This is a genomic window from Pseudomonas bubulae (genome assembly GCF_037023725.1).
GTDB lineage: Bacteria > Pseudomonadota > Gammaproteobacteria > Pseudomonadales > Pseudomonadaceae > Aquipseudomonas > Aquipseudomonas bubulae.
Map to the genome: position 1 here is coordinate 2,529,794 of NZ_CP146077.1, position 228,523 is coordinate 2,758,316.

At 58.9% G+C, this 228,523-nt stretch carries 208 protein-coding genes, 5 tRNA genes and 3 pseudogenes (2 of these 216 cut by a window edge); 127 read left to right on the forward strand and 89 right to left on the reverse strand.

Features of this window, described 5'->3' with window-relative positions:
* Nucleotides 1–750 carry the 3' portion of an ABC transporter substrate-binding protein gene (locus V6L81_RS11705; RefSeq protein ID WP_095018980.1) on the forward strand. 42 nt of this gene lie to the left of the window's left edge, so the window shows 750 of its 792 coding nt (coding positions 43–792); the start codon falls outside the window, past its left edge; its stop codon occupies nt 748–750.
* 21 nt (nt 751–771) lie between these two features.
* On the opposite strand, the gene V6L81_RS11710 is transcribed toward V6L81_RS11705, so the two are convergent.
* From V6L81_RS11710 to V6L81_RS11730, 5 genes are all read right to left on the reverse strand, one after another.
* The gene (locus V6L81_RS11710; protein WP_095002740.1) at nt 772–1,320 is read right to left on the reverse strand and encodes an RNA polymerase factor sigma-70; all 549 of its coding nucleotides are present in this window, start codon (nt 1,318–1,320) and stop codon (nt 772–774) included.
* Between the two features lie 204 nt (nt 1,321–1,524).
* Nucleotides 1,525–2,298 carry a thiol:disulfide interchange protein DsbG gene (dsbG, locus tag V6L81_RS11715; protein ID WP_095002739.1) on the reverse strand — a complete coding sequence of 258 codons (774 nt, stop codon included), beginning with the start codon at nt 2,296–2,298 and terminating at the stop codon, nt 1,525–1,527.
* Nucleotides 2,277–3,149 carry a TlpA disulfide reductase family protein gene (locus V6L81_RS11720; RefSeq protein ID WP_095002738.1) on the reverse strand — a complete coding sequence of 291 codons (873 nt, stop codon included), beginning with the start codon at nt 3,147–3,149 and terminating at the stop codon, nt 2,277–2,279. Before V6L81_RS11720 ends, dsbG begins: the two co-directional genes overlap by 22 nt.
* Entirely contained in the window at nt 3,150–4,892 is a 1,743-nt protein-coding gene (gene dsbD / locus V6L81_RS11725) for a protein-disulfide reductase DsbD (protein WP_338659937.1), read from the reverse strand.
* Between the two features lie 93 nt (nt 4,893–4,985).
* Nucleotides 4,986–6,029, reverse strand: coding sequence for a hypothetical protein (locus tag V6L81_RS11730; RefSeq protein ID WP_338659938.1), 1,044 nt, complete (start codon nt 6,027–6,029; stop codon nt 4,986–4,988).
* A 182-nt stretch (nt 6,030–6,211) separates the two neighbouring features.
* On the opposite strand from V6L81_RS11730, the gene V6L81_RS11735 reads away from it, so the two are divergent.
* The 7 genes and pseudogenes from V6L81_RS11735 to lipA all read left to right on the forward strand — a co-directional run bounded on the left by V6L81_RS11735 (nt 6,212) and on the right by lipA (nt 14,741).
* Entirely contained in the window at nt 6,212–6,895 is a 684-nt protein-coding gene (locus V6L81_RS11735) for a response regulator (protein ID WP_095002735.1), read from the forward strand.
* Nucleotides 6,892–8,217: an ATP-binding protein gene (locus V6L81_RS11740; protein WP_338659939.1), complete on the forward strand. Its 1,326-nt coding sequence runs from the start codon at nt 6,892–6,894 to the stop codon at nt 8,215–8,217. The genes V6L81_RS11735 and V6L81_RS11740 overlap by 4 nt, the downstream gene beginning before the upstream one ends.
* A gap of 392 nt (nt 8,218–8,609) precedes the next feature.
* Nucleotides 8,610–10,019 (forward strand): D-serine/D-alanine/glycine transporter, encoded by a 1,410-nt coding sequence (cycA, locus tag V6L81_RS11745; RefSeq protein WP_095002733.1) that lies wholly within the window; start codon nt 8,610–8,612, stop codon nt 10,017–10,019.
* Nucleotides 10,020–10,104: 85 nt separating this feature from the next.
* Nucleotides 10,105–11,633: pseudogene (locus V6L81_RS11750) on the forward strand (sigma 54-interacting transcriptional regulator).
* 424 nt (nt 11,634–12,057) lie between these two features.
* Entirely contained in the window at nt 12,058–12,435 is a 378-nt protein-coding gene (gcvH, locus tag V6L81_RS11755) for a glycine cleavage system protein GcvH (RefSeq protein WP_095002731.1), read from the forward strand.
* Between the two features lie 49 nt (nt 12,436–12,484).
* On the forward strand, nt 12,485–13,738 hold the full coding sequence (glyA, locus tag V6L81_RS11760) for a serine hydroxymethyltransferase (protein WP_153326524.1): 1,254 nt from the start codon (nt 12,485–12,487) through the stop codon (nt 13,736–13,738).
* Between the two features lie 25 nt (nt 13,739–13,763).
* On the forward strand, nt 13,764–14,741 hold the full coding sequence (lipA, locus tag V6L81_RS11765; RefSeq protein ID WP_169916647.1) for a lipoyl synthase: 978 nt from the start codon (nt 13,764–13,766) through the stop codon (nt 14,739–14,741).
* A 36-nt stretch (nt 14,742–14,777) separates the two neighbouring features.
* Here the strand turns inward: lipA and V6L81_RS11770 are convergent, their stop codons facing one another.
* The 11 genes from V6L81_RS11770 to V6L81_RS11820 form a co-directional block, all read right to left on the reverse strand.
* The gene (locus tag V6L81_RS11770) at nt 14,778–15,665 is read right to left on the reverse strand and encodes a metal ABC transporter solute-binding protein, Zn/Mn family (RefSeq protein WP_338659940.1); all 888 of its coding nucleotides are present in this window, start codon (nt 15,663–15,665) and stop codon (nt 14,778–14,780) included.
* Nucleotides 15,666–16,565 carry a metal ABC transporter permease gene (locus V6L81_RS11775; RefSeq protein WP_095018972.1) on the reverse strand — a complete coding sequence of 300 codons (900 nt, stop codon included), beginning with the start codon at nt 16,563–16,565 and terminating at the stop codon, nt 15,666–15,668.
* A complete protein-coding gene (locus V6L81_RS11780) occupies nt 16,562–17,317 on the reverse strand; it encodes a metal ABC transporter ATP-binding protein (RefSeq protein ID WP_095018971.1) in 756 nt (251 codons plus the stop codon). The genes V6L81_RS11775 and V6L81_RS11780 overlap by 4 nt, the downstream gene beginning before the upstream one ends.
* Nucleotides 17,314–18,255 carry a metal ABC transporter substrate-binding protein gene (locus V6L81_RS11785; protein WP_095032205.1) on the reverse strand — a complete coding sequence of 314 codons (942 nt, stop codon included), beginning with the start codon at nt 18,253–18,255 and terminating at the stop codon, nt 17,314–17,316. The genes V6L81_RS11780 and V6L81_RS11785 overlap by 4 nt, the downstream gene beginning before the upstream one ends.
* 34 nt (nt 18,256–18,289) lie before the next feature.
* Nucleotides 18,290–18,844, reverse strand: a complete 555-nt coding sequence (locus V6L81_RS11790) for a DUF6162 family protein (RefSeq protein ID WP_095002724.1) — start codon at nt 18,842–18,844, stop codon at nt 18,290–18,292.
* A complete protein-coding gene (locus tag V6L81_RS11795) occupies nt 18,841–19,176 on the reverse strand; it encodes a hypothetical protein (protein ID WP_095002723.1) in 336 nt (111 codons plus the stop codon). Before V6L81_RS11795 ends, V6L81_RS11790 begins: the two co-directional genes overlap by 4 nt.
* Nucleotides 19,176–19,715: a thiamine pyrophosphate-binding protein gene (locus V6L81_RS11800; RefSeq protein ID WP_095002722.1), complete on the reverse strand. Its 540-nt coding sequence runs from the start codon at nt 19,713–19,715 to the stop codon at nt 19,176–19,178. Before V6L81_RS11800 ends, V6L81_RS11795 begins: the two co-directional genes overlap by 1 nt.
* Nucleotides 19,712–20,911 (reverse strand): PepSY domain-containing protein, encoded by a 1,200-nt coding sequence (locus V6L81_RS11805; protein ID WP_095002721.1) that lies wholly within the window; start codon nt 20,909–20,911, stop codon nt 19,712–19,714. The genes V6L81_RS11800 and V6L81_RS11805 overlap by 4 nt, the downstream gene beginning before the upstream one ends.
* A 292-nt stretch (nt 20,912–21,203) precedes the next feature.
* Nucleotides 21,204–22,154, reverse strand: coding sequence for a siderophore-interacting protein (locus tag V6L81_RS11810; RefSeq protein ID WP_338659941.1), 951 nt, complete (start codon nt 22,152–22,154; stop codon nt 21,204–21,206).
* Nucleotides 22,155–22,224: 70 nt separating this feature from the next.
* A complete protein-coding gene (locus tag V6L81_RS11815; RefSeq protein ID WP_169916643.1) occupies nt 22,225–23,550 on the reverse strand; it encodes an Nramp family divalent metal transporter in 1,326 nt (441 codons plus the stop codon).
* Nucleotides 23,551–23,564: 14 nt separating this feature from the next.
* On the reverse strand, nt 23,565–24,515 hold the full coding sequence (locus tag V6L81_RS11820; protein ID WP_338659942.1) for a 2-hydroxyacid dehydrogenase: 951 nt from the start codon (nt 24,513–24,515) through the stop codon (nt 23,565–23,567).
* 202 nt (nt 24,516–24,717) lie between these two features.
* Here V6L81_RS11820 and gltX point away from each other — a divergent pair, with 202 nt between their 5' ends.
* The 8 genes from gltX to V6L81_RS11860 all read left to right on the forward strand — a co-directional run bounded on the left by gltX (nt 24,718) and on the right by V6L81_RS11860 (nt 29,247).
* Nucleotides 24,718–26,199 (forward strand): glutamate--tRNA ligase, encoded by a 1,482-nt coding sequence (gltX, locus tag V6L81_RS11825; protein ID WP_130871711.1) that lies wholly within the window; start codon nt 24,718–24,720, stop codon nt 26,197–26,199.
* A 347-nt stretch (nt 26,200–26,546) separates the two neighbouring features.
* Nucleotides 26,547–26,622, forward strand: a tRNA-Ala gene (locus tag V6L81_RS11830).
* Between the two features lie 76 nt (nt 26,623–26,698).
* Nucleotides 26,699–26,774 (forward strand) — tRNA-Glu (locus V6L81_RS11835).
* A gap of 50 nt (nt 26,775–26,824) precedes the next feature.
* Nucleotides 26,825–26,900 (forward strand) — tRNA-Ala (locus V6L81_RS11840).
* 77 nt (nt 26,901–26,977) lie between these two features.
* Nucleotides 26,978–27,053 (forward strand) — tRNA-Glu (locus V6L81_RS11845).
* Between the two features lie 151 nt (nt 27,054–27,204).
* Nucleotides 27,205–27,639 carry a thioesterase family protein gene (locus V6L81_RS11850; protein ID WP_095002275.1) on the forward strand — a complete coding sequence of 145 codons (435 nt, stop codon included), beginning with the start codon at nt 27,205–27,207 and terminating at the stop codon, nt 27,637–27,639.
* A gap of 73 nt (nt 27,640–27,712) precedes the next feature.
* On the forward strand, nt 27,713–28,672 hold the full coding sequence (locus tag V6L81_RS11855) for a tRNA-dihydrouridine synthase (protein ID WP_095018966.1): 960 nt from the start codon (nt 27,713–27,715) through the stop codon (nt 28,670–28,672).
* Nucleotides 28,673–28,794: 122 nt separating this feature from the next.
* Nucleotides 28,795–29,247 carry an Hsp20 family protein gene (locus V6L81_RS11860; protein ID WP_016780349.1) on the forward strand — a complete coding sequence of 151 codons (453 nt, stop codon included), beginning with the start codon at nt 28,795–28,797 and terminating at the stop codon, nt 29,245–29,247.
* A gap of 140 nt (nt 29,248–29,387) precedes the next feature.
* Here V6L81_RS11860 and pbpG read toward each other — a convergent pair whose 3' ends face one another.
* The 3 genes from pbpG to V6L81_RS11875 form a co-directional block, all read right to left on the reverse strand.
* The gene (gene pbpG, locus V6L81_RS11865) at nt 29,388–30,326 is read right to left on the reverse strand and encodes a D-alanyl-D-alanine endopeptidase (protein ID WP_095018965.1); all 939 of its coding nucleotides are present in this window, start codon (nt 30,324–30,326) and stop codon (nt 29,388–29,390) included.
* 278 nt (nt 30,327–30,604) lie between these two features.
* A complete protein-coding gene (locus V6L81_RS11870; protein WP_095002278.1) occupies nt 30,605–30,814 on the reverse strand; it encodes a helix-turn-helix transcriptional regulator in 210 nt (69 codons plus the stop codon).
* Between the two features lie 9 nt (nt 30,815–30,823).
* Nucleotides 30,824–31,375 carry a DUF2975 domain-containing protein gene (locus V6L81_RS11875; RefSeq protein ID WP_153328879.1) on the reverse strand — a complete coding sequence of 184 codons (552 nt, stop codon included), beginning with the start codon at nt 31,373–31,375 and terminating at the stop codon, nt 30,824–30,826.
* A gap of 219 nt (nt 31,376–31,594) precedes the next feature.
* Between V6L81_RS11875 and V6L81_RS11880 the strand changes: the two genes are divergently transcribed.
* Nucleotides 31,595–32,536, forward strand: coding sequence for a class I SAM-dependent methyltransferase (locus V6L81_RS11880; RefSeq protein WP_095024552.1), 942 nt, complete (start codon nt 31,595–31,597; stop codon nt 32,534–32,536).
* Nucleotides 32,537–32,821: 285 nt separating this feature from the next.
* Here the strand turns inward: V6L81_RS11880 and V6L81_RS11885 are convergent, their stop codons facing one another.
* Complete coding sequence (locus tag V6L81_RS11885; RefSeq protein WP_095002281.1) at nt 32,822–33,340, reverse strand: Dps family protein; 519 nt, start codon at nt 33,338–33,340, stop codon at nt 32,822–32,824.
* Nucleotides 33,341–33,545: 205 nt separating this feature from the next.
* Here V6L81_RS11885 and V6L81_RS11890 point away from each other — a divergent pair, with 205 nt between their 5' ends.
* The gene (locus V6L81_RS11890) at nt 33,546–34,241 is read left to right on the forward strand and encodes an AzlC family ABC transporter permease (protein ID WP_095002446.1); all 696 of its coding nucleotides are present in this window, start codon (nt 33,546–33,548) and stop codon (nt 34,239–34,241) included.
* Complete coding sequence (locus V6L81_RS11895) at nt 34,238–34,549, forward strand: AzlD domain-containing protein (RefSeq protein ID WP_095002282.1); 312 nt, start codon at nt 34,238–34,240, stop codon at nt 34,547–34,549. Before V6L81_RS11890 ends, V6L81_RS11895 begins: the two co-directional genes overlap by 4 nt.
* Here the strand turns inward: V6L81_RS11895 and V6L81_RS11900 are convergent.
* The 3 genes from V6L81_RS11900 to V6L81_RS11910 all read right to left on the reverse strand — a co-directional run bounded on the left by V6L81_RS11900 (nt 34,497) and on the right by V6L81_RS11910 (nt 35,487).
* A complete protein-coding gene (locus V6L81_RS11900) occupies nt 34,497–34,691 on the reverse strand; it encodes a hypothetical protein (RefSeq protein WP_095002283.1) in 195 nt (64 codons plus the stop codon). The genes V6L81_RS11895 and V6L81_RS11900 overlap by 53 nt on opposite strands.
* A 94-nt stretch (nt 34,692–34,785) precedes the next feature.
* Nucleotides 34,786–34,980: a hypothetical protein gene (locus tag V6L81_RS11905; protein ID WP_016780355.1), complete on the reverse strand. Its 195-nt coding sequence runs from the start codon at nt 34,978–34,980 to the stop codon at nt 34,786–34,788.
* A 156-nt stretch (nt 34,981–35,136) separates the two neighbouring features.
* The gene (locus tag V6L81_RS11910) at nt 35,137–35,487 is read right to left on the reverse strand and encodes a hypothetical protein (protein WP_095002284.1); all 351 of its coding nucleotides are present in this window, start codon (nt 35,485–35,487) and stop codon (nt 35,137–35,139) included.
* Between the two features lie 231 nt (nt 35,488–35,718).
* Here V6L81_RS11910 and V6L81_RS11915 point away from each other — a divergent pair, with 231 nt between their 5' ends.
* Nucleotides 35,719–36,537: a shikimate 5-dehydrogenase gene (locus V6L81_RS11915; protein WP_095021191.1), complete on the forward strand. Its 819-nt coding sequence runs from the start codon at nt 35,719–35,721 to the stop codon at nt 36,535–36,537.
* A gap of 39 nt (nt 36,538–36,576) precedes the next feature.
* On the opposite strand, the gene V6L81_RS11920 is transcribed toward V6L81_RS11915, so the two are convergent.
* Entirely contained in the window at nt 36,577–37,248 is a 672-nt protein-coding gene (locus tag V6L81_RS11920; RefSeq protein ID WP_338659943.1) for a DUF480 domain-containing protein, read from the reverse strand.
* A 107-nt stretch (nt 37,249–37,355) separates the two neighbouring features.
* On the reverse strand, nt 37,356–38,663 hold the full coding sequence (locus tag V6L81_RS11925; protein WP_095019034.1) for an MFS transporter: 1,308 nt from the start codon (nt 38,661–38,663) through the stop codon (nt 37,356–37,358).
* A gap of 110 nt (nt 38,664–38,773) precedes the next feature.
* Here V6L81_RS11925 and V6L81_RS11930 point away from each other — a divergent pair, with 110 nt between their 5' ends.
* Entirely contained in the window at nt 38,774–39,283 is a 510-nt protein-coding gene (locus tag V6L81_RS11930) for a DUF1993 family protein (RefSeq protein ID WP_016780360.1), read from the forward strand.
* Between the two features lie 853 nt (nt 39,284–40,136).
* Here V6L81_RS11930 and sstT read toward each other — a convergent pair.
* Nucleotides 40,137–41,369 (reverse strand): serine/threonine transporter SstT, encoded by a 1,233-nt coding sequence (sstT, locus tag V6L81_RS11935; protein WP_095018960.1) that lies wholly within the window; start codon nt 41,367–41,369, stop codon nt 40,137–40,139.
* Between the two features lie 281 nt (nt 41,370–41,650).
* Here sstT and V6L81_RS11940 point away from each other — a divergent pair, with 281 nt between their 5' ends.
* Nucleotides 41,651–42,814, forward strand: coding sequence for an MFS transporter (locus V6L81_RS11940; RefSeq protein ID WP_095024555.1), 1,164 nt, complete (start codon nt 41,651–41,653; stop codon nt 42,812–42,814).
* Here V6L81_RS11940 and nhaR read toward each other — a convergent pair.
* Nucleotides 42,801–43,700, reverse strand: a complete 900-nt coding sequence (gene nhaR, locus V6L81_RS11945; protein ID WP_095002289.1) for a transcriptional activator NhaR — start codon at nt 43,698–43,700, stop codon at nt 42,801–42,803. The two genes, V6L81_RS11940 and nhaR, sit on opposite strands and share 14 nt — an antisense overlap.
* A 135-nt stretch (nt 43,701–43,835) precedes the next feature.
* On the opposite strand from nhaR, the gene V6L81_RS11950 reads away from it, so the two are divergent.
* Together V6L81_RS11950 and V6L81_RS11955 are read left to right on the forward strand one after the other, a co-directional pair.
* A complete protein-coding gene (locus V6L81_RS11950) occupies nt 43,836–44,075 on the forward strand; it encodes a hypothetical protein (protein WP_338659944.1) in 240 nt (79 codons plus the stop codon).
* 30 nt (nt 44,076–44,105) lie between these two features.
* Entirely contained in the window at nt 44,106–44,861 is a 756-nt protein-coding gene (locus V6L81_RS11955; RefSeq protein WP_095002290.1) for a TerC family protein, read from the forward strand.
* 60 nt (nt 44,862–44,921) lie between these two features.
* Here V6L81_RS11955 and V6L81_RS11960 read toward each other — a convergent pair whose 3' ends face one another.
* A complete protein-coding gene (locus V6L81_RS11960) occupies nt 44,922–45,089 on the reverse strand; it encodes a hypothetical protein (RefSeq protein WP_170943736.1) in 168 nt (55 codons plus the stop codon).
* Between the two features lie 225 nt (nt 45,090–45,314).
* On the opposite strand from V6L81_RS11960, the gene V6L81_RS11965 reads away from it, so the two are divergent.
* Nucleotides 45,315–45,992 carry a peptidase C39 family protein gene (locus V6L81_RS11965; RefSeq protein WP_338659945.1) on the forward strand — a complete coding sequence of 226 codons (678 nt, stop codon included), beginning with the start codon at nt 45,315–45,317 and terminating at the stop codon, nt 45,990–45,992.
* A gap of 117 nt (nt 45,993–46,109) precedes the next feature.
* Here the strand turns inward: V6L81_RS11965 and V6L81_RS11970 are convergent, their stop codons facing one another.
* Nucleotides 46,110–47,393 (reverse strand): FAD-binding oxidoreductase, encoded by a 1,284-nt coding sequence (locus V6L81_RS11970; RefSeq protein WP_095002292.1) that lies wholly within the window; start codon nt 47,391–47,393, stop codon nt 46,110–46,112.
* Between the two features lie 184 nt (nt 47,394–47,577).
* Between V6L81_RS11970 and V6L81_RS11975 the strand changes: the two genes are divergently transcribed.
* The 8 genes and pseudogenes from V6L81_RS11975 to V6L81_RS12010 all read left to right on the forward strand — a co-directional run bounded on the left by V6L81_RS11975 (nt 47,578) and on the right by V6L81_RS12010 (nt 51,343).
* Nucleotides 47,578–47,654 (forward strand) — tRNA-Val (locus V6L81_RS11975).
* Between the two features lie 162 nt (nt 47,655–47,816).
* A pseudogene (locus V6L81_RS11980) lies at nt 47,817–48,182 on the forward strand (DnaT-like ssDNA-binding protein); the annotation flags it as partial.
* Between the two features lie 95 nt (nt 48,183–48,277).
* Complete coding sequence (locus V6L81_RS11985; RefSeq protein WP_095018789.1) at nt 48,278–48,601, forward strand: helix-turn-helix domain-containing protein; 324 nt, start codon at nt 48,278–48,280, stop codon at nt 48,599–48,601.
* A 52-nt stretch (nt 48,602–48,653) separates the two neighbouring features.
* Nucleotides 48,654–49,022 carry a hypothetical protein gene (locus V6L81_RS11990; RefSeq protein ID WP_095018790.1) on the forward strand — a complete coding sequence of 123 codons (369 nt, stop codon included), beginning with the start codon at nt 48,654–48,656 and terminating at the stop codon, nt 49,020–49,022.
* Nucleotides 49,019–49,616 (forward strand): annotated as a pseudogene (locus tag V6L81_RS11995) (hypothetical protein). Before V6L81_RS11990 ends, V6L81_RS11995 begins: the two are co-directional and overlap by 4 nt.
* The gene (locus tag V6L81_RS12000) at nt 49,613–50,029 is read left to right on the forward strand and encodes a phage tail terminator-like protein (protein WP_338659946.1); all 417 of its coding nucleotides are present in this window, start codon (nt 49,613–49,615) and stop codon (nt 50,027–50,029) included. The pseudogene V6L81_RS11995 and the gene V6L81_RS12000 overlap by 4 nt, the downstream one beginning before the upstream one ends.
* A gap of 320 nt (nt 50,030–50,349) precedes the next feature.
* Nucleotides 50,350–51,093: a C40 family peptidase gene (locus V6L81_RS12005; RefSeq protein WP_095018793.1), complete on the forward strand. Its 744-nt coding sequence runs from the start codon at nt 50,350–50,352 to the stop codon at nt 51,091–51,093.
* A gap of 34 nt (nt 51,094–51,127) precedes the next feature.
* Nucleotides 51,128–51,343, forward strand: a complete 216-nt coding sequence (locus tag V6L81_RS12010) for a DUF1983 domain-containing protein (RefSeq protein ID WP_130871701.1) — start codon at nt 51,128–51,130, stop codon at nt 51,341–51,343.
* On the opposite strand, the gene V6L81_RS12015 is transcribed toward V6L81_RS12010, so the two are convergent.
* A complete protein-coding gene (locus V6L81_RS12015) occupies nt 51,321–51,566 on the reverse strand; it encodes a hypothetical protein (RefSeq protein WP_095027271.1) in 246 nt (81 codons plus the stop codon). The two genes, V6L81_RS12010 and V6L81_RS12015, sit on opposite strands and share 23 nt — an antisense overlap.
* A gap of 188 nt (nt 51,567–51,754) precedes the next feature.
* Between V6L81_RS12015 and V6L81_RS12020 the strand changes: the two genes are divergently transcribed.
* Both V6L81_RS12020 and V6L81_RS12025 read left to right on the forward strand, forming a co-directional pair.
* Nucleotides 51,755–52,099 carry a hypothetical protein gene (locus V6L81_RS12020; RefSeq protein ID WP_019827010.1) on the forward strand — a complete coding sequence of 115 codons (345 nt, stop codon included), beginning with the start codon at nt 51,755–51,757 and terminating at the stop codon, nt 52,097–52,099.
* Entirely contained in the window at nt 52,096–52,410 is a 315-nt protein-coding gene (locus tag V6L81_RS12025) for a DNA-binding transcriptional regulator (RefSeq protein WP_019827011.1), read from the forward strand. The genes V6L81_RS12020 and V6L81_RS12025 overlap by 4 nt, the downstream gene beginning before the upstream one ends.
* Before the next feature lie 55 nt (nt 52,411–52,465).
* On the opposite strand, the gene V6L81_RS12030 is transcribed toward V6L81_RS12025, so the two are convergent.
* A complete protein-coding gene (locus tag V6L81_RS12030) occupies nt 52,466–52,741 on the reverse strand; it encodes a hypothetical protein (protein WP_095025051.1) in 276 nt (91 codons plus the stop codon).
* 514 nt (nt 52,742–53,255) lie between these two features.
* Between V6L81_RS12030 and V6L81_RS24200 the strand changes: the two genes are divergently transcribed.
* Nucleotides 53,256–53,537 (forward strand): DUF4236 domain-containing protein, encoded by a 282-nt coding sequence (locus V6L81_RS24200; RefSeq protein WP_095025052.1) that lies wholly within the window; start codon nt 53,256–53,258, stop codon nt 53,535–53,537.
* An 83-nt stretch (nt 53,538–53,620) separates the two neighbouring features.
* Here V6L81_RS24200 and V6L81_RS12035 read toward each other — a convergent pair whose 3' ends face one another.
* Entirely contained in the window at nt 53,621–54,082 is a 462-nt protein-coding gene (locus V6L81_RS12035; protein WP_338659947.1) for a hypothetical protein, read from the reverse strand.
* 448 nt (nt 54,083–54,530) lie between these two features.
* Between V6L81_RS12035 and V6L81_RS12040 the strand changes: the two genes are divergently transcribed.
* Complete coding sequence (locus tag V6L81_RS12040; RefSeq protein ID WP_095018799.1) at nt 54,531–55,427, forward strand: EcsC family protein; 897 nt, start codon at nt 54,531–54,533, stop codon at nt 55,425–55,427.
* An 891-nt stretch (nt 55,428–56,318) separates the two neighbouring features.
* Here V6L81_RS12040 and V6L81_RS12045 read toward each other — a convergent pair.
* Both V6L81_RS12045 and V6L81_RS12050 read right to left on the reverse strand, forming a co-directional pair.
* Nucleotides 56,319–56,924, reverse strand: a complete 606-nt coding sequence (locus V6L81_RS12045) for a hypothetical protein (protein WP_095024247.1) — start codon at nt 56,922–56,924, stop codon at nt 56,319–56,321.
* Nucleotides 56,925–56,995: 71 nt separating this feature from the next.
* The gene (locus V6L81_RS12050; RefSeq protein WP_338659948.1) at nt 56,996–57,883 is read right to left on the reverse strand and encodes a LysR substrate-binding domain-containing protein; all 888 of its coding nucleotides are present in this window, start codon (nt 57,881–57,883) and stop codon (nt 56,996–56,998) included.
* 108 nt (nt 57,884–57,991) lie between these two features.
* Here V6L81_RS12050 and V6L81_RS12055 point away from each other — a divergent pair, with 108 nt between their 5' ends.
* The 7 genes from V6L81_RS12055 to V6L81_RS12085 all read left to right on the forward strand — a co-directional run bounded on the left by V6L81_RS12055 (nt 57,992) and on the right by V6L81_RS12085 (nt 62,163).
* Nucleotides 57,992–58,327, forward strand: coding sequence for a carboxymuconolactone decarboxylase family protein (locus V6L81_RS12055; RefSeq protein ID WP_338659949.1), 336 nt, complete (start codon nt 57,992–57,994; stop codon nt 58,325–58,327).
* 6 nt (nt 58,328–58,333) lie between these two features.
* The gene (locus V6L81_RS12060; RefSeq protein ID WP_095002315.1) at nt 58,334–58,708 is read left to right on the forward strand and encodes a tautomerase family protein; all 375 of its coding nucleotides are present in this window, start codon (nt 58,334–58,336) and stop codon (nt 58,706–58,708) included.
* A 161-nt stretch (nt 58,709–58,869) separates the two neighbouring features.
* Nucleotides 58,870–59,601, forward strand: a complete 732-nt coding sequence (locus V6L81_RS12065; protein WP_095025103.1) for a zeta toxin family protein — start codon at nt 58,870–58,872, stop codon at nt 59,599–59,601.
* Nucleotides 59,598–59,792, forward strand: coding sequence for a hypothetical protein (locus tag V6L81_RS12070; RefSeq protein WP_095018804.1), 195 nt, complete (start codon nt 59,598–59,600; stop codon nt 59,790–59,792). The genes V6L81_RS12065 and V6L81_RS12070 overlap by 4 nt, the downstream gene beginning before the upstream one ends.
* A 283-nt stretch (nt 59,793–60,075) precedes the next feature.
* Nucleotides 60,076–60,591: an ATP-binding protein gene (locus V6L81_RS12075; protein ID WP_095025055.1), complete on the forward strand. Its 516-nt coding sequence runs from the start codon at nt 60,076–60,078 to the stop codon at nt 60,589–60,591.
* Between the two features lie 430 nt (nt 60,592–61,021).
* Nucleotides 61,022–61,249, forward strand: a complete 228-nt coding sequence (locus V6L81_RS12080; RefSeq protein ID WP_095002317.1) for a hypothetical protein — start codon at nt 61,022–61,024, stop codon at nt 61,247–61,249.
* Between the two features lie 245 nt (nt 61,250–61,494).
* Nucleotides 61,495–62,163 carry a DUF3313 domain-containing protein gene (locus V6L81_RS12085; RefSeq protein WP_095002318.1) on the forward strand — a complete coding sequence of 223 codons (669 nt, stop codon included), beginning with the start codon at nt 61,495–61,497 and terminating at the stop codon, nt 62,161–62,163.
* Nucleotides 62,164–62,235: 72 nt separating this feature from the next.
* Here V6L81_RS12085 and V6L81_RS12090 read toward each other — a convergent pair whose 3' ends face one another.
* The gene (locus V6L81_RS12090) at nt 62,236–62,442 is read right to left on the reverse strand and encodes a hypothetical protein (RefSeq protein WP_095002319.1); all 207 of its coding nucleotides are present in this window, start codon (nt 62,440–62,442) and stop codon (nt 62,236–62,238) included.
* A gap of 549 nt (nt 62,443–62,991) precedes the next feature.
* On the opposite strand from V6L81_RS12090, the gene bcsQ reads away from it, so the two are divergent.
* The 10 genes from bcsQ (at nt 62,992) to V6L81_RS12140 (ending at nt 78,666) form a co-directional block, all read left to right on the forward strand.
* On the forward strand, nt 62,992–64,071 hold the full coding sequence (gene bcsQ / locus V6L81_RS12095; protein ID WP_095021181.1) for a cellulose biosynthesis protein BcsQ: 1,080 nt from the start codon (nt 62,992–62,994) through the stop codon (nt 64,069–64,071).
* 60 nt (nt 64,072–64,131) lie between these two features.
* The gene (gene bcsA, locus V6L81_RS12100; RefSeq protein WP_338660686.1) at nt 64,132–66,291 is read left to right on the forward strand and encodes a UDP-forming cellulose synthase catalytic subunit; all 2,160 of its coding nucleotides are present in this window, start codon (nt 64,132–64,134) and stop codon (nt 66,289–66,291) included.
* Entirely contained in the window at nt 66,291–68,558 is a 2,268-nt protein-coding gene (bcsB, locus tag V6L81_RS12105) for a cellulose biosynthesis cyclic di-GMP-binding regulatory protein BcsB (protein ID WP_338659950.1), read from the forward strand. Before bcsA ends, bcsB begins: the two co-directional genes overlap by 1 nt.
* A 6-nt stretch (nt 68,559–68,564) precedes the next feature.
* Nucleotides 68,565–69,803 carry a cellulose synthase complex periplasmic endoglucanase BcsZ gene (gene bcsZ, locus V6L81_RS12110; protein WP_095026984.1) on the forward strand — a complete coding sequence of 413 codons (1,239 nt, stop codon included), beginning with the start codon at nt 68,565–68,567 and terminating at the stop codon, nt 69,801–69,803.
* Nucleotides 69,779–73,699: a cellulose synthase subunit BcsC-related outer membrane protein gene (locus tag V6L81_RS12115; RefSeq protein WP_338659951.1), complete on the forward strand. Its 3,921-nt coding sequence runs from the start codon at nt 69,779–69,781 to the stop codon at nt 73,697–73,699. The genes bcsZ and V6L81_RS12115 overlap by 25 nt, the downstream gene beginning before the upstream one ends.
* 17 nt (nt 73,700–73,716) lie before the next feature.
* Nucleotides 73,717–74,385: an SGNH/GDSL hydrolase family protein gene (locus V6L81_RS12120; protein ID WP_095025060.1), complete on the forward strand. Its 669-nt coding sequence runs from the start codon at nt 73,717–73,719 to the stop codon at nt 74,383–74,385.
* Complete coding sequence (locus V6L81_RS12125; RefSeq protein WP_338659952.1) at nt 74,382–75,044, forward strand: alginate O-acetyltransferase AlgF; 663 nt, start codon at nt 74,382–74,384, stop codon at nt 75,042–75,044. Before V6L81_RS12120 ends, V6L81_RS12125 begins: the two co-directional genes overlap by 4 nt.
* Before the next feature lie 18 nt (nt 75,045–75,062).
* On the forward strand, nt 75,063–76,478 hold the full coding sequence (locus tag V6L81_RS12130; RefSeq protein ID WP_338659953.1) for an MBOAT family O-acyltransferase: 1,416 nt from the start codon (nt 75,063–75,065) through the stop codon (nt 76,476–76,478).
* 11 nt (nt 76,479–76,489) lie between these two features.
* Nucleotides 76,490–77,626, forward strand: a complete 1,137-nt coding sequence (locus tag V6L81_RS12135) for an alginate O-acetyltransferase AlgX-related protein (protein WP_338659954.1) — start codon at nt 76,490–76,492, stop codon at nt 77,624–77,626.
* A 209-nt stretch (nt 77,627–77,835) separates the two neighbouring features.
* A complete protein-coding gene (locus V6L81_RS12140) occupies nt 77,836–78,666 on the forward strand; it encodes an AraC family transcriptional regulator (RefSeq protein ID WP_095002327.1) in 831 nt (276 codons plus the stop codon).
* On the opposite strand, the gene V6L81_RS12145 is transcribed toward V6L81_RS12140, so the two are convergent.
* Entirely contained in the window at nt 78,663–79,250 is a 588-nt protein-coding gene (locus V6L81_RS12145) for a LysE family translocator (protein WP_095026980.1), read from the reverse strand. The genes V6L81_RS12140 and V6L81_RS12145 overlap by 4 nt on opposite strands.
* A gap of 159 nt (nt 79,251–79,409) precedes the next feature.
* Between V6L81_RS12145 and V6L81_RS12150 the strand changes: the two genes are divergently transcribed.
* From V6L81_RS12150 to V6L81_RS12165, 4 genes are all read left to right on the forward strand, one after another.
* Nucleotides 79,410–79,967, forward strand: a complete 558-nt coding sequence (locus tag V6L81_RS12150) for a helix-turn-helix domain-containing protein (RefSeq protein ID WP_095002329.1) — start codon at nt 79,410–79,412, stop codon at nt 79,965–79,967.
* Between the two features lie 22 nt (nt 79,968–79,989).
* Nucleotides 79,990–81,336 carry a glutamine synthetase family protein gene (locus V6L81_RS12155; RefSeq protein WP_095002330.1) on the forward strand — a complete coding sequence of 449 codons (1,347 nt, stop codon included), beginning with the start codon at nt 79,990–79,992 and terminating at the stop codon, nt 81,334–81,336.
* A gap of 145 nt (nt 81,337–81,481) precedes the next feature.
* A complete protein-coding gene (locus V6L81_RS12160) occupies nt 81,482–82,243 on the forward strand; it encodes a hypothetical protein (RefSeq protein ID WP_095002331.1) in 762 nt (253 codons plus the stop codon).
* A gap of 22 nt (nt 82,244–82,265) precedes the next feature.
* Nucleotides 82,266–83,324, forward strand: a complete 1,059-nt coding sequence (locus tag V6L81_RS12165) for a linear amide C-N hydrolase (protein ID WP_095031856.1) — start codon at nt 82,266–82,268, stop codon at nt 83,322–83,324.
* Nucleotides 83,325–83,328: 4 nt separating this feature from the next.
* On the opposite strand, the gene V6L81_RS12170 is transcribed toward V6L81_RS12165, so the two are convergent.
* The 3 genes from V6L81_RS12170 to bamA all read right to left on the reverse strand — a co-directional run bounded on the left by V6L81_RS12170 (nt 83,329) and on the right by bamA (nt 86,443).
* The gene (locus tag V6L81_RS12170; RefSeq protein WP_165484571.1) at nt 83,329–83,631 is read right to left on the reverse strand and encodes an XRE family transcriptional regulator; all 303 of its coding nucleotides are present in this window, start codon (nt 83,629–83,631) and stop codon (nt 83,329–83,331) included.
* Nucleotides 83,624–83,983: a type II toxin-antitoxin system RelE/ParE family toxin gene (locus V6L81_RS12175; RefSeq protein WP_095002334.1), complete on the reverse strand. Its 360-nt coding sequence runs from the start codon at nt 83,981–83,983 to the stop codon at nt 83,624–83,626. The genes V6L81_RS12170 and V6L81_RS12175 overlap by 8 nt, the downstream gene beginning before the upstream one ends.
* Before the next feature lie 93 nt (nt 83,984–84,076).
* A complete protein-coding gene (gene bamA, locus V6L81_RS12180; RefSeq protein WP_338659955.1) occupies nt 84,077–86,443 on the reverse strand; it encodes an outer membrane protein assembly factor BamA in 2,367 nt (788 codons plus the stop codon).
* Between the two features lie 183 nt (nt 86,444–86,626).
* Here bamA and V6L81_RS12185 point away from each other — a divergent pair, with 183 nt between their 5' ends.
* From V6L81_RS12185 to V6L81_RS12195, 3 genes are all read left to right on the forward strand, one after another.
* Nucleotides 86,627–87,310 carry a response regulator transcription factor gene (locus V6L81_RS12185; RefSeq protein ID WP_095028232.1) on the forward strand — a complete coding sequence of 228 codons (684 nt, stop codon included), beginning with the start codon at nt 86,627–86,629 and terminating at the stop codon, nt 87,308–87,310.
* Nucleotides 87,307–88,566, forward strand: coding sequence for an ATP-binding protein (locus tag V6L81_RS12190; RefSeq protein ID WP_338659956.1), 1,260 nt, complete (start codon nt 87,307–87,309; stop codon nt 88,564–88,566). The genes V6L81_RS12185 and V6L81_RS12190 overlap by 4 nt, the downstream gene beginning before the upstream one ends.
* A 203-nt stretch (nt 88,567–88,769) precedes the next feature.
* Nucleotides 88,770–89,219 (forward strand): hypothetical protein, encoded by a 450-nt coding sequence (locus V6L81_RS12195; RefSeq protein WP_095002338.1) that lies wholly within the window; start codon nt 88,770–88,772, stop codon nt 89,217–89,219.
* On the opposite strand, the gene V6L81_RS12200 is transcribed toward V6L81_RS12195, so the two are convergent.
* Nucleotides 89,213–90,799, reverse strand: coding sequence for an aldehyde dehydrogenase (NADP(+)) (locus V6L81_RS12200; RefSeq protein ID WP_338659957.1), 1,587 nt, complete (start codon nt 90,797–90,799; stop codon nt 89,213–89,215). The two genes, V6L81_RS12195 and V6L81_RS12200, sit on opposite strands and share 7 nt — an antisense overlap.
* Nucleotides 90,800–91,129: 330 nt before the next feature.
* The gene (locus tag V6L81_RS12205; protein WP_095018821.1) at nt 91,130–91,741 is read right to left on the reverse strand and encodes a TetR/AcrR family transcriptional regulator; all 612 of its coding nucleotides are present in this window, start codon (nt 91,739–91,741) and stop codon (nt 91,130–91,132) included.
* A 117-nt stretch (nt 91,742–91,858) separates the two neighbouring features.
* Between V6L81_RS12205 and V6L81_RS12210 the strand changes: the two genes are divergently transcribed.
* The gene (locus V6L81_RS12210) at nt 91,859–93,064 is read left to right on the forward strand and encodes an MFS transporter (protein ID WP_095002341.1); all 1,206 of its coding nucleotides are present in this window, start codon (nt 91,859–91,861) and stop codon (nt 93,062–93,064) included.
* Between the two features lie 59 nt (nt 93,065–93,123).
* Here V6L81_RS12210 and pcp read toward each other — a convergent pair whose 3' ends face one another.
* The 3 genes from pcp to V6L81_RS12225 are packed head-to-tail and all read right to left on the reverse strand — an operon-like array spanning nt 93,124 to nt 95,448.
* A complete protein-coding gene (pcp, locus tag V6L81_RS12215) occupies nt 93,124–93,762 on the reverse strand; it encodes a pyroglutamyl-peptidase I (RefSeq protein WP_095031859.1) in 639 nt (212 codons plus the stop codon).
* 7 nt (nt 93,763–93,769) lie between these two features.
* Complete coding sequence (locus tag V6L81_RS12220; RefSeq protein WP_095002343.1) at nt 93,770–94,720, reverse strand: DUF979 domain-containing protein; 951 nt, start codon at nt 94,718–94,720, stop codon at nt 93,770–93,772.
* The gene (locus V6L81_RS12225) at nt 94,717–95,448 is read right to left on the reverse strand and encodes a DUF969 domain-containing protein (protein ID WP_095002344.1); all 732 of its coding nucleotides are present in this window, start codon (nt 95,446–95,448) and stop codon (nt 94,717–94,719) included. Before V6L81_RS12225 ends, V6L81_RS12220 begins: the two co-directional genes overlap by 4 nt.
* A 306-nt stretch (nt 95,449–95,754) precedes the next feature.
* Between V6L81_RS12225 and V6L81_RS12230 the strand changes: the two genes are divergently transcribed.
* Complete coding sequence (locus V6L81_RS12230; protein WP_095002345.1) at nt 95,755–96,675, forward strand: LysR family transcriptional regulator; 921 nt, start codon at nt 95,755–95,757, stop codon at nt 96,673–96,675.
* A gap of 90 nt (nt 96,676–96,765) precedes the next feature.
* Here V6L81_RS12230 and V6L81_RS12235 read toward each other — a convergent pair whose 3' ends face one another.
* A complete protein-coding gene (locus V6L81_RS12235; RefSeq protein ID WP_153328097.1) occupies nt 96,766–96,933 on the reverse strand; it encodes a hypothetical protein in 168 nt (55 codons plus the stop codon).
* Nucleotides 96,934–97,116: 183 nt separating this feature from the next.
* Nucleotides 97,117–98,304, reverse strand: coding sequence for a methionine gamma-lyase (locus V6L81_RS12240; RefSeq protein ID WP_338659958.1), 1,188 nt, complete (start codon nt 98,302–98,304; stop codon nt 97,117–97,119).
* Between the two features lie 124 nt (nt 98,305–98,428).
* On the opposite strand from V6L81_RS12240, the gene V6L81_RS12245 reads away from it, so the two are divergent.
* From V6L81_RS12245 to V6L81_RS12255, 3 genes are all read left to right on the forward strand, one after another.
* Nucleotides 98,429–98,899, forward strand: a complete 471-nt coding sequence (locus tag V6L81_RS12245) for an Lrp/AsnC family transcriptional regulator (RefSeq protein WP_095002348.1) — start codon at nt 98,429–98,431, stop codon at nt 98,897–98,899.
* 170 nt (nt 98,900–99,069) lie between these two features.
* Nucleotides 99,070–99,750 (forward strand): glycoside hydrolase family 19 protein, encoded by a 681-nt coding sequence (locus tag V6L81_RS12250; protein ID WP_095018824.1) that lies wholly within the window; start codon nt 99,070–99,072, stop codon nt 99,748–99,750.
* 65 nt (nt 99,751–99,815) lie between these two features.
* Nucleotides 99,816–100,349: a DUF3087 family protein gene (locus tag V6L81_RS12255; protein WP_095018825.1), complete on the forward strand. Its 534-nt coding sequence runs from the start codon at nt 99,816–99,818 to the stop codon at nt 100,347–100,349.
* Nucleotides 100,350–100,506: 157 nt separating this feature from the next.
* On the opposite strand, the gene ppnN is transcribed toward V6L81_RS12255, so the two are convergent.
* On the reverse strand, nt 100,507–101,880 hold the full coding sequence (gene ppnN / locus V6L81_RS12260; protein ID WP_095002351.1) for a nucleotide 5'-monophosphate nucleosidase PpnN: 1,374 nt from the start codon (nt 101,878–101,880) through the stop codon (nt 100,507–100,509).
* Between the two features lie 234 nt (nt 101,881–102,114).
* Between ppnN and V6L81_RS12265 the strand changes: the two genes are divergently transcribed.
* Nucleotides 102,115–102,435, forward strand: a complete 321-nt coding sequence (locus V6L81_RS12265) for a YbjQ family protein (protein ID WP_095002452.1) — start codon at nt 102,115–102,117, stop codon at nt 102,433–102,435.
* A 46-nt stretch (nt 102,436–102,481) separates the two neighbouring features.
* On the opposite strand, the gene V6L81_RS12270 is transcribed toward V6L81_RS12265, so the two are convergent.
* Nucleotides 102,482–103,027, reverse strand: coding sequence for a DUF1269 domain-containing protein (locus V6L81_RS12270; RefSeq protein ID WP_016780418.1), 546 nt, complete (start codon nt 103,025–103,027; stop codon nt 102,482–102,484).
* 297 nt (nt 103,028–103,324) lie between these two features.
* Nucleotides 103,325–103,519 (reverse strand): carbon storage regulator CsrA, encoded by a 195-nt coding sequence (gene csrA / locus V6L81_RS12275; protein WP_016780419.1) that lies wholly within the window; start codon nt 103,517–103,519, stop codon nt 103,325–103,327.
* A gap of 251 nt (nt 103,520–103,770) precedes the next feature.
* Here csrA and V6L81_RS12280 point away from each other — a divergent pair, with 251 nt between their 5' ends.
* Both V6L81_RS12280 and V6L81_RS12285 read left to right on the forward strand, forming a co-directional pair.
* Nucleotides 103,771–104,127 (forward strand): hypothetical protein, encoded by a 357-nt coding sequence (locus V6L81_RS12280; protein ID WP_095002352.1) that lies wholly within the window; start codon nt 103,771–103,773, stop codon nt 104,125–104,127.
* A 122-nt stretch (nt 104,128–104,249) separates the two neighbouring features.
* Nucleotides 104,250–104,870 carry a TetR/AcrR family transcriptional regulator gene (locus tag V6L81_RS12285; RefSeq protein WP_095002353.1) on the forward strand — a complete coding sequence of 207 codons (621 nt, stop codon included), beginning with the start codon at nt 104,250–104,252 and terminating at the stop codon, nt 104,868–104,870.
* Between the two features lie 115 nt (nt 104,871–104,985).
* Here the strand turns inward: V6L81_RS12285 and preA are convergent, their stop codons facing one another.
* From preA to V6L81_RS12305, 4 genes are all read right to left on the reverse strand, one after another.
* The gene (preA, locus tag V6L81_RS12290) at nt 104,986–106,260 is read right to left on the reverse strand and encodes an NAD-dependent dihydropyrimidine dehydrogenase subunit PreA (RefSeq protein ID WP_095018827.1); all 1,275 of its coding nucleotides are present in this window, start codon (nt 106,258–106,260) and stop codon (nt 104,986–104,988) included.
* Nucleotides 106,261–107,628: an NAD(P)-dependent oxidoreductase gene (locus tag V6L81_RS12295; protein WP_138738882.1), complete on the reverse strand. Its 1,368-nt coding sequence runs from the start codon at nt 107,626–107,628 to the stop codon at nt 106,261–106,263. It abuts the gene before it with no gap.
* Nucleotides 107,629–107,686: 58 nt separating this feature from the next.
* Complete coding sequence (gene hydA, locus V6L81_RS12300; protein WP_095002356.1) at nt 107,687–109,126, reverse strand: dihydropyrimidinase; 1,440 nt, start codon at nt 109,124–109,126, stop codon at nt 107,687–107,689.
* A gap of 313 nt (nt 109,127–109,439) precedes the next feature.
* Nucleotides 109,440–109,679, reverse strand: coding sequence for a hypothetical protein (locus tag V6L81_RS12305; RefSeq protein WP_133144381.1), 240 nt, complete (start codon nt 109,677–109,679; stop codon nt 109,440–109,442).
* A gap of 53 nt (nt 109,680–109,732) precedes the next feature.
* On the opposite strand from V6L81_RS12305, the gene V6L81_RS12310 reads away from it, so the two are divergent.
* On the forward strand, nt 109,733–111,220 hold the full coding sequence (locus V6L81_RS12310; protein ID WP_095002357.1) for an NCS1 family nucleobase:cation symporter-1: 1,488 nt from the start codon (nt 109,733–109,735) through the stop codon (nt 111,218–111,220).
* Between the two features lie 36 nt (nt 111,221–111,256).
* Complete coding sequence (locus tag V6L81_RS12315) at nt 111,257–112,528, forward strand: Zn-dependent hydrolase (RefSeq protein ID WP_095031862.1); 1,272 nt, start codon at nt 111,257–111,259, stop codon at nt 112,526–112,528.
* Between the two features lie 291 nt (nt 112,529–112,819).
* On the opposite strand, the gene V6L81_RS12320 is transcribed toward V6L81_RS12315, so the two are convergent.
* The 3 genes from V6L81_RS12320 to V6L81_RS12330 are packed head-to-tail and all read right to left on the reverse strand — an operon-like array spanning nt 112,820 to nt 118,593.
* Nucleotides 112,820–114,232, reverse strand: coding sequence for an efflux transporter outer membrane subunit (locus tag V6L81_RS12320; RefSeq protein WP_338659959.1), 1,413 nt, complete (start codon nt 114,230–114,232; stop codon nt 112,820–112,822).
* Nucleotides 114,216–115,382, reverse strand: a complete 1,167-nt coding sequence (locus V6L81_RS12325) for an efflux RND transporter periplasmic adaptor subunit (protein WP_095002363.1) — start codon at nt 115,380–115,382, stop codon at nt 114,216–114,218. Before V6L81_RS12325 ends, V6L81_RS12320 begins: the two co-directional genes overlap by 17 nt.
* Nucleotides 115,372–118,593 (reverse strand): efflux RND transporter permease subunit, encoded by a 3,222-nt coding sequence (locus tag V6L81_RS12330; protein WP_338659960.1) that lies wholly within the window; start codon nt 118,591–118,593, stop codon nt 115,372–115,374. The genes V6L81_RS12325 and V6L81_RS12330 overlap by 11 nt, the downstream gene beginning before the upstream one ends.
* A 189-nt stretch (nt 118,594–118,782) precedes the next feature.
* On the opposite strand from V6L81_RS12330, the gene V6L81_RS12335 reads away from it, so the two are divergent.
* Nucleotides 118,783–119,193, forward strand: a complete 411-nt coding sequence (locus V6L81_RS12335) for a hypothetical protein (protein WP_095018837.1) — start codon at nt 118,783–118,785, stop codon at nt 119,191–119,193.
* Nucleotides 119,194–119,313: 120 nt separating this feature from the next.
* Here the strand turns inward: V6L81_RS12335 and mapR are convergent, their stop codons facing one another.
* From mapR to V6L81_RS12360, 5 genes are all read right to left on the reverse strand, one after another.
* Complete coding sequence (mapR, locus tag V6L81_RS12340) at nt 119,314–120,726, reverse strand: GntR family transcriptional regulator MpaR (protein WP_095002453.1); 1,413 nt, start codon at nt 120,724–120,726, stop codon at nt 119,314–119,316.
* A 146-nt stretch (nt 120,727–120,872) separates the two neighbouring features.
* Nucleotides 120,873–122,294: a cytochrome c oxidase accessory protein CcoG gene (ccoG, locus tag V6L81_RS12345; protein ID WP_271351230.1), complete on the reverse strand. Its 1,422-nt coding sequence runs from the start codon at nt 122,292–122,294 to the stop codon at nt 120,873–120,875.
* Between the two features lie 222 nt (nt 122,295–122,516).
* A complete protein-coding gene (locus tag V6L81_RS12350) occupies nt 122,517–123,257 on the reverse strand; it encodes an ATP-binding cassette domain-containing protein (protein ID WP_095018839.1) in 741 nt (246 codons plus the stop codon).
* Entirely contained in the window at nt 123,257–123,997 is a 741-nt protein-coding gene (locus V6L81_RS12355) for an ABC transporter permease (RefSeq protein ID WP_337859680.1), read from the reverse strand. Before V6L81_RS12355 ends, V6L81_RS12350 begins: the two co-directional genes overlap by 1 nt.
* Before the next feature lie 369 nt (nt 123,998–124,366).
* Nucleotides 124,367–124,537 carry a hypothetical protein gene (locus V6L81_RS12360; RefSeq protein WP_170943739.1) on the reverse strand — a complete coding sequence of 57 codons (171 nt, stop codon included), beginning with the start codon at nt 124,535–124,537 and terminating at the stop codon, nt 124,367–124,369.
* 282 nt (nt 124,538–124,819) lie between these two features.
* Here V6L81_RS12360 and glgB point away from each other — a divergent pair, with 282 nt between their 5' ends.
* The gene (gene glgB / locus V6L81_RS12365; RefSeq protein WP_370824168.1) at nt 124,820–127,039 is read left to right on the forward strand and encodes a 1,4-alpha-glucan branching protein GlgB; all 2,220 of its coding nucleotides are present in this window, start codon (nt 124,820–124,822) and stop codon (nt 127,037–127,039) included.
* A gap of 72 nt (nt 127,040–127,111) precedes the next feature.
* On the opposite strand, the gene V6L81_RS12370 is transcribed toward glgB, so the two are convergent.
* From V6L81_RS12370 to V6L81_RS12395, 6 genes are all read right to left on the reverse strand, one after another.
* Nucleotides 127,112–127,915 (reverse strand): endonuclease/exonuclease/phosphatase family protein, encoded by an 804-nt coding sequence (locus tag V6L81_RS12370; RefSeq protein ID WP_095002370.1) that lies wholly within the window; start codon nt 127,913–127,915, stop codon nt 127,112–127,114.
* A 94-nt stretch (nt 127,916–128,009) separates the two neighbouring features.
* Nucleotides 128,010–130,163, reverse strand: coding sequence for a glycogen debranching protein GlgX (glgX, locus tag V6L81_RS12375; RefSeq protein WP_095002371.1), 2,154 nt, complete (start codon nt 130,161–130,163; stop codon nt 128,010–128,012).
* Nucleotides 130,164–130,300: 137 nt separating this feature from the next.
* The gene (locus V6L81_RS12380; protein WP_338659961.1) at nt 130,301–130,519 is read right to left on the reverse strand and encodes a DUF2934 domain-containing protein; all 219 of its coding nucleotides are present in this window, start codon (nt 130,517–130,519) and stop codon (nt 130,301–130,303) included.
* A 26-nt stretch (nt 130,520–130,545) separates the two neighbouring features.
* Nucleotides 130,546–132,627, reverse strand: a complete 2,082-nt coding sequence (gene malQ, locus V6L81_RS12385) for a 4-alpha-glucanotransferase (protein WP_095002373.1) — start codon at nt 132,625–132,627, stop codon at nt 130,546–130,548.
* A 54-nt stretch (nt 132,628–132,681) separates the two neighbouring features.
* Nucleotides 132,682–134,253: a glycogen synthase GlgA gene (gene glgA / locus V6L81_RS12390; protein WP_338659962.1), complete on the reverse strand. Its 1,572-nt coding sequence runs from the start codon at nt 134,251–134,253 to the stop codon at nt 132,682–132,684.
* A gap of 539 nt (nt 134,254–134,792) precedes the next feature.
* Nucleotides 134,793–135,239 (reverse strand): DUF411 domain-containing protein, encoded by a 447-nt coding sequence (locus V6L81_RS12395; protein WP_338659963.1) that lies wholly within the window; start codon nt 135,237–135,239, stop codon nt 134,793–134,795.
* Between the two features lie 158 nt (nt 135,240–135,397).
* Between V6L81_RS12395 and V6L81_RS12400 the strand changes: the two genes are divergently transcribed.
* Entirely contained in the window at nt 135,398–136,177 is a 780-nt protein-coding gene (locus V6L81_RS12400; protein WP_095018845.1) for a helix-turn-helix transcriptional regulator, read from the forward strand.
* A gap of 89 nt (nt 136,178–136,266) precedes the next feature.
* The gene (locus V6L81_RS12405; RefSeq protein WP_338659964.1) at nt 136,267–137,226 is read left to right on the forward strand and encodes a zinc-binding alcohol dehydrogenase family protein; all 960 of its coding nucleotides are present in this window, start codon (nt 136,267–136,269) and stop codon (nt 137,224–137,226) included.
* A 59-nt stretch (nt 137,227–137,285) separates the two neighbouring features.
* On the opposite strand, the gene V6L81_RS12410 is transcribed toward V6L81_RS12405, so the two are convergent.
* Entirely contained in the window at nt 137,286–137,816 is a 531-nt protein-coding gene (locus V6L81_RS12410) for a DUF4946 domain-containing protein (protein ID WP_095002378.1), read from the reverse strand.
* A gap of 227 nt (nt 137,817–138,043) precedes the next feature.
* Between V6L81_RS12410 and V6L81_RS12415 the strand changes: the two genes are divergently transcribed.
* From V6L81_RS12415 to rfaD, 6 genes are all read left to right on the forward strand, one after another.
* Nucleotides 138,044–139,321 (forward strand): serine/threonine transporter, encoded by a 1,278-nt coding sequence (locus V6L81_RS12415; RefSeq protein WP_150628089.1) that lies wholly within the window; start codon nt 138,044–138,046, stop codon nt 139,319–139,321.
* Nucleotides 139,322–139,470: 149 nt separating this feature from the next.
* Nucleotides 139,471–139,995 (forward strand): sigma-70 family RNA polymerase sigma factor, encoded by a 525-nt coding sequence (locus V6L81_RS12420; protein ID WP_095002380.1) that lies wholly within the window; start codon nt 139,471–139,473, stop codon nt 139,993–139,995.
* Nucleotides 139,992–140,975 (forward strand): FecR domain-containing protein, encoded by a 984-nt coding sequence (locus V6L81_RS12425; RefSeq protein WP_338659965.1) that lies wholly within the window; start codon nt 139,992–139,994, stop codon nt 140,973–140,975. Before V6L81_RS12420 ends, V6L81_RS12425 begins: the two co-directional genes overlap by 4 nt.
* A 135-nt stretch (nt 140,976–141,110) precedes the next feature.
* Nucleotides 141,111–143,555 (forward strand): TonB-dependent siderophore receptor, encoded by a 2,445-nt coding sequence (locus tag V6L81_RS12430; protein WP_338659966.1) that lies wholly within the window; start codon nt 141,111–141,113, stop codon nt 143,553–143,555.
* A gap of 67 nt (nt 143,556–143,622) precedes the next feature.
* Complete coding sequence (locus tag V6L81_RS12435; RefSeq protein WP_338659967.1) at nt 143,623–144,399, forward strand: class I SAM-dependent methyltransferase; 777 nt, start codon at nt 143,623–143,625, stop codon at nt 144,397–144,399.
* Between the two features lie 70 nt (nt 144,400–144,469).
* The gene (rfaD, locus tag V6L81_RS12440; protein WP_095024283.1) at nt 144,470–145,459 is read left to right on the forward strand and encodes an ADP-glyceromanno-heptose 6-epimerase; all 990 of its coding nucleotides are present in this window, start codon (nt 144,470–144,472) and stop codon (nt 145,457–145,459) included.
* A 64-nt stretch (nt 145,460–145,523) separates the two neighbouring features.
* Here rfaD and tal read toward each other — a convergent pair whose 3' ends face one another.
* From tal to ccoN, 3 genes are all read right to left on the reverse strand, one after another.
* Nucleotides 145,524–146,447 (reverse strand): transaldolase, encoded by a 924-nt coding sequence (gene tal, locus V6L81_RS12445; RefSeq protein WP_095002385.1) that lies wholly within the window; start codon nt 146,445–146,447, stop codon nt 145,524–145,526.
* Between the two features lie 155 nt (nt 146,448–146,602).
* Nucleotides 146,603–146,833, reverse strand: a complete 231-nt coding sequence (locus V6L81_RS12450) for a hypothetical protein (protein ID WP_338659968.1) — start codon at nt 146,831–146,833, stop codon at nt 146,603–146,605.
* Between the two features lie 57 nt (nt 146,834–146,890).
* Nucleotides 146,891–148,318 carry a cytochrome-c oxidase, cbb3-type subunit I gene (ccoN, locus tag V6L81_RS12455; RefSeq protein ID WP_338659969.1) on the reverse strand — a complete coding sequence of 476 codons (1,428 nt, stop codon included), beginning with the start codon at nt 148,316–148,318 and terminating at the stop codon, nt 146,891–146,893.
* A 337-nt stretch (nt 148,319–148,655) separates the two neighbouring features.
* Between ccoN and V6L81_RS12460 the strand changes: the two genes are divergently transcribed.
* A complete protein-coding gene (locus V6L81_RS12460) occupies nt 148,656–149,324 on the forward strand; it encodes a DUF3313 domain-containing protein (protein ID WP_095018852.1) in 669 nt (222 codons plus the stop codon).
* Nucleotides 149,325–149,495: 171 nt separating this feature from the next.
* Here the strand turns inward: V6L81_RS12460 and V6L81_RS12465 are convergent, their stop codons facing one another.
* Nucleotides 149,496–150,914 (reverse strand): DUF1254 domain-containing protein, encoded by a 1,419-nt coding sequence (locus V6L81_RS12465; protein WP_338659970.1) that lies wholly within the window; start codon nt 150,912–150,914, stop codon nt 149,496–149,498.
* Nucleotides 150,915–150,923: 9 nt separating this feature from the next.
* Complete coding sequence (locus V6L81_RS12470) at nt 150,924–151,715, reverse strand: hypothetical protein (protein ID WP_095026960.1); 792 nt, start codon at nt 151,713–151,715, stop codon at nt 150,924–150,926.
* A 255-nt stretch (nt 151,716–151,970) separates the two neighbouring features.
* Between V6L81_RS12470 and tpx the strand changes: the two genes are divergently transcribed.
* The 5 genes from tpx (at nt 151,971) to V6L81_RS12495 (ending at nt 161,685) form a co-directional block, all read left to right on the forward strand.
* On the forward strand, nt 151,971–152,471 hold the full coding sequence (tpx, locus tag V6L81_RS12475) for a thiol peroxidase (RefSeq protein WP_095002391.1): 501 nt from the start codon (nt 151,971–151,973) through the stop codon (nt 152,469–152,471).
* Nucleotides 152,472–152,745: 274 nt separating this feature from the next.
* Nucleotides 152,746–154,053 (forward strand): MdtA/MuxA family multidrug efflux RND transporter periplasmic adaptor subunit, encoded by a 1,308-nt coding sequence (locus V6L81_RS12480; RefSeq protein WP_150628092.1) that lies wholly within the window; start codon nt 152,746–152,748, stop codon nt 154,051–154,053.
* Nucleotides 154,050–157,151, forward strand: a complete 3,102-nt coding sequence (locus V6L81_RS12485; RefSeq protein ID WP_095018855.1) for an MdtB/MuxB family multidrug efflux RND transporter permease subunit — start codon at nt 154,050–154,052, stop codon at nt 157,149–157,151. Before V6L81_RS12480 ends, V6L81_RS12485 begins: the two co-directional genes overlap by 4 nt.
* Nucleotides 157,148–160,255 (forward strand): efflux RND transporter permease subunit, encoded by a 3,108-nt coding sequence (locus V6L81_RS12490; RefSeq protein ID WP_095018856.1) that lies wholly within the window; start codon nt 157,148–157,150, stop codon nt 160,253–160,255. Before V6L81_RS12485 ends, V6L81_RS12490 begins: the two co-directional genes overlap by 4 nt.
* A complete protein-coding gene (locus tag V6L81_RS12495) occupies nt 160,252–161,685 on the forward strand; it encodes an efflux transporter outer membrane subunit (RefSeq protein ID WP_338659971.1) in 1,434 nt (477 codons plus the stop codon). Before V6L81_RS12490 ends, V6L81_RS12495 begins: the two co-directional genes overlap by 4 nt.
* 142 nt (nt 161,686–161,827) lie before the next feature.
* Here the strand turns inward: V6L81_RS12495 and V6L81_RS12500 are convergent, their stop codons facing one another.
* Nucleotides 161,828–162,904, reverse strand: coding sequence for a GGDEF domain-containing protein (locus V6L81_RS12500; protein ID WP_095002396.1), 1,077 nt, complete (start codon nt 162,902–162,904; stop codon nt 161,828–161,830).
* A gap of 142 nt (nt 162,905–163,046) precedes the next feature.
* Nucleotides 163,047–163,763, reverse strand: a complete 717-nt coding sequence (locus V6L81_RS12505; RefSeq protein ID WP_095002397.1) for an HPP family protein — start codon at nt 163,761–163,763, stop codon at nt 163,047–163,049.
* 711 nt (nt 163,764–164,474) lie between these two features.
* On the opposite strand from V6L81_RS12505, the gene V6L81_RS12510 reads away from it, so the two are divergent.
* From V6L81_RS12510 to V6L81_RS12520, 3 genes are all read left to right on the forward strand, one after another.
* Entirely contained in the window at nt 164,475–164,879 is a 405-nt protein-coding gene (locus tag V6L81_RS12510) for a TraR/DksA family transcriptional regulator (RefSeq protein WP_016780464.1), read from the forward strand.
* Between the two features lie 196 nt (nt 164,880–165,075).
* A complete protein-coding gene (locus V6L81_RS12515) occupies nt 165,076–166,410 on the forward strand; it encodes a phospholipase effector Tle1 domain-containing protein (RefSeq protein WP_338659972.1) in 1,335 nt (444 codons plus the stop codon).
* Nucleotides 166,411–166,541: 131 nt separating this feature from the next.
* On the forward strand, nt 166,542–166,760 hold the full coding sequence (locus V6L81_RS12520) for a hypothetical protein (protein WP_095018859.1): 219 nt from the start codon (nt 166,542–166,544) through the stop codon (nt 166,758–166,760).
* Between the two features lie 9 nt (nt 166,761–166,769).
* Here the strand turns inward: V6L81_RS12520 and V6L81_RS12525 are convergent, their stop codons facing one another.
* Nucleotides 166,770–167,003 (reverse strand): hypothetical protein, encoded by a 234-nt coding sequence (locus V6L81_RS12525; RefSeq protein WP_095002400.1) that lies wholly within the window; start codon nt 167,001–167,003, stop codon nt 166,770–166,772.
* Between the two features lie 373 nt (nt 167,004–167,376).
* On the opposite strand from V6L81_RS12525, the gene V6L81_RS12530 reads away from it, so the two are divergent.
* From V6L81_RS12530 to V6L81_RS12545, 4 genes are all read left to right on the forward strand, one after another.
* Nucleotides 167,377–167,847: a hypothetical protein gene (locus V6L81_RS12530; protein WP_095002401.1), complete on the forward strand. Its 471-nt coding sequence runs from the start codon at nt 167,377–167,379 to the stop codon at nt 167,845–167,847.
* An 884-nt stretch (nt 167,848–168,731) separates the two neighbouring features.
* Complete coding sequence (locus V6L81_RS12535; RefSeq protein ID WP_338659973.1) at nt 168,732–171,110, forward strand: efflux RND transporter permease subunit; 2,379 nt, start codon at nt 168,732–168,734, stop codon at nt 171,108–171,110.
* A gap of 139 nt (nt 171,111–171,249) precedes the next feature.
* On the forward strand, nt 171,250–172,632 hold the full coding sequence (locus tag V6L81_RS12540) for a DUF1329 domain-containing protein (RefSeq protein ID WP_338659974.1): 1,383 nt from the start codon (nt 171,250–171,252) through the stop codon (nt 172,630–172,632).
* A gap of 89 nt (nt 172,633–172,721) precedes the next feature.
* Entirely contained in the window at nt 172,722–174,335 is a 1,614-nt protein-coding gene (locus V6L81_RS12545; RefSeq protein WP_095018861.1) for a DUF1302 domain-containing protein, read from the forward strand.
* 72 nt (nt 174,336–174,407) lie between these two features.
* On the opposite strand, the gene V6L81_RS12550 is transcribed toward V6L81_RS12545, so the two are convergent.
* The 8 genes from V6L81_RS12550 to V6L81_RS12585 form a co-directional block, all read right to left on the reverse strand.
* Nucleotides 174,408–175,592, reverse strand: a complete 1,185-nt coding sequence (locus V6L81_RS12550) for an acyl-CoA dehydrogenase family protein (RefSeq protein ID WP_095018862.1) — start codon at nt 175,590–175,592, stop codon at nt 174,408–174,410.
* Entirely contained in the window at nt 175,589–176,761 is a 1,173-nt protein-coding gene (locus V6L81_RS12555) for an acyl-CoA dehydrogenase family protein (protein ID WP_338659975.1), read from the reverse strand. The genes V6L81_RS12550 and V6L81_RS12555 overlap by 4 nt, the downstream gene beginning before the upstream one ends.
* Nucleotides 176,762–176,860: 99 nt before the next feature.
* Nucleotides 176,861–178,174 (reverse strand): hypothetical protein, encoded by a 1,314-nt coding sequence (locus V6L81_RS12560; protein WP_338659976.1) that lies wholly within the window; start codon nt 178,172–178,174, stop codon nt 176,861–176,863.
* A 19-nt stretch (nt 178,175–178,193) separates the two neighbouring features.
* Nucleotides 178,194–178,697 (reverse strand): CS1 type fimbrial major subunit, encoded by a 504-nt coding sequence (locus V6L81_RS12565; RefSeq protein WP_232527606.1) that lies wholly within the window; start codon nt 178,695–178,697, stop codon nt 178,194–178,196.
* Nucleotides 178,697–179,437, reverse strand: a complete 741-nt coding sequence (locus V6L81_RS12570; RefSeq protein WP_338659977.1) for a molecular chaperone — start codon at nt 179,435–179,437, stop codon at nt 178,697–178,699. Before V6L81_RS12570 ends, V6L81_RS12565 begins: the two co-directional genes overlap by 1 nt.
* 38 nt (nt 179,438–179,475) lie before the next feature.
* Nucleotides 179,476–180,723 (reverse strand): hypothetical protein, encoded by a 1,248-nt coding sequence (locus V6L81_RS12575; RefSeq protein ID WP_338659978.1) that lies wholly within the window; start codon nt 180,721–180,723, stop codon nt 179,476–179,478.
* A gap of 71 nt (nt 180,724–180,794) precedes the next feature.
* Nucleotides 180,795–183,314: a CS1-pili formation C-terminal domain-containing protein gene (locus V6L81_RS12580; RefSeq protein ID WP_338659979.1), complete on the reverse strand. Its 2,520-nt coding sequence runs from the start codon at nt 183,312–183,314 to the stop codon at nt 180,795–180,797.
* 101 nt (nt 183,315–183,415) lie between these two features.
* Nucleotides 183,416–183,910 (reverse strand): CS1 type fimbrial major subunit, encoded by a 495-nt coding sequence (locus V6L81_RS12585; RefSeq protein WP_232527604.1) that lies wholly within the window; start codon nt 183,908–183,910, stop codon nt 183,416–183,418.
* 604 nt (nt 183,911–184,514) lie between these two features.
* Here V6L81_RS12585 and V6L81_RS12590 point away from each other — a divergent pair.
* The 13 genes from V6L81_RS12590 to V6L81_RS12650 all read left to right on the forward strand — a co-directional run bounded on the left by V6L81_RS12590 (nt 184,515) and on the right by V6L81_RS12650 (nt 199,372).
* Nucleotides 184,515–185,279: an enoyl-CoA hydratase family protein gene (locus V6L81_RS12590; protein WP_095002410.1), complete on the forward strand. Its 765-nt coding sequence runs from the start codon at nt 184,515–184,517 to the stop codon at nt 185,277–185,279.
* A gap of 10 nt (nt 185,280–185,289) precedes the next feature.
* Complete coding sequence (locus tag V6L81_RS12595; protein WP_095039379.1) at nt 185,290–186,444, forward strand: acyl-CoA dehydrogenase family protein; 1,155 nt, start codon at nt 185,290–185,292, stop codon at nt 186,442–186,444.
* An 8-nt stretch (nt 186,445–186,452) separates the two neighbouring features.
* Nucleotides 186,453–187,511 carry an acyl-CoA dehydrogenase family protein gene (locus V6L81_RS12600; protein WP_095002412.1) on the forward strand — a complete coding sequence of 353 codons (1,059 nt, stop codon included), beginning with the start codon at nt 186,453–186,455 and terminating at the stop codon, nt 187,509–187,511.
* A 3-nt stretch (nt 187,512–187,514) separates the two neighbouring features.
* Entirely contained in the window at nt 187,515–188,666 is a 1,152-nt protein-coding gene (locus tag V6L81_RS12605; RefSeq protein ID WP_338659980.1) for an acetyl-CoA C-acetyltransferase, read from the forward strand.
* Between the two features lie 10 nt (nt 188,667–188,676).
* Nucleotides 188,677–189,555 (forward strand): SDR family oxidoreductase, encoded by an 879-nt coding sequence (locus tag V6L81_RS12610; RefSeq protein ID WP_338659981.1) that lies wholly within the window; start codon nt 188,677–188,679, stop codon nt 189,553–189,555.
* A gap of 88 nt (nt 189,556–189,643) precedes the next feature.
* Nucleotides 189,644–190,429 (forward strand): SDR family oxidoreductase, encoded by a 786-nt coding sequence (locus tag V6L81_RS12615; RefSeq protein ID WP_095024493.1) that lies wholly within the window; start codon nt 189,644–189,646, stop codon nt 190,427–190,429.
* 10 nt (nt 190,430–190,439) lie between these two features.
* Nucleotides 190,440–190,910, forward strand: a complete 471-nt coding sequence (locus V6L81_RS12620; RefSeq protein WP_095002416.1) for a MaoC family dehydratase — start codon at nt 190,440–190,442, stop codon at nt 190,908–190,910.
* Nucleotides 190,911–190,919: 9 nt separating this feature from the next.
* Nucleotides 190,920–192,128, forward strand: coding sequence for an acetyl-CoA C-acyltransferase (locus V6L81_RS12625; RefSeq protein WP_169917115.1), 1,209 nt, complete (start codon nt 190,920–190,922; stop codon nt 192,126–192,128).
* 146 nt (nt 192,129–192,274) lie between these two features.
* Nucleotides 192,275–194,371 carry an EAL domain-containing protein gene (locus V6L81_RS12630; RefSeq protein ID WP_337859006.1) on the forward strand — a complete coding sequence of 699 codons (2,097 nt, stop codon included), beginning with the start codon at nt 192,275–192,277 and terminating at the stop codon, nt 194,369–194,371.
* A 66-nt stretch (nt 194,372–194,437) separates the two neighbouring features.
* Nucleotides 194,438–195,184, forward strand: coding sequence for an SDR family oxidoreductase (locus tag V6L81_RS12635; RefSeq protein ID WP_095002419.1), 747 nt, complete (start codon nt 194,438–194,440; stop codon nt 195,182–195,184).
* Nucleotides 195,185–195,361: 177 nt separating this feature from the next.
* Nucleotides 195,362–195,862 (forward strand): sigma-70 family RNA polymerase sigma factor, encoded by a 501-nt coding sequence (locus tag V6L81_RS12640; RefSeq protein ID WP_095002420.1) that lies wholly within the window; start codon nt 195,362–195,364, stop codon nt 195,860–195,862.
* Nucleotides 195,859–196,836 carry a FecR family protein gene (locus V6L81_RS12645; RefSeq protein WP_146541076.1) on the forward strand — a complete coding sequence of 326 codons (978 nt, stop codon included), beginning with the start codon at nt 195,859–195,861 and terminating at the stop codon, nt 196,834–196,836. The genes V6L81_RS12640 and V6L81_RS12645 overlap by 4 nt, the downstream gene beginning before the upstream one ends.
* 100 nt (nt 196,837–196,936) lie before the next feature.
* The gene (locus tag V6L81_RS12650) at nt 196,937–199,372 is read left to right on the forward strand and encodes a TonB-dependent siderophore receptor (RefSeq protein ID WP_338659982.1); all 2,436 of its coding nucleotides are present in this window, start codon (nt 196,937–196,939) and stop codon (nt 199,370–199,372) included.
* 30 nt (nt 199,373–199,402) lie between these two features.
* Here V6L81_RS12650 and V6L81_RS12655 read toward each other — a convergent pair whose 3' ends face one another.
* A complete protein-coding gene (locus V6L81_RS12655) occupies nt 199,403–200,647 on the reverse strand; it encodes an AGE family epimerase/isomerase (RefSeq protein ID WP_338659983.1) in 1,245 nt (414 codons plus the stop codon).
* Between the two features lie 92 nt (nt 200,648–200,739).
* Nucleotides 200,740–201,603, reverse strand: a complete 864-nt coding sequence (locus tag V6L81_RS12660) for a LysR family transcriptional regulator (RefSeq protein ID WP_095002424.1) — start codon at nt 201,601–201,603, stop codon at nt 200,740–200,742.
* Nucleotides 201,604–201,779: 176 nt separating this feature from the next.
* Between V6L81_RS12660 and hcnA the strand changes: the two genes are divergently transcribed.
* Genes hcnA through hcnC form a run of 3 tightly spaced genes read left to right on the forward strand, consistent with a single transcriptional unit; the run spans nt 201,780 to nt 204,749 of the window.
* Nucleotides 201,780–202,097 (forward strand): cyanide-forming glycine dehydrogenase subunit HcnA, encoded by a 318-nt coding sequence (gene hcnA / locus V6L81_RS12665; protein ID WP_095002425.1) that lies wholly within the window; start codon nt 201,780–201,782, stop codon nt 202,095–202,097.
* On the forward strand, nt 202,094–203,491 hold the full coding sequence (hcnB, locus tag V6L81_RS12670) for a cyanide-forming glycine dehydrogenase subunit HcnB (protein WP_095002426.1): 1,398 nt from the start codon (nt 202,094–202,096) through the stop codon (nt 203,489–203,491). The genes hcnA and hcnB overlap by 4 nt, the downstream gene beginning before the upstream one ends.
* Before the next feature lies 1 nt (nt 203,492).
* The gene (gene hcnC, locus V6L81_RS12675) at nt 203,493–204,749 is read left to right on the forward strand and encodes a cyanide-forming glycine dehydrogenase subunit HcnC (protein WP_095018877.1); all 1,257 of its coding nucleotides are present in this window, start codon (nt 203,493–203,495) and stop codon (nt 204,747–204,749) included.
* Nucleotides 204,750–204,806: 57 nt separating this feature from the next.
* On the opposite strand, the gene V6L81_RS12680 is transcribed toward hcnC, so the two are convergent.
* On the reverse strand, nt 204,807–207,281 hold the full coding sequence (locus V6L81_RS12680) for a TonB-dependent siderophore receptor (RefSeq protein ID WP_271350646.1): 2,475 nt from the start codon (nt 207,279–207,281) through the stop codon (nt 204,807–204,809).
* 250 nt (nt 207,282–207,531) lie between these two features.
* Between V6L81_RS12680 and V6L81_RS12685 the strand changes: the two genes are divergently transcribed.
* Entirely contained in the window at nt 207,532–208,398 is an 867-nt protein-coding gene (locus V6L81_RS12685; RefSeq protein WP_095018879.1) for a pirin family protein, read from the forward strand.
* An 81-nt stretch (nt 208,399–208,479) separates the two neighbouring features.
* Nucleotides 208,480–209,106 (forward strand): isochorismate family cysteine hydrolase YcaC, encoded by a 627-nt coding sequence (ycaC, locus tag V6L81_RS12690; protein ID WP_095002456.1) that lies wholly within the window; start codon nt 208,480–208,482, stop codon nt 209,104–209,106.
* 74 nt (nt 209,107–209,180) lie between these two features.
* On the opposite strand, the gene V6L81_RS12695 is transcribed toward ycaC, so the two are convergent.
* Nucleotides 209,181–210,362 carry an acetyl-CoA C-acyltransferase family protein gene (locus V6L81_RS12695; RefSeq protein WP_338659984.1) on the reverse strand — a complete coding sequence of 394 codons (1,182 nt, stop codon included), beginning with the start codon at nt 210,360–210,362 and terminating at the stop codon, nt 209,181–209,183.
* A gap of 44 nt (nt 210,363–210,406) precedes the next feature.
* Entirely contained in the window at nt 210,407–211,321 is a 915-nt protein-coding gene (locus V6L81_RS12700) for a LysR family transcriptional regulator (protein WP_095002430.1), read from the reverse strand.
* Nucleotides 211,322–211,454: 133 nt separating this feature from the next.
* Between V6L81_RS12700 and leuC the strand changes: the two genes are divergently transcribed.
* The 15 genes from leuC to V6L81_RS12775 all read left to right on the forward strand — a co-directional run.
* A complete protein-coding gene (leuC, locus tag V6L81_RS12705) occupies nt 211,455–212,888 on the forward strand; it encodes a 3-isopropylmalate dehydratase large subunit (RefSeq protein WP_095002431.1) in 1,434 nt (477 codons plus the stop codon).
* The gene (leuD, locus tag V6L81_RS12710) at nt 212,885–213,529 is read left to right on the forward strand and encodes a 3-isopropylmalate dehydratase small subunit (protein ID WP_095002432.1); all 645 of its coding nucleotides are present in this window, start codon (nt 212,885–212,887) and stop codon (nt 213,527–213,529) included. Before leuC ends, leuD begins: the two co-directional genes overlap by 4 nt.
* A gap of 121 nt (nt 213,530–213,650) precedes the next feature.
* On the forward strand, nt 213,651–214,418 hold the full coding sequence (locus V6L81_RS12715; RefSeq protein WP_095021361.1) for a class I SAM-dependent methyltransferase: 768 nt from the start codon (nt 213,651–213,653) through the stop codon (nt 214,416–214,418).
* Nucleotides 214,419–214,474: 56 nt separating this feature from the next.
* Complete coding sequence (gene leuB / locus V6L81_RS12720; RefSeq protein ID WP_095002434.1) at nt 214,475–215,557, forward strand: 3-isopropylmalate dehydrogenase; 1,083 nt, start codon at nt 214,475–214,477, stop codon at nt 215,555–215,557.
* Between the two features lie 68 nt (nt 215,558–215,625).
* A complete protein-coding gene (gene asd, locus V6L81_RS12725; protein ID WP_095002435.1) occupies nt 215,626–216,738 on the forward strand; it encodes an aspartate-semialdehyde dehydrogenase in 1,113 nt (370 codons plus the stop codon).
* A 166-nt stretch (nt 216,739–216,904) separates the two neighbouring features.
* On the forward strand, nt 216,905–217,915 hold the full coding sequence (locus V6L81_RS12730) for an aspartate-semialdehyde dehydrogenase (RefSeq protein WP_338659985.1): 1,011 nt from the start codon (nt 216,905–216,907) through the stop codon (nt 217,913–217,915).
* A 61-nt stretch (nt 217,916–217,976) separates the two neighbouring features.
* Nucleotides 217,977–220,361, forward strand: coding sequence for a FimV/HubP family polar landmark protein (locus tag V6L81_RS12735; RefSeq protein WP_338659986.1), 2,385 nt, complete (start codon nt 217,977–217,979; stop codon nt 220,359–220,361).
* Nucleotides 220,362–220,613: 252 nt separating this feature from the next.
* The gene (gene truA / locus V6L81_RS12740) at nt 220,614–221,438 is read left to right on the forward strand and encodes a tRNA pseudouridine(38-40) synthase TruA (protein WP_095002438.1); all 825 of its coding nucleotides are present in this window, start codon (nt 220,614–220,616) and stop codon (nt 221,436–221,438) included.
* A gap of 56 nt (nt 221,439–221,494) precedes the next feature.
* Complete coding sequence (locus tag V6L81_RS12745; RefSeq protein WP_095021363.1) at nt 221,495–222,118, forward strand: phosphoribosylanthranilate isomerase; 624 nt, start codon at nt 221,495–221,497, stop codon at nt 222,116–222,118.
* Between the two features lie 268 nt (nt 222,119–222,386).
* A complete protein-coding gene (gene accD / locus V6L81_RS12750) occupies nt 222,387–223,307 on the forward strand; it encodes an acetyl-CoA carboxylase, carboxyltransferase subunit beta (RefSeq protein ID WP_095002440.1) in 921 nt (306 codons plus the stop codon).
* Nucleotides 223,304–224,611 carry a bifunctional tetrahydrofolate synthase/dihydrofolate synthase gene (gene folC, locus V6L81_RS12755; RefSeq protein ID WP_095024504.1) on the forward strand — a complete coding sequence of 436 codons (1,308 nt, stop codon included), beginning with the start codon at nt 223,304–223,306 and terminating at the stop codon, nt 224,609–224,611. Before accD ends, folC begins: the two co-directional genes overlap by 4 nt.
* Nucleotides 224,595–225,221 carry an SPOR domain-containing protein gene (locus V6L81_RS12760; protein WP_095002442.1) on the forward strand — a complete coding sequence of 209 codons (627 nt, stop codon included), beginning with the start codon at nt 224,595–224,597 and terminating at the stop codon, nt 225,219–225,221. Before folC ends, V6L81_RS12760 begins: the two co-directional genes overlap by 17 nt.
* 106 nt (nt 225,222–225,327) lie before the next feature.
* Complete coding sequence (locus V6L81_RS12765; protein ID WP_095002443.1) at nt 225,328–225,885, forward strand: CvpA family protein; 558 nt, start codon at nt 225,328–225,330, stop codon at nt 225,883–225,885.
* A 41-nt stretch (nt 225,886–225,926) separates the two neighbouring features.
* Nucleotides 225,927–227,432: an amidophosphoribosyltransferase gene (gene purF / locus V6L81_RS12770; RefSeq protein ID WP_095002444.1), complete on the forward strand. Its 1,506-nt coding sequence runs from the start codon at nt 225,927–225,929 to the stop codon at nt 227,430–227,432.
* Between the two features lie 72 nt (nt 227,433–227,504).
* Nucleotides 227,505–228,523, forward strand: the 5' portion of a protein-coding gene (locus V6L81_RS12775) for an O-succinylhomoserine sulfhydrylase (protein ID WP_322213123.1). The gene runs 193 nt beyond the window's last position; only the first 1,019 of its 1,212 coding nucleotides appear in the window; it begins with the start codon at nt 227,505–227,507; its stop codon lies beyond the right edge, outside the window.

Consider the following 228,523-nt stretch of genomic DNA (forward strand, 5'->3'; position numbering starts at 1 on the left):
TTGCTGACCCTGGGAATGGGCTGGCTGGCACCGGTGTGGGCGATTCAGGAAATCAGGGTTGGAGCTGCGCACTTTCCGCCTTATATCGTACGTCCCGAGCGCGGCACCGACACGGGCCTGTTGTCGCAACTGCTTGCAGCCCTCAACCAGTTGCAAGGCGACTACCGCTTTGTCCTTGTGCCCAGTTCCATTGCCCGGCGTGTGCGTGACTTCGAGCGTGGGCGGGTGGACATGCTGATGTTCGAGAACCCGGCCTGGGGCTGGCAGGCGTTCTCCTATGCTGCAGTTGATATGGGCCTGGAAGACGCTGAAGTGTTTGTTGCCCGGCAGCATCCTGACCGTGAACAAGGCTATTTTGATGACCTCAAGGGCAAGCGCCTCGCCCTGTACAGCGGCTATCACTATGCTTTTGCCGGGTTCAACGCCTCGCCGAAATTTCTCACCGAGACCTTCGGCGCAACCCTGACCTATTCCCACGAAAGCAATTTATTGATGGTCTTGAGGGGGCGGGCGGATATTGCCTTGATGACACGTTCCAACCTGATCGACATGCTGGGCTGCGACCCGCAGGCCAAGGCGCAGGTGATGGTGTCAGAGCGTATCGACCAGACTTATCGTCACTTCGCCCTGCTGCGGCCACAGGCACCGATCCAGAGTCAGCAGTTTGCACAAATGCTGCAAAAGCTGCGCGACAACGGCCAGTTGAAGGCGATTTTTGCGCCTTACAAAATTGCCGTGGTTGAGATGTAGGAAGGTGCAAGCCCGGTTGTATCAACGCCGCGCGTAGGTATCTGCGTGGGTGCCCGACACTGCGCGGCAATGGATCAGGGCATCGCGGATCATGAAGTTGACCAGGGTGGGAGATACGCCCAGTTCCTTGGCAATATCTTTTTGCTGTACGCCATGCAGGCGATACATCTCGAAGGCATAACGGGTACGGCTTGGCAGCTCGGTGAGTGCCACCGCGATATGTTCCAGTGTCGAGAAATTGATCAGCGAGGTTTCCGGGGAGGCGCCGTGGATCACCACGTTCATGCCTTCTTCTTCGGTGCCGGAGTATTTTTGCTCCAGCGCCTGCTTGCGGTAGTGGTCAATTGCCAGGTTACGCACGATCTGGAACAGGTAGCTCAGTTGTGCCTTGAACGATGAAGTGATCTGCGGCGCGGACTGCAAACGGAAGAAGGCATCCTGAACCACATCTTCAGCCCGGTATCGGCAGCCCGTTATGCGGGCTGCGATTTTGACCAGGACCAGTCGGTTATCAACAAAGGCTTGAAGTAGGGGTGAGTCGCACTTGCCTGTGGACATTGGTTCCGTCATGGAGATCACCTGCTGCGAATGAGTGAGTGAGGACCTCTTCGTGGGAGGCGTCCTACACAGCTGTTCACAAGCTAGGCTTAATGATAATGATTGTCAATTGAGAAATAGAATTAATAGCGCTGCAGGTGGTGAACTGAGACATGGCTCACGCCAGCATCGGCGTGGGCTGCGAACGCTTTGTAGCGCGATCGCAGCCCTCGGGTTTTACTTGGGCCCCAGGATCTGGACCAGTTTCTCCGGCGATGGCGCGCCTTGCTGCTGTTGCAGGTTGCCTTGTGCGTCCTGGTAGAAAATGGCCGGGGTGGCGGCCACGTCCAGCTCTTCCATCAACTTGGCATTGGCATCGAGCTTGGCTTGAATGTCAGCCGGGATTTTGGCCAGGGGCTTGAGGCTACTGGCCTTGCCGGCTTTTTCGTGTTCGTGCAGGGCTTGCTGCGGGTCCTTGGCGGCCAGCAGGGCGGCAGATTTGGCCGGGCTGTCTTCGCGGATGATGCCCACCATGATATGGCGCAATTGCACTTTGCCCGAGTCAACCCAAGGGCGGGCCTGCTCCCAGAACATGTTGCAGTACGGGCAGTTGGGGTCGCTGAACAAGTACACGATACGCGGTGCATCCGCCTTGCCGTCGGCAATCCAGTTGCTCTTCTCCATTTCGCCCCAGACCTGCTTGGCCATCGGCTCGTACACCAGCTTTTGCAGCGGCGCCAGGCTCAGGTCTTTGCCGTCGGCATCATACAGATTACCCACCAGAACGTTACCGTCCTGGGTCAGGTACAGCGCCATGCCACGGTTCTGGTACTGGGCGGCATAGCCACGCAAGCCGCCGGGAGCATCGAAGCTGCCAATGATTTTTGCACCCTTGGCTTCAATCTTCTTGATCGCCGGCGGCAGCTCTTCTGCCTGCAATACAGGCGATTGCAGGAGCGCAGCTCCCAGCAGGGAGGCCATGCCCAGGGTTAGCAGTTTGCGGTTAAACATTTTTGCTCATTCCTTGCAGGGTCGACCTGTTGGGCCGACATTGAATGGTTCAGATTGAAAGGCTCCATGGCCCGGGCCAGACTGGCTTTTGACAGCTCGCCCAAATGACTGCCCAGCAGTCGACCATCAGCGCTGTAGAACAGCGTAGTCGGCAGGGCCATCGAACCGACTTTTTGTGCCAACTGGCCGCCGCTGTCGAACAGCACGTTGCTGAGGTTCAGACCCTGGGTTTCAAGGAAGGTGCTGACGCTCTGCATGCTCTCGCCCTGATTGACGAACAGGAAGGTCACGTTTTGATGTTGATGCTGGGCGTTTTGCAGCACCGGCATTTCGCGCCGGCACGGCGGGCACCAGGTGGCCCACAGATTGATCACCAGCGGGCCGCCCTGATAGCTGCTCAACTGCACCGACTCGCCATTGGCATTGCGCAATACCATTTCCGGCAGGCGCGTGCCTTTTTCGTAAAGGCTGGACGACAGGCTGGCCAGCAGCCAGAACGCCAGCCCGCTGGCCAACCCCCAACCCAGCGGGCGACGCAAACCGGCGCGGCGCCAGCCCCAGATAAGCCCACCCAGCAGTACCGCCACCAACCCCGGCCACAGTAAAAAACCGCCATCGCGCAGGTCGAGAATTTGCAGCGGGTCGTCCTTGAAGTAGCGCCAGTAGCTGAGCACAAAGCCGATGCGTGCGCTCAGCAAACCCAGTAAGAACAGGCTGAACAGCACTGATTCGGGGTTTTCTCCACCGCGTTTGGCCACACGCCACCCCACCAGTGTCGCCAGGGCAAGGGCCAGTATCAGCAGCAAGTGGTTGATGGCCAGCGCAAACGAACCGATGGTCAGGGTCAGCATTTAGAGGAGTTCCCGAGTGGCGTTCCAGTTATTCAAAAAGGTCTGGGCGTTGACTTCGCCAGTGATGCGTTGTCCGCGCCGCTCAACACCATTGGGGCCGATCCAGACAAAACTGGGCGGGCCGGGTACTTGATAGCGGCTGAGCAGCTCGCGGCTGGCGACATTATCGGCGGTCACGTCAAGACGCAACAGGCGCACGCCTTGCAGGGCATCCATCACCTGGGGTTTGGCAAATACCTGCTTCTCCATGACCTTGCATGACACGCACCAGTCGGCGTAGTAGTCGAGCATCACCCATTGGCCTGCTGCCTTGGCATCTGCCAGCTCGCGGTCCAGGCTGGCCGGGTCCTTGAGGGTGATAAAGGCGTCATGGACGGAGTTTGTCGTGCTCCCCGCCACGGTTGTGGCGGTATACACCTGCAGCGGTTGCCACAGCTCGGTCCCGCCCCCGGCCGCTCCCACCAGCAACAGGCTGCCCCACAGGCCGGCCAGCAGGCTGAGCGGGCGGAACAGCGGTTTGGCGCGAAGGAATGCCTGTGCCTGTTGCCACAGGCTGGACGCCAGAACGACCAGCAGCACGCCCCACAAACCGACCCACAAGGATTCATCGAGGATCGGGCGTACCAGCAACAGCGCAGTACCCAGGAACAAAAAGCCGAACAGGCCTTTCATCAGGTTCATCCACGCACCTGGCTTGGGCAGGAAACGGCTGCCCACGGTGACCAGCAGCAACAACGGCATACCAATGCCCAGGCCCATCACAAACAGCACCAGGGCACCTTCAACGGCGTTGCCGCTTTGCGCGATATACAACAGGGCACCGGCCAGCGGTGCGGTCATGCAGGGGCCCACCAGCAGGCCAGAGAGGGCACCCAGAATACCCGCACCCAGCAAGCTGCCGCCCTTGCGGCCACGCCCGGCGCTTTCCAGGCGGTCACGCAGGCCGGCAGGCAGTTGCAGTTCAAAAAAACCGAACATCGGCAGTGCCAGCACTACGAACAGGGCAGCAAAACTACCCAGCAACCAGGGTTGTTGCAGCAACGCCTGCAAGTTGGCGCCGAGCAGGGCCGCCAGCACGCCCAGCCCGGCATACACCAGCGCCATGCTGATCACATAACTGCCGGCCACGGCAAAACCGCGCCCGGCCGTGGCGCCACTGCCCACCACCAGCCCGGCCAGAATCGGCAGCATGGGCAGCGAGCAAGGCGTAAAGGCCAGCAGCAGGCCCAGGCCGAAGAACAGCAGCAGGCTCCAGCCCAGGGAGCGCTGCTGCAAGGTGGCCGCCAGCGACTGGTCCTGGGCCTGACCCTGCGCTGCGGCAGACTGCATGCCGCCCAAATCGATGGTCCGGCTTTGTGGCGGATAGCACAGGCCGGCATCGGCGCAGCCTTGCCAGCTGACCTTGACCTGACCGCTGGCACCTGCCGGAATCACTAGCGCAACGTTGTCGCGATACACCTCTGTGGCGCCAAAAAACTCATCGCTGTGTTCCAGCCCTTTAGGCAACTCGGGTGTGTGTGCGGCATCCAGCCCGTCAAACTTGAAGCGTTTTTGATACAAATAGTACTTGTCGGCTATTTTCCACTGCAGGCGGGTTTCACCAGAGGGCAGATCTTCGCTGCTGAACACAAACGCCTTGGCGACCGGAAGGAAATCCGGCTTTTGTGCAAACGGATCTTCACTGGCATGCGCCTGGCTAAAACCGGCGACCAGCAGCAGGAGAAAGAAAAACAAACGAGACATGCGCCCAACCTTGGAGTGTACGGATACGCCACACCTTGGCGGGCGTTGATTAACCGAGTGTTAATACGCGAGAGGTTCAAGCCGGTTGAGGGCTTAGAGCAAGCAGGCGCGCAGGCGGAATTCGGACAGCAGCGGGTAGTGCTCACGCCACTCATGGGCAATCTCTTTGGCAGTAATGACTTGGGCCGGGCCCAGCTCCGACTCAAGATGATGGAGTTTGTCCTGGATATTATAGGGATTGCTCCCCCGGCCCTTTACCTGGTTGACCAGCCATAACAGGGCATACCCCCCTGTGTAATCGGCTTCGAAACCGCTGACGATATCGTTATGGGTGCCATCGCTGTTCATGCCGGTCAGGGCCAGGCCATATTGCTGGACAGCATTGATGCTGCCGGCCTGGGCTTCCTTGAGTATCCAGTGTTGAATAAGCGCAAAGTTCCGGCGGTTTTCAATGCGGTTCGCAAACCAGTTCATGGCAGGAGGATATCCACCATAGGCTGAGCTGCTGATCAGTTCATAGATGACTTCTTGGGGATCCTCGGCGCTGGCCAGCATTGTTGGGTTTTTATCGTAGAGGGTTGCCAGCAAGTATTGAGCGATGGCATGTCCTGATGCCGCCGAATGCTTTAGCCAGTTCAGATCCCTGGTCAAGGCATACATGTCCAGCAGTGCTTCGGGGGTATGGACTCGCAAGCCGCTTTCGAGCTGTGCGCGCACTTTTGCGTTCCACGCATCACCACCCAGACGCAGCATTGCGTCAATATTGCCGTGCTCCGCGGCAGCCTCGTAGAGGGGCATATACTGCGCCTTGAGGGTGATCTGCAGTCTTTCGATCATCTGTGAGGCCTGTGTTACCAGGTGCCAGTGATGCTCTTTCTGGCGACTGATTTGCGTTATCCCTGCAATTTGTCGCCTGAGCGTGGTGATCTGGGACGAGATTTCAGTAGGGCTATGCTCGATGATGCTGGCCAGTGCAAACTGAGCCTCGGCATCGCCCACCGTCGCGGGTAATTGCAAAAACTGCCGGGCATGTTCAAAGGCGCCAAGGTCGTAAAGACGCATGCCTTTTTGATGAAGTGTGGTGTAGGTGGGGAGCCCTTCGAAGAGCCACGAAAACTCATCACTGGATGCCAGCATGTGAAGTTCCTTCAGGTTGTTGGCGAGGCGATCTCCAGATTAGGGATGGATTGGAGTGCGAGTGCGTTACATAAATAGGCATTGTCCGCACCGCGCACAGTGCCACGAGCCACGGTTTGCCCAGGCATAATCGGGCCTTAATCCCATGACCTTTTAATCGGCTTATTTACGCGGGTATCAGCATGCATGTACTGGTTTGCGAAGACGACGAACTGATTGCCAGCGGCATCAAGGCCGGGCTGACGGCACAGGGGCTGACGGTTGAGCATGTGAGTACCGCCGCCGCAGCACGGGCCATGCTCAAGGCTGCCGAGTTCGACGTCATGGTGCTCGACCTGGGCCTGCCTGATGAAGATGGTCTCAAGCTGCTGCAGCAGTTGCGCCAGCAGGGCCTTGAATTGCCGGTGCTGATCCTGACCGCCCGTGACTCGGTCACCGACCGTGTCGACGGCCTGCAGGCCGGTGCCGATGACTACCTGCTCAAGCCCTTCGACCTGCGTGAACTCGCTGCCCGCCTGCATACCTTGTTGCGCAGGGTGGCCGGGCGCAGCGTCAACCTGATCGAACATGGCAGCCTGACCTACGACCCCAGCAGCCGCGTGACCCTTCTGGGCGGCCAGCCGGTGGACTTGTCCCGTCGCGAGCAGGCGCTGCTGCAAGCCTTGCTGCACAACCGTGGACGGGTGCTGTCCAGCGAGCAACTCAAGGACAGCATCTATGGTTTTGGCGACGAGCTGGAAAGCAACGCCTTGAACGTGCATATCCATCATCTGCGACGCAAATTGGGTAACGGTATCGTTGAGACCGTGCGTGGCCTGGGCTATCGCCTGGGCCCGGCCGACAGCGCAGAGTCCGAAGCACGATGAGCTTGCGTCTGCGTCTGAGCCTGACCATCGGTTCGGCGTTTGTGCTGGTGTGGGCTCTGGCTGCGGCCTGGATGCTCAGCGACCTGCGTCAGCAGATGATGTTCTCCCTCGACCAGCGCCTGGTGGCCTCGGCTCGCATGGTCGCCGGGTTGCTGGAGCAGCTGCCGCAATTGCCGGTCAAGGGCGAGGGCACCCATTTCAGTGCCGAGCAACTGACCATCCCCGGCGGCATGGCCTGCCAGGTCAGTTCGCTGCGCGGCGAGGTTCTGGCCCGCAGCCACAACAACCCTGACCAGCCGATGCAATCCCTGGCGGCGGGTTTTCATGATCAGGTCATCGATGGCGCGACCTGGCGCACTTTCACCCTGGACCGTGGCGATGTGCGTATCACCACGGCCGATCGCCAGGTCGAGCGCGAGGCCTTGAACCTGTCGGTGCTGCTGGCGGCCTCGGTGCCGGTGGGCATGGCATTGATCGTCTGTTTGCTGCTGCTGTGGCTGGGGATCGGCCAGGGGCTGGCGCCACTCAACCGCATGCGCGATGCCCTGATGCGGCGTGATGCCGATTCGTTGCAGCCGTTGCACATTTCACCGTTGCCCGGCGAACTGAAACCGCTGCTCGACTCACAGAATCAGCTGTTTGCCCGTATCGCCAAGACCATCGAGCGTGAACGTCGCCTGACCGGCGATGCGGCCCACGAGCTGCGCAGCCCGCTGACCGCGATCAAGACCCACCTGCAAGTGGCGCGCATGACCGACGGCGAGGCCCGCGAACAGTCACTGGCCCATGCCGAGGCCGGTGCCGACCGCCTGCACCGCACCCTGGAGCAATTGCTGTTGCTGGCGCGGGTCGAGGGCAGCCTGTCGTTTGACGACGGGGTCAATTGTTCGGCCGCACAGGTGGCGCATTTCGCGGTGCACGATGCGGCGGCTGGCGATGGTGAGCGTATCTGCCTGCAGCTGCCGCCCGACCTGCCGGACACGGCGCTCGAAGTGCCTTCGGTACTGGCCATCGCTGCGCTGCGCAACTTGCTGGACAACGCCTTGCGTCATACCCCGGCGGGCACCCGGGTGGAGTTGACCGTGGCCGTTGAAGGTTCACAGGTTAAATACCAGGTCCGTGACCACGGCCCCGGTATCCCTGCCGAAACCCTGCAACACATGACCCAGCGCTTCTGGCGCAATGGCAACAGCAACGGCTGCGGCCTGGGCCTGGCGATTGTTCAGGCGATTGTCGAGCGTTGCCGCTGTGAACTGAGATTCGACAGCAAGCCCGATGGTTTGCGGGTTGAATTGCGCATGCCGTTGAAAAGGAGCGCTTGAGGCGCATCCCCTGTGGGAGCGGGCTTGCTCGCGATACAGGCAACGGGGTCTTGCAGGTCGTTTGAGGTGATGCCATCGCGAGTAAGCCCGCTCCCACAATAAGAGCGACTTTCGGCCGCCCACGGTACGAATACGCTCCAATGTACTGATTTCGTTACAACTTCAGTCGGACCATGGTTTACAGTACCCGCGCTCCAATGAACCACCCGCAAACGCTTATTTGTGGAGTGATTCCATTACACACAAACAGACTCCACGGCGCATAAACGGCCCGCTTGACCTCTTGTACGGTGCTGGCACAGAACGTGCTCATGTCCCTTTGTCCGCTCTGGGTAAACATGATGTTTATCTGGTCCAGGGACCCCGTACAAGAACAATAAAGAGGATGATTCATGCAAAATCACCGACCTGATACCCAGGAACCGGAGCTGCAACGCAGCCTGTCCAATCGCCATATCCAGCTGATCGCCATTGGCGGGGCCATCGGTACCGGTCTGTTCATGGGCTCGGGCAAGACCATCAGCCTCGCCGGTCCCTCGATCATCTTCGTCTACATGATCATCGGCTTTATGTTGTTTTTCGTGATGCGTGCCATGGGCGAGCTGTTGCTGTCCAACCTCAAGTACAAATCCTTTATCGACTTCTCCGCAGACCTGCTGGGCCCCATGGCCGGATACTTCACCGGCTGGACCTACTGGTTCTGCTGGATTGTGACCGGCATTGCCGATGTGATCGCGATCTCCGGCTATACCCATTTCTGGTTCCCCGATATCCCGTTATGGCTGCCTGCCATCGGCTGCGTCGCGTTGCTGCTGTCACTGAACCTGATCACGGTGAAGATGTTCGGCGAACTGGAGTTCTGGTTTGCCATGATCAAGATCGTGGCCATTTGCGCACTGGTCTGCACCGGGCTGTATATGGTGACCACGGCGTTTCAGTCACCCACCGGCAATTCGGCATCGCTGGCCAACCTGTGGAATGACGGCGGCATGTTCCCCCATGGGCTGATGGGCTTTTTCGCCGGTTTCCAGATTGCCGTGTTTGCCTTTGTCGGCATCGAGCTGGTGGGCACCACTGCGGCGGAGACCAAAAACCCGGAGCGCAACCTGCCGCGGGCGATCAACTCGATTCCGCTGCGTATCATCATGTTCTACGTGTTTGCGCTGATTGCGATCCTGGCGGTCACCCCGTGGCGTGATGTGGTGGCTGACAAAAGCCCGTTCGTTGAGCTGTTCATGCTCGCCGGTTTGCCCGCAGCCGCAGGCATCATCAATTTCGTGGTGTTGACCTCGGCAGCGTCTTCGGCCAACAGCGGTGTGTTCTCCACCAGCCGCATGCTGTTCGGTCTGGCAATGGATGGCGACGCGCCGAGCAAGTTCAAGAACCTGTCGAGCCGTGCGGTACCGTCCAATGGCCTGATCTTCTCCTGCATCTGTCTGCTGGCGGGCGCGCTGGTGATTTATGTGGTGCCCAACCTGATGGAGGCCTTCACCCTGATCACCACGGTATCGGCCACCTTGTTCATGTTTGTGTGGACCATGATCCTGCTGTCCTACCTGGCCTATCGTAAAAAGCGCGATCACCTGCACCGTGCCTCGAAGTACAAAATGCCGGGTGGCAAGTTCATGGTCTGGGTGTGCCTGACCTTCTTCGTGTTTATCCTGACTTTGCTGGCGCTGGAAGATGACACTCGCCAGGCGCTGTACATGGTGCCGGTGTGGTTTGTGGTGCTGGGCCTGGGCTATCGCACGGTGCTGCGCAACAAGCAGGAGGCTGCGGACCTGGCTTGCCAGACCGACTGATGGCCGCTTCACGACATTGATTCTGCCCGGGGGGCGGCACAGGGCGTGCCGCCCCTCGTTGTTTGCTGTCAGGGAGTGCCAGGCCATGCGAATTCACGTTACCTTCAAAGACCGCGTCGGCATCACCCAGGAAATCCTGATGCTGCTGGGCGCGCGCAATCTCAACCTGGACGCGGTGGAGATGAGCCCGCCGAATGTCTATATCGATGCACCCACTCTGTCGCAAAAAGTGCTGGAGGAACTCCACCACGCCTTGCTGGGGGTAGCAGGGGTGCAGGCTGTGGACCTGGTGGACATCCTCCCGGGCCAGCGCCGCCGCCTGCAACTGGAGGCCTTGCTGGCCGCCATGAGCGACCCGGTGATGGCGGTGGATCCCGACGGCTGCGTACTGCTGGCCAACCCCGGGCTGACGGATCTTTATGGCAGCGACCCCACCGGTGAGCCGTTGTCGAATCTGTTCGCGGCCCCTGACCTGGCCCGTACCCTGATCGATAAAGGCTTTCGCCTGCCCATGTGCGAAGTGAATTTCAAGGGTCGCGACCTGCTGCTCGATGCCACGCCCATCAGCGGCGGCAGGGATGTTCTGGTGGGCGGGCTGTTGACCCTGTATCCGCCGAGCCGTATCGGCGAGCGGCTGGCGTCCTTGTTGCGCGACCCGGCTGAAGGGCTGGAGGCATTGCTCGGCAAGTCACTTGTGCTGGAAGAACTCAAGACGCGGCTGCACAAAGTGGCGAGCCTGGATGCGCCGCTGCTGATCCAGGGCGAAACCGGCACCGGCAAGGAACTGGTGGCCCACGCCTGTCATGCCATGAGTGCCCGCCGCGATGCGTCGTTCCTGGCCTTGAACTGTGCAGCGCTGCCCGAGAGCCTGGCCGAAAGCGAGTTGTTCGGCTATGCCGCCGGGGCCTTTACCGGTGCCCAGCGTGGCGGCAAGCCGGGGCTGCTGGAATTGGCAGACCGTGGCACGGTGTTTCTCGATGAGGTGGGGGAGATGTCTCCGTACCTGCAAGCCAAGCTGCTGCGGTTTCTCAGCGACGGCTGCTTTCGACGTATCGGCGGCGAGCGCGAAGTGCGGGTCAATGTGCGGGTGCTCTGCGCGACCCACCGCGACCTGGAGCGCATGGTGAGGGAGGGGACTTTCCGTGAGGATCTGTATTACCGTCTTAACGTCCTCAATTTGCTGGTGCCACCGTTGCGCGACCGTGGCATGGACATTCTGCTGTTGGCCGAACACTTTCTGCGCCAGGCCTGCGAACAGATTCACCGCTCGCCCTGTCAACTGGCTGTGGCGACCCATCCGCTGTTGCTGGGCAATCGCTGGGCGGGCAATGTTCGGCAACTGCAAAACGTCATCTTCCGCGCGGCAGCCACCAGCGAGGGCGATGTGATTGATTGTGGGGATCTGGAACTGGCGGGTACCGAGCTGACCGGCCAAAAGGCGGCCAGCGAAGAAGTGACCAGCCTGGAAGCGGCGTGCAAGGCTTTGAAAAAACCTTGCTGGAGCGTTACTACGTGGCCTATCCATCGACCCGGCAGTTGGCCTCCAGGCTGCAGACGTCGCATACCGCCATTGGCCAGCGGTTGCGTAAATACGGCATAACCTCGCGTTCGTAACCCGCACCGCTGAACTGTAGATACTCTGTTGTAGATCAAGCCCTATTGTGGGAGCGAGCCTGCTCGCGAACGACCTTCGCGAGCAGGCTCGCTCCCACAGTTGCAGTTTTTCCTGTAGCCGCTGAGCTCCTCAGCGGCTGCATTCAGTGCGCGCAGCGTACGTTGGTTCGAGTGGTGTGATTCTGCTCCAGTGGAATGATTTCGCTCCGTACCCATCCTGACCCCGCCCTTGCGGGATCAACCCGCCAGACCCTCTCCAGAGCTGGAGCAGTTTCACTCCACTGCTTTCGTCACAATGCGTTCTTTTTTATTTAAGTTATTGATTTTAAAGGTTTTTTAAAACTTGGCATTGCCTTTGCTCTTGTCCTGTCAGTTGCGTCTGTTCGTCCTGCACCAGGACACATTGATAACAAGAGAAAAGTCCATGAGCACTCTGCGTTTTACTCCTGAACACGAATGGCTGCGCCTGGAAGCATCGGGCCATTTGACCGTTGGCATTACCGACTTTGCCCAGCAGGCACTGGGTGATGTGGTGTTTGTGCAGGTACCCGAGCTGGGGGCGTTCGAGGCAGGTCACGAAGTGGCCGTGCTGGAGTCGGTCAAGGCAGCCAGCACTATCACCATGCCGCTCACCGGAGAGGTGGTGGCCGTTAACCAGGCTCTGGCCGATGACCCGGCACTGGTCAATGCCTCACCCATGGGCGAAGGCTGGTTCTTTCGTATTTGCATCGAAGACATGTCGGCTTTCAACGATCTGCTCGACCAGCAGGCCTATGACGCCTTTGTTGCCGAAAACGGCTGATATCGCCGCGCAGGCATTGCTTGAATCTCTAATAAAAAGGAAATCCCTCATGTTCCATAAAAGCCTGACCCTGTCCGATTTCGACCCCGCCCTGTTCGACGCCATTACCCGCGAGGCGCAACGTCAGGAAGAGCATATCGAGCTGATCGCCTCGGAGAACTACACCAGCCCGCAAGTAATGCAAGCCCAGGGCACCGAGCTGACCAACAAATACGCCGAAGGCTACCCGGGCAAGCGTTATTACGGCGGCTGTGAGCACGTTGATGTGGTCGAACAACTGGCCATCGACCGCGCCAAACAACTATTCGGCGCAGGCTATGCCAACGTCCAGCCGCACTCCGGTTCACAAGCCAACGCGGCGGTATACCTGGCGTTGCTGCAAGCAGGCGACACTCTTCTGGGCATGAGCCTGGCTCACGGCGGCCACCTGACTCATGGAGCCAAAGTCAGTTCATCGGGCAAACTGTACAACGCGGTGCAATACGGCACCGACGCCAATGGCCTGATCGACTATGACGAGGTCGAACGCCTGGCCCTGGAGCATCGGCCCAAAATGATCGTGGCCGGGTTCTCGGCCTACTCCAAGACCCTGGATTTCCCGCGTTTTCGTGCCATTGCCGACAAGGTCGGGGCGTATCTGTTTGTGGACATGGCCCATGTCGCCGGGCTGGTGGCGGTCGGTTTGTACCCCAACCCGCTGCCTTACGCCGATGTGGTCACCACCACCACCCACAAGACCCTGCGCGGGCCGCGGGGCGGGCTGATTCTGGCCAGGGCTGATGCCGATCTGGAGAAAAAACTCAACTCGGCAGTATTCCCCGGCGGGCAGGGCGGCCCTCTGATGCATGTAATCGCTGCCAAGGCGGTGTGCTTCAAGGAGGCGCTGCAACCAGGCTTCAGGGACTACCAGTTCCAGGTGATCAAGAATGCCCAGGCCATGGCTGAAGTGTTCAAGCAGCGCGGCTATGACGTGGTTTCCGGCGGCACCGACAACCACCTGTTTCTGGTCAGCCTGATCCGCCAGGGCATTACCGGCAAGGATGCCGACGCAGCACTGGGCCGTGCCCATATCACTGTCAACAAAAACGCTGTGCCCAACGATCCGCAGTCACCGTTCGTGACCTCGGGCCTGCGTATCGGCACCCCGGCGGTGACCACCCGTGGCTTGCAGATACCCGAGTGCCGTGCGCTGGCCACCTGGATCTGCGACATCCTCGACCATCCGGGCGATGCGGCGATCGAGGCCCGGGTTGCCCGTCAGGTCGGCGAGCTGTGCGCACTGTTTCCAGTGTATTCGGCCTGAATGCATACCCGTGTGGAGCCAAGTCATGAATGCACCATTGCCTGTTGCCAGCCGCCCGCAGCCCTTGCAGACCGGGGTAAAACTGCGGGGAGCCGAGAAGGTGGCGCGTATCCCGGTGAAGATCCTGCCCACCGAAGAAATCCCGCGCAAGCCAGAGTGGATCCGCGTGCCCATTGCCACCTCGCCCGAGGTGGCACGGGTCAAGGCGCTGCTGCGTAAGCACAAGCTGCACAGTGTGTGCGAAGAAGCGGCCTGTCCAAACCTGGGCGAGTGTTTTTCGGGCGGTACAGCGACCTTTATGATCATGGGTGATATCTGCACCCGGCGCTGCCCGTTCTGCGACGTGGGGCACGGCCGGCCCAAGCCTCTGGACAGGGACGAGCCGAAAAACCTGGCGATTGCCATTGCCGACCTGGGCCTCAAGTATGTGGTGATCACTTCGGTGGACCGTGATGACTTGCGCGACGGCGGCGCGCAGCACTTTGTCGATTGCCTGCGTGAAATCCGCAAGCTGTCGCCCGGTGTGCAACTGGAAACCCTGGTGCCCGACTATCGCGGGCGCATGGATGTGGCGCTGGCGATCACTGCGCAGGAGCCCCCCGATGTGTTCAACCACAACCTGGAAACCGTACCGCGACTGTATAAAGCCGCACGCCCGGGGTCGGATTTCGGGTGGTCACTGGATTTGCTGCAGAACTTCAAACACCGGGTGCCCCATGTGCCGACGAAGTCGGGGCTGATGCTGGGGCTGGGCGAGACGGACGAAGAGGTGATCGAAGTGATGCGGTGCATGCGCGAGCATGAGGTCGACATGCTGACCCTGGGCCAGTACCTGCAACCTTCGCGCAGCCACCTGGCGGTACAGAGGTTTGTGCACCCTGACACCTTCGCCTGGTTTGCCGAAGAAGGGTTGCGCATGGGCTTCAAAAACGTCGCCTCGGGGCCGTTGGTGCGCTCGTCCTATCATGCGGATAAACAGGTGCAGGGAGGCACATCGGCTTAGCCGGGTGCCACAAGCCCGCTCCCACAAGTACAGGGTTTACTTCTGAACAAGAGCCTTGATGATCGCTTCAATGTTGCCCTGCAACTCAGTCACGGGATCGGTGCCATCGGCACCGATTACCACCAGCTTGCTGCCACCCTCGGCAATGGCTTTTTGTACCTCGGCTGAAGGCTGGCGATGGTCCAGCACCAACGCCACTTCATTGTTTTTCAGGGTTTGGGTCAACCCTTGCAGTGATTCCGGTGTCCAGGTTTCATCACCCTTGTGATTGACCTCGACCCGCTCCAGATTCAACCCGCCAATCAGGTAATCCAATCGGTCGGACAGGCTCACCACACTCAAGTTGTCCGCCTGGGCCAACTGCGCTTCGCTGTCGGCGCTGAGCTTGAGCAGGCGCTGCTTGAGGCTCGCCAGATTGGCTTCGATCTGCGGCTTGGCATCCGGTGCCAAGCGCACCAGATCGGCAGCGATCACATCCGCCATGCGCCCCATATTGTTGCTGGTCAGCCACGGTTGGCTATTGAGACCATCGACATGAACACCTGGTTGCACGGCAATGCCCGGCAGGCTGCCGTCCACCGGCCGCGCTGAGTCCACTTCAACAATGCGGATATTGCTGCGCCGCGCCATCGGGTACAGCGGATCGTCGCTCCACACGGAGCGCAGGCCGATCACCGCATCGGCTTTTGTGGCCAGCGAGTGCAGGGCCGGCGCACCACGGCTGCTGAAATAGGCGCTCTGGCGGCTGCCCGGCAGGTTGGCCGGTGCTGCCCGTTGCAGTTTCACGCCGCTGTCCTTGAGCAGCAGTTCGCTCAACCCAAAGGTAATCGGCAGGCTGGCCAGTACGGTGGTTTCGGCCAGCACCGGGGTGCTCAACAGACCGGTGAGGGCCAGGGCGAGGGTCAGTTTGCGCAGAGTGAACATTTATCCAATATTCCCTTTCAGGCTGGGCACCACGCCACGGGCGATGGCGGCGAGGGCGAAGGCGATGCCGGCCATCAGAATGATCGCGGCACCGGACGGGATCGGCAGGTCAAACACGATGGGCAGCAGAATGCCGCACAGGGTGCTGACGGTGGCGATCAGCACCGAGATCCAGAAAAACCCCTTCAGCGACTGGCTGAGCAATCGTGCCGCCGCCGCAGGAATCACCAGCAGGGCGCCGACCAGAATCGCGCCGATAACTTTAACGGCGGCGACGGTGATCAGCGTCACCAGAATCACGAACAGGTAATCCAGCGCCTTCACGGCCACCCCGCGTACAGCGGCCAGTTGCGGGTTGAAGCTGGCCAGCATGATGCGGTTGTACAGCGGCAAGCTGAGGCCCAGCACCAGCGCGCCGACCACGGCCAGTACCAGCAGGTCGTTACCGTTGACCGTCAATACCGAACCGAACAGCACGTTTTCGAGGATGTGCACGTTGATCTTGCCGGCCAGAATCAGCAGCAGGCTCGCGCCCAGGGCCAGCGACACCGAGAGGAACACTCCGATCAGCGTATCCGGTGCCAGCCCGGTGCGGTTGCGCAGGTAATTGAGCGAAATCCCGAACAGCAGGCAGTAGCCGAACAAGCTGCCATAGGGGCCGGTGTAGGGTTCGCCGAGCAGGATGCCGATGGCCACGCCGGTCAGTGCGGCATGGCCCACGGCCTCGGAAAAAAACGCAAAACGCTTGACCACTACCAGGGTGCCCAGGCCACCCAGCACGGGGCCGATCAGCAAGCCTGCGAGCAGGGCGTTGACCACAAAGCCATACGCCAGTACTTCTGGCAGATAACCGGCAGACGCCCAGCCCTGGACTAGCAAGCGGAAGGCTTCGTAACTCATGAAAGGGCGCTCCCGTGAGCCTTGGGATGGGTCGAAAACAGCGTGAGCAAACGTTCCGGGCTCAGGGTTTGCTCCGGCGCCCCGTCGAACAGCACCTGGCGGTTGAGCCCGGTGACACGCTCGGCCAGGCGCTTGACGGCGGCCAGGTCGTGTTCGATCCACACCACCGTGACCCCGGCCCGGCGCCAGTCTGTCAGCAGCCGCTCAAACACCTGGGCACCGGCTTCGTCCAGGGCTGACATGGGTTCATCCAGCACCAGCAATTGCGGTGCCGGGATCAGCCCCTGGGCCAGCAGCACCCGCTGGCGTTCACCGCCGGACAGCGCGCCCATGCGCCGCTTGCGTTTGTCTTGCATGCCCACCCGTTCCAGCGCTTCGCCGATGGCCGGGGCGACCTTGCGCGACAAGCCCATAAAGGCCGGGCGACGCTGGCACATGGCGGCCATAAAGTCATCGACGGTCATCGGCAGGCCACGGTCGAATTCCAGTGCCTGGGGCACATAACCGATTAGCCCCGGCTCACCGGGCCAGTTCAGGCACAGGCGACCCTGATGGGGCATTTGCCCCAATAGCGTCTTGATCAGCGAACTTTTACCGCCGCCGTTGGGCCCTACCAGGGCATGCACACTGCCAGGGCGGATGCTGAAGCTGACATGATCGAGAATGGGCGTGCGCCCCAGGGTCAGCGACACCTGGTCAAATTCGACCCCCGGCCCGCAGGCCGTGACGCAGAGGCGTTCGGCGGCGGTCATGCGCCGGCCTCCTGGATTGCCCGGACCACGGTATTGAGGTTGCCGGTCATTTCTTTTTCGTACTTGTCGGCGCTGTAGTCACCGTAGGAAATGTGCGACAGCGGGTACAGCCTGACCCCTGACTCGCGCTGGATGGTGTCGACGTAAGTGGACGGGAAATCCATCTCGGAGAAGATCACCTTCACATCCAGTTCGCGCAATTGGTCGATGGTTTTCTTCAGTTGGCTGGGGCTGGGCTCGATACCGTGGGCAGGTTCGACCACAGCCGTCACTTCCAGGCCAAACTCGCGCAGCAGATAGTCGTAAGCCGCGTGCACCGTGGCTACGCGCAGGTCGGCATTGGGCGCCTGGGTCAGTTTGGCCAGGGCATCTGCGCGCATCTGGCGCAGGCGTTTGCCGTAGGCGCGGGCATTGGCGGTGTAAGCCTTGGCGTTGGCCGGGTCGAGCTTGCCCAGTTCACGGGCAATGTTGTTGACCTGAGCGATCGAGGCGCTGATGGACAGAAAGGTATGCGGATTGACCACCTTGCCTGCACCCCGTGCCGCGTTACCCGTGGCGGCCAGCAGCGGTACGTTCTGGTTGGCCTCGATCACCGGGATCTGCGGTTTTTCGCTGGCCTCGATCATGCGGTCGGCGAAGTCATCATGGCCCACACCATTGAGCACGATGACATCCAGGGTGCCGATGCGCTTGATGTCTTCAGCGCGGGGCTCGTAGGCGTGCGGGTTGAACCCGGCCGGAATCAGCGGCACCACTTCAGCCCTGTCACCGACGATGTTTTTCACATAGCTGTAGTAAGGGTGCAGGGTGATGCCGATACGCAGCGGCTTGGCCAGGGGCGCGGGCGCGGTGTCGGCGCTGACCAGGGGAGGCAGGCAAAGGGCGAACAGGCTGGCCAGCAACAGGGTGCGGCGGCGCAATACAGATGAAATCGACATGGCGAGCAGTCTTCTCTCAGGGCAAGCGGTGGGTTCAGTGGCGGTGCTGACGGGTAACCCCGGCATCGAATTGCGCGATCACTTGTTGCCAGCCACTCTGGTTGAGGGCGGCATCGTCAAGGTCGGCAGGGACACTGGCGCCGGGATTGCGGTTAAGCCACACGTCCGGTTGGTCGCCAATGCGCAGCAGAAACGAGCCTGCCACTTCAGGGCTGGGGCTCAGGCCCAGGTACGCCTGCTCGCCGAGCAACTGCCAGGCGTGGTTGCCACGGCTCACCGAACTGGCGTCTTGGGCAAAGGGCGCGAAGCCTTCTTCGGCCAGTTGCGCGGGTTGGGGCAGGGCGGCGGACTCTTCGCGCAGCAGCAGGATTTCGTCCAGGGTGACCCGCAGGTCGGCATAGATCCCTTGTTCGGCGGCATTCAGGTCGCGGCGCGCATCCAGCTGATGGGCCGCCACCGACGTCACCTCGCTGGATTCATGACGCCAGGCCACCACCGAGCCGGCCACGGTCACAATCAGCAGGCACAACAGCAGCACATACAGGGTTTCATGCCCCGCCCCGGCCGGGCGTACGACTTGAGTACTCATGGGGCCTCGATATCGGCTTGGTCGATTTCAACGATATGCCCGGGGCCGGCGTCGAACAGTACATAAAACTCGGCATCCGGACGTTTGAAGGTCAGGGTCGAATCGGCCCCCAGCTTGCCGGGTACCAGGATGGTTTCGTCGTAGCCGATCACGTCCAGGGTCACCCCCGGTGCGCCGCTGCCATCAGAAAACCCGCCGGTGCAGCGGATTTGTCCGTCTTCAATGGCCTTGCATTCGCACATCGGGTTGTGGGCCTGTGCCTGGCTGCAAACGCCGATCAAGGCGATCAGGGCCGTTGCCAGGGCAGGTGTTTTAAACAGGCGCGCATGCATTATTTCGCTCCTCGTTGGGCCAGCCAGGCGAGGGTTGCCGGTGAGGCCTGGCTCAGGGGAATGGCGGCCTGGTGCATGGAGCCGTCCCACCCTTCGAGGGTGATCCACAGCTCGGCATCGGCCTTGGTGCGTTCCGGGATGGGCAGGGTGGCGCCCATGCGATAAGGCGTGCCGAAGAAAATCACCCCGGCGGCGCGCAGGCTGCGCGGTTTGCCGATACGCAGGTAGGCGGCCTTGACCTGATCGATGCAGGTGTCACACAGGGCCGCGTTAAAACTTTTCATATAACCTGCCGGGCCATCGGGGCGCGGGGCCTCGTTGCGCAACTCGGCCAGTTGCAGGCTCCAGGGGCCGACCTGCACGGTGCCGATGTCGCGCTCGCCCAGGCCGCTGTCGCCGCGAAACAGGGAAGCGTCGGCAAAGTACTTGGGCATAAAGCCCAGCGGCACCAGTAACAGCAGGACATTGATGTGAAAGCGCCATTTGTGCCACAGCCGGCTCAGGGTGGACGCAGGCTGTGCAGCCGCTGCCTTGCTCATACATTGGCCTCTTCGTGCTGTGGTTTATGCGCCGAGACGGCGGCTGCCCGCCGGGGTTTTTCGCTGCGTTTGAGGGCATTGGCGGTGGCCAGGGCCGTACGTTTGGTCCAGATCAACAGGCCGCTCAACACCATCATGCTGAGAATCAGGCCGAAGAAGAACCAGATCAGCTTGACCCACAACCCGCCAAAATCGCCGGTGTGCAGCGGGCGCATGGACTCGGTCACCAGCTCCAGCCCGGAGCGGTCGGCAATCATCCGTGAGCCTTCGATTGCGCCGTTGTACGGGTTGATGTCGGCAGTCTGGAACAGCAGCGGGTACCAGCCCGGGCCGCCCACCTCGATATGCCCGTAGGCATTGCTCGGCAGGCTGACAAAGCTGGCTTCCAGCCCCGGGATGTTGTCGGCGGCAATCTTGACCGCCTGATCGAGGCTGATCTGCGGTGCTGGCTTGCCGTCCGGCATAAGCGGCACATCCTGGCGGGCCACAACCGGCGGGTTGCCTGCGGTCGAGATGGAGATCTGGTTATCGAACATGAAAGCCTGGATCAGGAACCACAGGCCGGTGATGGAAATCACTGCAATAAACCAGATCGACCAGATGCCGCACAGGCGATGAAAATCCCCCCAAAAAATCCGCGCCCCGTGTTTGAAACGCAGGTTGGGCTTGAAAAAGCCTTTCCAGAACTTCTTGTAGACCACCAGCCCGGTGATCAGCGATGCCAGCAGCGGCAGGCCGAGGAATGACACCAGGTACCAGCCCCAGCTATAGCCGTTGGTAAAGGGCACCAGCCACCAGCCGTGGAGGGCGCGGGTAAAGGCCTTGAAGTCAAAGCTGGGGCTTTCGCCCTGGATCACCCCGGTATAGGGACTGATATACAACGATGGCGAGCGGCCGTCCGGGTACACCACGCTGGCCACCAGGGCAAAGTGCGACTCGTCCGGGCGGCTGATCGACTGTACGGCCAGCGTCGGTTCGGCCTTGTGAATGGCGCTCAGTACCTGCTCGTAAGTCAGCAGGGGTGCATCATCGGCCGGTTGTGTGGCACGGGCCTCGGGGGTGGCCAGCCAGACGATCTCCTGGCTGACCACAGCCAGCGTGCCGGTCACGCAGACAATCAGCACAAAGAACCAGATGGGCAGGGTCATCCAGCTGTGAACCAGGAACCAGAGTTTTGAACGGGATTTTTTGGACATGGGAAACGGCAAACTCGCGGCGGGGCGGGTGTGTAATCGCCATTGAGAAGCGACTGCTTATCCATGTAGGACGGATGAGAAGAGCAAAACCCGAAGCTAGATATGTAAAAAATTGTTTCTTGTTCTCATTCGCTTGTAGCAGCTGACGAGCGGAGCGAGGCTGCGTTCGGCGGCGCAGCCGTCGTGAAGTCAAGCGTCTCGGTGTGTCAGGTAGATTGAGTGTTCAGGTTTTACGACGGCTGCGCCGCCGAACGCAGCCTCGTTCCTTCGGCAGCTGCTACAAGGGCCAGTATCACCCTAGAGACCGCCCCAGTTTCCAGTACCCCATCAAGGTCAGGCCCGAACGGTCCATGCCGCACTCATGGACGAAAAACCGCCTGATTGCCATCACCGCCATCGATTCTCCGGCTACCCAGGCATAAAACTCATTGTGTTTGGCGCTGGCCCGATCCCATAGGCGCTGGTTATCCAGATCCAGCTCTTGCAGTTCAGCGCACGCCCGGGCCTGCATGCGTCTGGGCGGCAGGCTGGCCAGTTCGCGGGCGGCCAGGAGCATGCCATCGCCATGCTGTTTGCCCAGGCTGGCACGCGGCAACCAGTGCACCTTGGTGTTCGGGCCACAGAGCAGGGGCTGGCAGTCGGCTTCTTGAGGAACTTCAATAAAGGCCTGGACCTGGGGGGTGTCGGGGTGCAGGGCAAGTTCTTCAAGGATGCCGGCAATGGCTGGCAGCGCAGTTTCGTCGCCGATCAGCAACAGTTTGCGCATGCCTTGCGGTGGCTGCCATTCATAGCCACCGGGGTCGTCGGTGCAGGCTGCATTGGGCGCTGCGATCTGCAGGCGATCCCCCGCCCTGGCCTGGCTAGCCCAGCGTGTGGCGGGGCCGGTGACGCCGTGGAGAACGAAGTCGATATCCAGTTCGCCGGCCTCTGTGCGCAGGTTGCGAAGGGTGTAGGAGCGCATGGGTGGCACTGACTCGGGGCTCATATCCCGCAGGGGCGCTCGCCAGTCGCTCTGTTTGGGCAGGTTGGCGGTGGCGCCGTTGGCGCTGGGGAACAGTAGCTTGACCCGTTGGTCGGGTGCCAGGGTGCGCATCAGCGCCACATCGCTACCGCTGAACACAAAGCGCGTCAGTGACGGGCTCAAGGTGATGCGGTGCTTGAGCTGGATATCGAACAGACGATATCCCGCAGGCTTGCTCAGACGATTGCGCAGGTTTTGCACCAGGGTGGCAGCGGTGGACATAACAGCACCTCAATAGCAGGAGTCGTCTTGTATAACGAGCCATTGCGCGCCGAATTTAAGGGGCTGGGGGTTAGGCGCCGAACCCGATCTGTGCAATCAGCCACAGGTTGGCGCAACTGATGACTGCAAACAGAAACCACGCCAGCAGCCGCGTCGGCAGTCGGTTGGCGAACGGGCCCATAAGGCGTCTGTCGCTGGTCATGCGGATCAGCGGGTACAGGGCAAAGGGCAGTTGCAGGCTGAGTACCACCTGGCTGAGGATCAGCAGCTTGCCCACCGCATCGTCGCCCATCAGCCACACGCCCAGGAATGCAGGCACCAGCGCCAGCCCGCGGGTGATCAGGCGCCGTTGCCAGCAGGGAATCTTCAGGTTCAGATAGCCCTCCATGATCACTTGCCCGGCAATGGTGCCGGTGAATGTCGAGCTTTGCCCCGAGGCCAGCAATGCCACGCCGAACAGGATGCTGGCCATGGCCCCGCCCACCAGCGGGTCGAGCATGCGGTAGGCGTCCTGGATCTCGACCACGTCGGTATTGCCGGTCTGGTGGAAAGCGGCCGCAGCGAGGATCAGGATGGCGGCATTGACCAGCAGCGCCAGGGCCAGGGAGCCGATGGTGTCGATGCGTGAAAGGCGTACGGCATCCAGTTTGCTGGCGTAGTCGCTGCCGGTCAGGCGTGTCTGGACGATGGAGCTGTGCAGGTACAGGTTGTGCGGCATCACGGTGGCGCCAATGATGCCGATGGCGATGTACAGCGGTGCTGCGTCGCTGATGGCCGACAGTGACGGTTTGAAGCCCTCGAACACGTCGGGCCAGTAAGGTTTGATCAGTACCAGTTCGACAAAAAAACAACCGACGATAGTCATCACCAGCGCCAGCATGATCGCTTCAAGTCGGCGAAATCCCCTCCCTTGCAAGGCCAGCACCAGCAAGGTGTCGAAGGCAGTGAGGGCGATGCCGGTGGTCAGCGAGCAGCCCAGCAGCAGATGGAACGCCAGCGCGCAGCCGAGTACTTCGGCCAGGTCGGTGGCGATGATCGAGATTTCCGCCAGCATCCATTGCACCCGCGCCGAGCGCTTGCTGTAGCGCTCACGGCACAGCTGCGCCAGATCGCGGCCGGTGGCGATGCCAAGGCGCGAACACAGGCATTGCACGGCCATGCCCGCGAGGCTGGCGAGCAGTACCACAAACAGCAGGTGGTAGCCGTAACGTGAGCCGGCTTCGATGGCGGTGGCCCAGTTGCCGGGGTCCATATAGCCGATGCTGATCAGCAGGCCGGGCCCGGCAAAGCGCAGCACGCGCCTGAAAAACGGCGCGCTGGCGTCGACGGGCACGCTGCCACTGACTTCGGAGGGGCAGAAGGGCGCAGTGGCGGTTGTTGGCAGGCGGAATTTCAAGCGCAGGCTCCGGGTCAGGCAGGGTGGGGCAATGGCACCGGGGTGAGAACGGGTTTGCCGGCAAAAAACGCCCGCAGGTTATCGACCACCAATTGCACCGTGGCTTCGACCGCGTCGGGTGACTGGCCGGCCACATGCGGGGTCATGACCACGTTGCCGAGGGTCTTGAGCGGGTCGGGCACCCGCGGTTCGTCTTCAAACACATCCAGCCCGGCCCCGGCGATTTTGCCGGCGGTCAGGGCGCTGATCAGCGCCTGGGTATCGACCACACTGCCGCGGGCAATATTGATCAGGTAGCCCTCGCTGCCCAGGGCGTCCAGCACACGGGCGTTGACCAGGTGATGGGTGGCGCTGCCACCGGGGGTGGCGATCATCAGGAAATCCACCGCAGCGGCCAGTTCCAGCACGCTGGCACAGTAGGTGTAGGGCGAGTCGGGGTGCGGCTGGCGGCTGTGGTAGCGGATGCTCATGTCAAAGCCGTGGGCCGCTCGTTTGGCGATGGCAGCGCCGATGGCGCCGAGGCCGATAATGCCCATGCGTTTGCCCGACAGTGACGGCTGGCGCACCTTGACCCATTCATTGCGGCGGATGCTGGCGTCGGCCTGGGGGATGCCGCGCACCACGGACAACAGCAGCGCCATGGCGTGGTCGGCAACCGATGAAGCATTGGCCCCGGCGCCAAAGGTCACGGTAATGCCCTGGTTGCTGGCGGCCTGCAAATCGACCTGTTCGAAGCCGGCGCCGATCACGCAGATGATTCGGAGCAGGGGCAGGGCGGCCATTTCATCGGCCTGCAAGCCCAGCGGGCCGCGAGTCAGCACGGCGTCGATGCGGGCGCCGTGTCGGGCTATGGCTTCGGCGCGGCTGGCGGGGGTGGGCGCAAGGATCAGCTCGTAGCCCTGGTTCTCCAGCATATGCAGGTAATCGTTAACGCTCTCTACCAGCACCAGCACAACGTGGGGCATAGGTCTCTCCAGCCAGGGGATGTCGGGAATGAGCCGAGATTAACACCGGTATAGGCTGTTTTTCCCCGTATCAATTCGATACAAACGCTCTATTACAGCTTTTTTCAACCGTGTGGCGGCCGGGCTGAGTCCTGTACTGGAGCCGGGCCGGGTCGGCCTGTTACCATTCGCCCTTTGTTTTATCTTCACTTCGAGACCGCCCATGACCACCGTTCGCACGCGCATTGCGCCATCGCCTACCGGCGACCCCCACGTCGGCACCGCTTACATTGCTTTGTTCAACTACTGCTTTGCCAAGCAGCATGGCGGCGAATTTATCCTGCGGATCGAAGATACCGACCAACTGCGCTCGACCCGCGAGTCCGAGCAGCAGATCTACGATGCCCTGCGCTGGCTGGGTATCACCTGGAGTGAAGGCCCGGACGTCGGCGGCCCGCACGGCCCGTACCGTCAGAGCGAACGTAGCGACATTTACAAGAAATACACCCAGCAACTGGTGGATATGGGCCATGCGTTCCCGTGCTTCTGCACGAGTGAAGAGCTGGACCAGATGCGCGCCGAGCAAATGGCCAAGGGCGAGACCCCGCGCTACGACGGTCGTGCGCTGCTGTTGTCCAAGGAAGAAGTGGCTGAACGCCTGGCCGCTGGCGAACCTCACGTAATCCGCATGAAAGTGCCGACCGAGGGTGTCTGCGTGGTGCCGGACCTGCTGCGCGGTGACGTTGAAATCCCGTGGGACCGCATGGACATGCAAGTCCTGATGAAAACCGATGGCCTGCCGACCTACTTCCTGGCCAACGTGGTCGACGATCACTTGATGGGCATCACCCACGTACTGCGTGGCGAAGAGTGGCTGCCATCGGCACCCAAACTGATCCTGCTGTATGAATACTTCGGCTGGGAACAACCGCAGCTGTGCTACATGCCGCTGCTGCGCAACCCGGACAAGAGCAAGCTGTCCAAGCGCAAGAACCCGACTTCGGTGACGTTCTACGAGCGCATGGGCTTTATGCCTGAAGCGATGCTCAACTACCTGGGCCGCATGGGCTGGTCGATGCCGGACGAGCGCGAGAAGTTCTCGCTGCAGGAAATGGTCGACAACTTCGACTTGAGCCGTGTATCGCTGGGCGGGCCGATTTTCGACGTTGAAAAGCTGTCCTGGCTCAATGGCCAATGGCTGCGTGATTTGCCGCTGGACGAGTTCGCCAGCCGCGTACAGCAATGGGCGCTGAACCCCGAGTACATGATGAAAATCGCGCCGCTGGTACAGGGCCGTGTCGAGACGTTCAGCCAGATTGCACCGCTGGCCGGGTTCTTCTTCTCGGGCGGCCTGCAGCTGGATGCCAAACTGTTTGAGCACAAGAAGCTGTCCAACGAGCAAGTGCGTCAATTGATGCAGTTGATCCTGTGGAAGCTGGAAAGCCTGCGTCAGTGGGAAAAGGACGCCATCACCGGCAGCATCCAGGCCGTGGTTGAAAGCCTGGAGTTGAAGCTGCGTGATGCCATGCCGCTGATGTTTGCCTCGATCACGGGGCAGGCCAGCTCTGTGTCGGTGCTGGACGCCATGGAAATCCTGGGGCCGGACCTGACCCGTTTCCGTCTGCGTCAGGCGCTGGACCTGCTGGGTGGCGTGTCCAAGAAAGAAAACAAAGAGTGGGAAAAGCTGTTTAACACGATTGGTTAACAGGGCGTAAAAAACCGTAGCAGCTGCCGAAGGAACGAGGCTGGGTTCGATTGCGAAGCAATCGTAAAATCTAAATGCACGGTTTTTCAGTCAAATCGAGCATTCTGCATTTACGACGGCTATGCCGCCGGACGCAGCCTTCGGCAGCTGCTACAAGGTTTTGGTTGGGGTTTGGCCCCGTATTTACGGGGCGGGAAGGGTAAGTGGTTGTTCTCACGGCAAATTTTTTTAAAAAAGTTTAAAAATAAGTTTGACAGCCTACCCATCCAGTCTTAATATGCGCCCCGTCAACACAGCAACACGAAACAAGCAGAACGCAACACAGCAACACCCAATACTGAAAGTTTGGGGCTATAGCTCAGCTGGGAGAGCGCTTGCATGGCATGCAAGAGGTCAACGGTTCGATCCCGTTTAGCTCCACCAAATTTACTGTTCAATGCCTGGCCACACCGGCATTGAATCGACCAGCACTCAGTGCTGGTCAAGTTAGAAGGTTTGTGTCCCCTTCGTCTAGTGGCCTAGGACACCGCCCTTTCACGGCGGTAACAGGGGTTCGAGTCCCCTAGGGGACGCCAGTTTTACAGAAGCAGCACTTCGGTGATGCTCCGCCGCCAGGCGATAAATCGGGGCTATAGCTCAGCTGGGAGAGCGCTTGCATGGCATGCAAGAGGTCAACGGTTCGATCCCGTTTAGCTCCACCAATTTACAGTTCAATGTCGGGCCACACTGGCATTGGATCGATCAGCACTCAGCGCTGATCACTGTTAGAAGGGTTTGTGTCCCCTTCGTCTAGTGGCCTAGGACACCGCCCTTTCACGGCGGTAACAGGGGTTCGAGTCCCCTAGGGGACGCCACGATTACCCGCTTTGCGGGATTTATAAGGGTCATTCGATTATTGAATGACCCTTTTGTTTGTCTGCAGTTTTTTAATTCCAGCTCTTCAAGTTTCCCGTCGCCCCCTCTGCGTTACACTGCGCTCCTTATTTATGTACAGGGAGACAAGGCATGAGTTGGGATTTGGCAGCGCCGTTTATCATTGACCTGCAGGTGCAGGCCGAAGACATTGACGGGTTTGGTCATGCCAATAACGCGTCCTATGTGGTCTGGCTGGAACGCTGCGCCTGGCGCCACTCGCAGCGCCTGGGCTTGGACCTCACCGAGTACCGTCGCCTCGACCGCGCCATGGCGGTCTCTCGTCATGAAATCGACTATCTTGCCAGCGCCTACGAAGGCGATGAGCTGCAGCTAGCCACCTGGATTGTCGATTGTGACCAGCGCCTGCGCATGACCCGTCATTTTCAATTGGTGCGCCCCTGCGATGGTGTGACCCTGTTGCGTGCCCAAACCACCTTTGTCTGCATCGAACTGTCCACGGGCAAGGCCAGGCGCCTGCCGCCCGAGTTCCTTGACGGTTATGGCCCGGCTGTCGTGACGGCCTGACCGTCAGCGCCTGCGCATACCGATTGCCCGCAGAACCGCGTAAACTGCCGCACGTTTTTCATGAGAGTCACCCATGCAAATTGCTTTGGCGCCGATGGAGGGGTTGGTCGACAACATCCTGCGTGATGTCCTGACCCGCACCGGCGGTATTGATTGGTGCGTGACCGAATTTATTCGGGTCACCGAACGGCTTTTGCCCGAAGCCTACTTCCATAAACTCGCTCCCGAGTTGCAGCACGGTGCGCAAACGCGTTCCGGCGTGCCGCTGCGCGTGCAGTTGCTGGGCTCGGACCCGGCGTGCCTGGCCGATAACGCGGCATTGGCCTGTGAGCTGGGCAGCGGGGTGATCGACCTCAATTTTGGTTGTCCGGCCAAGACCGTGAACAAGTCCCGTGGCGGGGCAGTGTTGCTCAAGGAGCCCGAACTGCTGCACGCCATCTTGCTGCAAGTGCGTCGCACCGTGCCTGCGCATATTCCGGTCACCGCCAAGATGCGCCTGGGCTTCGACACGCCCGACAGCGCCAATGAGTGCGCAATCGCCCTGGCCGAAGGCGGCGCCAGCCAGATCGTGGTGCATGCGCGGACCAAAATGGATGGCTACAAGCCGCCTGCGCATTGGGAATACATTGCCCAGGTGCAGGAAGCGGTCAAGGTGCCGGTGTTTGCCAATGGCGATATCTGGTCGGTTGAAGATTGGCGTCGTTGCCGCGAAATCAGTGGCGCTGAAGACATTATGCTCGGCCGTGGTCTGGTGTCGCGCCCCGATCTGGCCGCGCAAATTGCCGCTGCCCGCGCCGGTGTTGAGGTAGTGCCGATGACCTGGGCCGATTTGCAGCCCATGATCCGCGACTTCTGGGCCCAGGCCGAGGCCCAGCTGACCCCGCGCTCGGCACCGGGGCGGCTCAAGCAGTGGCTGGCAATGTTGACCCGCAACTATCCTGAAGCGGTGGTGTTGTTCAATGCCATGCGTCGTGAAACAGACTGTGAGAAGGTCCGGCACATGGTCAACAACCCGCCTGTCGATGTGGCTTGAAGCGTCTGAAAAAAATTTCAAAAAAAGCCTTGAAATGGTTTTGACGGTCCCTATCTAAGGGGTACGCGATGCCGAAACCGGGTCGCGTAACAAAATCTCGCTGAAATCAGGAGGATGAAATTATGAGCAACGCTTTTTCAATGGCGCCACTGTTCCGTAATTCTGTCGGCTTTGACCGTTTTAGTGATTTGTTTGAAACCGCACTGCGCAACGATTCAAGCGGCGGCTACCCACCTTACAACGTTGAAAAACGGGGTGAAGACAGCTACCGCATCGTGGTAGCAGCTGCAGGCTTCCAGCAAGATGATCTGGACCTGCAAGTAGAGAAAGGTGTGCTGAGCGTCAGCGGCAGCAAACGCGAAAGCACCAGCGAAGAAGGCGTGACCTTCTTGCATCAAGGTATTGCACAGCGGGCATTCAAATTGTCCTTCCGCCTTGATGATCATATCGAGATCAAAGGCGCAAACCTGAGCAATGGTTTGCTGAGCATCGACCTGCAGCGGGTGGTGCCGGAAGAGGCAAAAGCCAAACGCATCCCGATCAATGGGGATTCGCAGCCTGCTCTGCAAAACTGATCTGAGCATGTGCCAGGCAAGAACCCCGTCCAGGTGACGGGGTTCTTTCTATCCGCAGTTTGTAACGAGCAGTACGCAGGCATTTGTCCCCGATCCTCTCCCCGGGGCAAGTGCCTGCATTTCATCTCACCCGTACTTCTTCACTTACCCGCCTGACCTGCTGTCAGCTGGTTTTTCTGCAGGTTTTTTTCGGCTTTGTAGCGCAGGGCTACGTCGGGCACACCGCCACTTTTACCGGTTTCCACCCAGTTGCGAATTCGACCGGCATCGGCGAAGTGGGTGTACTTGCCAAAGGCATCCAGAATGACCAGGGACACCGGGCGCCCACCCATTTCAGTGACCAGCACCAGGCAATGACCGGCCTGATTGGTAAAGCCGGTCTTGGTGATCTTGATATTCCATTTGTCTTTTCTGACCAGGTGATCGGTGTTGCTGAAACCCAGGCTGTAGTTGGGTTTGCGGAACGCCACGGTCTTTTCCTTGGTGGTGCTCAACTGGCTGAGCATCGGGTAATGCCGCGCCGCTGCCAGCAGCTTGCTCAGGTCGCGGGCAGTGGATACGTTGTGGATCGACAACCCGGTCGGCTCAACATAGTGAGTGCTCATCATGCCCAGGCTTTTGGCCTTGGCATTCATCGCCGCGATAAAGGCTACATAACCCCCCGGATAGTGGTGGGCAAGGCTGGCGGCTGCCCGGTTTTCCGAAGACATCAGGGTGATCAGCATCATTTCGTGACGCGACAGCTCGCTGCCGATTTTTACCCGCGAAAACACGCCCTTCATCTCCGGGGTGTCGCTGATATTGACCGAAATGGATTCGTCCATCGACTGCTTGGCATCCAGCACTACCATGGCGGTCATCAATTTGGTGACGGAGGCAATTGGCACGATGGCGTCAGGGTTGCTGGCAAAAATCACTTTGTTGGTTTGCAGGTCGATCAGCAGCGCACTGCCTGAGGCGATGTGCAGTTGCGAGGTATCCCGTGGGGCCGAAGTGCTTTCAGCCGCTGCGGCGATTGAAGAAGCACTGGTGCCTGCCAGAACTAAACACAGGCTCAAAATGGAAAGATGAATTTTCACGCAGAATGACTCAAGAAGGGTTGGGAAGTACCGGGCTGCAACGGCTGTTATACACATGACGTTACATTTAGTCAGTATGGATCAGTGGCGGCAGAAATGCCTGATTTTGCAGAGGTTTGTCAGAGAAAATCCGAATATACCGGTAAAAAGGTTGGGTGCCGCGGCGAGCCTAGCAGGAGGATGCTGTTGGTTGGCTGAACGGACTGGAGGCTTTGAAGTGCAGGCAGGCAGAGCCTGGTGCGCCGCCTGCGAGGGCTTGGCCTCGCAGGCGTGCGTGCTTACGATTCCGGTTGATAATGCAGCAAGTCCCCCGGCTGACAATCCAGTGCGATGCAAATGGCTTCCAGGGTTGCCAGCCTGATGCCCTTTACTTTCCCTTGCTTGAGCAGTGACAGGTTCTGCTCGGTAATGCCCACCCTGTGCGCCAGGTCCTTGGATTTGACCTTGCGCATGGCCAGCATGACGTCCAGCTTGATCTCGATCGGCATTTTGGCCTCTTAAACGAACTGCTGATTTTCCCGCGCCAACGAACACGCCTTGTACAGGCTGCGGGCGATGATCATAAGGGAAGCCGAGAGGAACAAGGCAACAAGATGCGACGGCTCGAAGCTGATCGTGAGCAAGCGCTCGCCCGCAGGCCGCAAAATGGTGACCCAGACACTCATGACCGGGGTTAACAGGAGGCTGGCCAGCACCCATATAGAAACGCTTTTACCCACTTTACCCAGCAACTCGGCAGATTCGGTCGAGAAATACTCGCCCTTGCTGTAGGCCAGAAACAGGCTGCGCAGGGCCAGCAAGCCTTTGGCGAGTATCAGCAGGGGGATGCTGGACAGGATTATGGCACCAGCAACCTGCCACCAGGGCATCAACGGGATGTCGGCCTGCAGTGTTTCGGTCATGGCGCTCAGGTTGAACCCGCCCACATAAGTGCCTATGGCGTTGGGGAAAATCCAGTAAGCGATATTGGCCAGCAACATACCCGCGACAAGTGCCAGCGTGGTTGTGGCCAGGATGCGGCTGCGATTGGCAAGGGGATCGGTTTTCATCGAACAGTCCTTCTGGTTCTGCTTGTGGTTGTAAAAAGCCCGGAATCCGCCCAGGGAAAGCGTATTGCCCTGCGCAGTGAAACTATCGTATTGCGATAAAAAATTACTGTAAAACGATAATATCACCCTCTGTATTAACAAATATTTCCACTGTGCCGATTAGGCAGGGCAGTGCAATTGTGTAAAATGCCGGCCCCTTGAAATTGACCGGTCGGCCTGATGACTCCTGAAGCGTTAACCACCCTGCACCAGCACTTATTGACTGCACTGCAGGCTGTGCCTGCTGAAACCCGGCGTTTGTTCCATGGGCGTGGACGTTGCTGGCCCGGGCTTGAGCAGTTGACGGTGGACTGGTTGCAAGGCGTGGTGCTGGTTTCACTGTTCAAGGAGCCCGAAGCCCTGCAACTGGCTGCACTCAAGCAACTGCTGCAGGCCATTGTTCAGTCAGCCGCGTGGCAGGCCAGCGGTGCACACACACTGGTGCTGCAACATCGCTATACGCTGCAAAGCGACACCGAATGGCTGGTGGGCGAGGCAATTGACGAATGGACGCTGACTGAAGGCGGATTGCGCTATCGCGTGGACCTGGGCCGCAAACAGAACAACGGCCTGTTCCTGGACATGCGTTATGGTCGTGACTGGGTAAGGGCCAATGCCGGGGGCAAGCGAGTGTTGAACCTGTTTGCCTATACCTGCGGTTTTTCAGTGGCCGCCATAGAAGGCGGCGCCCAGCATGTGGTCAACCTCGACATGTCCCGTGCGGCCCTGAGCCGTGGCCGCGACAACCATCGCCTGAACGGGCATGACATGAGCAAGGTGACGTTTCTGGGTCATGAGCTGTTCAAGTCCTGGGGCAAGGTGAAAAGCACCGGGCCTTACGATCTGGTGATCATCGATCCGCCGTCATTTCAGAAAGGCAGCTTTTTGCTGACCAAGGACTACCAGCGCGTGGTGCGCCGCCTGCCGGAGTTGCTCGGTGAAAACGGCACAGTACTGGCGTGCATGAATGACCCGGCACTGGGTTCGGATTTTTTGATCGATGGCGTGACCCGTGATGCGCCGAGCCTGCGTTTTGTTCAGCGCCTGGACAACCCGCCGGAGTTCCCGGACGCCGATGTCGAGTGCGGCCTCAAGGCGCTGGTGTTCAGGCAGGGCGTTTGACAGGCGAAAAAAAGCCCGCAGGGGAGGTGCGGGCAAGGGGTTCATTGAATGAGCAATGAGCGCAGCGAATATACCGCTCGTTGCGTTCGAAGACTGTGAAACAAAATTCATGGTTCTGCGGGTGCTCGTGACCGTAGCAGCTGGCGCAGGAACAAGGCTGCGTCCGGCGGCGAAGCCGTTGTAAAGTCAGAACACAGGTTTTTACAGATAAACCGCATGCTCAGGTTTTACGATCGCTTCGCAATCGAACGCAGCCTCGTTCCTTCGGCAGCTGCTACGCAGGGGTTATTTGGTACGCGACGACTCAAACAGGAACCACACGCGGCGCTCGGCCTCGTCGATCCAGTTTTCCAGCAGGCTGGTAGTCGCCACATCGCCCAGCTCGGAGCACATGTCGTGAGTCTCACGCATATAGGCGGCCAGCTGGATATTGTCTTCGCGCAGTTCTGCCAGCATGTCTTCCGGCGTCACGAAGTCGGCGTCGTTGTCCAGCAGGCGTTGCAGCTTCTTGATGTGGCCGATGGAGCGGATTGTGGTGCGCCCCAGCTTGCGCACACGCTCGGCGATGGCATCGGTGGTCGCGTAGATCTGGTCAGCCTGCTCGTCGAGCAGCAGGTGGAAATCACGGAAGTGCGGGCCGGACATGTGCCAGTGGAAATTCTTGGTCTTCATGTAGATGGCGAAGGTGTCTGCGAGCAGCGCGTTCACTTCGGCTGCGATATCGATACAGGCTTTTTCGCTCAGTGCCGTAGGTGTCCGCAGATCGGCCTTTCTGCTTTCCTTGGCGGATTTCAGGTCTTTCATGGTGGTTCCTCGTGGCAGCGGTTGATCGGAATTAACGTCTCTTGAATGCGGCTGACTAAAGACCAGGTTTGCTCTCTCGTCAAACGCGGCGGGCTGTTTTCACGCGGGCCGCGTCAAGTTATGAGGGCAGCAGAGCAAGATCGTTCAAGACTTTTTACCTTGATGTTGCGACCCTTTGCCGCTGCTTACTGCCGGAATGTTTTTGATGCCTGATGCCCTTGCTCGAACCGCGTTTATGCGCGGCGCAATTGCCTGCCTGCCGCTGACCCTGGCGTGTGCCCCCTGGGGGCTGCTGGCCGGTTCCACCGCAATCGATGCCCAGCTGACCCCCGCGCAAAGCCAGGGGCTGTCACTGTTTGTGTTTGCCGGTGCGGCGCAACTGGTTGCCATTGGCATGATCAAGGGCGGTGCCAGTGCGATTTCGATTCTGGTCACCACCTTGCTGCTGACCTCGCAACACTTGCTCTATGCCATGCACTTGCGCCCGCTGGTGGCGCCGCTCGAGCCCAAATGGCGCTTCGGGCTGGGCTTTTTGCTCACCGATGAGTTCTTTGCCCTGGTCAGCCCCTTCGACCAGAACACCTTCAATCGCTGGTATGCCCTGGGTGTGGGGCTGTGCATGTATGTGGGCTGGAATATTTTCACCCTGCTGGGCGTGGTGCTGGGCAAGAGCATCCCGGGGCTGGATCAGCTAGGGCTGGAGTTCTCGATCGCGGCCACCTTTATCGCGTTGATTACCCCGGTGGTGCGCAATATCCCGACCGTGGTCTGCGTGGCGGTCTCTTTGTTCACGGTGGTGGTGTTCAGTCACTGGCAGTGGGAGTCGGCGATTGTGCTGGCCGGGTTGGCGGGTATGGTCGCGGGCTATGCCTGCAAGCGGCTGGGAGGGTACTGGGCATGATCTGGGCAATTATTGGCGGGATGACGCTGATCCTGTTTTTCAACCGCTACCTGTTTCTGGAGCCACGCTTGCCGATTCGCCTGAATCGCGGGGTGAAGGAATTTTTGGGCTTTGCCGTACCGGGGATGCTGACGGCGATTTGCGGGCCGATCATTTTCGTCAAGGACCATCAGCTGGATCTGAGCCTGGCCAACCCCTACCTGTTGGCCGGGTTGTGCGCCATCGGGCTGATGCTGTGGAGCCGCAATGTGCTGCTCAGTGTCGCGTTGAGTGTGGCGCTGTTTTATCTGTTTCGCTGGTGGCTTTGAGCTGGGCGGCGGCACGCGAGGTAAACGGGCCGCTGACGGCAACGCCGTCACTGACCACATACCAGCATGCCAGCAGGCCGTCGGCACGCAGCGGGGCGGGAACGGCACTGCCGATCACCGACATGACATGAATCTTGGGCATACAGACCTCCTTCAACAATGGCGCTACCTTACGGGCTGTGCCGCTGCGCAAGAAATCATTGCGCGTGATAGTGGTCATTGATGTCGATGAGGTGTCAGTCAACCACCTGATCGAGCATGTGCATCACTTCCTGATCACTCAGCAGCCCTTCGCGAACCAGGTGCTGGGTCAGCAGGGAGAGCAGTTTGGCGGTGCGGTGACCTTCGAGCTGCTTGAGCTCGGTCAGAGTGTTGTACACCTTGCTGGAGGTGCAGAGCCCGACGATATGGTGCGGGTTTTGTGTAGGCATAAAGGTCGTCCTTGTTTTTATGAATGTGCCGATTGTTGCGCCAGCCAAGCTGCATGATGCCGCAGTCCGGGGCGTTACGGTGTCTTGTCCGCGACATTCACATGATCTATCCGGACCTGCCGGCAGCTGTCCAAGCCTGCCGGCTGCCAGCACCGGTTACCAGCGCGGCGGGCCGTAGTAACCCCGTGGCGGACCGTAGTACACCGGTTGCGGTCGACCGTAGTAGCCCTGATAGTAAACGGGCTGGGGCGGCTGGACATACACCGGTTGCGGTTGGTAATAAACAGGTGGGGCCTGTACGTAAACCGGCTGTGGCTGCACATACACCGGTTGCTGCACATACACCGGGCGCTGTTCGTGGCCAGCGATAACCGAGCCAACCACCGCGGCACCCACCACCGCGCCAAAAATTGCAGGCCCGGGGCCCCAGCCACCATGGGCCGATGCCTGCCCTGCAACAGCCAGGGTGCCGATAAGCAAAGCGATTTTGGGGATGCTACGCATCATGACGATTCCTCGAATTCCCGCCCCGACGATTCGGCCTGCACCAGACCGCAGTTAAACCCGGGGATAACATTAAGACCGTATTTATTTTAAAAACTGCGAAGCGCCCGGGTAAATTTTGTGTAAGGTCTGCGGGCGCTGAGACGATTCAGCGTTGGCGCTCCACTATGATCCAACAAAACTCCCGGTACGGCTTGTGCCGTCCATCTAAAAGCATTCAGCAAGGAGATGAGCATGCAAATGAATCCGGACAAAGACACCCGACTGTGCATATCGTTGTCGGGTCGACCGGGTAATTTCGGGCTGCGTTTTCATAATCATCTATACGAACAACTGGGCTTGAACTTTTACTACAAGGCCTTCAGCAGCAAGGATCTGGCGGGCGCAGTGACCGGTATCCGGGCATTGGGCATTCGTGGTTGCGGCGTGTCGATGCCGTTCAAGGAGGCCTGCATCGAGCTGGTGGACGAACTGGACACGTCAGCCCGGGCCATTGCCTCGATCAACACCATCGTCAACACCGACGGCCACCTCAAGGCCTATAACACCGACTACATAGCCATTGCCCAACTGCTGGACAGCCATAAAGTACCCAAAGACACGACCTTTGCCCTGCGCGGCAGTGGCGGCATGGCCAAGGCGGTGGCATCGGCCCTGCGCGATGGCGGTTATCGCAATGGCCTGATCGTTGCGCGCAACGAGGCAACAGGGGCGGCGCTGGCGGCAAGTTGCGGTTATGAATGGCAGCCTGAGCTGGGCGAGCGCAGGCCGCACATGCTGATCAATGTTACACCTGTCGGCATGGCGGGCGGGGCCGAGGCCGATGATCTGGCTTTCGAGGCAGATGCCATTGATCGTGCGGATATTATCTTCGACGTGGTGGCGATCCCGGTTGAAACACCCCTGATCGTGCGCGGTCGTGCCCAGGGCAAGCAGGTCATCACCGGGCTTGAGGTTATTGCCATTCAGGCCCTGGAGCAGTTTGTGCTGTACACAGGTGTGCGGCCCACCGCCGAGCAGTTCCAAGCGGCCGTGGCATTCGCGCGCAGCTGATGGCGATTGGGGGCGAGTGAGCTCGCCCCCAAAACGCTTTTACTCCAGCTCTGCCAGACGGGCTTCGAGGGCTGCAATACGCGCATCAAGGGCTTCGAAACGCTCTATCGAGACTGCCTGCGCGCTTGAGCGTTCTGCAGGTTGCTGGCGTGCAGTCATGATGGTTTCGATATCGGCCGGGTCGCCCAAGGCGTGCATGTAACGGTCTTCTCGCTGGCCGCTCTGACGCGGTACCAGCAGGGCCAGGTCGCGGGCAATCAGGCGTTCCAGCTGATGCTGGACCTGTTCGGTGTCTTCAAAGTCGTGCATGCGCGAACTGCGGGTCAGCAACTCGTTGAGGGTTTGCGGACCGCGCAGAAAAAGCAGGCCCAGCAACACCACTTGCGCAGGCACCAGCTCCAGCGCCTTGTCGACCTTGTGTTCCCAGCGATCAGCGCGGCTGCCCATCACCAGGCGGGTAAAGCCACGCCCTTCGAGGGCGCGCAGGCTTTGCCCGACCTGGCCCTGGGTCAGGTTGAGCACCGGCTCGCGGCTGGTTTTCTGGTTGCACGCCAGCACCAGGGCATTGAGCGTCAGGGGGTAGGTTTCCGGGTTGGTGGCCTGTTTCTCGATTAGGGAGCCGAGAATACGGATCTCGGTACTGTTGAGCAGAGGTCCTGCGTCAGCATCGTTTGGTACCTGTTCTGAGAACTGATCAGCGGGAACGTCCATTTTCATCTCCAATTTGAGTAACCGTTGCCAGCGACCATTGTGGTGTTTTTTGCGCGGTAGAGCGACTGGCATCTAGCCCCGTCTGTGGCAGAGAGTCTTTTTGCGTGTCAGCGGTTAACCACTTTGGCAGGCAGCGCGATCACCAGCAGGCAGCTCACTAGCAGGCAACTGGCGAAGAACCACAGCGCGCCGGAACTGCTGCCCGTTACGTCGATGGCGATACCCATCAGGGAATTGCTCACCAGCCCTGCGATATTGGCCAGCGAACACGCGAGGGCGAAGCCGGTAGCGGCAGCACGGCCCTTGAGAAAGGTGGCCGGCAAGCTGAAAAACACCGGTACGGCGCCAATGATGGCGGCCGAGGCAATGGCAAACAGCAAAACGATCACAAGCAGGTTGTCGCTGAAAAAAGTGCTGGCTGCCATCGCGGCCGCGCCAATCACAAAGGGCACAATGATATGCCAGCGGCGTTCTCGATAGTGGTCGCTGCTGGCGCCAATCATCAGCATGCCGATCAGGGCGGCAACGCTGGGCAGGGCGGTGAGCAGGCCAATATGGAAGTTGTCGGCCACACCGGCGTTACGGATAAACGTCGGCATCCAGAATGCCATTGCGTAGGCGCTAAGCAGGATGGAGAAGTCGATACCCCCCAGCATCCAGATCTTGAGGTTAAAGAACCCGTCGCGAAAACTGTGCTTGCTGTTCTGGCCTTCGGCGTTGTCCTGGTGCAGTTGCTGTTCCAGTAACGCTTTTTCGTCGGCGTTCAGCCATTTTGCCGTGTGATGGCTGTCTGGCAGAACCCAGAAGGTCAGGATGCCCAGCAATACGCTGGGGATCGCCTCAAGCACAAACAGCCACTGCCAGCCGCGCAGCCCCGCCGTATTGTCGAAGGCGACCATGATCCAGCCCGACAGTGGCCCGCCAACGACACTGGACAGCGGCATGCCGATCATAAACAGGGCAATGATGCGGCCCCGTCGCTGGGTCGGGAACCAGGTGGTCAGGTAATACAGCACCCCGGGCAGAAAACCGGCTTCGGCCACCCCCAGCAGAAAGCGTACAACATAGAACTGGGCAGGCGTGGTGACCAGCAGGGTGCAGGCCGAAAGCAGGCCCCAACTGATCATGATCCGGGCTATCCAGACCCTGGCGCCGACTTTCTCCAGAAGCAGATTGCTGGGTACCTCGAACAGGATATAGCCGACAAAAAACAGCCCCGCCCCCAGGCCAAATGCCGTTTCGCTGAACTGCAGGTCACCTAGCATCTGCAATTTAGCGAAGCCGATATTGATCCGGTCCAGATAAGCGGCCAGATAACAGAAGCAGAGAAAGGGAATGAGTTTGCGGGTGATTTTGCGATAGAGCGCCTGGGTCGGGTCCGCTGCTGGAGCTGTAGAGGGATGAGCGGAGGGCATATGGGTGTCCAGGGGCTGAGCTTGGGGTTGATCTTCATACACCAGATGGGCGCTGGCGTGTCTATAATCGGCGCACATTGCATTCCTGCCCACAGACTGTCGAGACTTCCATGACTATCTCTCTGTACGCCGCTTCCGTTCCAGTGTTCAAACAAATGCTCAACGCCCTGAGCGGTGTGCTGGCCAAGGCTGAAGCTCACGCAACGGCCAAGAACATCGACCCGAGCGTGTTTTTGCAGGCGCGCCTGGCCCCGGACATGTTCCCGCTGGTGCGTCAGGTGCAAATCGCCGTTGATTTCACCAAGGGTGTTTCGGGCCGTCTGGCTGAAATCGAATTGCCAAAATATGACGACAGCGAAGTGACCTTTGCCGACCTGCAAGCCTTGATCAGCAAAGTGCTGGCGTTTGTCGACGGGATCAAGCCAGAGCAAATCGATGGCAAGGAAGGCATCGAAATCATCACCCGTCAGGGCACGCCTAAAGAAAAACGCTTCACTGGTCAGGCTTACCTGCTGACCTACGGCCTGCCGCAGTTCTTCTTCCATGTGACCACGGCTTACGCGATCCTGCGCCACAATGGTGTTGAGATCGGCAAGCGTGACTACATGGGTGCGTTCTAATCAAGCGCACTGTGTCAGCGCCTTGGTCATTCAGACCTACCGGGTTGTAAGCATCGCAGGCAAGCCAGCTCCCACAGGTTCATTGACACCCTCAACGCCAGGTGCTGGCCTGATCCACTGTGGGAGCGGGCTTGCTCGCGATGGCAGCGCCCCGGTTATTTAGACATACCGGGTTGCAAGCATCGCAGGCAAGCCAGCTCCCACAGGTTCATTGGCACCCTCAACGTCAGGTGCTGGCCTGATCCACTGTGGGAGCGGGCTTGCTCGCGATGGCAGCGCCCCGGTTATTTAGACAGACCGAGTTGCAAGCATCGCAGGCAAGCCAGCTCCCACAGGTTCATTGGCACCCTCAAGGCCAGGTGCTGGCCTGATCCACTGTGGGAGCGGGCTTGCTCGCGATGGCAGCGCCCCGGTTATTTAGACAGACCGGGTTGTAAGCATCGCAGGTAAGCCAGCTCCCACAGGTTCATTGGCACCCTCAACGCCAGGTGCTGGCCTGACCCACTGTGGGAGCGGGCTTGCTCGCGATGGCAGCGCCCCGGTTATTTAGACAGATCGAGTTGCAAGCATCGCAGGCAAGCCAGCTCCCACAGGTTCATTGGCACCCTCAACGCCAGGTGCTGGCCTGATCCACTGTGGGAGCGGGCTTGCTCGCGATGGCAGCGCCCCGGTTATTTAGACAGACCGGGTTGTAAGCATCGCAGGCAAGCCAGCTCCCACAGGTTCATTGGCACCCTCAACGTCAGGTGCTGGCCTGACCTACTGTGGGAGCGGGCTTGCTCGCGATGGTAGCGCCCCGGTTATTTAGACAGACCGAGTTGTAAGCATCGCAGGCTTGCCCGCCCACATGGCCTCAGCCCTGTTGCAGGGGCTTGTCTTCCTGGGCCATACAGGCCGCCGCAGTAAAGAGTACGTCGGTGGAGGAGTTGAGCGCGGTTTCCGCCGAGTCCTGCAGGATGCCGATAATGAAGCCCACGGCCACCACCTGCATGGCAATCTCGCTCGGGATGCCGAACAGGCTGCACGCCAGCGGAATCAACAGCAGCGAACCGCCCGCCACACCCGATGCGCCGCAGGCGCAAATGGCTGCAACCACACTCAGCAAAATAGCAGTCGGAATATCGACCGCAATCCCCAGTGTATGCACGGCAGCCAGGCTCAACACGGTGATGGTAATCGCCGCGCCCGCCATATTGATGGTGGCCCCCAGCGGGATGGACACCGAGTAGGTGTCTTCATGCAGGCCCAGACGCTCGCTCAACGCCATGTTCACCGGAATGTTGGCCGCCGAACTGCGGGTGAAAAACGCGGTAATCCCGCTTTCGCGCAGGCACAGAAATACCAGCGGATACGGGTTGCGACGCAACTTCCAGAACACAATCAGCGGATTGACCACCAGCGCCACAAACAGCATGCAGCCAATCAACACTGTGAGCAGGTGCAGATAACCCAGCAGGGCACCGAAGCCCGAAGAGGCGAGGGTGGCAGCCACCAGGCCGAAAATGCCCAGCGGTGCAAAGCGGATAACTACGCGCACGATCAGGGTGACACCGTTGGACAGGTCATTGAGTACGGTGCGGGTAGTGTCGCCGGCATGACGAATGGCAATGCCCATGCCGATGGCCCACGCCAGGATGCCGATAAAGTTGGCATTCATCAGTGCGCTGACCGGGTTGTCGACCACACTCAACATCAGGCTTTGCAGTACCTCGCTGATACCCCCGGGGGCGGTAATGGCGATGTTCTCGGTGGCCAGTACCAGATTCGACGGGAACAGCATGCTGGCGATAACGGCCACCACAGCAGCAGCAAAGGTGCCGAACAGGTACAGAACCAGAATCGGGCGGATATGGGTTTCCTGGCCGTGCTTGTGGTTGGCAATCGAGGCCATGACCAGTACAAACACGAGAATCGGCGCAACGGCTTTCAAGGCGCTGACGAACACCTTGCCGATAAAGGCCACCGAAAGCGCTGCCGAGGGCGCAAGCCATGCCAGCAAAATACCTGCAATCAGACCGATCACAATCTGGGTTACCAGGCTGGTGCGCATGAGCTTTTGCAGCAGGGTAGGTGGAGCGTCAGTCATAAAGGTTTCTCTAGTTGTTCTGGGTAGCGCATTGAAAAACTGTGGGGCGATCGGCGGCAAACGGGCAGGCTGATCGACGCAAGTCGGCGGGATACGAACTTTATCATAGACGTGTAGGTGCTTTCCTACGCAGGGGCAATCTGCCACATCCGTGGTTGAACTTGTTTCGGGTTACATCGCTTCAAGGTGAAGCATTCTGTTACCATTGCCCATCCCCCACTTTTCTTCAAATCAGCGGGCCTTTCGGGCTTTCGCTGGCCTCGTTGTCTCTGGAGTTATTCATGCTGTTGCCCATCCTGCTGCTGTCTGCGGCCGGCTTTACCGTGCTCACCACCGAATTTGTCATCGTCGGCCTGCTGCCTTCGATAGCCCGCGACTTGGAGGTCAGCGTGCCCCAGGCCGGTTTGCTGGTGACTTTGTTCGCCTTTACGGTCGCTGCCCTCGGGCCGTTTTTGACCGCCTACTTTGCGCGTTTTCAGCGCAAACGCCTGTTTATCTCGATTTTGCTGATGTTCGCCTTCGCCAACACCGTGGCGGCGCTGGCGCCGAACATTTGGGTGATGGCTTTTGCGCGGCTGCTGCCGGCATTGGGGTTGCCGGTGTTTTGGGCTCTGGCTAGCGAAACGGCGGTGGATATCGTAGGCCCGGATTACGCCGGGCGGGCGATTGCCAAAATCGGGTTCGGCATCGTTTGTGCGACGGTATTTGGCATTCCTGTAGGCACCCTTATCTCGGATGCTTGGGGCTGGCGCAGTGCCTTCGGTATTCTGGCGGTGGTCGCCCTGGCCAAGGCGCTGTTGCTGTGGATCTATTTACCTGTCACCCGGGCAGTGAAAGAAAGCGTCACTCTGAGTTCGCAGTTTGCCCTGCTGCGCAGCCCATTGATGATTGGCCATATCGTGTTGTCCGTTCTGGTGTTCAGCGGCATGTTTACGGCCTACACCTATCTGGCCGATATTCTTGAGCGCCTGGCAGGCTTTGACGGCACGCTGGTGGGGTGGTGCCTGATGGGCTTTGGCGCCGTAGGCCTGATCGGCAACTCGTTGGGCGGGCGCATGGTGGATCGCCATCCGCTGATCGCCTCGATGGTGTTTTGTGCCTTTATGATCGGCGGCCTGGTGGCGCTGGTGCCGAGCATTCACTCAACCCTGGGCCTGGCGGCGGCCATGGGCATATGGGGGGTGACCCAGGCGGCCATGTTTCTGGTCAGCCATGTGCGGCTGATGAAAGTTGCCCCCCATGCCCCGGCATTTGCCGCGTCGCTGAACATTGCCGGGGCCAATCTGGGGATCGGCCTGGGTGCGATGGTGGGGGGGCGGGTAATCGATAGCTATGGCCTGGGTAACCTGGGGTTTGCTGCCGCCGGGTTTATCCTGGTATCGATTCTGCTGGCGCTGGTGCTGATGACTGCCAAGGCGCCGCCAGTGTGTGCTAGCGCGGGGTAAACAACTCGCGGCGTGCCCCCTCGGTAATCGCAACGATGCCGGGGTGGCGGATCTTGCGCTCCACGGTAATGGCGTAGAAGGATTCGGTGACCGCCTCGGTGTGGCCGATCAGTTCGACATCAAACTGACGCATCACTTCCTGGGCAATCACGCTGGGTGCGATAAAGACGCCGATCCCCGACTGACCGAAAGCCTGCATCAGCGCGCTGTCATCAAATTCCCCCACGATTCGCGGCTGGATCTGCTGCTCGGCCAGCCAGCGCAACAAGCGGCTGCGCAGCATGGTTTCGGGCCCGGGGATCAGTAGCGGCGCGCCTTGCAGGCAATGCGGAAAGTTTTCGGCATAGTCTTGGGCCAGCGTCGCAGTGGCAAAAAAACTGATGCCGCACTCGCCCAGTTTTTGACTGAAACCCTTGATATCCAGGTGCGAAGGCATAGGGCTGTCGGAAATTACCAAATCAAGACGCTGAATAGCGAGGTCCGCGAGTAGCCGGTCAAGCTTGTCTTCGCGACAGGTGATGCGAATCGGTTTATCCAGCTCCATGGTCGGAGCAATCAGGCGGTACACAATCGACTTGGGCACCACGTCGGCCACACCCACTCGAAACAGGATCTGTTGTTCCTTGGGCGCCATGCGCAGCATGCTTTCCAGTTCACTGCCGACCTGAAAGATCTGCTCGGCATAAGGCAGCACCTGGCGTCCGGTCTCGGTCAGCTCCAGTTGGCGTCCGACCCGGCGAAACAACGGCAGGCCATAGGTGTCTTCGAGCAGGCTGATTTGCCCGCTGATCGTCTGCGGCGTGAGGTTCAGTTGCTCGCAAGCGCGAACAATGCTGCCGGTCTTGGCCACGACCCAGAAGTAATGCAATTGGCGGTAATTAAGCATCAGCGTCGCAACACTTCGTAAAAACCGAAGTATAGCGTTTAAAAATACGAATTTTCCTGAAGTGTTAGATTCTCTAGAATCCCGCGTTATGCGCAAGCCACTTTGGTGGCCGCCGGTTTAGAGAGGGAAATGACCATGAACATGAAAAAAGCAGCAGTAGCCGTACTGTTATCGGCAGGTTTGCTGGCGATTGCGGGTTGCGACCAGGCTGAAAAAGCCGCGCAACAGGTGCTGAGCAAAACCGCTGAATCCGCTAAACAGGCAATTGATGACACTCACAAGGCTGCGGAGCAAGCGCTCAGCGAAGCCAGCGGTGGGCTGATTGAAAAAGAAAAGCCTGAGCAAGAAAAGCAAGATTCATCTAAAGCTATTTAACTGGTCTTACTGCAGAGTCCGAACACACCTATGGAATATCTTTTACAACTGGCTGCCAGCCCCGCAGCCTGGGTCGCTTTAGCCACGTTGATCGTGATGGAAATCGTGCTGGGTATCGATAACCTGATCTTTATCTCGATTTTGACCAACAAACTGCCTGAGCAATACCGCACCAAGGCACGCCGTATTGGTATCGGCATGGCGCTGATCCTGCGTCTGGGCTTGCTGGGTACCATTGCCTACATCGTGCAACTGACCACGCCGGTATTTGAAGTGCTGGGCAAGGCCTTCTCGTGGAAGGACATGATCCTGATTGCCGGTGGTCTGTTTCTGGTGTGGAAGGCCACCAGCGAAATCCACCACAGCATGACTCCGCAAGTGGAAGAAAAAGCCGACAGCGTGTCGTCGAAAGTCACCTTGGGCTTTGCCGCTGCCATCGGCCAGATCCTCATGCTTGACCTGGTGTTTTCCATCGACAGCATCATTACGGCGGTGGGCATGACCGAGCACTTGCCGATCATGGTGATTGCAGTGGTGGTGGCGGTGATGGTGATGTTGCTGGCTTCGGAGCCTCTGGCCAAGTTCATCAACGACAACCCGACCGTAGTGATGCTGGCCCTGGCCTTCCTGATCATGATCGGCATGACCTTGATCGCTGAAGGGTTCGGTGCCCATGTGCCGAAAGGTTACGTGTATGCAGCGATGGCGTTCTCGGCCACGGTTGAAACACTCAACATTGTGGCGCGTCAGATCCGGGAAAGGCGTCAGGCTGCGCTGATCAAGTAAACGCAGGTTGATGCTAAAAAGCCGTCCACTCTCTTTGGGGTGGACGGCTTTTTTGTGGGTTCAATGTGCGCTTGCTGCGCCAGCTACCGGTTTTTCAGGGACATCTTGCGGTTTTGCCTGCACCTGCGGGTGATGATGGCGGCTAATACGCATCAGGCCCCAGAGCATGGCGCCAGCAACGGCCAGCCAACCGGCGATCAGCAGAAAAATAGTGAGTATCGGGCTCATCAGTGCCTCCTTTGCCCCCTACGGGCTCAAACACACGCTAAGCAGATGACAGTCTAGCCTGTGCGATGTTGCAGTCTATTGACCGAAGGTCGTGTAGGACTAATCGATTTGCACTATGCCATCAATCGGCCTGAGGCTTAAGGCTATACCTCGCCGTACTGGAGCCCTATGATCGACGGCCTTGGCCAGACCTTGAGGTCTGGCGTTCATTCAAAGCGAGGGAATATGCAGGGAGTGATTGGGTTGAGAAGCGCGCGATTGTGGCTGGCGGCGTTGCTTGCGTTGGCGGTGGTGGGGTGTGCCAGTGTCGAGCCGCCTGAATTCAAGCGCTTGCCGGAGAGGGTCGAACTCAATGGCGTGCCCTTTTTCCGCGGCAATGCCAATCAAGGGGCACCTCAAACGCTGGCCGGCATGCTCGGTGAGCAACGGATCAGAGTTACCCCGGGGCTGTTGGTCAAACCGCTGAAACTGCCGGGCGCAGAGGCCTCGTTGCAAAGCAATATCGAGCAATTGGCCGCCGGTTACGGATTGATGGTGTACCCGCTGGACTCATCGCTTTCGGCTTTATTGACCCAGGTGGCTGCCGGTTACCCGGTAATGCTGCGGTTCAGTGATGGCACGCTGTGGTCCGAGCCGCGCTACGCGATGCTGGTGGGTTACAACCGCGCCAAAGGCACGGTGTTGCTGCGTTCAGGTATGGAGCGTCGGCGGTTGATGGACTTCAGCAAATTCGAGTCGGCGTGGAAGGATGCTGGCGGCTGGGCCGTGCTGATCCTGTCGCCAACCCAGCTACCGGCCAACGTCGACAAGACCCGCTGGCTGAAAATTGCCAATGAACTGTCCCGCTCGGGCCAGGAACAGGCCGGGGCTACAGCGATCAAGACTCTGGAGTCCCAAAAGTAAGCGTTGGCATCACCCTGTGGGAGCTGGCTTGCCTGCGATGCAGGCCACGCGGTGTGACTGGCACAACGCAGGGATGCCATCGCGAGCAAGCCCGCTCCCACATAGCCATCACCAGAGTTAAAAGCCGAATTTGTCCCGCAAGCTGTAGTACCAGGCACCCAAAGCTGTCAGCGGTGTACGCAACAGCTGTCCGCCGGGGAAAGGGTAGTGGGGCAGGTCGGCAAACGCATCAAAGCGCTCTGCCTGGCCGCGCAGGGCTTCGGCCAGCACCTTGCCTGCCAAATGGGTATAGGTCACGCCATGGCCGCTGCAACCTTGGGAGTAATAGATGTTGTCACCGATACGGCCGACCTGAGGGAGGCGTGATAGCGTCAGCAGGAAATTGCCCGTCCATGCATAGTCAATTTTCACATCCTTGAGCTGCGGGAAAGCCTTGAGCATTTTCGGCCGGATAATCGCCTCGATATTGGCAGGGTCCCGTGCGCCATACACCACGCCGCCCCCGAAAATCAGACGCTTGTCACCGGACAGGCGATAGTAGTCGAGCAAGTAGTTACAGTCCTCAACGCAATAGTCCTGTGGCAACAGAGTCTTGGCCAGCTCATCACCCAGGGGCTCGGTGGTGATTACCTGTGTACCGCAGGGCATGGACTTGGAAGCCAGCTCCGGTACCAGATTGCCCAGATAGGCATTGCCTGCGACGATAATGAACTTGGCTCGCACCTTGCCCTGGGGGGTATGCACCACAGGATTGGCGCCGCGTTCAATGCGAACAGCGGGAGACTGCTCATAAATGGTGCCGCCCAAAGACTCGACAGCCGCGGCCTCACCCAGCGCCAGATTAAGCGGATGAATATGCCCGCCGCTCATATCCAGCAGCCCGCCCTGATACTGATCACAGGCAACCACTTCACGGATCCGGCGCTGATCCAGCAGCTCCAGTGACGTATTGCCAAAACGCTCCCAGAGTTTTTTCTGCGCTTCCAGATGGCCCATCTGCTTGGCGGTGATGGCGGCAAACACGCCGCCGTCTTTCAAATCGCACTGGATCTGATACTTGGCCACACGCTCACGAATGATCTTGCCGCCTTCAAAGGCCATCTGCCCCAGCAACTGAGCCTGCTTGGCGCCGACAGTGCGTTCGATCACATCGATATCGCGGCTGTAACTGTTAACGATCTGGCCGCCATTGCGTCCGGAAGCACCGAACCCCACCTTCGCTGCTTCCAGGACCGTGACCTTGAAACCGGCCTCCAGCAAAAAAAGCGCACTCGACAGCCCGGTATAGCCGGCGCCGATAACACACACATCCGTTTCCACCTCGCCCTGCAGGGCAGGGCGCTCAGGGGCTGGATTGGCTGAAGCCGCATAGTAGGACTGGGGATAGGGAGTGTTCGACATTCTGCAGCCTCTGTTTTATATTTTTTACGAGTGAAGCCGATGCTACCTGAGTTGAAAACCGCCCGCCAGCCACTGGCGGCTGAGTGTTTTAAGGTTAAAAATAAAAAATTCGACTATTCATAGGGTTAGCTGCAAAAAAGGTGTTGACACCCCTCCGCAAATCTATAGAATGCGACCCCACAGCAGGCACGTAGCTCAGTTGGTTAGAGCACCACCTTGACATGGTGGGGGTCGTTGGTTCGAGTCCAATCGCGCCTACCAAACAAAATCCGCTCTGCTGGGCGGTCTAGAAGGGCTCACCGAAAGGTGGGCCCTTTTTTGTTGTCTGCGATTTGCAAAACCCCCACCTCAAAACGCCAAATCAGCCCCCACCTCCAGGTACTCGATACCTTTCTCTGTGTGCCCGTCCTGATAGTGTTTGGTCGCGCGGCTTTGGTGATGGATGGCATGACCTGGAAGGGGCGCAAGACCAGCAGCGAACAGGCTTTGTCCTGGCCACGCCGGGAAGTGCATCTGGATGGCGAGAACAAAGCCGCCAACTATTTGCCTGCGCGTATCCAGTACGGGCAGATGGCCTTGGCGGCCGAAATTCACGCCGACGATATTGACCCAATCGACAAACGCAAAGGGGCCGTGACATTGGAGCGTGTCGAGGGGGCCGTGACACGCGAGTACGCAACGATCCCGAACACCAGCAAGCGGTTATTGCCTGCGGCGCCTGATCGGCCCAGTGCGACGCAGTTTGCGGACTACTTGCTGCAACGAGGATTGTATTCTGTAAAGGTATAAACAGATGATGGCATTCGTAGTGGCCAGTACTAAAAGTTACTAGTAGAAGTTACTTTGAGTGCTTTAGTATGCTCCTCTCAAAAAGGGAGTGATGCATGTTACCTAATCCAAAAAGCAGTAATTTTCGCTCGGCTCTACGTAATGCGCGCAAGGATGCAGGGCTCACATTGACTGAGTTGGCTGATGCTGCAGGCATATCCAATGTTATGCCTGGACGCTACGAGCGAGGCGAATCTCAGCCTACGATGGGCACTTGGCAAGAGTTGAACAAAGCTCTGTTTGAGGTCGATGACGAGGAAGTTGAGGCAGAAGCGAAAAAGCAGGAAATCGGCGAATCACTTTCCGACTCGTCTATTGAGCAGATACTTGAAGAGCTAAAAAGCCGCGGATTCAGCACGGTTAACCTTTCCTACAGCTGATTCGTTGACCCAGCCCCGCTATCTAGTGGGGTTTTCTATCTCAGGTGCCACCATGACTTTCTATGACGAAATGGCCATGATGGCTCTGGAGATGATCACCGAGTTCGGCCAGTCGATACTTGTCGGTAATGTCCTTCCCGGCGAGTACGATCCCGAAACCGGAACGTCAGATCCTGACATTATCACTGAGCAAACTGCCCAAGGCATCCTGCTCGACTTCACTGGCCAGGAATTCCAGAACAACAGCCTCATCAAGCAAGGCGACAAGAAGCTCAAGATTGCTGCGCAGGGGCTTGAGTGGGTGCCTGACCTGCTGAGCAAGATGTCAATTCAAGGTCGCACCTGGTCAATCGTTCCTCCGCTCAAAGAGATCAACCCTGCCGGGACACCGATCCTCTATGAATTGCAGGTGCGATCATGAGCAATCATTACGCAGGCAAGAGCGGCAGTTTCTCAGCTCAAATCCGGGCCTTCGCGGATCGAGCGAAAGATGCCATTGATATGACGATGCGCGACATCATCATCAACATAGGTAACAGCGTTATCACGATGTCACCTGTGGGCACTCCTGATGTCTGGAAGATTAACAAGATCAGTCGCGAGTACAACCAGGCCGTCGCGGAACACAACGAAAACCTGCGCCAAAATCCGCAAAACTTCGACAAACGTGGCTATCTCAAGCGCGGCTTAAAGCTCAATGACGGCATGGGCATACGTGCGCCGCAGGGCTGTGTGGGCGGGCGCTTTCGCGGCAACTGGATGTTCAGTGTCGGATCACCTGACACCTCCACGGTGGATCAGGTAGACCCCCGGTGGTAGCCGTTCCATGGCACGTATCGTCAATGGTGCCCTGGAGTTCAATGCAGGGGAGACGGCTTACATCACCAACTCACTGCCTTATGCCATCCCCTTGGAGTACGGGCATTCAACCCAGGCACCGAGCGGTATGGTTCGGATCACCCTGGGCAACTTTCAAAAGATTGTTGAAGAGGCCATCAGGAAGAACCAGGTATGAGCCATAAGATTGTTCGCGCACTGTTTGAGGCCCGGCTGGCAGCTTGGGCAAAGCTGCAGAAGCCTGTACTGCGCATTGCCTATCAAAATGTGGTGTTCAAGCCTGCTGACGGCGAAACCTACCTGCGGGCTTTCTTGATGCCTGCTCACACGGGGAGCGACGACCTCGCTGGCGAGCATCGGGTTTATACCGGTCTGTTTCAAATCACCATCGTCACACCTGCCGGAATGGGTTCCGGTGCGGGCGAAGGGTTGGCAGATGACCTGTCTGCTTTGTTTGCCCTCAATGATCGATTAACCCGGGGTGACTTCACGGTACTGGTGATGACCCCGGTCGAGCCTGGTCCCGAGCAACAAGAAGACACCGGCTGTGCGTTGCCTGTGTCGTTTCAGTACCGTGCCGACACGACTTGATCAGTACTTAGGATTTGGCGCGGCGGCTTCTGAACCGCTTCACTAAATACCAAGGCGCGGCCAGTATCAGAACAAGAATCGCCGCCAGGGGCAGAGAGTCAACCCAGAGGGACGCTAGAAGCCTGGATTCGATCAACCAACCTTGTGCACTATTCGGATCGGTTTGGGCGTAGGCCGACAGCAGTGCAATCACTGAGGTGATTATCGCGAACCAAATGGCGCTACGAACTTGCTCTCGATTCATATGTGTTTGATTCCCGGAGTGGCATTAAGTAAGGCGCGCGATCCTATCAACCAGCCGTCATCCGGTCGATGGCTCTATTTGCCAATCCACTGACTTCATCCTAATACGCCCATACCCGAAAGAGTGCTGCGGGCTGCTGCTGGCCATCGGGCGCAAGCAGCAGTACTTCCCGTGCCGGAACATTGCCAGCGAGCCGAATGAAGAGTTTCGTCTCGATCCAGAAGACTACGCAGCAGCGGAAGACCTGGGCGAGGTGATCGGCATTGTTCACTCACACCCGGATGCCACCAGCCGGCCGTCTCCGCACGATCTGGCGATGTGCGAGGCTACGGCGTTGCCATGGCACATCCTGAGTTGGCCTGAAGGCGACTTGCGCACTATTACACCGACCGGAAACACGCCGCTGCTTAAGCGTCCGTTTGTTCACGGCGCCTGGGATTGCTGGCAGGTCTGTGCGGATTGGTACAAGCGCGAGTGGGGGCTGGAGTTTGAAGCTTTTAGACGGGAGGACGGCTGGTGGGAGAGTGCTGGCAACACCAGTTTGTACGAAGCCAATTACGAGGAGGCAGGTTTTGTGCGGGGCGACCAGCCACGGCGTGGTGACCTGATCGTTATGGCGATTGGGCGAACGGTTCACCCGAATCATGCTGGGATTTATCTCGGTGATGATCCGGAGCTGCCTGGAGAAGAATCAGGGGTGTTCGGGCCGGGGCCGTTTTTGTTGCATCACCTGTACGGCAGGCCGTCAGAGGTGATCGTTTATGGCGGCCCTTGGCTGGATCGGACGCAGCTGATCCTCAGGCACACAGATGCAAAATAACTAAAATGACGCGGCTTACCCGCAGGAGATCAGCATGCACCAACTTAAAACTCAAATGACGAGTACTGGAGCGCTTGTGGTTACCGGTATTGGTACTGGAATTGAAACCAGTCAGCTTTTGATTTCAGCTGATAGATTTTCGATCAAGAGTGTTGAGCAATTTCTGGCAACAGAGAAAGCCGACCTGTTGGAGCGTCGACTTGCACGGATTGAGAGCAAATTAGGGTTTAGTCCTTTGGGTGATCGCTGAAAAATTCCGAGATCCTCTTGGGGTTCGGACGAACAGGACCGTTCTTGGGCATCGCCTCCGCCACGCGCAATGCAAAGACCCTTGCAGTCTCGAGGCCTTCTTTTCCTTGAGAAGCGGACAATTGATGAACAAGTCCGGAAATTACGCAATTGAGATTTTGTAGGTCTGAGCCATGCGCGTTGACGGCGTCGATCAGTTTCTGATTCAGTTCGCTTTGTTCCATTTTGCCTCCTTGGTAATCCGCGCCGAAATTAGCGCAACCCCAGTCCGTGGGCTTGCAGGCAAAAGACTGGGGAATTCTGTTGCGTAAGTGCAGGAGGCTACTACTACAGGCAACGGGGTGTTACTGAGGATTCGTACAGGCTGCAACCATTTGCTAATCTATAGGCAAAATGCGTACACTTTGTGTCAATGAAAACAGTCTTCTTTGAAACCACAAGCTTCACCGCTACGGTAGGTGACTACCTGACTGACGATGAGTACCGGCAGCTTCAGGTAGAGATGCAGGCGAACCCGGCCGCAGGCGATGTAATGCCGCGCACGGGTGGATTCCGAAAGCTACGCTGGCAAGACGCCCGCAGAGGGAAGGGCAAGCGTGGCGGGTTGCGGGTCATCTATTACTGGCTGTTGGATGATGGTCAGTTCTGGATGTTCGCAATCTATGACAAGGATGAGCTTGAAAACCTGACCGCTGATCAGGAGAAAGCGCTGAAGGCGGCTATTGGTGCAGAATTGAAACAACGAGGTGGGAAATGAAAAAGCGCGATCTGTTTGCCGAGCTGATGCAAGGCGTGAACGAGATGGGCGAACATCGCGAAGGGAAGATCACCCTTCGCCAGTACGAAGTGGAGGCGATGCCGGCCCCCGAGGTGACTGCTGCCGAGATCGTTTCTCTGCGTGAAAAATTGCACATGTCCCAGCCAGTGTTTGCCCGGCAGATCAGAACCAGCCCGGACACACTGAAAAATTGGGAGCAGTCGAAGTCAAAGCCGAATGCCCAGGCAGCACTACTGATCAAGTTGGTCCAGCGCTTCCCTGATATGGTTGATCGCCTCAACGCTGTTTAAGCTGACCTGTATATGAAAGCCCGGCCCTCGCGCTGGGCTTGTTGCATCTGGTGCCTTACCAGCAAACGAGCCGCAAGCCGCCTACTAGATCTAATATTTCATCGGGGCGATTTGGCTGGATCTCCAATATGGAGATCAGACCATCAATCACCCTGCGCGATTCTTGACTGACCGGTTTTCCATGAGGCAGCAGCAAGTCTGCAATCGGATAGCACTCATTCGGCCAGTTTTTAAGCGCATTGATTAGTAGGTTACGTTTTTCTACCAGTGCGTAAGGACCATCGGCTGGATCTGCAAGCGCTAGCCTCAGTTTCGTGAATTCAAGTTGCATTATCTGCATCCTAGCCAGTAAAAAAACGCCCGGCAGCCCAGGCTTGGGCTACCTGTAATGGCGCTGGCGAAGCACTTCGGAGCAGCGCTTGGCGATTGTCAAAAAGTGCCAGCCAGTAAAAAGCATCAGCCCAACGGCACTGTACGCAGCGATTCCCAATGCTGTTATACCTACTTGGTTTGTAGCGTGTATGAGTTCTGGAGCAACGTCTTTGGCTACCCATAAGTAGTAACTGCCGGCCAGAAAACTTGGTCCACCAATTAGGGCAAGCGCCCAACTATTGAGCTCCGACCAGGGCCGCTTACGTTCGTTTCGAAATAACTGTAGAGCTTTATTAAGCGCCTTCAATTGGACTTCCTCAGACTTGGTTATAGGGCACAACGCTACTACTGTGGCGAGTATTTAGGTATTGGCATTTCATCCATGCTGGATGCCCATTCAGGTTCCGACAGAGCGTTATTCTTGGTGGTGGCATTTTGATGCTAAAGTTGCTTATTTTCAAAGGAACTGAGTCATGGCCCTCAGAATCAGGAAGAGCATCAAAATTGCTCCTGGTGTTCGGATCAACATCAGCAAAAGTGGTGTGAGTACGTCACTAGGCTTGAAAGGTGCCACAGTAAACCTAAGTAAACGCGGTACGCGGGTCACGACCGGAATTCCTGGCACTGGAATATCTTCGTCGAAGTTCTACGGGGCCGGAAAGAGAGAGGCTACCCCTACGCCACCTACACCGGCGTGGGCGCATGTGGCCACCTTGCTAATTATCGCAGCAGTTCTTTGGTGGATATTCAGCTGAGGTCCACGCGCAGCCCTAATGTTTTCGGTGCCCTGAAATGAGAAAGCCCAGCTAAATGCTGGGCTTTTTGTGTTTGATTGTTATTACCCGCGTTTGAGAGACACCATTGCATCCACAAACCGTTCAGCTTTCTTCTGCGTATCTACAAGAGAGCTGTTCATGACGTTCCCGCCAGTGCTCCGGGTCTGCACAACCCATCGGCCGCGTTTCGAGTAGAGGGCCACGCTACCGATGGAGTTGTAGTAAATACGGGTCTGAACCGCTTTTGACGATGTTCTTGAGCTGCCTGCTGCTATCGCTCCGCCACCGAGAGGGACTGCACTGGCAAAGCCGCTGGTGGTCGAAAGGATGCCGCTGCCAAAACCAATGTATTCATCAGTAAACACGACCTGTTCCGGCCTGGTCTTGAGAGGTTGTTCCATAAGCACCTGCTCGATTACCGAACGTGCCTGTTCTGGGCTGATCTTGGCCGGAGTGTACTCAACGACCTTTGATACGCATCCTGTGAGCAGAAGCATTAGTGCAGCTATGGCGAAGGGTCTCATCACAGGCTCCGTTATTGTTGGCGGGGCATTCTGCCATGACCGCGTTGCTGATGCTAAAGTCCCGCCAAATCAATAGAGGGAACGACATGCGAATTTTGATAGGTGCGTTGGCAGTAGCGTTGCTGGCGGGGTGTGCGTCTTCACCCATCCCGGTCAGCCAGGCAAAGCCGGTTCCATCGGATGAGCTTTATGCTTTCCAGTCAAAGCCCGCGGGTGAGAGTGGCGTGATTACAATCGTCCGGGATTCTGGAATGGTTGGGTCGGAGTTCAAAACTGTGCGGCTAATCACGCGTAACCTTCCTAGCATTCACGTCGACTGCCAGCATCCTGTGTCGATCCACATGACATCGCACAAATCGACCACCTGAAAGCTGCAACAAAAATTTTATTTATCAGGGCATAATGGCGTTTTGATATTGCCTACTGATTCGAAACTCAAGGACCCAGCATGCCGAAACTGAGCAAATACGAGCAACACGCTCTTAAAGAGATTCACAGCTGGAAGGCGCCGGACATCGGCTGGTTCGGCCAAGCATTAAAGGTGATAAACCAACCGCTCGACAAAGCGGGTGACCTTCTGTTCAAGACGCCTGTAGTTGGTTCCACTATTCAAAGCGCAATCGAGGGCCTAACGAGTGTATGCCACGACGCGGCTCAATGGAGTGTAAGGCCAGAAGCTATTTTTGAAGAGTTTCGCGGCGACGGGCACAGTACAATCAAAACTCATATGGATATTCACGACTTGGATCTGGCGCAAATCGATAAAGTCGTTGGCTTCTTGGGTGCTAAATATAAAGGTATTGCTTTAGTCGAGGGGGCCGGGGCAGGAGCTGTTGGCATAGCTGGCTTGGCGGTCGATATCCCTACGCTAATAACACTCAATCTTCGTGCTATAGGCGAGTATGCTGCGTATTACGGTTTTGATACCTCGCGTCAGGAGGAGCGGCTGTTCGCTTTCAACGTATTAGGCCTCGCATCCTCCCCAAGCGATAGCTCCAAAGCCCTCGCAATGGCTCAACTGATCAAAATTTCTCAAGATGTTGCAAAGAAGGCAACTTGGCAGGAGCTGGAAAAAAGTGTTTTCGTAAAGATTATCCAAGAAATTGCTAAATCTTTAGGCATACGCCTTACTAAAGCAAAGCTCGCACAAACCATTCCTGCGGTGGGTGCGATTGTGGGGGGAGGCTTCAACGCTTACTTCACCATGAAAGTCTGCGACGCAGCCTTCTACCTTTATCGGGAGCGCTTCTTAGCCCATAAGTATGGTCCTGAAGTAATTGAGGTTACCGTAAAACCTGCGGCCGACTATGATCCGCATTACGAAGAAGCTTCGCAAACGGTGTGAAAGCTCAAATTTTCGTCGATCGCCGGGTGTGCAATCAGCAAATTATGGGTTTGAGCCCATCCCCGGCATGGTATGCGATGCGCTTAGATAGGCGTAATGCTATGCAGTTTTACTGTCAATAGAGAGCTGCAGGGAGGGTGGGTTTATGGCCAGAGCCCAAGATAAAACACAGATAGAAAGCGGGCAGTAGGCTGTTGAAAATCACTGATTATTTCAGCGCCAAGGAGGCTCCAAACCACGGTTTTAAAGGACTTTTCACTTGTTTGCAGATCCGTTGTAATAAATATGAACGTTCGTTCGGCAGAACACTGCAGAAGTTTCGTACTTACTGGATCTTAGTCGCTGAAAAGCAATGCCGAGACTGCTCGCACTAAAGACAGAGTGAGATCACAAGGACGCGTCTCAACATAGACTACATGTCATCATAGGGAATGCACTAAACCTGTAGCAAAATACAGTGCTAAGTTATTGATTCTTATAGGGTAGTTGTCTCGGTTTTACGCAATCTGAATCACATGTAAACCCTATACATTTCAATAGTTTACGAAAGGTCAACAGTCAACCTTGACATGGTGGGGGTCGTTGGTTCGAGTCCAATCGCGCCTACCAAACAAAATCCGCTCTGCTGGGCGGTCTAGAAGGGCTCACCGAAAGGTGGGCCCTTTTTTGTTGTTCTCGTTTGGCCAATCATTGGGCAAACCACCAACGCGCAGCAGCTTCACATCCGCATGCCCCATCAAACCCTGAATGTCATCCTGAGCAAATCCCTGTTACTCATATAGCCAGGCACCCAACGCTCGAGTCTCATGAAAGGTTGACCGCTCATTCGCCGGGATGTGGTCATAGGCCTTTGCTTGCCCAAAGCGAGCGAGTCGCTACTTGATTTGTTATTCAGCAGTTGAATACCGGTGCGTAGCGTTCTTCGCGCTTCTTGAAGTGGACAGGTGCCATCGGGACTTTCTCACCGTTCACGAAAATATCCGGAAAGGTTACGGTGAAGTCATCCATATCCCCTTTGCCCAAGGGCGTTCCCTTGAAGCCCGCGTGGAATATTTTCCTCGGATCAAAACCGGTTTCCAGCTGTTCAACGCTGACCTGATAAGACTGCCCTGTAGCCAGTTGCACGGTTACCATGGGCGATGCGGCACTCACCCAAAGGTCGGGCGGGGTCTGTTTGAGCGCAGCGCTGCGTTGTTCCGGGGTGTTCAGGTTGAGCAGGTAAGGCGGTTTGTACAGGCGACCGAAGAGGCGCAGTTCCGTGTCAGTTGAGCGCTTGTTGCTTGGCCAGCTGGATGTACCCGGCGGTGCTGCATAAACCAGCACATGAACCCAGTCGAGTTCTTCAGAAAGAGGCGTATAGCTCATCGCCGCCTTTGGCCCGGGGCAGGTACGCTCGAGGAGGGCGTTTTGGCCCACGGCTGATTCTGGATGCAGATAGGGCCCTGTACTGCATCCCGCGAGCAGTACCAACAGCGCATACAAGGTGTGTTTTTTCATAGGGGCAACTCCATTTGCTGCGCGATAAGCCGCTAGTTCGACGTCTGGGCTGCTTGATTCAAGCTAAGAATTTATTTTGAAACTGCAAAATTGAATGCCGGCTCTTGTAGGCTCGCTTTGATCAATGCTGCGAGTTCACGCGTGGCTGGTGTGGGAGCCTCAGTACAGCTATGAATCATGTAACCAAGGTGTGGTACAGGGGGCAAGCCTGAAACGATGTCGAGATGGCCCGGTAGCCCGATGCGGGTTCTTAGCGTCAAGCCTAATCCAGCAGCAACGGCGGCCCATATACCGGCAACGCTGGGGCTGGTCAGGGCGATTCGCCAGGGGATATTCGCCGCATCCAGTGCCTGGGTGGCGGCACTGCGCAACACGCACGGCGCATCAAACAGGATCAATGGCAGCGGTGAGTCATCCATCATGGTTGGCAGTCGTGTGTTACGAGCCCCGATCCAGTGCATCGGCGTTTCACCCAGTCTCGTCGCAAGCGGCGAATTGCGCTCCGTGTCCCATGTTAGGGCCAAGTCCAGGCCGGTGCTTTCTACCATTGAAAGTAATTCAGCGTTTCGCGCAATCCTGACTTCAAGATTCACCATTGGGTAGGCTTGAACGAAGCGTCGCAGGATGTCGCTGAGGAAATGCTCCCCAAAATCTTCTTGAACTCCGAAGCGAACGGTTCCGGTCGTCTGGCTTTCATGCAGGCTCAAGAAAATCCCGTCGTTGAGCTCCAGTAGCCGGCGGGCGTGGCTGAGCAGGGTTTCTCCCACAGGTGTCAAGACCAGGCCACGTCCTGATCTGGCCAACACCGGGGTGCCCATCTGCTCTTCAAGTTTCTTCAATTGAGCGCTCACTGCGGACGTAGATCGACCGAGGCAATCCGCAGCCTTGGCAAAGCTGTTGAACTCAACGCCGGTGACGAAGGTGCGCAATACAGCGAGATCGAAAGTTGGACGGCGCATCGGATAATCCACAAATTTGGAACAGTTGCTCCTATTAAATCTGATATTCGCAATTACCGCGACTTGATAGTTTTGCCAGATTGACAAGGTAATTCGGGGATTAAGGTCGTGAATACATTTAAGGATAGCGGGCGAGAGCACGTGGGCAGATTCCCGCAAAAGTTTGCCGATTTAACTGACCATACCCTGTTTGGTGATATGTGGAAGCGAACGCAATTGACACCCCGTGAGCGCAGCCTGGTGACGGTGGCTGCGCTAGTGGCGATGTACCGGCTGGAGCAACTGCCGTTCCATTTGAGTCGAGCGCTGGACAACGGTTTGAGTGATGATGAATTGGAGGAAGTCATGACCCATCTGGCGTTCTATTCAGGCTGGCCGACGGCTGCTTCTGGCCTGAAGCAGCTCCGCGATGTGCAAGCCAGTCGTGCTCCCAGCCAAGGGTAACTATTTATGCCATTTGCACGTATTTCACTGCATCGCGGAAAGTCCGCTGCGTATCTGCAGGCGCTATCCCAAGGGGTGCATGACGCTCTGGTCGAGAGTTTTGAGGTGCCTGGCGCAGATCGCTTCCAGGTCATCCATCAGCATGATGTCGGTGAGCTGATTTTCAATCCCGAGTACCTGGGCGGGCCGCGCAGTCATGATTTTGTGTTGATTGCTATCACCGCTGGCCGTTCACGAAGCGTCGAAACGAAACAGCATTTCTACCGCACTCTGGTCGAGAAACTTAACGAGGCTACTGGGCTCAGCGAGGAAGATGTCATGGTGGTAATTACCACCACAGGCAGTGAGGATTGGTCGTTTGCTGGCGGTCGGGGTAACTAGCTCGCGGACCTTGCGGGGATTTGCACCACCATGCTGTGCATCTTTTAATTCTGAGATAATGGTGAAACGCCACGCAGCCCTTGATCACGCGGGGCATGGTTTATCATGACTTGACCCAAGCATTAGGTGGTAGAGTCTTGGTTCTCGTTAAGGATGAGACCATGCCCGGGGAAGAGCAGGCCGTTTCTGAGCGCGCCGTAGCGTTTGCAAAGCTAAATCGAACTAGCGTTGCCCGGGAATTGGCATCCTTGGATCGATATCCGTGCGATGAGTACCCCGTCTCGGTGTTTATGGCGGGGTCGCCAGGAGCAGGGAAAACTGAAGTGTCCAGGGCGTTTATTCAAATGATGCAGGCCGGAGGATCGTGTGCGTTACGAATCGATCCGGATGATTTTCGGTGCTACTTCCCTGAATACACGGGGCTTAACTCCAGTCTTTTCCAGCGAGGGGTGACCACTTTTGTTGAGCGCACTTTGGACTTGGTTTACCAGCAGCGTCAGTCTTTTTTGCTGGATGGGACACTTGCGAATCTCGATGTAGCAAGGCGGAATATCTCCCGCGCTCTTGATAAAGAAAACAGGTCGGCCCAAATTATCTACGTGTACCAGAGGCCAGAACTTGCATGGGAGTTTGTGCTTGCAAGGGAGAAAAAAGATGGAAGGAACATTCCCTGTTTAGAGTTTGTCAGGCAGTTCTATGCTGCAAAGGCATCTGTTTGCGCGCTTAAGCGTGAATTTGACGCTGCTTTGCAGGTAGATGTAATCATCAAGGATATCGATGGTGGAAATGAAGACATTGGGATCGACCTTTCAGCTGGTGAAATTGACGGGTTCGTCAACCAGCCCTATGATCACCTCGAGCTTGAAAGAATTTTGAACGGAGTACCCCAATGAAAGGCGAAAATGCAGCAGTCGCTTCGACGAAGGTGAATGCCTCTTCGAAGATGTCTGAGTTTTTCCGCCACGGCTCCGTGGAGGAAAGGCGAGCGGTCTATCTCATGGCAGCCAATGTCGCCATCAACGAGCAGAAGGATGTCATTCGCTCAGTTAAGTCTGGCGAATTTCTGATCACGAAACGCAAATAGCCTTCTCCGGACGTCCTAAACCCAGCCCTCGTGCTGGGTTTTTTCATTTGGCAGTCTGCCAGTTGCCTCCGAGAGAAACCATCGCACCCACAAAGCGCTCAGCTTTCTTCTGTGTGTCTACGAGTCAGCTATTTATGACGCTCCCACCAGTACTCCGGATCTGCACCACCCAGAGGTCACGCTTCGGGTAGAGGCAACGCTATCGATTGAGTGGTAGTAGATGCTGAAGTGGCCCGGTTTCTGCGTATAACGGGCAGTCACCAGACCCATTCAAGGACATAAAATGCTTATTGTCTTCAGCGGCCTTCCAGGCACCGGAAAAACGACTATCGCAAGCGAGCTTGCCGGCAGAGCGGGTGCCGTCTACCTAAGGGTCGATACCATCGAACAGGCGATTCGAAACGCCGGCGTTCTTGCAAAAGAGGTGGGCAAGAGCGGTTACATGGTCGCCAATGAGCTTGCTCTGAGCAATCTTCGTTTTGGCCACACGGTTATAGTCGACTGTGTAAACCCGGTCGTTGAAAGCCGACAGGCATGGAGTGATATTGCTCAGCGCGCTGATGTGCCCTTGGTCAACATTCAGGTGATCTGTTCTGACAGGCGCGAGCACCAGCGTCGGGTGGAAACCAGGGAGGTCGATATTCCCGGGCTGACGCCCCCAACCTGGCAGTCTGTTCTCGATCATGAATATGAGGCGTGGGGCACTGCTCCATTCAGCATCGACACGGCCTTGACTTCTAAGGCGCAGGCTGTGGCGCTGATCACTGAAACGCTTTTATCCAGGGCGCGTCTGCTCTGAAGGCGTTCAATGCGCCCCCGGTTCTCCTGGAGCCGGTTATCTGTCCGCATCGGAGTGCGATCTGCCTGATGCTTGTCAGCTGCGCTTGTGCGCTGGCCGGCAGCCCCGGATCACACTCCGATGCGACCTCCCGTGAGGGATCGGGCAGTTAGCGACAGGCTGTCGTTGGCGCTGGTTGTTCGGTGCGGTTCTATACCTGTAATTGAAGCTTGATCAGGTCAACTTGCACTGCTTTTTGCAGATTTATTCACCGTCGGTTGTCATTCTGCTCCCCAATTAACCAACACCAAGCAGGCGTAAGTGGGTGGGTCAGGTAGGGGCGTGTGCCCCAGTACGCAGTCTTTGCGAGGGCGGGAGCAGCCGCGGGTGTCGAGGAATCATTGGTCGTTTTTATTGTCATATTTATGACCTTTTCTTTCAGGACGCTCAAATGAAGCGCACAACCCTATTGATCCTGGCCGTCTCAGGCGCTTTTCTGCTGGGCGGCTGCGCGCCTGTCTGGTACGACGGGGGGCGGCATGGTCACGATCGAGGTTACGACTCGGGCCGTGGATACGATCGCGGGCATGATGATCGGGGTTATGACCGCGGCTACGATCGTCGCGACAATGATCGCCGTTATGACCGCAATCGCGATCGTGATGACAGGGACGACTGATCCTCTGGTGCTTTAACTGCGCAGCGTGTCATCCACGCTGCGCTTCAGGTTATTAACTGCTGGCTCAATCAATTCCCGCCATTTGTTTCACCTCTGCAATATCCCTGCTTCGCGGAAACAAACCGGACATCTGCCAGCAATTGCGTTCAGGCAAGCTGTGCGCAATTAGTCCCGCCGCGCTCGTTCTGGCACCCGGGGCTGATGAGAACCCTCCTGTAAAACATCGTCCCGGGAATTCCTGCTCCATGCGAACCAGTCTTTCGCTGCCGCTGCTGGCTGCCTTGTCCATTTTGCTTGCGGCCTGTGCCAGCAAGACCATCCCGCCCGAAGAGTTTTCGGGCTATCTGTCCGATTACAGCCAGTTGGCGCAAAAGCAGTTGCCTTCCGGGCAGGCCGTACTGTCCTGGGTAAGCCCTGATCTGGATATCAGCCATTACACCGGCGTCTATATCGAGCCAAGCCAGTTTTACCCGTGGGTGCTACCGACCGGGCGGGGGCCACAGTCCACGCTGTCGGCCGTAACCGGTTATTACGATGCTGCGCTCAAGCGCGAACTGGGCAAGGTCATGACGGTTGTCGCGGCCCCGGGCCCTGGCACGCTGATTGTCAGGCCGGCCATAGTCTCGCTCTCGGCTAGTACCCAGGGCCTGCGGTTTTATGAGTATTTGCCCGTGACCCTGCTCGCCGCTGGGGTCAGCACGGCGGTCGGGATGCGTGATCAGGACAGTGAAATCAGCACCGAGATCGCCGTGATCGATGCCGCTGACCAGCAGGTGGTCGCGCAAGTGGTGCGCAAGGGGACAGGGTTGGCGCTGGAAAATGATTCTCAGGTCATGACGCTGGATGATTTCAAGCTGGTGCTCGATGGCTGGGCGCTTGATATGCGCCGCGAATACTTGTCCAGCCGCCATTGAGAGCCGGTCAAGGGTTGGTCCGGGGCTCGCCGAAAGGCGGGCTTTTTTTTGTCTGCGATTTGTCTGACTCCTTCACACGACTTCAAGTGCCGCCTGAATCTGATCGGCGTACTTGCTCAGGTTATTCATCTCTGTCTGTAACTGACCGGAGCTGGCTGAGTTCAGCACCTTGGACTGGATCAAGGTCAAAGCAGCCGCGACGGCCAGTTCACGTTTGCCTTCCGGACTGGCAGCACCAAAGGGGGTATCGCCCCGGAGGTTTTTGAAGTGCTCAGACATGATGCTCTCCTTATCGTTGCGGGTTTGAAACCTGTTACTACCGGTAACCGGTAATAACTAAAGTTTAGGGTAGGATTGATGGCGCGCATCGAAAAGGGCCTGAAAACAGCCTGGTAGACATGGTTGTGCCCGAAAGTACCGGCATGAATCTGAGGAACCGATCAGGGTGACCAGCGGTGCACCGTTAGTCGCTGCGTAACGTTCAACTTTGTTCATAATGGCGCGCTAATTGCTGTCTGTCGGTCCGCCAATGGATCACTCGTCTAATTGATGTGCATTTCCTGCGCATTTTCCGGTCTTTCCGGCCTTCGCGTATAAGCCTCGTCATTACAAAGGATTGGGTTGATTGGTTGAGAGCGACGCGAGCAGCGCCAAATAAAAATAGCCGTATTCGTCAATAAAATGGCGAATAGCCTGATTATTTGTGCTTGCAATTACGATATTAATCCAAATTTGTTCAATTTATTGACGATATCATTGTGATGGCTTATTTTGACGCCCTGTTGCTGGCCATGCGTCGTGAATACTCAGTCCGGAAGGAACCTACTTATGAGTCGTACAGACGACATATCGAACTTGTTCAGCAGGTTCGGCGCCACTTCGGACAGTTATCACGAGTTCGACAGTCAGTTCGAATACCCCAATACGCCGCCAGCTCAAGTTAAAGCCTCTGAGCCTGAAGAAGTCACGGCCCCGGTACTTGCTGCTCTGCCACCGGTTGCGCCAGTCTGCGTGGCATTGGCGAAAGCCGAAGATCCGGCACCGCTGATGAGCACTGCCGACGTTGCCATCCCGCTGCGTAATTTGCTCGCTGAAGTAGCGCTTGCTCGTCAGGCCGAAACCGAGGCCCTGCAGGCACAATTGCGCACGCCGCAGTGCAAGGCTCGTGTCGTGGTGCTGGTCTCGGCCAAGGGCGGCGTTGGCAAGACCACGCTGGCCGCCAGCCTGGCAAGCAGCCTGCGTCTGGAGGGTGGCAAGACCCTGGCCATCGACCTTGATCCGCAAAATGCCCTGCACCATCACCTCGGCGTTGAATCCGGCGTGACCGGCATCGGCAGCGCCTGCTGGAGCAGCAATCTGCAGCAGGGATTCAACGATGTACAAGTGCTGCCCTACGGCGTGTTGAGCGATGACCAGCGCTGTGCCCTGGAGCGCGAAGTAAGCCAGGACCGCCACTGGCTGGCACGGCAACTGGAACGCATGGACCTGGGCACACATGACCTGGTGATTGTCGATACGCCCACCGGCCGCTCGGCGTACCTGCAGCAGGCGCTGGATGTGGCCGATCAGGTGCTGGTGGTCACTGCTGCCGACGCGGCCAGCTTTATTGCCCTGGAGCATATGGACCGTCTGCTGGGAGCCAACGTTGCGCGCAGCTATGTGGTCAATCAATTTGAGCCCGGGCGCGAGTTTTCCCGCGACATGCTCGAAGTGCTCAAGCGCCGTCTGGGTGCGCAGTTGACGGGGGTAGTAGAGCAGGATCACGGTTTTGGCGAGGCCTTGGCTTACGGCCGCAACCCGTTGACGGTGCCCGTCCGGTCTGTAGGTGGTGAAGGGGTTTTACTGCTTGGCGAACACCTTAAGGCTGCTTTGCAGAACGTCCGTGTAACCGAGAACTCAGCTTCATGAGTCAGTCAAACAGCCCCCCCCCAGGTTGCGCAAAGCCGGTTTCAGCGTTGGGCCCAGTCGCTGTCAGATCATCTTGATCAGTGGCCGGCTGCGGCACGCCGTGCGCTGCTTGCCGGTACCGCAGTGTTTTGCGGGCTTTTGGGCCTGCTGATTATTACCGTACCGTTCGAATTCTATGCGCAGTGCATCTTTGCCATCGGCTGCTTTGTTGCAGCATTGGTGCTGCGCAGGATACCCGGGCGCCTGACCATCCTGATCATGATCGGCCTGTCACTCACGGCCTCGTTGCGCTATATATACTGGCGCTTGACCGAAACCCTGGGGTTCGACGACTGGGTCGACATGACGTTCGGTTATGGCCTGGTGCTGGCCGAAATCTATGCCCTGGTGGTGCTGGTGTTCGGCTACCTGCAAACGGCCTGGCCGCTGCGGCGCCAGCCGGTATTGCTCAAGGGCCCGCCAAGCGAATGGCCAGTGGTTGACGTGTTTATCCCGTCATACAACGAGACGCTCGATATCGTGAAGCTGACCATCTTTGCCGCTCAGGCAATTGACTGGCCACAGGACAAGCTGCGCGTGCATGTGCTCGATGACGGTCGCCGCGAAGACTTTCGCGAGTTCTGCGAGCAGATCAACGTCAACTACATCACCCGTGACAACAATCGTCATGCCAAGGCCGGTAACCTCAACGAAGCATTGCAGGTCACCAGTGGCGAGTTCGTAGCATTTTTCGATGCCGACCACGTGCCGACCCGCTCTTTCTTGCAAGTGAGCATTGGCTGGTTCCTCAAAGACCCCAAGCTGGCGATGTTGCAAACGCCGCACTTTTTCTTTTCGCCCGACCCGTTCGAAAAAAATCTCGACACCTTCCGTTCGGTGCCCAACGAAGGCGAGTTGTTTTATGGTCTGGTGCAGGACGGCAACGACCTGTGGAACGCCACGTTTTTCTGTGGCTCTTGCGCAGTGATCCGTCGCAAGCCGCTGATGGAAGTCGGCGGGGTGGCGGTCGAAACTGTGACCGAAGATGCCCATACCGCGCTCAAGCTCAACCGCGCCGGCTACAACACTGCTTATCTGGCGATACCGCAGGCAGCGGGTCTGGCCACGGAAAGCCTTTCACGCCACATTAGCCAGCGTATTCGCTGGGCGCGGGGTATGGCGCAGATTTTCCGCACCGACAATCCGCTGTTCGGCAAGGGCCTGAACCTGGGCCAGCGCCTGTGCTACCTCAACGCAATGCTGCATTTCTTCTATGGTTTGCCGCGCTTGGTGTTTTTGACGGCGCCGCTGGCTTTTCTGTTTTTTGATGCGCAAATCTTTCATGCCTCGGGCTTGATGATTGCCGCCTATGCATTGCCGCATATTTTTCATGCCAGCCTCACCAACTCCAGCATTCAGGGGCAATACCGGCATTCGTTCTGGAACGAGGTCTACGAGACAGTACTGGCCTGGTACATCATGGCCCCGGTGCTGGTGGCGCTGGTCAACCCCAAGTTCGGTGGTTTCAACGTGACCGACAAGGGCGGGATCATTGACGAGAAGTACTTCGACTGGAAACTCGCCCGTCCATATATCGTGCTGCTGACCCTTAACATGGCAGGGATGGCGTACGGGATCGCGCGGCTGGTAATGGGTGAGGAGGGCGCCACGACCACGCTGTTGATCAACCTGTTGTGGACGCTCTACAACGTGATCATCACCAGTGCCGCCGTGGCGGTGGCCAGTGAAACCCGGCAGGTTCGTGCCGAGCCGCGGGTTGCTGCCACATTACCGGTGCGCCTGGTCCGTGGCGATGGCAGTGTGATAGACGGCGTTACCCAGGACTTTTCGCAAAAAGGCATGGGCTTGCGTTTGCCACAGGGCGTCAGCGTACCTCAAGGCGAGCAGGTGCAGATTTCGCTATTGCGCAGCCAGCACTTGAGCCTGTTCCCGGCTGTGATTGTATTCAGTCGCGGTGAATTGCTCGGCGTTCAATTTGAAGCCCTGACTCTGCGCCAGCAAAGTGATCTGGTTCGTCTCACCTTTTCCCGTGCCGACACTTGGGCATCGACCTGGGGTAGCGGGCAGGTCGATACCCCGCTGGTGGCCCTGCGCGGAGTCAGCCGAATTGGTTTTCGCGGTATCCAAGAACTCTTCAAAGCCTCGCTCATGGAAGTGCGCAGCTTGCTGCGCCGTCGCCGCGTCGCCCCATCAAAGCTAGAAAACATCCAGGATAAGTGATGAATTCAACGTCTTCAGTCTTCGCCAATTTGCGCGATCCGCGTCGTGCCCTGGCACGCATTGCGTGTGCCTTGCTGGCTTTGAACAGCGGCGCTGCCTGCGCCGAGAGCGCTCCAGCCGTTGCTGCAACCGGTAGCAATAATTACACCGTGACCCTCAAACAGTTGGGCCGCAATTATCCGATGAACCTGCGTGGTGTGGAATCGAGCGACAGTGTCAGTTTCGATGTGCGGGCCGACTCGATTGTGACGGGTGCCAAGTTGAACTTGCAGTACACCTACTCGCCGGCATTGCTGGAAGAGCTGTCGCAAATCAACGTCATCATCAACGATGAAGTGGCGGCAAGCCTGCCGTTGCCCAAGGACAAAGCCGGGCAACTGCAACAGCATGTCGTCGACATACCGGCGCACCTGATTACCGAGTTCAACCGTCTGAGTTTGCAGTTTATCGGGCACTACACCATGAGTTGCGAAGATCCGCAGCACACCAGCCTGTGGGCCAAGATCAGCAACTCCACCAGCTTGAGCATTGATGTATCGCCCTTGGGTTTACCCAATGATCTGTCCATCTTGCCGTTGCCATTTTTCGATCGTCGCGATACCCGGGCCCTGGATTTGCCGTTTGTGTTCGTCTCTGCGCCTGACAACGCCACGCTCGAAGCAGCCGGTGCACTGTCGTCGTGGTTTGGCGCCCAAGCCAGTTTTCGGGGTGCACGGTTTTCCTCGAGTTACAACCAGATTCCCGCCAGCGGCAGTGCGGTGGTTTTGATCAGTGGTCCGGATGCGCTGCAGATTGGCAGTATTAGTCTACCGCCAGCGAAGGGCCCGACCCTGACCTTGATGACCAATCCGAATGACGTCAATGCCAAGCTGCTGGTGGTCAGCGGTCGCGACGGTGCCGAACTCAAGAGTGCCGCAACTGCTTTGGTACTGGGCAGCCAGGCCTTGTCGGGCAGCAGCGTGGTGATCGATCGATTGCAGGTGGTGCAGCCCCGCAAGCCCTATGACGCGCCGAACTGGTTGCCCAGTGATCGCCCGGTAAAGATTGGTGAGTTGATGCAGGCCAAGCAACTGGCGGTGTCCGGCTACAACCCGGGTGACATCACCGTGCCGTTGAATTTTCCGCCGGATTTGTTTACCTGGCGTAACGAAGGCGCGCCGCTGAATCTTAAATACCGCTATACGCCGCAAGAGAAGTCCTACAATTCGTCGTTCATTATCAGTTTTAATGACGCGCTGATTCAGTCGCAGAACCTGCTGTCCCGGGACAGGCTCGACAGCAGTGTGCTCAGAACACTGAAGTCAGACGACAGCCTTGACCGCGAAACCAATGTGTTGCTGCCCCTGAACTCGGTGGCCCTGCAGTCCCGCCTGCAGTTGCGCTATATGTTCGATTACATCAAGCAGGGCCAATGTAACGACATCATCATTGACAATATGCGCGGTGCGATTGATCCCGAGTCGACCCTTGATTTGAGCGGCTACGACCACTTTATCGCCATGCCCAACCTGGGCGTGTTCAAGGATTCCGGCTTTCCGTTTACCCGTATGGCTGACCTGTCGCAAACCGCCGTGGTGTTGCCGGATGATGCCGGGGTTGCTGATTTGAATGCCTACCTCACACTGCTCGGCCGATTTGGCCAGTCCACCGGCTACCCGGCTACTGGCGTACAGGTGATTCAGGCGGATCAGGTGGCGGGCGCTGCGGACAAGGACTTGCTGGTGCTGGCGTCCGGTGCCAATCAGCCTTTGCTGACACATTGGGCCGATCGCCTGCCCGCTAACGATGGCGAAGGCCAGCAGAGCTTTCATTTATCTGACTTGCCGATGCGGCTACGTGACTGGTTTAGCCCCGATCCTGAAGCCAATATTCGCAAGACGCGGTTGGCGATGGCGTTTTCCGGTGGCGCGCGTAGCACTTACCTGACCGGTTTCGAATCGCCGCTTAAAAAAGGGCGCAGTGTTGTGGTTATTGCCAGTGGTCAACCGCAAGGTCTGGCCGATGCCACAAATGCACTGATCGGAGGTGAGGATTACACCCATTCGATCCAGGGCAGTCTGGTGGTGGTACGCGGTAAAAACATCGAGCCTCTGGTGGCGGACGAGCAGTACTACGTTGGCAGCCTGGGGCCTATCAAGTACCTGCAATGGTTGATGTCGCGCCATGTGGTCCTGTCCCTGCTGCTGACCGGTCTGGGGGTGATTTTGCTCAGTGGTCTGGCTTATCTGGCACTGCGCGCACGCGCCAACAAACGACTAGGTAACTGACGGCTCATGGGGTTCTTCGCGATCAAACGTTTTAATTCCTCACCGCGGCGCCTGCATCGTGCGCTGCTGTGGTTGGCAGGCGCTCTGGCAGGTATCGCCCTGGCCCCCGCGATGGCCAAGGACACCAGGTGCCAAAAAGCCGACTGGCCGCTGTGGCAAGCCTACGCTTCGCGCTTTGTACAGGCTGACGGCCGTATGCTGGAGTCCAGCCCACAGCTCAACCAAAGCTCTTCCGAAGGTCAGTCCTACGGGATGTTATTTGCATTGATCGGCAATGATCAGGCGCGCTTTGACAGGTTATGGCAATGGACCCTGGCCAATATGGCTGGCGCCGACGTGAGCACGCGTTTGCCAGGCTGGTTGTGGGGGCAGGGCAAGGACGGGACGTGGCAATTGCAGGACGCCAATTCAGCGTCCGATTCGGACTTGTGGATTGCCTATTCGTTGCTCGAAGCGGCACGTCTGTGGCAGCGCCCGGACTACCGCGAGGCAGCCTTGCATCTGCTTGAAAACATTCAGAGCCAACTGGTCGTGAGCTTGCCCGGTCTGGGCAAAATGGTGTTGCCCGGGCCTCAAGGCTTTGTGCAGCCCGATCACCTGTGGCGCTTGAATCCCAGCTATCTGCCGCTGCCGTTGCTGCGGCGGCTGGCCATGCAGGCACCGGCCGGGCCGTGGAAAGAAATTGCCGAAAACACCGTGAAAATGGTCAAGGCTTCCAGCCCCAAGGGCTATGTTGCCGACTGGATCGGCTATCGTGCCACCGGGCCGAACAGCGGTCTGTTCGTGGTCGATCCGGTTAATGGCGAACTGGGCAGTTACGACGCGATTCGCGTTTACCTGTGGGCAGGCATGACGCCCAAATCCGATGTGCTGGCAGCACCGTTGCTGGCGCGACTGGAGGGCATGGCGAACAGCACGGCTTCCACTGGCATTCCACCGGAAAAGGTCCAGGTCAGGAGCGGTACGCTAGAGGGGCAGGGGCCGTTCGGCTTCTCCGCCGCGCTGATTCCTTACTTCCAGGCCAAAGGCCAGCCCTGGCTTGCCCAAGCCCAGCAGCGTCGAACCGAGCTAGCCCTCACGAAGGCGCTGGGGCAGGCCGATGGCGAACGTACCGAGCCTTTGTATTACAACGTCATGCTTAGCCTGTTCGCACTCGGCTGGGCAGAAAACCGCTTTCAGTTTCGTGATGACGGAACACTCAAACTGTCTTGGGAGACGTCATGCGTCCGCACCGCCACGCACTAGCTATCGGGATTCTAACCGCAGTCATCGGCACAGCCGTCCACGCCGATACCAGCGACGTGCAAGCGCGGCTGGTCGAACAGGGTCAGTACTGGCAAGGCCGCGCCAATGCACAACGGGCGGCCGAGGCCTGGGAAAAAGTCTTGCGTCTGGACCCCAATCAAGTGGATGCCCTTTATGGTATGGGCTTTGCCAGCCTCAAACAGAACAAGCCCGAGCAAGCCAGGCAATACCTGGAGCGTTTGCAGGCCCTGTCGCCCCGACCGTGGCTGGCGGCGCAGCTGGAACAGGATATTGCCCTGACTGAGACGCAGAACAAAGCACTGCTGGATGAGGCCCGACGTCTGGTCGATAGCGATCAGCGAGATGAGGCGACTCAGGTGTTTGCCAAACTGTTTGCCGGTCGCACACCGTCAGGCACGGTGGGACGTGAGTATTACAACAACCTGGCGTTCAATCCTGCAGGTTGGCCAGAAGCGCGAAAAGGCATGGAGCGCTTGCTGCGCGAGACGCCCAACGACTCGACTCTGGCGCTGTTTCTGGCCAAGCAACTGATTCGTTACGAAGACAGTCGCCCTGAAGGTATCCGTAATCTGGCCAAGCTATCGACCCGGCCCGACATCGGCGGTGACGCTGATGAAAGCTGGCGTCTGGCGCTGGTCTGGTCCGGTCCGCCGAGTGCTGCCCAGGTGCCGTTGTTCGAAGCCTTTTTAAAGGCTCATCCAGATGATCAGGAAATTCGTGACCTGCTGAACAAAGGTAAATTGAAAGCCAGCACTGCAGACCGTGTACCGGCCTGGCAACCTGATCCGCTGGTCGAGCGTGGGCTCAAGGCGTTGGATAAAGGTGATCAGGCGGGTGCCGAGCAAGCCTTTGCCGCACGCTTGAAAAACAAGGCGAATGATCCTGATGCTTTGGGTGGGCTCGGTGTGGTGCGTCAGCAACAGGACCGTCTGAGCGAAGCTGAGCAACTTTTGAACCGCGCTATCGGCAACGGCGGCTCGCGCTGGAAGCCGGCGCTGGATAACGTGCGCTACTGGGCTTTGCTGCAACAGGCGCGCAACCAGGCCAAGAGCCAGCCCGCCAAGGCCCGGGAAAGCATTGCCCAGGCAATGCGAGTGAACCCCAGGGGCATCGAGGCACGTTTGGCCCTCGCGGATATTCAGGCTCAGAACGGTCAGCTCGATGAGGCTCAAGCCAGTTACCGTCAGGTGCTGAGTGTGCAGAAGGACAATGCTCAGGCCGTACAAGGGCTGGTCAATGTTCTGTCGCAAGCGGGGCAGGCCGATGAGGCCTTGCGCCTGCTAGATACCCTGACCCCGGCCCAGCAGGCCGAAATGGGCGGTGGCGGTCGACTGCGTGCGCTGCGCTCCACGCAGGCTGCGGCATTGGCCGAGCAGCGTGGCGATACCCGGGGCGCGCAACAAGCTTTGGTGCAAGCGGTCAAAGATGACCCGGACAACGTCTGGACCCGTTTTGATCTCGCCCGCCTTTACCTGAAAACCGGTGAGCCGCAAAAAGCCCGCGTTCTGATCGACAGCTACCTCAAAGCTCATCCGACAGATGTTGACGCCCTCTATACCAGTGCTCTGCTCTCAGTGGAAATGGAACAGTGGGACGCTGCCCAGGCTGCCATAAGCCGGATTCCAGTGGGTCGTCGCACCGCAGATATGAACGATTTGGCGGATCAGATCATGCTGACGGTGCAGGTCAAGCTCGCTGCCACCATGGCCAAGCGTGGCCAGCGTCAGGAAGCCCTGGCATTGCTCGACCGGTTGCAACCGATGGCGAGCCGCAGTCCGGATCGTATGGCAACGCTGGCCTCGGCTTATGTGGACACAGGAGATTCCACGCGAGCGTTGACCATGATGCGCGATGTGATCAACCAGACACCGACACCTTCCGCCGACTTGATGTTGCAGTACGCCAATCTGCTGCTCAAGACGGGTAATGATGCCCAGGTCAACTCGATCCTGCGCGGCCTGCAAAACCAGCGAATGAGCGTTGCCACACGCAAACGTTTCGACGACCTGCTGTATCAGTACCGCATTCGTCAGGCCGATCTGCTGCGTGAAGGCGGTGACCTGGCGGGCGCTTATGACACTCTGGCACCGGCGCTGGCATCGCGGCCTGGGGACGCCGGTGCGACTTCGGCGCTGGCGCGGATGTACGTCAGCAGCGGCAATAACGCCAAGGCGTTTGAGCTGTACAAGCCTTTGCTGCAACGTCAGCCCAACGATCCGCAAATCCTCCTCAATGCCGCGGACGCTGCGGTTCTGGCCCGAGATAACGGCTACGCCGAGCGTGCGCTGGAGCAGTTTGTGAAACTGCAAAACTACGACCCGCAGTCTTTGACCGAAGCGGCACGAATCTACCGCAGCATGGGCAAGAGCGCTCAGGCTGCGCACCTGTTGCGCAAGGCCGTGGACATCGAGCAAACCGAGAAAAAACGCAACCTTACGGCTCAGGCCGGCGTATCTGGCGTTGCGCCGAACCCGTTCGCCGGCTTGTCGGGCCCAGCCAATCAGATGGGGCGTGGGGCCATCGATGCGATTCCCGCGCCCGCCCAAACCACGCTCGATTCGAGCGCTTATATGGCAGACGACAATGCGCTGTTGGCCAGCGATGTCTACCCGGGGCAACCCCTGCCTTCCAGGACAGGCAATGGCACCTTGCCGGTGGGACGTAATGCTGGTGCCGGGGCTAATCCATTTTTACCCCAAGGCACGGTCAATGTGGCGGTGGACCAAGCCAGTTCGGCCCAGCGTGCGCTGGACAGTATCCTCCAGGAGCGCAGTGCCTACGTGACCCAGGGCGTCACTATTCGCAACAACGACAGTGAGCCTGGCCTTGGCAAAATGACCGATATCGAAACACCGCTGGAAATTAACTTTCCGGCGGGTGACAACCGTATCGCCGTACGTGTGACACCGGTGTCCCTGAATGCGGGTAGGGTGGGTGTTTATGCCGCCGAACGCTTTGGTAGTGGCAAAGAGTCAACCGAGGGGATTGGCGCCCAGCGTGAGAGTGGTGTGGGTGTGAGCGTTGGCTACGCTCGCCCGGATGAAGGCATCAAGGCCGACCTCGGTACCACGCCGATCGGCTTTCAATACAGCACCGTGGCCGGTGGCGTGAGTGTCGATCGCCCGCTCGCCAGCAATTCCAATGTGCGTTATGGCGTCAATGTTTCACGCCGCCCGGTGATCGACAGCGTAACGTCATTCGCCGGTACCACTGATGAGCGCACCGGGCAGACGTGGGGTGGCGTAACGGCTAACGGCGGCCGTGGTCAGCTGAGCTATGACAATCAGGCTGTCGGCGCCTATGGCTACGGCGCCTGGCACAAGCTGCTGGGTCATAACGTCGAATCCAACAGCCGTGCCGAACTGGGCGGTGGAGTGTATTGGTATTTGCAAAACACCGAGGACAGCAAGCTGACCCTGGGTCTGAGCGCTACCGGCATGAGTTTTGAGAACAACCAGAACTTCTTTACTTATGGCCACGGCGGCTACTTCAGCCCGCAAAGCTACTTTGCCCTGGGCGTGCCGGTGGCCTGGTCGCAGCGCACCGATCGCTTCAGCTACCAGGTCAAGGGCTCGGTGGGCGTTCAGTACACCCATCAGGCCGGTGCCGACTACTTCCCCGGTGACAAGGACATGCAGGCCACCAACGACCAGCGCTACTCCGGCGAGAGCAAGACTGGCGTCGGTTACAGCCTGGCCGCTGCCGGTGAGTACAAGTTCGGGTCGAGCGTTTTCCTGGGGGCCAATTTGGGTCTGGATAATGCTCAGGACTACCAGCAAATCACCGGGGCGATGTACCTGCGCTATATGTTTGAAAATATGAATGGCCCTATGGAGCTGCCGGTCAGCCCATACAGTTCGCCTTATTCCAATTGATGTCCTGGAGACTTTAAATGCCTTCTTCCGTTCTTGCCGGTATGACCCTTCTTGTTCTAGGGGAAAGCCACATGAGCCTGCCTAACTGTTTGATGGAGCCGCTGCACGCCAACCTGACCCAGCAGGGCGCAAATGTGCACTCGATTGGCGCGTGCGGTGCCGGTGCCGGCGATTGGTTGATTACCAAAAAAGTCGATTGTGGAGCCGAAGAAAAGGGTAACGGTAAAATTGTGATCAGGGGGCGTGACGCGACCACTACGCCGATCAAGGAGTTGCTTGCAGCGGATAAACCGGATCTGGTGGTGCTGGTGATTGCAGACACTATGGCCTCTTACGACAAGCCGGTGTTTCCCAAGGCGTGGGCGTGGCAAAACGTGTCTGCCCTGGCCAAGGAAATTACCGCCAATGGCGCCAAGTGCGCCTGGGTAGGCCCGGCGTGGGGCAAGGAAGGTGGCATGTACAAGAAGAACGATGCCCGCACCAAGCTGATATCTGCGTTCCTGGCGACCAATGTTGCACCTTGTACTTACATCGATTCGCTGGAGTTTTCCAAGCCGGGGCAGTGGGTGACCACTGACGGCCAGCATTTTACTGTAGCGGGTTACAAATCCTGGGCCAACGCCATCGGTGATGCATTGGGCAAGCTGCCCCCTGAAGCGGTCAGTGCCAAGGGTGCAAACAAGTGATCCGAGCTGTATTGAGCGCGGCAGTGTTGTTTTGCAGCGCGCATGCGCTGGCTGCCGACGTTGCGCTGTACCCCACTGGCCCCGATCAGGACGCCGCCTTTATCCGCTTCGTCAACGCCACCGCTACCCCTCTGGACGTAATGGGCCAGCCTGGGCAACCACCGTTGCGCCTTGAAACGGCAGCGCCTGCTTCATTGTTGTTCCCGGTGGATTCGGGCAAGGCCGTCAAGGGCTCGCTGGCCAGTGGAGCGCACCAGTTGGCCCTGGACCTCAAGGTCGAGCCGGGTGAGTTCGCGACCATTGTGGTGGTGCCGCAAGGCGACGGGATCGAACAAGTCGCCGTGCGCGAAACACCGGATGACTTCAACGGCCTCAAGGCTTCGCTGGCGTTTGTCAATGTCGACAACTCCTGCAGCGATGCCAGTCTGCGTCCTGCCGGGCGCACGGGCGATCTGTTCAAGGCGGTACCGTTCGCCAGTCTGCAGCGACGTTCAATCAACCCGGTAAACCTGTCAGTGCAACTGGTATGTGCCAACGCCAACACCGGTGCGCCGTTGGACCTGGGCGCACTCAAGGCTGGCGAACGCTACAGCGTGCTGCTGCTGCCATCTGCCAGCGGGCCGCGTTTGTTGAGTACCACGGACACGCTCTCCCACTGATCGGATTCTGCTGCCACCATGGTCTTCGCCTCACTCGAGTTCCTGACGCTGTTTTTACCGGCCTTTATGCTGGTCTACGCCCTGGGCAAGCCGCAGTGGCGCAACGTGATTCTGTTGATCGGCAGCTGGCTGTTCTATGGCTGGTTGAACCCGATGTTCCTCGCGTTGCATGTGGCATTGACGGTCGTGGCATGGCTTGGCGGGTTGCTCATCGATCGCAGCCGAGAGGACTCCCGGGGCAGGGTGCGGCTGTTGATCGCGCTGATCGTGTTCAACACGGCGGTGCTGTGCTGGTACAAGTACGCCAATATCCTGGCCGCGACCTGGATTGACTGGATCACGTATCCGGGGGCGATGCCGCTGGAATGGCAGCGGGTGGCGCTGCCCGCCGGGCTGTCGTTTATCGTGCTGCAGGCGATTTCCTATCTGGTGGATGTACATCGCCACACCGTGCCGGTGGAGCGCAGCTTCATCAATTACGCCACCTATATCTCGATGTTCGGCCACTCGATTGCGGGGCCGATCATTCGTTATGACTGGGTGCGTCGCGAACTCACCCAACGTTATTTCGACTGGCAGAATTTCTCCCTGGGTGCGCGCCGTTTCATGATCGGCATGTGCATGAAAGTGCTGGTTGCCGACACCCTGTCGCCGCTGGTGGATGTTGCGTTTCACCTCGACAACCCTTCTTTTGTCGACGCCTGGATCGGCTGCCTGGCGTACTCGCTGCAACTGTTTTTCGACTTTGCAGGCTATAGCGCCATGGCCATTGGCCTGGGCCTGATGCTGGGTTTTCATTTCCCGGAAAACTTCAACCAGCCGTATCTGGCCAGCAGCATTCAGGACTTCTGGCGGCGCTGGCACATGTCGTTGTCCAGCTGGCTGCGGGACTATCTTTATATCGCCCTGGGCGGCAACCGCAACGGTGCCTGGAAAACCTATCGCAACCTGTTCCTGACCATGGCCATTGCGGGGCTGTGGCATGGCGGTGACAGCTGGAACTACCTGCTATGGGGCGCGGCCCACGGTATTGCGCTGTGTGTGGACCGGTTGTGGTCGCGTTCCAGCCTGCCGAGCATTCCGTCATGGTTGTCACATACATTGACGCTGCTGTTTGTGTTTATGGCCTGGACCTTGTTCCGCGCTCAGGATTTTGCTTCAGCCCTGAATATGTACGCCGGTCAGTTGGGTTTGCACGAGTTTGCCCTGGGCGACGCGCTGTCCGTGACCCTGCGCTCGGCTCACGGCCTGGCGGCATTGCTGGGGGTGGCGTGCATCATCGCGCCGCTGTTCAAGCACCGGTATGAAGAGCGTTTTGGTGCGCAATTCTGGTTTGCGCCGATGGCGGCGCTGTGGCCAGTCGCGGGTTTTCTGCTGTCGTTCGCCTTGATAGCGAGCCGCGAAGCGGTGCCCTTTCTGTACTTCCAGTTCTGATGGTCGCGCCCATGTCCTCGTCATCGCCCAAACCGGCTGTAGCCACTGAATTCACTGCCCGTGTGAGCAGATTTGGCGGTGCAGTGTTTGTGCTGTTTCTGGCGGCGAGCTTTGCCTCGTCCCTGTGGTTGTTTGCCAGCGGCAAAATACAGATGCTTGCCCCCGACCTGAGCCGTGATGCGGTGCTGCATGGCGAGGTGACCCACAGAATTGCCAAGCAGTTGTCCGAGTCCGGCGTTGCACAAAAGGCGGCCGATCTGGAGCGTGGCGCCAGCTGGTTGCTGTTCCACGACACCGGCGCGCGGGTGCGTCCGGGCTGTGCGGGCTGGCTGTTTTTGACCGATGAAATGCGTATCAACCGTCATGCTCAGGTTAATGCTCAAACCAAGGCTGCAGCGGTGCGCGATATCCAGCAGCAACTGGCCAGACGGGGTATTGAACTGCTGGTGGCCGTGGTGCCGGACAAGAGCCGGATTGCCAGTGCGCAACTCTGTGATTTACGCCGCCCGGTGCAGTTGCAACATCGCGCCGAAGCCTGGGTTGAGGGATTGAACAAGGCAGGGGTGAGCGCTGTGGATCTCGCGCCAGTTCTTCAGTCTGTGGGCAGCGATGCCTATCTGCGCACTGATACCCACTGGAGTGAAGCCGGGGCCTCGGCGGCGGCCATGGCCATTGCCGTGCAGGTACAGGCAATGGGGATCAGCGCCACGCCGCACAAGCTTTATGAAATTGCCCGGCAAGACCCGGCGCGTCGCCCGGGAGATCTGGTGCGACTGGCCGGTCTTGAATGGTTGCCAGTGGGGTTGCAACCCGCAGTAGAATCGGTGGCGGCCAGCCGGTTCAGTGAGAAAGCCGATTTATCCCAAAGGGATGCTGACAACCTGGATGATCTGTTTGGCGATGACAACCTGCCCAACGTTGCCTTGATCGGCACATCGTTCTCGCGCAACTCCAACTTTGCCGAGTTTCTGCAACAGGCCCTTGGCGCACCGATAGGTGACTTTTCCAAGGACGGTGGCGAGTTCTCCGGTGGTGCCAATGGCTACTTCAGCAACCCTGCATTCGTGCAGACACCGCCCAAACTGGTGATCTGGGAAATCCCCGAGCGTGATTTGCAGACGCCTTACAGCGAGCCAATAAAACTGTAACCCGTAGCAACTGCCGCAGGAACGAGGCTGCGTCCGGCGACGCAGTCGCCGCAAAATCAGGCACTGCGGTGTGCCAGGTAAACCCGACTCGCAGGGTTTACGGTCGCTTCGCAACCGAACGCAGCCTCGTTCCTGCGGCAGCTGCTACGGACGGTCAGCCAAGGTGCTAGTCTGGTGATCAGACACCTGCCCATCACGGTCACGCTACCATGCCCGCAAGCCCGTCAACACACTGCGCTACACCCCGGTTCTGGCGGGACGCGCAGTTGCCCTTTATCGAAGCGCGCTCCATCGCCGATGGCCGTAAGGTCTGCTATGCCCGACACTCCCACGAGATTTTCTCCATCGGCGCCATCACCTCCGGCTGCTGCACTTACCTGCATGAGAAAACCAGTCACGGTATCAGCGCCGGCACGGTGGTGTTGATGAACCCGGGAGATGTCCACGCCTGTAATCCGCTGGACGACCAGCCATGGTCCTATGTGATGCTGTATGTCGATGCGCAGTGGCTGGCAGGCATTCAACAGGCGTTTGACGATCAGGCCAGCGGGGTGTTCCAGCCCCTGGCGGCCACCCACACCCGCTCGCCGGGGTTGTTCAATGGCCTGACCGCCCTGTATGCGCAGCTGGTCGACCCGCACCTCGAGGGGCTGGCCAAGCACGAGTCGGCGGTCAAGTTCTTTTCAGCGATGCAACAGGAACTGGGCGGCCCGCTGGTGCTTCGCAAGAGCGCCAATGCACGGGTGGAGCGCGCCGCCAAATTTATCGACGAGCGTTTCCTGCACACCATTCGCCTGCAGGATATCTGTGCCGCCGCCAGCCTGTCGGAGGCTTACCTGATCCGTGCCTTCGAGCAGCGTTACCATATGACGCCCCACGCCTATCTGATCAATCGGCGCATTCAACATGCCCAGGCGCAACTGCGCGAAGGGGCGTTGATCGCCGATATCGCCCAGCAAACCGGTTTTGCCGATCAGGCGCATTTCCAGCGGGTGTTCAAAAAACACCTCGCGGCCACGCCCGGACAGTACAAGGGCTAAAACCACAGCAAGGACACCGCGCAGCCCACCAGCATGGCCGCCATGCCGCGATTGAACAGGCGGATGCGCCGGGTGCTGTGCAGGTAACGGCTCAGAAAGGCGCCGGTGTAGGCCCAGCAAGCCACTGACAGGTAGCAGACTACAAAGTAGATCAGTGCAAATGCCCAGATCAGCGTGGCTTCGCCCCCCGAAACAAACGCGCCCATACCTGCAACCGCCGCCAGCCAGGCTTTGGGGTTGAGCCATTGCATGGCGGCGCCGGTAAAAAACGATGGCTGCCGGGCGTCCCCGCCAAACTCGATGCGGCCGTTATCCATCGCCAGTTTCCAGGCCAGGTACAACAAAAATGCCATGCCGGCCCAGCGGATCAGGTCGGTGAGGATCGGCCACTGCTTGAGCACTTCATGCAGGCCAAAACCGGTAAACAGCAGCAACACCACAAAACCGACGGTGGCCCCCAGCACATGGCGCAGACTGGGCCCCAGGCCGAACTGCATACCCGAACTCAGGGCCACCACATTCACCGGCCCCGGTGAGATGGAGGCTGCCAGGGCGAACGCCGCCATTGAAATCAGCACGCTCATCGTTATTGTTCTCCGCTCCAAGGTTGAGCCCTGAGGTTATGGGGCGCGGACCCAAGCGTATTGAACAAAACTCCCCTGTACGGAGGCATCTTGCGTTTATGAAATTTAATCTGTATTTTTTCATGAAAATAAATGATTTAAATTTCATGGCGGCCCGGGATGAACAAGCAAGAAGAGATGGCCGCCCTGGCCATCCTTATCCACGACCTGCGCAAGCACAAGAAGTACACGCTCAAGGAACTGGCCGATAAAATTGGCCGCTCCGTGGGTTTTTTGTCCCAGGTCGAGCGCGGCCTGTCCCAGCCCACGGTGGCCGACCTGACGGCCATCAGTGAAACCCTGGGTGTGCCCACCACCTATTTCTACAGTTTGCCCAAGCCCAAGCAGTTGCCCTGGGTGACCCGCCCGGACGAGCGACGCACGCTGTACCTGGGCAACGGCATCACCGATATCCTGGTCTCGCCACAAATCCGTGCGTCGTTCTCCATGCTCGAAAGCCTGCTGGAAGCCGGCGCCAGCAGCGGCGAACGGCTTATGACCGACAGCTCGGAGCAGGGCGGCTATGTCATTGAAGGGCAATTGACCCTGTGGCTGGGCGACGACGCTGAGCCTGCCACCCTCAATGCCGGTGACAGTTTCCAGTTCGACAGCCATACGCGCTGTCGCTACGCCAACCTGACACAGCAGCTTGCCCGCGTGCTGTGGGTTTACACCTGATAACAACAAAGGAACCTTGAAGATGGATGCTGCCTGCTCTGATCTGCTGGCCGAAGTGCGTGCGTTTCGTCAGCGCAACCCCGAGGTGCGTTATGTCGACCTGATCTCCCTGGATATCCCCGGGCATTTCTACGGCAAGCGTTACCCCATCGACATGCTGGAAAAAGTCGCGGCCGGCAGCGTCCTGAAACTGCCGCAGAACTGTGTGTTGCTAGGGGTGCAGGGCGGATTGTTCAAGATTGGCGACTATTGTTTCAACGATGGCGACCCGGATGCCGTGCGGCGTCTGGTACCGGGCACGCTCAAGCCGGTGACCTGGGAAGACAAGCCCCTGGGCCAGATGCTGATCACTTCTGACGGCACTGAACAGCCGATCGTCTTCGAGCCCCGCGAAGTCCTGGCCCGGGTGCTGGCCCGGCTGGCGCGCAAAGGCATTCGCCCGGTGGTGGCGTTCGAGCTGGAGTTCTACCTGTTCGACAAGAAGCTGCGCGATGGCTTGCCGCAGTTCCCCCGTGATCACTTGAGCGATGATGCCGACGATCAGCCCACTATGCATATCGAGCGGTTGTCGCGCTTTGCCCCGGTGCTGGATGACATGGTCGATGCGGCCCAGGCCCAAGGGATTGATGCCACCGTGATTACGGCCGAGCTGGGCCCGGGGCAGTTCGAAATCAATTTCGCTCACCTCGATGACGGTTTGCGTGCCGCGGACTGGGCGGCGCTGTTCTGTCGCAGTACCCGCGGGGTGGCGCTCAAGCATGGCTATCGCGCCAGCTTTATGGCCAAACCCTACCTGGAGCACCCGGGCAGCGGCATGCATGTGCATGTCAGTCTGTACGACGCGGGCGGCAACAACTTGCTGGCGGCCAACCAGCAGCAGCCCTTGCGCCACGCTATCGGCGGTTGCCTGGAATTATTGCCGGCGTGCATGCCGATATTTGCACCTAACCACAATGCTTTTCGCCGCCTGGGCGGTACGACCAATATCGCCACCCAGGCCAGTTGGGGGTATGAGGACCGCGATGCGTGCTTGCGTATCCCGGAATCGGACAGTAAAAACCTGCGGGTCGAGTATCGCCTTGCGGGCGCTGATGCCAATCCGTATCTGGTATTGGCGGCGATTCTGGTGGGGCTCGAACACGGGCTGGAAGCGGGCAAGGAGCCGATCCTACCCCTGAACGAAGACCGCAGCAGCGGCATCGCCTTCCCGCTGGACATGCTTGAGGCCGTGCGCGCCATGCAGCACCAGCCGCAGCTGCGTGAAGGGCTGGGCGGCGAATTTGTCGATGTGTACTGCGAGAACAAGCGCCAGGATCATCTGGCCTTTATGCAGGAAATCAGTGCCCGGGAATATCGCTGGTTTATGTAAAAACCCATACAAGAGTTTTTGATCGCAACAATGCCTACTCCTGACAGCAGGTTTTCAGGTGAGAGCTGCTATACCTAATGATCAAATCAGATGCTGGTCAGTCAGGGCGATGAAAAATACAAGGTTCAATAGAGCTGCAACGGCTTTGCCGCTGTTGCTGTTCGTGCAGGTGGCACATGCTGATCAGCCTGCGGACTCACAATGGTTATTGCTGGCCAGCCCCTTTGTCTGGGCGCCCTCCATGAGCGGGCAGGCGGCGCTTGGCGGGGTCAATACCAAGGTTGATGTTCCATTTGCGGATGTCTGGGAAAACCTGAGCACGGTATTTATGGGCAATCTGGAATTGACCAATCGCACACTGGGTTTTTATATCGACGGCGTCCACGCTAAAACCGATCAGTCCGAACGGGTGTACGGGCGCAAGGTGGGCCTGGCGATCACCCAGAGCACCCTGGCTGTCGGCACCTATTACCGGGCCTATGAGTATGAGTTGGGTGGTCAAACGATTTTTGGCGAGCCGCGCACCTGGCGTGTCGAACCTACGATCGGTGTGCGCTGGACCAAGCTGTCAACCAAGCTGGACATTGACTCGCTGGGGTTCAGCACCAAGAAAAAAACCGAGTGGACCGATCCGTTCGTGGGGCTGCGCATGCAGGCTGACCTGACCGACCGCTGGACCCTGTCCGGTGAAACCGACACCGGCGGGCTGGATACCTCCTCAAAGAAAACCTGGAACGCTCAAGGGTATCTGGGCTACCGCATGTACCTGGCCGATCACCCCACGATCATCCGCGTCGGCTATCGGGTTCTGGCGCAAAATTACCGCACCACCGACTTTACCGGCAACAAGTTCAAGTACGACGTGACCCAGCGCGGCCCGGTACTGGGCCTGTCCATGCGCTTCTGACAAGTACCGAGGAGACAAGGGAATGCAACTGCTCAAACACACCCGCAACCTGACGCTGGCCCTGGCGGGCTTTATGCTGGCGCTGCCGGTGGCTACTGCCTGTACCCGCCTGGTGTATCTGGGGGACAACGACAGGGTGATTACGGCGCGTTCGATGGACTGGAAAACCGACGTGGCCACCAACCTGTGGATCTTCCCCCAGGGCATGCAGCGCACAGGTGAAGTAGGGCCGGGGTCGCTGAAGTGGACATCAAAGTACGGCAGCGTGATTGCCAGCGGCTATGACATTTCCACCACCGACGGCGTCAACGAAGCGGGGCTGTCGGCTAACCTGCTGTGGCTGGTCGAGTCCGAGTACCCGCCGGTCAATCAGGGTAAACCGGGGCTGAGCATTGCCGCCTGGGCTCAGTATGTACTGGACAATTTCAGCAGCGTTGCCGAAGCGGTGGCGGTGCTCAAGACTGAACCCTTTACCGTGGTTACCGCCAATGTGCCGGGTGAAAGTCGCCTGGCGACCTTGCATCTTTCAATGTCCGATGCATCGGGTGACAGCGCCATCATTGAGTTTATCGATGGCAAGCAGGTGATCCACCATGATCGCAGCTATCAGGTCATGACCAACTCCCCGGCGTTCGATGCCCAACTGGCCATGAACGCCTACTGGCAAGCCATCGGCGGGACGGTAATGCTACCGGGTACCAATCGCTCGGCGGACCGTTTTGCCCGGGCCTCGTTTTACGTCAATGCGGTGCCGAAAAACCAGGACTCGCGCTTGTCGCTGGCCAGTGTATTCAGCGTGATCCGCAACGTTTCAGTGCCGTATGGCATCACCACTCCCGGCGAGCCGAATATTTCCTCGACGCGCTGGCGCTCGGTAATCGACCACAAGCAGGGGCTGTACTTTTTCGAGTCGGCCATTACACCAAACACCTTCTGGGTGGACTTGAACAAGATCGATTTCACCAGGGCTACAGGCGCGGTCAAAAAACTGGATCTGGGCCCGGACCAAAGCACCATTTACTCCGGGGAGGTTTCAAGCCGCTTCAAGGCCACTCCGGCCTTCAAGTTTGAAGGGGCGTAAGGGGTTAACCCTGTTCGGCTGTGTGCTCCGGAACCAGACGAATTTCTACGCGTTGGCCTAATGCCCGTGCGGCGCTGGCCAGGGTGGCCAGGGTCATGCCTGGGTCATTCTGGTCGAGCGCCCGATCCACCGCCGTGCGGCTGGTATGCATGCGGTCGGCCAGGTTTTTTTTGCTGACGTGCTGCTCTTTCATGGCCTGGGTTATCTGCCAGGCAATAACGCGTTTGAGTGCGGCGGCCGAAACCTCTTCTGCAAGGCCTTGTTCCGAGAGAAAGTCGTCAAAGTCGGAGCCGATATGGTTATTCATGTGCGGTACCTCGTAGTTTTGCATGGCGCTGCCTGGCGGTTTGCAGATCCACCGCCGGGGCTTTCTGACTTTTCTTGATAAATCCGTGAAGCAGGATCATCTGTGAGCCGATTACCGTAAAGATTATACGGGCAATGACGCCATCCAGATCAGAGCGAACTTCCCACAGTTTTGGCTCCAGTTTGCGAACAACCGGCATGCCAATCGGCCAGCCAAGTTGCACGGTCTTAATATCGGTGCCAATCAGTCGTCTTTGCTCGCGCCCAAGGCCGATTAACCATTCGCGAACGGGTTCGTTACCGGCTTCGGTGCGAAAAAAAGCAACCGTCAGGATGGGAGGGATTCCAGTCATGAACTTGAGTGTACCTAAAATGGTACATCTATCAAGCGCGCCTGATCGCCAGATGACCAGTGGCTCAAGCCCGTGCGATCACCTGTCGTGCTTTTAAAACGTCTGCCCCATGGAGAACTGGAACACCTGTGTTTCTGCATCATCCGGTTTGCGGATGGGCAGCGCGAGGTTGACGCTCAGCGGGCCCATCGGGCTGTACCAGGTCACGCCCACCCCTACGGAACTGGCCATCTGGCTGAGGTCCACGCCGTCACAGCCGGTGGTGGTGCTCAGGTAGCATTTGTCCGAGTACACGCTGCCCACATCCCAGAACAGCGAGGTGCGCAGGGATTTGTTGTCCTTGATAAAGGGCATCGGGAACAGGTACTCGACCCCGCCGGTGATCATGATATTGCCGCCTAGCGCCTCGGTGTCGCGGTCGGAGTAGTACGCCTGCCCGGCGCTGCTATAGGTGCCGGTGGCCGGGGTGTTGCGCGGGCCCAGGGTGCCGCTTTCAAAACCGCGCACCGTGCCTTCACCGCCCGCAGTGTAGTTTTCATAGAATGGCAGGCCATCGGTGGAGCCATAGCCGTTGCCGTAGCCCAGCTTGGTGTGAAAGCGCAGTGAGGTGGATGCACTGACGGGCAGGAAGGTCTGGCCGGTGTAGTCGATCTTGTAGAAGCTCAGGTCGCTGCCGGGCACCGTGACCATCAGGTTAAGGTTTTGCGCATAGCCGCGGGTAGCCAGGATGCCCTTGTTCAGGGTCGATTCCGACCAGCCCAGGTTGGCCTTGAAATTGGTAAATTCCTTGCCTTCGCGGTCGATAAAATCATAGATCTCGTCGGCACTGTAGGTGCCGGGCTCGATGCTGTCGTGCTGCGCGGTGAGGCCGAAACTGATCCGTGAGGTTTCATTGATCGGGTAGCCCAGGGTGGCACCGGCGCCATAACTGTTGATCGAGTAGTACGACACGCCATCGTCGTAGTAATCGTTGTAGTCGGTCTTGTTGTAGAACGCGTTGTAGCCAAGGCTGACGCCATCCTTGGTGAAGTACGGATCGGTAAAACCGATGTTGTACTTGCTCTGGTACTCGGAGCGGGTCAGGCCCAGGCTGGCGGAGTTGCCCGTGCCCAGAAAGTTGTTCTGGGTGATAGAACCACCAAGAATCAGGCCGGCACTCTGGGCAAAGCCGACGCTGGCAGTGATCGAGCCGGAAGACTGCTCTTCAACGCTGTAATTGACGTCAACCTGATCGTCGACTCCCGCCACCGCCGGGGTCTCGACGTTGACTTCCTTGAAGTAACCCAGGCGCTCAAGCCGCGTTTTGGACTGGTCGATCAGGTAGGTCGAAGCCCAGCCGCCTTCCATCTGGCGCATCTCTCGGCGCAAGACCTGGTCTTCGGTCTTGGTATTGCCGCGAAAGTTGATGCGGTTGGCATACGCGCGCTTGCCCGGGTCGACCACGAATTCGATATCTACCGTGTTGCCGTCCTTGCTTGGGACCGGCACCGCGTTGACGTTGGCAAAGGTATAGCCTTCGTTGCCCAGGCGGCGGGTGATCAGGTCCGAGGTGGAGGTCATCAGCTTGCGCGAAAATACCTGGCCCTTTTGTACCAGCAGCAAGGCGTGGATCTGATCTTCGGGTACTTTAAGGTCACCGCGCAGCGTAATGTCGCGCACGGTGTATTTGGCGCCTTCGCTGATATTGACGGTAATGAAGACCTGCTTTTTGTCCGGGCTGATCGACACCTGGGTCGACAGGATTTCCATATTGATATAGCCGCGGTCCATGTAGTACGAGCGCAAACGCTCCAGATCGCCGGACAGTTTTTCCCGGGCATACTTGTCATCGTTCTTGAAGAACGACAGCCAGTTGCTGGTCTTGAGGGTGAACTGATCGTCCAGCTCGGCCTGGTCGAAGACGGTATTGCCCACCACATTGATGTGCTTGATCGCGGCCACTTCGCCTTCGTCGATCCTGATCTTGAGGCCGACGCGGTTGCGCGGCTGGGCCACCACCTCGGCGTCCACCGCGGCCGAGTAACGCCCCTGGGCTACGTACTGACGCAGCAGCTCATTGCGTACACCTTCGAGCGTGGCGCGCTGGAACACTTCGCCTTCGGCCAGCCCCGATTGCTTGAGGCCTTTCATCAGGTCATCGGTGGAGATCGCCTTGTTGCCCTCGATGTCGATATTGGCAATGGACGGCCGCTCGACTACGGTGATCACCAGGACGTCGCCGTCGCGGCCCAGCTGAATATCTTGAAAGAATCCGGTCTTGAACAGTGCGCGCGTGGATTCCACCAGTTGCTGGTCATCGACCTGTTCGCCAACGTTCAAGGGCAGGGCACCGAACACGCTGCCGGCGGACACCCGCTGCAGGCCGTTGATACGGATATCGGCAATCTTGAAGCCCTGGGCGTGGGCCAGTGAGGCATTGAGCAGCAGTGCAACCGAGCAGAGCAGGCGCGCAAAATTCATGTAGATCATTTATCCAGGACACATCGACAAACAGCACAAGCAGGCTGGTGGAGGTCCAGCATAAAAGTTCGGGGCGTATGGTGCGGTTAACCGAGTGTCAAGTTAGGTAAAGGTTGGCCGCAGGCAATGACGCTGCGGGCCGCAAGGACGATAATGGGCAGATCCCCCCTTCAAGAGTTCGCCATGATCCGTGTATTGCTCGTCGACGATGACCAGGAACTGACCGGTTTGCTCAGTGAGTATCTGGAGCGCGAAGGCTTTGAAGCGACTGCGGTGCATACCGGCGAGGAGGGCGAGGTGCAGGCGCTGTCCGGGCAATACAGCATTGTGGTGCTGGATGTGATGCTGCCGCGACTGTCGGGGATCGAAGTGCTGCGGCGCATTCGCGCACGCAGTCAGGTGCCGGTGGTGTTGCTCACTGCCCGTGGCGACAACATCGACCGCATCACCGGCCTGGAGCTTGGCGCCGATGACTATGTGCCCAAACCCAGCTCGCCGGGGGAGCTGGTGGCGCGTTTGCGCGCCATCATGCGCCGGGTGCAGCCGGTGGAGCAGGCCACCACCGAGGTGATCAAGACCGGCCCGCTGGTGTTGTGGCCCGGCAAGCGCCAGGCGCTGTGGCAGGGGCGGGAGCTGGGGGTAACCAGCACCGAGTTCAGCCTGCTCGAAGAGCTGGCCCGCAGTGCCGGGCAAGTGGTGAGCAAGCAGGACTTGTCGCTCAATGCCCTGGGCTGCCCGTTGACCCGCTATGACCGGCGTATCGACGTCCATATCAGCAGCATCCGCCAGAAGCTCGGCCCGCGACCAGATGCCAAGGCGTGGATCCAGAGCGTGCGCGGGCTCGGCTATCTGTTGATCGCGGAATGATGAAACCCAGCCGGCTGTTCTGGAAACTGTTCCTGGCCTTCTGGCTGGCCACCAGCCTGACGTTTTTTGTCGGTATCGGCATTATCACCTTGAGCCGCCAGGGCCCTGGCAATCCGCATCTGGATACCATTCTTGAAAGCGAGGAGCAGTTGCTGCGCCAGTTCGGTGTCGAGGCTGGCAAGCAGTTGCTGCAGGTATGGCACCACCCCGATGACGAGGCCATTGCGGTGTATGACAGTGGCGGCCGACTGCTGGCCGGGCTGCCGATCGTGAATCCGGCGTTTGAGCGCACGGTGATCAGCAAGGAAGGCCTCACGCTGTCGCTCAGGTCGACGCGGGTGCCCGGCAATGGCGGTGGTGGGGAGGGCGGACCGGGGCTGATGCCATTGCTTATCGGAACCGTGATGAGCGCGCTGTTCAGCAGCTTTATGGCGTTTTACCTGGCCTGGCCGTTGGCCTATTTGCGTCGGGCGATGAGCGATGTGGCCCAAGGGCGATTCGAAACCCGGGTAAAGCCGTTTATGGGCGCGCGGCGTGATGAAATTGTCGACCTGGCCGAAGACTGCGACCGTATGGCCAACCAACTCAAGCTGCTGGTTGATGCCCAGCAACACTTGTTGCATGACATCTCCCATGAATTGCGTTCGCCCCTGACACGCATGCAGGCCGCCATCGGGTTGTTGCATCAAAACCCGTCCCGCGCCGATATGGTCGAACGCATCGAGCGCGAATCGCAGCGCATGGACACCCTGATCGAAGCCCTGCTGACCCTGGCCCGGGTGCAGGGGCGGCCCGAGAGCATCGCACGCGAGCCGGTGGACATCATCGAGTTGTTGCACTTGATAGTCGAAGACGCGCAGTTCGAAGCGGGCATCAAGGGTTGTCGGGTGATCCTGGAAGGGTGCCCGTCCTTTGTCAGCCGGGTCAGTGGCGAGTTGTTGTATCGCTGCTTTGAGAACGTGATCCGCAATGCAGTGCGCCATACCCGTGCCGACAGCACGGTGCTGGTAATGGCTGAAGCCAGCCCGGCGGGCCACTGCCTGACAGTACGGATCAGCGATCAGGGTCCGGGTGTTGAAGAATCGCGGTTGCAGCGGATTTTCGACCCGTTTGAGCGGGGTGTCAGTGAGACGGGTAGCGGTTTTGGCCTGGGTCTGGCGATTGCTTCAAGGGCGGTGGAAATGCACGGCGGCAGCATCAAGGCGAGCAACCTTGCGAGCGGCGGCTTGAGCGTGGCAATCACCTTGCCGCTGTAGATACTCTGTTGCAGGACAAGCCCTATTGTGGGAGCGAGCCTGCTCGCGAACGACCTTCGCGAGCAGGCTCGCTCCCACAGTTGCAGTGTTCCTGTAGATGCTACGGGATCGCCGGGGATCTTTACACGAAATTACATTGCCTTGACGGCCCTGTACGCCATGCCCCCGTAGACTTTACCGCTCAATATCGAGCGGAGTTGGGCATGTTTCTGGTGCATAAAAAAGGGTTCGTTGCCGGCAAGAAAATGGTTGATGGCCTGGTGCCTTATGACTTTTTTTGCGAGGACAATCCGGCCATCAATCTGTTTGTGTTTACCGGTGCTGGCGCGTTGGGCAAACCGGTAGAAGAGCAGACGCTATGGGGCTTTACCCGCCTTGAACGCTTTGAAGCGCTGAGCAGTACCCTGGTCGCCAACAAAAAGAACCAGGGCTGGTTTCAAAGCGTCAATGTGCTCACCGGGCCCGCACAGAACGGCACCCAGACAGTAAAGTTCCAGCGGGTGCTGAAGATCATCAAGCATGTCAGCGTCAACAATCGCGTAGCCAGCAAGGCGGGCTACGAGATCCTGACCGAAGAGGGCGACACCTACTTCACCCTCAGGCATGCAGCCGGGCATAGCGCCCAGACCGTGATTTACGCCGCCGATCAGTGACCCAGCGGATTGCGGCTGTGGCTGCCGTTGACCAGACGCTCGATACCCAGCGGGTTGGCGTTTTTCAGCGCATCCGGCAGCAGGCTGTCAGGGTAGTTCTGGTAGCACACCGGGCGCAGGAAACGGTCGATGGCCAGGGTGCCGACCGAGGTGCCACGGGCATCTGACGTCGCCGGGTAAGGCCCGCCATGCACCATCGCGTCACACACCTCGACACCGGTAGGGTAGCCATTGAGCAGCAGGCGCCCGGCCTTGTGCTCCAGCACGGGCACCACCTCGGCGAAGGCTTCAAGGTCGCCAGGTTCAGCAATCAGCGTAGCTGTCAGCTGCCCATGCAGGCTGTGCAGCGCTTGCAGCAACTGCGCCTTGTCCGCGACCTCGACCACCAGGGTGGTTGGCCCGAAGACTTCCTCCTGCAACACCTCGGCACCACCGATCAACAGGCTGGCACTGGCCTGGAACAACTGCGGGCTGGCCTGGTTGCCCTGTTGCGGCGCACCGGCAAGGTGGCGGATGCCATCGACCTGGGCCAGACGCTGGATGCCTTTGCTGTAACTGGCCAGGCCCCCGGCGTTGAGCAGTGTTTGCGCCGGTTGAGCACTGAAGAACTGGCCAAGCGCGGCGACAAAGGCGCTGAATTCAGGGGAGCGGATACCCAGTACCAGACCGGGACTGGTACAGAACTGCCCGGCGCCAAGCATCACCGAACTGCCCAGCTCCTGTGCGATCTGCTCGCCACGCTTGAGCAGTGCCTGGGGTAATACCAGCACCGGGTTGATGCTCGACATCTCGGCAAACACCGGGATTGGCTGGGGTCTGGCGGCGGCCATATCGCACAGGGCACGGCCACCGGACAACGAACCGGTAAAGCCGACGGCCTGAATGGCCGGGTGCTTGACCAGTGCTGCGCCCACACCCGCGCCGAAGATCATATTGAATACACCGGCGGGCATGTCGGTGCGCTCGGCAGCGCGCACTATGGCCAGGGCAACTTGCTCAGCAGTTGCCATATGCCCGCTGTGTGCCTTGAACACCACCGGGCAACCTGCGGCCAGTGCCGAAGCGGTATCACCGCCAGCGGTGGAGAACGCCAGCGGGAAGTTGCTGGCGCCAAACACGGCCACCGGGCCCACGCCGATGCGGCATTGACGCAGATCTGCGCGCGGCAGGGGCTGACGGTCCGGTAGCGCCTGATCGATGCGTGCGCCATAAAAATCGCCGCGCCGCAGTACGTTGGCGAACAGACGCATCTGCCCGCTGGTGCGTCCCCGCTCGCCCTGGATCCGGGCGGCAAGCAGGGCGGTTTCGCGACAGACGATGGCAACAAAGTCGTCACCCAGCGCGTCTATTTCTTCGGCGATAGCTTCCAGAAACTCGGCCCGGCGTGTGGCCGGCAAACTGCGAAAGGCCGGGAAGGCGGTATTGGCCGCGCTGACAGCGGCATCCACTTCGGTTTCGGTGGCCTGCACAAACGCGTATGGCAATGCCTCGCCAGTACTGGCATCCACGCTGTACAGGTGAACGGTGCCGGCGCCGCTGCGCTGACCGCCAATAAAGTTCTGGCCGGTGATGGGGAACATAGGGATTTCCTTTAGGTGGGAAGGCAGAGACGCGCTGTTGCGAGACGAATCATGTCGCCGCTGACGAGCGCAGCGAGGCTGCGGCAAGGCCCGAAGGGCCTTGAACAGGCAGGGGCCGCTAGCAGCCTCGCTGCGCTCGTCAGCGGCTACAGGGGATTGCCACCCAAGTACAGGCAGTGGCAGCGTTTTCGCCGCCTATTGTCGTTATAAGTTGCACCGCAGTTATCCCGATAGCGAGCCATAAGGGCTCTTTCAGGCGACCACTGTAGGTTTTGTCGGGGGCACTGCCCAATGACGAATATTGATTGGCCGATAACCAGCGCTCATCCCTCAGGCGCGCGCGGCATCCCAAGTGCTCATCACCTGGGTGATCGCAGCGTCCAGTACGGCATGGGCTACACCATCCCGAGCCAGGGTGGTCAGGCCCAGCAGAAAACTCTCGAACACCGTGGCCAGCGCTCGCGGATCAGTCTGGGCGGCAAGCTCACCCTCGCGGATGGCGCGCTCGACACAAGCCATAAACCCGGCCCGGTTACGCGCCCTCGCTTCGGCCAGAGGGGCGCTTATCGCCACCGCTTGAGCTGAACTGGCACTCATCAGCCCCAGAGCGACCAGACAACCCCGTGGGTGACCCGGCTCACATTGCATTTTGGCGGAGCTGCGCAACGTTCGCTCGATCGCTTCGCGTGGGGGCAGGTGAGTGTCGAACAGGCTTTCGGTGACCCTGCCATGGCTGTTCAGGTAGCGCGTCATGACCTCTTTGAACAGCGCCTCCTTGGAGCCGAAAGCTGCGTAAAAGCTGGGCGCGGAAATGCCTGAGCCCATATTGGCCTTGAGCTGGCTCAGCGATGTCGAGTCATAACCGTGCTCCCAGAACAGGTGCATGGCCTGGGTGATTGCCGCGTCCCGATCAAATGTGCGCGGGCGTCCCATCTGTGCCATTTGAGTCTCCTTCGTAGCGAGATATAAATACTAGTCGATACAAAAGTCATTGACCAATATTTCCCGTCGCCCTACATTTGTATCTATCGATACATAACTAGCAGGAGCAGGGCATCCATGGGCAAAGAGCAAAACACCACTGAGCGATTACCCATGGGCGCGCTGCTGGCGCTGGCCATGACCGGTTTTATTTGCATTGTTACCGAGACCTTACCCGCAGGCCTGTTGCCGCAAATCAGCAGCGGCCTGCAAGTGTCATCGGCGCTGGCGGGGCAGATGGTTACGGTCTACGCGCTGGGCTCCCTGCTGGCGGCGATCCCGTTGACCATCGCGACCCAGGGCTGGCGGCGTCGCAACGTACTGCTGCTGACGATTGTCGGGTTTCTGCTGTTCAATTCGATTACCGCGTGGTCGTCTCAGTACGGCGTGACCCTGATTGCACGTTTTTTTGCCGGCGCATCAGCCGGGTTGGCCTGGAGCCTGCTGGCAGGTTATGCGCGGCGCATGGTTGCCCCGCAGTTGCAGGGCCGGGCCATGGCGGTGGCGATGGTGGGCACGCCGATTGCCCTGTCACTGGGTGTGCCATTGGGCACCTGGCTGGGTGCGCTGGTAGGGTGGCGTACGGCATTTGGCCTGATGTCGGCCTTGACCCTGGTGCTGATGGCCTGGGTAGTGCTCAAGGTGCCTGATTACCCAGGGCAGTCTGCTTCGCAACGTATCGGCTTGCGACAGGTGCTGCTGACACCGGGAGTGCGCTCCGTGCTTGCCGTGGTACTGACCTGGATGCTGGCGCACAACATGCTCTACACCTATATCGCGCCTTTCGTGGCATCGGCGGGCCTTGCCGATAAGGTCGATATTGTGTTGCTGGTCTTCGGATTGGCGGCGCTGCTGGGAATCTGGCTGACCGGGCGACTGGTAGACCGGCATCTGCGCAAGGCAGTCATGGCTTGCCTGGCGACATTTGCTGCGATTTCGCTGCTGTTCGGTTTCTTCTCGCAGTCGGTGGCTGTCGTATATGCAGGGATTTTTGTTTGGGGGTTGTCCTTCGGCGGTGCCGCCACCCTGCTGCAAACCGCTCTGGCCGATGCGGCAGGCGAGGGCGCCGATGTTGCGTTGTCGATGAACGTGGTGGTGTGGAACAGCGCCATTGCCGCGGGGGCATTGACCGGTGGCATATTGCTCGATCAATTCGGGGTGAACGTCTTCCCCTGGGTGTTGCTGGTGTTGTTGCTGGTCGGGCTGGGGATCGTGTTCAGTGCCCGTGCCCATGGTTTCCCGCAAGGGCACCGGCAGGCGGGGGCGGCGGTTGTCGGTCATTAGGCCGATAGCCGTGTTGGTCAGGCAGCGACTACCAATCGTGCCCGGTTTCCAACGCGTTATCAGCTGACCTGGCCACCACCTTCAAGTACATCATCTTCGGTATTCAGGGCCGTGATTACGGCGATGCGCAACCCTTCCACCTGGGTGGCCAGTGCCATGGACGGGCCACCAGCCACCACCGCCTGTTCCGGCAGAGGCGGGACGTGGATAAAACCACCGCGTACGCCGGTCCCGGCCAATGCATGCTGTAGGCAATAGAACACCTGATTGCAGACAAAGGTGCCCGCCGTATGGGAAACCGACGCGGGAATCCCGCCGGCCCTGATCGCCCGCACCATTGCCTTGAGCGGCAAGGTACTGAAATACGCCGCTGGCCCTTGCGCCACCACGGGTGTATCGATCGGCTGATAGCCAAGGTTGTCAGGGATGCGGGCGTCGTTGATATTGATCGCTACCCGCTCGATGCAGATGTCCGTGCGACCGGGGCCAAGCCCGACGGCGATCACCAGCGTCGGGGTGAACTCCTGCAGAAGTTGGCTCAGTCGCTCGGGCGCTCCGGCGAACGTACAGGGCAACTGACGGGCGATGATCTGCATATCGCCCTGCAAGGTGCCGTCCAGAAGGCGTACGGCCTCCCAGGACGGGTTGACGGTGTCTTGGTCGAACGGTTCGAAACCGGTCAGCAGTACAGTGCGCATGCTGTTCTCACATCAGTACGTAAAGAAGCACGATATTGACCACCAGCATCATCAGAGCGGTGGGCATTTGAGCCTTGATCACGGCGTATTTGTCCGGCAGCTCCAGCAGGGCCACGGGCACGATATTGAAGTTGGCTGCCATTGGCGTCATCAGCGTGCCGCAGTAGCCGGAAAACATGCCGATTGCCGCCATGACAGCCGGGTTGGCATCGTAGATGCCGACCAGTACCGGCACGCCGACCCCGCCGGTCATGACCGGGAATGCAGCAAAACCGTTGCCCATGATGACCGTGAACAGCGCCATGCCCAGCACGTAGACCATCACCGCTACCAGGCGATAGTCCATGTTGATATAAGCGGTGGTGACATGAGCAACGGCGGTACCGACCCCGGCGTCATTGAACAGCAGGCCAAGCATGGCCAGCATTTGCGGCAGCACCATGGTCCAGCCCAGGGCTTCGGTCAGGCGGCGCGATTCACGCAGGCCTTGCAGCGGCGTATCACGGGTCAGGATGCAGGCCAGAACCAGGGCCACCATGCAGCCGATGCCCAGGGACACGAACGTGGTGTTTTTCGGGTCAAGCAGCGGTACGCCACCGATCTGGGTGTTTTTCAGCAGGATCGAACCGATCACGGTCACCAGCGGAATCGACAGGGCCGGGATAAACAGCTTGTGCCCCAGACGGCCAGCACTGGCCCGTGCAGCCTTGACATGCAACTCGGCGTGGGTGCCTCGGCCAACACCGCCAATGCCGGCAATGCCGGCCATGACCAGCACGCCAATACCTACCACGAACGGCGAAAGGCGATCGCCAATCAGGAACACCATGGCGAACAACGCCCAGAACAGGCCACTGGTCCAGCGTTTGGGGTGGGTGCGGTCTGTCAGGATCATGCCCGCGGTGATCAGCAGCAGCACTCCCGCCAGCCAGTAGAAGTACTCAATAGAAATAATCATCGTGCCAGCTCCTGAGCTGCGTCAACTTCTTCCCGGGCAACTTCGGCCATGCTGCGCTCCAGCATCAGGTCAAAGCGATACAGGCGCAGGGCATGCACGATAAAGGCGCAAATCGCCGTCGGAATTCCCCAGAAAGCGATGTGCAGCGGCTCGACATCAAGCCCCGAACCCAGCAGGAAGGTGTGCATCAGTGCGATTGCGCCGAAGGCCACAAACACGTCTTCACCAAAAAACAAGCCGATGTTGTCGGTGGCGGCACACATGGCCAGGACTTTCTGCCGCACAGGAGCAGGCAGCTTGCCGTACTTGTTCTCGGCTGCGCCCTCGGCCATCGGGGCCAGCAGCGGGCGGACCATTTGCGGATGCCCGCCCAGACTGGTCAGGCCTACAGCAGCGGTGGTCTCACGCACGAACAGGTACATAATCAGCAACCGGCCGACCGTTGCGCGCTGGAAGCTGGCGATCCAGTTTTGCGCGTGCAGACGCAGGCCGTGACGCTCCAGCAGGCCGATCACGGCCAGGGGCAGCAGCAGAATCAATTGCAGGGCGCGGGTTTGCAGGAAGCCTTCACCCATTTCACTGATGATTTTTTCCAGCGGGAAGTTGGCCGCAAGGCCGGTGACGATAGCCGCCGCGCTGACCACCAACAGTGGGTTAAAGCGCAGCACAAAGCCGATGATGATGACGAACACGCCAATCAAGGGCCAAAGGTTTACGACGGTTTGCATGAGGGGGCAATCCCTTTAGCTGATTGCCGCAGCACCAGGGCAGGCTGGCGTGGGCAAGTCGAAAGCGGTCAGGCACACTTTCGAAAAATCGGTACGCTGCCGGACTCAGCGTGTTTTTTTATTGTTGAGGCCCTATGGGCCTCATTGCCCGATATGGTTGGTGGCTTTGGGTTGTGCGTCCAGTCAATAAAAGTTGTCACCACCGAACAGAAAAGTTTTATCAATCACCGACTTAAGCCGACTGGCCTGTCCCTGCGGCAAGGGTTTACAGTGCTGCCCTGGTTTTGATTGGGTGGGGCGTCCTGTATGAACATGCGATTTCTTCTGACATTCGTCTGGGTAGCGCGCCTTGGCAGTTTTCGGCTGACCGCCGAAAAGTTATCCAGTACCCAGGCAGCGATTTCGAGCCGCATTTCAGTCCTCGAAACCGAGCTTGGCGTGCAGTTGTTCCAGCGCGATTCCCGTGGCGTCAACCTCACCCGTGAAGGCCATCAGGTGCTGGGTTACGCCGAAGAAATGCTGGCCACCCAGCAACGCCTTCTGCAATCGCTGGGGCAGGCGGACAGGTTTGCCGGGCGCCTGCGCATCGGCGTGATGGACACGGTTATCCATAGCTGGCTGAGCGATCTGATCAGTGCGCTGAGCCGCGATTACCCCCAGGTAGAGGTTGAACTGACCGCCGATACGGCGCTGAACCTTAATGAACAATTGCTTAAAGGTCAGCTGGATCTGATTTTTCAGACGGATTTATTGCGTGCCGACGGCGTGCGCAATGTACAGCTGGCCAGTTACCCGTTGAGTTGGATTGTGGCCAGGGACGCAGCCCTGAACCGCAGCTACCGTGACCTGGCGGATCTTTGCGAGGAGCGCTTGCTGACCTTTTCACGCTTGTCGCGGCCGCATCAGGACATGCTCAATTTTCTGCACCAGCACGATATTGCCGCGCCACGCATCAGTTGCATCAACTCGGTGGCGGCGATTATCAAACTGGTGGCGGACGGCTTTGGCATCGGTGCCCTGCCGCCGGTACTGGTCAGCCGCGAACTGCAGAGCGGGGCCATGATTGCGTTGCCGATCGAGACTGCACCGGGCTTTGCGGTATACGCCAGTTGGCGCACGGGGGCGGGGCTGGAGCTGAATGAGGCGGTGGTCAACCTGAGTCAGGCGGTTGTTGCCGAGTACCAACACAGCGTTGAGCCTGGGCATTTTGTGCTGCCGGGCATCTGATCCGTATTTTTTCGCGTTATCTGCACCTGTTATGTGTGCAGTTTGCGGCGCAAAATTTCCTCCAACCTTCCGAGACAGACGAGGACGCGACTACACAGCAGCACGTGTGTGTGGTCGGCAGCTGTTCTGCGCCTGTTTTATGACGAACGACTGACGGGGAAACATCATGAACAAGATGGCTTGGTTTTTGGGCGGTTTTTTGGTGCTGACCATCGGCATCGGTATTTTGGCGACAATTCCGCCGGGTTGATATTTCATCCTGTCCTCCACACGGCTTGTAGCAGCTGACGAACGCAGCCTCGTTCCTCGGCAGCTGCTAGGTCTGAAGGGAATTTTAACTGTGGGAGCGAGCCTGCTCGCGAAAGTCGTTCGCGAGCAGGCTCGCTCCCACAGGGAGGGTTGACCGGCAACAGAGTATCTACAGGGGAGGCTGGCGCTGCCCTACAACGCCTGATTGATATCCGCCAGCAAATCGGCGACATCCTCCAGCCCCACCGCCAGGCGCACCAATCCTTCACTTATTCCGTGTCGTGCCCGTTCCTCCAGGGTGTAGGTAGAGTGGGTCATGCTCGCGGGATGCTGTGCCAGTGACTCGGCCCCCCCCAGGCTGACCGCACGGCTGAACAATTGCAGGGCATTCATAAAGCGCTGTCCTGCAGCCATGCCGCCCTTGAGCTCAAAGGCAATCATGCCCCCCGGCAGTTTCATCTGCCGGGATGCCAGCTCGTATTGCGGGAAAGAGGGCAGGCCGGGGTAGGCCACCCATTCCACGGCAGGGTGATCCTGCAACATATGCGCAATGGCCTGGGCGCTGCTGCAATGGCGATCCATGCGCAGGGCCAGGGTCTTGATACCGCGCATCAGCAAATGTGCATCATGGGGCGACAAGACTGCCCCGGTCAGGTCCTTCAAGCCTTGCAGACGGATCCGGTCAGCCAGGAGCTGGCTGGTGACTACCATGCCAGCGGTGATATCACTGTGCCCGCTCAAGTACTTGGTGGCCGAATGCACCACCACGTCGGCGCCCAGTTCCAGTGGGCGCTGCAGATAGGGCGTGCAGTAGGTGTTGTCGATCACCACGAGCAGGTTGTCATGTGTGTGGGCAATCCGCGAGACGGCAGGGATGTCCACCAGTTGCATATTCGGGTTGGCCGGCGTCTCGAAGTAGATCATGCGGGTTGCAGGGCTGATCGCGGCTTGCAGTTCGGCCGGGTTGGCCATGTCCACATGTTTGACTACCACCCCGAATTCACCGATGCCGTGGTGCAGCAGGGCAAAGGTGCAGCCATACAAGGTGCGGTTGACGATGATTTCATCGCCGGGCCGCAGCAGGGTCCAGAATGTTGCGGCGATCGCGCCCATGCCGGAACTGAACGCCACACCCGCTTCGCCGTTTTCCAGCGCCGCCATGCGTGCTTCCAGCAGGGCCAGGGTGGGGTTGGAAATGCGGGTGTAAAAATGCCCGTGCTCTTCACCGGAAAAACAGCCTGCGCCGTATTCGGCCGTGGCAAAGGCAAAGGTTGAGGTCATATAAACAGGGGGGATTACCGCGCCGTTGTGTTCCAGCGGGTTATAACCGTAGTGGATGGCGCGAGTAGAAAAGCCGAAGTTGTTGTTCTTATCGTTCATGGTGAACTCTCCGATATTTCCTACAATGCTATGCTTTAAATGAACGTGGAAAATTCCAAATTTACCTGTAAATACACCACTTACCAGAACAAAAAACCGCCACGCTGACCGCTAGGGGCAAAACATGCCAAACGCTCTGGACAGAACCGATAAAGCCTTGCTTTGCGCACTGCAGGGCAATGCCCGACTTACCGTTGCAGAGTTGGCCGAGAGTGTCTCACTGACCACCTCGCCGTGTTGGCGACGGGTCAAAATGCTGGAAGAGAGCGGGATCATTACGGGCTATCAGGCGGTTCTTTCGCCAAAGGAACTGGGATACGGGGTCACGGCGTTTGTCAGCATCATGATGGCCTCTCACTCGCAAGAACTGGCCAGAAGCTTTGAACAACGGTTATTGGAAATTCCCGAAATCGTCGCGTGTCACAACGTGTCGGGTCGTTACGACTTTTTATTGGAAGTCGTGGCCAGGGATCTTGAATCCTTTGGCGAATTTGCCCGTGAAGTCCTGCAGACATTGCCCGCGGTCAAAGAGATTTACTCGAGTTTTTCGTATAAGTCGGTCAAGCCAAGGCGAGAGGTGCCTGTTGAAGGTTGAGTGCATCAAGGGTGCATTCAAGTCTTATCTGTAAAATAACTTTTCGATGAGTTGTAAGTGTTTTCTTTGAGTAGAGTAGTTCTGGCCTGATTACTCTTTTGGTGACGGCAGGTGCGTGTTTTAAGTGCTTGGCTTTTACTTTTAATTACATTGATTAAGAGTAAATCCCCATGTTGAACCGCGAAGTAATGCTCCAGCTGTTCCCCAAAAGTACGGCCTGCGTCGATCTGTATTTGCCCCTTGTGCAGGCCGTTAGCCGTCAAGTGTTGATCAATACCCCCCGACGCCTTGCTGCATTTCTAGCTCAGGTAGGCCATGAAAGTGCAGGGTTCACGGTACTTGTCGAAAACCTTAATTACAGTGCCGGTGGCCTCGCGGCCACCTGGGGCTCCCGCTTTGCGCAGAAGGATGGCGAAGGTCAATACATTACCGTAACGGACGGCAATCGCTCCCGGCGCGTACCCAATGCTGACGCGCTTATGCTTCAGCGCCGGCCGCAGGCAATTGCAAACCGGGTCTACAGCAACCGCCTGGGCAATGGCTCAGAGGCGTCGGGGGAAGGCTGGTTATATCGGGGCAGGGGATTGATTCAAGTCACCGGTAAAACAAACTACTGCCAGTGCAGCCAGGGGTTGTTCGGGGATGAGCGCTTGCTCACCAGCCCGCAACTGCTGCAAGAGTGGCAATGGGCAGTGGCGTCGGCGGGCTGGTACTGGAACTCGCGCAGTATAAATACCCTGGCAGACGGGGAGGATTTCGAACGCGTGACAAGGGCTATCAATGGTGGTCTCAATGGTCACGCCCAGCGTGCGGCGCTATACCGCAAGGCACTGGTTTTATTGCACGCCTGAGCGGTTCAATCAGGCCATAATGCCCGCGCAGTTTGTTCGCAGCCATCAGGAGCCATAGATCAGTGATGTTCGAGATAAAGCCGATTAACCCCGAGACATATCGTCAGCAAACTCGCCGCAGTACGCTGTATATCGCGTTGACGTTTGTCTTGCTGGCGCTGCTGTTGTCAGGTGTGCTGGTCATGGTTTTGGGTGTCGCCGGTGGCGACAATTTTCGCCTGAATCTGGCCGGGGTCATTGTTGCCCTGATCACGACCTTCCTGCTGGTGCGCTACCTGTTCTGGTCTCAACCCTGGATGGCGCCCGCAGTCTACGGCTGGCAACTCAAGCGTAGCCTGATGAAGGTCACCAATGTCATGCATCACGTAACGGCGGGAGTCATGGCGGGGGATGTGGCGGCGATGAAGCTGCTGCGCTTCTATCATCTGGGCGTGACCCAGATGTACCAGCTGGACGCCAATTCCAGCGCGTTAAGCCAAATGGTTCGCGAGATCGATTTGCACAAGGCACGTCTTGAAGCACTGGGCATCGACACCGGGCAGACCCGGCTCGATCCGCAGTGGATTGATGCGGTGAAAAAGTTTGCGCCGCTGAAGTAATGCTGCTCACCGGACCTGCTGTGTTTGTGTGGGAGCGAGCCTGCTCGCGAAGTTCGTAAGTGATAGCCTGTTTTTACGGGATAAATGCGACGATCTGGAGCTCTTCGCGAGCAGGCTCGCTCCCACCGTCGGGGCATGCGAGCCTTATGGGTGGGGTTCAGCTTACGACGCGATAGCACGGCTCATAGGCCGCACCGCCTGGCAGTTTCATACGATGCTGCTCAACAAATGCCTGCAGCAGTTTGTCCAGAGGTTTCATCACGGCAGCGTCACCGTGGATCTCGTAAGGCCCGTATTGCTCGATCAGATGGATGCCTTTCTCTTTTACGTTACCCGACACAATCCCGGAGAAGGCCTGACGCAGGTTGATGGCCAATTCATGTGCTGGCATGTCGCTGCGCAGTTTCAGGCTGGCCATGTTGGCGTGGGTCGGGTCGAACGGGCGCTGAAAGCCTTCGTCGATTTTCAGTAACCAGTTGAAGTGGAAAGCGTCGTTGCGCTCGCGGCGGAATTGTTTAACCGCCTTGAGCCCGGCGGTCATATGACGGGCCACTTCGGCCGGGTTGTCGATGATGATCTGATACTGCTGTTGCGCTTCTTCACCCAGGGTAGCGCCGACAAACTCATGCAGTTGCTGCAGATAGGGTTCGGCTTCCTTGGGGCCGGTCAGGACAACCGGGAACGGCACATCTTTGTTCTCCGGGTGCATCAGAATGCCCAGCAGGTACAGGAATTCTTCTGCCGTGCCAGCACCGCCCGGGAAGATAATCACCCCGTGACCGACCCGCACAAAGGCCTCAAGACGCTTTTCGATATCCGGCAGAATGACCAGTTCATTGACGATGGGATTCGGCGCTTCGGCAGCAATGATGCCCGGCTCGGTCAGGCCCAGATAGCGGCCACCGGTCAGACGTTGTTTGGCGTGGGAAATGGTGGCGCCCTTCATTGGCCCTTTCATCACACCGGGACCGCAGCCGGTACAGATATCCAGGCTGCGCAGGCCCAGTTCGTGGCCGACCTTTTTGGTGTATTTGTACTCTTCGGTATTGATGGAGTGGCCACCCCAGCACACCACGATTTTCGGTTCGACGCCCGGGCGCAACGTGCGGGCATTGCGCAGCAAGTGGAACACGTAGTCGGTGATGCCCGCCGAGCTGCTCAGGTCAATGCGTGGGCTGTCCAGGCCGCTCTGGGTGTAGACGATGTCGCGCAGGGCGCTGAAGAGCATTTCACGGGTACTGGCGATCATTTCGCCATCGACAAATGCATCGGCAGGGGCGTTGAGCAGTTCAAGCCGCACGCCGCGGTCTTGCTGGTGAATCCGCACCTCGAAGTCCTGATAGGCCTCAAGGATGGTCTTGGCGTTATCGACGTGAGCGCCGGTGTTGAGGATAGCCAGTACGCACTGGCGGAAAAGCGTGTAGCTGGTGCCTGAGCCAACCTCGCTCAGCTGTTGTACTTCACGTTGGGAAAGTGTTTCCAGGCTGCCTTTCGGGCTGACCGAGGCGTTGATGACTTGTCTTTGGACCATTGCGAGCTTCCTTGAGCGGGGTCGAAAAATTGCTTGGCGCAGCTTTTGAATTCATGTCATCAGTGCGAGCGAGGCGTCCCGACTCTTGCGTCTTTGGATTGCATTTCTGTAAGCATAGTAGCCTTGGTCCTGTAATTAAAAGAGCCGCAGTTAACTCCAGTTACAGTACCAGCAGTGAGCACGGCAGCGATAAGGTAACCTCGCAAGTTACTGAAACAGAAAAAGGACTGGCAGATGATCATCACCACCACACACAGCATTGACGGCAGAAAAGCCACTGAATACCTGGGGATTGTCAGTGCCGAATCGGTTCACGGCATCAATGTGGTACGAGATTTTTTTACCGGAGTACGCGACTTTTTTGGTGGGCGCTCTCAGACGCTGGAGCGAGCACTGAAAGAAGCGCGAGCAGAGGTCACGGACGAAATTCGAGACAGGGCCAAAGCCATGGGAGCGGATGCGATTATGGGGCTGGGGTTTGAAATCAGCATGCCGTCAGGGCGTGGCGGCATGCTGGTGGTGTTTGCCACGGGCACGGCTGTGCGCTTGAACTGAGGCACCAGGATTCGACCGCACAGGGCGGTCGAATGGGCTTTACGAATTAAACCGTTTTCGCCAAAGGTACGCCTGCAGTGGTTTTGGACAGCGCGTCCTGCAGTTTTTGCTCTTGTTCCGGGGACAGGGAGGTACGCAGGACCTTGCCCTTGAAGTCCGAGTCTTCCAGTTCCTTCAGCACTTTTTCCGGCTGGAATTTGCGCAGCAGAACGAACAGGGCCGAGGAATCATTCGGAATGGTCTCGCTCAATGACTTGATGAAATCATCATCGATCCCGTAATCGCTCAATGAGCCCGACAAAGCGCCGGTACCGGCACCCAGTGCGCCGCCGATGGCAAAGCCTGCCAGCGGGTTGAGAAACAGCAGCCCGACCAGTGCGCCCCACAGGCCGCCGGTGACCAGGCCTGAAGTAGCCCCGATCGCTGTCAGGTTAACGCTTTGCTTGATATGGATCTTGCCTTCGGCATTACGCACCACAATCACCGCATCTTCCAGCTCGACCAGATGCTCCTTGCTCAGCGAAACCATCTTGGTGAGGGCACGATCTGCTTTTTCGGTGTCTGAAAATCCCACTACGATTAAATCGGACATGTCTTTCATTCCTTGACGGTACAGGTCCAGCCCGGCGAAGGGCTGAAGGGTGGAGGGGTTTCTCAAGGCGGCACAATGCAAACACCCTGGCGCGCAGTGGTTCAGCTTTCTGGAGCCTGCTGCGAGGAATGAGCGTGGTCGCTAACCTTGAAACGGTCAAGTCGACGAGACATATCTCTTGATAAAGAGAGGGGTGCGGCAAGGGGATAATGCCGTGGCAGGTGCAGTGTGCAAATGATTTGAGGAGGGCTGGCTGAGCAGCCCTGACCTCAAGCCTTGGGCTGATACCTCACAGGCTTATGGCTGTTCGTTCTTTTCAGGTGCATTCAGGCCGGCCTGGATACGTTGGTAAATTTCTTCACGGTGAACGGCTACATCCTTCGGCGCATTGATGCCGATTCTGACCTGTTGTCCGCTGACACCTAAAATAGTGATCGTAATATCGTCACCGATGTTTATGCTTTCACCAACTTTGCGGGTGAGTATCAGCATTTTTTTCTCCTTGATGGCTTTGTAAGGCACGTCTCTGAGACGGTGCGGCTTCGGTCATGACTACAGAATACTGCTAAGTACGTATTATTGCGCCGCTCATTACAGACGACATGGCCAGAGGTTTAATTCCCTTTACGGGGAAAATTCTCGCGCATAAGCCTTAAATTGGGGCACTTTGGATTTGTTCAAGGAGAGCAAGGCCGCTGCCCCAGTGATAAAATCTACCCATTCAAACAGACAGGGGAAACGCAGTGCGTATAGTCATCGTGATGACAGCAATATTGGCCTTGACGGCTTGCGGTCAGGAGTCTAACGATAAAATCCAGCGGGCTAAAGCAGCTTCTGAAGCAACGATGGCCCAGGCCCCTGTTGCTCACTGGGCTTTGGAGATCACTGAAGGCCAGAGAGCGACCATTCCGGACACGACCGGCAGGCTTCTTGACAACGGTTTTACTCCTTACATTTACGAGAGTGGCGGGGTTCAGCACTTCCTGATCGGACCATTCACCACCCAGGCTCAAGCGCTTGAGGCCCAGCAAAAGATGAAACTCAAGCCCAAGCTGGACGGTATTGAAACCAACGTGATCGAACTGCCCGCCGCGAAATAGTCTGATACAGCGTCGGGTACCCGCCTGAGCTTAGCTGCCGCTGGCGTTATTCGACGCTTTGTGCAGGAAATATTTGTTCACTCGGCGCACATCAGAGCAACACGACGGCAAGGGCCATCGCCATGAGCAATCACAAGATCGAAATTCGACGCAGCAATGTCGAAAAAATCCTTCTGGGGGCTGAAAAGGTTTTTGCCGAAAAAGGCTTTGCCGGTACGGCGATGGCGGACATTGCGGCGCAAGTCCAGTTGCCACGTTCCAACCTGCATTACTACTTCAGCACCAAGACGGATCTTTACAGCGCGGTATTGCTGGGGTTGCTGGAAGTGTGGAAACAGGATGCGCTGTGTTTCGAGACCTACGACGATCCTCGTCTGGTATTGAGCAGTTACATTCGTGCCAAAATGCACCACTCACGTACCCGGCCCCATGGCTCCAAAGTCTGGGCCAATGAAATGATCCATGGCGCCCCGACCCTGGGTCTTGCGCTTGATGCCAGTTTGTATGACTGGGCCAAGATCAAGGAGGCGAAAATTCGCCAATGGGTGCAAGACAAGCGAATCCTGCCTGTTGAGCCGTCCAGCCTGCTGTATATGATCTGGGCATCAACTCAGCATTACGCTGACTTTGACCATCAAGTGATGATCATCAACGATCACCAGCCGTTGTCCGATATCCAGTTTGAACGTGCGGTGCAGACCGTCACCAGCGTGATCCTGCGCGGGATCGGGCTGGAGCCGTAAGCAACCCTGCTTATCGATCGTGTGGGAGCGGGCTTGCTCGCGATGGCATCACCCCGGTGTACCTGACACACCGCATTGCCTGCATCGCGAGCAAGTCCGCTCCCACAGGGTTGATTTACGAAGCCACGCAGTACGGGTTACGTGGGTCGTGGTTCCAGTCCAGAAATGGCAGGCCATTGTTGTGTGGCACCATCTCGATACAGTCCTCCACCGGGCAGGTTATCTGGCACAGATTGCAACCCACACATTCATCGTCGATCACTTCATACCGATGTGTGCCGTCGGCCTGCTTCAAGCTGGCGATGGCCTGGTGCGAAGTATCTTCGCAGGCAATATGGCAGCGCCCGCAACCAATACAGGCGTCCTGATCGATCCTGGCGATAACCTGATAATTGATATCCAGATATTTCCAGTCAGTAGTATTGGCCACTGCACGGCCGGAAAAGTCCTCCAGGCTGGTATAGCCTTGACTGTCCATCCAACGCGACAAACCGTCTTTCATTTCTTCAACAATTCGAAATCCGTGAAGCATCGCTGCGGTGCATACCTGTACCGAGCCACAGCCCAGGGCAATAAACTCTGCAGCATCACGCCAACTGCCAATGCCGCCTATCCCGCTGATAGGCAAGCCTTTGGTCAGCGGGTCGCGGGCAATTTCCGCCACCATATTCAGGGCTATCGGCTTGACTGCCGAACCGCAATAGCCACCGTGGGTGCTCTGGCTGCCCACTACGGGTAGCGCCACCATGCGTTCAAGGTCGACACTGGTGATCGAGTTGATGGTGTTGATCAATGACACCGCATCGGCGCCGCCACGATGGGCCGCCCGGGCGCTAAGTCGCACATCGGTGATATTGGGCGTCAGTTTGACGATCACCGGCAATGAACAGTAGGTCTTGCACCAGCGTGTGACCATTTCCACGTACTCGGGCACCTGGCCCACGGCCGCGCCCATGCCGCGCTCCGGCATGCCGTGGGGGCATCCGAAATTCAGCTCGATGCCATCGGCACCGGTGGCCTCCACCAGTGGCAGGATGTATTTCCAGGACTCTTCTTCGCAGGGCACCATCAGCGACACGATAAGGGCCCGATCCGGCCAGTCCTTCTTGACCTGGGTGATCTCGCGCAAGTTGATTTCAAGGGAGCGATCGGTGATCAGCTCGATATTGTTGATGCCCATGACTTCGCGGTTGGGGCCGTAGTGTGCCGAGTAACGCGAGGACACGTTAACCGCGGCCGGGTCCTCACCCAGGGTTTTCCAGACCACGCCACCCCAGCCTGCCTCGTAGGCTCGTACCACGTTGTAGGCTTTGTCGGTAGGTGGCGCAGACGCCAGCCAGAACGGGTTGGGGGCCTTGATACCGGCGAAAACAATCGAGAGATCGGCCATTTATGCAGCCTCCTGATCAAGCATGAGTTGGGCATGCATGGCTTCTGCGGCCAGCTTGCCGTGTTGCACGGCCTGTACGGTCAGGTCTTGCCCCAGAGAGGTGCAATCGCCTCCGGCATACACACCGGGAATATTGGTGCGCAGGTGTTCGTCTACTTCGATGCGATCGCCCGTGCGCTTGAGTGTTTGCGCCAGCGGATCGCTCAGGGCTGCATCATCAAAGGCCTGGCCTATGGCCTTGAACACCGCGTCTGCGGCCAGCTCGAAGGTTTCACCGGTGGTCACCAGGCGCCCGTCTTCCAGGCGTGTGCGGGCAAAGCGCATGCCGCGCACCTTGCCGGTGTTGTCCAGCAACACGCCCTGTGGCTGTGCCCAGGTCATTAGTCGCACCTGATTGGCCTTGGCAATGTCCTGCTCGTGCCCGGTGGCGCCCATGTCCTGCAGCCCGCGGCGATACACCAGATTCACTTCGCGAGCGCCAAGACGGGCCATTTGCACGGCCATATCGATCGCGGTGTTGCCAGCGCCCAGCACAATGCAGCGCTCGGCCAGGGGTAACCGGGTCAGGTCGTCGCTCTGGCGCAACTCGCGGATGTAGTCGGTGGCAGCCAGCAGCCCCGGAGCATTTTCATGGGGCAAACCCAGCTGGCGACTGGCAGCCAGACCCAGCCCGAGAAATACCGCATCGAATTGCTGGTGCAGTTCGCTCAGGCTCAGGTTGTCGCCCAAGCGCTGGCCGTGGCGCACTTCAATGCCGCCAACCTGCAGGACGAAATCCACTTCGCGCTGGGCAAAATCGTCCACCAACTTGTATTTGGCAATCCCGTACTCGTTAAGCCCGCCGGATTTCTCCCGCGCTTCGAAAATCACCACCTCATGCCCGTGCAGTGCCAGGCGATGGGCGCAAGCCAGCCCCGCAGGTCCGGCGCCGACCACCGCGATGCGTTTGCCGGTGGGCGCAGCACGCTTGAACGGATGCTCGCTGAACTGTGCATGATCGACCGCATAGCGCTGTAACAAACCGATCAGTACAGGCGCGCATTCCTGGCTGTTGTTGCGCACGCAGGCTTGCTCGCACAGTACCTCGGTAGGGCACACCCGGGCACAACTGCCGCCGAGGATATTGGCCGAAAGAATTTTCTGTGCTGCGCCCTGGATGTTTTCCTGTTGGATATTGCGAATAAACGACGGGATATCTATATCGCTGGGGCAGGCATTGACGCAGGGGGCGTCGTAGCAATACAGGCAACGTGAGCTTTCCAGCACGGCCTGGCGAGCATTGAGGGGCGGCGCCAGATCGGTAAAGTGGCTGGCCAGGACCTGCGCAGATTCATGGGGGTGGGGTAAATGGTTCAAGGACTTGATCACGGTGCTTACCTCAGGGGTGAGGAGATCTTTGTGCCTCTGTCGGGCAGTGTTTTTATGCTCAGCGTTTAACAGCCACCGGTTGCTGATGCTCGGCGCGCTTTTTCAGCAAGTCGAACACCGCAGGGTAGGCCGGGCGTTCGATATAGCGACCGGCTCCGCGTTCGGCCCGCAGGTCACCGTCAACCCACACCAGGCGACCCTGACTGATGGTATGACTGGGCACACCGCGTACGGTCTTGCCTTCAAAGATGTTGAAGTCGACATTTTGATGGTGGGTTTTAGCGGAAATGGTGCGGGTGCCCTGAGGGTCCCACAGCACCAGGTCGGCATCGGCACCGACCCGGATCGTGCCTTTGCGCGGGTAGATATTGAAGATCTTCGCGGTGTTGGTGGAGGTCAGCGCTACAAACTCCTGCATCGACAGGCGCCCGGTATTCACGCCTTCATCCCACAGCAGCGCCATGCGGTCTTCGATACCCGCCGTGCCGTTGGGGATCTTGCTGAAATCGTCACGCCCGGCGGCCTTTTGTTCGGCGCAAAAGCAGCAGTGGTCGGTGGCGGTAGTGTGCAGGTTGCCCGATTGCAGGCCGTGCCACAGTGCCTCCTGATGCCCGCGAGGGCGGAAGGGCGGGCTCATCACGTAGCCTGCTGCCGTTTGCCAGTCGGGATGCTGGTACACGCTGTCATCCAGCAGCAAATGCCCGGCCAGTACTTCGCCATATACCGGTTGGCCCTGGCTACGGGCGTAGGTGATTTCGTCGAGTGCTTCACGGGTCGAAACATGCACCAGGTACAACGGCGTACCGAGGGTCTGAGCGATGCGGATCGCCCGGCTGGCCGCTTCGCCTTCCACCTGGGAGGGACGTGACAGCGGATGGGCTTCCGGCCCCGTCATGCCCTGGGCCATAAGTTTGCGTTGCAGGTGGTACACCAGTTCGCCATTTTCGGCATGCACGGTCGGGACCGCACCCAGCTCCAGGCAACGCTCGAAGCTGGCCACCAGGGTGTCGTCTGCGGCCATGATCGCGTTCTTGTAGGCCATGAAATGCTTGAAGCTGTTGATGCCGTGATGGCTGACCAATTCGGCCATTTCTTCACGTACCTGCTCGCTCCACCAAGTGATTGCGACATGAAAGCCATAGTCTGCTGCCGACTTTTCGGCCCAGCCCCGCCACTGATGAAAAGCCTCAAGCAGGGACTGCTGCGGGTTGGGAATGACAAAATCGATAATCGATGTTGTACCGCCTGCCAGACCGGCCGCAGTGCCACTGAAAAAGTCTTCGCTGGCGACGGTGCCCATAAACGGCAATTGCATATGCGTGTGGGGGTCGATACCACCGGGCATCAGATATTGGCCGCGACCATCGACAACTTCGCAGCCTGGGGGAACATCAAGATCAGTGCCAATCGCGCGGACCAGACCGTCAGCGCAATATACATCCGCACAATAACTTTCATCATGGGTCACAAGCGTAGCGCCACGGATTAACAGCGACATACGGAGTTCCTCGCAGGCTGACCGGCTAGAGCCGGTTCTAACTGTTGTTATTGAAATTTAGTGGGAAGTTTGCATTCCTGCCACTGGTGACAGGAATAAAATCTAGTGGGTTGTTGAAGAATGATCAAACTTTATTTTTAACGGGGTTAGATATGTATAACTATATGATTTTTAAAGTTAATTATTTTAAATCACCAAAATGATGCACGGCCTCACCATTTTGACGCACTTGACAGGATTCAAATATAAGCGAACTTTCTTATGCGAAATCAGGTGCTTGAGCTTGCGGATGAAGGGAGGTGAGTCGATTAAGTTAATAAGCACGCACCGAAGTGTTTCGTTTGGCGATATAAAAAAACTGATAAAGGCCTTTAACGGGAATGAGAGTCATTTGGCTGGTGTTTAAAACGGTTTTAAAAGCAGCGTGTTGCCAGTCATGCAGGACGGTTTGAGCAGGCGAGGGAAGTAACACGGCACAGTTCTTGATTGTTGCTGCCATGACCGGGCGGGATAGGCAAGTAAGTGTCCAGGCAAGGGAGCGCTTTGTGTCCATACGCAGCGCCAGGCAGTTCAACCAGGAGCAGCACAACAAGAGAGTGATCGACTATGCAACCGAGCAGATCAAAAGTCACCGAACGTAACGGTTTGTACGAACTGGATGCCGGGCCTGAAGTCCTCGATAGCCCCCGGTACAACCACGATATCGCCCCCACCAAAGTTCATGAGCGCACCTGGAACAAGTGGCATATCACTGCCTTGTGGGTCGGCATGTCCATTTGCGTACCCACCTATACCCTGGGCGGGGTTCTGACAGCCTATTTCGGGCTTTCAGTGGGTGAGGCACTGCTGGCGATTCTGCTGGCAAATATCGTGGTATTGATCCCTCTGACTCTCAATGCCTTTGCGGGCACCAAATACGGCATTCCCTTTCCGGTGTTGCTGCGTTCTTCCTTCGGCATTATCGGCTCCAACGTACCGTGTCTGATCCGTGCTCTGGTGGCCTGCGGCTGGTTCGGGATCCAGACACTGTTCGGCGGTCTGGCCATTCACCTGTTTCTGGGCTCGGTGTTCGAGGGCTGGAAAAGCCTGGGCGGTACGGGTGAAGTGATCGGCTTCATGATTTTCTGGGCGCTCAACCTGTGGGTGGTATTGCGCGGTGCCGAGTCGATCAAGTGGCTGGAAACCCTGTCTGCACCCTTGCTGGTACTGGTCGGTCTGGGCCTGCTGGTGTGGGCTCTGCCCAATGTGTCGATGAGTGAACTGCTGGCCCAGCCGCCCAAGCGCCCGGAAGGTGCCAGTGTGTACGGCTACTTCTTTGCCGGCCTGACTGCAATGGTGGGTTTCTGGGCCACCTTGTCCCTGAATATTCCGGACTTCAGCCGATACGCAAAAAGCCAGAAAGACCAGATCCTGGGGCAGATTTTTGGCCTGCCGCTGACCATGTTCCTGTTCGCCGCTCTGGGCGTGGTGATGACGGCAGCGTCCGAAAAACTGGTAGGCGTTACCGTATCCGACCCGGTCAGCCTGATCGGCCATATCCAGAGCCCGGGCTGGGTGGCACTGGCCATGGCGCTGATCATCATCGCCACGCTGTCGACCAATACGGCGGCCAATATTGTGTCGCCCACCAATGACTTCCAGAACATCGCTCCCAAGTTGATCAACCGCACCACGGCAGTGATCTTGACCGGCCTGGTGGGCTTGGCGCTGATGGCTCATGAATTGCTGAAGAAACTCGGCCTGCTGGTCTCGGATGTGAGCCTGGAAACCGTGTACTCCAACTGGTTGCTGGGTTACTCCAGCCTGCTTGGGCCGATTGCCGGGATCATGGTGGTCGACTATTTCGTTATCCGTCAGCAAAAACTCGACCTTGCCGGGCTGTACCGTGACGGGGTGTACCCGGCCTGGAACTGGAAGGGTTTTATCGCTTTTGGTGTACCTGTGGCGCTGACGTTGCTGTCGTTGGGCAGCAGTGCCTTCAGCTGGTTCTATGACTTCGGCTGGTTTACCGGGTCGTTGCTCGGGGCCGTGATTTATTACGGGTTGTATCGCCTGAACAGTCAGCAAGCAGAAGCCGTCAAAGGCACGGTTTGAAGCGCCTTCCTATAAAAACTGCCTGAGGAAACTATCATGAACGCCGCACACGACCTTCAGCAGCACCGCGCGCCATTGATCAACGGCGAGCGCCTGTGGGCCTCGTTAATGGAACTGGCCCAGCTGGGTGCCACGGTAAAGGGCGGTGTATGCCGCCTGGCCCTGACCGACCTGGACCGCCAGGCCCGGGATATTTTTGTACGCTGGTGTGAGGACGCCGGTTGCACCGTCAGCGTGGACGCCGTGGGCAATATCTTTGCCCGCCGCCCGGGGCGCAATCCGGATTTGCCGCCGGTGATGACCGGCAGCCATATCGACACCCAGCCCACCGGCGGCAAGTTCGACGGCTGCTTTGGCGTACTGGCCGGGGTTGAAGTACTGCGCACCCTCAACGACCTCAATATCGAGACTGACGCGCCGCTGGAAGTGGTGGTGTGGACCAATGAAGAAGGCTCACGCTTTGCGCCTTGCATGATGGGTTCCGGGGTTTTTGCAGACAAGTTTACCCTTGAAGAAACCCTGGCCAAAACCGATGCCCAGGGCGTGACCGTGGGTGAGGCCCTGAATGCAATTGGCTATGCTGGCAGCCGCCAGGTCAACGGCCACCCGGTGGGGGCCTACTTTGAAGCTCACATCGAACAGGGGCCGATTCTGGAGGACGAGCGCAAAACCATCGGCGTCGTACTTGGCGCCCTGGGGCAGAAATGGTTCGACCTCAACCTGCGCGGTGTAGAAGCCCATGCCGGGCCTACGCCCATGCACCTGCGCAAGGATGCATTGGTCGGGGCGGCGGCCGTGGTTGCCGCCGTCAACAAGGCAGCTCTTGGCCATCAACCCCACGCCTGCGGGACCGTGGGTTGCCTGCAAGCCTATCCGGGCTCGCGCAATGTCATCCCCGGTGAAGTACGCATGACCCTGGACTTCCGGCATTTGCTGCCCGAGCGGCTGGACTCGATGATCGAGCAAGTGCGTGGGGTGATTGAAGCCACCTGCGAGGAGCATGGCCTGAGTTTCGAACTGACTCCCACAGCAGACTTTCCGCCGCTGTACTTCAACCCTGATTGCGTCAACGCCGTGCGGGATGCGGCCAATGAGTTGGGCTTGTCGAACATGGATATCGTCAGCGGGGCAGGGCACGACGCCATCTTCCTGGCCGAACTGGGTCCGGCAGGGATGATATTTGTGCCCTGTGAAGGCGGCATCAGCCACAACGAAATCGAAAACGCCGATCCCAAGGATCTGGCAGCGGGATGCGCGGTATTGCTTAAGGCAATGTTGGCGGCGTCGAAAACCGTAGGTAGTCGTTGAGAAGCGTAGCGAGGCTGCGATGGGTTGCACTGCAACCCTGGGCTTTGTCCAGAAGCGAAGGGCCTGCGGCAGCGGCTACAGGTTTTGTGGTGACTGATCCGGCCCCTATCAACTTGATTGCGCCTACCCGGGACGTAGTCAGTCAGCCGGGATCTATCTACAAGAGAAGAAATAAGACAGACGCCCCAACCCGTGGGAGCGGGCTTGCCCGCGATGCAAGTACTGCGTTCTGTCAGGCAAATCGCGGTGTTGCCATCGCGGGCAAGCCTGCTCCCACTGATGCGCAGGGCGTCAGCCCTGCCAACCACCCCCCAACGCCGTCAATAACCCTACGCTGGCCTGTAACTGTCGGGTGTGCAATGCCTGCACCTGGCGCTGGGCCTGCAGGGCGGCAGTCTGTGCGGTGACTACGTCCAGGTAACTCACCGCGCCGGCTTCATAGCTGTGGGTGGCGATTGCCCGGGTGTGTTCGGCGGCGTTGGCTGCGGCCTGTTCATCGAGGCTTTCCTGTTGCAGGTCACGCAGCTGGGCGAGGTTGTCTTCAACTTCACGCACCGCGTGCAGCACCTGGCTACGGTAATGGGCTGATGCTTCTGCAAATTCGGCCCTGGCCTGGCGTTCCTGGCCATCGAGCCTGCCGCCGTCAAAAATCGGCAGGTTGACCAACGGCCCCAACGCCCAGAACCTGTTACCGGCAGACAGCAAATTGCCGCTACCCTGGGTTTGCCCGCCAAGCAGGCCGGTCAGGCTGAAGTCCGGGTACCAGGCGGCCTTGGCTACGCCGATCCCGGCATTGGCGGCGAAAACCCGGCGCTCGGCCGCGGCGATGTCGGCGCGCCGTTGCAGCAGGGTACTGGGCAGGGTGCGCGGTTGATCAGGCAGGTTTAGCGTTTGCGAGTTGGCCACCAGCTGAAAGTTGCTGGCAGGTTCGCCCACCAGTTCACCGATGGCGTGTTCGGTCAGGTTGCGTTGGGCGCGGACGTCATCCAGCTGCGCCTCGGCTTCGGCCAGTTGGCTTTGGGCGCGGGTCAGGTCGAGTTCCGAGGCGATCTGCCCCTGATAGCGCGAGCGGGTCAGTTGCAGGGCCTGAGCGTAATCATCCAGCGAGCGGGTGAGGATTTGCTGCTGCGCATCCAGCCCGTCAAGTTGCACATACAGGCTGGCCAATTGGCGTTGCAGGCTCAAACGCGCGACGGCCAGGTCATCCGCCGAGGCCTGGGCTTGAGCATCGCCCGCCGCCACCTGATTGCGGATTTTGCCCCACAGGTCGAGGTCGAAATTCAACGCAAACCCCGCCGTATTGCTGTTGTAGACCGATGGCTGAGTACTGCCGCGCAATGGACGGTTGTCCGATTGACGCTGGCGCAACGGCTGGCCACTGGCGGTAATTTGTGGGAACAGCCCAGCGTGCAACTGGCTGGCATACGCCTGCGCCGCATCGAAGTGGGCCAGTGCCGCGGCCAGATCCGGATTGGCCTTGAGCAACTGCTGTTGCAGGCTGTTCAGGCGTTCATCCTGGTATACCCGCCACCACTGTGGTGAGAGCTGGTCGGCAGGTTGCGCGCTGTGCCACGGGCCGTCGCTGGTTTGCTCACGGTAGTGCTCGGGCAACTTGAGGTCGGGTGTCTTGTAGCCTGGTGCCAGTGAGCAACCCTGCAACGCCAGGGTCAGTAACAGGGCGCTGCGATTAAGCCTTGGCTGCATGGGGGGCTCCTGCGTCGGCCAGCTTGACCGAGTCGCCTTCGCGCAAGGCGTCGGGCGGATTGTCGATGACGGTGTCGGTGGCCGTAAGGCCTTGATCGATCACCAGTCGTTCGCCCAGATCAAGGCCGATATGGATCGTTTGCAAATGCACATGCCGGGCCTTGTCGAGCACTGCCACCTGTGTGCCCTGGGCACGGAAAATCAGGGCGCTGGCCGGGATACTGACGCCATGGGTATCGGCCGGAATCGACAGCAGCGCCTCGGCATAGTCACCGGGCATCAGCGCGTCACCAGGGTTGAGGGCGACGAACTGGGCCATCAGGGTGCCGGAGCGCTGGTCAATTGCTGTCGAGTTACCGATCAGTTTTGCGTTGAACATTTGCCCTGGATGTTCCGGCACACTGAGTTGTACCTGCATGCCGGGGCGGATCACGCTGGCGTAGTTCTGTGGCACTGGCACATACAGGCGCAGCTGGTGCGTGTCGGCAAGATCGAACAGCTCGGTATCGCTGTCGGTGTCGGCCTTGATCAACTGGCCGATATCGGTATTGCGCGCGGTGATGGTGCCTGCAAAAGGTGCGCGAATGGTCTTGTAGGCTTCCAGCGTCGACAGTCGTGCGTAATCCGCCTCAGCGGCTTGGGCATTGGCCTTGGCGGCGGCAGCATTGGATAGCTTTTCGTCAGCCTCCTGGCGCGACACCGAATGGCTTGCCAGCAGATTTTGCCAGCGTGTGGCCGTAGTGGCCGCGAGCCGGGCGTTGGCTTGCTCCTGGAGCATATGGGCGCGGGTCTGCGCCAGTTGCTGATCCAGATCCGGACTGTCGATAACCGCCAGGACCTGCCCGGCCTTGACCTTGCTGCCAATGTCGGTTTGCCAGCTTTGCAGGTAGCCGTTGACCCGGGCATGGATCGGCGCCTTGCTCCAGGCCTCCAGATGCGCGGGCAGGCGCAGGGTATCGCCATGGGCGTTCTGCAGGGGCTGGAATACGTTGACAATCGGCAGTGCGGCCGCTTCGGTCCATTGGCTCACCGCGTGCTCATGGCGACTGCGGGCGGCCAGCCCATTGGCGACCAGCAAGGCGGCCAGGGTCAGGCCACCGATGCCCAGGTATATCAAGCGCTTGCGCGAGGGTTTTTGATCAGACGACATGGGAAGTTTCTCCAGCAGCAGCTCGATTTTTTTCACGGCCGTGCACCAGGCTAAAGACCACGGGCACGAACAGCAGGGTGGCAACGGTGGCTAGCATCAGACCGCCAATAACGGCGCGTCCCAGGGGGGCGTTCTGTTCTTCTGACAAGGCCAGCGGGAGCATGCCGATCATCATCGCCAGTGCGGTCATGCACACGGGTCTGAAACGTGTATAGCCCGCTTCCATTGCTGCCTTGAGAGCGTCGCCATGTTCGGCCAGGCGTTCGCGGCAGAAGCTCACCACCAGGATCGAGTTGGCGGTAGCCACCCCCATGCACAAAATAGCTCCGGTCAAGGCGGGCACCGACAGCGAGGTACCACTGAGAAAAAGCATCCACACAATCCCGGCCAGGGCCGCGGGCAGGGCAGTGATGATCACAAAAGGATCGAGCCACGACTGGAAGTTGACCACGATCAGCAAGTAGATCAGCACCACCGCGCCGAGCAGGCCGAAGCTCAGGCCGCTGAAGGCTTCATGCAGGGCATCGATCTGGCCGTGAAGGCTGATGATTGCGCCTTTGGGCCGCAGGTTGGCAGCGCCATCAATTACTTTTTGCACATCGGCCGCCACCGAGCCCAGATCGCGACCCTGAATATTGGCGTAGAGGTCCAGCGTCGGCTGAATGTTGTAGTGAGTGACCACGGCCGGGCTTTGCACACGGCTGATAGTCGCCAGCCCGCCCAGGATTTGTGACTGGCCGTTACTGCCGGTCACGGGCAGGGCTTCGAGGGCCGGCAGGCTGTCCAGACGATACTGCGGCGTTGCGGCTACCACACCATAAGACACACCGTTCTGCGGGTTGAGCCAGAAGGTCGGTGCCACCTGGGAGCTGCCCGCCAGGGAGGCCACCATGCTGTTGGTCACATCCCGTTCGGTAATCCCCAGGCCATTGGCGCGCAGGCGGTCCACCTTGACCTGCAGCGACGGGTAACCCACCGACTGCTGAATACGCAGGTCGGCAATTCCCGGTACATGTTGCAGGCGACGTTGCAGCTCCAGGGCATAGGCGCGGTTGGCCTCGTCGTCACGCCCGGATATTTTCACGTCCAAAGGCGCCGGTGCTCCGAAATTGAGGATCTGGGTGCTGATATCTGCAGGCATAAAGGCGAGCTGGCTGCCGGGGAAACTCTCCGGCAAGGCTTCTCGCAAGCGTTTTACATAGTCAGCCGTCGGGCTGTGGCCTTCTTTTAGAGTCACCTGAATATCGCCGTCCTGCGGGCCGATAGTGCCACTGCTGCTGTAGGCCATATCGATGCCGCTAAGCGGAATGCCGATATTGTCGATCACTGTGTCCAGTTGCTCGGCCGGGATGATTTCTCGAATCCGTGACTCGATGCGATCGAAGTCCGCAGCGCTTTCTTCGATGCGCGTGCCCAGCGGCAAGCGCACATGCAAGGCCAGGGCACCGGCATCGGTGGCCGGGAAAAAGTCCTGGCCCAGGCTTGGCAGCAAGGCAAAGGAGGCCAGTACACAGGCCATAAAACCCAGCAGAAAGCGTTTGCGATTGGCCAGGGCCAGTTCCAGTACGGCGTAGTAAGCGTCCCGTACTGCCGAAAAACGGCGCTCGAATCCCGCCTGAAAGCTCAGCAGTGCACGCACTGGTGCCGAGTGCTGGCGGGTGTGCTGATCGCCCTCGTGATGGTTGATGTAGCCGTCTTCCGGGTGATGCCCTGAACCTTGTTCCGGCACATGTGGCTTAAGCAGAAACATCGCTAGGGTCGGCACCAGAGTGCGCGACAGAATAAAGGAACTGCCCATGGCGAAAATCACCGACAGCGCCATCGGCCGGAACAGATAGCCAGCAATGCCCTGCAACATGAACATCGGCACAAACACGATGCAAATACACAGCAGCGACACGAACGCCGGGCCGACAATCTGCTTGGCGCCGTCCAGGATCGCATCGCGCACCGACTTGCCTTGCTCGAGGTGCCAGTTAATGTTCTCGATGGTTACTGTGGCATCGTCCACCAGAATCCCCACCGCCAGCGCCAGCCCGCCAAGGGTCATGACGTTGAGGGTTTGCCCGCTCAGGGCCAGCAGGGCGATGGCCGACAGCACGGCCAGGGGGATCGACACGGCAATGATCAGGGTTGAACGCCAGCTGCCGAGGAACAGCAGAATCATCGCGCTGGTCAGCAGGGCGGCAATGATGCCTTCCTGAGCCACGCTGCCCACCGATTGCTTGACGAACACCGAAGCGTCGCCCAGCAACGAGGTTTTCAGCGACGGTGGCAGGGTTTCGTTGATACGCGGCAGCATTGCGCGAATGCCGTCGACGATCGACAGGGTGGAGATATTGCCGTTTTTCAGCGCCGGCATCAGCACCGCACGATGGCCGTCGACGCGCACGATATTGGTTTGCGGCGGCGAGCCGTCACGTACGTGGGCCACTTGGCCGATGGTGATCAGCGCGCCGTTGACGGTCTTGATCGGCAGGTCATTGAGTTCGTCGATGGCCTTGGGGCTGTTGTTGAGCAACACCGTGTATTCATAGGTGCCAAGCTTGGCGGTGCCCACCGGGATGATCTGGTTTTGCGCCGCCAGGGCATTGCCCACATCCTGTGCGGACAGGCCTTTGGCAGCCAGTGCCTGGGGGTCAAGGTCGAGGGTGATCTGGCGTTGCTTGCCGCCCATCGGGGTGGGCATGGCCAGGCCCGGCAGGGCGCTCAGGGGCAGACGGATATTGTTCTGCACCAGGTCGCGGATTTTGGCTTCCGAAAGTGTCGGGCTGGAGAACGCCAGTTGCAGGATCGGCACCGTGGACGCGCTGTAATTAAGGATTAGCGGCGGGGTAATCCCCGGCGGCATCTGCTTGAGCACGGTCTGTGACACGGCGGTCACTTGCGCGTTGGCGGTGCGAATATCGACGCCGGGCTGGAAGAAAATTTTCACGATGCCCATGCCGGGCAATGACTGCGACTCGATATGTTCGATGTCGTTGACCGTGGTACTCAGCGAGCGTTCGTAGGTGTAGATCACCCGGCCGGCCATGTCGGCAGGTGCCAGGCCGGTGTATTGCCAGACCACGGCGACTACCGGAATGCCAATATCAGGAAATACATCAGTAGGGGTCCGCACAGCGGCAAGTGGCCCGATGATGCAGATGAAAATCGCCAGCACGATAAACGTGTACGGCTTGTGCAGTGCGGTCTTTACCAGCCCGAGCATGCCAGAACCTCCGAGGAGTGGAATTGCAAACCTCGGCAGTCTCACCGCTCAAACCTAACGTTCAGCTTTCAGCAACGTGAAGGATCCTTTAGGAAAGGGCTGAAATTCCCTTCATTTTCATTCATTTGGCGCAAGGCGCGAGGCGCCGCAAGCTTGCGGCCTACTCTATTGTTTCGAGGCCCGACTGCGATGAACCTTAAACCGCTTCTGCTGATTCCGTCCCTGAGCCTGGTGCTGTTGCTGTCGGCTTGTGCAGGGCCCATGCCCAAGCAGGACCCGGGCGAAGCCTGGATCGGACTGAAAGAAGAGGGCAACAGTGACCTGATGGCCGAACGTGTAGACGGCAAAAGCATCAACGATGGCCGCTATTTTGAAGTCACGCCTGGTGCCCACCGGCTGGACGTGACCCTGTATGAAGGTGCCACGGGTGATGAAAACCAGGTGGATTGCCAGGGCAAGGTCAACTACAGCGGGTTTAAAGCGGGTGAGCATTACGAATTGATCGAATCGAGCCTGGGGCCTGAAGTGAGTGCACGCCTGGTGGATGGCCACGGCAAGGAAGTGGCCCACACGGCGGACTTCACCTGTATGCCGGGGTGAGATTGCGATCCCTGTAGATACGCTGTTGCCGGTCAACCCTCCCTGTGGAAGCGAGCCTGCTCGCTCCCACAGTTGAAATGTCCTTCAGACTTTGTAGCCACTACCGAAGGAACGAGGGCATCAAGTGAACGATTTGACGATTTTGCCCAGGGTCTCCATGGCCTTTTCGCAGGCAGCATCCCATGGGCTGCCGTAGTTCAGGCGGATGCAGTTTCTAAAACGTTGGGTAGCCGAGAAGATCGGCCCCGGCGCAATGCTGATACCTTGGGCCAACGCCATCTGAAACAGCTTGAGCGAGTCCATTTGCTCGGGCAGCTCCAGCCACAGAAAGTACCCTCCCGATGGCTGGCTGACCCGGGTTTGTGCCGGGAAATAACGCCCTATCGCTGCCAGCATCGCGCTTTGCTGCTCTTCCAGGGCATAGCGTAATTTACGCAGGTGGCGGTCATAGCCGCCATGTTGCAAATAGTCGGCAATCGCCGCCTGGGCTGGCATGGAGGCGCACAGCGAGGTCATCAGTTTAAGCCGCTCGATTTTCTGCGCGTAACGCCCCGCAGCCACCCAGCCAATGCGATAGCCCGGGGCCAGGCTTTTGGCAAACGAGCCGCAATGCATCACCAGCCCTTCGGTATCAAACGCCTTGGCCGGCTTGGGCGGGTGCTGACCGTAATACAGCTCGGCATACACATCGTCTTCGATCAACGGCACCTGATGGTCACTCAGCAACTTCACCAGTGCCTGTTTCTTGGCCTCTGGCATGGTCGCGCCAATCGGGTTCTGAAAGCTGGTCATGCACCACACGGCCTTGATCGGGTGGCGCTCAAGGGTTTGTGCCAGCACGCCGAGGTCGATGCCATCTCGCGGGTGCACCGGGATTTCCACGGCCTTGAGCTTGAGCCGTTCCAGCACTTGCAGGCAGGCGTAGAACGCCGGGGCTTCGATGGCCACCAGATCACCGGGTTCGGTGACGGCCTGCAGGCATAGATTGAGGGCCTCCAGCGCACCATTGGTGATCAGCAGTTCCTCCATCGGCAGCATCAGCCCGCCGACCATATAGCGCAGGGCGATTTGCCGGCGTAATTGCGGGTTGCCGGGGGACATGTCGGTCACCACCATGCGCGGGTCCATTTCGCGGCTGGCGGTGGCCATCGAGCGGGCAAGGCGTTGCAAAGGGAACAGCATCGGGCTGGGGAAGGCCGAGCCAAAGGGTACGGTGTGCGGATCCTTGATCGAGTCCAGCACCGAAAACACCAGGGCGCTGACATCCACCTGGGTGGACTCGGTGACGTGGCTGCTGAACACTGGCTCGCAAAACGGACTGGGTGCATGGGTGTTGACGAAATAGCCTGAGCGCGGCTTGGCCCGGATCAAACCGCGACGCTCCAGCAAATAATAGGCTTGAAAAACCGTCGAGGGGCTGACGCCGTAGGTCTGGCTGGCATAGCGCACCGAAGGCACGCGCTGGCCGGGGCCGAGCACCCCGGAGCGAATCAGTTCGGCAATATCGTCGGCAAATTTTTCGTAGCGTTTCATGGAATAAGGCTCGGTCCGGCGTTGGGTTACTGGCGGGGCAATGGTGTGGGAGCGGGCTTGCTCGCGATGGCCTGACTGCGATTTGCCTGACACACCGCAGCAATCCTGTCGCGAGCAAGCCCGCTCCCACACAAAGTATTTGCAGCTTAACGGTTCAGCGGGGCAACAAAACGGCTTTTGGCCACACTGCGCACGCTCGGTTCATCAGTGTCAGTGACCACAAACTCGATGGTCTGCGAGCTGCTTTTCGGGCGCTCGGCCAGCAGGGCCACAGACACCGGTACGTCGACAATCTCGCCGGGGGCCAGGGTCAGTTCGGTTTTACCCTGCAACTGGAACGCCTCGCCGTCCTGCAACGAAACCCGGTAGTGCTGAGGCTCCTGGGTCTTGTTGATGATTTTCAGGCTGTAGATATTCTCGATCTGGCCCAGGCTGTTCTCACGGAACAGACCGCGATCCTTGATCACATCCAGGGACACCATGGTGCGCATATTCAGCGCCATCACCAGCGCGCCGATCATCACCAGCAGCACCACGGCATAGCCGATCAGGCGCGGACGCAGCAGATGGGTCTTGCCGCCTTGCAATTCGTGCTCGGAGGTATAACGCACCAGGCCCGGAGCGTAACCCATTTTCTCCATCACCGAGTCGCAGGCATCGATACAGGCCGCGCAGCCGATGCACTCCATCTGCAAGCCATCGCGAATATCTATCCCGGTGGGGCATACCTGCACACACATATAGCAATCGATGCAATCACCCAACCCGGCCTGCTTGGGTTCGACCCCGCGTTTGCGCGGGCCGCGGTTTTCGCCGCGGGCAACATCATAGGAAATGGCCAGGGTGTCCTTGTCGAACATCACGCTCTGGAACCGTGCATACGGGCACATGTGCATGCACACTGCCTCGCGCAGCCAGCCGGCGCTGATATAGGTGGCGCCGGTGAAAAACAGCATCCAGAACAGGCTGATACCGGCGATCTCCAGGGTCAGCAGCTCTGTGGCCAGTGGCCGTACCGGGGTGAAATAACCGACAAAGGTCAGTGCCGTCATCACGCTGATGGCCAGCCACAACGAGTGCTTGGCCGTTCGGCGCAGGATCTTGTTCAGGCGCCAGGGCGCTGCTTGCAGCTTTATGCGCTGGTTTCTGTCACCTTCGGTGATCTTTTCGCACCACATAAACAGCCAGGTCCAGGTGCTCTGCGGGCAGGTGTAGCCACACCATACGCGCCCGGCAAATACCGTGATTGCAAACAGGCCAAAGGCGGCAATGATCAGCAGTGCCGAAAGCAGGATGAAATCCTGCGGCCAGAAGGTCGCGCCGAATATATGAAACTTACTTTCAGACAAGTCCCACAGCACTGCCTGACGGCCGTCCCAGTTGAGCCATACGGTGCCAAAGAACAGTAAAAACAACAGGCCTGCTCCCACGATTCGCAGTGTGCGAAACAGGCCGGTGAAACTGCGGGTATGAATCAGGTTGTCGCTGGACTTGTTATTGGTTTTTGCGGCTCTTGGTCGGGGAGCCTCAAATGATTCAAGTATCTGGACGGGAATTTGTTCGCTCATGGTCTTTCGCTCATCAGCCTCCATCAGGCCCGAGCACTATGCCCAGCGAACTGTTTGCATAACAGGCTCAGTTATTTGAATTAAAACCGGATCAGATGGCGCCTTCAGGCGGCCTGCGACAATCGGCTGCACCCGAGGTTCTGCCCCGGTTTTGCTGGCTTTGCACGCCTGTAACGCAGTTGGGTGGTACAGGGGGTGATCGGGGTCAAGAAAATCTGCGAATCACGGTCTGATGGGTTGTGATGACTTGTGCATGTCAGCCCCACATGCGGCCTTGATAAAGGCTTGATCGAGGGTGCTGGCCTGATAGTGATATTTGAACGCTTCACCGTCTTCAAAGTGTAGGAATTTCTGTTGGCTGATCATGTAAAAGCCTTGGCAGTTTTCGCTGATTTCATCGACATTGTGCGAGGACACAAGGATTGCCGCCCCGTCCTGTGCCGCACCGCGCAGGCATTGCCAGATATGAAAGCGAAATTCCGGATCTACCCCTGCAGTGGGTTCATCCAAAATGTAGAAATCAGCTGCGATCGACAGCAGTGAAACGGTGAAGAACCAGCGTTTTTCACCGTAACTGCACAGAGAGGATTTTTTGCTCCAGATCTCGTTGTAGCGGTCAAGGATTCGAGGGCTCCAGCGGGCCAGCTTCTCTTGTATATGGCATTTGTTAATGGGGGCGGGCGAGCAGAGTAAGGCCGTCATTTTGAAAATGTCATACATGCGCAACGCGGGAGGTGTCATTAGCGTCTGAGATAAATAAAGTTGTTGAGTAAAAGGGTTTGTGATCTGGCCATTATCTGGTTTTTTTAAACCGCATAAAATATCAAAGAACGTGGTCTTGCCTGCACCATTAGGTCCTAGTAAACCAGTCATTGAGCCTGAGCAAACCTGCAGGCTAGCTTGGCTGAAAAGCGGTTTTTCTGGGTAGCGGAAATCAATGCAGTCTGCCTGTAAAATACTCATTAGTAGCGGCTCCATACTGGATTGATACGCAAGTACTTGCAGGCCAATAACAAGGCGATGATGAAGGTCACAAAAATGCTGATAATGATTTTCCATAGCGGTTGTATACCCTGTTGCATAATGCTTTTGCCAAGGCTTAGAGGGTTGAATAATTCAATTGGGAAATAGGTGGGTTCAGGAAGGGCAGCTTGTGCTACCCCGAGGGCAAGCATGATAAAAGATAAGATTGAAAAAACAGCGTTGGCCGTTTGGAAGTTGAGTGGTAGTGCGGTAATGAGCAGGCCGGGTGAGCAGAATAAAATAAAGCAACTATAAAATCGGATCATGAGTATTGAGGCTTCATAAGTGGAGTAACCCCCAAAAGGGAGCCGTGTCATCATGTAAAAAAACAAGCAGTACAAGCAGGCGATTGTGGAGTAAGCGATGAGTTGCGCTATCAGGAACACTGCTCTGGCGTGTGGCGTATAAATGAATGAACGGATGAAACCACTTTCTCGACGGCCAATGATATAAAAAGAAAATCCAAAGAACGCTACGCTTGAAGATATATAGGCATAAAACCATGCGGTGACAGCGCTGTAATCTTGATTGAAATTATCGTCTCCTTTCGAGTAGATCAGCAGATAGAAAACAGCACCGGGCGACAGTAATATCCAGAACAGTGCAGTCGGTTCCTTGAGCTGTTCCTTGATAAAAATCATGGCCAGTTGAAAGGCTCGAGATCCTGTATTCTTGTGCATGTGGTACCTGCTAAGGGAAGGGCATCCTTGTAGATTTAATACCGGCCTTAAAGTTTGTCAAAAATATGCACATCTTGTTTAAGATTGCTCCTACAGTGGTCGTATAGTTTTCCCTGTGGCTTATTAAGGCTTCCTGAAACCTTTGCGATGATCTTATTTCATTTGCGTGAGGGCTTTTATATGCTTTGGCTGAAAATATTAAAAAATTTCAAATGCTTGTGAATGTTTGTTTGTTTTTGGTAGGGCCTGTTTTAAAGAATACTTGTAAGCCCGCTCTGTAGTACGGGTATGACTTTTTTTCAAAAAAAGCGACGAGCGGCATGCTGTTTGAATGTGCGCTGCCATGCCGCTCCTTGTTAATTGCCGTAATTAGAACTTTTCAGTCTTTACCTTTCGCGGCACTTGTTCACAGGGCGGGTCACCCATGGGTTGCGGGTCACGCTCGGGCGGCTCCTGTTGCGGTTGTGGCTCGGGAACGGGCGGCAAAGCTGGCTGGTCGATATTGGGGTCAGGGGTTTCAGGTGCAATGGGGATACTCATCACGATGACCTCTCGGTGGCGGGATGTAGAGGGCTGTCGGAAGGTTGACCGTGTGATGGCAGGTTTGATTCCGCTCACGTGACCGACGGCGCACTGCGCTGCGCGTACCGCAATATTTGCATGGGTTTTGCATAAACCAAGGGTAATTAGCCCTCACGGGGTGCCCCACAAGAGCTAGTCTTGGTGGGACTGTGGATTCAGGACATAGGCCAAGTCGAAGACCGAAACGTATGCACAGGCATGCACAACCTTTACCAGACGGAGAGCAGCATGAGTTCGAGCATGGATACTGGTAAAGGTAAAGACTCGCTGTTACCCGCCCCTACGGACATCGACGCACTGACCAAAGCCGAACACCCCGATCCGTTTGCGGTGCTGGGGCCTCACGCCGATGCTGCAGGCGGGCAGTTTGTCCGGGCTTTTTTGCCCGGCGCGGTCAGTGTCAATGTACTCGCCAGGGATACCGGTGAAGTACTCGGGCGCCTTGATGACGCACAAGTCACCGGCCTTTTTGTCGGGCATTTCACACAGGCGCGGCCGTACTTGCTCCAGGTTGATTGGGGCAATGCCGTGCAAACCAGCGAAGATCCTTACAGTTTTGGTCCGTTGTTGGGTGAGATGGACTTGTACCTGTTTGCCGAAGGCAACCACCGTGATTTAAGCAGCTGCTTCGGGGCGCAATTGCTGGAGGTTGATGGCGTGCCGGGGGTGCGCTTTGCCGTGTGGGCGCCAAATGCGCGGCGGGTGTCTGTGGTAGGCGATTTCAACGGCTGGGATGGCCGTCGCCACCCCATGCGCCTGCGCCACGCCAACGGCGTGTGGGAGCTGTTTGTGCCGCGCCTGCAGGCGGGCGAGGCGTACAAATACGAAATCCTTGGCGCCCACGGCATCTTGCCGCTCAAGGCCGACCCCGTGGCGCTGGCCACTCAGTTGCCGCCTGATACGGCGTCGAAGGTGGCGTCACCCCTGGCCATCGAATGGCAGGATGGTGACTGGATGCAAGCCCGTGAGCAGCGTCAGCGCCGTGACGCACCGTTGTCAATTTACGAGTTACATGCAGGGTCATGGCAGTGCGAGACTGATGATGTTGGCGACATCGAGCGTCAGTACAGCTGGCCCGAGCTGGCCGAGCGCCTGATCCCTTACGTGCAGCAACTGGGTTTCACCCATATCGAGCTGATGCCGATCATGGAACACCCGTTTGGAGGCTCCTGGGGCTATCAGCCTCTGTCACAATTTGCGCCGACGGCCCGCTATGGTTCGCCTGATGATTTTGCCGCGTTCGTCAATGCCTGTCATATGGCCGGTATCGGTGTGATTCTGGACTGGGTGCCGGCGCATTTTCCCAACGATACCCATGGGCTGGCGCAGTTTGATGGCACGGCACTGTACGAATACGCCAACCCTCTTGAAGGTTTTCATCAGGATTGGAACACCCTGATTTACAACCTGGGCCGTACCGAAGTGCATGGTTTTATGCTTGCCTCGGCCTTGCACTGGCTCAAGCACTTTCATGTCGACGGGTTGCGCGTGGATGCGGTGGCGTCCATGTTGTACCGCGACTATTCGCGCAAGGCTGGTGAGTGGGTGCCCAACCGGCATGGCGGGCGGGAAAACCTCGAAGCGATAGAATTTTTGCGCCATCTCAATGATGTGGTTGCCTACGAGGTACCAGGCGCGCTGGTGATTGCCGAAGAGTCCACGGCCTGGCCCGGCGTCAGCGAGAGCACCGATCAGGGCGGGCTGGGGTTTTCCTACAAATGGAACATGGGCTGGATGCACGATTCGCTGCATTACATCCAGCAAGACCCGGTGTACCGCGCCCATCATCACAACGAACTGAGCTTTGGCCTGGTGTACGCCTGGACCGAGCGCTTTATCCTGCCGATCTCCCACGATGAAGTGGTGCACGGCAAACACTCGCTGATCGACAAGATGCCCGGTGATCGCTGGCAGAAATTCGCCAATCTGCGTGCTTACTTGAGTTTTATGTGGGCACATCCGGGTAAGAAACTGCTGTTTATGGGCTGCGAATTCGGCCAGTGGCGTGAATGGAATCATGATCAGCAACTGGACTGGTATTTACTGCAATACCCCGAGCACCGGGGGGTGCAAAAACTGGTTGGCGACTTGAATCGTTTGTACCGCGAGCAGCCAGCGCTGTATGAGCAGGATGATGTATCGCAGGGTTTCCAGTGGTTGATTGGCGATGACGCAGCCAACAGCGTTTATGCGTGGCTACGCTGGAGCAAGGACGGTTCGCCCTTGCTGGTGGTGACCAACTTTACCCCGGTGCCGCGCGAAGGTTATCGGATCGGTGTGCCATTTGCCGGTACCTGGCAGGAGGTTATCAACAGTGATTCGGCGATCTATGCCGGTTCCGATTATGGCAACGGCGGCGGGGTGGTGACCCAGGAGGTAGCCAGCCATGGTCAGGGCGTATCGCTGGCCTTGAATCTGCCGCCGCTGGGGGTGCTGATATTGCGGCCGGTGACGGGGTAGAGCAACAGCGCCCTTACCCCAGGCCTCACCCTCGGGAGAGGGTTGGGGTGAGGGCAGGCGGGCACCTCGGTATTACAGATGCACCTCAACCGCCAACGGTAAATGATCGGATAAATGGCTCCACGGCTTATTGCCAAGGATCTCTGGATTGTGGCTGCGGGCATTGCGCAAGTAGATACGATCCAGACGCAGGAGTGGCCAGCGCGCGGGATAGCTCTTGGCCACTTGGCCGTGATGGCGCTCAAACACCTCATGCAGGTCGTCACGCTGGCGCAGGGCAGCATTGCCTTGCTGCTTCCAGTCGTTGAAGTCACCGGCAATGATCACCGGCTCATGGGGCGGCAAGGATTTGAGCAGTTGGTTGAGCAACACGATCTGCAGTTGGCGATGGCTTTCCAGCAGGCTCAAATGCACACAAATGGCATGCACATTGTCATGCCCCGGCACATCCAGCACACAGTGCAGCAAGCCGCGCCGCTCAGGCCCGGTGATCGACACATCGAGATTGCGCGAAGCCTTGATCGGGTACTTGGACAACAGGGCATTACCGTGATGACCGTCGGGGTAAACGGCATTTTGCCCGTAGGCAAAGTCGCTCCACATGCTGTCGGCGAGGAATTCGTACTGTGAGGTGGCAGGCCAGTCTTCGTAACGTGAGGCGTGCTTGCCGTGCTCGCCGAGCACTTCCTGCAAAAACACCAGATCGGCACCGGTGCTGCGCACGGCTTCGCGCAGTTCGGGCAGGATGAAGCGGCGGTTGAAGGCGGTAAAGCCCTTGTGTGTATTGACTGTCAGCACCTTGATTCGATGCACGGCAGGTGCTGTTGCCGGGGTGGCAGATAAAAGTGTATTGCCGACAGCTTGTTCGGTAGGCATGGTCACTCCTCTGTCAGGGGCAGTTTCAAAGCGGCAAGTTACAGTCACAGCTTGCCGCTTTTTATGGGGGTGCACTTGATATTTATCAATACATTCACGACACCTCGGTGTGTTGCAATTCAAACAGCACCAGCGAACGCCCGGTGACATTGTAGGGTTTGTTGAAGGGCAGATGCTGCGGGCCCTTGATGCTCGGGTCAGTGGTGTCGAGCCGGCATGACCAGCTGATGCCGTGGGGCACTTTGGGCAGGTTGAAGTTGACCGGGTCGTGGTTGGCATTGACCACGATCAGCAAGGTGGCATCAGCGCCGGCGCGCTGCACCCCGGATACCTGCGCCCGGCCATCGAGCAGCATGCCCATGCACCGGGCCTCGGCGTCCTGCCACTGTTCGGTGGTCATCTCGTTGCCATCGGCGGCCAGCCAGGTCACGTCCTTGTACTCGGGCGTGTCAACGGAGTGCCCCACCAGGAACAGGCCGCGCCGCAGGATGGGGTACTGCATGCGTAACTTGATCAGGCGTTTGACAAAGGCCAGCAGGGATTTGCCGGTCTTGTCCAGTTCCCAGTTGATCCAGCCGATTTCGCTGTCCTGGCAGTAGGCGTTGTTGTTGCCGTGCTGGGTGCGGGCGAATTCGTCGCCGGCCACGAGCATCGGCGTGCCCTGGGCCAGGAACAGGGTGGCCATGAAATTGCGCATTTGGCGCTGGCGCAAGGCGTTGATTTCGGGGTCGTCGGTGGGCCCTTCGACGCCGTGGTTCCAGGAAATATTGTTGTTGCTACCGTCCTGGTTGTTTTCGTCGTTGGCCTCGTTATGTTTATCGTTGTAGGACACCAGGTCGTGCAGCGTGAAGCCGTCATGGGCGGTAATGAAGTTGACCGAGCTATAGGGCCTTCGGCCCCGGTGGTTGAACAGGTCGGCCGAACCGGTCATGCGCCCGGCAAATTCAGCCAGTTTGCCTTCGTCGCCTTTCCAGAACGCGCGCACGGTGTCGCGGAAGCGGTCGTTCCATTCCGCCCAGCCGGGCGGGAAGCCGCCGACCTGGTAGCCACCGGGGCCACAGTCCCAAGGTTCGGCAATCATTTTTACCCGGCGCAGCAGCGGGTCCTGGCGACAGGCCACCAGAAAGCTGTGACGTTCGTTGAAGCCGTCGTGATAGCGCCCCAGAATCGTCGCCAGGTCGAAGCGGAAACCGTCGACGTGCATCTCCCGGGCCCAATAGCGCAGCGAGTCAGTGACCATCTGCAAGACGCATGGATGGCTAAGGTCCAGAGTGTTGCCGGTGCCGGAATCGTTGATGTAGTAGCGCTTGTCCTCGGGCATCAGGCGATAGTACGAGGCGTTGTCGATGCCGCGCATGGACAGGGTCGGACCTTGTTCGTTGCCTTCGGCGGTGTGGTTGTAGACCACATCCAGAATCACCTCGAGGCCGGCCTTGTGCAGGCGCGCCACCATCTCCTTGAACTCGGCTATCTTGCCGCTGGCCAGATAGCGCGGGTCGGGGGCAAAAAAAGCGATGCTGTTGTAGCCCCAATAATTGGTCATGCCTTTTTGCAGCAGATGCTGGTCATTGACGAAGGCATGCACCGGCAATAGCTCGATGCTGGTTACGCCCAGGTCGGTGATGTGCTCGACCACTTCATCGATCATCAAGCCGGCAAAGGTACCACGCACCGCATCCGGCACGGCGGGGTGGCGCATGCTGATGCCGCGCACGTGGGCCTCGTAGAAGATGGTGCGTTCCCAAGGCACGCTCAAGCGGTGGTCATGACCCCAGGTGTGCGCCGGGTCGATGACCTTGCACTTGGGCACGAAGGGCGCGCTGTCCCGTTCATCAAAGCTCAAGTCGGCATCCGGGTGACCGATGGTGTAGCCAAACAGGGCCTCGGACCACTTCAGTTCACCCACCAGCTGTTTGGCGTAGGGGTCGATCAGCAGTTTGTGGTGGTTGAAGCGATGGCCGTTTTCCGGGTCGTAGGGGCCATGCACGCGATAACCGTAGACCTGCCCGGGATGGGCGTCCGGCAGATAGCCGTGGAAGGTCTCGTCGGTGTACTCGGGCAGCTCGATACGCTCCAGCTCGACCTCGCCTGCGGCATCGAACAGGCACAGCTCGACCTTGGTGGCATTGGCCGAGAACAGGGCAAAGTTGACGCCCAGGCCATCCCAGGTGGCCCCAAGGGGGAAGGGCAGCCCTTCGCGGATGCGCAAGGGGTCGCCAGTGGGCGGTGCTGACGTGTGTTTACTCATGACCTGCTCCTGCACAACCGGATTTTTGGGTGTAGGTGGCCTGTGGGGGCGGGCTTGCGATTGCACTTCTGCGGTTCAATCCGTTGGCCGGGTTGAGGCAATCGCGAGCTGGCGCTCCCACAAGGGGGAAGGTGGACTCAAGACGAGGCAGGCTTGCGCGGTGCCCGGGGCTTTTTCTCGCCGGCAGGTTTTGCTGCGGCCTTGGCCTTGGGGGCTGCCTTGGAAGGGGCCAGGGCTTGTGCCTGGGCCAGTTTGTGGGCCATTTCCCAGTGACGCGCCTCCTGGCCCTCCGGGCGACCTTCAGACTCCCAGATCTGATAGGCAAATTCACGAATGTGCTTGTCGTCATTACTCATGGTGAAGCTCCTTGCTCATGGGTGATTTAGCGGTCTCGCTCGTGGGCTTGCTGGCGGGCGCAGGCCAGCAGTTCAAAACGTTGGGTGGCATCGATGGCGTCCAGCAAGGTATTGCCGTCGCCCGGCAGACGTCGGCACCAATTGGGGTGGCCGCTGACGGTGCCGGGCAAGTTGGCTTGCTCCTCGAGCCCCAGTGCATCTTCGATTGGCAGCAGTACCAGCGGCGCACGGGTGTGCCCCAGATAACGGATGCTGGCGTCCAGTGTCGGAGCGTTGCCCTGGGCTTCTTCCTGAAAGTTTTGCGGATCCAGGCGCAAGGCCAGATCCAGGCCTTCGCACTCGCGCTGACGGCTTTCGCGCCAGTGGTGTGCAGTGACCGGGTCAATCAGACCCAGGCGTTCATTCCAGTCGATATCGCGTCCGTGCAGCCAGCCGGTGAGTGTCGGCAGGTCGTGGGTGCTGGTGGTGGCCAGGGCATCGTCCGGCCAGTCCAGAATCGGTTTGAAGCGCGCGCCGTAGTCCTGCTCGAACAGCAGCACGCGAATGCCCAGGATTGCCCGCTCGCTGAGCTTTTCCCGCAGGCCGTCAGGTACGGTGCCAAGGTCCTCGCCCAGCACGATGGCCTGGTGGCGCACCGATTCAAGGCACACCAGGCGCAGCAGGTCGTCGATCGGGTAATACAGATAGGCGCCTTCATCGGGCGAAGCCCCCAGGGGTATTACCCACAGGCGCTGCAAACCCAGCACATGGTCGATGCGCAGCCCGCCAGCATGGGCAAAATTGGCCCGCAGCATCTCGATAAAGGCACGAAAACCATTGCGCTTCAGGCCTTCGGGGGAAAACGCCGAGATGCCCCAGCCCTGGCCCGCGCGGTTGAGTGCATCGGGTGGCGCGCCCACGGTCAGTTGCGCCAGCAGTTCATCCTGGCGGCACCAGGCCTGGCTGCCGGCACCATCGGCACCCACGGCCAGGTCGGCGATCAGGCCGATGGCCATGCCGCTGCTACGCGCCGTGGTCTGGGCCCGGTCCAGGCAGCGGGCGATCAGCCATTGGCAAAAGGCGTAATAGCCGATGAGCGCCTGGTGCCCCTCGGCAAACCGCAGTAGCGCCGGGCTGTCCGGGTTGCGCCATTGTTCGGGCCACTCGCGCCAGTCGAAGCTGTGATGCCCGGCCACACAGGTTTCCTGCAGGGCCTCAAAGCGGCAGTGGTTTTCCAGTGCTTCGCCACCCAGCTCGCGAAAGTGATTGAAGTCGGCCAGCAGCGGGTGTTCGTCCCGGGCAAAGTCGTTGTAGAGCTGACGCAGCAATGTCTGTTTGGCCAGGGTTGCGGCTGGCCAGTCGATCAGCGGCAACTGTTCAAGGCGTTGCAGTTCGTCTCTCAGGCCTGTGGCTTCAATGGCCCTGTGCAGTGCCTCCTCGCCAAGGATACTGGCGGGTGCTGCATACAGGCTGTTGAGAAACAGGCGACTGGAAGGTGAGTACGGGCTGTAATGTTTGGGCGCGCTGCTGAACATGGCGTGCAGGGGGCTGATTGCCAGCGCATCGGCGCCGCGCTCACCCACAGCCTGCAGCAGGGTTTCGAGTGCCCGGGTATCACCAAAGCCGCCGTCGCCGTGGCGCCGCAATGAGTACAGTTGCACGCTGACACCCCATGCCCGTGGCGCTGTCTGATGCAGGGCATCGCCGATACTGAAGCACCTGGCCGGGGCCACGGCCAGGGTGAACTGTTGATCTTCCAGCTGCACCCGGTGGTAGCCGACGGGGATCATGCCCGGCAACATGGCGTCGGCATCCAGCTGGATTGGCAACGCATCGCCGTTCTCCAGATGCACGATGCACTGACTATGGGCGTGAAAGTAGCGTGACAAGTCCAGGGCCTTGCCGACGTCTGCCGTGAGCAAGGGCGGCAGGCGTTTGTTCTGCTGCTCCAGCTGCAGGTTGAGCAGACTGGTTTCGATGGCTTCGGCGCTGTCGGCGGGCAGTCCCAGCCCCGCCAGAATGGCCTCCAGCACCTGTGGCCTGACCCTCTGTGGCTGGCCGTTGGCATCAATCCAGTCAACGGCCAGTCCGGCCCGGCCGGCGAGTACTTCAAGTTGCGCTTCGCTCATTGGCGGTACCCTTGATGGCGATAAATGAACGAACGTCAGGCAGATCCGCAGGGCTCATGGCTTCACGGTGCGAAGCAATGACTTGGCAACCAGTTGCTCATACAGCTCGGCATAGGGTTCCACGGCCTTGCACCAGTTGAATGGAGCGGCCATTGCGCGGCAGCGCATGGCATTCAACAGTTTGGGGTAGCTGAACACCTTGAAGGCGCGCTTGAGTGCTTCCTCGTAGCTGGCCACGGTGGACTCGTCGAACAGAAAACCGGTCACGCCGTTTTCGATGGTGTCCGCCAGGCCGCCGGTGTTGCGCGCTACTGGCAGCGAGCCGAAGCGTTGTGCATACATCTGGCTCAAACCGCAGGGTTCATAGCGCGAGGGCATCAGCAAAAAGTCGCTGCCCGCGAACATGCGCCGTGCATCGGTTTCATTGAAACCGATGCGTACTCCGATCTGACCCGGGAAGCGCAAGGCAAGTTCACGCATGGCCTGTTCTTCTTCGGGTTCACCGCGGCCGATGATGCAAATCTGCCCGCCCGAAGCGACGATAAAGGCGGCCACGGCTTCGGTGAGGTCCAGGCCCTTCTGGTAAACCAGGCGCGACACGACGGCAAACAATGGCCCTTTGGAGGGGTTGAGGCCGAACAGGTTACGCACATGGGTGGTATTGACGGCGCGGGCATCCCAGTCACCGATACCGAAGGGCGCCACCAGATGGGGGTCGGTGGTGGCTTCCCAGCTTTCATCGATGCCATTGGGAATACCGCTCAACAGGCCTTGCTGGGTCTTGCTGGCCAAAAAGCCATCGAGCCCGCAGCCAAAGGCCGGGGTGGTGATTTCGGCGGCGTAGGTCGCGCTGACCGTAGTGATGTGGCTGGCGTAGGCCATGCCGGCCTTGAGAAACGACAGTTTGCCGTAGAACTCCATACCGTCCTGTTGCAGGGCATGGTGCGGGATGCCGAGCTCCGGGCAGCAGGCGCGGCTGAATACGCCCTGGTAGGCGAGGTTGTGAATAGTGAACAGGGTGGGGGTGCGTTGCCCGCGCCAGTGCATATAGGCCGGGGCCAGCCCTGCAGGCCAGTCGTGGGCATGCACGAGGTCGGGTTGCCAGTGTATCTGTGCCAGATTGGCAGCGATATCGGCTGCAGCCAGCCCCAGGCGGGCGAAACGGATGTGGTTGTCGGGCCAGTCGCGGCCATTGTTGGCGCCGTAGGGCGTGCCTTCGCGCTCATAAAGCTCAGGGCAGATCATTACATAGATGACCAGGCCGTCGGTCATGTCCATGCGTCCGATCTTGCAGGCGGGCAGGGCGGCATGGCCACCGAGTTCACCGATGATGTGGATCGGGTTGTCGCTGTTGAGCACTTGTGGGTAGCCGGGGATCAGCACCCGTACATCATGCAAGTGACGCATGGCCCGCGGCAGTGCTGCCGACACATCACCCAGGCCACCGGTCTTCACCAGGTCGGCCAGTTCGGAGGTGACAAACAGCACCTTCTTTTTATTGGGATTGGCGTTTATCACCGCCAGCGCGGGCCTCCCTGCAGGGGCCAGATCTGGCAGTGAAATCAGCTCATTCACAACTTGCGGGGTCAGACGTTCTTCTTGATGTGGCGCAGCAGCACTGATCATGAATCTCTCCCGTTGTATTTATTGATCTGCTAACGGCCACCCGGCCGGCACTTCCCCACTGACTGATCGGCCATGTCATCCACGGCAAAAATGCGTAAAAGATGATTTGGGCACTGCAAGGAATGCACCAACAGCTGCAACCCAGCCCCAAGTTGGCCTATCACGGGCGAAGAAGATCCGATTATTCAAATACGACAAATACACGCCGTAGATGCGACAGCGTTGAGTGTAGAAGAGATGGGTCAAGCTGCTAGCTAAAGGCAGTGTTTTTTGTAAGACAATGAGAGTTGTCTTGTAGGAAAAGTATCTATCACAAAGTCTGTTTCAGTTTTTGTAGCAGCTGACGAGCGGAGCGAGGCTGCGCAGCAGCCGTAAAATCAGACACTGCGATATGCTAGCCCAATCGGGTTCGCAGGGCTCACGGCTGCTACGCGCCCGAACGCAGCCTCGCTCCGCTCGTCAGCTGCTATGGGGATGGGGGGCGGTTCTGCAAAATAACAGGGCGCGCGCACCGATGTGGTGCGCGCGCCTCGCGTATTTCAGTTGCCAGGGTACTCGGCGATCACCTGGTCTTTACCGTCGTTGTCCAGGCCGATCACCTGGTAGGCGTCCTTGCGGTCACCCATTTCCATACCCGGCGAGCCCATTGGCATGCCCGGTACAGCAATACCCTTGAGGTCGTTGCGCTGGGTCAGTGCCACCACTTGTTCGGCAGGCACGTGACCTTCAACGAACTTGCCGTTGATCACTCCGGTATGGCACGACGCCAGCCGGGGCTGCACGCCGAGGCGCTGTTTGACGCTGGCCATATCCGTTTCTACATGGTCATTGATCTTGAAGCCGTTGCTCTCAAGGTGAGAAATCCAGGCTTTGCAGCAGCCGCAGTTGGCATCGCGGTGCACATCAATGGTCAGTTGTTCGGCCGCTTGCGCCAAAGAGGTCAACAACAGGGCCGAGAGTGCGAAAAGGCGCAATGGAGTCTTCATCGAGATCCTCTATACGAAAAAACGTCAGCCTGAGCGACAGGGACTGTCAGGCAACTGATGGACAGATGACAAATCTGTCAGGTTGGGGCGCTTTGGGTGGAATCAAGGCACTATAACCTCGTTCCCTTAATCGCTCACTTTTCTGATGTGTACCGTATATGGCGCTTGCCGTTCCACCCGATTTGTCTGACACCGATGTGCGGGTACAACCCTTGGCGCGTACTTATCCCCGTGGCCTGTATATCGAGCCGCATCAGCACGAGTGGGGGCAGTTGCTCTACGCAAGCAGCGGCGTGATGTGGGTCGATACCCCGGATGAAGCCCTGGCCGTGCCACCACAGCGGGCGGTGTGGTTGCCGCCGCAGGTGCCCCACGGGATTCGCGTGGTGTCGGATTTGCAGATGCGAAATATCTATTTGCCACCCAAGCTGGCCAGCACCCTGGACCGTCGTGTACAGGTGATTGAAGTCGGCCGCTTGCTCAGAGAGCTGATTATCAAGTTGGTGGAGCAGGCGGACGGGCAAACGGCCTACACCGAGGCTCTGCTCAATCTGACGTTGCTGGAATTGCAGCGGGCCCGCCGAACCCAGCTTAAGGTGCCCATGCCCGATACCCCGGACCGGCGCCTGCTCAACCTGTGCCAGTCGGTCATGGCCAGCCCTTCGCTGGATATCGCCTTTGAGCAACATGCCGAGAACGCCGGGGCCAGTGTACGAACCCTGGCCCGTCTTTTTCAGGGCGAACTGGGCATGGGCTTCGCCCAGTGGCGGCGGCAGGTGCAATTGGCAACCGCCGCGGCCGAGCTGATCCAGGGCGCTTCTGTTAGCCAGATCTCACGTTCGCTTGGTTATTCGCCCAGCAGTTTCAGCGATATGTTCCGACGCGAGCTGGGTGTGAGTCCTTCTTTGTATGCCTCAGGTCAGGTAGCAGAGATCTGAACTTGTCCGGCAGACAGAAGGCATTGGCAGAAGCACCACGCTTGTCGGCCATAAACTGGGGCATCTCTACAGCATCCAGAGGGCTGAATATGAAAGCACTGCAATTTTCCAAAACCGGTGATCTGGCGGCGCTGAACCTCGTTGAGTTGCCGCTGCCGGTACCTGGTGCCAATGAAGTGCTGGTGCAGGTCAGGGCTGCGGGCCTGAACCCCAGCGATGTGAAAAATGTACTCGGCCGTTTCCCCTACACCACCTTGCCCCGCGTGCCCGGTCGGGATTTTGCCGGGGTGATCGTGGATGGACCGCAGGCGTTGGTGGGGCAGGAAGTCTGGGGTACGGGTAAGGAACTGGGGTTCTACCGGGACGGTTCTCATGCGAGCTATTTGGTCTTGCCGATTGAAGGCGTTGCGCTGAAACCCAAGTCGCTGAGTTTTGAGCAGGCCGCCAGCCTGGGCGTGCCTTACACCACGGCGTGGGATGCTCTGCAACGAACGGGTGTAGGCGCGGATACCCGTTTGCTGGTGATCGGTGCCAATGGCGCGGTAGGCACCGCGGCTATCGCGCTGGCGAAAGTGCTTGGCGCGCGGGTGCTGGCGGCGGTGCGTCGTACCGAGCAGGCGCAGGTGCTGCTGGAGCAGGGCCTTGAAGTGCTGGTTCTGGATAAACCGGAGTCGCTGGGGACTCAAGTGAATGAGGTATTTGCAGGTGGCGCTGAAGTGATTTTCGACACCACTGGCCATTGGTTGCCAGCGGCAGTGTCGGCGTTGCGCACTTTCGGGCGAATCGCCTTTATTGCCGCACCGCAGGACGGTCATGTGCATTTGCCTGCGCTGGCCCTGTATCGCAAGGGCGGGTCGCTGGTCGGGGTCAACACGCTGCTGTATAGCTGCGGCGATTGCGCGCAGAGGCTCAATCAGTTTGGTCAGTACTTCGATCAAGGGCTGTTGCCGGCACCGGGTGGTTTTCAGGAAGCGGCCCTGGCGGACGGACTGGCCTGTTATGCGCAGGTCAATGAAGGTGCGTGCGCCAAAGTGGTGCTGATCCCGTAGGCACTGCCTGAACTGTGGGAGCGAACAGGCTCGTTCCCACAGAGGCAAGTGCTACCCGGTTATTGCCCCAGCCGCAAGCTGGCGCGAATGCCATTGACCTCAGGCTCGTTGGCTTTGTAGCCGTCAGCCGGGCCTGCGTAGGAAAGGGCGTAGGCGCTGTTGCCCTGGGTGGCGGCCACCAGGGTCTGGGTGATCACGTGGTTGCCGTTCTGGGTGATCTTGCAGGTGGTTTGCAATGCGTCCAGCCCGCCCAGGGTGCTGCTGTGGATCTTGTTGCAAGCGCTCTGGTAACCGCCTTTGGCGAAATTCTGCTGCAAGGTTTTGCGCATTTGCAGCAACACCGCCTCCATATTGACCTTGTGCTCGGGCGCCAGGGTCGACTGAGTCAGCTCCATAACCATCTGCGGGTCACCATTGGCATCGTTCTTCACCGCCCGCTGGCGCACACTGCTGTCGTCCGGGGCAGGGGGGACGGCCTGCACTTCCCAGCCGCCGGGCCAGGTAATCATCAGACCGTCGGCGCTGGCCATGGGCGCTGCAGCCAGCAGGCACAAGCCGATAAAAACGGGAAAACGTCGGGCAAAATGCATGGTTCTCGGGCCTTTTGAGCGATGGGGGGACTTCAATAGTGTATCAATTGGTGTCCAGGTATTGCTTTGCAACGTGACATCATTTCGACCATTGCTCAGCTAAACCTTTGCTTCTTATGTCTAATCCCGGACAATCGCGCCCCTCTTATGGCCGGGGCGATGTCAGCAAGATGTTTCTTGTCCGCCCCGGCTGCGTGGTAACGACCGGCTAGCGGAGATTCGACCGGATGAATGACCAGGCTAACAGCGTCGACGAACGCTTCGACGAGACACCAGCGACCCTCACTCGCTGGAATCGTCATGACACCACCTGGATGCTGGGCCTGTTTGGCACGGCGATTGGCGCAGGTACCTTGTTTTTGCCGATCAACGCTGGGCTTGGCGGCTTTTGGCCGTTACTGATCCTGGCGCTGCTGGCGTTCCCGATGACCTTTTACGCTCACCGCGGCCTGACCCGCTTCGTTCTCTCCGGGCGTGAAGGCTCAGATATCACTGACGTGGTTGAAGAACATTTCGGCCTGCGTGCAGGTGCTGTGATTACGTTGCTGTACTTCCTGGCCATCTTCCCGATCCTGCTGATCTATAGCGTAGCGCTGACCAACACGGTTGGCAGCTTTATGCTCAACCAGATGCATATCACTCCACCTCCACGGGCAATCCTGTCGCTGGTGCTGATTCTGGGCTTGCTGATTGTGGTGCGCTGCGGCGAACAGGTGATCGTCAAGGCCATGAGCATGCTGGTCTACCCGTTTATCGTGGCGTTGCTGTTTTTGGCGGTGTTTTTGATCCCGCACTGGAACGGCGGCATTCTCAGTACCGCGACTACGCTGCCTGCGCCTTCGGTATTGCTGCATACCTTGTGGCTGGCGATTCCGGTGATGGTTTTTTCCTTTAACCATTCACCGATCATTTCGGCGTTCGCCGTAGACCAGAAGCGCCGGTATGGCGCCAATGCCGATGAGCGCAGTTCGCAGATCCTGTCCCGTGCTCACCTGCTGATGGTAGTGATGGTGCTGTTCTTCGTGTTCAGTTGCGTGCTGACCCTGTCGCCGGAACAACTGGCCGAAGCCAAGGCGCAGAACCTGTCGATCCTGTCCTACCTGGCCAACCATTTCAGTAACCCGACCATCGCTTTTGCCGCGCCACTGATTGCTTTTGTGGCCATTGCCAAGTCCTTTCTGGGCCACTACATCGGCGCCAGCGAAGGCCTTAAAGGCCTGGTGCTGAAAACCGGCAAGCGCCCGGCCGCGAAAAACCTGGACCGCATGACGGCCGCTTTCATGCTGGTGGTGTGCTGGGCTGTGGCCACGCTCAACCCGAGCATCCTGGTGATGATTGAAACCTTGGGCGGGCCGGTGATTGCAGCCATTCTGTTCCTGATGCCGATGTACGCGATTCGCCGGGTGCCGTCTATGCGCCAGTACTCGGGGCAGATCTCCAACGTGTTCGTGACGGTTATCGGCCTGATTGCGATCTCCTCGCTGGTGTACTCGCTGATCCCTTGATGCATGCCCCTGTCGCCGCCGTCCTGGCGGCGACAGGGCGCTGATTGACCCGCGCAAGCCGTCCAGGGCTTGAGTCTGGCCGGTACTGCGAATATGATTGCGACCCATTCCTATTCGCAGTGTGCCCACGGCACGTCCCGAGGGTTTCCGTGTCGCCATCCCCGCCGAACCCGCCGTTGCTGCACGCAGATGTGCAAAGCCTCTACAGCGATCACCATGGCTGGCTGCTGAACTGGCTGCGCAGGCGCCTGCGAGATACCGACAATGCTGCCGACATGGCGCAGGACACCTTTCTCTATGTGCTGGGCAAGCCGGAACAGGTTGCGCATTTGCGCGAGCCACGGGCCTGGCTGAGCACCATTGCCAAGGGCCTGTTGATTGACCGCTTCCGCCGCCAGAAAGTCGAGCAGGCCTATTTGCAAGCGCTGGCTCACTTGCCCGAGCAGCACATGCCTGCCGCCGAAGAACGTTTGATCCTGCTGGAAACCCTGACCCGCATCGATGCGTTGCTCGAGGGCCTAAAAGCCAATGTACGCACTGCCTTTTTGCTGTCACGCCTTGAAGGGCTTGGCTATCAGGCTATTGCCGAGCGCCTGGGGGTGAGCGTGAGTTCAGTGGAAAAATACATGGCCACGGCCATTCGCCATTGTTTTCTGATGCGTAACGCCCTGTGAGCGCTGGTTCGTCGCCGCCAGGATTCGCCCCCCATGTCCTTGACCAGGCGATTGACTGGCTGGTCAAAACCCAATCCGGTGCGGCGCCGCCTCAGGTATTTGCGGCGTGCGAGCAATGGCGCGCAGCCGATGCCAGCCATGAAGCCGCGTGGCAAGCCCTGCAAATGACCGAAGCGACCTTGCGGCAGGCCTCGGCGCTGCCGGGTCGTGTGGCTTTGGACACCCTGGCCGGCAGTGGCCGCCTGCGCTCACGGCGTCAGGCCCTCAAAGTGCTCGGCCTGGGCATCCTCGGCGCAGGCGCGGGCGGCCTGGTCCTGCAACAGCAGCCCTGGCGGAGCGTGGGTGCCGACTATGCGACCGGCGTGGGAGAGCGGCATTCGTTCAATCTGCTCGATGGCACGCGTTTGCAGCTCAATACCGACAGTGCTGCTGATGTGCTGTTCACTGCGCAACAGCGCCTGATTGTGTTGCGCGAAGGCGAGATATTTATCCGTACGGGTCAGGATCCGGGATCTGCGAGCGGGCGCAGGCCATTCTGGGTGCATACCCGTGAAGCGCGCCTGCAGGCTATTGGCACCGCATTCGATGTACGTCAGGAGTCAGGGCGTACTCGCTTGATGGTCGAGGAGGGCGTAGTGGCGATTCACTTGCCCGATACCCGGCCAGTGCTGGTACAGGCGGGCAGCGAGTACCTGATCGATCCACGTTCTGCGCAGTTGCAGCCTGCGCCCGTGTTTAGTGCCAATGGCTGGGTCAGCGGTGTGCTGGTGGCCAGGCAGATGCGCTTGCAGGATCTCGTGCAAGAACTGGCGCGCTATCGCCACGGCTGGTTGCAGTGTGATCCGGCGGTGGCTGAATTGCGGGTTTCCGGGGTGTTTCAACTCCAGCGCATTGACCATGCGCTGGAGGGTTTGAGCCAGTCGCTGGCGGTGCGTATTGAGCGCCGGACACGGTTCTGGACACGCATTGTGGCGGCTTAGTAGTGTGGGAGCGAGCCTGCTCGCGAAGGCCATTCGCGAGCAGGCTCGCTCCCACAGCGCAAATTTCTTTGCGGGTTTTCGGCTGGCCTTCGACAGATAGGCATAAGACTTATCCATCGCAGGAGCCCCGCGCCAATGTCCCGTGTTTTTCGCAACCCTTCATTGCCTCCCCGCAACCGCCTGGCCATGGCCTTGCATATCGTTTTACTGGGCACCGTGGCGCAGCCGCTATCGCTGGTCAGTGCTGCGCCCTTGAGTGTTCAGCGCAGTTTCGACGTGCCCGCTAGCACGCTTGAAGATTCACTGAACCGCTTCGCCCAGCAGGCCAATATCTCCCTGCCTTATGACCCGGCGCTGGTGCAAGACAAGCAGGCGTCAGCCCTCAAGGGCCGCTTTGATGTGCCCCAGGGCTTGCAGCAACTGCTCAAGGGCAGCGGTTTGACGGCCACCGAAGGCGCCAGCGGAGTCTGGACCCTATACCCACTGACTTCCGCCAATGTGGACGGCCAGTTGCAATTGCAAGCCACCAGCGTCACGGGTTTGGCGTTGGGCAGCACCACTGAGGGCAGTCACTCCTACACCACGGGTGAAACCAGTACGGCGACCAAGTTGCCGCTTTCGCTGCGTGAAACGCCGCAATCGGTGACGGTCATTACCCGTCAGCAAATGACTGACCAAGGTTTGGGCAGTATCGCTCAGGTATTGGCGCAAACCCCCGGCATCACCGTGGTGCATGACGACAGCGAGCGCTACAACTTTTACTCTCGCGGTTTCACCCTCGATAACTTTCAGTACGACGGTGTGCCGACCTCGGATTTCACCACCAATACCAATGGCCTGGGCATGCGTGACATGGCCATTTACGATCGCGTAGAGGTGGTGCGCGGTGCCACCGGCTTGATGAGCGGTGTGGGTAGCCCGTCGGGGGCCGTGAACCTGGTGCGCAAGCGTCCCACCAAGGAGTTTCAGGGCTATGTATCAGGCAGCGGCGGCTCATGGGACCGCTATCGCAGCGAGCTGGATTTGTCCGGGCCGCTGACGGAAAACGGCGCACTGCGCGGACGTGTCGTCGCCGCCCACGAAGATGGCCGTTCCTTTATCGATCGCTATTCCTCGACCAAGGACGTGTTCTATGGCATCGGCGAAGCGGATTTGACCGACGACACCACTCTGTACGCCGGTATCGACTATCAGCGGATCAATTCCAACGGCTCGAGCTTTGGCCAATTGCCGCTGTATTACAGCGATGGCAGCCGCACCCATTTCAAGCGCTCGATGAATCCCGCCGCCAAGTGGGCGTATGCCGACAGTGAAAGCACCAAGTATTTCGCCGGTGTTGAACAGCGTTTTGCCAACGACTGGCTGCTCAAGGTCGAGGCCAGCCACTGGAAGGGCAGCACCGAGCAGTTGCAGGGCAACCTGGTGGGCTGGGGGCCTTTTCCGGACAAGGCCACCGGCCAGGCGCAGTTCATGAGCGGGAGCAAAACCTTCGAAATCAATACCGATACACTGGACGCCTATGCGACCGGGCCGTTTGAGCTGTTGGGGCGTACCCATGATCTGGTGGTGGGGATGAACGTCAGTGACCGGCGCACGGACTACCTGGCAATGAATGCCGATGACCTGACCGTCAACTACGAAAACTGGAACAATGACGCGCCGCGTCCTACTGATCTGAGCCAGGGGTTGAAGCAAAAGTACAAAACCAAAGAGTCGGCAGCCTACGCAGCATTGCGCCTCAAACCTGTGGACGACCTGTCGATCATCCTGGGAACCAGGGTAGTGGACTACGATCGCAAAGGCACAATGACCTATAACGCGGCGCAAACTGTGCCAACCACGGATAACAGCAAAAAAACCGGGAAGATGATTCCTTATGCCGGGATCGTCTACGACCTGAACGAAAACCACTCGGTCTATGCCAGCTACACGGATATCTTCACGCCGCAAAGCTACTTCGACCGTGACGACAAGGTTCTGCCGCCGATGACTGGCCAAAGCTATGAAGCGGGTCTGAAGTCCGAGTATTTCGGCGGGGCGCTGAACACCAGTTTTGCCCTGTTCATGATCAAACAGGACAACTACGCCGAATACGATGGTGTGCGGGATGATGGCCAGGATGCCTACAAGGCAATCAGCGGTACCAAGACCAAGGGCTTCGAGGCTGAAATATCCGGCGAAATCATGACCGGCTGGCAATTGCTGGCGGGCTACACCTACGCCCAGCCACGGGACAAGGACGGCAAGCGGATCAACAGCAACCACCCTGAGCAATTGTTCAAACTGGCCACCAGCTATCAACTGACCGGCGACCTCAAAGACCTTAACGTGGGCGGCAACCTGACCTGGCAGGGCTCGACCTACAGCGAGCTGGATTCAACAATCAAGACCGAAGCCAAGGAAGGCAGCTTTGCCGTGGTCGGCTTGATGGCCCGCTATGACATCACCAAGAACCTCAGTGCGTCAGCTAATTTAAACAACGTTTTCGATCGTGAATACCTTAGCGGTTACGGTTTGTACTCGACTTATTACTACGGTGACCCGCGCAACCTGATGCTGGGCATGAAGTACCGTTTCTGACGAGGTTTTCATCTCGCGTGTGCCCTGGGTCGACTATGGTTAAAAACCACGAAATCGGAGGCTGGCAATGAGCGATACCACCATCCACAGGGCAGCAGCAGATGGTTACAAGCAGGGCGCCGACACCTATGTGCGCGGGCGCCCGGATTACCCGGCGGGTGTGACCGCATGGTTGTCCCAAACCCTTGGCCTGGGGCCCGGGCAAACCGTGCTTGAAGTTGGAGCCGGTACCGGCAAGTTCACCACGCGCCTGTTACAGACGGGCGCGCGGGTGATTGTGGTCGAGCCGGTGCAGGCCATGCTCGACAAGCTCTCCAGCAGCTATCCGCAAGTCGAAACCCATCAAGGCACTGCCCAGGCCATTCCTCTGGCCGATGCCAGTGTCGATGTGGTGGTGTGCGCGCAGGCTTTTCACTGGTTCGCCACCTCTGCAGCGCTGACCGAGATTCATCGCGTGCTCAAGCCTGGCGGGCAACTGGGGCTGATCTGGAACCTGCGCGATGCCAGTGTGCCGTGGGTGGCGCAACTGGATGCGCTGGTCAATCAGTGGGAAGGTGATGCCCCGCGCTTCTATACCGGCGCGTGGCGTCAGGCATTTCCTCATCCGGGTTTTGGCCCTTTGCGCGAGCAGAAACTGAGCCATTCCCACGACGGACCGGTAGAAGACGTAATCTTCAATCGGGTGCGTTCGACCAGCTTTATCTCGGCTCTGATACCGGCCGAGCGTGATCGCCTGGAACAGCAACTGGCGGCTTTTGTCGCCTCGCATAACGCGTTGAATCACGGTGGCACCGTCAGCGTGCCGTATGTCACGTCGGCATTTGTCACCCGCAAGGACGCTTGACCTGCATCAATGCTGACGCGTCGCACAGGCATAGCCTGAGCTCAACTCATGTTCCAGGAGGTAGCCATAGATGAGCATCATCGTGACCGGAGCTGCCGGGTTTATCGGCAGCAATCTGGTGAAGGCCCTGAACCGACGCGGCGAGCGCGACATCATCGCCGTCGACGATCTGACTGACGGCGACAAGTGCCGCAATCTAGCAGACTGCGATATCGCTGATTACTTCGACAAGCGTGAATTCGTACAGCGCTTTACGACCCATCAACTGGGCGAAGTGCGTGCCGTGCTGCATCAGGGCGCCTGTTCCAGTACGGTAGAAAGTGATGGCCGGTTGATGATGGACAACAACTACCGTTACAGCTGCGACCTGCTGCAAGCCTGTCAGGAACAGTCGGTACCTTTGCTGTATGCCTCTTCGGCGGCGGTCTACGGCGCGAAACGGGAGTTTCGTGAAGCCCGCGAGTACGAGCAGCCTCTGAATGTCTATGCCTACTCCAAATTCCTCTTCGACCAGCGGGTACGCCAGTTGCTGCCCAGGACGCGCAGCCAGATTGTGGGCTTGCGCTACTTCAATGTGTACGGCCCCCGCGAACAGCATAAAGGGCGCATGGCTTCGATGGTCTGGCACTGTTTTAACCAGTATCGCGATCATGGCCATGTCGAGTTGTTTGGCGAGTACGGCGGCTACCCGGCGGGCGGGCATGAGCGCGATTTTGTCTCTGTGGAGGATGTGGTCAAGGTCAATCTGCATTGGCTGGACCATCCGCAAACCAGTGGTGTTTTCAACCTGGGCACTGGGTGCGCGCGGTCATTCAATGACCTGGCACTGGCGACTATCAACAGTGTACGCGCTGCCGAGGACAGGCCGCCCCTGACCCTTGAGACGGCCTTGCTGGACGGAGTGTTGCGGTATTGCGAGTTCCCTGACGGGCTCAAGCACAAGTATCAGGTGTACACCTGCGCCGACCTCGGGCAGTTGCGCGAAGCGGGGTATCGCGAGCCAATGCTGGGGCTGGAGGAGGGCGTGCAGGGCTATTGTGCAGAGCTTCTTGCATCTTAGGTCGTGGGAGCGAGCCTGCTGGCGAAGGGCATTTCGCTAGCAGGCTTGCTCCCACAAGATGAAGTTATTTACCTGACAGCAGTGCTTCCAGCTTTTCCTGGTCACGGGCGAATTGGCGGATGCCTTCGGCCAGTTTTTCGGTGGCCATGGCATCTTCGTTGGAGGCCCAGCGGAATTGTGCTTCGTTCAGGCTCAGGCGGGGTTCGCCTTTATTGCCCGGAGCCAGTTTGCGTTCCAGTTTGCCGTCGTCCAATGCCAGTTTTTCCAGCAGGTCGGGGCTGATGGTCAGGCGGTCGCAGCCGGCCAGCTGTTCGATCTGGTTAAGGTTGCGAAAGCTCGCGCCCATCACCACGGTGTTGTAGCCGTTGGCCTTGTAGTAGTTGTAGATGCGGGTCACGGACTGCACGCCCGGATCATCGGAGCCGGTGTAGTCAATGCCGGTGGACTTCTTGTACCAGTCGTAAATCCGACCCACGAACGGCGAGATCAGGAACACCCCGGCATCGGCACAGGCAGCGGCCTGGGCAAACGAGAACAGCAGGGTCAGGTTGGTTTGAATGCCGTCCTTTTCCAGTTTCTCGGCAGCGCGGATGCCTTCCCAGGTCGAGGCCAGCTTGATCAGCACCCGGTCACGACCTACACCGGCCTTGTCGTAAAGCTCGATCAACTGGTGGGCTTTTTGCAGCAGGGCAGGCTCGTCGAACGACAGGCGGGCGTCGACTTCAGTGGAAATGCGCCCCGGAATCACGTTCAAGATACCGCTACCCACAGACACCGCGAAGTGGTCGCAGGCCTGACCTACATCACCTTTGGCGTGGCTGATAGCGTTTTGCAGCAGTTCTGCGTAGCCGGGCATCGCGGCGGCCTTGAGCAGCAGCGACGGGTTGGTGGTTGCATCCACGGGTTTGAGGCGGGTAATCGCGTCGAGGTCGCCGGTGTCTGCGACCACGGTGGTGAACTGCTTGAGTTGTTCCAGCTTGGAAGTCATGAGCGTCTCTGTCGGAAAGGTATTAATGGCAGTACAGATTGAGTGCGTCTTCGATCATTAGTTCGTTGAACGGTAAGTGGCAGAATGCCGTTGAATACGCCCGCAGTGCAACTAATGGTGCAGATTTAATCTGTCGCAGTGCCATTACCCTGCTTTCACAGGTCGAGCGTGCCCCATCCCGGCTTGCGCAGCTCTGGTTCGGCGGTCTGCACGGCGTTGATGGTTTTGCCGGTGGCCAGCTCGACCCGGCGTGCTACTTCCGGGTCATCGGCAAAGGGAATCAGGCTGGCGTCGTCGAGGTCGTTTTCGGTCTTTTGTTTCAGGCACCAGCCTACGGCAAAGTAAAGGCTGATAACCGCGGCGCTGTTGAGGGCGATGTCGAGCATGGGCAAGGTTCCTTGCTGTAGGGTACCGCAGGCCCTGGGGCCTGCGGTGCAGCGTGGTCAGGCGATGTATGCGGTCAGTTCGGCCTGCTTGAGGTTACCTGCACGCACCGTGCGCCAGACGTTCCAGGCCATGAGCAACATGCCGCAGAGGAAAAACAATCCGCCCACCAGGCGAACTACAAAGCCCGGGTGGCTGGCCTGCAACGATTCCACAAACGAATAAGTCAGCGTGCCGTCATCGTTGATAGCTCGCCACATCAGACCCTGGGTGATGCCATTGACCCACATCGAGGCGATGTAGAGCACCGTGCCGATGGTGGCCAGCCAGAAGTGCAGGTTGATCAGGCTGGTGCTGTACATCTGCTCGCGGCCGAAGATTTTCGGGATCATGTGGTACAGCGCGCCAAAGGTGATCATTGCCACCCAGCCCAGGGCACCGGCGTGGACATGACCGATGGTCCAGTCGGTGTAGTGGGAGAGGGCGTTGACGGTCTTGATCGCCATCATCGGGCCTTCAAAGGTCGACATGCCGTAGAACGCCAGGGACAGCACCAGAAAACGCAGGATCGGGTCGGTGCGCAATTTATGCCAGGCGCCCGAGAGGGTCATCATGCCGTTGATCATGCCGCCCCAACTGGGTGCCAGCAGGATGATCGACATGGCCATGCCCAGAGACTGCGCCCAGTCGGGCAAGGCGGTGTAGTGCAAGTGGTGCGGACCGGCCCAGATATAGAGAGTGATCAGTGCCCAGAAATGCACAATCGACAGGCGATAGGAGTAGATCGGCTTGCCAACTTGTTTGGGCACGAAGTAGTACATCATCCCCAGAAAACCGGTGGTCAGGAAGAAACCTACGGCGTTATGCCCGTACCACCACTGCACCATGGCATCGGTAGCGCCGGAGTACACCGGATATGATTTAAACCAGTCCACCGGAATGGCCAGGTGGTTGACCACATGGAGCATGGCGATCACCAGGATAAAGGCGCCAAAAAACCAGTTGCCGACATAGATGTGCTTGCTTTTGCGGCGTACCACCGTGGTGAAAAACACGATGGCGTAGGCCACCCATACCACCGTCAGCCAGACTGCGCCGGTGAATTCGATTTCGGCGTATTCCTTGGTTGTGGTGTAGCCCAGGGGCAGGGTGACCAGCATGATCACGATCACCGACTGCCAGCCCCAAAAAGTGAAGGCTGCGAGTTTGTCCGAATACAACCGCACCCCGCAGGTACGCTGTACGGCGTAGTAGCTGGCGGCAAATTGCGCGCTGCCGGCAAAGCCGAAAATCACCAGGCTGGTATGCAGCGGGCGCAGGCGGCCGAAGGTGGTCCAGGGCAGGTCGAGGTTCATCTGCGGCCAGGCCAGTTGTGAGGCGATCCACACGCCCATGGCCATGCCGACAACGCCCCATACCACGGTCATGATGGCGAATTGGCGGACGACCTTGTAGTTATAGGCCTGCCCGTTCAGTGCTGTGCTCATGCTCAAGTCTTCCACGGTTCAAAGTCCTGCCAGGCCTCGTGGTCTGGCGCAGGGGGAACTTTAGGAATCAGGGCAAAAACAAAACAGATTCAGAAAACGAGAATTAATGCAGATCACAATTTTGCGCTGGATCAGGCGAATATTTACCCATCTGATCTGGTTTTAGAGTGTTTCTTGACAGACAAATAGAACTGAGCTGTAAAAAGTATGCCGATGTGTATTGAGCATTCGATCACAATCGCCGTCGGATCAATTTGGGTTCTGCGGCGATTGTTCAATGCTTGGCTATACCTATAGGGCGCGTTTCTACGGCTGCGCCCCCTACAGGAGCTACAGAATGAAGCTTGGTCTAATGATCGGTACGTTGTGCATTGCATCAATCGGGATGGTCGGTTGTGCGAGCAAGGTCCAGCAACCTGACGAATATTCCGGATTCTTGAAGGATTACAGCCGCCTCAAAGAGGCCAAGTCGCCCTCTGGTGCTGAGGTGATGCGCTGGATTGACCCCAAACTGAAGCCAGGACAGTACACCAGCGTGTATATCGAGCCGACCCAGTTATATCCGGCGCCAAAACCGACAGAAAAGATCCCGCAAAGCACCCTCAATGGTATTACCCAGTATTACGACCAGGCGCTCAAGCGCGAACTGAGCAAATCATTGCCACTGGCAAGTGCCCCTGGGCCGGGCGTGATTGTGGTGCGTGCAGCCATCACTGCGGTGAGCAGTGAAACCGAAAGCCTGGCACCGTATGAGTACATTCCGGTAGCGCTGGTGGCGGCTGCGGTGAGCACAGCGTCGGGGATCCGCGACCAGGAAACCCAACTGGCCACCGAGGCGGTGTTTATCGACGGGAAAAGCCAGGATGTAGTGGCCCAGGTAGTGCGCAAGGGCACAGGCAAGCCCCTGGCCAATGCCAGCCAGGCGATGAAGGCCGATGACGTGAAAAACGTGATCGATACCTGGGCTTCGGACTTGCATCAGTCGTATTTGAAACTCAACAAGTAAACGTACCCGGTGTAGCCGCCAGCCCCGGATATTGCGTAGCAGCTGACGAGCGGAGCGAGGCTGCGTTCGGCGGCGTAGCCGTCGTAGAACCTGAATCCAAGGTTCTACGACCATACCGTGCACCCTGGCATTACGAAGGCCGCACTACGAGGACGCAGCCTTCGGCAGCTGCTACGGAGCTGTTTGGCTAACCACCGGCGTTAGCAAGGGCATTTTCCATTCTCCGCTGGCGACCTCGGGCTTGGGCATGTAAATGCGCAATACACCATAAAACGGTCCGTCAGGTGCTGGCAGCCAGTTGTTTAGCCACTCCCCTGCGGGCGGCTGGTTCTGCACATACAGAGTCAAGCTGCCATCAGCGTTGCGTTTGAGATCTGACAGCATGCGCGAGTTGATCAGGTAGCGATTGATCGGGTTTTCGACCAGCAGTTTGGTTTTGCCGTCATACATCGTCAGCGACCAGAACGCATTGGCGGGCGGCAGTGCATCCTTGTTGAAATGCAGGGTGTAGCGATCCCTGGAGGCGTCGACAGGGTGCTGCTGATTGTCGACGAAGTAACCGATGTAATTGGCCTCCGCGGCCGAGTTGCCGAAAATTCCCATATTGGCGCCCGCATAGCGGTACAGGTAATTGTTGTGCAGGTGTTCGCGGGAGCCGAACAGGTCACCGCTGGTGATTTTATGGGTGTCTACCTTGTCATGCTTGAATTGTGCGAACTCGGCTTTGCCTGCCGCAATTCCATCCTCCAGTGAAGTGCGCTGCTCAAGGGTCAGTTCATTGAGGTTGAAGGGCTGGCCCGGTTCAATCCCGATTTTCCTGAAACGCTCGCGCAATGCCGCTTCGCTGGGCTGGGGCTGGGCAAACGCGAGCATGAAACTCAGGTACCTGAACAGCTCGGGGCTGTCGCTCATATCGGCAACAGGTGCGGGCCAGTCCACGGCGGGCGCCGCAGCTGGCGTGGGTTTGCCCAGGAACTGGCTCAGGGGCCGGACCTTGTAACCGCTCTGGATGTGCTTGACCTTGGCCAGGTCTTTGTCATCGAACAACTGGGTGCGGTACAGGCCGTAGGCAATGGCACTCTCGCTGGGAATCACGGCGTCGATACCGGCCGGTTTTTCCCCTGTCCAGCCAGGCCCGGCGATCATGTAATTGCCGCCTTTATTGCCTGTGGTGCGGGTGCCCAGGTACGCGAAGTTTTGTGTGTACAGGTCGATCAGTTGCGTCGAGTAGTAGCGGCCGTCCTCGATGGCAGGCAGGGTCAGAACCAGCGGCTCTGCACGCAGGTCCATCCACAGGAATGAGTAGGGCGTGTCCGAGTTGGGCGTCACGAATGCGGTATCCCTGGGGGTAAATACCATGGCGGTATTGCCGATTTCATTGAACGGCGCCTTGAAGTTTTTGCCCTGCGTGTCCACGGCCTGGGTGTAGAGGGTCTTGTACATTTCCACCACGGGGAAGCCGTACAGGTAGGCCTCCCTGGCGATGCTGGCAGCCTCGGTGGGTGAGGCACTGAAATTGATGGCGTCAGCATTGCCCGCTCCCAAGGAGAGGCAGGCAGCGAGTAGATAGGCGGGTGGCTTTATGTGCATGGCAGGTTCCTATTTTCCGAAGGTGACGTTGATCCCGGCAAACAGGGTGAACTGGGGCAGGTCGTCGCCCTTGCGTTCCACGGTCCATTGCGGCTCAACGAAGGCATTGAGGATGTTGCTTCCGGCTTTCCAGGCCTTGCCCACGCCCAGCCCGACGGGGATGTAGTGGGTGTTGTTTTTCAGGTCCCAGGTCCAGGTGCCGGTGGAGCGCAAATACCACCCCTTGGGCAGGTTGTGGATGATAAAGGGCTGGAACGTGGCGCTCTCGACATGCTGGCGGTCGCTGTCCCCGGCAAACGAGCTTTGATACTGCACCAGTGCGCCCAGCAGGCCCCGTGGCGAAGCATCGATGGCAATGGCCGCCAGGCCGGCTTGCCACTTGCCGGTGCCCAGTTCGTCATGCTCGGCAGTGGGTGCGGTTATCTGCGGGCCAATGCCCAATTGCACGCCTTCGGTTTTGAGCAGGAAAATATCGAACAGGTTGAGGTCGCCGATCCCGCTGCTGTAGCCACCGTGCGGGTCTGGACGGGTGCTGACCGGAAGCGTCACGCGCAACAGTTGCGGTACACCGATAACGTCGTTGGGTGCCACGGGCAGGGCGCCGCGCAGCAGGGCGTCATTGGTGTGGATATTGCTGTCGTACACCTGCGGCGTGTAGTAGTCCTGCAGATTGACCCCCGGGGCCAGATTCAGCGGGTTGTTGCTCTTGTTGGCGGTCTCGGCGTTATCTGCCAATGCATCGGCAGCCGGGTACAGGGCCAGGGTGAGCAACAGACTTGAGGCAAGGCGAGTGATGGGCATGCGATCCTGTTCCTTGGGCGCTAGCCATGTACGCTAGCAGTTGGCAGGGAACTGGCGCTTATGTCGGGGCTATTTCCGTCTTTTTTGCGCACCCGGGCACAAAAATACAGCTAATAACTGCGGTGCATGGCGCCTTGTAGGAATCGTCTTTTAGTGCCGCAGAGCATAAGATTTTTTGTTCGATCCATAGGTCAGCCCGGCTGATTCATGTTTAACTTCGGCCTCTTCAACAACCTGTCAAAAAGGACATCGTTCATGGCTCAAGTGACGCTTAAAGGCAACCCTGTTCAAGTCAACGGCGAATTGCCTGCAGTAGGTTCCAAGGCACCAGCGTTTTCGCTGGTTGCGGGTGATTTGTCCGATGCAACACTGGCGAGCTTTGCCGGCAAGCGCAAAGTGCTGAACATCTTCCCAAGCGTTGATACGCCAACCTGCGCTACTTCGGTACGCAAATTCAACGCCGAAGCCAACGCTTTGCCGAACACCGTTGTGCTGAACATCTCGGCTGACCTGCCATTCGCCCAGGCCCGCTTTTGCGGCGCTGAAGGCCTGGAAAACGTGCAAAACCTGTCGACCCTGCGCGGCCGCGAGTTTATCGAGAACTACGGCGTGGCAATCGCTGATGGCCCGTTGGCCGGCCTGACTGCCCGTGCGGTGGTGGTGCTGGACGAAAACGACAACGTGCTGCACAGCGAGCTGGTTAAAGAAATCGCTGAAGAGCCAAACTACGAAGCAGCCCTGGCTGTTTTGAAGTAAGTCGTACTGCAAGACCTGAAGCGGCCTGGCACTTAAGTGCCAGGCCGTTTTTTTTGTACGGCCTGTTGATCGGTGGGAGCGAGCCTGCTCGCGAAATCTTCAAGCACCATCGTCGGCTGCCTTCGCGAGCAGGCTCGCTCCCACACAGAGTCCACAGATTTCGTCGATCTTCATCTCAATGCCATCTCTATAACGTAAATAGCGGGTAAAGAGCCTTTTCATAACGGCCCGCACTGCTTATCGTTCCACCTCCTGAAAATTATCGCTCGCGCTAATGGTTGATCACTCCATGCAATCCTCTGTTTCCCACAAATCCCGTTTCTGGCTGTTTGGCCTGCTGGTCTTGCTGATAGTCCTTGGCCTGTGCTGGTGGCTATGGCCGTCTGCCGCAAAAAAGGCTGCGACCGATCAGCCCGCCGGGCACACCGGTCGCTCGGGCATGATGCGCCCGGGCTTTGGTGGCTCGACCCAGCCCGTGCCGGTGCGGGTGTCGGAAGTAACGCAGGGCGATTTCCCGATTTACTACAAGGCGCTGGGCACAGTGACCGCATTGAACACCATCAATGTGCGCAGCCGTGTAGCAGGGGAACTGGTCAAGGTCTATTTCAAGGAAGGGCAGATGGTCAAGGCAGGCGAGCTGCTGGCTGAGATCGACCCGCGCAGTTATCAAAATGCCCTGCTGCAAGCCGAAGGCACGTTGCTGCAGAACCAGGCCCAGCTGAAAAATGCCCAGGTCGATGTGCAGCGCTACCGCGGGCTGTACGCCGAGGACAGTATCGCCAAACAGACCCTGGACACCGCCGAAGCGCTGGTCAGCCAATATCAGGGCACGGTGAAGACCAATCAGGCGGCGGTCAACGATGCCAGGCTGAACCTGGATTTCACCAAGATCCGCGCACCGATCAGCGGCCGTGTGGGCCTGCGTCAGCTGGACGTCGGTAATCTGGTAGCAGCCAACGACGCCACGGCCTTGGTGGTGATCACCCAGACCGAGCCGATTGTGGTCAGTTTCACCTTGCCCGAGACCAACCTGGCGCTGGTGCTTGAGCGTTATCGCAGCGGCGCGAAAATGCCGGTGCAGGCCTGGAACCGTGGCGATACCAAAGAGCTGGCAGTCGGTGTGTTGAGCAGCATCGACAATCAGATTGATATCACCACCGGTACCCTGAAGTTCAAGGCATTGTTCGAGAACCGCGATCAGGCGCTGTTCCCTAACCAGTTTGTCAATGTACGCCTGTTGGCCGACACCCTTAAAAACGTGGTGCTGGCTCCCACTGCAGCGATTCAGTACGGCACCAACGGCTCGTTCGTGTATGCCATGGACGGTGACAACAAGGTCAAGATTCGCAGTATTAAAGTGGGTGCCACCGATGGCGACGTGACCGTGGTCGAAGAGGGCCTGGCGGCGGGTGATCGTGTAGTGCTTGAGGGCACCGACCGTCTGCGTGATGGTGGCGCGGTGGAAGTTGTCAACGACAGTGCCGAAGTACCGGAAACGGCTGCCGGGCAACTGCTCGATGGCGGTGCCGATACCGATGCCACCCCGGCCGCGCACAACACCAAGTCCAAGGCCCGCGAATGAACCTGTCGCGCCTGTTTATCCTGCGCCCGGTTGCAACCACGCTGTGCATGCTGGCCATCGTGTTGTCCGGGATCATCGCCTATCGCTTGCTGCCGGTATCGGCCTTGCCCCAGGTGGATTACCCGACCATCCGCGTGATGACCCTGTACCCCGGGGCCAGCCCGGATGTGATGACCAGTGCAGTGACGGCACCACTTGAGCGTCAGTTCGGGCAAATGCCGGGGCTTACGCAGATGGCCTCCACCAGTTCCGGTGGTGCTTCGGTACTGACCCTGCGTTTCAATCTCGACATCAATATGGATGTCGCCGAGCAACAGGTGCAGGCTGCGATCAACGCCGCCAGCAACCTGCTGCCCAAGGATTTGCCGGCACCACCGGTGTACAACAAGGTCAACCCGGCGGATACCCCGGTACTGACCCTGGCCATCAGCTCCAAAACCATGCTGTTGCCCAAGCTCAATGACCTGGTCGATACGCGCATGGCGCAAAAAATTGCCCAGATCAGCGGCGTGGGCATGGTCAGCATCGCTGGCGGGCAACGCCAGGCGGTGCGGATCAAGGTCAACCCTGAAGCGCTGGCTGCCAATGGCCTGAACCTGGCCGATGTGCGCACCCTGATCGGTGCGTCCAACGTCAACCAGCCCAAGGGTAACTTCGACGGCCCGACCCGGGTGTCGATGCTGGACGCCAATGACCAGCTGAAAACCCCGCAAGAATACGCCGAACTGATTCTTGCCTATAACAACGGCGCACCGCTGCGACTCAAGGACGTGGCCGAAATTGTCGACGGCGCCGAGAACGAGCGCCTCGCAGCCTGGGCCAACGAAAACCAGGCGGTGCTGCTCAATATCCAGCGCCAGCCCGGTGCCAACGTGATTGAGGTGGTGGACCGGATCAAGGCACTGCTGCCAAGCATTACCGACAACCTGCCCGCCGGCATCGATGTCACGGTGCTGACCGACCGTACACAAACCATTCGCGCCTCGGTGCGCGATGTGCAGCATGAATTGCTGATCGCCATCGCCCTGGTGGTGATGGTGACCTTCCTGTTTCTGCGCAGGGCCAGCGCCACCCTCATTCCGTCGATTGCCGTACCGCTGTCGCTGGTTGGCACCTTTGGCGTGATGTACCTGGCCGGGTTTTCGATCAACAACCTGACGCTGATGGCCCTGACCATCGCCACCGGCTTTGTGGTCGATGATGCCATCGTCATGCTGGAGAACATCTCGCGCTATATCGAGGAAGGTGACAGCCCGATGCAGGCGGCGCTCAAGGGCGCCAAACAGATCGGCTTCACCCTGATCTCGCTGACCCTGTCGCTGATCGCGGTATTGATCCCGCTGCTGTTTATGGCCGATGTAGTGGGGCGCCTGTTCCGCGAATTTGCCATCACCCTGGCGGTGGCGATCCTGATCTCGCTGGTGGTCTCGCTGACCCTGACCCCGATGATGTGCGCGCGCCTGCTCAAGGCCGAACCCAAGCCTGAAGAGCAGGGGCGTTTCTACCGTGCCAGCGGCGCGTTTATCGACTGGATGATCGCCGAGTACGGGCGCATGTTGCAGTGGGTGCTCAAGCACCAGCCGCTGACCCTGCTGGTGGCCATCGGTACACTGGCCTTGACCGTGTTCCTGTATATGGTGGTGCCCAAGGGCTTTTTCCCGGTGCAGGACACCGGGGTGATCCAGGGCATTTCCGAGGCGCCGCAATCGATTTCGTTCAGTGCCATGAGTCAGCGTCAGCAGGAGCTGGGCAAGATCATTCTGCAAGACCCGGATGTCGAGAGCCTGTCCTCCTATATTGGCGTGGACGGGGATAACCCGACCCTCAACAGCGGTCGCATGCTGATCAACCTCAAGCCCCACAGCGAGCGCAGCGACAGTGCCATCGAGGTGATTGCGCGGCTGCAGCCGCAACTGGACAAGCTGTCGGGCATCCGCCTGTTTATGCAGCCGGTGCAGGACCTGACCATCGAAGACCGCGTCAGCCGTACCCAGTACCAGTTCAGCCTGTCATCCCCGGATGCTGACATGCTCAGCACCTGGACGCAGAAACTGGTCACCGCGTTGTCCAATCAGCCTGAACTGGTCGATGTGGCCAGTGACCTGCAGGACAAGGGGCTGCAGGTATACCTGGTGATCGACCGCGATGCGGCATCACGCCTGGGCGTGTCGGTGGCCAATATTACCGATGCCCTGTATGACGCTTTCGGTCAGCGGCAGATTTCGACCATTTACACCCAGGCCAGCCAGTACCGCGTGGTCTTGCAGGCCAAGGACGGCGAGAAAATAGGCCCGCAGGCGCTGGATCAGATCCACGTCAAGACCACCGATGGTGGCCAGGTGCGGCTGTCGAGCCTGGCCCGGGTCGAGGAGCGTCAGGCACAACTGGCCATTTCCCATATCGGCCAGTTCCCTTCGGTAATGGTCTCGTTCAACCTTGCGCCTGGCGTGGCATTGGGCCAGGCCGTGGAACTGATCGATCAGGTGCAGAAGGACATCGGCATGCCGGTGGGGGTCAAGACCGAATTCCAGGGTGCCGCGCAGGCGTTCCAGGCTTCGTTGTCGAGCACCTTGCTGCTGATTCTGGCGGCGGTGGTGACCATGTATATCGTGCTGGGGGTGCTCTATGAGAGCTACATCCACCCGATCACCATTCTCTCCACCCTGCCATCGGCAGCAGTGGGTGCCTTGCTGGCGCTGATCCTCAGCGGCAATGACCTGGGCATGATTGCGATTATCGGCATTATCCTGCTGATCGGCATCGTCAAGAAAAACGCAATCATGATGATCGACTTCGCCCTCGACGCCGAGCGTAACCAGGGCATGGCACCGGAGCAGGCGATCTATCAGGCGGCACTGTTGCGCTTCCGGCCGATCCTGATGACCACCCTGGCAGCGTTGTTTGGTGCCGTACCGCTGATGCTGGCCACCGGTTCCGGGGCAGAGTTGCGCCAGCCCCTGGGTCTGGTGATGGTCGGTGGTTTGCTGGTGAGCCAGGTCTTGACCCTGTTTACTACCCCCGTGATCTATCTGTACTTCGATCGCTTGGGGCGTCGCTGGCGTGGTGATGCGGCCCAGGCTGAGCAGGCGTCGGTATGAACCTGTCCGGCCCGTTTATCAAACGCCCGGTAGCCACCATGCTGCTGAGCCTGGCAATCATGTTGCTGGGCGGGGTGAGCTTTGGTTTGCTGCCGGTGTCGCCGTTGCCGCAAATGGATTTCCCGGTGATCGTGGTGTCGGCCAGTTTGCCCGGGGCCAGCCCCGAGGTGATGGCATCTACCGTGGCCACGCCGCTTGAGCGGGCCTTCGGTGCGATTGCCGGGGTCAATACCATGAGCAGCAATTCAAGCCAGGGCTCGACCCGGGTGATTTTGCAGTTCGATCAGGACCGCGACATCAACGGCGCGGCGCGGGAGGTGCAGGCGGCGATCAACGCCTCGCGCAACCTGCTGCCCAGCGGCATGAAAAGCATGCCCACCTACAAGAAGATCAACCCCTCGCAAGCACCGATCATGGTGTTATCGCTGACCTCCGAGGTGTTGTCCAAGGGCCAGCTCTATGACCTGGCCTCGACCATTCTTTCGCAAAGCCTGTCCCAGGTGCCGGGTGTAGGTGAAGTGCAGATTGGCGGCAGCTCGCTGCCCGCCGTGCGCATCGAGCTGGAACCGCAACTGCTCAACCAGTACGGCGTCTCGCTGGATGACGTGCGCAACACCATTGCCAATGCCAACGTGCGCCGGCCCAAGGGCGCAGTCTCCGATGGCGAGCGCAACTGGCAGATCCAGGCCAACGACCAGCTGGAAAAGGCCAAGGACTACGAACCGCTGATCATCCGTTACCAGGATGGCGCGGCGCTGCGCCTGAGCCATGTGGCCAAGGTCAAGGACAGTGTTGAAGACCGTTACAACAGCGGTTTTTTCAATAACGATGCGGCGGTGCTGCTGGTGGTCAACCGCCAGGCCGGGGCCAATATCATCGAGACCGTGAACGCGATCAAGGCCCAGTTGCCGGCCTTGCAGGCGGTGCTGCCGGCAAGCGTGCAGCTGAACCTGGCCATGGACCGTTCACCGGTGATCAAGGCTACGCTGCACGAGGCCGAAATGACCCTGCTGATCGCCGTGGCGCTGGTGATTCTGGTGGTGTTCCTGTTCCTCGGCAATTTCCGCGCATCGCTGATTCCGACGCTGGCAGTGCCGGTGTCGTTGGTGGGCACTTTTGCCATCATGTACCTCTACGGCTTCTCGCTGAACAACCTGTCGCTGATGGCGCTGATTTTGGCCACCGGGCTGGTGGTGGACGACGCCATCGTGGTGCTGGAGAACATCTCGCGGCATATCGACGCCGGTGTGGCGCCCATGAAAGCGGCCATGCTGGGGGCCAAGGAAGTCGGTTTTACCCTGCTCTCGATGAACGTGTCACTGGTGGCAGTGTTCCTCTCGATCCTGTTTATGGGCGGGATTGTCGAGAGCTTGTTCCGCGAGTTTTCCATCACCCTGGCCGCTTCGATCGTGGTGTCGCTGGTGGTGTCCCTGACCCTCACGCCCATGCTTTGCGCACGCTGGCTAAAACCCCATGTGCCGGGCACGGAAAACGCCATGCAGCGCTGGAGCATCCGCCTTAACCAGCGCATGGTCAGCGGCTATGCACGCAGCCTGGACTGGGTGCTGCGGCACAAGCGCCTGACATTGCTCAGCCTGCTGGTAACCATTGGCGTTAACGTGGCGCTGTATGTGGTGGTGCCGAAAACCTTTATGCCGCAACAGGACACCGGGCAACTGATCGGTTTTGTGCGTGGCGACGACGGCCTGTCGTTCAGCGTGATGCAGCCGAAAATGGAAATCTTTCGCAAGGCTGTGCTGGCCGATCCTGCGGTAGAAAGCGTTGCCGGTTTTATTGGTGGCAATGGCGGCACCAACAACGCCTTTATGATCGTGCGTCTCAAGCCGATCTCGGAACGCAAGGTGTCGGCGCAAAAGGTCATCGAACGGCTGCGCGAGAGCATGCCCAAAGTGCCCGGCGGCCGCCTGATGCTGATGGCCGACCAGGACCTGCAGTTTGGCGGTGGGCGTGACCAGACCAGCTCGCAGTACTCCTACATCCTGCAAAGCGGCGATCTGGGCGAGTTGCGCACTTGGTATCCAAAAGTGGTGGCCGCGTTCAAGGCATTGCCTGAGCTGACCGCTATCGATGCCCGTGAAGGCCGCGGTGCCCAGCAGGTGACCCTGGTGGTTGATCGCGACCAGGCCAAGCGCCTGGGGGTGGATATGGACATGGTCACTGCCGTGCTCAACAACGCCTACAGTCAGCGGCAGATTTCCACTATCTACGACAGCCTGAATCAGTATCAGGTGGTGATGGAGGTCAACCCCAAGTACGCCCAGGACCCCGAAACCCTGAATCAGGTGCAGGTGATAACCGCCGATGGTCAGCGTATTCCGCTGTCGGCCATTGCCCACTATGAGAACAGCCTGCAGAACGACCGGGTATCCCACGAGGGCCAGTTCGCTTCGGAGAGCATTGCGTTCGACCTGGCCCCCGGTGTCACCCTGGAGCAGGGTACGGCAGCCATTGAACGGGCGGTGGCCAAGCTCGGCCTGCCGGAAGAAGTGATCGTGAAAATGGCCGGTACGGGCGATGCTTTTGCCGCCACGCAAAAAAGCCAGCCGTTCATGATTCTTGGCGCCTTGGTAGCGGTGTACCTGGTGCTGGGGATTCTCTATGAGAGTTACATCCACCCGTTGACCATTCTGTCGACCTTGCCGTCTGCCGGTGTTGGTGCGTTGTTGAGCATTTACCTCACGGGCGGGGAGTTCAGCCTGATTTCACTGCTGGGGCTGTTCCTGTTGATTGGTGTGGTAAAGAAAAACGCGATTTTGATGATCGATCTTGCCCTGCAACTGGAACGTCATTCGGGCCTCGACCCGCAAGCGTCGATCCGCAGTGCCTGCCTGCAACGTTTAAGGCCGATCCTGATGACCACCCTGGCGGCCATTCTCGGTGCCTTGCCACTGATGCTGAGCAGCGCCGAAGGCGCGGAAATGCGCCAGCCCCTGGGCCTGACCATTATTGGCGGGCTGATCTTCAGCCAGATTCTGACCCTTTACACCACGCCTGTGGTTTACCTCTATCTCGACCGCCTACGCCATCGCTTCAACAAATGGCGCGGCGTGCGCACTGATGCTGCTCTGGAAACTCCGCTATGACCTCTCGTTCGTTTTTCCTTGCCCCGGCGTTGTCCGTTGCGCTGCTTAGCGGCTGTGCCATCGGCCCGGACTACCAGCGCCCGCAAACGGCGGCGCCCCTTGAGTACAAGCAGGCAGCCGGCTGGACCCAGGCCAATCCGAGCGACTCACTGGCCCGAGGTGCCTGGTGGGAGCTCTATGGCGACCCGCAGCTCAATGCGCTGGTCGAAAAACTCAATAGCGCCAACCAGAGTGTTGCGCAGTCTGAAGCCCAGTTCCGTCAGGCCCAGGCCTTGGTGCGCAGTGCGCGCGGGGCGTTCCTGCCCAGCGCCGACCTTAGCGTGGGCAAGACCCGGTCCAGCCAGGGCACCGGCAGCTCAAACTCCAGCCTGACCAGCTCCAGCAGCGGCATACGGGACACCTTGAATGCCCAGGTCGGGGTGAGCTGGGAGGCCGACGTTTGGGGCAAGTTGCGCCGTGATCTGGAAGCCAACGAGGCGAGTGCCGAGGCCAGCCTGGCCGACCTCGCGGCGATGCGCCTGAGCCAGCAGTCGGAGCTGGTGCAGAACTACCTGCAATTGCGGGTGATCGATGAGCAGAAGCGTTTGCTCGAAGCCACGGTCGAGGCCTATCAACGTTCACTGAAAATGAGCGAAAACCAGTACCGTGCGGGAATTTCCGGCAAGGATGCGGTGGCTCAGGCGCAAACCCAGTTGCGCAATACCCAGGCCAGCCTGATCGACCTGATCTGGCAGCGGGCGCAATTTGAAAACGCAATAGCGGTGCTCACCGGTCAAGCACCAGCAGGGTTCAACCTGGCGGAAATTAAAAACGTACCCAAGTTGCCGCAGATCCCGGTCAGCCTGCCGTCGCAACTGCTGGAGCGGCGTCCTGACATCGCTTCGGCGGAGCGCTCGGTGATTGCTGCCAACGCCAACATTGGCGTAGCCAAGGCGGCTTACTACCCCGATTTCAGTTTGAGCCTGTCGGGTGGCTACAGCAGCAGTCAGTATCAGGACTGGATCAGCGTGCCCAACCGCTTCTGGTCGGTGGGGCCGAAAATCTCCCTGCCGTTGTTCGATGGTGGCCAGCGCTCGGCAGAAGTCGATCGCAATGAAGCCGTGTATGACCAGACGGTGGCCAAGTATCGCCAGACCGTGCTCGACGGTCTGCGGGAAGTGGAAAACTACATGGTGCAGTTGAAGGTCCTGGGCGATGAGTCGGTGGTACAGGAGCAGGCACTGGAGTCGGCCCGCGAGTCGTTGCGCCTGACCAGTAACCAGTACAAGGCGGGCTTGATTGCTTACCTGGACGTGGTTTCGGTGCAAACAACAGCCCTGAGCACCGAGCGCAGCGTACTTAACTTGCTGCAGAGCCGTCTGATTGCCAGTGTGCAACTGATTGCGGCGCTGGGTGGCGGCTGGGATGGCAATACCGAGTTGAGCGACTGACGCAGACCCCTCACCCCAGCTTGATCCGCTTTTGCTCTTGGTTCCCTCTCCCTCTGGGAGAGGGCCAGGGTGAGGGGCTTTTGATCCGGCTCAATACGGCCAGCTCGCCGAATTACGCTATATCCCCCGATCTGCCAGCCGCTCACGAATAAAACGTAAACCTGTCCTTGCCGTCATGCTTGGAGCCGTACAGCGCCTTGTCGGCCTTGGCCAGCGCCTGGTTGAGGGTGTCTTCCTCTTCGACCCGGGCCAGGCCGATACTGATGGTCACTGGGTGTGCGTCGGGATCTTCACGCACCCGGCGACACAGGCTCTGCGCCAGTACTTCGACGTCTTCGCGGCGCACGCCGGGCAGGTACACGGCAAACTCCTCACCACCCAGCCGTGCGTACGCAAAATCAGCCATCACTGCCTTGATGCTGGCGGCCGTACGCTTGAGCACCTCATCGCCAATATCATGGCCGTACTGGTCGTTGACCTTCTTGAAATTGTCGATATCGATCATCGCCAGATAGTGGTCGTGCTCCCTGGGGCGGGTCAGCAGTACATGCCCGGCCTGAAGCATGAAAGAGCGCCGGTTGGGGATCTCGGTCAGGGCATCGATGTAGGCCTGGGCCACCAGTAACTTGGACATGGTGTAATTGTGCAGCTTGATCCGGCGCAGCTTGAAAAAACTGTAGGTGGTCAGGCTGCACAAAAAGGTGAAGTAGCAGAGGATCAGCAAGCCGCGCAGATCCATGACCGAGACATCGGCCATCAGGAAAGGGTTGAGGGTGACACAGCTGATGGCGGCAACGGCGAGAAACGCCCAGCGGCTGAGCGGCAGCACCGACGCGCTATAAAGAATGCTTGAGGTGGCGAGTGCCAGCCAGATCGGCTGGGTCTCGGCTGGCAGGCCGAAAATGATCAGGCGCAAACCGAGTGTGATGATGGCTACGAAAACCGTATTGAGTACATCGAAGTGCCGGTAATTGCCGACAAAGCCCAGAATAATGGTCAACCCCACCATGACGCTGATAAACAGCAGGGACAGGCCGGTAAACCCCTGGCCGCCCTTGGTGCTGACAATCAGGTTGAACAGTAACCAGATAGCAATGCTGGTGATATAGGTCAGGCTGCAAAAATTGCGCAGCTTTTCGAAATCATGTTGGGCAAATTCAGCTTGCAAGGCGGGCGGGGCGGCCTGTTTCGAGATCTCATTTTCAATGGTTTTGAGCATTGCGAGCCTTGATCACTGTCGGATGGCGGAATCCGGGTGATCAGGCACTCAAGCATGTCTGCCGCCCAGGTTACCTCGTTAACCCTAGCAGGAGTTGGGCGCTTATCGATACAGGGCAAGCAGGGCAGGCAGCGCCCCAGGCTCAACCGTTCTGGCTGAACACTTCACCGATACTGCGCCGGCGCGCATGCAGCTCGCTGGCTCGAATCAACTCTTCGAGATCTTCGGGGGTAACGTCGATAAATGCGTCCATTTGCTGCAACGCATGGTGCAAATCTTCAGCACTGATGCCCGGATTGATCGGTGCCTGATCGGTGCTGGCCGCAGGGCTCGGCTCGGACGGTTTTTTCGGGTAACGCACGCGGGTCAGGTTGTTATAGGCCAGCGCCGCGAGCAGCATGCACACTGCGCCGAGCATCACCGGTGCAAGCATGCCCCAGCCAAGACTGGCACTGTCCGGGTCGGCCAGTACCACCAGCAGCGCCAGTGCACCTGCAGGCGGGTGCAGGCAGCGCAGCAGGCACATGCTGATCATTGCCAGACCTACGGCCAGGCACGCGCTGTCGAGGCTGCGGCCAAGAAAATGCACCACCCCCAGCGACACGACCGTGGCGCACAGATAGCCGCCGACAATCGACCAGGGTTGCGCCAGTGCACCCGAGGACACGGCAAACAGCAAAATGGCCGAAGCGCCCAACGGGCCGATCAGGTGCATGGCCACGGGCAGGCCATAGAACAGGCTGCAGAACCACACACTGAATAGTGTGCCAAGGGACACGCCAATGGCGGCACGGCTCCATTCGGTGGGGCGGGTGTTCGTAGCCGCAGGCAATAGGCGGCTGATCCAGCGGGTTTGCATGGTCAGGTAAATCCGGTTTTGTGAAGCAGGAAGGTAAAAAAAGGGCCTGGCGGGTTAACCGGCAAGCCCTTGAAAATGTTCCTTCATCTGGGGGAGGAACGCGAGCAGTCTGCCCAGCCGTTAACCAATACGCAAATGCATAATAATGATGGTTAAGTGCATTTAAATTGATGTTTGGTGGGGTGGAGCATTACCTGGGCATGGCTGCCCGGTTTCCCGGGCGAGCCAGCCATGAAAAGTTGACCCAATACGCGCTCATGCACCCCATTGCTTACTAAACGTCGCTCGATCTGGTTGCACACGGCAGGGCTGTATTGGCCAGTGGTTCTTTTATTACGAGCAGGGCATTTCGCGGTTTTATCGGCGTGCCCGGTTCGGGTGCGCGGGTCTCGCCCTTAACAATATAGAGATGACCCATCAGCTGTGGGTCATCGCACCTGGTAGGGGATTTTCAGCCTGCGCATTGAATTTCTTGCTATAAACGCACTCCATTAGCCCCGCTGAGCACGTTTTTCGTCACTTTCCAGGTTTTGCTGGACAAATAGGTGTGTTTTCAGTTGCTGAGTCGATAACTCGGCCTTAGACTGCCGCCCCTCGTAAATTGAGTGCCGGGTGGCGCTTGAAATAGATGGCACCTAACTGGTTGGGATGAAGATCGGTCAGAACGCTCCCTAATTCGCCTTAATGCACGTATTTTTTATAGAGAAATCAATGACAAAGGATAAGTTGCTGGCCATGCCGGCGGATGACTACATGAATGCCGAGCAACATGCTTTTTTCAGCGAGTTGCTGCAAAACATGAAGGTCGAAACCCACGAGCGTATCGAGCAGAACCGCATCGCGATCGAGAGCCTGGACACTCCGGCTGACCCGGCCGACGCTGCTTCGGTTGAAGAAGAGCGCACCTGGCTGGTGAACGCCATCGACCGTGATCAGCGCATGCTGCCCCAGCTCGAACAGGCGCTGGAACGTATCAAGGATGACAGCTTCGGCTGGTGTGATGACAGTGGCGATGCAATTGGCCTCAAGCGCCTGCTGATCAGCCCTACCACCAAGTACTGCATCGAAGCTCAAGAGCGTCACGAGCAAATCGACAAGCATCAGCGTCAAGCCTGAAGGCTTGACCTTGCCGGAGCCGTGTCCTGCGGTTCCGGTAGCTTGGGCTGCGCAGCCGTCCGCGCTGTCGCCCTGGCCTCTGTTGTAATTCCCCGTAAAAATTTAAACCTGACGTTGAGCTGAGTGTTTTGGTCATGCCCCTTTATATTTGGCACGGCGTTTCCACGCGAAGCTGAAAAGAACGAGGGCCAGTGTCATGAGTCACTCAAGCAATACGGGGTATGTATTGCGTGTCGGTATTTTTTTTGATGGCACGGCCAATAACCAGTTCAATATCCTCTCGGGCCGCGAGCGCCAGGCCCGGGGCCTCAAGGTCGAACCCGGCAGCAGTTATGCCGGTGAACCCACCAATATCGCCCGCCTGCACCGGCACTACCCTGTGCAAACGACGTTCAAGGATTCACAGGCGCTGACTTCGCTCTACGTCGGCGGTATTGGCACAACCACAGGGGCAGTTGATACCTCCTTCCCGGGCCTGACCTATGGCCGTGGGCGCACCGGGGTGCTGGGCAAGGCCGATGAGGCCCTGGAGCAACTGAGCCAATGTCTGGCGCAATTTCTACGGCTGGCTCCCGCCAATACCCTGAGCCGTCTGCAACTTGACCTTTTTGGCTTCAGCCGCGGCGCTGCCGCAGCCCGCCACTTTGCCAACCAGGTGCATGCCACGGCCTTCACGCAGCAGTTTGCGCTGGCTTCTGACTTCAAGTGCAGCATCGAGTTTATCGGGCTCTTCGATACTGTTGCAGCCATGGGCGGGCTGGAGGACCTGGGTGATGTGGGGGATGACATCAATCCGGGGCTCAATCTGTATCTGGGGCCTGACTGCGCGCAACAGGTGGTGCAACTTTGTGCGCGGGATGAATACCGACGCAATTTTTCCCTGACCCGCATTGCCCCGCAATGGCCGCTGGATATATCCCTGCCCGGAGTCCATGCCGATCTTGGCGGCGGTTATCCGGTCGAGATGCAAGAGCAGGTGCAGTTGACGCGCTGGCAGAGCAATCTGGTCAGCCCGTCCACACCCATCAGGCTGACCAGTGCCTGGAAGCTGGCCCAGGCGCAGTTGCTGGACTGGCAAGCCAGGGATTTGATTGATCCGCTCGCTGAGCAGGACTTCGTGCAAGTGCGCACCGAAGAGCAGAAGGCCGGCAGCCGCCAGGACCCGATGAAGCGCGTCCAGGCCGCCGTCTTTATGCAGCGCCGGGTGCTGGGTCATCTTTCCCGTGTGTATCTGCGCATCATGCATTCGCTGGCATGCAAACAGGGTGTGCCCTTTGCCGCCTTGATCAGTGCCCAGGATGCTTTGCCTGATGAACTGTTGCCCATCGCTGCAAGGCTCGAAGCGCAGGTACTGAAAAGTACAATCAAGCTCACCCCTGCCCAGGAGCGCTTGTTGCGTCAGCGCTACGTTCATCAATCGGCCAATTTCAATGCCAATGTGGGCCAGGGGCTAGGGGTACTCGACAAGGCGTTTTTCAATATTGCCCAGGAGGGCGGGCGCAATGTTTTCGAGCAAAAACCGCCGGTTTGAGCCCGCATGCAGGGGATATTGTTACCGCTGATGCAATGCAGCTATGCAGGGCATAGCTTTTTCCAGCGTCCTTAACTCTTTAAGATGGCCGACATCGTTAGGTGACTAACTAAATAGTTGGAGTATCCACCATGTCCAATCGGGTAGATGTTGCCGTGATGATCGGCTCGGGTGTCCCCAAGGGGTTGCGGGCCACGGGGCAAAAGGCCTGCTGGGTTGTGCTGGTCAACGGCGAGCAACGCGGGACGGCGTTCTCCAGCCGCATGGAAGCTGAAGAGTGTCGCGCTGCCTGGCTGGCGCAGCTGAGCGCTGGCGCGTGCGCAATGCAGGCTCGGGCTCAGCGTGCTTGACGGGTTGCGTCAAGATGCGTTCAGGGCGCCTGCGTCCACTGCGAGCTTCAATTCCTGCGCCGAACCCCTGGCGGCAATTTCAGCCTGCTCGGCGGTCTTGAACCAGCGGTCTTTCTCGACCTGATGGTAAGTCACGGTTTTCAACGGTGGCTTGGCGCGCATCACGATCACGGCCTGAAACTCACCATCGACTTCTTTGGACTCGCCGCGGATAAAAAATTCGCCAATATCAAATTCCGTCACGTGTCGCTTTCCCTTCGAGGTAATGAAGCCGGACAACCCGGCGGCATGGGCCAGGCTGATTTTTCGGCCAGTATGGCAGTTGTTGACAGCCAGCGGCGCAGTTAACGACGAAAGCCCTGTAGAACCGGGCCTCAATCAAGAAAAATTTACGGATTCCCTGACTGAGAAGTGGATGTGTATACCCAACTTCGGGCATGAGCCGGTAGAATGGTGGTCCTGTCGTATTTTTAGTCTTGAAGTCACATGCCACTCCTTGCCCCATCAGCCAGGAGATTTTGCTGTACCCGGTTTTTTAATAAGTGGGCTGAGGCCTTTTTTCTGCTGCCTGTTATTTGTTCTGGTAGCGCCACTTCACGTTTTCGAGGGTTTTTCGTTGGCAGTCAGCAATCTGGAAATGCATGCGTTGTTTGTTCTGGGTGATTTGCGGGCACGTTTGGTCAAACTGTTCCAGTCCCGCTTTGTGTACGTTACCGAGCAGAACGCTGAAGGTATTTACATCGCTGAAATCGATACTGAATCAGCGCTGGTGGTAGATGACAAACCAGGTCTCGGGCTCAAGGTCGGTGATCATTTTCGCGCAGCAGTCTTGCCCAGCCGCGAAGGTGGCAAGTTCGAAATCAAATTTCGCGATATCAAAATGACGATCTACGGCATCGGTGACTACGCCTATGTCAGCTCGCCTCTGGGCGAAGGTATCGTGTTCAAGGAAGGTCAGACCGTGATGCTGATCTTCGCAGCCCAGGAGCAGCTCAAGGAAGGCCTGAGCAAGACCCTCAAGGCAGTGACCGCCAAAGCGGCCAAATGGCCCAAGGGCGAGCTGGCGTTCAAGGCCAGCAAAGAGTGACCGAAACCTGAGCAAAACACCTGTAGCAGTTGACGAGTAGAACGAGGCTACGTCCGGCGGCGAAGCCGTCGTAAACCCGGTGAGCCGGGTTTGACTGGCAGACCGCAGTGCCTGTTTTGGGGCTGCTGCGCAGCACAACGCAGCCTCGTTCCTACGCCAGCAGCTACAGAATCACTGCAACTGTGGGAGCGAGCCTGCAACAGAGTCTCTCCAGAGACTGCCAGCTCACGTTTTTCGGGATTTTTCGTACAGGTTTGTCAATTGCTGCGTGACGGTTGAGGCCTGCTTGATCTTGTTTGTTTAACTGATACGTTGAGTACATATCCGGCATTTGTGTCTAACGGAGACTATGGTTTCGACCTTACGTCGAGTCCCTTTTGGAAGGACCCAAAAGGAACCAAAAGGTCCTCGCCCCATCGTACGGCCTTCGCTGCGCTCAGGTTCCCTCGCTCCGGTCCTGCTCCGTGGGCACGCCGCCACGGGCCATCCATGGCCCCGTCGCGGCTCTCCCGGCATCCATGCCGGTCGACCCACTCCTCAGCACCTCCTCTCGGCCTCCCGGGAGGGCTGGCAGATCAAAAACACTGCGCCCCGAGGCGGCCGACCGGCCGGCCTGTTCGGTTCGCGTGTACTGCGCAATCTCTGTAGATACTCTGTTGCAGGTCAAGCCCTATTGTGGGAGCGAGCCTGCTCGCGAACGACCTTCGCGAGCAGGCTCGCTCCCACAGTTGCAGTGTTCCTGTAGCAGCAGCCTTCGTTCCTCGGCAGCTACAGGGGCAGTTACCCCATCCCTCAAACAGCCTAACCCTTACGGACGATGTTCAAGGCCCGGCCCCGTCTGATTATCGCGACTACTTTCAACCAGTGTGCGAGGGACCGCGAGCATGGGCGCTTTTGTCTTGTCATCGGCTGTGCAACGCGGCGCCGAGCAGTTGATGGCCCGGCGCAAAGCCTTGCTCGGCTTTTTTCTGTTGCTCACCCTGGCCTTGGGCTACAGCGCCACCCAGGTTCGCCTGGACCCCGGTTTCAACAAGCAGATACCGGTGCGCCATGCCTACATGATCAACTTCCTGGACTTCAGCCGTATCTTTACCGGCGCCAATCGCCTGCTGGTCAGCGTGCACTGGAAAGGCGAGGGGGATATCTATAACCCCGAGTTCCTCCAGACCCTGCAAAACGTCACCGATGACGTGTTTTATCTCTCCGGGGTCAGCCGCCCCAGCGTCACCTCGCTGTTTACCCCCAACGTGCGCTATATCGAAATCACTGAAGACGGCTATGTCGGTGATCTGGTGGTGCCGCCGCAATACGCCGCCACCCCCGCAGATTTGCAACAGGTACGCAGTAATGCCGCGCGCTCCGGGCAGATCGGCCGGCTGCTGGCCAATGACCTCAAATCCGCGCTGGTGCGCGCTGACCTGCAGGACATCGATCCGAAGACCGGCCAGCCCGTAAGCTACATACAAATTGCCCGTGGCCTGGAAGACATCCGCGCCAAATACGCCAGCGACGATATCGAAATCAATATCGTGGGCTTTGCCAAACTGGTCGGCGACGTGGTCGAAGGGCTGAACACGGTGATGGGTTTTTTCGCCATCGCGTTCCTGATCACCGCCGCGTTGTTGTGGCTGTATTCACGCTCGTTGCGCCTGACCCTGGTGGCGCTGTTTGTCGCCTTGCTGCCAGTCGTGTGGTTACTCGGCCTGCTGCCATTGCTGGGCCTGGGTATCGACCCGATGTCGATACTGGTGCCGTTTCTGATCTTCTCCATCGGTGTGTCCCATGCCGTGCAAATGACCAACGCCTGGAAGCAGGAAGTACTGGCCGGAAGTGATTCAGTGAGTGCGGCCAAGGTGGCGTTCAGCAAGATTTTTATCCCCGGCGCGCTGGCGCTGCTGATGAACGCCCTGGGTTTCGGGGTGATCATGCTGATCGATATCCCCATCGTCCACGAACTGGGCGTCACGGCCTGTATCGGTGTGATGCTGATGATCATCACCAACAAAATCGTTCTGCCGCTGCTCATCGCCCATCTGCAACTCGAGTCGCACCTGATGACGGCCAGGGCGCGCATTGCCAGCTCGCGTCACCCCCTGTGGTGGCGATTGTCGGCGCTGGCCACACCGGTACCGGCACTCTGGGTGTTTGCCCTGAGCCTGCTGCTGCTGGCGGCAGGCGCGTTCAAGGCCCGCGAACTGGCCACTGGTGATATCGGCACCGGCGCGCCGGAGCTGCGGGCCGACTCGCGCTACAACCAGGACAACCAGAAAATCATCAGCAGTTACGCCATCGGCCTGGATGTGCTTTCGGTGTTTCTGACCATTCGCGATCGCAGTGAAGCCTGCCTGGACCCGGCCGTCATGCGAGCGGTGGAAACATTCGACTTCAAGATGCGTGAAGTCCGCGGTGTGCAATCGGTGCAGAGCGTAGCGGGGATGAGCAAGCAGGTGATTGCCGGCAACAACGAAGGCAACCCGCGCTGGGCGGCCATCCCCGGTTCCGCCCAGGGTTTGCAACAGGGCGCCTACGCCTATTCACCGGACTCGGGGCTGGTGACGGACGGCTGCCAGAAAATGCAGATCCTGGTGTTCCTGACCGACCACGAAGGCGCCACCGTGGCCCATGTGCTGGATGAGGCCAGGCGCATTATCGCTGCGATTGCCGTGCCGGGGGTGGAGTTCAAGCTGGCGGGGGGCAATATCGGCGTGATGGCGGCGTCCAATGAAGCGGTCAAGCAGGCCGAAGTGGTGATGCTGGCGGCGTTGTTTGTGTCGGTGGCGCTGTTCTGCCTGCTGACCTTTCGCTCGGTGCGCGCAGTGTTGTGCATTCTGGTGCCCTTGGCGATTGTCGCGGTGCTGTGCAATGCACTGATGGCCCTGCTGGGTATTGGCCTCAAGGTCGCGACCTTGCCGGTAATGGCGCTGGGTGTGGGGGTAGGGGTGGACTACGGCATCTATCTGTACGAGCGCATCGAGCATGAGATGGCCGCGGGGCATGACCTGCGCGAAGCCTTCTACCGCGCCATGTGCCAGCGCGGCACGGCGGCGGTGTTTACCGCGCTGACCATGTCGCTGGGGGTGTGCACCTGGGTGTTTGCGCCCCTCAAGTTCCAGGCCGATATGGGTGTGCTGTTGGCCTTCATGTTTATGGTCAACGTGCTGGGGGCGATCTTCCTGCTGCCGGCACTGGCTGCGTGGTTCAACCTGGGCAAGCCGCTGGTGGAACCCGCGATGCTCACGATTGCGCAATCAGCCAGAGCGTGAGTGGGCGCCAGGTTTCAGGTGGGAGCGGGCTTGCTCGCGATTCAGGCGCCGCGATGTATCAGCCAGACCACGTCGATCCAATCGCGGGCACGCCCGCTCCCACCAGTAAATGTGCATGACCAATAAAAAGGAGAACTCCATGGGACGCATCACCCATATGGGCGGCTGGCTGTCAGTTGCCCTGGCATTGCAGGGTTACAGCGCTCTGGCGCTGGCCCAGGCCCCTGCCGACCAGATCACCCGGCTGGGCAAGGACCTGACCTGTGTCGGCGCCGAAAAGGCGGGTAACGCCGCAGGCACCATCCCTGCTTTTGGCGGCCAATGGCTGGGCGCGGCACCGGGGATGAAGTTCGAGGGCACGGGCAAGCATCCCGTAGACCCTTACCCCAACGAAAAGCCGCTGTTTGTGATCACCGCGCAAAACCTCAGTCAGTACGACGGGCACTTGTCCGAGGGGCAAAAGGCCCTGTTCAAACTCTATCCGCAAACATTCCGCATGCCGGTTTACCCTTCGCACCGTGACTTTCGTTTTTCTGACACGGTGTGCAAGGCCACCCTGGAAAATGCCTCGGTCGCCAAACTGGTCGACGACGGCGAAGGCGTGGTTGCCCGCACTGGCGGGGTAGCATTCCCGATACCGCAAAACGGTATTGAACTGCTGAAAAATGCCTCGCTGTTTACCGTGCGTGCCTGGACCGAGGAATACACTTCGGACAACGCCTATGTGCTCAAGGATGGCAATATCAACTGGGGCCGCGTGCACTCGCGCAATATGGCGCCGGGGCTGGAGCCGGGCAAGATTGGCGACACGGTGGGCAATTCGTCTTTCTACCTTAACGAAACCCTGCTGCCACAGCGCGACAAGGGTGAAATCAACACCGGTACCGAGTACTGGAACGACAAGACCGAGCCGCGCCAGAGCTGGCGCTACGATCCGGGTACGCGGCGTGTGCGGCAGTCGCCGGGTTACGGTTTTGACATGGCCTTTCCGGGCTCCGGCGGTTCGATCACCGTCGACGAAGTACGCATCTTCAACGGCTCGGCCCAGCGCTATAACTGGAACATCGTCGGTAAAAAAGAGCTGTATATCCCTTACAACACTGCGCGCCTGCACGCCGGTGACCTGAAGTACGCGAGCATGCTCACTCCCGGTCATATCAACCCCGACAACATGCGTTACGAACTGCATCGCGTGTGGGTGCTCGAAGGTGTGCTCAAGCCGGGTAACCGCCATCTGTACGGCAAGCGCACGCTGTATATCGACGAAGACAGCTGGTTCCCGATCATGGGTGACAACTACGACAACCGCGGCGAGTTGTGGCGCACCTCGATGGTCAATTACTTCTATGCCCCGGAAACGCAAACCTGGCAGGCCGGTGTTGGCCTGCATCACGACCTGAACGCTGGCAGTTATCTGGCCTTCAACCTGATCAACGAACAACGCAACGGCTATGTGCTGAACAAAGGCGGTTTTGCTGCTGGCGATTTTGGCCCCGAAGCGGCACGTCGGGCCGGCAAGTAACGCCCTGACGCCATCCTGCTGTCTGCCACGGGCCCTGCCTGTGCGCAGGTGGCCGGGCGGAGCAAAACAACAATAACAAGGAGCAAGGCATGTTCAAGCAATACACGCGTGTTGTCGGGACCGGTTTATTGTCGGGGCTGAGCGGTCTGGCCCTGGCGGCACCTACCCTCGAGCTGGGCGAAAACACCACCCTCGACTCTTCTCTGACCGTCAACTACACGGCCTCGATGCGTACCGCAAAACCGGATCACGAATACCTGAACAACATCAACTACGATGATGCCACGCGCAACTTCAAGCGCGGCTCGCTGATCAACAACCGGGTCAGCGTATTTGGCGAGTTGATGCTCAAGCACGACAACCTCGGCGCCGTGGTGCGCGGCAGTCATTTCTATGACGAGGTCTACCACCAGCGCAACGACAACGACTCACCGGACACGGTGAACAAGACCGGACGCTACAACGACTTCAGCCAGGACACGCGCAAACTCAGCGGCAGCAAGGCGCGGCTGCTGGATGCTTATGTGTATGGCGACTTTACCGTCAATGACGACCAGTACCTGTCACTAAAGGCCGGGCGGCATCTGGTGGCCTGGGGCGAGAGCCTGTTCTGGCCCAACATCAGCCAGGGCCAGGCACCGGTGGATTCGACCAAGTTCAACGTGCCCGGCACCGAAGCCAAGGATGCCTACTTGCCGGTGGGGCAGATATCGGGCGCGTGGTCGGTGAATGAAGACCTGACCCTGCTCGGGTTCTACCAGTACAAGTGGGAAGAAACCCAGCTCAACCCCGTGGGCGACTACTTTGGCAGCGATACCTTTGGCCCGGGGGCCGAGTTTTTCCGGCTCGCCCCGGGTATCGTCGACAACCTGCCCAACGGGGCCGCAGTCGGCTACGCCGGCTCGGTCAAACCGGGCGACAGCGGCGAGTGGGGCCTGGGCACCCGATACCGGGTGACGCAAAACACCGAGGTCGGCCTGTTTCATTACCGTTATCACGACCGCGTCCCGGCACTGTTCTTCGACTTTACCGGGCAGACCCATTACTCGTCCCTGAACAAAGTGGGTGGCAACGGCAATGGCCCGAGTTACCAGCTGGGTTACTTTGACAACATCAAGCTCACCGGCATCAGTTTCACCACCAAAGCCGGTGATTCGGTGCAGTTCGCCGGTGACCTGAGCTATCGCGACGGCGCGGCGGTGTACCTGAGCAACGGTGCGCCGGCGCGGGGGCAGGTGTGGCAGGGAAACCTGAATGCCGTGTACATGATCGGGCCGACGTTTATGGCGCAGCAGACCACCCTGATGACCGAGGTGGTGCACCAGCGCATCCAGGGCGTGGATGACCTGACCATTAGCGGTGGCGGGGCGGGCACGGACGGGACTTTCAATAAATATGTGTATGACGGTCAAACACGGGGTTCAAGCCTGTTGGGGATCGGCGCCTATTTCGATCACCCCAGCGTATTCAACGGCTGGGACTTGACCACCAAGGCCACCTGGACCCAGAACATTGACGGCAGTGCCTATTCGGGGTTGGGCCGTGCTGAAAAGCGTCTGACAGTGGGTGGTGATTTCAAGTACCTGGGCAACTTTCAGCTGGGGCTGACTTATGTGGCGTATTTGAGCTCGGCCGATATTGCCCAGGGACGGACAATGGCGGATCGGGATTACCTGTCGTTCAATGGCAAGTACACCTTTTGACCCGGGCCCTCACGGCAACCCTCTCCCGGAGGGAGAGGGGCGGGATGAGAGGGCTTGTGATTCTCAGCCCGTCTACCGGGCCTCCCGCGGCATCCCCAGCGCTCGTTCGGCAATGATATTGCGCTGAATCTCATTACTGCCGCCATAAAGGGTATCCGCACGGGTAAACAGAAACAGCGCCTGCAACCGTGTCAGCTCATAAGGCGCCCCGGCCAGCAACTCGGCCTCTGGCCCCAGTACATCCATCGCCAGCTTGCCCAGGGCCACATGCCAGGTCGACCAGGCCAGTTTGTAGATCGTCGCTTCAGGCCGCAGGCTGCCATCCTGTACCCCGGACAACATGCGCAACGAGTTGTAGCGCAACACCCGCAAGCCGCTCCAGGCCTGTGCGATGCGCTGGCGCAGCACCGGGTCTTGCGCCGCACCATTGGCCTTGGCAATACGCACCACTTCGTCCAACTCATTCTGAAACTGCATTTGCTGGCCCAGGGTCGATACCCCGCGTTCAAACCCCAGCAGCGCCATGGCGATTTTCCAGCCATCACCCGGTTGGCCGATCAGGTTGTCTGCCGAAGCCCGCGCCTGATCAAAAAAAACCTCGTTGAATTCACTGGTACCGGTCAATTGCCGGATCGGCTGTACCCGTATACCCGGCTGGTCCATCTCCACCAGCAAGAACGACAGGCCGCGATGGCCAACACTTCCCGGCTCGGTACGTGCCAGCACAAAGCACCAGTCCGATTCATGAGCCAGTGAGGTCCAGACCTTTTGCCCGCTGATCAACCATTGCCCGCGGTCTTCATCGAAACTGGCGCGGGTCTTTATATTGGCCAGGTCCGACCCGGCACCCGGTTCGGAGTAGCCCTGACACCAAAAGTGCTGGCCCGCCAGTATCGGCGGCAAAAAACGTTGCTGCTGTTCCTGGCTGCCAAAGGCCGCAATCGTCGGCCCTACCAGCCCTTCGCCGATATGGCCCATACGTCCCGGGCCACCCGCCCTTGCGTACTCTTCGAAAAAGATCACTTGCTGGCTGATGCTCAAGCCACGGCCACCATGCTCGGTGGCCCAGCCAGCACCCACCCAGTGGCCTTGGGCCAAGACCTGTTCCCAGCGCTTGCGCAACCCGGGAGCAAAGTCCTCATCCCCCGGGCCACCGCGAAAGCGCAAAGCTGCAAAGTCACCGCTCAGGTGCTGCTGCATCCACTGCGCAACCTGTTGGCGAAACTGCTCATCTGCTGCGCTAAAACCGATATTCATGTGCACTCTCCGAAAATCTGCCGGGCCAATTGCTCGCGATGAAACGCCGGGGTGCCGAGCATCTGCTCACTGGCCCGGGCTCGCTTGAAATACAGATGCGGGTCGTATTCCCAGGTAAAACCCACGCCACCGTGCAACTGGATGGACTCGGCGGCACACTGGAAAAAGCCTTCGCTGGCAAAAATTTTCGCAGTGGCCGCGGCTTCCCCAAGTTGCTCACGGATACCCGGATCACCATCGATATTCAGGCACTCGGCGGCAATGCAGGCAGCGTAGTAACTGGCCGAGCGCGCGCATTCGATGGCCAGCATCAAATCGGCACAGCGGTGCTTGATGGCCTGGAAACTGGCGATAGTGCGACCAAATTGTTCGCGGCCGCTGATATAGGCCAGAGTGATGTCCAGCGACTGCTGTGCGCCACCGGTCTGCTCGGCCGCCAGGCCAACACAGGCTATCTGCAGCACATCGCGCAGCATCGGCCAGCCTTGCCCGGGTTCGCTGAGCAACTGATCGTCGTGGACGACTACATCGTTCAGGGTGATGGTAGCCAGGCGGCGGGTCTGATCCAGTGTCGGTTGCCACTGGCAAACAATCCCGGGAGTATCGGCAGGCAGTGCAAACAGGCGGATACCGGCTTCGCCGACGCTGCCCGGCGTGCGTGCGGCAATGATCAACAGCTGGCAATCGCTGCCATCGATCACATAGTGATACTCGCCATTGAGGCGATAACCCCCCGCATGGCTCTGCGCATACACCTGCACGGCGCTGTCGTCCCAGCGAGGCGCGCTGGTGTAGGCGAGGCTGGCGCGAATCTCACCGGCGGCAATCAACGGCAGCCAGCGTTCCTTGAGTGCTTCATTGCGACTGAGCAGCAGGGCAGGGGTGGCCAGGCAGCAGGTTGCAAAAAATGGTGTGGGCAGCAGGCAGCGCCCGAGCTGTTCCTGGAGCAGGCTCACTTCGACAAAGCCCAGGCCAAGACCTCCATAGGCCTCGGGGATCGCCAGTGCGGGCCAATACAGCTCCCTGGCCATTCGCGCCCAGGTATCGGTGTCGTACCCCTGATCGCTGGTCATGGCCGTGCGCACCGCAGCGGAGCTGGCCACTTGGTTCAAAAAACGTTCGGCGGATGCCTGAATCATTCGCTGTTCGTCTGTCAGGGCAAGCTCCATATGGGCCTCGTCGTAAAAATACGGATCAAGGCGCCAGCATGAAAGCGCGCAGCACGGGTGCAATCCCTGAGCCGGACTAGTCCGTTTGATTAGCCCGAGTCAGATTTCGGAGTCCCAGACTACCGTGATATTCCCGGAATACTTGCCTTGCTCGGACAACATCTGCAGGACATGCTGCCTTTGTATTTCAAAATGCAGCGTGGATGGCTTGTTATCGACATAGTGCGTGGACTTGAACAGCAGTCCAGTTGAAGCCCTCAGGGGTTCTCGAGAGACCGAGGAGTCATCATCATTGCCGATGCCATTGGGCATGCTAACCAGTACATCGACTGGAACTGCGTGGCCGCTGCTGGTATTGCTGATTGCGCAGGTATCGCCTACCAACCGGTCACAGGCCAGTTGCATCTTGAAACGTGAGCTGGCAGAAATCATGAAAGGCTGATCCCGAAAAAGTTTCTCGGGCGTGCGGCCATTTTGCATCCATTCTTGCCAACTACCCTTGGGTGTCAGTTCTACTTTATTGCCGCCGGGTGGAATATCCACTTTAAGGGTGTGCTGGACATTAAGCAGGAATTTGATCGTGAGTATATTGTCGCTGGGGAGCATATTGTCTCCCATGTCAATGTCTTGGTAAGGCCCCACGGTATAGTTGATTTCACCATTATAATCACCCGATGACATTCCGAGTGGGTTGGGCGTCTTCATTTCATAAGAGAAGTCCAGGGTTCGATAAGTGAAGTTGGGGATGTCGTACAGTGCTGCTCTACTACAGGTTGCTCCGGAAACAGGTGTTGTCCAGTAGATCGGGATTCCGAACCAGTTAGCGACGAATGTCGTCGCACCAATGCAGGTGCCAGCCCCCCGCCATAAATAACCTCCCACCCATAATTTATTGAGACCATCCGACCAGCTGCTTGCATTGGGTACCAAGGTATGGATGTTCTGTGGTTCGATAGATGTATATGTTCCAATGCCGGTGATACGAACCTGTAACTCTTCAGTTTCCAGCGTTTGAGCATGGGTGACGATCAGAGTACGCCAATCACTGTTTGCCCGAATCATCATGCCTTGCCTGGGGTCTGGGTTGTTGGCAATTATCCGGCTGGAGTTGCGAAAGGAAATAGGGGCGGAAATACTGATAATGCCTCTATTGATACAGGTTTGAGGCACGTAGCTGCAGTAGTGGCTATTGCTGGGTGTTTTGTTTGTGAATGTATTTCGGTGTGGAAGTGCCGGGTCGGGCTTGAACTCGGCCCGCACATTGACGTTCGCAGCATATACAGGCTCAAGAAGGCCAGGTATCAATACAAAGATGGCCAATACACAAGTTTGCCAATATATTGAGAATGGTATGTTATTCAAACGTGTGGGGTTGTGGTCAATGACAGAGGCCCTGGAGGGTTTAATCTTCATGCTATTACCTGAGTGCTGTTTATTGAGCTGCAGAAGGCGTCGGCCCATCAAACATGATTTGGACACTGCCAAAGTATGCCCCTGGCTTAAAACCTGTTTCAGGCTTGATCGCCTCGATTCGTAAGGGAACCCTGTAACCCGTTTTGGCTTCGTTGTCGGGCACGACCACTGTGTCGGTCAGCGCAAGTTCGTGGCCATTGAACTTGACCCGCAGGCTGATCAGATCCCGTCCGTTGGACAGCATTGATTCATGGCCCAGGCGTGCGGTAATGGCGCCACTGCGACTGCGCACATCGAATGACGCCTGCAGGGGCTCCAGATACCCGCGGGCAAGGTTCCACTTCATTATTTGTGTGCGCTCAAGAAACTGCGACTCCACGGGCAATATATAGAAGTCCGGGGTCGGAATAGTGACACTCACTTCAAAGATGTGTTCTTCGCGCGCTGCAAACCCCGCTTGCATCCAGAGTGCCAGGCTTGCCGCGACAGTCAGGCATGAGATTTTGCACGCAGATAGATGCATCAGCCTTTAACCTCCATGGGTTTATTGTTACTGCCCTCAATCAGGATAAAGCGATAATGACGGCCAGCTTTTTTGGTAAAGCTGAACAGGCGACCCGGCAAGATATGGTTTTTGGTAACGGGCTCGCACTCCAGCGGGTTCTGGACGGAGCAGTCTTTGAATTCATCAAGCAGCATGATGGTATTGCCGTTGTTTTTGACTGAGTACTGTTGTGCGGTGTCGTTTATCTGGGTATCAAAACCGGCGTTTTCAGGGCGTACAACAAAGAAGGTGCCATAGCCTGCGAGCACGTTGATCCCGGCCGACAGGGTCTTTTTATAGGCGTCGGTTTCTTCGGTGGAAAGGGCAAATTCATCTTCTTTTTCCGGCACGACCGGCACAAAACGCACGCGAAAGTACCGCTCTTGGTCTCGTATCCCCTTGAACAGCAGGCGGGTGCCCTGGGTGCCGCTGGCAGGGATTATCAGCCGTGCCGGGCTGGCGATCAGGCCATCACGCATGGCTGCATTGCCTTGGGTTTTCAGTGGTACTTCTTCTGAAGTGCCGTCGGCTTTGTAGACTATCTCCAGTATGGAAACGCGAACAAAGGCGGTGCTGCCGCCGCCGTTATACACCCGCTTCAAATAGGTGCTTTTATCGCCATCCATATAGTCAAAGACGGTTCCAACGTTGATACTGGGGCCCGCGATGGCACTAAATGAGATAACCCATAGACTGAGTATGGCACTTGCAAGTTTCATGGTAAGTTCCTGTTTTCTCTATTTACTACCCGGGAGCCTTAAACTTCTGAATCCCAGATGATGGTCACATTTCCTTTATAGGTGCCTTCCTGGTCGAGCATTTCATTCACGTATTTCTTTTCGATTTCGAAGTGCAGTACCCCGGTTTTTCCATCCACATATCGGCTGGGCTGGAACAGTTCAGTACCCTGGCCGCTTGTAAGCAAGGGCTTACGGGTGATCGAAGCGCCGTTTGAATCGGTAATGCCGCCGGGCAGACTGACAAATATATTGATCGGCACGTTGTGGCTCACGTTGTTGCTGAGTGCGCAGGTGTCGCCCATGACTCTTTCGCAGCTCAACAGCATCTTGAAACGTGAACTGGCGGAAACACTAAAGGATTGGTCGCTGGCAAGTGTTTCCGGTACTCGAGCTATGAGCAACCATTGGTACCAGCCGCCTTTGGGAACCAGATCGACCCTATTACCGCCCGGGGGGATATCAACTTTTAAGGTGTGCTGAACGTTCAGGTTAAAATTGAGATTCAGCACGGAGCTGTTAGGGATCAACAAATCACCCATGTCGAAATCCTGGTAAGGCCCTATTGTGTAAGCCAAGTTTCCGGAATAGTCACCTGCTGACATGCCTAATGGATCAGGTGTATTTAATTCGTAGGCGAAGTCCAAAGAGTGGTATGCCAACTTTGGGATGTTGTAAAGTGCCTTTTTGGCACAGATTACATCGGCCTCCGGTGCTCCCCAAAAGAACCAAAAATTTCCACCGGTGTAGAGGGGCGTCGATTTTCTGGTGCAGGGTGACGGCGGTATCGACCAGTTACTTCCGGACCACAGTTTGTTATGCCCGTCTCCCCAGCTTGTCGCACCAGGAACCAGGGTGTGTACGGTGTCGGGGTCAATGCTCAGTACTGTACCAAAACCGGTTATACGGATCTTCACTTCCTCTGTTTCCAGAGTCTGGTTGTGCCTGACGGTTAATGTCCGCCATGCTCCCGGGATTGTCACCATCGCACCTTGACGCGGATCTGTGTGATTGGCTAGTACAGGCACCGCAGACCTGAAAACTACGGGGGCGGCGATGCCGAACACGCCTTTGGAAGCGCAGTCAGCAGGGTTGTAATAGCAATATTGACCGGTATTCGGTGTTTTATTCGTAAATACATTGCGATTGGGAAAGGCGGGGTCAGGTTTGAACTCTGCATTTATTGTTATCTCTACCCCGTGAGTATTGGGCGGGGCAACAAGGCCACAAACAAAAATCAATACAATACCGGCAGCGGTTTTTGCCATCCGATTTAGCCTGCGGCTTTGTACCAGACTCAATAAACACTTTACGTTGAAGTCCGCTAGATTGTTCCGCTTCATCCTGCTGCCTCAACATTATTAGCCGATTCTGCCAACGTGTCGGGATGGCAACGCAGGTCGCCGATTTCCAGCACATTGTTCTGCCTGAGGGTTTTGTTGATGTCGATACGGAATTGGCAGAGTAATGCTTCGTCCTTGCGCACTTCCAGAGTGGGAGTGCCGGCGTTCATCTCCATTGAGAAGAAACCGTCCACTTCACTGATGCCGCGGCTGGTGGTGTTGATGATGTGATAACCCTTGAGCGGGTTACCGTCCGCGTCAATCAAGCGGCCAAGAACGGTGACGGTATTCACCACGTTGATCTTGCGGTAGCCCACGCCGCCCTTGTTCAGGTGATAACGGGCGCGAGGTGGCTGGATCGCAGCGGCGGGCACGTGGTTGCCCTGAAAGTCGAAACTGACTGAGCTGCTCTCGTACGCGGTGAGGGGAATATAGTTGCGGCCGGGGCGCAGCATGGTGCTGCCACCGCTGAGGTCATCGGCACGCAAGGCAATGTTGGCGATATCGGACTCGACGTCGACGATCATTCCGGCCCCGCGCCCGGAGGGCTCACTGCTCATGGCCACGGTCAAGCCGCTCAGGGCGATGGTGCTGTCCAAGTTAAGGCCACCGCTCAGGTAGCCGTTATAAGACGAGCGTTGCACAAAGGTATCGGCGCTGAGGCTGTCGGTCAGGAAGGTGGCCCGGCCATTGACGCCCACTCCGTAGGTATCGGTACTTGCGGTGGCAGCCACGCTTTGCAGGACGTGGCCTTCGATATTTTTGCTGTAACTGAGGGAGGCATTGTTGTCACGCTCACCGTCCCGGCCGGTGCGTGACCCCAGGCTGGCTGACCAGCGTTCACCCGGGCCGCCGAGGGCCAGGCTGATGCTCAGGTCGACCCCGCGATTGCGCTTGTTGCCGGAACTGAGGCTGCCGGGTCGATCAAAGACCGACAAACGCCAGTTACCGTCGCTGCCAAACAGGTGCGTGGGTTGCGCCCAGCCCACGTCCAGGCCGTAGCCGCGGCTATAGCCATTGCTGTGGGAGAGGCGGGCACTCAAGGTGCTTTGCAGGCCGAAGCGATGGTTCAGGGACAGGGCGGTAGTGCTGGTCTGGCCCACATAGCTGGACTTTGTGCGCAGGCGCGTGCCGTCCGGCAGGGTTTCGTAGGTGTTACGGGTGTCGAGCCAGCTGCGGTTGTGGTTGAACACGACATTGCCGAGGCCGTAGTGGTACTGGCCGTTAAAGTCGACACCGGTGCCGTAGCTTTGAGTCTTGTAAAGATTGGCATAAAAGGTGAGATTGCTGGCCAGCGTCCAGTCAATGGCGGTGCCCCATTGCATCCTGTTTTTTACCTGGCGCGCAGACAGACCCAGGATGGCGCGCGGGTGCAGCAGGTAATTGAGCGAGGCGCCGGCGGTCATGTCGCCGGTGGCCTGGTCGTCCCAGTTGCTCAGCAGTTTGCTTTCGCGTCCGGCGAACAGGTTATAGCGCCATGGGTCGTCGTAGTTGCGCCAGTTGGACGGTTTATAGATCAGCTCCGAAGACGTGCTGCTAACTCGGCCGTCTTCGACCAGGCGAACCTCGACTTCGTAAATACCGCTGGGCAAGGGGCGGGTATCGAGGCTCTGCAAACCGGCGGCAACCAGCTGGGAATTGATCAACAGGCCGTTGCGGTAGATTTGTGCCGTTGCCGGACGACTGGCGGTGACATACACCGGGTATACGCCGGGTTTGGCTTGATCGATGACCAGGCTGTCGGAACTGCCATACATGATGCCCACTGTGGTATCGGGGCTGGCGCCAAAAGTGCGAATTTGCCGGGTCAAACCTTCGGAGCCTGGAGTGAAATAGCCCAGGCGCAGAAATGTACCTTCCAGTTCACGCTGGGTGTGGGCTTCATAGACAGCATGTTTGAGCTGACTTTGGTCCGGACCATCCATGCGTGTGAGTTGCAGGTTGAGCGTTTGGCTCCAGTGGCCGATGCTGCCGCTGGCCTCCAGGCCATAACGACCGTCAACTTGCTCTCGCTGGCCGGCGGTGAGGTTTAGCTGATTGCGCACAATCAAACCGCCGCTGCCGCCGCTGGGCAGTTCGTGATAGCGGCTCTTCTGATAATCCTGTTCCGCCCTGGCGGTCAGCAACGAGACCATGGAGTTTTCCAGGTTGTAATGAACCGCCATTAACTGTTCGGGGCATTTGCCAGTGCAGGCTCCCAGTTGCACTCCTTGCTGGAGAAACTCCGACCAGGTGTCGCGCTCACTGGCCGGAATCTGGCTGGCGTTGAAGTCGGTGAACTCAAGGAGGGTCAGACGATCATCGCGGGTCAGTACGACCATGGCTTCACCCACCAGTTGCGAGTTGCGCTCGACCTGAACGGCCAGCGGTACATCGAAAAGGTGCTCTTCGAAGTCAGCCGGCAAGCCTTTGGCCTGGGCAAGCAAACTTCGGGGTGTACTGACTTCTGCGGCTGCCATTGATGCTGCAGGGAACAACAAGGCCAGCGTCACCGCGATGCGAGTCATCGGGAACATAAACGCAATACTCTAATAACGGACAGTCAATCCAGAAGAGGCGCCCGGTCGAAAACCGGCCGGGCGCGGGTATCGCCAGATGAATCAACGGTGTTGGCAGATCAGGGGGTGGGTGGCGTGCTGTCGAACATCACGGTAAATGCGGTACTGAAATTGCCAGAGGCACCTGTTGGTATGGCGCCAGCAGATACCTCCAGCTCTGCAGTACCGCCTGCGGCGGAGGCGGGGGCGGTTGCCACCTCCAGGGCTGCAGCCGTAAGGGTCACACCGTTGAATTTGGTGGTCAGAGGGATGTTGTGTGCGGTGTTACCGTTGAACAGCGCCCGTGGCCCGCCATCGATATACGCGCGCAATGCACCGCCTGTGCTCTTGTAGGTGAAGTTTTCACGAAGGCTGTTGATTTTGTTTTGGCCGATGTCATAGCCCATTACTTCAGCCTGACCGAAGGTCGGGCTAGAGGCTTGTGCATAGAAAGCAGTGCTTGGAACAGTGGCGCTGATATTAATCTGGGTACTTGTACTGTCGGCAGCCCATGCACTGGAAACACCGAACACCATTACTGCCGCAGCAACCAGAGCGGTTTTGTTTATTAACATTTTGTTTACCTGTTGTATAATAGGTGTAAAGGAACATGCATTTGTGGAAACAGAGTGTTTTCCAATCGGCCGAGGATGATTAAGTTTGAATTCCGTCCAGATATCTGGCGTTTGTCATCAGGCTGGAATGGGCTTTCGACCCCCGGCTGGTCAAGCTGGATCAGAATATTAGAATTTCAGGATGGTTAAAGTAGCCAAGTGCGAACGTTTAAGTGGCTTTGGTCTTGCGATCTTGCGGCTTTCTTCCTTTGATAGTTGAGTGAATAATCCTGCTTGTATAAGTTCCTCCTGTAAGTGCAGGCTATGGCAGCAAGTTGTATTGTTTGAGCTTTGTTATTTTCTGCTGGGGCGGCTGATCTGTTTTTATAAGAGAGTGCTGTGTTGTTTGAGTGAAATATCCAAGTAAAACGTAAGTTCATTAGTTCTTATGGCGTAGGGTGTGATTAATTAATGATGATTGATCGCTGCCGCGGGCATTTACTTGTGGCTATACGGGCGTGCGCCTGTGGCTCTGTGTCTTATGTTTAGTCTCAACGGACGATGATCCGCCTCGCGCGCCTTCCCATACTGCTCCCATGGTTTTTTTGCCAATCCAGGAGCACATGTGAACAGCGCAGCCCATACCGCATTTCAGACCAGTATCGACGCGGGCGTCGCTGAACTGGTGATCGACCGGCCACCGGTCAATGCCCTCGACAGCCAGGAATGGCTCGATCTGGCACGTACTCTCGAAGCATTGGGGCAAGACCCGCAAGTGCGAGTCATCGTGATCCGCTCCGAGGGCCGTGGCTTCTGCGCCGGGGTCGATATCAAGGAGCTGGACGCCCACCCCGAACGTATCGTGACCGTCAATGCCGGCAACTACGCCACCTTCAAGGCCATTCACCGCAATCCGGTGCCGGTGATTGTTGCCGTGCATGGCTATGTGCTGGGTGGCGGGATCGGTATTACCGGCGCTGCCGATATTGTCGTTGCCTCCGATTGCGCCAGTTTTGCCTTACCCGAAGTGGATCGCGGCGCCATGGGCGGCGGGGCGCATTTGCAGCGTCTGTTCCCGGTGCAGAAAGTCCGTTATCTGTTTTTGACCGGCGACAAGATCAGTGCCGTTGACGCCCAGCAATACGGCTTTATCGAGCGCGTGGTGCCCCGTGAGCAATTGCGTGAAACCGCGCTGCAAATTGCCCGCAAGATCGCCAGCAAAAGCCCGGACATGATCCGCATCGCCAAGGAAGCCCTGAACGGTATCGAAGACGGCAACCTGGAAGACAAATACCGCTGGGAACAGGGGTTCACGCTGCAGGCCTACAACAGCACGGACTCCGCCGAAACCCGCCGCGCATTCGTTGAAAAACGCGACGCCAACTTCTGAGGAGCTGACGATGGATCTGACCTACTCCCCCAAACAAAAGGCTTTTCGCCAGGAGGTGCGCCAATGGCTGGCGGACAACCTGCCGACCACGCCGCTGGCCAGCTACGATACCCGCGAGGGCTTCGAGCAACACCGCCAGTGGGAAGCCAAATTATTCGAAAACCGTCTGTCGATGGTCATGTGGCCCACCGAGCTGGGCGGGCGCGGCTGCGACCTGATCGAGTGGCTGATTTTCGAAGAGGAATATTACGGCGCCGGCGGGCCGATGCGGGTCAATCAGAACGGCCAGCTGTTGCTCGGCCCGACGCTGATGGAGTTCGGCACCGAGGCGCAAAAACTGCGTTTCCTGCCGCGCATGGCCGCCAGTACCGACATGTGGGCCCAGGGCTGGTCCGAACCGAACGCAGGTTCCGACATGGCCGCTATCACCAGCAAGGCCACCCGCGATGGCGACAGCTACGTGCTCAACGGCCAGAAAACCTGGTCCACACGAGCGATTTTTGCCGACTGGCTGTTCGGCCTGTTCCGTAGCGATCCGTCGTCCAGCCGCCATCACGGGCTGTCCTTCGTGATGGTGCCGCTCAATGCACCGGGGGTCACCGTACGCCCGATCAAGGCCCTGAACGGCAAGGATGCGTTTGCCGAAGTGTTCTTTGATGACGTGCGCATCCCGCTGGAAAACCGTATTGGCGATGAAGGCCAGGGCTGGCATGTGGCAATGGCCACTGCCGGCTTCGAGCGAGGTCTGCTGCTGCGTTCCCCGGCCCGTTTTCAATACACGGCGCGCAAATTGGTGGAGCTGTACCAGGCCAACCGCGCCAGCGCCGATCGTGATCCGAGCCTTGGCGAGGCGGTGTGCAAGGCCTGGTCGGACGCCCAGGCTTACGCCCTGTCTGCGTACCACACCGTGGGCCGCCTGAGCCGCGGGGCACAGATTGGCGCCGAGTCGAGCACCAACAAAATATTCTGGTCGGAGCTGGATCTGCGCATGCACGAAACCGCCATGCGCATTCTCGGCGCCAGTGGCGAGCTGACCGGTCAATCGGAGGGCGGCTACAGCTGGCTGGACGGCTTTTTGTTCGCCCAGGCCGGGCCCATTTACGCCGGCACCAACGAGATCCAGCGCAACATTATCGCCGAGCGCATGCTCGGCCTGCCGAAGTGAGGCCGGGCATGGACTTTACCTTTACCGAAGACCAGATCTCTTTTCGCGAGGCCATCAGCCGTTTTCTGATGACCGAAGCGGCCCCCGAAATGCTCCGTGAAATCTGGGAAACCGATGTCGGTCGCTCCCCGGATTTGCGCAACAAGATCGCCGAGCAGGGCCTGACCGCATTGTCGATCCCCGAGGCTTTCGGTGGCCTGGGCATGGACGATGTGGCCTGGGCCCTGATGACCCAGGAACTGGGTTACTACGCCATTCCTGATTCCCTGGGTGATACCGCTTATGTGGCCAGTGCGCTGATCGCCGGGCTGGATGACGGCGTAGCCCGTCGCGGCGAATGGCTGGAACGCATTGCCGACGGCAGTTTGCGGGTGGCCATCGGGCACCCGGTCAATCCGCTGGTGGCCGATGCCGCCCACGCTGACTTGCTGCTGCTGGCCCATGGCGATGAAGTCCACGCCGTGCCGCGTAGCCAGGTGGATGTGCAAAATCACGCCAGTATCGATGCCTCTCGGCGCCTGGCGCAGGTCAGTTGGCAACCCGGCGCAGCCACCCTGGTGGCGCAGGGCGAACAGGGCCGCCAGCTGTGGGCGCAAACCCTTGATCGTGGCGCGCTGTCGGTAGCCGGGCAGTTGCTCGGGCTGGCTCAGCGCATGCTGGATTTATCGGTGGACTACGCCGCGCAGCGCAAACAATTCGGTAAGCCCATCGGCAGTTTTCAGGCAGTCAAGCATCATCTGGCCGACGTGGCTACTGCGCTGGAGTTCGCCAAACCGGTGCTGTACCGCGCCGCTTACGCGCTGGCACACAACGAACCGAATGCCGCCGTGTGGGTGTCCCAGGCGCGTCTGGCCAGTTGCGAAGCCAGCTGGCTGGCGGCCCGCCACGGCATCCAGGTGCATGGGGCGATGGGTTACACCTGGGAAGTCGACCTGCAAATGTTCATGAAGCGCGCCTGGGCACTGGACAGTGCCTGGGGCGACCGTGCGCTGCACAAGGCCCGTGTGGCCGAATATGTATTGAGTGGCGCGGCGCCTCTGGGCTGCGGTCACACCTTCGAGGATTGACCGATGCCCCAAGCCTATATTGTTGATGCATTGCGCAGCCCCACCGGCAAGCGCAAGGGTGGCCTGGCCCATGTCCATGCCATCGACCTCGGCGCCCATGTGCTCAAGGCACTGGTGGAGCGCAACGCAATTCCGGCCGACGAATATGACGACGTGATTTTTGGGTGTGTCGACACCATCGGCTCCCAGGCCGGTGATATCGCCCGCACCAGCTGGCTGGCCGCCGGTTTGCCGCTGAACGTGCCGGGCACCACCATCGATCGCCAGTGCGGTTCGTCACAACAGGCGCTGCACTTCGCCGCGCAGGCGGTGATGAGTGGCACCCAGGATGTGATTGCCGTGGGTGGTGTGCAAACCATGACCCAGATCCCTATTTCCTCGGCGATGCTGGCCGGGCAGCCACTGGGCTTTGCCGACCCGTTCTCCGGCAGCAAGGGCTGGCAAGCGCGCTTTGGCAAACAGCCGGTCAACCAGTTCTACGCCGCTCAGCGTATCGCCGACCACTGGAACATCAGCCGCCAGGACATGGAAGCCTATGCCCTGGAGAGCCATCGCCGGGCGCTGGAGGCCATGGCCGCGGGCCGTTTCGTCAACGAAATCGTGCCCTGTGAAGGGGTAAGGGACGACGAAACACCGCGCCAAACCAGCCTGGCCAAAATGGCCGAACTGGAGCCGGTGTTTGCCGAGTTTGCGTCGATCACCGCTGCGGTATCCAGCCAGACCTGCGATGCCTCGGCCGCCTTGCTGGTGGTCTCCGAGGCGGCGCTCAAACGCTACAACCTCACGCCACGGGCGCGGATCCATCACCTGTCGGTGTTGGGCGACGACCCGATCTGGCACCTCAGGGCCCCGATTGCCGCCACCCGTGCCGCACTGAAAAAGGCTGGCATGGGCATGCAGGACATTGACCTTGTTGAAATCAACGAAGCCTTCGCCTCGGTGGTGATGGCCTGGGCCAAGGAGCTGGATTTCGACCCGGCCAGGACCAACGCCAACGGCGGTGCAATTGCTCTCGGCCATCCGTTGGGGGCAAGCGGTGCACGGTTGATGACCGGCCTGCTCAACCAGCTTGAGCACAGCGGTGGCCGCTACGGTTTGCAGACCATGTGCGAAGGCGGCGGTCAAGCCAACGTGACGATTATTGAACGCCTCTAGGAGCAACGACATGGCAATTTGTGCAGAACGTACCGTCATCATTACCGGCGCGGGCGGCGGTTTGGGCCGCGCTTACGCGCTGGCGTTCGCCGGGCAGGGCGCCAATGTGGTGGTCAACGATATTCGTCGCGAAGCCGCCGAAGAGGTCGTGGCAGAAATCCTCCAGGCCGGTGGGCAGGCCATTGCCAATGCCGATGACATCACTGCCCTGGCCACGGCACAGCACATCGTCGACGCCGCCCTGGCCGCGTTTGGCGAAGTGCATGTGCTGGTCAACAACGCCGGAATCCTGCGTGACCGCATGTTTATCAGCCTCGCTGAAGAGGACTGGGATGCGGTCATGCGTGTGCATCTCAAGGGGCATTTTTGCCTGGCCAATATCCTTGGCAAGCGCTGGCGCGACCTGGCCAAGGCCGGCCGGCCGGTGGCGGCACGGATCATCAACACCAGTTCCGGCGCGGGCTTGCAGGGTTCGGTGGGGCAGTCCAACTACAGCGCAGCCAAAGGCGGGATTGCCGCGCTGACCCTGGTGCAGGCAGCCGAGCTGGGGCGCTACGGCGTGACGGCCAATGCCCTGGCGCCGGCGGCGCGGACCTCGATGACCGAAAGCGCGATGCCGGACATGGTGAAAAAACCTGAAGACGGTGGCTTTGATTCATGGGCACCGGAAAACGTCGCGCCGCTGGTGGTATGGCTGGGCAGCGAACTGTCGGGGGATGTTACCGGGCAGATCATCGAAAGCCAGGGTGGGCGATTGTCCCTGGGCGATGGCTGGCGCACCGGGGTGACCCGCGACAAGGGCGCGCAATGGCAACCCGAAGAAGTGGGGGTTGCCCTGGGCCAGATTCTGGCCGAAGCGCCTGCACCGCAGCGGGTGTGGGGTAGCTGATACCGCTGGCCCTCACCCCAACCCCTCCCTTTGGAAGAGGGCCAGGGTGAGGGGCTTTTGATTTGCCGCTTAACAAGAGAATTCAACCATGAGACAAGCACCTCCCTATGTCCCCGGCCACCAGTTACTGGCTGGCAAGTCGATTTTGATCACTGCCGCAGCCGGCGCCGGTATCGGTTATGCCGCGGCCAAACGCTGCGCGGAAGAGGGCTGTCGCGCCCTGATGATTTCCGATATCCACCCGCGTCGTCTCGAAGAGGCAGTCGAGCGGCTAAAGGCCGAAACCGGCTTGCAGGCGGTCTACGGGCAGCTGTGCAACGTCACCGTCGAAGCCGACGTGCAAGCCCTGGTCGCCGCCGCTGAGGATGCGCTGGGCGGTGTCGATGTGCTGATCAACAACGCCGGGCTTGGCGGTCAGGTACGCCTGACCGAAATGACCGATGAGCAGTGGTCGTCGGTACTGGATATCACCCTGACCGGCACCATGCGCATGACTCGCGCCATGCTCCCGCATATGGAGCGTCGTGGTGCCGGGGCCATCGTCAACAACGCCTCGGTACTGGGCTGGCGCGCGCAAAAGGAGCAGGCCCACTACGCTGCGGCCAAGGCCGGGGTCATGGCCCTGACCCGCTGCAGCGCCCTGGAAGCCGCCGAAAACGGCGTGCGGATCAACGCTGTGGCGCCGTCGATCGCCCTGCACGACTTTCTGAAAAAAGCCGCCAGCAGCGAATTGCTCGACCAGCTCACCAGCCGCGAAGCCTTTGGCCGCGCCGCCGAAGTGTGGGAAGTGGCCAATGTCATGGTGTTTCTGGCCAGTGACTATGCCTCGTACATGGTCGGCGAAGTGCTGCCCGTCAGCTCGCAACACGCGTGAGGAGCAGATTATGAGCACAGTTTTCAGCAGCACCGGGCAGTTGCTGGCGGCCGAGGGCATGGATCTGGGGCGCACAGACTGGCTGCTGCTGACCCAGGAACGGATCAACCTGTTTGCCGAAGCCACGGGCGATCACCAGTGGATCCATGTCGACCCTCAGCGCGCCGCCACCGGGCCATTTGGCGCCTGCATCGCCCATGGTTACCTGACCCTGGCCCTGGCCAATCTGTTTATGCCGCAACTGATGCAGTTCGAGAACCTGGCCATGGGCGTCAACTACGGCAGTGACCGACTGCGCTTCCCTGCGCCGGTCAAGGTCGGTTCGCGGATTCGCGGCCATGGCCAGTTGGTACGGGTCGAGATGCAGGGCCAGGCCGTGCAGGCTGTAGTGCGCATGAGCGTCGAAATCGAGGGCAGCGAACGCCCCGGCTGCGTGGTGGACACCATCAGCCGCTACACCTTCAACCCCCTTGAACAGTGAGCCTTGAACATGAATTTGAATGACGTTGTGATCGTATCCACCGCCCGCACTGCCTTGACCAAATCCTTTCGTGGCTCGTTCAACGATACCGAGGCGCCTGTGCTGGGCGGTCACGTGGTGCGTGCCGTGGTCGAGCGCGCGGGTATCGAGCCGGGTTCGGTGGAAGACGTGATCATGGGTGCCGCCGCCCAGCAGGGCACTCAGAGTTACAACATCGGCCGCCTGTGTGCGTACACCGGCGGTTTGCCCGATACTGTGCCGGGCATGGCGCTCGATCGCATGTGCGCCTCGGGCCTGATGAGTATCGGCGTGGCGGCCAATGGCATCATGACCGGCGAAATGAAGATTGCCGTGGCCGGTGGCGTGGAGTCATTGTCGCTGACCCAGAACAAGTACAAAAACACCTACCGCGCCCAGTCCGAGGCCGTGCTTGAGTGCATGCCGACGGCTTATATTCCGATGCTCGAAACCGCGGAAATCGTGTCGCGGCGCTACAACATCAGCCGCGAGGTACAGGATCAGTATGCGTTGCAGAGCCAGCAACGTACTGCCGCCGCCCAGGCTGAGGGCCTGTTTGCCGATGAGATCGTACCCTTGGCGGCGCGCAAGCTGTGCTTTGACAAGGAAGGCAAGCCCGCCGGTCATCAGGACGTGATCGCGGACCGTGACGAGTGCAACCGTCCCTCCACCACCCTTGAAGATCTGTCGAGTCTCAAGCCGGTGTGGAAAGACGGCAAGTGGATCGAACAGGGTGAGTTCATTACGGCAGGCAATGCCTCGCAGTTTTCCGATGGTGCCGCTGCGGTCCTGCTGATGAGCCGTGGCGAAGCCAGACAGCGTGGCATCGAAGCCCTGGGCGTGTATCGCGGGATTGCCGTGAGTGGTTGTGCACCGGAGGAAATGGGCATTGGTCCGGTGTATGCGATTCCCAAGTTGCTCAAGCGTTTTGGTCTGAGTGTTGCGGATATTGACCTGTGGGAAATCAACGAAGCGTTCGCCTGCCAGGTGGTGTATTGCCGTGACTTTCTGCAGATTCCCAATGACCGACTGAACGTCAACGGCGGGGCGATTGCCATTGGTCATCCGTTCGGCATGTCGGGTGCGCGGATGGTGGGGCACAGTCTGCTCGAGGGGCGTCGTCGTGGTGCGCGGTTTGTGGTGGTTGCCATGTGCATTGGCGGCGGCATGGGGGCAGCGGGGTTGTTTGAGCTGAGCTGAAGGCAGGGGGACAGTTTCTTTGTGGGAGCGGGCATGGGGCTTAAGGATTTCGTCGCGCGGGTAGGTGCGTAAAAGCAGGGAAGCAGTACAATTGCGCCTCTTTACCGGGCATGGACGCTGTTCGGCATCTGTTCACGAGAAGGCCCATGGTTTCTGCTAGTTACTCCCCCGCGCTGGTTCTGATTTCCCTGTGTGTGGCCATTCTGGCTTCGTACACCGCCCTTGATCTGAGTGGTCGCATCGCCACGGCGCGAGGCCGGGCCGTGTATCTGTGGATCGCCGGCGGCGCACTGGCCATGGGTTTTGGCGTGTGGTCGATGCATTTTATCGGCATGCTTGCGCTTGAGCTGCCACTGGCCCTGGGCTACGACCTGGGGCTGACCCTGTGGTCATTGCTGGTGGCCATACTGTCGTGCGGTTTTGCCTTGTGGCTGGTCAGCCAGCCGCGTTTGCCGGCGCTGCAGTTGCTGTTCGGCGCCCTGATCATGGGCGCGGGCATTAGCGCCATGCACTACAGCGGCATGGCGGCGTTGCGCATGCAGCCGGGCATCGATTACGACCCGGCGTTGTTTGGCCTGTCGCTGGTGATTGCGGTGGGGGCCTCGGCGGCCGCGTTGTCGATCGCGTTTCGTCTGCGCCGGCAAACCCCCTATGTACGGCTGATGCGCGGTGGTGCTGCGGTGATCATGGGCCTGGCGATTGTCGGCATGCATTACACCGGCATGGCCGCAGCCAATTTCCCCATCGGCAGTTTTTGCGGTGCCGCCATCGACGGTCTGAGCGGTAACGGCCTGGACAATCTGGTACTGGTGTCCAGCCTGGCGGTATTGGTCATCGCCTTGCTGACCTCTATTTTTGATGCCCGCCTCGATGCCCGTACAGCTGCGCTGGCGGACTCCCTGACCCTGGCCAACGAAGAGCTGACCCAACTGGCGCTGCACGACACCCTGACCGGGTTGCCCAACCGCATCCTGCTGGCTGACCGTATCGGTCAGGCGATGAGCAAGGTGGCGGAGCAGGGCGGCTGCTTCTCGCTGATGTTTATCGACCTCGATGGCTTCAAGCCGGTCAACGATGCCTTTGGTCATCATCTGGGCGACCGTTTGCTGCGGGAAGTTGCCCTGCGCCTGCGCGAGCAGTTGCGCAGCCAGGACACCCTGGCGCGTATTGGCGGCGACGAATTTGTGCTGCTGGTGCGTCTGCTGGAGCCTGATGACGCACCGCAAGTGGCAGCGCGGCAGGTGGGTCTGTTGTCCAGGGCGTTTCGGGTCGATGAGCATGAGCTGTTGATCTCTGCCAGTGTCGGTATCGCCCTGTACCCCGGCAATGGCCTGACCGCCGAAGAGCTGCTGATGAACGCCGATGCGGCGATGTATCACGCCAAGGGCGCGGGCAAAAATGGCTACAGCTTTTTCGACGCATCGATGAACACCAATGCCCGCAAGCAATTGCAGCTGCTGCAGGACTTGCGTCAGGCCCTGGAGCTGCAGCAGTTTCGCCTGCACTACCAGCCCAAGTTCGACGCCAGCAACAGCCGGCCGGTGGGGGCCGAAGCGCTGTTGCGCTGGGAGCATCCGCAGCAAGGGTTGCTGCTGCCGGAAAATTTTATCGACCTGGCGGAAAAAACCGGCCTGATCATCCCCATCGGTGACTGGGTGCTCAATGAAGCCTGCCGCCAGATGCGCATATGGTTCGATCAGGGCTATAGCCACTGGCGCATTGCGGTCAACCTGTCGGCATTGCAGTTCTGCTATTCAGGGCTGGTTGACAGCGTGGTCGCGGCGCTCGAGCGTCATCGGTTACCGGCCAACAGCCTGACCCTGGAAATCACCGAAACCACCGCCATGAGCGATGCCGATGCGAGCATGGTGGTGTTGCAGCGGTTGTCGCAAATGGGCGTGGACCTGTCCATCGATGACTTTGGCACTGGCTATTCCAGCCTGATGTACCTCAAGCGCCTGCCCGCCAATGAACTGAAAATCGACCGCGGTTTTGTGCGCGACCTGGAGCACGACAGCGACGATGCGGCGATTGTCTCGGCCATTGTCGCGCTGGGCCAGGCCCTGGGTTTGCGTATCGTCGCCGAAGGGGTGGAGACCGATACCCAGCAAAGTTTTTTAACCACGCTTGGCTGTGATGCCCTGCAAGGTTTTCTGCTGGGCGAGCCGCTGCCGGCGGAGCAATTCATGGCCGATATCCAAGGTGCCGAACCCGCCGGGCCGGGCAACAAAACAGCGACCTGACAAAACCGGGCCTTCGCGGTTATTCTGACAGCCAGATTTGGATCGGTGTAAGGGGAACACGTATTTATGGATAAAGTCATCGTGATCACCGGCGGCAGCCGCGGCATAGGCGCTGCCACGGCCTTGCTGGCTGCAAAGCAGGGTTATCGGATCTGCATCAACTACCTGACCGATGATGCTGCGGCCCATGAGGTGCTGGCGCAGGTTCGCGCCATGGGCGCCAAGGCCATTGCCGTGCGTGCCGATGTCAGCGACGAAGAGGAAATCATTCGCCTGTTTCTCGAAGTTGACGAACAGTTGGGGCCTGTTACCGCGCTGGTCAACAACGCCGGCACCGTGGGGCTCAAATCGCGGGTCGACGAGCTGACCGACCTGCGCATCATGCACACCCTGAAAACCAATGTGCTGGGGCCCATTCTGTGTGCCAAGCATGCCGTGCTGCGCATGTCGCCACGTTACGGCGGGCAGGGCGGTAATATCGTCAACGTGTCGTCGGTGGCGGCCCGCCTGGGTTCGCCCGGTGAATACGTCGATTACGCCGCCTCCAAGGGCGCGCTGGACACTTTCACCCTGGGGCTGTCCAAGGAACTGGCGGGCGAGGGGATCCGGGTCAACGCGGTGCGGCCGGGCTATATCTTCACCGATTTTCACGCCTTGAGCGGCGATCCGGGCCGGGTCAGCAAGCTTGAACCTATCATCCCCATGGGGCGTGGCGGGCGGCCGGAAGAAGTGGCCGAAGCCATTGTTTGGCTGCTGTCGGACAAGGCGTCGTATACCACCGGCACCTTTCTCGACCTGGGCGGCGGGCGCTGAAGGTCGTGCTTTTGTGGGAGCGGGCTTGCTCGCGATGGCATCAGCGCGGTCAGGCTGAGTAACCGCGCCGCCTGCATCGCGGGCAAGCCCGCTCCCACATGGCTTGCATTTATGCTTGATCCGACGATAATGCGACTTATTGCTATTTAAGTATGGTTATCTATCGTGTCGAGTCCTGTGGATCCCCAAAGGCTGCTGGCCAGTCTATATCACGACAATCACGCGTGGCTGCGCGGCTGGTTGTCGCGACAGGTACGATGCCCGCAGGATGCGGCCGATCTGGCCCAGGACACATTTTTGCGCGCTTGGGATGCCCGCCAACTGGAACGTATCCAGGAGCCTCGGGCTTACCTGAGTACCGTTGCCCGGCGCTTGCTCTGCTCACTGTGGCGGCGGCGCAAGCTTGAGCAAGCCTATCTCGACCAACTGGCCGAGCTGCCTCTGGCCTACGCACCTTCTGCAGAAGACATTGCCCTGGTCCGTGAGGCGATCGAAGCCATTGATTGCCTGCTCGAAGGTTTGCCATCGCGGGTCAAGCGCGCCTTTTTGCTCAATCGTCTTGAAGGTATGCCCCAGCAGGCCATTGCCGAGCAACTGGGCGTATCCCTGGCCACCGTTGAGCGCGACTTGCGCCGCGCTTTTGTTCATTGCCTGTCGCAAACGGCGGAGAGCCCATGAGTACAGCCAAGGTTGACCCGACCACCCGTGCCGCCATTGACTGGATGCTGCGCCTCGAGTCCGGGCAGGCCTGCCCGTCGGAGCGTCAGGTGTTCAAGGCGTGGCTGGCCGAAAACCCGGCACATCTGGCTGCGTGGCAGCGGGTCGCCGGGGTGCTCAAGGCTCCCGTAGCCGATCTGCAATCGGTTGAGCGGCGCAGCCCGGGGCAATTGCAGGCGGTACGTCGGGCGCTGCTGGCCGGTACATCACCATCGGGCAAAAAGACCCTGCAAGGCGGCCTGCTGCTGTTGGTGCTCGGCCTGGGTGCCGCGGGTCTGGTGGATCGCGTGACGCCCCTGACGGGGTTGACGGCCGATTACCAGACGGCCACCGGCGAGCGCAAAACCGTCGAACTGGCCGATGGCAGCCTGCTCACCCTCAACGCCCGCAGCGCGGTGGATATCGACTTCAATGGCGATCAGCGCCGGGTGCACCTGCGTGAAGGCGAGTTGCAGGTGGATGTGGCAGCCGACGCCCAGCGTCCTTTTGTGGTGAGCACTGCCCAGGGCCAGGTGCAAGCCCTTGGCACGCGCTTTATGGTGCGCCAGGGCAGCACTGAAAGCCTGGCCAGCGTGCAACAGCACAGCGTGCAGTTGCACACCCTGGGCGGTCAGCAACTCCACCTCGAAACCGGTCGGGCGGCGTCATTTACCGCCACCCGGATAGACCCGCAAACCCCGACATCCCGTAGCCAGCCCGACTGGCTCGCGGGCCGGGTCGAGCTGCACGACGAACCCCTGTCAGCCCTGGTCGAGGCGCTGCGGCCCTACCAGACCGGCATGCTGCGTATCAGCCCGGAAGCCGCGCGGGTGCGGGTATTCGGTGTATTCCCGCTGGACAACACCGCACACACCCTGAATACGCTGGCGCAAACCTTGCCGATCAAGATCACGCGCTATGGGCCGTGGCTGACCCTGATCGATGTGCGCCAGTAAAAACCAATGAATGCGAATTAATTGCAGATAAGGTGAGGGGAAAGGCTTTCTCGTTGGTCAAGGTTACAACTGCCTACCTTGCAACGAGAAAGGATGCCCCATGCCGTACGCCCATCCCAAAACCTGCCTGCTGGCGCTGGCCATCACCCTGAGCATTGGCGGTTACCCGCTGAGCGCGGTGGCCGAAACCCTGTCTGGCGAGCAAAATGCCACGCGTTTTTTTGACTTGCCTGCCGCGCCCCTGGGCGTGACCCTGAGCCGCATTGCCCGCGACAGCAACCTGACCCTGTCGGTGGCCCCGGCCTTGTTGCAGGGTAAAACCTCCGCGCCGGTCAATGGCATGTACACCCCGCAACAGGCCGCCGAACGCGCGCTGGTGGGCAGCGGGCTGGGCCTGGGCGTGACCGGTAGCGGTGCCTTGAGTGTCTACCCCAACGCCGGTGACGGGGTACTGAATCTGGGCGCAACCAACGTGTCTGCGCTTCTGGGTGAGGATGGTCGTGGCCATGTTGACGGCTTTGTCGCCACCCGTTCGGCCACCGCCACCAAGACCGACACACCGATCCTCGAGATTCCGCAAACCATCAACGTGGTCACTGCTGACCAGGTTGAAGTGCAGGGCGCCCACGATCTGACCCAGGCCCTGCGCTACACCCCGGGGCTGAGCACCAACGGCTATACCGACCGCAACACCATTGCCGATGAAATCACCAGCCGCGGTTTTGCCCCGACCCTGCTCTACCTTGATGGCGCCTATCTGCCTTCGGCGGGCAGCCTGGGCGGCACCCCGCAGATCGACCCCTACACCCTGGAGCGCATCGAAGTGCTCAAGGGGCCGTCCTCCGTTCTGTACGGGCAAAACCAGCCGGGGGGCATGATCAATATGGTGGCCAAGCGCCCGAGCACCGAGGCCAGGCATCAAATCAAGGTCGGCACCGGCAGCTTTGACCGTTACAACCTGGCCTTCGATACCACGGGCCCGCTGGATGAAGGCAAAACCCTGAGCTACCGGCTTATCGGCGTCGGCAACACCGGCAGCGAGCAAATCGACTACACCGAAGATTCCCGCATGCTGCTGGCGCCCAGTCTCACCTGGGCGCCGGATGAGCGCAATGAACTGACGGTGTACGCGCAAGTGCAACGGGACGATGCCCTGGCCGACTACCAGTCCTTGCCGGCCGTGGGCAGTCTGTACCGCAACTCCCAAGGCAACAAGATAGATCGAGACTTCTTCTCGGGCGACTCGAAATGGAACGACTACAAGCGCGATCAATATGTGCTCGGCTACCAGTTTTCCCATGCCTTCAACGAGGTCATGACCTATCGCCAGAGCCTGAGCTACATCGACGTCAATGACCGTTACAAGGGCTTTTACCTGAACCGTTTCGTCACCGCCCCGGACGGCGCCACCGATACCCATGCCAGCCGCACCAAGCTCGACTGGCGCCAGCAAAACAGCTCTTATACTTTCGACAACCACCTGCAAAGTGACTTCACCACCGGGCCTGTGCAGCACACCCTGCTGGTGGGGCTCGACTACCGTGACTTCACCCGCAAGTTCCAGGGCTACAACCTGTCCGGCAGCGAGGTGATTGACCTCTACAACCCCACCAACTACCGCACCACGGGTGTGCCGACCCTGACTACCAAATGGGATAACAGGGTCAAGCAGACCGGTTTTTATGTGCAGGACCAGATCAAACTGAACAACTTTATCCTGACCATTGGCGGTCGCCAGGATTGGGCCAAGGTCGACAACAATGACTTGCTGGCCAACTCCCACGAGATCCAGAGCGATAGCAAGTTCACCGGGCGTGTGGGCCTGACCTATGTCACTTCGTTTGGTCTGGCGCCGTATATCAGCTACACCGAATCCTTCCTGCCTTCCGTGGGCACTGCGGCACCGGCCCGAGGTGGCAAGGCGTTCGTGCCCATGACGGGCAAGCAATATGAAGTGGGGGTCAAATACCAGCCCGATGAGAGCACTTTGCTCAGCGCCTCGGTATTTGAAATCACCCAGCAAAACGTCCTGACCGGTGACTTGCAGTACCAGGAGTATCAAATCCAGGAAGGCGAGGTCCGGTCGCGGGGGATCGAACTTGAAGGCAAAAGCAGTTTCAGCAACATCGACCTGATCGCCTCGCTGTCGTATCTGGACGTGTTCTACACCAAGTCCAACTATGGCAATGAAGGCAACCGCAGCGAGGCACAGGCACCCTGGGCAGCCAGCGTGTGGGCCGACTACCACTTCACCGGACAGGCCCTGGCGGGCGTGACCCTGGGCGGCGGTGCACGTTATACCGGGAAAAACTTCGGCGACTCGGACAACACTTTCAAGACGCCGTCGTTTGTGGTGTATGACGCAACGCTCAGCTATGACCTGGCGGCCCTGGATGCGAGCTTCAAGGGTGTCAGTACCCGGCTGAACGTGCAGAACCTGTTTGATCGAGAGTACGTATCTTCGTGCAACTACAGCTTTGGCTGCTACTACGGCCAGCAGCGCACGGCGTCGCTGGAGGTTAAATACGATTGGTGAGGGAGCGCTCTGCTACGGGGGCGGGATTGCTCAGCGCCGCAGCTTGAGCGCGCTGGCCAGGCTGATAGCCAACGGCAAACGGGGCAGCAGCGTGGCCTGGTAAGCATGGTAAAGGTCCGGCTTGCCCGGCCAGATGTTTTGCGAAGGCAGGTTGTCGATCCCCAGTTCGTGATGCCAGCTGCCGTTCTGGCGGTCGATCATGTACAGGTCGATATAGTCCCAGAACTGTTGATACCAGACTTCGTATTCATGCTCACCGCTGCGTTGCAACAACGCCGCCGCAGCTGCCGAGGCTTCGGCCAGGGTCCAGTGCAGACGCTCACGCACCAGCGGCTGGTGGTTCCAGTCCACGGTGTAGACGATTCCGCAGTCACCATCGACGTTCCAGCCGAACTGGCATGCACTGGCGAATAACCGCCGCGCGTCTTCCAGCAGCCATTCGGGCGCCGCCAGGCCGCGTTGCTTGCGTGCCGCCTCGAGGTGCAACAGCAGGCGCGCCCATTCGAAGGCGTGGCCGGGCGTTTTGCCGAACGGGCGAAAACCGTCTGCCGGGTTGTCCCGGTTGTAATCGGGCAATGGCTGCCACTGGCTGTCGAAATGTTCCACGGGCAGGTAGCCGGATTGCGCTGCATGCTGGTGAACAAGCTTTTCGGCAATCGACAGGGCGCGATCGAGCCACAGGTCTTCATCGAGGACATCGGCCAGGGCCAGAAAAGCTTCGACACCGTGCATATTGCTGTTGGCCCCGCGATAGGCCTCGCAGTCACTCCAGTCGCCAGCAAAGCTTTCCAGCAGGGCGCCTTCTGCCTCGGACCAGAAATGACCTTCAAGTATTGCTACCGTATCGCCCAGCAACTCGGCAGAACCGCCGCGCCCGGCAACCGCAGCCGAGCTGGCGGCCAGGGCCACAAAGGCGTGCAGGTAGGCGTCTTTACGGGTATTGCCGTCTTCGGCGGCGGGGCGGGCAAACCAGCCGCCATGCACGGCATCACGCAGCGGCCCGGCCAGTGCGGCCAGGCCGTGGTCGATCAGCGGCGCGCAACCGGGCAGGCCTTGAATATGGGCCAGGGCAAAACTGTGTACCATGCGTGCGGTGGTGATGGTGTCTGCCGGGGCGTTGTTCGGGCGGCGACCAAACGGGTCGAGCGCGGCGAAGCCGCAGGGCACGCGGGCGGCCTTGGCGAAATCCACCAGCGCCTGGCCCTGATCGCGCAGCCACTGTTGATGGGTCGGCGATGTCAGCCAGCTTTCGTTGGCCCGGGTTAGGTCGGTCATTTGCCACCTGTATTGTTTTTATGGGTGATTCAACGCTCGCAGACTAAGGGATCTGGCACAAAGCTGAAAGCTTTCATCCGGAGCCTGGCGACTTAAATTTCCGGCTCCCGGGGCTGTGACCAGTCGCTGTCCTGCCTGACGATTTCGCGCAGCAGCGCGATGCCCTGTTGCAAGGCTGCGCAGTCACGCTCGCGGGAGTACACCAGGTAGGTGGGGTAGCTGAATTCCGGGGCCTTGGGCACCCGTTCCAGGGCACCGCTGTCCAGATAGCGCTCGACCACACGGGTGCGGAAGTAGCCGCTGCCGCCGTTGTCCAGGATGTAATGCAAGGCCACCGGGCCCAGGTTGAAGCTGATGGCCGCTCGCGCCCTGTCGGGCAGGGCGGCGTCATGCTGGCGGCGAAAACCCTCACCCCATTCGACGTATACATAAGGTTCGGGTTGTTCGGGGCGGCGAATCTGGATCAGTTTTTCCTCCAGCAATTGCTCCACTTGCACACCGGGCCAGTAGGCGGGCTGATAGACCAGTGCAGCATCCAGCAGGCCCATCTCGATCTGACGCAGTAATTGTTCGGCATCGCTGATTTGTATGCGCAAGGCATGGGTGGTGAGGTGCTGACGCAGGGCTTTGGCCCAGTTGAGGATCAGCGGGTTGCACAGGCTGACTTCCCCGCCGATATGCAGCAACTGATGCAAGCCTTCGGGGCGCGGCAGATCGCGCCGTGCGGCTTCCCAGGTGTGCAGCAACTGGTTGGCGTACACCACAAAGGCCTCGCCTTCGGGGGTGAGTTTTGCGCCGGCGCGGTTGCGGGTAAACAGGGTGACGCCGAGCAGGCTTTCGAGCTTGTGTACCCGTGCGGTCACGGCCGTCTGGGTAACGTGCAGCTTTTCGGCCGCGCCCACCAGGCTGCCGTAGCGGACAATTTCAAGGAAAGTACGGGCCAGGTCGAGGTCCATAAGCGCGCCAGTGTGCAAGGGGCTTGCAGTGTAAGGGTAATGGCTGGAAAACACATGAAACGCGACGTTTATTGGCACGCATCAATGTTTGTTTTCAGGAGCAGGCTAAGGTCGTCGGCCCTGGTACCCGGTGCCAGTGATTGACCGGGCAACACCACATAAAAAGGATGACAGACATGGATGACTTGAAGCGACAGTACGATATTCAACCCTTGAGGCAGGCCGACATGTCCATTCTGGTCAATGGTCAGCCAGTCAATGCCGCTCAAGGTGAAACCGTGCTCAGCGTGTTGAACTCAGTGGGTGTGCGGCAACTGTCGCGCAACGACCACGGGCGGATGACGGGCGCTTATTGCGGCATGGGCGTGTGCTACTGCTGCCTGGTGAATATCGATGGCAGGCACAAGCGTCGCGCCTGCCAGACCGTGGTAAAGCCCGGTATGCAGGTCGAGACCGGGATCAACCGCGTCGCCAGCCAGGAGCTGGTGCTATGAGCGCCCGTACGGTGATTGTCGGTGGCGGACCGGCAGGGATGTCGGCGGCAATAGAGCTGGCGCAGCATGGCGTGCAAAGCACGTTGTTCGAAGAAGCCTCGCGGCTGGGTGGTGTAGTTTATCGCGGGCCTTTGCGCGACGGTGTCGAACTCGACTATCTGGGAGAACGCTACAAGGCTGCGCTGCACAAGTTGCACGGCGAATTTTCGGTCATTGCCCACTCAGTGGATGTACGCCTCAACCATCGCGTTGTCGGCGGGCAAGGTCAGCAAAGCCTGCAAGTGCTGGATGAGCATGAGCAATTGCAGCAAATCGGCTTCGATCAACTGCTGCTGTCCGCTGGCTGCCATGAGCGCAGCGTGCCGTTCCCGGGTTGGACCACCCCGGGTGTGATCATGCTGGGTGGCCTGCAGCTGCAGATCAAAAGTGGTGTTGTCAAACCCCGTGGGCCGACGCTGATTGCGGGCACCGGGCCCTTGCTGATGCTGGTGGCGTGCCAGTTGCACGCAGCGGGTGTGGAAGTGGCCGGGGTATATGAAGCGTGCGAGTTTGGCCGCATTGCCAAGGAAAGCCTGGCGCTGCTCAACCAGCCCCAGTTGTTCCTCGACGGCCTGAGCATGCTGGTTTACCTCAAGCGCCATGGCGTGGCCGTGCATTACGGCTGGGGTGTGGTGCAGGCGTTTGGCGAAGGGGAACTGAGCGAAGTGATCGTGGCTCCCTATTCCAGCACCTGGCAGGCCGACATGAGCCAGGCGCAGGCGGTGAAAGCCTGCACCCTGGCGGTGGGTTATGGCTTTATTCCACGCACTCAGCTCAGCCAGCAGATGGGTCTGGATCATGCTTACAACGTCGACGGTTATCTGGCGGCCAAAGCCGATAACTGGCAGCAGAGCAGTCAGGCATCAATCCACCTGGCCGGTGATGTCACGGGCATGCGCGGGGGCGAGGCAGCGATGCTCACGGGGCGGATTGGCGCGTTGTCGATCTTGCAGCAGCGTGGGGTCCTGAGTGCAAAGCAGGCGCTTGAACAGCGCCGCGAGTACCTGTCCAGGCTCAACACCCTCATGCGCTTTCGCGGCGGGATTGATCGTTATACCCGGCGTGGTACGCGCCAGATCGATCTGCCCCAGGCCGACACGGTGGTATGCCGTTGCGAGCATGTCACCCGCGCCGATATCGACCTTGCGCTCAGCCAGGGCGTGCAGGACATGGCCAGCCTTAAAATGCGTACACGCATAAGCATGGGCGACTGCCAGGGCCGCATGTGTGTCGGTTATTGCAGTGACCGCCTGCGTGAAGCCACCGGGCGCAAGGATGTGGGCTGGTTGCGCCCGCGATTCCCGCTGGAACCCGTGCCGTTTTCGGCTTTTATCAACGCGAGCAAGGATGCCTGACATGATCAAAACCTATGACGTTGTCATCGCCGGTGGCGGTGTTATTGGCGCCTCCTGTGCGTATCACCTGTCCCGGCGCAAGGATCTTAAAATAGCCCTGATCGACTGCAAGCGCCCCGGCAATGCCAGCCGCGCGTCGGCAGGCGGGCTGTGGGCCATCGGCGAGTCCGTGGGGCTGGGCTGCGGGGTGATTTTTTTTCGCATGATGTCTGCCGAACGCAAGCGTGAAGCCCAGGGTTCGGCCGTGATTGTCGACGCCAGTACCCCGCATATCCTGCCAGCGTGTTTTTTCGACTTTGCCCTGCAATCCAATGCCTTGTACCCCGGCTTGCACAAGGAACTGCTGGAAAACCACGGGATGGATTTCAAGTTCGAGCGCACCGGGCTCAAGTACGTGATTTATGACGATGAAGACCGGCTCTATGCCGAGCATATTGTCGCCAATATCCCGCATCTGGCCGATGAGGTGCGCTGGCTCGACCAGGCGGCCCTGCGCGAGGCGGAGCCGAGCGTCAGTCACGATGCGCAAGGTGCGCTGGAGTTTTTGTGCGATCACCAGGTGAGCCCGTTCCGGTTGACCGATGCCTACACCGAAGGGGCCCGGCAAAATGGAGTCGATCTGTACTTCAACACCAACGTCATCGAGGTCATGCGTCAGGGCAGCAAGGTGACCGGCGTGCGCACCGACAGCCAGGGCGCGTTCCACTGCAAAACCCTGATTAATGCCGCTGGCGCCTGGGCGGCAGAACTCAGCGTGATGGCCACTGACTTGAGTATCCCTGTGGCCCCGGTCAAGGGGCAGATTGTATTGACCGAGCGCATGCCCAAGTTGCTGAACGGCTGCCTGACCACCAGTGATTGCTACCTGGCGCAAAAGGACAACGGCGAAATCCTGATTGGCAGCACTACCGAAGACAAAGGCTTCGACGTGACCACCACCTTCCCTGAAATCACCGGGCTGGTACAGGGGGCGATGCGCTGTATTCCCGAACTCAAGGACGCCAACCTGAAGCGTACCTGGGCCGGGTTGCGGCCAGGCTCCCCCGATGAGCTGCCGATCCTGGGGCCCATGAAGGGGATTGAGGGGTATTTGAATGCCTGCGGGCATTTCCGTACCGGCATCCTGACTTCGGCGATCACCGGTGTCATGCTCGACGCACTGGTGCGGCAAGAGCCGCTGCCGCTGGAGGTCACGCCGTTTCTGGCGGAGCGTTTTGACTTGCAACCGGTGGCGCTGAAAAAAGCCGTGAGTGCCTGATACGGTCTGCTCGCGATGCGCTTGGCCTTCGCGAGCAGGCTCGTTGCCGCTGCTGACTTAGAAGGTGTACTTGGACGTCAGCATCAGGCTGCGTGGTTCGCCATAGTAGGTGGTGTTGAAGTTACCCAGCCCCGACAGGTACTTTTTATCGAACACGTTGTTGGCGTTGAGGTTAAACGTCAGGTGTTCGTTGTACTCGTAGCGGGTCATCAGGTTGACCAGCGCGTAGCTGTGCTGCTCGATGATGTCGTAGTCGCCCTTGGCATCGTTGTAGATCTTGCCGTAGAACGGGCTTTGCCAGTTCACGCCACCGCCCACGGTGACTTTGTTCAGCACCCCCGGCAGGCGGTAAGTGGTGAACAGACGCGCCACGTTTTCCGGCTTGGTGGTTTCCAGCGGGTAGCCGTAGACACGTTCGCCATCATCAGAGCGGGTGCGGGCGTAGGTGTAGCCGGCGATCAGGTTCCAGTCCTGCATCAGTTCACCGGCCAGTTCCAGCTCGATGCCGTTGGTGGTCGCACCATCAAGGGATTCATAGATGCCCAGGTTGGTGTTGGCGTTGGTGCCGACCTGAATCGGTACATTTTTCTGTTCGGTCCGGAACACGGCCGCACTGGCATTCAAACGGCCATCAAAGTACTCGCCCTTCAAACCGAGTTCGTAGCTGTTGCCTTCTGTGGGGGCCAGGGTGGCACCGGAACTGCTCTGCTCGGTAAGAGGCTTGTAGATCGAGGTGTAGCTGCCGTACACCGAATAGTTGTCGTTGATGTCGTAGACAACCCCGGCGTAGGGCGTCACCTCGCCGTGCTGTTTTGCCGTGGTCTTGTTGTCCTGGAACGTGCTGGTCTGCTCGTAGTACTTGTAGGTGCTGTTGTACTGGAAATCACTTACGCGGCTGCCAAGGATAATCGACCAGTCGTCTGCCGGCTTGAAGCGTGCGGCGATATAGGCGCTGTTTTGATTTTGGTTGGTTTCGTATTTGCCGTTTTTCGGGAAGTCCGGTCTCGGGTATTTGCCGTTCCAGTCAAAAATGCTGCTCGACAGCTCACGGAATTCGCTGCCGTCGAAGGTCGCGCCGGTCTGGCGGGAGGTCTGGGAGGTTGCGCCCACTACCAGTTCATGTTCGCGGCCAAACAGGGTAAACGGGCCGGTCGCATTGATATCGAAGGTGTTCTGGACGCGATGGCCTTCCCACTGGCCCCAGTAGAAGAACATGCCGTCACCCGTGACCGGATCTGGCATCCCGCCGCTGGCCGAACCCAGCAGGGTGTCGTGGTCGTTGGTTTGCTGGGTGAGGGTGCCTTTGACTTTCCAGTCATTGGCGAAACGGTGCTCCAGGGAGGCGAAGGTGGACTGGATCTGGACGTCGCGGCGGCTCCAGTCGGTGGCCGGGTTGAACGAGCGGCTGAAGTCGGTTTTGGTGTAGTTGGAGAAGTAATACGGATTGCCGGTCCAGGACGAGCCGCGAGGTTTGATATTCTGGTAGTCCATGCCGAAGGTGAACAGGGTGTCGGGGGTGAGGTCGGCCTGGATGATGCCGTAGAACACGTCATTTTTACGTGAGTAGTGGTCGCGGTACGAGTCGGCATCCTGGTAAACCGCCACCATTCGCCCGCGCACGCTGCCATCGTCATTCAACGGCCCGGAGATATCACCTTCGGTGCGATAGTTGTCCCACGAGCCCGCGCTGGCAGTGACCGATGCCTTGAAGTCGCGGGTCGGTTTTTTGCGAATCAGGTTGACCGTGGCCGACGGCTCGCCCGAGCCGGACAACAGGCCGGTAGCGCCCTTGACGATATCGACGCGGTCATACAGGGCCATATCGACCTTGGTCGCACCTTCATCGAACACGCCGTCATACAGGGTGTTGACCCCGTCGTACTGAAAGTTGGTGATGGCATAGCCGCGGGCCGAGTACTCCATGCGGTCGCTGTCGTAGGCCTGGGTGGAAATGCCCGGCGCGTTGCGCAGTACATCGCCGATGCTCTGTGCGGCTTGATCGTCCATCAGTTGGCGGGTGACTACTGTGACGGTCTGCGGGGTTTCGCGAATCGACAGCGGCAGTTTGGTCGAGCTGTTGCTGGCGCCGGTGGTATAGGAATGGGTGTCTTCGGTGGTCAGCGAGTCGCCCAGGCCCTGGCCTGTGACAGTGGTTGCACCCAGTTCCAGACCTTTGCCTTGGGGGGCGCTCAAAATCACCGTGTCGCCGTTGAGCTGATACGAGATGCCGCTGCCCTGCAGCAGTGACTCCAGTGCCTTGACCGGCTCCAGCGAACCGCTCACTGGACGCGACTTGATGCCTTGCACCTGATCCGGGCTGTAGAGGATCTGCAGGTTGGCCTGCTTGCCCAGTTCATTCAGCGCGCTGGCCAGGGCTTGCGACGGAATGTTCAGGGCCACCGGCGCCGCGCTGGCAAGGGATGCCCCCAGCATGACCGAGGCCATCAGGGCACTGGACAGCAAGGTGTGGCGTACCGTCCGGCGTTGGGTGGCGATCGAAAGAGGGGTCCGGCTCAAGTTGGGTCGTTGCATCGCGTGCCTAGGCTCCGAAGTAAGAAGTTTCATTCTTGTTAATAGGAATAGTTATTAGACGCAGCACGATTGATAAACCAGAAACAAGTTTCTGATTTAGTTGGTTTTGCTCCGGCCATTACAGGCTTGACCCGCTGATGCAGGGCGGAATAATTGTTCCATCCATAGAACGATCAGTACCAAAAAACCTGTCTAGTCTTATGGGTGCGACGAATCTATAGTTGTTGCCATGATTTACAGGAGGTGCAACATGAAAAAAATGCTTGGTGTTTATCAGGCCCCCCGCCCTCATTGGGTCGGCGATGGTTTTCCGGTTCGCACGATGTTTTCCTACGACAGCATGGGCAAACACATCAGCCCGTTTCTGCTTCTGGATTACGCCGGGCCAGCCGAGTTCACGCCTACTACAGAGCGTCGTGGTGTAGGCCAGCACCCGCACCGTGGTTTTGAAACGGTGACCATCGTCTACAAGGGCGAAGTGGAACACCGTGACTCCACCGGCAACGGCGGGGTGATCGGCCCGGGTGATGTGCAGTGGATGACCGCAGCGTCCGGCATCCTGCACGAGGAGTTCCATTCCGAGGCGTTTGCCCGCAGTGGCGGCCCGCTGGAGATGGTGCAGCTATGGGTCAACCTGCCTGCAAAGGACAAAATGGCCGCGCCGGGGTATCAGGGCATCGTCGACCGTGACATCCCCGACCTGGCGCTCAAGGACGATGCCGGCCGTTTGCGCCTGATTGCCGGTGAGTTCGATGGCAAACGCGGCCCGGCCCATACCTTTACGCCGATCGACGTGTGGGATATCCGCTTGAATGCGGGCAAGTCGACTACGCTGGATCTGCACCCGGGCCGCAACACTGCGCTGGTGGTGCTGCATGGTGCGGTCGAGGTCAACGGTCAGGACGTGGTGCGTGAAGGGCAGCTTGCGCTGTTTGAGCGTGATGGCTCGAGCATCCGCCTTGAAGCCAATAACGACGCCGTGCTGCTGGTCCTCAGCGGCGAGCCGATCGACGAACCGATCGTGGGCCATGGGCCGTTTGTGATGAACACCGACGCCGAAATCCATCAGGCGTTTGTGGACTTCCAGTCGGGCAAGTTTGGCCGCATGCCCGCGTAGCAATGCTGCACCGAAGCGCAATGCCAGGCCATGAGGGTCATGGCCTGGCCTTTTCTGTCTTATCCCAGAGAGGTAAACCCTGTGACAACTTCTTACAAGCGTTTGGACAAGGACAATGCCGCCGTTTTGTTGGTGGACCATCAGGCGGGTTTGCTGTCGCTGGTGCGGGATATCGAACCGGACAAATTCAAGAACAACGTGCTGGCGCTGGCTGATCTGGCCAAGTACTTCAAGTTGCCGACCATTTTGACCACCAGCTTCGAAACCGGACCCAACGGCCCGCTGGTGCCCGAGTTGAAGGCGCTGTTCCCGCAAGCGCCCTATATCGCCCGCCCGGGGCAGATCAATGCCTGGGACAACGAGGATTTTGTCAAGGCGGTCAAGGCAACAGGTAAAAAGCAACTGATCATCGCAGGGGTGGTCACTGAGGTCTGCGTGGCATTCCCGGCACTGTCGGCACTGGCTGAAGGCTATGAGGTGTTTGTGGTGACGGATGCGTCGGGTACGTTCAACGAAATCACCCGCCATTCGGCCTGGGATCGCATGTCATCCTCGGGTGCGCAACTGATGACCTGGTTTGGTCTGGCCTGTGAGCTGCATCGCGACTGGCGCAATGACATTGAAGGCCTGGGCGCGCTGTTCTCCAACCATATCCCGGACTATCGCAATCTGATCACCAGCTACTCCACGTTGACAGCCGGTAAATAACCGTTGGGCTCGTAGCGGCTGCCGAAGGAACCAGGCTGCGTTCGGCGGCAGTTGCTACGAGTTTTGGTCGTGTTTCACACCCGCTCGAAAATCACCGCTATGCCCTGGCCGCCGCCAATGCACATGGTCGCCAGGGCATAACGACCCTGTGTCCGATGCAGTTCATGGATGGCCTTGGTCGCGATGATCGCGCCCGTGGCCCCCACCGGGTGGCCCAGGGCGATGCCCGAACCGTTGGGGTTGACCCTGGCCGGGTCCATATCCAGTTCCTGCATCACGGCACACGCCTGGGCGGCGAAGGCAATGTTGGCTTCGATCACGTCCATGTCACCGATCTTCAAGCCAGCCCGCTTCAATGCCAGCCGCGTTGCCGGTATCGGCCCCAACCCCATCAGCTCGGGTTCAACCCCTGCATGGGCGTAGGCCACCAGCCGCGCCATCGGCGCAAGATTGCCCGCCAGTACTGCCGCGCCACTGGCCAGCACCAGCGCCGCCGCCCCATCATTGAGCCCCGATGCATTGCCTGCAGTCACGCTGCCGTCATTCTTGAAGGCCGGTTTCATCAGCGCCAGCTGCTCCAGGGTAGTGGCCCGCGGGTGCTCGTCCTGGCTGAACATCACACTGCCTTTGCGGCTGCGTACCTCGACGGTGGCGATCTGGCTGTCGAAGTAACCTTGCTCGATAGCCCGGGCGGCGCGTTGCTGGTCTTCAAGCGCCAGAGCGTCCTGGGCCTGGCGGCTGATGCTGTTGCGTTGGGCGATATTCTCGGCCGTTACACCCATATGAATGCCGTGGAACGGGTCGTGCAAAATACCCAGCATGTAGTCGAGCATTGGCGTATCGCCCATGCGCGCACCCCAGCGGGCGGCGGGCATCAGGTAGGGGCCGCGGCTCATGGCTTCGGCCCCGGCGCCAATGGCGAAGTCGGCGTCGCCGAGCATCAGGGTATGGGCGGCAGAAATGATCGCCTGCAAGCCCGAACCGCACAGGCGGTTGACGTTGTAGGCCGGGGTTTCCTTGGGGATCCCGGCATTGATCGCCGCAACCCGCGCCAGATAGGCATCCTGGGGCTCGGTGGGAATCACGTTGCCCATCACCACATGACCGATGCGCCCGGGGTCGACCTGGCTGCTGTGCAACGCGGCCTTGACCGCAGTGCTGGCCAGCTCGGCCAGGGGCACGTCCTTGAGCGAGCCGCCAAAGGTGCCGATGGCCGTGCGCCGGGCGCTGAGGATGAAAATTTCAGGAGTTTGCATGGCGGGTCCTTATTGTTTTATCGGGCCAAATGCGCGGGATTATTTCACCGGTGTACGGTTTGGGCGTCGTCCGTTTGTGCGGGCAGGGCATCTACCTGGGCATCGAGCAGGGTCATAAAGGCATGGGCCGCATTGGACAAGGTGCGTTCGGTATGCAGGATATACCCCAGCTGGCGGGTCAGCTGGATGCCGGGCAGGGCAATCGATGCCACCTGTTCATCCAGCATGGTGCGCGGCAACACGCTCCAGGCCAGGCCGATGGAGACCATCATCTTGATGGTCTCCAGGTAATTGGTGCTCATGGCGATGTTGGGTGTCAGGCCCTGGGCTTCAAACAGGCGATGGACAATATGATGGGTAAAGGTATTGCCGCCGGGAAACACCGCTGGATGGCGTGCAATATCGGCCATGCTTACGGCTTTTTGCCGGGTCAGGCGGTGCTCCGGGGCCACCACGAAATCCAGCGGGTCATCCCAGACCGGCACGGCACGAATCAGTGAATGAGGCTCCGGCGCGAGGGTGATCACAGCCAGTTCTGCGCGGCCATGCAGAATCTCGTCGTAGGCCACTTCGGAATCGAGAAACTGAATATCCAGCGCGACCTTGGGGTAAGTGCGGGTGAACTCGCGCAGTAAAGGTGGCAGGCGGTGCAGACCGATATGATGGCTGGTAGCCAGGGTCAGGCGCCCGCTGACTTCGCCATTGAGGTTGTTGAGTGCCCGGCGCGTGTCATCCAGTACGTTGAGGATCTGGTAAGCGCGCGGCAGCAAGGCCCGGCCGGCTTCGGTGAGGCTGACCTCACGGCCCAGCCGGTCGAACAGCCTGAGCTTGAGTTGCTGCTCGATGCTGGCAATGCGTTTGCTGATGGCTGGCTGGGTCAGGAACAGCCGTTCGGCGGCCCCGGAAAAACTGCCGGTTTCAGCAATTGCAATAAACGCATTGAGATTCGCGAGATCCATCTATTCGAATTCCTGTTGGTTATCCAAAGCATAAAAATTATGAATTTGAGTTATTCACTGTAACCCCATAGGATCGACCTCACAAGCCAAGTGGTTATTGGCACAGAAAAGTAGCTGATGAGGAAACCGTCTGATGGCCGGCAAAACGCTCTACGACAAGCTCTGGGATTCGCATTTGGTCAAGCAGCGTGACGATGGCTCGGCGCTGATCTACATCGACCGTCACATCATTCACGAAGTGACCTCGCCGCAAGCCTTTGAAGGCCTGCGACTGGCCGGGCGCAAGCCTTGGCGCATCGATGCCAACATCGCCACCCCGGACCACAACGTACCGACCACGCCGGAGCGTAAAGGCGGGATCGAAGCGATTGCCGATCAGGTTTCCCGTCTGCAGGTGCAAACCCTGGATGACAACTGTGACGAATACGGCATTACCGAATTCAAGATGAACGACGTGCGTCAGGGCATCGTTCATGTGATCGGCCCGGAGCAGGGCGCGACCTTGCCGGGTATGACCGTGGTCTGCGGTGACTCGCACACCTCGACTCACGGCGCCTTCGGTGCATTGGCCCACGGTATCGGCACTTCCGAGGTCGAGCATGTGCTCGCCACCCAGTGCCTTGTCGCCAAAAAAATGAAGAACATGCTGGTGTCGGTCGAAGGGCAATTGCCGTTCGGCGTAACCGCCAAGGACATCGTACTGGCCGTGATCGGCAAGATCGGCACCGCGGGCGGCAATGGTCATGCCATCGAATTCGCCGGCAGCGCGATTCGTGACTTGTCCGTCGAAGGCCGCATGACCATCTGCAACATGTCCATCGAAGCCGGTGCCCGTGTAGGCCTGGTGGCCGCCGATCAGAAAACTGTCGATTATGTAAAGGGCCGTCCGTTTTCGCCTAAAGGCGCTGAATGGGACCTGGCGGTCGAAGCCTGGAAAGACCTGGTGTCCGACAGCGATGCGCAGTTCGACACCGTGGTTGAACTGGACGCTACGCAGATCAAGCCGCAAGTCAGCTGGGGCACTTCGCCCGAGATGGTTCTGGCGGTTGATCAGAACGTGCCGGATCCGGCACAGGAAGCCGACCTGGTCAAGCGTGGCTCGATCGAACGTGCATTGAAGTACATGGGCCTGACCGCCAACCAGGCGATCACCGATATCCAGCTCGATCGCGTATTTATCGGCTCGTGCACCAACTCGCGGATCGAAGACTTGCGTGCTGCGGCAGTGATTGCCAAGGGGCGCAAGGTGGCGTCCACCATCAAGCAGGCGATTGTGGTGCCGGGCTCGGGTCTGGTTAAAGCCCAGGCCGAGGCTGAAGGTCTGGACAAGATCTTTATCGAGGCCGGTTTTGAATGGCGTGAGCCGGGTTGTTCGATGTGCCTGGCGATGAACCCGGACCGCCTTGAGTCGGGCGAGCATTGTGCTTCGACCTCCAACCGCAACTTTGAAGGCCGTCAGGGCGCCGGTGGCCGTACTCACCTGGTCAGCCCGGCCATGGCCGCTGCCGCCGCCGTGAATGGTCGTTTTATTGATGTCCGTGAATTGATCCAGGGGAGCGCAGCATGAAGGCTTTTACTCAGCACACCGGTTTGGTCGCGCCTTTGGATCGTGCCAACGTCGATACCGACCAGATCATTCCCAAGCAATTCCTGAAGTCGATCAAGCGTACCGGCTTTGGCCCTAACCTGTTTGACGAGTGGCGTTATCTGGATGTGGGTCAGCCCTACCAGGACAACTCCAAACGCCCGCTGAACAAGGATTTTGTGCTTAACGCCGAGCGTTACCAGGGCGCCAGTGTGTTGCTGGCCCGGGAAAACTTCGGTTGCGGCTCCAGCCGTGAGCACGCGCCGTGGGCGCTGGAAGAGTACGGTTTTCGCAGCATCATCGCGCCGAGCTACGCCGATATTTTCTTCAATAACAGCTTCAAGAACGGTTTGTTGCCGATCATCCTGAGCGACGCCGAAGTCGATGAGCTGTTTGCCCAGGTTGAAGCCGAGCCGGGTTACCAGCTCAAGATCGACCTCGAGGCGCAAACCGTGACCCGCCCGGATGGCAAGGTGCTGGGCTTTGAAATCGATGCGTTTCGCAAGCATTGCCTGCTCAACGGCCTGGACGATATCGGCCTGACCTTGCAGGACGGCGATGCAATTGCCGCGTTTGAAAGCAAGCACCGTGCGAGCCAGCCGTGGTTGTTTCGCGACGCTTGAATGGCCTCTTTGCGGGCAAGCCCGGCACCCACAGGGGAATGCATTTCAAATGTGGGAGCGGGCTTGCCCGCGATGACGGCAGTGTGGACAACCCAAGTCTTGACGCTAAAAGGAAGTTTTAATGACCAGTACCGCCCAGCACACCCAGGTCGTACAAAAGCAGTTCGGCGAACAGGCGTCGGCCTATCTGAGCAGCGCCGTGCATGCGCAAGGCACCGAGTTCGGTCTGCTCAAGGCCGAGCTGGCGGGTAAAGTTGAAGCGCGGGTGCTGGACCTGGGGTGTGGCGCGGGCCATGTAAGCTTTCATGTGGCTGCACTGGTCAAGGATGTGGTGGCATACGACCTGTCGCAACAAATGCTCGATGTGGTCAGTGCTGCCGCCAGCGATCGCGGGCTGGACAATATCAGCACCGTTTGCGGCGCGGCAGAGCGTTTGCCGTTTGCCGATGGCGAGTTCGACTATGTGCTCAGCCGTTACTCGGCCCATCACTGGAGCGATCTGGGCGTTGCCCTGCGCGAAGTGCGCCGGGTGCTCAAGCCGGGTGGCGTAGCGGCATTTATCGATGTGATCTCACCCGGCAGCCCGTTATTCGACACCTACCTGCAAAGTGTCGAAGTGCTGCGCGACACCAGCCATGTGCGCGACTATTCGAGCGCCGAATGGCTGCGTCAGGTCAGCGAAGCCGGTTTGCACGTGCGCAGCACACAGCGTCAGCGTTTGCGTTTAGAGTTCAGCTCCTGGATCGAGCGCATGCGTACGCCACAGGTCATGAGCGCGGCCATCCGCCAGTTGCAGCAGTCGATGGGCGCCGAAGTACGCGATTATTTTGAAATTGAAGCCGATGGTTCGTTCAGCACCGATGTGCTGGTGCTGTGGGCCGAGAAGTAACCTGAATATTTCCGGGTGCGCCTGCGGGGGCATCAACAGACAAGAAAGAGGAACCCATGAGCAAGCAGATTCTGATTCTCCCTGGCGACGGTATTGGTCCGGAAATCATGGCCGAAGCGGTCAAGGTGCTGGAGCTGGCCAGTGACAAGTTCAACCTGGGCCTGGAGCTGACCCACGACCTGATCGGCGGCGCAGCCATCGACAAGCATGGCGTACCGTTGGCCGACGAGACCCTTGAGCGCGCCCGTGCGGCCGACGCTGTCTTGCTGGGCGCCGTGGGTGGCCCGAAATGGGACAAGATCGAGCGCGACATTCGCCCCGAGCGCGGCCTGCTGAAAATCCGTGCTCAACTGGGCCTGTTCGGCAACCTGCGCCCGGCAATCCTGTACCCGCAACTGGCTGATGCATCGAGCCTCAAGCCGGAAATCGTTTCCGGACTGGATATCCTCATCGTTCGCGAATTGACCGGTGGTATCTACTTCGGCGCCCCCCGTGGCACCCGCGAGCTGGAAAACGGCGAGCGTCAGGCCTATGACACCCTGCCGTACAGCGAAAGCGAAATCCGCCGCATTGCCCGCGTCGGTTTCGACATGGCCCGCGTGCGTGGCAAAAAGCTCTGCTCGGTGGACAAGGCCAACGTGCTGGCGTCCAGCCAGCTGTGGCGTGAAGTGGTCGAGCAAGTGGCCAAGGACTACCCGGACGTCGAGCTGAGCCATATGTACGTCGACAACGCGGCCATGCAACTGGTGCGCGCACCCAAGCAATTTGACGTGATCGTCACCGAAAACATGTTCGGTGACATCCTGTCCGACCAGGCTTCGATGCTCACGGGCTCTATCGGCATGCTGCCATCGGCATCCCTGGACACCCACAACAAGGGCATGTACGAGCCTTGCCACGGTTCGGCGCCGGACATCGCGGGGCAGGGTATTGCCAACCCGCTGGCGACCATTTTGTCGGTGTCGATGATGCTGCGTTACAGCTTCAACCAGACCGCTGCTGCCGATGCCATCGAGCAGGCCGTAAGCCTGGTTCTGGACCAGGGTTTGCGTACCGGTGATATCTGGTCGACGGGTTGCACCCGGGTCGGAACACAGGAAATGGGCAATGCAGTAGTCGCGGCGCTGCAGAATCTGTAATCTCTCGGGCCCGTTACTTCCTGTTGGTGGAAGTAACGACCCCACTTTTTGTTAAAGGTGTAGTTGCGATGAAACGTGTAGGTCTGGTCGGTTGGCGCGGTATGGTTGGTTCCGTGCTCATGCAGCGGATGCTGGAAGAGCAGGATTTCGATCTGATCGAACCGGTGTTTTTCACCACTTCCAATGTCGGTGGACAAGGTCCGTCCGTGGGCAAGGATATTGCCCCGCTCAAGGATGCTTACAACATTGAAGAGCTGAAAACCCTCGATGTAATCCTGACCTGCCAGGGCGGCGACTACACCAGCGAGGTGTTCCCCAAGCTGCGTGAGGCGGGCTGGCAAGGTTACTGGATCGATGCAGCGTCGACCCTGCGCATGCAGGATGATGCGGTCATTATTCTGGACCCGGTCAACCGCAAGGTCATCGACCAGCAGCTGGATGCCGGCACCAAAAACTATATCGGCGGCAACTGCACTGTCAGCCTGATGCTGATGGGTCTGGGCGGTCTGTTCGAAGCCGGTCTGGTAGAGTGGATGAGCGCCATGACCTACCAGGCGGCCTCGGGCGCCGGTGCGCAGAACATGCGCGAGCTGATCAAGCAGATGGGCACTACTCATGCGGCGGTCGCCGATCAACTGGCCGACCCGGCCAGCGCGATTCTGGATATCGACCGTCGTGTGGCCGAGGCCATGCGCAGCGATGCCTACCCGACCGAAAACTTCGGTGTGCCATTGGCCGGCAGCCTGATCCCGTGGATCGACAAAGAGCTGCCGAACGGTCAAAGCCGTGAAGAGTGGAAAGCGCAGGCAGAAACCAACAAGATCCTGGGTCGCTTCAAGAACCCGGTTCCGGTGGACGGTATCTGCGTACGTATCGGTGCGATGCGTTGCCACAGCCAGGCCTTGACCATCAAGCTGAACAAAGATGTGCCTATCGCCGATATCGAAGGTTTGATCAGCCAGCACAACCCCTGGGTCAAGCTGGTGCCAAACCAGCGTGAAGCCAGCATCCAGGAACTGAGCCCGACCAAGGTTACCGGCACCCTGAATGTACCGGTTGGCCGTCTGCGCAAGCTGAACATGGGTTCGCAGTTCCTCGGTGCCTTTACCGTGGGCGACCAGTTGCTGTGGGGCGCGGCAGAACCGCTGCGCCGCATGCTGCGGATTTTGCTGGAGCGTTAATTCGCCACCGGCAGGTTCAAGCCCGCGTCTCGCAAGAGGCGCGGGCTTTTTATTGGATGATCAGCTGCTACGAATTGTCATCATCCATCAAATCGGCCGGGCGCGTTGCCTGTCGGGGTTGTGCCCGGTACAGTGCCGCTCCCCACGTTTCGCCTGAGGTAGATACATGAACCAGTCCTTTGATATCGCCGTCGTTGGCGCCACCGGCACTGTCGGCGAAACCATCGTACAAATGCTCGAAGAGCGTGATTTTCCGGTTGGCAAGTTGCACTTGCTGGCCAGCAGTGAATCTGACGGGCATTCGGTGCCTTTTCGCGGTAAAAACGTCAGGGTGCGCGATGTCGACACGTTCGATTTCAGCAGCGTACAGCTGGCATTCTTTGCCGCAGGCCCTGCCGTGACCTTGAGTTTTGCTGCCAAGGCCAGTGCAGCCGGCAGCATGGTGGTCGACCTGTCCGGCGCGCTGCCTTCTGCACAGGCGCCGCAGGTGGTACCTGAAGCCAACGCGCAGGTGCTGGCAACCTTGAAAAAACCACTGCAAGTCAGCAGCCCGAGTCCTTCGGCCACCGCACTGGCCGTGGTGCTGGCGCCTTTGCTAAGAGTGCTGGAAATTCAGCGGGTCAATGTGACGGTCTGCATGGCAGTTTCCGCTCAAGGCCGTGAAGCGGTCTCGGAGCTGGCACGCCAAACCACCGCGCTGCTGAACCTGCATCCGCTGGAAACCAGCTTCTTTGATCGTCAGATGGCCTTCAACGTCCTGGCCCAGGTCGGCACGCCGGACGCACAGGGCCATGTGCCGCTGGAAAAACGTTTGGTCAATGAGCTGCGCGAAGTTCTGGCTATGCCTACGCTGAAGGTATCGGCCAGCAGTGTGCAAGTGCCGGTATTTTTTGGTGACAGCTTCAGCGTGTCCCTGCAACTGGCCGGGCCGGTGGATCTGGTTGAAGTCAATGCCGCCCTCGAGGCAGGTGAGGGTATCGAGCTGGTGGAAGCCGGTGACTACCCGACTGCTGTTGGCGATGCCGTAGGTCAGGATGTGGTGTATGTCGGTCGAGTGCGTCACGGTGTGGACGACACATCTGAACTTAATCTGTGGCTGACGTCAGATAACGTACGCAAGGGTGGCGCATTGAACGCCGTGCAGTTGGCTGAGTTGTTGATAAAAGACCAACTGTAAAAGATACTTGGCTGCTATACAGGTCTCGTGGGACGAGGCCTGTACCAATAAGGAAGAGGCTATGGTTCAGGTTCGCAAATTGGTGTTGGCAATCGCTGCCGCTTCGGCGCTGTCATCCGGTATGGCGCAGGCGCTTGAGCTTGGGGAGCTGACGCTCAAGTCGGCGCAGAACCAGCCGCTGCTGGCAGAAATCGAACTGCTCGATGTCAAGGACCTGACTGCTGCGCAAGTGGTGCCAAGCCTTGCCCCCGAACAGGAGTTCAGCAAGGCCGGAGTTCCGCGCCCGGCGTTTCTGGATGATTTACGCTTTACCCCGATCATCAACGCCGATGGCAAGAGCGTATTGCGCGTCACCTCCAGCCAGCCGCTGTCCGAACCTTTTGTGAACTTCCTGGTGCAGGTGATGTGGCCCAACGGCCGCTTGATGCGCGACTACAGCGTGTTGCTCGATCCCGCCCGGTTCTCGCCGCAGGCCGCGTCGGCGGCAGCAACGTCTGCGCCTGCTGCGCCCGGGCAGTACACCACCACGTCCCGTGACACACTGTGGGAGATCGCCGCCAAGGCGCGCAACGGCGGCTCGGTGCAGCAGACCATGCTGGCAATTCAGGCCCTGAACCCTGATGCGTTTATCAACGGCAATATCAACCGGCTTAAAACCGGCCAGGTACTGCGCCTGCCAGATGCCTCGCAAAGTGTGCAATTGCCCCAGGCCAGGGCCATCAACGAAGTGGCGTCGCAAAATGCCGACTGGCGCAGTGGTCGTCGCACCGTACCGTTGGCCCAGCAACTCGATGCAACCGGTCGCAAGCCTGTGCCGGCGCCTGCCGCCAAGGCTGTGCATCAGGATGCCTTGAGTCTGGTTTCCGCTCAGGCAGGCAAGGGTGCTGCCGGGGATGCGAAAAAACTGGCTGACCAGCTGGCGATGACTCAGGAAGGTCTGGACAGCAGCCGTCGTGAAAATGCCGAGCTGCAAGACCGGATGAAAGACCTGCAAAGCCAGTTGGACAAGCTGCAGCGTTTGATTGAATTGAAGAACGATCAACTGGCCAGGCTGGAGGCCGGCAAAGGTGCGCCTGTCGACCCGGCAGTTGCGTTGGCCGGCGTGCAGGCCGCTGATGCACCTGAAGCCGATATTGCGCCGGCAATCGAAGGTGCGCCGGCCACTGCAGTGGCACCAAGTCCTGAAGACACCGGGGCGACGCAAGGCCATGAGCGAAACATTCAGGACCTGCTGAACAGCCCGCTATTACTGGGGCTTGTCGGCGGCGGGGCGGTCTTGTTACTGCTCTTGCTGTTGTTGCTCGTGCGTCGGCGCAAGGCGCTGCAAGAAGCGCAAAAACATGCGCGAATGGCTCGGGATCTTGAAAATGAGTCCGGGTTTGCAGCCGATCTGGATCTGCCGCAAAGCAGTTTTGAGGGGCTTGAAACGCCGTCGCGCAGTATCGATCCTGCACCTGCACCTGCACCTGCACCTGCACCTGCACCTGCACCTGCACCTGCACCGGTCGTGGAGGCAGTAGCTCCGTTGGTCGCGCCGGTTACCCTGGCCAAGCCTGCGGCTGATGTGCTGGATCAGGCCGAGCGGTTGATTGAGCAGCGTCAGTTGAGCGAGGCCGTTGTATTGCTCAAGGCTGCGATCGATCGGGAGCCTCAGCGCAGTGATTTGCGTCTTGAGTTGATGCGGGTTTACGCCGAACTGGGTGATCGTGACGCTTTTATCGCTCAAGAGCGCCAACTGGTAGCCAATGGCAAGAATCACGCCCAAGTCGAGCAGCTCAAAAATCGTTATCCGGGCATGGCGGTGGCGGCAGCGGCCGGCATTGCAACCGCAGCGGTGGCCACCCAGCTGCAAGCGCAATTTGTCCAGGACATGATGCGCGACGATCGCGAGGTCGAACCGCAGCCGGAGCCTGCTGCACCTGCAGTTGAAGCGTTCGATCACGATTTTGATCTGAGCCTTGATGAACTGGAAGCGGCTTCCCCTGCGGTCGTGACGCCAGAACCTGCAGGGCTCGACAAGCCGGCGGCAGACAGTTTCGAAGCGGTGCTTGAACAGCAGGCTCAGGTTCAGGCGGCTCACGAAGGGGCGTCGGACTTTGATCTGGACCTGCCGGCGGACTTTGACCTGTCCCTGGCTGAAGAAAGCGCTCCACCCGCTGTGGCGGCGGACAGCTTTGCCCTTGAGCTGGACAAGGTCAATGCCGAGTTGCATCGCCTGTCGCAAAGCCTTGAGCAATCATCGCTGGAACAGCCCTTTGCCGATGATGAACCGGAATTCGACTTCCTCTCGGGCGCCGATGAAACGGCCACCAAACTCGATCTGGCCCAGGCCTATATCGATATGGGCGACGACGAAGGTGCGCGGGATATTCTGACCGAGGTCATGGAGGAGGGTAATCCACAGCAGCAGGCCGAAGCCCTGGAAATGATGGCACGCCTGAACTGAGTGAAACGCCTTTAGATGCTCTGTTGCCGGTCAACCCTCCCTATGGGAGCGAGCCAGCTCGCGAACGACCTTCGCGAGCATGCTCGCTCCCACAGTTGAAATGTCCTTTGGCAGCTGCTACGAAGCCTGGTTTGTCTGACGTTCCGGTGAAATGTTTCATGGCGTCTTGCCGGGTGCGCCCTATAATGGCCGCCTTTGCGTTTATGAGCAGGCTGCAAGTCCTTGGCAAATATAGATAACCCGGCCGCTGAAATGGCCGCGGAAGGTTTTTACCGAATCGCCCTTGGGGTGGAATACAAAGGTTCGCGCTACAGCGGCTGGCAGCGCCAGGCCAATGGTGTGCTGACCGTTCAGGAAACCCTGGAAAACGCCCTGTCCAAAGTGGCCGCCTCACCGGTCTCCCTGATGTGCGCCGGGCGTACGGATGCCGGTGTGCATGCCTGCGGGCAGGTGGTGCATTTTGACACCCGGGCCGAGCGCTCCCTGAAAGCCTGGGTCATGGGCGCCAATATCAATTTGCCCCATGACATCAGCGTCACCTGGGCCCAGGTCATGCCCGCGCACTTCCATGCCCGCTTCAAGGCCATCGCCCGGCGCTATCGCTATGTGATCTACAACGATCAGATCCGGCCTGCCCATCTGAATCAGGAAATCACCTGGAACCACCGCCCGCTGGATGTCGAGCGTATGGCCGAGGCAGCTCGACACCTGTTGGGCGTGCATGATTTCAGTGCCTTTCGCGCCGGACAGTGCCAGGCCAAATCCCCGATCAAGGAAATGCACCACCTGCGCGTGACCCGTCACGGCAACATGATTGTGCTGGATATTCGTGCCAGTGCCTTTCTGCACCATATGGTGCGCAATATCGCCGGGGTGCTGATGACTATCGGCACGGGCGAGCGGCCGGTGGAGTGGATCAAGGAAGTGCTGGAGAGCCGCGAGCGGCGCTCGGGCGGTGTGACGGCCCATCCCTACGGCCTGTATCTGGTGCAAGTTGAATACCGCGACGAGTTCCAGTTGCCGGAACGTTACATTGGTCCACATTTCTTGACCGGTTTTAGCGGCCTGGACGGCTGACGCCCGGATAAGCATTTGTTACCATCCGGGGCTTTCGCGTTCGGGGTGTTATCGAGATGTCCGTTGTTCGCAGCAAGATCTGCGGTATTACCCGCATAGAAGATGCACTGGCTGCGGTCGAGGCCGGGGCTGACGCCATAGGCTTCGTGTTCTACGCCAAGAGCCCGCGGTCAGTCACGGCCGCGCAGGCGCGGGCCATTATTGCCGCCTTGCCGCCTTTCGTGACTTCGGTGGGGTTGTTCGTCAATGCCAGCGCCTGTGAGCTGAACGAAACCCTGGATGCCGTGCCGCTGGATCTGCTGCAGTTTCATGGCGATGAAACCCCGGAGCAGTGCGAAGGCTATCACCGTCCTTATATCAAGGCGTTGCGGGTCAAGGCCGGTGATGACATCGCCGGTGCCTGCAAGGCCTATGCAGGGGCCAGCGGTATTTTGCTCGATGCCTATGTTGAAGGTGTACCGGGTGGAACTGGTCAGGCATTTGACTGGTCTTTGATACCTCAGGGTTTGCACAAGCCGATTATCCTGGCCGGCGGCCTGACGCCCGACAACGTTGCAGACGCCATCGCCCGGGTGCAGCCCTACGCCGTGGATGTCAGTGGCGGCGTTGAAAAGAGCAAGGGCATCAAGGATCACGACAGGATTCGTGCCTTTATGCGGGCAGTGCGCACGGCAAACTGATGCGGATGTGACGGCTGGCACTCTGCCGCCGTCCATCAATACCGCTCTGCGAAGCAGGCGGGCCCGGTGAGAAGACGGGCAGAAATTTAAGTGGCGGCCGCTCTGGTGCGTGCTGTCGGTAAGGCTGAGGGTTGCAGGGTTTTGCTGGTTTGCCGAGTGCGGACCGCGGTTCCGGCAATTATCGCCACACACCTGATTAATTTAGCTCAAGGGCATACACGGGGCCTGAACTGAACTGTTCTGGCCACCGGTACTGGAGAAAGAAAGCATGAGCAACTGGTTGGTAGACAAGCTGATTCCTTCGATCATGCGTTCCGAGGTCAAAAAGAGCTCGGTACCTGAAGGCCTGTGGCACAAATGCCCGTCCTGCGACGCTGTGCTTTATCGTCCGGAGCTGGAAAAGACCCTGGACGTTTGCCCGAAATGCAATCACCACATGCGTATCGGCGCCCGCGCCCGCATTGATATCTTCCTGGACGCCGACGGCCGTGCCGAACTGGGTGCAGACCTGGAGCCGGTTGACCGTCTCAAGTTCCGTGACAGCAAGAAGTACAAGGACCGTCTGGTCGGCGCGCAAAAGCAGACCGGCGAAAAAGACGCCCTGATCTCCATGAGCGGTACCTTGCTGGGCATGCCGGTGGTGGTATCGGCCTTCGAGTTCTCCTTCATGGGTGGCTCTATGGGTGCCATTGTTGGCGAGCGCTTCGTGCGTGCGGCCAATTACGCCCTTGAACACCGCTGCCCGATGATCTGCTTCGCAGCCTCGGGCGGTGCGCGGATGCAGGAAGCCCTGATCTCCCTGATGCAAATGGCCAAGACCTCGGCGGTACTGGCGCGTCTGCGTGAAGAAGGCATCCCGTTTATCTCGGTACTGACCGACCCGGTATACGGCGGTGTTTCGGCCAGCCTGGCGATGCTGGGTGACGTGATCGTGGCTGAGCCAAAGGCGCTGATCGGTTTTGCCGGCCCGCGTGTTATCGAACAGACCGTTCGCGAAAAACTGCCGGAAGGTTTCCAGCGCAGCGAGTTCCTGCTGGAGCACGGCGCCATCGACCTGATCGTTGCACGTCAGGAGCTGCGTCCGCGCCTGGGCAACCTGCTGGCGCAAATGATGGGCTTGCCGACACCGGTGTTCGTGGCCGCGCCTGTTGAAACCATCGTTGTTCCGCCGGCACCTGCGAACCTATGACCCAGCGCACCCTTGGCGAGTGGCTCGCCTATCTTGAGCAGTTGCATCCATCGGCCATCGATATGGGGCTGGATCGCGCACGCGAGGTAACGAACCGCTTGGGGCTGCAAAAGCCTGCGCCTCGGGTGGTGACGGTGACGGGTACCAATGGCAAGGGCTCGACCTGTGCGTTTGTGGCTTCGTTGCTGCAGGCGCAAGGGCTCAAGGTGGGGGTTTACAGTTCGCCCCACCTGCTGCGCTATAACGAGCGCGTACAAATTGAGGGTGTTGAAGTCTCGGACGAGCTGCTTTGCGAGGCCTTTGCGGCCCTGGATGCAGGGCGCGGCGAGACATCCCTTACATATTTTGAAATGGGTACGCTGGCAGCCTTCTGGTTGTTCGAGCGTGCCCAGCTGGATGCCGTGGTGCTGGAAGTCGGCCTGGGCGGGCGCCTGGATGCGGTCAATCTGGTGGATGCCGACCTGGCGCTGGTGACCAGTATCGGTGTCGATCATATTGAGTATCTGGGCAACACCCGTGAATCCGTGGGCTTTGAAAAGGCCGGGATTTTCCGTGCCGGCAAGCCGGCCCTGTGTGGCGATCTGAACCCGCCGCATACATTGCTCGACAAGGCTGCAGAGCTGGGTTGCCCGCTGTTTCTGCGCGGTCGTGACTTTGATCTGGTCAGTACCGATCAGGTCTGGCATTGGCGTGGTCAGGATGCCCGGGGGCAATTGATCGAGCTGCGCGATATTCCGCTGCTGGATCTGCCGATGGAAAACGCGGCGCTGGCCGTGCAGGCCTATGCGTTGACCGATCTGCCCTGGCAGCCGGAGCGCATTGTCGCGGCTCTGGCAGGTACTCGCATCACGGGGCGCCTGGATCGTCGCCAGTTCAGTTGGAAGGGCAAGCCCTTGCATATACTGCTGGATGTAGGGCACAACCCCCATGCCGCCGAGTATTTGGCGCGGCGCCTGGCGCAGCGGCCGGTGGCAGGCAAGCGCCTGGCGGTGTTCGGTTTGCTGGCCGACAAGGACCTGGATGGCGTAGTGTCACAACTGACGGGCTCGGTCGCGCATTGGGCTGTTGCGCCGCTGGATACCCCGCGCACGCGCCCGGGCGCTGAAGTCGAGGCCGCGCTGCAGGGTTTTGGGGCGGCTGTTTCGGCTTATGCCAGCGTGGAGCAAGCGCTTGAGGCGCAGTGCGAACGGGCCACGACTGACGACGAAATCCTGTTGTTCGGATCATTTTATTGTGTTGCCGAAGCGCTCGAGTGGTTGGAGCGGCGTGCCACGCAGGAGGCTGCAAATGGCTTTGCTGGATAAGGCGTACAAACAAAGGATGGTGGGTGCCCTGGTGCTGGTGGCGCTGGCGGTTATTTTTCTGCCGATGCTGTTCTCCCGGCAGGACGAGCTGCGTCAGATTGAGGTGGATGCACCGAGCGCCCCTGAAATGCCGGTAATGCCGCAGGTCAAGGTCGAGCCGGTTGCCGTGCCTGAGCCTCAGGTGATCCCTGAGGAACCGGCTCCGGTTGAGCAGCCGGTTGTCGAGCAGCAGGCACCAGCCCCGGTCGCACCGGTCGTGGCAAAGCCTGCAGTGGCTGCGCCCAAGCCTCCGGCTGTCACGCCGGCGCAAACCGTTGCCCAGGCACCGGCCAAGCTGGACACCACGCAAAAGCGTGTTGATCCCAATGGCTTGCCAATCAGCTGGTCGGTGCAACTGGTGAGCCTGTCCAATCGGGCCAGTGCTGATAACCTGCAAAAAACCCTTCGCAATCAAGGCTATAACGCTTATGTGCGATCTTCCGGCGGGATGAACCGGGTTTTTGTCGGCCCATTGCTGGAGCGTGCAGAGGCCGATCGCCTGCGCGATTTGCTTGGCAAGCAGCAAAACCTCAAGGGTTTTGTGGTGCGCTTCCAGCCTGAACGTGGCTGACAGCGTAAAAAGGTTCAATCTGATTGCACAAGCACGGATAAATCGCCTTACCTGAGCGGCGGCGCTCTGCTAAAATGCGCCGCCTCATCTATCCGTAGGCTGAACTGTGCCATTTACCTGGGTTGACTGGGCGATCGTTGCAATCATCGCCATCTCCGCTTTGATCAGCTTGAAGCGCGGCTTCGTAAAAGAAGCATTGTCGCTGTGCACCTGGATCATTGCCGGGGTCGTTGCCTGGATGTTCGGCGGTTCGCTGTCGCAATACCTCTCCGGATACATCGAAACACCTTCCGCCCGCGTTATCGCAGGGTGCACCATCATGTTTGTGGCCACCTTGCTGGTAGGCGCAATGATCAATTTTCTTATCGGCGAACTGATTCGCGTCACCGGCCTGTCCGGGACCGATCGTTTTCTCGGCATGGCTTTCGGCGCTGCGCGTGGCGCATTGCTGGTGGTCACTGCGGTCGGGCTGTTGAGCCTGGGGCCGGTACAGCAGGACTCATGGTGGCAGGAGTCACGGCTCGTGCCACAATTTCTATTGGTTGCCGACTGGTCCAAAAACCTCATTCTGGGGTGGAGCAGTCAGTGGCTGGCCAGCGGAATCAGCGTACCCGCTGACATTCCGTTCAAGGAGCATCTCTTGCCGGCTACCCAGCCCAAGTGAGTGGTGTTCAGTTCAGATCCATTAAGTAGGGGTTGCGTCGCATGTGTGGCATCGTCGGTATCGTCGGTAAGTCGAACGTCAATCAGGCGCTGTATGACGCGCTAACCGTCCTCCAGCACCGCGGCCAGGATGCTGCCGGTATTGTGACCAGCCATAATGGCCGGTTATTTCTGCGCAAGGACAACGGGCTGGTTCGTGACGTCTTTCATCAGCGTCATATGCAGCGCCTGGTCGGCAACGTGGGCATTGGCCACGTGCGCTATCCAACCGCTGGCAGCTCGACTTCAGCTGAAGCCCAGCCGTTTTATGTCAACTCGCCGTATGGCATCACCCTGGCGCATAACGGCAACCTGACCAACGTTGAACAGCTGGCCAAGGAGATTTACGAATCTGATTTGCGTCACGTCAACACCAACTCCGATTCGGAAGTGTTGCTTAACGTTTTCGCTCACGAACTGGCGCAGCGCGGCAAATTACAGCCGACTGAAGAAGACGTGTTTGCTGCCGTGACTGACGTGCACAACCGTTGCCGTGGCGGTTACGCCGTGGTTGCGATGATCACCGGTTATGGCATCGTCGGTTTCCGCGACCCGAACGGCATTCGTCCGATTGTCTTCGGTCAGCGTCATACCGACGAAGGCGTCGAGTACATGATCGCCTCCGAGAGCGTTTCCCTGGATGTACTGGGCTTTACCCTGATCCGCGATCTGGCGCCGGGTGAAGCGGTTTACATCACTGAAGACGGCAAGCTGCACACCCGTCAGTGTGCGGTAAACCCGAAACTGACCCCGTGCATCTTCGAGCACGTGTATCTGGCGCGCCCGGACTCGATCATCGACGGTGTGTCGGTGTACAAGGCCCGTCTGCGCATGGGCGAGAAACTCGCCGAGAAGATCCTGCGTGAGCGTCCTGAGCACGATATCGACGTGGTGATCCCGATTCCGGACACCAGCCGCTGCGCTGCACTGGAACTGGCCAACCACCTGGGCGTCAAGTTCCGCGAAGGCTTCGTGAAAAACCGTTACATCGGTCGTACCTTCATCATGCCGGGCCAGGCTGCACGTAAAAAATCCGTGCGCCAGAAGCTCAACGCCATCGAACTCGAGTTCCGCGGCAAGAACGTGATGCTGGTGGATGACTCGATCGTGCGCGGTACCACCTGCAAGCAGATCATTCAGATGGCCCGCGAAGCCGGCGCCAAGAACGTTTACTTCTGCTCGGCGGCCCCGGCGGTTCGTTACCCGAACGTGTATGGCATCGACATGCCAAGCGCTCACGAACTGATCGCCCATAACCGCAGCACCCAGGAAGTGGCTGAGCTGATCGGCGCCGACTGGCTGATCTATCAGGATCTGCCTGACCTGATCGACGCTGTCGGTGGTGGCAAGATCAAGATCGATGCGTTCGATTGTGCAGTGTTTGACGGCAAGTACGTCACCGGCGATATTGACGACAACTACCTGGAGCGAATCGAGCGTGCGCGCAACGATGCTTCCAAGGTGATTGCCCAGGGCGTCGGTGCGACGATAGGCTTGTACAACAACTAAGTGTTCACCAAACCGGCCCTGATGGGCCGGTTTGCGTTTATCCAATACAAAGTAGAGCAAGGAGTGGGCAGCATGAGTCAGGATTGGGATGCGGGTCGGCTGGACAGCGACCTTGAGGGCGTAGCGTTCGACACCCTGGCGGTGCGTGCTGGCCAGCACCGTACGCCGGAAGGTGAGCACGGTGATGCAATGTTCCTGACCTCCAGCTACGTGTTCCGCACAGCGGCAGACGCGGCAGCGCGGTTCTCGGGCGAGGTGGCAGGCAATGTTTATTCGCGTTACACCAACCCCACCGTTCGTGCTTTCGAAGAGCGCATCGCCGCCCTTGAAGGTGCCGAGCAGGCTGTAGCCACGGCGACGGGCATGGCAGCCATTCTGTCGGTGGTGATGAGCCTGTGCAGCGCCGGCGACCATATCCTGGTCTCGCGCAGTGTGTTCGGTTCGACCATCAGCCTGTTTGAGAAGTACTTCAAGCGCTTTGGCGTGCAGGTCGATTACGTGCCGTTGGCCGAACTGGCTGGCTGGGACGCGGCGATCAAGTCCAACACCAAGCTGCTGTTTGTCGAGTCGCCGTCCAACCCGCTGGCCGAGCTGGTCGATATCGCCGCGCTGGCTGAAATCGCCCACGCCAAGGGTGCCTTGCTGGTGGTCGACAACTGCTTTTGCACGCCAGCCTTGCAGCAGCCGCTGAAGCTGGGTGCAGACATCGTGGTGCATTCGGCAACCAAGTTCATCGATGGCCAGGGTCGTTGCATGGGTGGGGTAGTGGCCGGTCGTGGCGAGCTGATGAAAGAAATCGTCGGTTTCCTGCGTACCGCCGGGCCGACTCTGAGCCCGTTCAATGCGTGGATCTTCCTCAAGGGTCTGGAGACCCTCAACCTGCGCATGCGCGCTCACTGCGCCAGTGCCCAGGCCCTGGCCGAGTGGCTGGAGCAGCAGGATGGCGTAGAGAAGGTTCACTACGCCGGTCTCAAGAGCCATCCACAGTACGAATTGGCCCAGCGCCAGCAGCGCGGCTTTGGTGCCGTGGTCAGTTTTGAGGTCAAGGGCGGCAAAGAAGGCGCGTGGCGCTTTATCGACGCGACACGTCT

Bases quoted from the DNA above. Each gene is read 5' to 3' on its own strand.
- V6L81_RS11785 (WP_095032205.1), bottom strand. From the start codon at position 18,255: ATGTCGATTTCATCTGTATTGCGCCGCCGCACCCTGTTGCTGGCCAGC.
- V6L81_RS12245 (WP_095002348.1), top strand. From the start codon at position 98,429: ATGCCAAACGCTCTGGACAGAACCGATAAAGCCTTGCTTTGCGCACTG.
- V6L81_RS12695 (WP_338659984.1), bottom strand. From the start codon at position 210,362: ATGCAAACTCCTGAAATTTTCATCCTCAGCGCCCGGCGCACGGCCATC.
- V6L81_RS12650 (WP_338659982.1), top strand. From the start codon at position 196,937: ATGCCGTACGCCCATCCCAAAACCTGCCTGCTGGCGCTGGCCATCACC.
- V6L81_RS12255 (WP_095018825.1), top strand. From the start codon at position 99,816: ATGTTCGAGATAAAGCCGATTAACCCCGAGACATATCGTCAGCAAACT.
- V6L81_RS12265 (WP_095002452.1), top strand. From the start codon at position 102,115: ATGATCATCACCACCACACACAGCATTGACGGCAGAAAAGCCACTGAA.
- dsbD (WP_338659937.1), bottom strand. From the start codon at position 4,892: ATGTCTCGTTTGTTTTTCTTTCTCCTGCTGCTGGTCGCCGGTTTTAGC.
- V6L81_RS11990 (WP_095018790.1), top strand. From the start codon at position 48,654: ATGACTTTCTATGACGAAATGGCCATGATGGCTCTGGAGATGATCACC.
- V6L81_RS12570 (WP_338659977.1), bottom strand. From the start codon at position 179,437: ATGAAACTTGCAAGTGCCATACTCAGTCTATGGGTTATCTCATTTAGT.
- V6L81_RS12380 (WP_338659961.1), bottom strand. From the start codon at position 130,519: ATGAGTAATGACGACAAGCACATTCGTGAATTTGCCTATCAGATCTGG.
- bcsB (WP_338659950.1), top strand. From the start codon at position 66,291: ATGAATTCAACGTCTTCAGTCTTCGCCAATTTGCGCGATCCGCGTCGT.
- V6L81_RS12450 (WP_338659968.1), bottom strand. From the start codon at position 146,833: ATGCTCGACATCGCCCTCAACAGCGCCGCGGTTATCAGCCTTTACTTT.
- V6L81_RS11955 (WP_095002290.1), top strand. From the start codon at position 44,106: ATGGAATATCTTTTACAACTGGCTGCCAGCCCCGCAGCCTGGGTCGCT.
- V6L81_RS12135 (WP_338659954.1), top strand. From the start codon at position 76,490: ATGTCCTCGTCATCGCCCAAACCGGCTGTAGCCACTGAATTCACTGCC.
- V6L81_RS12555 (WP_338659975.1), bottom strand. From the start codon at position 176,761: ATGGAGCTTGCCCTGACAGACGAACAGCGAATGATTCAGGCATCCGCC.
- ccoN (WP_338659969.1), bottom strand. From the start codon at position 148,318: ATGAGCACAGCACTGAACGGGCAGGCCTATAACTACAAGGTCGTCCGC.
- V6L81_RS12120 (WP_095025060.1), top strand. From the start codon at position 73,717: ATGCCTTCTTCCGTTCTTGCCGGTATGACCCTTCTTGTTCTAGGGGAA.
- V6L81_RS12195 (WP_095002338.1), top strand. From the start codon at position 88,770: ATGTTTCTGGTGCATAAAAAAGGGTTCGTTGCCGGCAAGAAAATGGTT.
- V6L81_RS12485 (WP_095018855.1), top strand. From the start codon at position 154,050: ATGAACCTGTCGCGCCTGTTTATCCTGCGCCCGGTTGCAACCACGCTG.
- V6L81_RS12510 (WP_016780464.1), top strand. From the start codon at position 164,475: ATGACAAAGGATAAGTTGCTGGCCATGCCGGCGGATGACTACATGAAT.
- gltX (WP_130871711.1), top strand. From the start codon at position 24,718: ATGACCACCGTTCGCACGCGCATTGCGCCATCGCCTACCGGCGACCCC.
- leuC (WP_095002431.1), top strand. From the start codon at position 211,455: ATGGCCGGCAAAACGCTCTACGACAAGCTCTGGGATTCGCATTTGGTC.
- V6L81_RS12050 (WP_338659948.1), bottom strand. From the start codon at position 57,883: ATGCGCCGTCCAACTTTCGATCTCGCTGTATTGCGCACCTTCGTCACC.
- V6L81_RS11730 (WP_338659938.1), bottom strand. From the start codon at position 6,029: ATGCTGGCATCCAGTGATGAGTTTTCGTGGCTCTTCGAAGGGCTCCCC.
- V6L81_RS12580 (WP_338659979.1), bottom strand. From the start codon at position 183,314: ATGTTCCCGATGACTCGCATCGCGGTGACGCTGGCCTTGTTGTTCCCT.
- purF (WP_095002444.1), top strand. From the start codon at position 225,927: ATGTGTGGCATCGTCGGTATCGTCGGTAAGTCGAACGTCAATCAGGCG.
- V6L81_RS12495 (WP_338659971.1), top strand. From the start codon at position 160,252: ATGACCTCTCGTTCGTTTTTCCTTGCCCCGGCGTTGTCCGTTGCGCTG.
- hcnB (WP_095002426.1), top strand. From the start codon at position 202,094: ATGAGCGCCCGTACGGTGATTGTCGGTGGCGGACCGGCAGGGATGTCG.
- V6L81_RS12505 (WP_095002397.1), bottom strand. From the start codon at position 163,763: ATGCAAACCCGCTGGATCAGCCGCCTATTGCCTGCGGCTACGAACACC.
- V6L81_RS12360 (WP_170943739.1), bottom strand. From the start codon at position 124,537: ATGAGTATCCCCATTGCACCTGAAACCCCTGACCCCAATATCGACCAG.
- V6L81_RS12190 (WP_338659956.1), top strand. From the start codon at position 87,307: ATGATGAAACCCAGCCGGCTGTTCTGGAAACTGTTCCTGGCCTTCTGG.
- asd (WP_095002435.1), top strand. From the start codon at position 215,626: ATGAAACGTGTAGGTCTGGTCGGTTGGCGCGGTATGGTTGGTTCCGTG.
- V6L81_RS11780 (WP_095018971.1), bottom strand. From the start codon at position 17,317: ATGACCGCCGCCGAACGCCTCTGCGTCACGGCCTGCGGGCCGGGGGTC.
- V6L81_RS12700 (WP_095002430.1), bottom strand. From the start codon at position 211,321: ATGGATCTCGCGAATCTCAATGCGTTTATTGCAATTGCTGAAACCGGC.
- V6L81_RS11820 (WP_338659942.1), bottom strand. From the start codon at position 24,515: ATGCCCCACGTTGTGCTGGTGCTGGTAGAGAGCGTTAACGATTACCTG.
- hydA (WP_095002356.1), bottom strand. From the start codon at position 109,126: ATGTCGCTGTTAATCCGTGGCGCTACGCTTGTGACCCATGATGAAAGT.
- V6L81_RS11895 (WP_095002282.1), top strand. From the start codon at position 34,238: ATGATCTGGGCAATTATTGGCGGGATGACGCTGATCCTGTTTTTCAAC.
- V6L81_RS11795 (WP_095002723.1), bottom strand. From the start codon at position 19,176: ATGCATGCGCGCCTGTTTAAAACACCTGCCCTGGCAACGGCCCTGATC.
- V6L81_RS12605 (WP_338659980.1), top strand. From the start codon at position 187,515: ATGCCCCAAGCCTATATTGTTGATGCATTGCGCAGCCCCACCGGCAAG.
- V6L81_RS12045 (WP_095024247.1), bottom strand. From the start codon at position 56,924: ATGAAAAAACACACCTTGTATGCGCTGTTGGTACTGCTCGCGGGATGC.
- V6L81_RS11720 (WP_095002738.1), bottom strand. From the start codon at position 3,149: ATGCTGACCCTGACCATCGGTTCGTTTGCGCTGGCCATCAACCACTTG.
- V6L81_RS12520 (WP_095018859.1), top strand. From the start codon at position 166,542: ATGTCCAATCGGGTAGATGTTGCCGTGATGATCGGCTCGGGTGTCCCC.
- V6L81_RS11800 (WP_095002722.1), bottom strand. From the start codon at position 19,715: ATGAGCAAGGCAGCGGCTGCACAGCCTGCGTCCACCCTGAGCCGGCTG.
- V6L81_RS11790 (WP_095002724.1), bottom strand. From the start codon at position 18,844: ATGAGTACTCAAGTCGTACGCCCGGCCGGGGCGGGGCATGAAACCCTG.
- V6L81_RS12350 (WP_095018839.1), bottom strand. From the start codon at position 123,257: ATGAGTATTTTACAGGCAGACTGCATTGATTTCCGCTACCCAGAAAAA.
- V6L81_RS12645 (WP_146541076.1), top strand. From the start codon at position 195,859: ATGAGTACAGCCAAGGTTGACCCGACCACCCGTGCCGCCATTGACTGG.
- V6L81_RS11855 (WP_095018966.1), top strand. From the start codon at position 27,713: ATGCAAATTGCTTTGGCGCCGATGGAGGGGTTGGTCGACAACATCCTG.
- V6L81_RS12655 (WP_338659983.1), bottom strand. From the start codon at position 200,647: ATGACCGACCTAACCCGGGCCAACGAAAGCTGGCTGACATCGCCGACC.
- V6L81_RS12560 (WP_338659976.1), bottom strand. From the start codon at position 178,174: ATGAAGATTAAACCCTCCAGGGCCTCTGTCATTGACCACAACCCCACA.
- V6L81_RS12550 (WP_095018862.1), bottom strand. From the start codon at position 175,592: ATGAATATCGGTTTTAGCGCAGCAGATGAGCAGTTTCGCCAACAGGTT.
- V6L81_RS12170 (WP_165484571.1), bottom strand. From the start codon at position 83,631: ATGAATAACCATATCGGCTCCGACTTTGACGACTTTCTCTCGGAACAA.
- mapR (WP_095002453.1), bottom strand. From the start codon at position 120,726: ATGAAACGCTACGAAAAATTTGCCGACGATATTGCCGAACTGATTCGC.
- dsbG (WP_095002739.1), bottom strand. From the start codon at position 2,298: ATGTTTAACCGCAAACTGCTAACCCTGGGCATGGCCTCCCTGCTGGGA.
- V6L81_RS12085 (WP_095002318.1), top strand. From the start codon at position 61,495: ATGCGAACCAGTCTTTCGCTGCCGCTGCTGGCTGCCTTGTCCATTTTG.
- rfaD (WP_095024283.1), top strand. From the start codon at position 144,470: ATGAGCATCATCGTGACCGGAGCTGCCGGGTTTATCGGCAGCAATCTG.
- V6L81_RS12000 (WP_338659946.1), top strand. From the start codon at position 49,613: ATGAGCCATAAGATTGTTCGCGCACTGTTTGAGGCCCGGCTGGCAGCT.
- V6L81_RS12285 (WP_095002353.1), top strand. From the start codon at position 104,250: ATGAGCAATCACAAGATCGAAATTCGACGCAGCAATGTCGAAAAAATC.
- V6L81_RS12325 (WP_095002363.1), bottom strand. From the start codon at position 115,382: ATGTCGTCTGATCAAAAACCCTCGCGCAAGCGCTTGATATACCTGGGC.
- glgB (WP_370824168.1), top strand. From the start codon at position 124,820: ATGGATACTGGTAAAGGTAAAGACTCGCTGTTACCCGCCCCTACGGAC.
- V6L81_RS12065 (WP_095025103.1), top strand. From the start codon at position 58,870: ATGCCCGGGGAAGAGCAGGCCGTTTCTGAGCGCGCCGTAGCGTTTGCA.
- V6L81_RS12470 (WP_095026960.1), bottom strand. From the start codon at position 151,715: ATGCCCATCACTCGCCTTGCCTCAAGTCTGTTGCTCACCCTGGCCCTG.
- bcsQ (WP_095021181.1), top strand. From the start codon at position 62,992: ATGAGTCGTACAGACGACATATCGAACTTGTTCAGCAGGTTCGGCGCC.
- V6L81_RS12020 (WP_019827010.1), top strand. From the start codon at position 51,755: ATGAAAACAGTCTTCTTTGAAACCACAAGCTTCACCGCTACGGTAGGT.
- V6L81_RS12615 (WP_095024493.1), top strand. From the start codon at position 189,644: ATGAGACAAGCACCTCCCTATGTCCCCGGCCACCAGTTACTGGCTGGC.
- V6L81_RS12335 (WP_095018837.1), top strand. From the start codon at position 118,783: ATGAACCTTAAACCGCTTCTGCTGATTCCGTCCCTGAGCCTGGTGCTG.
- V6L81_RS12465 (WP_338659970.1), bottom strand. From the start codon at position 150,914: ATGCACATAAAGCCACCCGCCTATCTACTCGCTGCCTGCCTCTCCTTG.
- V6L81_RS12405 (WP_338659964.1), top strand. From the start codon at position 136,267: ATGAAAGCACTGCAATTTTCCAAAACCGGTGATCTGGCGGCGCTGAAC.
- ppnN (WP_095002351.1), bottom strand. From the start codon at position 101,880: ATGGTCCAAAGACAAGTCATCAACGCCTCGGTCAGCCCGAAAGGCAGC.
- V6L81_RS12010 (WP_130871701.1), top strand. From the start codon at position 51,128: ATGCACCAACTTAAAACTCAAATGACGAGTACTGGAGCGCTTGTGGTT.
- V6L81_RS11850 (WP_095002275.1), top strand. From the start codon at position 27,205: ATGAGTTGGGATTTGGCAGCGCCGTTTATCATTGACCTGCAGGTGCAG.
- V6L81_RS12305 (WP_133144381.1), bottom strand. From the start codon at position 109,679: ATGGACACAAAGCGCTCCCTTGCCTGGACACTTACTTGCCTATCCCGC.
- V6L81_RS12595 (WP_095039379.1), top strand. From the start codon at position 185,290: ATGGATCTGACCTACTCCCCCAAACAAAAGGCTTTTCGCCAGGAGGTG.
- accD (WP_095002440.1), top strand. From the start codon at position 222,387: ATGAGCAACTGGTTGGTAGACAAGCTGATTCCTTCGATCATGCGTTCC.
- V6L81_RS12205 (WP_095018821.1), bottom strand. From the start codon at position 91,741: ATGGCACAGATGGGACGCCCGCGCACATTTGATCGGGACGCGGCAATC.
- V6L81_RS12130 (WP_338659953.1), top strand. From the start codon at position 75,063: ATGGTCTTCGCCTCACTCGAGTTCCTGACGCTGTTTTTACCGGCCTTT.
- V6L81_RS12320 (WP_338659959.1), bottom strand. From the start codon at position 114,232: ATGCAGCCAAGGCTTAATCGCAGCGCCCTGTTACTGACCCTGGCGTTG.
- V6L81_RS11960 (WP_170943736.1), bottom strand. From the start codon at position 45,089: ATGAGCCCGATACTCACTATTTTTCTGCTGATCGCCGGTTGGCTGGCC.
- V6L81_RS12460 (WP_095018852.1), top strand. From the start codon at position 148,656: ATGAAGCTTGGTCTAATGATCGGTACGTTGTGCATTGCATCAATCGGG.
- V6L81_RS12200 (WP_338659957.1), bottom strand. From the start codon at position 90,799: ATGTTCCCCATCACCGGCCAGAACTTTATTGGCGGTCAGCGCAGCGGC.
- V6L81_RS12310 (WP_095002357.1), top strand. From the start codon at position 109,733: ATGCAACCGAGCAGATCAAAAGTCACCGAACGTAACGGTTTGTACGAA.
- V6L81_RS11775 (WP_095018972.1), bottom strand. From the start codon at position 16,565: ATGAGTTACGAAGCCTTCCGCTTGCTAGTCCAGGGCTGGGCGTCTGCC.
- V6L81_RS12760 (WP_095002442.1), top strand. From the start codon at position 224,595: ATGGCTTTGCTGGATAAGGCGTACAAACAAAGGATGGTGGGTGCCCTG.
- V6L81_RS12270 (WP_016780418.1), bottom strand. From the start codon at position 103,027: ATGTCCGATTTAATCGTAGTGGGATTTTCAGACACCGAAAAAGCAGAT.
- truA (WP_095002438.1), top strand. From the start codon at position 220,614: ATGGCCGCGGAAGGTTTTTACCGAATCGCCCTTGGGGTGGAATACAAA.
- V6L81_RS12175 (WP_095002334.1), bottom strand. From the start codon at position 83,983: ATGACTGGAATCCCTCCCATCCTGACGGTTGCTTTTTTTCGCACCGAA.
- V6L81_RS12535 (WP_338659973.1), top strand. From the start codon at position 168,732: ATGGGCGCTTTTGTCTTGTCATCGGCTGTGCAACGCGGCGCCGAGCAG.
- glyA (WP_153326524.1), top strand. From the start codon at position 12,485: ATGTTCCATAAAAGCCTGACCCTGTCCGATTTCGACCCCGCCCTGTTC.
- pcp (WP_095031859.1), bottom strand. From the start codon at position 93,762: ATGCGCACTGTACTGCTGACCGGTTTCGAACCGTTCGACCAAGACACC.
- V6L81_RS12015 (WP_095027271.1), bottom strand. From the start codon at position 51,566: ATGGAACAAAGCGAACTGAATCAGAAACTGATCGACGCCGTCAACGCG.
- V6L81_RS12500 (WP_095002396.1), bottom strand. From the start codon at position 162,904: ATGCTCAAAACCATTGAAAATGAGATCTCGAAACAGGCCGCCCCGCCC.
- glgX (WP_095002371.1), bottom strand. From the start codon at position 130,163: ATGAGTAAACACACGTCAGCACCGCCCACTGGCGACCCCTTGCGCATC.
- V6L81_RS12155 (WP_095002330.1), top strand. From the start codon at position 79,990: ATGGATGCTGCCTGCTCTGATCTGCTGGCCGAAGTGCGTGCGTTTCGT.
- V6L81_RS12220 (WP_095002343.1), bottom strand. From the start codon at position 94,720: ATGATTATTTCTATTGAGTACTTCTACTGGCTGGCGGGAGTGCTGCTG.
- V6L81_RS12620 (WP_095002416.1), top strand. From the start codon at position 190,440: ATGAGCACAGTTTTCAGCAGCACCGGGCAGTTGCTGGCGGCCGAGGGC.
- V6L81_RS12575 (WP_338659978.1), bottom strand. From the start codon at position 180,723: ATGGCAAAAACCGCTGCCGGTATTGTATTGATTTTTGTTTGTGGCCTT.
- V6L81_RS11985 (WP_095018789.1), top strand. From the start codon at position 48,278: ATGTTACCTAATCCAAAAAGCAGTAATTTTCGCTCGGCTCTACGTAAT.
- V6L81_RS12150 (WP_095002329.1), top strand. From the start codon at position 79,410: ATGAACAAGCAAGAAGAGATGGCCGCCCTGGCCATCCTTATCCACGAC.
- V6L81_RS12355 (WP_337859680.1), bottom strand. From the start codon at position 123,997: ATGCACAAGAATACAGGATCTCGAGCCTTTCAACTGGCCATGATTTTT.
- tpx (WP_095002391.1), top strand. From the start codon at position 151,971: ATGGCTCAAGTGACGCTTAAAGGCAACCCTGTTCAAGTCAACGGCGAA.
- V6L81_RS12145 (WP_095026980.1), bottom strand. From the start codon at position 79,250: ATGAGCGTGCTGATTTCAATGGCGGCGTTCGCCCTGGCAGCCTCCATC.
- V6L81_RS12115 (WP_338659951.1), top strand. From the start codon at position 69,779: ATGCGTCCGCACCGCCACGCACTAGCTATCGGGATTCTAACCGCAGTC.
- V6L81_RS11885 (WP_095002281.1), bottom strand. From the start codon at position 33,340: ATGAAAGACCTGAAATCCGCCAAGGAAAGCAGAAAGGCCGATCTGCGG.
- glgA (WP_338659962.1), bottom strand. From the start codon at position 134,253: ATGATCAGTGCTGCTGCGCCACATCAAGAAGAACGTCTGACCCCGCAA.
- V6L81_RS12185 (WP_095028232.1), top strand. From the start codon at position 86,627: ATGATCCGTGTATTGCTCGTCGACGATGACCAGGAACTGACCGGTTTG.
- V6L81_RS12685 (WP_095018879.1), top strand. From the start codon at position 207,532: ATGAAAAAAATGCTTGGTGTTTATCAGGCCCCCCGCCCTCATTGGGTC.
- V6L81_RS12080 (WP_095002317.1), top strand. From the start codon at position 61,022: ATGAAGCGCACAACCCTATTGATCCTGGCCGTCTCAGGCGCTTTTCTG.
- V6L81_RS12540 (WP_338659974.1), top strand. From the start codon at position 171,250: ATGGGACGCATCACCCATATGGGCGGCTGGCTGTCAGTTGCCCTGGCA.
- nhaR (WP_095002289.1), bottom strand. From the start codon at position 43,700: ATGCTTAATTACCGCCAATTGCATTACTTCTGGGTCGTGGCCAAGACC.
- V6L81_RS12370 (WP_095002370.1), bottom strand. From the start codon at position 127,915: ATGCCTACCGAACAAGCTGTCGGCAATACACTTTTATCTGCCACCCCG.
- V6L81_RS12585 (WP_232527604.1), bottom strand. From the start codon at position 183,910: ATGTTAATAAACAAAACCGCTCTGGTTGCTGCGGCAGTAATGGTGTTC.
- V6L81_RS12165 (WP_095031856.1), top strand. From the start codon at position 82,266: ATGCAACTGCTCAAACACACCCGCAACCTGACGCTGGCCCTGGCGGGC.
- V6L81_RS12430 (WP_338659966.1), top strand. From the start codon at position 141,111: ATGTCCCGTGTTTTTCGCAACCCTTCATTGCCTCCCCGCAACCGCCTG.
- V6L81_RS12395 (WP_338659963.1), bottom strand. From the start codon at position 135,239: ATGAAGACTCCATTGCGCCTTTTCGCACTCTCGGCCCTGTTGTTGACC.
- V6L81_RS11925 (WP_095019034.1), bottom strand. From the start codon at position 38,663: ATGCCCTCCGCTCATCCCTCTACAGCTCCAGCAGCGGACCCGACCCAG.
- V6L81_RS12610 (WP_338659981.1), top strand. From the start codon at position 188,677: ATGGCAATTTGTGCAGAACGTACCGTCATCATTACCGGCGCGGGCGGC.
- V6L81_RS12415 (WP_150628089.1), top strand. From the start codon at position 138,044: ATGAATGACCAGGCTAACAGCGTCGACGAACGCTTCGACGAGACACCA.
- V6L81_RS11870 (WP_095002278.1), bottom strand. From the start codon at position 30,814: ATGCCGATCGAGATCAAGCTGGACGTCATGCTGGCCATGCGCAAGGTC.
- V6L81_RS12240 (WP_338659958.1), bottom strand. From the start codon at position 98,304: ATGAACGATAAGAACAACAACTTCGGCTTTTCTACTCGCGCCATCCAC.
- gcvH (WP_095002731.1), top strand. From the start codon at position 12,058: ATGAGCACTCTGCGTTTTACTCCTGAACACGAATGGCTGCGCCTGGAA.
- V6L81_RS11805 (WP_095002721.1), bottom strand. From the start codon at position 20,911: ATGTCCAAAAAATCCCGTTCAAAACTCTGGTTCCTGGTTCACAGCTGG.
- V6L81_RS12545 (WP_095018861.1), top strand. From the start codon at position 172,722: ATGTTCAAGCAATACACGCGTGTTGTCGGGACCGGTTTATTGTCGGGG.
- malQ (WP_095002373.1), bottom strand. From the start codon at position 132,627: ATGAGCGAAGCGCAACTTGAAGTACTCGCCGGCCGGGCCGGACTGGCC.
- V6L81_RS12660 (WP_095002424.1), bottom strand. From the start codon at position 201,603: ATGGACCTCGACCTGGCCCGTACTTTCCTTGAAATTGTCCGCTACGGC.
- V6L81_RS11860 (WP_016780349.1), top strand. From the start codon at position 28,795: ATGAGCAACGCTTTTTCAATGGCGCCACTGTTCCGTAATTCTGTCGGC.
- V6L81_RS11890 (WP_095002446.1), top strand. From the start codon at position 33,546: ATGCCTGATGCCCTTGCTCGAACCGCGTTTATGCGCGGCGCAATTGCC.
- bcsZ (WP_095026984.1), top strand. From the start codon at position 68,565: ATGGGGTTCTTCGCGATCAAACGTTTTAATTCCTCACCGCGGCGCCTG.
- V6L81_RS11920 (WP_338659943.1), bottom strand. From the start codon at position 37,248: ATGGACGTTCCCGCTGATCAGTTCTCAGAACAGGTACCAAACGATGCT.
- V6L81_RS11905 (WP_016780355.1), bottom strand. From the start codon at position 34,980: ATGCCTACACAAAACCCGCACCATATCGTCGGGCTCTGCACCTCCAGC.
- V6L81_RS11950 (WP_338659944.1), top strand. From the start codon at position 43,836: ATGAACATGAAAAAAGCAGCAGTAGCCGTACTGTTATCGGCAGGTTTG.
- V6L81_RS11735 (WP_095002735.1), top strand. From the start codon at position 6,212: ATGCATGTACTGGTTTGCGAAGACGACGAACTGATTGCCAGCGGCATC.
- V6L81_RS11875 (WP_153328879.1), bottom strand. From the start codon at position 31,375: ATGAAAACCGATCCCCTTGCCAATCGCAGCCGCATCCTGGCCACAACC.
- V6L81_RS12515 (WP_338659972.1), top strand. From the start codon at position 165,076: ATGAGTCACTCAAGCAATACGGGGTATGTATTGCGTGTCGGTATTTTT.
- V6L81_RS12625 (WP_169917115.1), top strand. From the start codon at position 190,920: ATGAATTTGAATGACGTTGTGATCGTATCCACCGCCCGCACTGCCTTG.
- V6L81_RS11965 (WP_338659945.1), top strand. From the start codon at position 45,315: ATGCAGGGAGTGATTGGGTTGAGAAGCGCGCGATTGTGGCTGGCGGCG.
- V6L81_RS12330 (WP_338659960.1), bottom strand. From the start codon at position 118,593: ATGCTCGGGCTGGTAAAGACCGCACTGCACAAGCCGTACACGTTTATC.
- leuD (WP_095002432.1), top strand. From the start codon at position 212,885: ATGAAGGCTTTTACTCAGCACACCGGTTTGGTCGCGCCTTTGGATCGT.
- hcnA (WP_095002425.1), top strand. From the start codon at position 201,780: ATGGATGACTTGAAGCGACAGTACGATATTCAACCCTTGAGGCAGGCC.
- V6L81_RS12030 (WP_095025051.1), bottom strand. From the start codon at position 52,741: ATGCAACTTGAATTCACGAAACTGAGGCTAGCGCTTGCAGATCCAGCC.
- ccoG (WP_271351230.1), bottom strand. From the start codon at position 122,294: ATGAGCGAACAAATTCCCGTCCAGATACTTGAATCATTTGAGGCTCCC.
- V6L81_RS12225 (WP_095002344.1), bottom strand. From the start codon at position 95,448: ATGCAAACCGTCGTAAACCTTTGGCCCTTGATTGGCGTGTTCGTCATC.
- sstT (WP_095018960.1), bottom strand. From the start codon at position 41,369: ATGACTGACGCTCCACCTACCCTGCTGCAAAAGCTCATGCGCACCAGC.
- V6L81_RS12060 (WP_095002315.1), top strand. From the start codon at position 58,334: ATGCCATTTGCACGTATTTCACTGCATCGCGGAAAGTCCGCTGCGTAT.
- V6L81_RS11930 (WP_016780360.1), top strand. From the start codon at position 38,774: ATGACTATCTCTCTGTACGCCGCTTCCGTTCCAGTGTTCAAACAAATG.
- V6L81_RS11970 (WP_095002292.1), bottom strand. From the start codon at position 47,393: ATGTCGAACACTCCCTATCCCCAGTCCTACTATGCGGCTTCAGCCAAT.
- V6L81_RS11940 (WP_095024555.1), top strand. From the start codon at position 41,651: ATGCTGTTGCCCATCCTGCTGCTGTCTGCGGCCGGCTTTACCGTGCTC.
- V6L81_RS12230 (WP_095002345.1), top strand. From the start codon at position 95,755: ATGAACATGCGATTTCTTCTGACATTCGTCTGGGTAGCGCGCCTTGGC.
- V6L81_RS12400 (WP_095018845.1), top strand. From the start codon at position 135,398: ATGGCGCTTGCCGTTCCACCCGATTTGTCTGACACCGATGTGCGGGTA.
- V6L81_RS11880 (WP_095024552.1), top strand. From the start codon at position 31,595: ATGACTCCTGAAGCGTTAACCACCCTGCACCAGCACTTATTGACTGCA.
- V6L81_RS24200 (WP_095025052.1), top strand. From the start codon at position 53,256: ATGGCCCTCAGAATCAGGAAGAGCATCAAAATTGCTCCTGGTGTTCGG.
- V6L81_RS12410 (WP_095002378.1), bottom strand. From the start codon at position 137,816: ATGCATTTTGCCCGACGTTTTCCCGTTTTTATCGGCTTGTGCCTGCTG.
- bamA (WP_338659955.1), bottom strand. From the start codon at position 86,443: ATGAATTTTGCGCGCCTGCTCTGCTCGGTTGCACTGCTGCTCAATGCC.
- V6L81_RS12040 (WP_095018799.1), top strand. From the start codon at position 54,531: ATGCCGAAACTGAGCAAATACGAGCAACACGCTCTTAAAGAGATTCAC.
- V6L81_RS11710 (WP_095002740.1), bottom strand. From the start codon at position 1,320: ATGACGGAACCAATGTCCACAGGCAAGTGCGACTCACCCCTACTTCAA.
- V6L81_RS12565 (WP_232527606.1), bottom strand. From the start codon at position 178,697: ATGCATCTATCTGCGTGCAAAATCTCATGCCTGACTGTCGCGGCAAGC.
- V6L81_RS12735 (WP_338659986.1), top strand. From the start codon at position 217,977: ATGGTTCAGGTTCGCAAATTGGTGTTGGCAATCGCTGCCGCTTCGGCG.
- V6L81_RS12250 (WP_095018824.1), top strand. From the start codon at position 99,070: ATGTTGAACCGCGAAGTAATGCTCCAGCTGTTCCCCAAAAGTACGGCC.
- V6L81_RS11915 (WP_095021191.1), top strand. From the start codon at position 35,719: ATGCAAATGAATCCGGACAAAGACACCCGACTGTGCATATCGTTGTCG.
- V6L81_RS12630 (WP_337859006.1), top strand. From the start codon at position 192,275: ATGGTTTCTGCTAGTTACTCCCCCGCGCTGGTTCTGATTTCCCTGTGT.
- leuB (WP_095002434.1), top strand. From the start codon at position 214,475: ATGAGCAAGCAGATTCTGATTCTCCCTGGCGACGGTATTGGTCCGGAA.
- V6L81_RS12435 (WP_338659967.1), top strand. From the start codon at position 143,623: ATGAGCGATACCACCATCCACAGGGCAGCAGCAGATGGTTACAAGCAG.
- V6L81_RS12235 (WP_153328097.1), bottom strand. From the start codon at position 96,933: ATGAAATATCAACCCGGCGGAATTGTCGCCAAAATACCGATGCCGATG.
- V6L81_RS12025 (WP_019827011.1), top strand. From the start codon at position 52,096: ATGAAAAAGCGCGATCTGTTTGCCGAGCTGATGCAAGGCGTGAACGAG.
- V6L81_RS12480 (WP_150628092.1), top strand. From the start codon at position 152,746: ATGGTTGATCACTCCATGCAATCCTCTGTTTCCCACAAATCCCGTTTC.
- preA (WP_095018827.1), bottom strand. From the start codon at position 106,260: ATGGCCGATCTCTCGATTGTTTTCGCCGGTATCAAGGCCCCCAACCCG.
- V6L81_RS11900 (WP_095002283.1), bottom strand. From the start codon at position 34,691: ATGCCCAAGATTCATGTCATGTCGGTGATCGGCAGTGCCGTTCCCGCC.
- V6L81_RS12635 (WP_095002419.1), top strand. From the start codon at position 194,438: ATGGATAAAGTCATCGTGATCACCGGCGGCAGCCGCGGCATAGGCGCT.
- V6L81_RS11740 (WP_338659939.1), top strand. From the start codon at position 6,892: ATGAGCTTGCGTCTGCGTCTGAGCCTGACCATCGGTTCGGCGTTTGTG.
- V6L81_RS12075 (WP_095025055.1), top strand. From the start codon at position 60,076: ATGCTTATTGTCTTCAGCGGCCTTCCAGGCACCGGAAAAACGACTATC.
- lipA (WP_169916647.1), top strand. From the start codon at position 13,764: ATGAATGCACCATTGCCTGTTGCCAGCCGCCCGCAGCCCTTGCAGACC.
- cycA (WP_095002733.1), top strand. From the start codon at position 8,610: ATGCAAAATCACCGACCTGATACCCAGGAACCGGAGCTGCAACGCAGC.
- tal (WP_095002385.1), bottom strand. From the start codon at position 146,447: ATGACTTCCAAGCTGGAACAACTCAAGCAGTTCACCACCGTGGTCGCA.
- V6L81_RS11770 (WP_338659940.1), bottom strand. From the start codon at position 15,665: ATGTTCACTCTGCGCAAACTGACCCTCGCCCTGGCCCTCACCGGTCTG.
- folC (WP_095024504.1), top strand. From the start codon at position 223,304: ATGACCCAGCGCACCCTTGGCGAGTGGCTCGCCTATCTTGAGCAGTTG.
- hcnC (WP_095018877.1), top strand. From the start codon at position 203,493: ATGATCAAAACCTATGACGTTGTCATCGCCGGTGGCGGTGTTATTGGC.
- V6L81_RS12315 (WP_095031862.1), top strand. From the start codon at position 111,257: ATGAACGCCGCACACGACCTTCAGCAGCACCGCGCGCCATTGATCAAC.
- V6L81_RS12210 (WP_095002341.1), top strand. From the start codon at position 91,859: ATGGGCAAAGAGCAAAACACCACTGAGCGATTACCCATGGGCGCGCTG.
- V6L81_RS12680 (WP_271350646.1), bottom strand. From the start codon at position 207,281: ATGCAACGACCCAACTTGAGCCGGACCCCTCTTTCGATCGCCACCCAA.
- V6L81_RS12140 (WP_095002327.1), top strand. From the start codon at position 77,836: ATGCCCGCAAGCCCGTCAACACACTGCGCTACACCCCGGTTCTGGCGG.
- V6L81_RS11910 (WP_095002284.1), bottom strand. From the start codon at position 35,487: ATGATGCGTAGCATCCCCAAAATCGCTTTGCTTATCGGCACCCTGGCT.
- V6L81_RS11810 (WP_338659941.1), bottom strand. From the start codon at position 22,154: ATGTCCACCGCTGCCACCCTGGTGCAAAACCTGCGCAATCGTCTGAGC.
- V6L81_RS12035 (WP_338659947.1), bottom strand. From the start codon at position 54,082: ATGAGACCCTTCGCCATAGCTGCACTAATGCTTCTGCTCACAGGATGC.
- V6L81_RS12600 (WP_095002412.1), top strand. From the start codon at position 186,453: ATGGACTTTACCTTTACCGAAGACCAGATCTCTTTTCGCGAGGCCATC.
- V6L81_RS12490 (WP_095018856.1), top strand. From the start codon at position 157,148: ATGAACCTGTCCGGCCCGTTTATCAAACGCCCGGTAGCCACCATGCTG.
- V6L81_RS12090 (WP_095002319.1), bottom strand. From the start codon at position 62,442: ATGTCTGAGCACTTCAAAAACCTCCGGGGCGATACCCCCTTTGGTGCT.
- V6L81_RS12070 (WP_095018804.1), top strand. From the start codon at position 59,598: ATGAAAGGCGAAAATGCAGCAGTCGCTTCGACGAAGGTGAATGCCTCT.
- csrA (WP_016780419.1), bottom strand. From the start codon at position 103,519: ATGCTGATACTCACCCGCAAAGTTGGTGAAAGCATAAACATCGGTGAC.
- V6L81_RS12745 (WP_095021363.1), top strand. From the start codon at position 221,495: ATGTCCGTTGTTCGCAGCAAGATCTGCGGTATTACCCGCATAGAAGAT.
- V6L81_RS12730 (WP_338659985.1), top strand. From the start codon at position 216,905: ATGAACCAGTCCTTTGATATCGCCGTCGTTGGCGCCACCGGCACTGTC.
- V6L81_RS12715 (WP_095021361.1), top strand. From the start codon at position 213,651: ATGACCAGTACCGCCCAGCACACCCAGGTCGTACAAAAGCAGTTCGGC.